The organism is Ideonella sp. FW305-24, from assembly GCF_058788035.1.
In genome coordinates, this window is sequence record NZ_JBYTAI010000003.1 from 443,700 (window position 1) to 641,813 (window position 198,114).

Genomic DNA, 198,114 nt, shown 5'->3' on the forward strand with positions numbered 1-198,114 from the left:
GGCGCGCCCGCGCCACCCCGGGGACGGTGAACTCATCAACTCAACCCCGCGGCCTAGCAAACCGCCAAACCGGCCGCGTTCGCAGCCGGTACAGGAAATTCCAATGCCCAAGACTCAAGAAGTCTCCTTCGACGAAGGCTCTTTCGCAGCCCTGTTTGAAGAATCGCTGAAGAGCGCAGACATGCGCGTCGGCGAAGTCATCTCGGCTGAAGTCGTTCGCATCGAACACAGCCACGTGGTGGTCAACGCCGGCCTGAAGTCCGAAGCGTACGTGCCCATCGACGAATTCAAGAACGACCAGGGCGAAGTTGAAGTCCAGGTCGGCGACTTCGTGTCGGTGGCCATCGACGCCGTCGAAAACGGCTACGGCGACACCATCCTGTCGCGCGACAAGGCCAAGCGCCTGGCTTCCTGGCTGAGCCTGGAAACCGCGCTGGAGTCCGGCGACTTCGTCACCGGCACCGTCTCCGGCAAGGTCAAGGGCGGCCTGACCGTCCTGGTCAACGGCATCCGCGCCTTCCTGCCCGGTTCGCTGCTCGATACGCGCCCTGTCAAGGACATGTCGCCGTTCGAAGGCAAGACCATGGAGTTCAAGGTCATCAAGCTGGACCGCAAGCGCAACAACGTCGTGTTGTCGCGCCGCGCTGTGGTCGAAGCTTCGATGGGCGAAGAACGCGCCAAGCTGCTGGAAACCCTGCACGAAGGCGCCATCGTCAACGGCGTGGTCAAGAACATCACCGAATACGGTGCCTTCGTGGACCTGGGCGGCATCGATGGCCTGCTGCACATCACCGACATGGCCTGGCGCCGTGTCCGTCACCCGAGCGAAGTGGTGACGGTGGGTCAGGAACTGACCGCCAAGGTCCTGAAGTTCGACGCCGAGAAGAACCGCGTCTCGCTGGGCATCAAGCAGCTGGGCGATGACCCGTGGATGGGTGTTGCCCGCCGCTACCCGACGGGCACCCGACTGTTCGGCAAGGTCACCAACATCGCCGACTACGGCGCGTTCGTCGAGATCGAACCGGGCATCGAAGGCCTGGTGCACGTCTCCGAAATGGACTGGACCAACAAGAACGTCGCCCCGTCCAAGGTCGTGACCCTGGGCGAAGAAGTCGAAGTCATGGTCCTGGAGATCGACGAAGACAAGCGTCGCATCTCGCTGGGCATGAAGCAGTGCAAGGCCAACCCGTGGGAAGAGTTCTCTTCCTCGGTCAAGCGCGGCGACAAGGTCAAGGGCCCCATCAAGTCGATCACCGACTTCGGCGTCTTCGTCGGCCTGGCGGCTGGCATCGACGGCCTGGTGCACCTGTCCGACCTGTCGTGGCACGAAACCGGCGAAACGGCTGTGCGCAACTACAAGAAGGGCCAGGAAGTCGAAGCCCTGGTGCTGGGCATCGACGTCGAGCGCGAGCGCATCTCGCTGGGCATCAAGCAACTGGACGGCGACCCCTTCGCGACCTTCACCTCGGTCAATGACCGTGGCCAGGTGGTCGACGGCGTGGTCAAGACCGTGGACCCGCGCGGCGCTGAAGTTCAGCTGGCCGACGACGTCATGGGCTACCTGCGCGCTTCCGAAATCAGCCGTGACCGCGTCGAAGACGCACGCAACGTGCTGAAGGAAGGCGATCAAGTCTCGGTGATGATCGTCAACGTGGACCGCAAGACCCGCAACATCCAGCTGTCGATCAAGGCCAAGGACCAGGTCGACCAGCAGGAAGCCATGCAGCGTCTGTCGCAATCCAACGAGCGCGAAAACGCCGGCACCACCAGCCTGGGCGCCCTGCTGCGCGCCAAGCTGGACAACAGCTCGGGCAACTGATCCTGACTGCCGTGGCCCGCTTCCACGATTCGTTCGAGCAGCGGGCCGAGCGCCGGGCCGCTCCCAAGCCGGCCCGCGTCCCCTCGGGGGACCAGCCGGCGTACCCGCAGGCTGAGGGGCTCCAATGACCAGATCCGACCTCGTTGCCAAGCTCGCGGAGCGATTCGCGCAACTGACGCAGCGAGACACCGAGTTCGCGGTCAAGACCATGCTCGATGCGATGTCCGACGCCCTCGCGCGCGGCCACCGCATCGAGATCCGGGGCTTCGGCAGCTTCTCGATCAATCGCCGCCCGCCGCGGGTGGGGCGCAACCCCCGCTCCGGCGAGAAGGTGACGATTCCCGAGAAGCTGGTGCCACACTTCAAGCCTGGCAAGGCACTGCGCGAAGGCGTGGATGCCCAGTTGCCTGTCGAAGAAGACGTCGCAAGCGCCAGCGCCGGCAGTCAAGCCGCTTGAACGCCACTTCGGCGTCCGTTGCACAAGGGCCCTTCGGGGCCCTTTTTCATTGCGGCGCGCCCCGTAGAATCGGCCCCATCGCGGAGCACCGATGCACATCTTCGTCTGGCTCTTCCGGGCCTTCATCTTCTTCTCGCTGTTCGCCTTTGCGCTGAACAACCAGCAACCCGCTGCGGTGAACTGGTTCTTCGGCCATGCGTGGACCGCGCCCATGGTCATCATCGTGCTGTGCGCCTTTGCCGGCGGCACGGCCTTTGGCGTGCTGGCCATGGCACCCAGCTGGTGGCGCCAGCGTCGCCGTGTACGCCAGCAGCTGGCCACCGGTACGGCTCAGCAGCCTGGCACCACCTCCTCTTCGTCTCCCTCAGAGACCCCGGCGACGCCGCCTTTGCCCGACGTGGTTTGAACAACTAGCCGATGGACTTTGACCTGCAGTGGCTCCTGGTGGGCCTGCCCGTGGCGTTTGCCCTCGGCTGGCTGGGCTCCCGGTTGGACCTGCGCCAGGTGCGGCGCGAGCACCGTGAATCACCCAAGGCCTACTTCAAGGGCCTGAACCTGCTGCTCAACGAGCAACAGGACAAGGCCATCGACGCCTTCATCGAAGCCGTCCAGAACGACCCCGACACCACCGAGCTGCACTTCGCGCTGGGCAACCTGTTCCGCCGCCGCGGCGAGTTCGAGCGCGCGGTGCGGGTGCACCAGCACCTGCTGGGCCGCTCCGACCTCGGCGCCACCGAGCGCGACCGCGCCCAGCACGCACTGGCACAGGACTTCATGAAGGCCGGCCTGTTCGACCGTGCCGAGCAGTGCTACAAGGCCCTGGAAGGCACGCCCTTCGACACAGAAGCCCGCCTGGCGCTGCTGAACCTCTATGAGCGCTCGCGCGACTGGCGCGCCGCGGCCGACACCGCCGCCGCGCTGGAGCGCAGCGGCATCGGCTCCTTCGGCACCCGCATCGCGCACCACTGGTGCGAGCTGGCGCAGGAAGCCGATGCGCGCGGCCAGGGTGAGGAAGCTGCCTCCGCGCTGCAGCACGCCCGTGCCGCAGCGCCGCAGGCCGCCCGGCCGCTGATGCTGGCCGGCCAGCGCGAAGTGCGCGCCGGCCGCCCGGCCGCGGCTCTGGAGCTGTGGGGCGAGATGCGGCTGCGCGACCCTGCCAGCTTCCACCTGGTGGCCGCCGACTACGCACAAGCCGCGCTGGCAGCGGGCAAGACCGATGCGGCCCGCGTCGTGTTGACCGAAGCCTACGAGCAGAACCCGGACCTGGCCTTGCTGCGGGCCGTGGCCACGCTGGACGGCAGCACCGTCGCGCAGTCGCCGCGCCTGCTGCACCAGCTGCAGGTCAAGCCGACGCTGAGCGCCGCACAGGCCTTGCTGGCCCGCGCTGACGGCCACTGGAGCGCCGAAGAGACCGAGGCCCTGCGGGCGGCCGTGGACAAGGCTGCCAAGCCGCTGCAGCGCTACCGCTGCGCCGCCTGCGGCTTCGAGGCCCAGCGCTACTTCTGGCAATGCCCTGGCTGCCTGGGCTGGGACAGCTTCCCGCCACACCACGTGGAAGAGCTTTGATGACGACCGGCGCCGCGCGCGACGACCCGCGGGTTGTGCTCTGCATGAAGTGGGGCAGCAAGTACGGCCCTGAGTACGTCAACCGGCTCTATGCGATGGTGCGCCGCCACCTGCGCGGCGACTTCCGCTTCGTCTGCCTGACGGACGATGGCCGCGGCGTGCGCAGCGAAGTCGAATGCCTGCCCATCCCGAAGCTGGAGCTGCCGCCTGGCATTCCCGAGCGCGGCTGGACCAAGCTGACCACTTTCGAGGCGGACCTGCACGGCCTCGCCGGCACCGCGCTGTTCCTGGACCTGGACGTGGTGATCGTGGCCGACATCACACCCTTCTTCGAGCAGCCGGGCGAGTTCCTGATCATCCACGACTGGAAGCGCCCCTGGCGCATCACAGGCAACTCCTCGGTCTACCGCTTCCGGCTCGGTGCGCATGCCGACGTGCTGGCCGAGTTCCTGCGCGACCAGGCCGACATCCGCGCCCGGTTGCGCAACGAGCAGGCTTTCCTGTCCGAGGTCATGCACCGCCAGGGCAAGCTGGCCTACTGGCCGGCCGAGTGGTGCTGCAGCTTCAAGTACCACAGCATCCCGAAGTTCCCGCTGAACTACCTGCGTGCACCGCAAGTGCCGGCCGGCGCCCGCATCGTCGTGTTCCACGGCGTGATGAACCCGCCGGACGCGCTGGTGGGCCGCAGCAACGGCAACTGGCGCCACGCCAAGCCGGCCGGCTGGATTGCGGCGCACTGGCACGAATGAGCGACCAGGGCATCGCTCAGGCGCCACGGCCTGGCGTGCCCAGCACTTGGGCCTGGTGGCCACACACCACCAAGCCCGGCAACGCAGGATTTCGCCTGCGCTGCGCGCAGATCATCGAGCAGCTGCAGCAGCGCGGTGCCTCGGCTGTCCTCTACCAACCCGGCTCGGATCAGCCGCCGCCCTCGGTGCTGGTCCTCTCGAAACGCTACGACAGCGCCAGCCTGGCCCATGCGCTCGCGCTGCGCGATGCACACGGCACGCGGCTGGTGCTGGACCTGTGCGACAACCACCTGCATGCGGAACCTGACGCGCCGCGCTGGCAGGCTCGCCGCGAGCAGTTGCTGGCTGCGCTGGCGGCGGTGGACCAGGTCATCGTCTCCAGCGACGCGCTGGCCGAAGTGGTTCAGGCCGAGGCACGCATCCGCCAACAGATGGCCGTGATCGGCGATGCGGCCGAGCCGCCCCACAAGCCCGCGCCGCTCGCCCGCTGGCGGCATCCGCTGGACGAATGGCAGTTGCTGCGCCTGCAGCATTGGCTCGCCGGGCAGCCGGGCGGCAAGCTGGTCTGGTTCGGCCAGCACGGGGTGCCATACGCCAGCGGCGGCATGGCGGACCTGGCCAAGCTCAGGCCAGTGCTGGAGCGCCTGCATGCCGCGCTGCCGCTGAGCCTCACGGTCATCAGCAACCACCGCCCCAAGTTCAACACGCTCACCCAGGGCTGGCGCGTGCCGGTGCACTACCTGCCCTGGCAGCCTCACACGGTGTCCAGGGCGCTTGCCATGCACGACGTGGCAGTGATCCCCATCACGCCCAACCCGTTCACCTTCTGCAAGACGAACAACCGCGTGGCCACCGCGCTGCTGCACGGCCTGGCCGTGGTGGCGGACAGCATCCCGAGCTACCGCGAATTTGCCGACTGCTGCTGCCTGGACGACTGGGGCGCCGGCTTCGAGCGCCTGCTGCGCGAACCGGCGTGGCGCCAGTCCCAGGTGGCCCGCGGTGTGGACTTGATCCAGTCACGCTGGCAACTGCCGCAGGTGGTGGACCAATGGCAGCAAGTGCTCACCCGGCTCGCGTCAAAGTAACGAACGCCGCGCGGCGGATCAGGCCCGCTTCAAGGCTCGTGTGAGGCGCTGCCTGGCCGCCGTCAGCAGCGCGGGCTTGTGGGGCGGCCGGTAGACCGCCTCGGCGAGCCGGAGGCGCAGCGGCAACTGGCGCGGGTCGCGTTCACCATGCTCCACCTGCCACAGCAGGCCAGGCCGGAACCAGCCTTGGCGAATGCCATCGCGCACCGCATCGGCGCTGACGAAGCGGTCCTGCAGCGCAAGGAACAGCGCGTCCATCCACACCGGGGCCAGCGAGTTTTTCGACGACAGCCACGGCTGCAGGTTCATCGCGGTGAAGTGCAGCAACCGGGTCTTGCCAGGCTCGAAACGCTCCAAAGAGTTCCAGGTGTAAGGCAGGCAGACGGTCTTGGACGGCTCGAACTCGAGCTCGGTCATCACTTCGCGGTAGCGCAGCTGTGCGAGGCGGTGGATCTCCACCGGGTCCCATCGCGCCAATGCGCAATCGATCACCATCACGCTGAACTGCCGGCGCCGGCCGCTGTCAGGCGGCGCTTCGGCCGAGCTCACGGCCGAACCCACGGCGCGCAACTCAAGCAACTCGCACAGGTCGTGGAACACCAGCATGTCCGAGTCCAGGTACACGGCCAGGCCGTGGTGGCCGCTGAGCTGCGGAATGAAGAATCGCTGCAGCGAAAACAGGGTGTGGCCGGACGCGGGCACGGGCTGGCCTGCCAGGCAATCGTCCAGACGCAGGATCTCGACTGGCAAACTGGCGTGACGCAGGATGCTGTGCGCCAGCACCTGCGCGGCAACATGCTGAGGCGGCGCGCAGCCGACATAGACTTTCAATGCGGCGTCAGCGGAGTCGTTCATCATTGGCTGATTTTGACGAGAAATTCCGGGCCCGCAGCCCTGTGGAAAGCGAGGAACCATGACCGCGCGCAAACCTGTTCGTGCCACGCTCGCCTTCGCGCTGCTGATTTCGCTGTTTGCAGCGGCACCCTCTTTCGCGGCCAGCACCGAGGTCAATACCGCGAACCAGGCCGAGCTGGAGATGGTCATCGGCATCGGACCGGACCTGTCGGGCCGGCTGCTGGCCGAGCGCGCAAAGGCGCCGTTCAAGGACTGGCCGGACTTGCAACAACGCATGGCCGGCATCGGCCCGGTGCGAGCCGGCAAGTTGTCGGCCTCGGGGCTGACGGTGCGGGGCCAAACCTACCCAGCGGCGGTCAAGCCAGCGGCCTCTCGTTAGCAGCCGAGGAAGCCCTTGACCTCGTCGCGGCGAGCCAGCGTGTCCGCCTCGCCCAGCGCCATCAGCTCGCGCGTGAAATCGCTCTCGAACAGCAGGTAGCTGGCGAGTGCCGAGCCGCGTGCCGTGCGGCCCATGCCACTGACGCCAACGCCACCCAGCAAGGCGCGGATCGGCAGCGGCAAGGTGTTGATGTGGCGTGCGGCAATGTCGTCCAGCCGCTGGCTGGGCGAGATCACCAGGATGTCGATCGGGCGAAGATGCGTGTGGCGCTTCGCTTCCGGCGGCAGCAGGCCCAGCGTGTGGTTGATGCGCTGCAATCGCTCGATGTCGACCGACAAGGCATCCAGGAAGATGCTGGACATCGCATGGCCGGCGATCTGCGCCATGTTGGGATACTCGCCCCTGGCCACCGGCTCGGTGGCAGGCGGCTCATGCATGCGGCCAGCTCCGATCACCAGCACCCGGTCGGCACCCAGGTGCACCGCAGGCGAGATCGGTGCGGTCTGCCGCATGCTGCCGTCGCCCATCCACTGCGGCCCGTCGTCGACACTCACCGACTGCGCCGGGAACACGAACGGGATCGCCGATGACGCGAGCAGATGCCTGGCCGTGATCGGTCCGTGCACCGCCAGGCGCTGGGAGCGCACCCAGCCCGGCACCGGCTCGGCGGCATCGTAAAAGGTCACGTGGTGGCCCGTGCTGTAGCTGGACGCCGCGATGGCCAGCGCGCGCACATGGCCGCGCTCTATCAACTCCCGCACCCGGGACACCGGCACCAGGTTGTCCAGCAATTCGTTCAGCGGCGAGTTGTCCAGCAGCGAGCGCGGGCGCAGCTTGCGCCAGCGCTTGATGGCCCAGCCGATGGACATCATCGTCAACCAGCCTGCGCCAGTGCGGATCACGCCCAGCGAATCGGTGCGGTAGACCTGCTCGGCCTTGAAGCGCGACCAGATGTACGCCAGCCTGGCCACGGCCAGCTCGAATTCGTCCGCCCCCGCCGCCAGGGCCGCGGCATTGATGCCACCGGCCGAGGTGCCGGTGATGACAGGGAACGGGTTCTCGCTGCGCGAGCAACCGGCTTCGCGGCGGATCTGGCAGACGGCACGCAACACACCGACCTGGTAGGCGGCGCGCGCGCCGCCACCCGTCAGGACCAGGCCGGTGACAGGAGGGGAGGACATCGCCGCAGTCTAGGCCGCGGTGCGCGGCGATGCGCCGTGAACAATCCCCCCACAGCCCGTCAAATCCGGGCTTTCTCGGTCAGGTCCAGGGATCAATACGGGTTGTTGCCACCGCGCATCGTGGGCGGGCCGGACGGGCCGCCAGGGGGCGGGCCACCGTAAGGCGGGCGCGGTGCGCCGCCGTAGCCATGGTCGTAGTGACCGTGATAATTGTCGTGATAGCGGTCGCGGTACTCGTACGGATATGCACGGCGCTCGTAGTGCACCGGCACCACGCGGCTGCGGTACCAGTCCTCGCGCACGAAGTAGACCGGCCGGCCGCAGGCGTTGTAGCGGCCGCAGTAATAGCGCCAGTTGGCTCGGTGCACCGTCGGCACGTAGAGGTACATCGGCGGCGGCGGAGCAACCCAGCGCGGCGCCGGGCTCACCCAGACCGGCGCTGCGGCATAGACCTGCGGACGACCATAGTCGCCGATGTTGATCTGGCCGTAGAAGCCGGGCTGGCCGACCGACAGGGACACGCCCACCGAGGCTTGGGCCGAGGGTGCGGATGCCGCCAGGCCACATGCCAGCAGGGCCGCGGCCACAGGAAAAGCTGTTTTCATGGGGAGGCGACGGGCCGCTTGGGGGCGGAGCGTCGGGGCATCGGTGTTGAACATGCCTGACCAACGCAGCACCCGGCGCCCACGTTGTCAGACAAGGCCCAAAGACACCAATTCTTACGCCGGCTTCATTCGTAGACGATGCGCGCCTGGCCACCCGTCACCACGCGCCACTGTGCCAGTGCCTCGTTGGTAGGCCAGAAGCGGCCCTGCTCGCCCAGCTCCAGTTCGGCGTCGGCGCCCGGCAGCGTGAGCTTCACGCGGACCGGCAGGCCATGCACCAGGTCGCCCTCCTCGCTCTGCTCGCGTTTGGCGGGGTGGCTGCGCACCACCTCGGCCATCGCCGGTGACTTGCCTTCGCCCAGCGCCACGCTCAGGTGCCGGCCAAACCGCGCCCTTGCGCCGGCCAGGCCCCAGACCTGGGCCACGTTGAGCCGCAGCCCGCCAGAGAAACGGTCGTTCTGCACCTTGCCCTGCACGACGATCAATTCGTCGTCGCGCAGCTGATCGCGGTAGCGGTCCAGCATTTCCTCGTTGGCCACCGCCTCTATGGGCTCGCTGTTGTCGTCCAGCTTGAAGATGCCGACCCGGCCGCGCGCGCCGTTGATGACCCGCAGGTCACTGACGATGCCCGCCAGCAGCTGCGGCTCCTTGGCGTCGATCAGGTCGGCAATGCGGCGGCGGCAGAACTGGCGCACCTCCGTCTCGTCCTCGTCAAACAGGTGACCCGAGAGGTAGAAGCCGATCGCCGCTTTCTCCAACGTCAGCTTCTCGCGCACGCTCCAGGGTTCGGCAGCCACCAGCGGCGGCTCCTGGGTGTGCGAGCCGTGCGAGCTGCCATCGTCGAAATCGAACAGGCCACCCTGGTTTGCATTGGCCGCCTGTGTCTCCGCCCAGTCGAAGGCCAGGCCGATGCTGGCAAGCGAGCAGGCACGGTCGGGGTGCAACTCGTCAAAGGCACCGGCCTTGATCAGGGCCTCCACCACGCGCTTGTTGCAACGGGATTTGTCGACCCGGCTGCAGAAGTTGAACAGGCTGGTGAACGGACCATCGGCCTCGCGCGCCGCGACGATGGCCTCGATGGCGCCCTGCCCCGTGCCCTTGATCGCGCCCAGGCCGTAGCGGATGCGCTTGCGGCCGGCGGCGCCCGGCATCGGCTCGAAACGGTAGACGCCGTTGTTGACGTTGGGCGGTTCGAAGCTGATACCGAAGTTCTTCTGCGCATCGGCCAGCAGCACCTTCAGCTTGTCGGTGTCGCCCAGTTCGATGGTCATATTGGCCGAGAAGAACTCGGCCGTGTAATGCACCTTCAGCCAGCCGGTGTGATAGGCCAGCAGCGAGTAGGCGGCGGCGTGCGACTTGTTGAAGCCGTAGCCCGCGAACTTCTCCATCAGGTCGAAGATCTCGTCGGCCTTGTCCTGCGGAATGTTGTTGCCCGCGGCCCCCTTGCGGAAGATCTCGCGGTGCTCGGCCATCTCCTCGGCCTTCTTCTTGCCCATCGCGCGGCGCAGCATGTCCGCGCCGCCCAGGCTGTAGCCGCCCAGCACCTGGGCGGTCTGCATCACCTGCTCCTGGTAGACCATGATCCCGTAGGTCTCGGAGAGCACCCATTCCACCAGCGGGTGCGGATACTCGACCTTCTCCTTGCCGTGCTTGCGCGCAACGAAGCTGGGGATCAGGTCCATCGGGCCCGGACGGTACAGCGCGTTCAGGGCGATCAGGTCTTCCAGCCGGCTGGGCTTGGCGTCCCGCAACATGCCCTGCATGCCGCGCGATTCGAACTGGAACACCGCCTCGGTCAGGCCATCGGAAAAGAGCTTGTAGACGGCCTTGTCGTCCAGCGGCAGCGTCTCGTAGCTGAAGTCCTTCTGCTCCGGGTAGCGCGCGACGATGAAGTCCTTGGCCTGTTCCAGGATGGTCAGCGTGGCCAGGCCCAGGAAGTCGAACTTCACCAGGCCGATGGCCTCCACGTCATCCTTGTCGTACTGGCTCACGGCCGAATCGCTGCCGGGCTGCTGGTAGAGCGGGCAGAAGTCGGTGATCTTGCCCGGCGCGATCAGCACGCCGCCAGCGTGCATGCCGATGTTGCGCACCATGCCTTCGACACGGGCCGCAAGGCTCAGCAGCTCGGCCACTTCCTCCTCGTTCTTCTCGCGCACTTCCAGCTCAGGCGCTTCGAGCCGGGCGTAGATCAGCTTGTCGTCCGGCTTCTCGGGCACCTTGGCCAGCGTCACCGTCTTGCCGGGTGGCGCAGGGATCAGCTTGGCGATGCTGTCCACATGGCCGAAGCCCATGCCCAGCACGCGGCCGATGTCGCGCAGCGCGGCCTTGGCGGCCATGGTGCCGAAGGTGGCGATCTGGCTCACCGCCTGGCGGCCGTACTTGTCCTTGACGTAATCGATGACGCGGTCGCGGTTGCCCTGGCAGAAGTCGATGTCGAAGTCGGGCATCGAGACCCGTTCCGGGTTCAGGAAGCGCTCGAACAGCAGGTTGTAGAGCAGCGGGTCCAGGTCGGTAATCAGCAGCGCGTAGGCGACCAGCGAGCCGGCGCCCGAACCCCGGCCCGGGCCGACCGGGCAGCCGTTGGCCTTGGCCCACTTGATGAAGTCCGACACGATCAGGAAGTAGCCCGGGAAGCCCATTTTCAGGATGGTGTTCAGCTCGAACTCCAGGCGTTCCAGGTAGCGCGGGCGCTCGGCGTCGCGCTTGGCCAGGTCCGGGTACAGCATGGCCAGCCGCTGCTCCAGGCCGGCGTAGCTTTCCTCGCGGAAGAACTGCTCGATCGGCATGTGCGTGCCGTCTTCGAGCAGCGGCGTCGGGAAGTTCGGCAGCTGAGGCTTGCCCAGCACCAGCGTCAGGCTGCAGCGCTCGGCGATCTTGATCGTGTTGGCAATCGCCGACGGGATGTCGGCAAACAGTGCTTCCATCTCGGCCTGCGACTTGAAGTACTGCTCGCGCGAGAAGCGCTTGACGCGGCGCGGGTTGGCCAGGGTTTCACCTTCGGCCACGCACACCCGCGCCTCGTGCGCCTCGAAGTCGGCCGGCTCCAGGAACTGCACCGGATGCGTGGCGACCACCGGCAGGCCCAGCTCGGCCGCCAGCGGCACCGTGGCGCGCACCAGCGCCTCGTGGTGCGGCAGCCCGCCACGCTGCAGTTCCAGGTAGAAGCGGCGCGGAAACAAGGCAGAGATCTCCTGCGCCGCAGCGCTGGCGCGGGCCGTGTCACCCGCCAGCAAGGCCTGGCCGACGGCGCCGAACTCGGCGCCCGACAGCACGATCAAACCCTCGCCCAGCTCACGCAGCCAATCCCAGGTCAACCAGGCCTGCGCGCGCTGCACGTTGCTGGTCCAGGCGCGCGCCAGCAATTCACTCAGGTTCAGGTAGCCCTGCTTGTTCTGCACGATCAACAGCAGCCGGCTGGGCAGCTTGTCGCCGCTGCTGTCCAGCGGCTCGACCCAAGCATCTGCGCCGATCAGGGGCTTCACCCCTTTGCCACGGCAAGCCTTGTAGAACTTCACCGTGCCGAACATGTTGGCAAGGTCGCTGATGCCCAGTGCGATCTGCTGGTCTGCCTTGGCAGCGGCGGCGGCGTCATCGATCCGCAAGGTGCCGTCGACAACAGAGAACTCGGTGTGGCTGCGCAGGTGAACAAAAGGCATCCCCCATTCTACGGAGCCGCTCTCTGCACAGCCGCGCTGCGGCCGACGTGGTCAGGCAAAGACCATTTAAGTTGTGTGCAATTTAATTGCGAGCTACATTAATACTCATGGACACCGAACACGGCCCCACCTCCGCCGCCGCGAACACCGCGTCTGCCGACTGGCTGGCGCTGGATCACCAGTTGTGCTTCGCGCTGTATTCGACCTCGCTGGCGATGACCAAGCTCTACAAGCCGCTGCTCGAGCCGATGGGGCTGACCTATCCGCAGTACCTCGTGATGCTGGTGCTGTGGGAGCAGAAGCCGGAAGGCAACGCGCTGACCGTCTCGGCGTTGGGCGAACGGCTGAACCTCGATTCCGGCACGCTCACACCGCTGCTCAAACGCCTGGAAGCCGCCGGCCTGATCACCCGCCAGCGGGATGCCGGGGATGAGCGCCGCGTGCGCGTGCAGCCCACCCGTGCCGGCCACCAGCTTCGCGAGCAGGCACTGCGCATCCCACCCACTGTTGCGTGCGCCATCCAGTGCGAACTGCACGAGATTTCCCAGCTCACCCAGCGCCTGAGGGTGCTGCGGGAGCAACTTCTACAGGCCCAGGCCTGAACCTTTCCCTTCCTCCCTCAAACGTTCAACAGGAGATCAACATGGCCCTCGAAAAAGTCCTCTACACCGCCACCGCCACTGCCACCGGTGGCCGCACCGGCACCGCCGCTTCGGACGACGGCCGCCTGTCGCTCAGCCTCAGCACGCCCAAGGAACTGGGCGGCGACAGCGGCGCCGGCACCAACCCCGAGCAGTTGTTCGCTGCCGGCTACTCGGCCTGCTTCATCGGCGCGATGAAGGCGGTTGCCGGCAAGCAGAAGATCTCGCTGCCGGCCGAGGTGTCCATCACTTCCAAGGTCGGCATTGGCCCGATCCCGACCGGCTTCAGCATCCAGGTCGCGATGTCCATCAGCATCCCGGGCATGGACAAGGCCGCCGCCGAAGCGCTGGTCGCCGCCGCGCACCAGGTCTGCCCATACTCGAACGCCACCCGCGGCAACATCGACGTCAGCCTGACGGTGGTCTGAAGCCGAAGCGCCCGGCTCGCCGGGCGGTCCCGATCCAGCGCCGACCGAGGCCTCGCTTCGGTCGGCGTTGTCACGATGACGTCACGCGGGCGCCACAGACTGCCGGCCTCTTACGAGGAACTTCAGCAGTCATGAAAAACGCCACGATCTCGACCCTCGCGCTGGCCGCCGCCGCCACCTTCACCACACTGGCCGCCGTGTCGCCGGCCCAGGCCGCCGTCACGCTGATCGCCAAGGGCAGCCTGCCCGCCACCGGCGCCGACCTGAGCGGCTTCACCAACACGCTGGAAAGCGGCGTCAGTGCCAACCTGCTGGGCGGCATCGGTTCAGGCCTGGCCTGGGCTGGCGGCAGCACCTTCCTGGCCATGCCGGACCGAGGCCCGAACGCCAATGCGTGGAATCCGGCCGTGGACGACACGACCACCTTCATCCCCCGCTTCCACACGCTGGACCTGAGCCTGAGCCCCGCCACCAGCGGCAGCCTGCCGTTCGACCTGAGCATCACGCTGCAGAAGACCACGCCGCTGTTCTCGACCGACGCGCTGAACTACGGTCCGGCCGTGCCCACCGCGAACACCCGCCAGAAGCACTACTTCACCGGCCGCTCGGACAACTTCGCTGCCGGCAGCAATTCGACCAATACCTTGAACGCTCGCCTTGACCCGGAAGGCATCCGCGTCTCGAAGAGCACCAACCTCGTCTACATCACCGACGAGTACGGCCCTTACGTCTACACCTTCAACCGCACGACCGGCAAGCGCGTGGGCATGTTCACGCTGCCGGCAAAGTTCACGGCAGCCAACCTGTCGTCACAAGGTGCCGCCGAAATCAGCGGCAACACTTCGGGCCGTGTGGCCAACAAGGGCATGGAAGGCCTGGCCATCACGCCGGACGGCAAGACCCTGGTCGGCTTCGAGCAAAGTCCGCTGATCCAGGACGGCGGTGACGGCGGCAACATGAACCGCATCATCACCATCGACGTGAAGACCGGCGCGACCCACGAATACGCCTACGACAACCACCTGGCCGCGACCAACAAGAACTACAACAGCAGCGAACTGCTGGCGCTGAACAACCACGAATTCCTGGTGCTGGAGCGCGACGGCAAGGGCCTGGGTGACGGCTCCAAGGCGGTGATCAAGCAGATCTGGAAGCTCAGCCTGGCCGGTGCCACCGACATCAGCGACCTGAGCGGCACCGCCAACCTGCAGCCGTTTGCCGTCACCAAGACGCTGTTCCTGGACATCGCCGCCACGCTGATGGCCGCCGGCTTCGCCGACACGCAGATCCCCGCCAAGCTCGAAGGCATGGCCTTCGGCGACGACGTGGTGATCGACGGCGTGACCAAGCACACCCTCTACATCGCCAACGACAACGACTTCCTCGCCAACGTCGGCGGCCTGGACAACCCGAACCAGATTTTCGTTTTTGCCTTCGACGAAAACGACCTGGGCGGCTCGCCATTCGTGAACCAGGTCTTCAAGCCGGCTCAGTGAGCCCGAGGCGGCGCATCACGCGCCGCTCGGTACCGTTTGACAGCTGACAGCTGAGCGCCGATGCGGGGCCACCCGCATCGGCTTTTTTCATGGGCGCATCAAGCGCCTGCGCCCTCGCCCACCAGCAGGCGCAGCAGCAACTCCACCCGCGCCTTGGCCGGTGTCAGCTCGGCGGCGCTTGGCAATGCGTCGGCCGGTGCACCGACCACGCCGCCGCCCAGGCAGCGGCTGGCCCGCAGCACCGCCACGCCCTGTGCGACTGCCTTGCACAAAGCAAGCTCCAGCGACTGGTGCACCGTGCCGTTGCCCGTGCCCTGCACCACCAGCCCGCGGCAGCCCAGTCCGAGCAGCGCCTCGACCAAGGTACCGTCGCTGCCGGCATGACTGGCGAGGATCTCCACCCGCGGCCACTCGGCCACCGGTGCCTGCCAGCGCGCCGGCAAGGCCTCGTCCGTCGGCCAGGGCCGCAAGGGCTTCAGCACGCCTTCTTCGATCAGCGCGAGCGGACCGGCATCACCAGAGCTGAACGCATCGACGCGGTAGCCGTGCCACTTGCGCACATCCAGCGCCCCATGCACCCGGCCGGCCAGCACCGCGAGCACGCCGCTCACACCAGGCCTGGCGGCCACCGTCACGGCGTCCAGCAGGTTCTGCGGCCCGTCGGCCAGCAGCGCGGTCGCCGGCCGCATCGCGGCGGTCAGTACCACCGGCTTGCTCGGCGCCAGCGTGCGCTGCAGGAACCAGGCGGTTTCCTCCAGCGTGTCGGTGCCATGGGTGATGACGATGCCGGCCACATCGGGCCGCGCGAGATGTCGTTCAACGGCTAGCGCCAGTTGCTGCCACACGGCGTGCGTCATGTCCTTGCTGTCGAGCTGCACCAGTTGCTCGGCCTGCAGCGAGAAGCGCGACAGCGCCGGCACCGCGGCCGGCAGTTGCGCCACGCCGATCTGCCCTGCGGTGTAGCCGACGTTGTCATCGGCCCGGCCGGCCTGGCCGGCGATGGTGCCGCCCGTTCCCAGCAACACCACATGGGACACGGCCACTGATTCGTTTTGCATTTTGTGGAAGTCTGGATAAAAATACAGATACTGGATACAACCTCAGCCCGCCCGCGCTGGCTGCAAGCTCATGGACAGTCCCAAGCTCACCGCCCGGCAGCAGCAGATTCTCGACCTGGTGCAAACCACCATCGAACGCACTGGCGCCCCACCCACGCGGGCCGAAATCGCCACCGAGCTGGGCTTCAAGTCGCCCAATGCGGCCGAAGAACATCTGCAGGCGCTGGCCCGCAAAGGCGTGATCGAACTGGTGGGCGGCACGTCCCGTGGCATTCGCCTGCAGAGCGGCACTTTACGCGCGCTCAACGAGGCGCGTGGCAAGCAGTTTTCGCTGCCTTTGCCCAGCCTGGCGCAGCTCACGCTGCCACTGGTTGGCCGTGTGGCGGCGGGCCACCCCATCCTGGCGCAAGAGCACATCTCGCAGACCTACCTGCTCGAAGCCAGCCTGTTTCCCAGCCGTCCCGACTACCTGCTGAAGGTCAAGGGCATGAGCATGCGGGATGCCGGCATCGTCGATGGCGACCTGCTCGCGGTGCAGAAGACCAGCGAAGCGCGCAACGGCCAGATTGTCGTGGCCAGGCTGGACGATGAAGTCACCGTCAAGCGCTTCCAGCGCAGCGCCGGCCTGATTGAGCTGCTGCCCGAGAACCCGGACTTCGAACCCATCCAGGTCAGGCCAGGCGAGTCCTTCGAGATTGAAGGCATTGCGGTGGGCCTGCTGCGTCAGAACATGATGTTCTGACCCCGCTGGCCGGAGGTATTCCTGCAGGCGAGCTCCCGACGAGGTCAAAACCCATGAGCGCGATCAAGAGCCCAAAAGCTGCCTCCGCAGCCGATTGCCAGCGGCTGGAGCAGCTGCCCAACGTGGGCCCGGCGATGGCCGGCGACTTGCGCGCGCTGGGCATCCTGCATCCGGCCGAACTGGCCCGGCACGACGCGCTGCAGCTTTACCGCCAACTGGAGAAACTGACCGGCAAGCACCAGGACCCTTGCGTGCTGGACACCTTCATGGCGATTGTCGATTTCATGCAGGGCGCCGCGCCCCGGCCCTGGTGGGACTACACCGCGCAGCGCAAGCAAGTGCACGGCGAGCTGCACCCGGCGCCGCGGCACGCGGAACCACAAGGCTCATGAGAAAACGCAGGGCCGCCCCAAGTTTTCTCATCCCCCTCGGGGGGCCTGACGCGAAGCGGCAGGTCTGGGGGCGCTCTCAGGCCGCGGCCTGACAGCCCACCCCGCGTCAAACCGGTGCCGTCTCGGGCTGCAGGCGATCCCGCTGTGCCAGCGCCGGGAACAGCTTCCACCACAGCGCCACGACGAGCAGCGTGCCGAAGCCACCCAGCAGCACCGAGCCAACCGGCCCGAGCAAGGCCGCGGTGGCGCCCGATTCGAACTCGCCGAGCTGGTTGCTGGCGCCGATGAACACCGAATTCACCGCGCCGACCCGGCCGCGCATGTCGTCAGGCGTCTCGAGCTGCACCAGTGACTGGCGAATCACCACGCTGAACATGTCGGCCGCGCCGCTGATGGCCAACACCACAAAGGCGAACCAGAACGAGGTGGCCAGCGCAAACGCAATGGTCGCGAAACCAAAGACCGCCACCGCGCCCAGCAGCCAATGCCCGGCCCGGCTGGTGATGGGCATGCGCGAAAGCCATACGCCGATGATGACGGCGCCCAGCGCCGGCGCCGCCCGCAGCAGGCCCAGACCCTCGGGGCCGGTGTGCAGGATGTCGCGCGCGAAGATCGGCAGCAAGGCGGTTGCGCCACCCAGCAGCACGGCGAACAGATCCAGCGAAATGGCACCCAGCACCACCGGCCGCTGCCAGATGAAACGGATGCCTGCCGTCAGCTGCGCCAGATCGGGCGCGGGGCGCAGGCTCTGGACCGGCCGGTGCCGGATCGCCAGCACGCACCACACCGCCGAGAGCAGCAGCAGCAGCGACAGGCTGTAGACCACCGCGGCGCCCCAGTGCGCGCCAATCATGGCCTGGCCGGCGATACCGGCATCCGCCGCTGCGCCCTGGCCGAACAGGCTGGCGACACGGGGGCCGAGCGCATACAACGCGCCCCCCAGCGCCGGCCCGGCAATGATGGAGGCCTGCATGGCCGAACTCGCGGCAGCCACTGCGCGCGGCAAAAGCGCTGGCGGCACCAGCGTAGGCGTCAAGGCTTGCTGGGCTGGCATCTGCAGCGCGCGTGCCATGCCCAGCAGCATCGAGAGCAGCAGGATCAGGTTGGCCCCGACCCATCCGCCGACACTGGACAGCGCCAGGCACGCCGCCACCACGCATTGCAGGCTCATGCTGCCAGCCACCAGCAGGCGCCTGTCATGGCGGTCAACGAGGTGCCCCGCCGGCAAGGTCAACAGCAGTGCCGGCAGGAACTGGGCGAGACCGACCATGCCGAGCTCCCAGGCGCTGCCGGTCAGGTCGTACATCTGCCAACCCAGCGCCACCATCAACATCTGGTTGGCGGCGCCGCCGGTCACACGGGCGCCCAGCAAGCGCAGGTAGTCTCGCTGGTCGCGCAATCGCGCGCTGCCAGCCGACTTCGGGTCGGAAATGCTCATCCGCTCAAGTTTAACTGGGCCTAGGGTTAGCCCGCGGTCTTGAAAGCCATCACCGCCTGGTTGCGCAGCGTGCGCAGCAGGCTGAGCTCGCGGTCCGCCACCGCGATGGGGCGGTCCCGGTCCGCGTAGATCATGCCCAGCGGCACGCCTTTGCTCATCAGCGGCATCAGCAGAAAGCTCCTGGCACCGGCCTCGCGGCACCAGGCCGGCAGGCGGGCCTGCAGGTCAGGCGCACGGGCATCGGCGATCTGGGTGTCCAGGCCTTTCAGGCAAGCGGCGGCGAACAAGTCCATCGCGCCGGTCGGCTGCAGGTTCACACTGAGCTGGCGCGCCAGTTCCTGCGCACCTTCCCCCAGCGCCAGCCGCGCGGTCATCACGGTCTGGCGGGGGCTGCGCGTTGCCAGCACCACGCGGCGAAAGTTCATTGCCCGCAGCAAGGTCTCGAGGATCATGCGCAGCACTTCGTTGAGCACAACAGCGTCGCCTGCCAGGGTTTCGGTGACCTCGGCAATGCCGGCCGCCAGCAGGTCCTGCGCATGGGCTTCGCTGGCAGGATCGGGCAGCACCAAGGTGGCCGTCGCTTCGGACGCCGAGGCCTGGCCGAGCAGGCGCCGGGCGCGGGCCTTGGCCGGCAGTTCGATGCCCATGGTCGTGGCCAGGTCGGCCAGTTGCTGCTGCGCCGTCTGCACCGCCTGCACCAGGCTGTCCTGCGACATGGCCAGGCCACGCACGTAGCCACTGGCCAGCCGCCGCATCGTGATCTGGTCCGCGCCTGCATCGGCCGCCAGCAGGCTTTGCACCATTTCACCTGCGGCGCGCACAGCCCAGCGCAAGCGCTCCGTGCCGGCGAGCGCACGCTGCGGCATGTCGCCCTCGGCCACGCGCAAGGCATGGCACAAGCTGTCCGGCAGGCCCCAGGCCTGGGCCACACCCAGGCCCAGCGCATCGAAGTCCAGCCCCAGCACTTCGCGCGCAGCGCGGGCTTCGGCCGGGCTGTGCCAGGCCGGGCGTGGCTTGCTGCCGTCGCTGGGAGGCACCAGGCGCAGGCGCACGCGCTCGGCTTCGTCCGGGAAGTAATAGGCCACCAGCAAACGGCCGAGGTGGCTGAACATGCCGGCCAGGAAGGCTTCTTCGCGCTCCGGCGAAGGAGGGGTCAGCTGGTCGGTCACCATCGCCGTCATCAGCGCTTCGAGGAACATCTCCTTCATGCGCTGGGCGTGGTTGCGGTTGCGCATGTGCTCCAGCAGCATCACCGACATCGCCATGTTGCGGATGCCGGCGAAACCGACCAGCGCCGCGGCACGCGAGACGGTGGTGATGGCGCCAGTGCCGAGGTGGCTGAAGTGCACCGTGTTGACCAGCCGCAGCAGCTTATGGGTCAGCGCCACGTCCTTCAGGATCTCTGCCGAGAGCGCATGCACGCTTTCGCTGTCCGATGCGGTCACGCGCTGGATGCGCATCACCGAATCCGACAGCGCCGGGAAGTCGCCGGTCAGTCGCATGCGGCGCAGCAGGAACTCCAGCGTCGCGTGGCTGGCCGCAGGCTGCGGTGCCTCGGGGTTCAGCCAGCCGCCCAGCGCCTCGCGAAAGGCCGCGGCCGATTCGAAACGCATGGCGGGCTGCGCCGCCACCGCACGCAGCACCAGCGCACGCAAGGGATCATCGACCGGCTGCGGCGCCGGTTCAGGCCAGCTGACCGGCTCGGCCACCGCCCGCTGCAGCATCGCAGTCGGCGTCAGGCCGTCCATGCCGGTGCGCATGGGCTGGCCCAGCAGCGCATGGCCGAGCAGCATGCCGGCGGCAAAGATGTCCATCGCCGGCGTGGCGGCCTGGCCGCTGGCGCCTTCGGGCGAAATGGTCGCGACCGAGCCAACGATGCGGCCGTCCGGCGCGGCCGACAGCCGTGTCGCGATGCCGAAATCCATCACACGGGCGCGGCCATCGCGGGCCAGCAGCACGTTGGCGGGCTTCAGGTCGCGGTGGATGATGCCGTGGCCGTGCGCGCAGGCCAGCGCGTCCAGCACCTGCAGCATCATCTCGGCGGCTTCGCGCGGCGCCATCGCGCCCTGGCGCGCCAGGCGGTCGGCCAGGGTCAGCCCTTCGACGCGCTCCAGCACCATCCAGGCCCGGCCACCTTCCTGCATGGCTTCGTGCACCGCCACGATGTTGGGGTGCGACAGGCCGCTCATCAGCCGCGCTTCGGCCAGCCAGGCGTCGCGCTGGTCGCCAGTGACTTCCGGGCGCAGCAGCTTGATGGCGACCTCACGCTGCAGCAATGGGTCCCAGGCCAACCAGACGGTGGCCTGCGAGCCCTGCCCCAGCAAGGCCTTCAGCGTGAAGCGGCCCAGTTGCTGCGGCGTGGCGGCGGGAGTGGGTACTGCCATGGATGGCACGCCGGCAAGGGCGTGAATTTCAAGAAACGTTTTGGCGGCGCAGCCCGGAAGACGAACTCTCTCCGACGGCCGGCAGGGGGCTGCCATGCGGCAGGCCGGTCGCGTCGCCACCCTGCAATTCCAGTTGCAGGGCGTCCTGCATTTCGCGCCCGCTGAGGTTCAGCGCACGCGCATAGCGCTGCACGACCTGGCGCAGCGCAGCCTGCACCCGCGTGGCGGGCTGGTTCAGCGCATCGACAAGTTCACCCGCGCAGCTGGCTGTGGTGCGCAGGTTGTCGGTGTCGCTGTCCGCCGTCCGCACCGGGGCATTCGGCGGCACGCGGCGCACCAGCGCCAGCACGCTGTCGTCCAGCCCCCAGTGCTGGGCCACCGCCACGCCCAGTTCATCCAGGTCCAGCCCCAGCACTGCAAACGAGGCCGCCTCGGGGCTCATCCCGTGTGCGTCCGGTGCAGTCGCCGGCGCGTCGTCGTTCTGCATCAGCTTGCGGATCTGCTCGGCCTCCTCCGGGAAGTGGTACTGCACCACCATCCGGCCGAGGTTCTGCAGCAGCGAGATCAGGTAGACGACCTCGCCGTCGTAGCCAGCCGGCACCAGCCGCACGGCCAGGCGGGCGGCGCGGTGGGCACGGCGCATCAAGGTGTCGAGCTGGCCTGCAGCAGCGTCGTCCAGCGGGCCCGGCCAGCGGCGCAGGCCGAGCGCCGCCTGGCGCACGCCGTCCAGCCCCAGCATCGCAATCGCCCGGCGCAGCATCAGCACCGGGCCGTCATCCGACACCTGGCCACCGCGCAGCTGGGCGCTGTTGACCCGGCGCAGCAGTTCAAAGGCGAGTGCAATGTCGCCCAGCACCAGCTCTGCCAGCTCGCTGGTGCGGCCACGTTCCATCAAGGCCAGATGCGCCACCCGCTCGGCGCCACCGGGCTGGGCCGGCAACACGCCTACGGTGCGCAGGCGGTCGCGCAGCAGCGCCAGCGGGCCGCCATCATCATCCTGCGTCTTCAGCCAGCCTTCCAGCGCACGCTGTAGCGTGCGGGCGCTGCGGTAGCGCAGGCGCGGCTGGCGATCGGTGCAGCGGTTGACGATTGCGCGCAAGGGCTCGGGGATCGGCCGCGGCACGGTCCAGGGCAGGCGCACGATCTCCTGGCCCAGCGGCGGCATGCGCTGTATCACGTGGACCACGTCGGGTTCGTCCAGCGCCGGCTGGCCGACCAGCGCATGGTGCATCACCAGGCCCAGCGCCAGCACGTCCTGCTCGGCCGCGTCGCGCACGGCACGCAAGGCGTCCAGCCCGCCGTCATGCTGGGTTTCGGTCGGATGCGCAGCAGCTTCCAGCCCCATCACGCTGACCTGCTGCAGTTCGTCGATGGCCAGCATCCAGGGCTGCAGGTCGCGGTGGGCAACGCCGGCCTCGTGGGCAAAGGCCAGGCCTTGCGCAATCTGGGCGGCCCAGCCGGCCAGTTCGGCCGCAGGCGCACCCTGGCGCGAAAACTTCTCGGGCCAGGACACGGCGCGGGAACGGTCGTAGGCCATGAACGGCCAGCGGTCGTGCACGCCGATTTCCAGCGGCTTGGCCAGTTGCGGATGCTGCAGCCGCGCGGCGCGCTGCGCAGCCTGCAGCCAGGCCGAAGCGGCCTCCGCATCGAGCTGCTGGCGCAGGATCACCAGCAGGCATTCCTGCTGGCTGCGGGTATCCACGGCGGCCCAGCCCATCGTGCGGTCGCTCTTGCCCACCAGGCGCAGCAACTGGAAGCGGCCGAACATGCGCACCGGCTTGGCCCTGGCGGCAGAGGCAGCAGGCGAAGCAGGCGAAGGGGTGGATGAGGAGGCGGTGGCAACCATGGGACGATGGAATAGCTCGGCACGATTGAAACCCTTGCATCGACCGGCCGATGTCCGGATCAACACTACAAGTGCACATTATTTCTGCATGGTTTGCCCTGCTGCGGCAAGGTATCCGCGCGGCCTGCGGGTCCTCGGGCTTTGTGTCAGAATCAACTTGCCTTTTTGCAGGCCCTGATCCCAGGGCCGAGAACAAGGCTTCCGCAGGGTTGAACAGGCATGGGTTGACCCCATCTCTGAATTTCCTCCCTCGCGTCCCGGGTCCGGCCAGTGCAGCATCGCAGCCGGCTGTGCCGTCCGGTCTCCCCACAGGAACTTCCCATGAGCAGCGAACTGATCAAGCATATTTCCGACGCTTCTTTCGAAGCCGACGTCCTGCAATCCGGCAAGCCGGTGCTGGTCGACTTCTGGGCTGAATGGTGCGGTCCCTGCAAGGCGATTGCCCCGGCGCTGGAAGAACTTGCCGCCCACTACGGCGACAAGATCCAGATCACCAAGATGAACGTCGACGACAACCGCGAAGTCCCGGCCAAGTTCGGCATCCGCGGCATTCCGACCCTGATGGTCTTCAAGGACGGCCAGTTTGCTGAAACCCTGGTCGGCAGCCATCCGAAGGCGAAAATCCAATCGCTGATCGACGCTCATCTATAATCTCGCCTGAAGCACCGGGTGCGGTGGCCGCAAGCTGGTCATCCACAAGCCCCGCCCCGCTGCTGCAAACAGGCTCAAGGCCACCACGCCCCAGAACCCAGCGGTTCTCCGGCGCGTGAGTTTCACGGCCCACAGCTCCCACAACAGTTTCTTGTATCGCGTGTCGGTGTCCGGCCTGCTGCCAAAAGGCAGCAAACCGTCCTCCGCAACGCGGCACGCCAGGGCCGCCGCCTTCGGAGCGGGCGCGGTCCAACCACCCCAAGGGTGAATCCCGATGCATCTTTCAGAACTGAAAGCCCTTCACGTCTCGGCCCTGATCGAGATGGGCGAAGCGCTGGAGATCGACAACGTCTCGCGCCTGCGCAAGCAGGAGTTGATGTTCGCGATCATGAAAAAGCGCGCCAAGGCAGGCGAGCAGGTGTTCGGCGACGGTGTGCTGGAAGTGCTGCCAGACGGCTTCGGCTTCCTGCGCTCCATCGACAGCAGCTACATGGCTTCTACCGACGACATTTACCTGTCGCCCAGCCAGATCCGCCGCTTCAACCTGCACACCGGCGACCTGATCGAAGGCGAAGTGCGGGTCCCCAAGGACGGTGAGCGCTACTTCGCGCTGGTCAAGGTCGACCGCGTGAACGGCCTGACGCCCGAGGAGAACAAGCACAAGATCATGTTCGAGAACCTGACGCCACTCTTCCCGAAAGAGGCGTTCAAGCTTGAGCGTGACGGCCTGAAGGCCGACGAGAACATCACCGGCCGCATCGTCGACCTGATCGCGCCGATTGGCAAAGGCCAGCGTGCGCTGCTGGTCGCACAGCCCAAGACCGGCAAGACGGTGATGATGAAGCACATCGCACACGCGCTGGTGGCCAATCATCCCGAGATCCACCTGATCGTACTGCTGGTCGACGAGCGGCCGGAAGAAGTGACCGAAATGGTCCGCGGCGTACGCGGCGAAGTCATCTCCTCGACCTTCGACGAACCGGCTGCGCGCCACGTGCAGGTCGCCGAAATGGTGATCGAGCGCGCCAAGCGCCTGGTCGAGCTGGGCAAGGACGTGGTGATCCTGCTGGACTCCATCACCCGCCTGGCCCGCGCCTACAACAACGTGCTGCCTTCGTCCGGCAAGGTGCTGACCGGTGGCGTGGACGCCAACGCGCTGCAGCGGCCCAAGCGCTTCTTCGGCGCGGCCCGCAATGTCGAGGAAGGCGGCTCGCTGACCATCATCGGTACTGCGCTGGTCGACACCGGCTCGAAGATGGACGAGGTCATCTACGAAGAGTTCAAGGGCACCGGCAACTGCGAAATCCACCTGGATCGCCGCATGGCCGAGAAGCGCGTCTACCCGTCCATCCAGATCAACAAGTCCGGCACCCGCCGCGAAGAGTTGTTGCTGAAGCCGGAGATCCTGCAGAAGACCTGGATCCTGCGCAAGCTGCTCTACAACATGGATGAGATGGAGGCGATGGAATTCGTGCTCGACAAGATGAAGGCCTCCAAGAACAACCTCGACTTCTTCGACATGATGCGAAGAGGCGGTTGATCGGACCGCAAGGACGATCCTGGAGGCAGGTCCGTGACCTGGCACACATGCCGGCACGGACGGTGGCGCAGCCCGCTGCGCTATAATGCTCGTTTTTCCGCTGTCGAAAAGTGCGCTGGCATGGGGCTGGCGTGGCTGTTGGCTCACCAGCGACGAAGGAAGGCGGTTTCCGCCTCAAAGCGCCATGAAAACAGGCATTCACCCGAACTACCGCGACGTTGTGTTCGTGGACCAATCCAACGGTTTCCAATTCGTGACGCGTTCGTGCGCGCCGACCAAGGAATCGATCAAGCTGGAAGACGGCCGCGAACTGCCGCTGTTCAAGCTGGAAACCACCAGCGAATCCCACCCGTTCTACACCGGCCAGCAAAAGAGCGTGGACACGCTGGGCGGTCGTGTCGAGAAGTTCCGCAACAAGTTTGCGCGCGTCGGCATCAAGAAGTGAGATTGGCGGCCTGTGTCCTGCACAGCGCTCGCTCCCCGAAAGGCAGCCACCGGCTGCCTTTTTTATTGCCCGCCCCTGCTGCGCAAAGACTCGCGCCCCTGCCGGCGTTGGGTTTCCGCCTCGTTCTGAAACCTTGATCGGCCCGCTTGTTGGCATGATCCAGCCGTGAATCAACCGACCCCTGCCCTCGTGACCCAGCGTGCCGCGCAGCGCCTGCCACGCATCGCACTGCTGCTGTTCTGCGCCGCCTACCTGCTGCCCGGCCTGTTCGGTCGAGACCCCTGGCGCAATGCCGATCTGACCGCCTTCGGCTACATGCAGGCCATGGCCGAGGGCCGCACCTCCTGGTGGGCGCCTTCGCTTGGTCAGTTGTCACCCGAAACCGCGCTGCTGCCGCACTGGATAGGCGCCTGGTCGGTGCAGTTGCTGGGCCACTGGCTGGACCCTGCCCTGGCCGCACGCCTGCCGTTCACCTTCCTGCTGGCGCTGACGCTGTCGCTGGTCTGGTACGCGATGTTCCACCTGGCACGCACCGATGCCGCCCAGCCGGTGCCCTTCGCCTTTGGCGGCGAGGCCGAGCCGGTGGACTACGCCCGCGCAATGGCCGATGGCGCGTTGCTGGCCACCATTGCCACCCTGGGCCTGCTGCAACTGGGCCACGAAACCACGCCCGAGTTGCTGCAGTTGAGCCTGGTCTCGCTGTTCATCTGGGCCATGGCCGCTGCACCCTACAGCCGGCGCCGGGTGGCGCTGGCGGTGCTGGTTGCGCTGCCGGCGCTGGCGCTCAGCGGGGCACCCAGCATTGCCACCGCACTGGGCCTGACTGCCCTGCCGCTGAGCCAGCGCTCCAGCCATGCCGGCATGCGCGCGCTGTGGCCCTGGCTGGTGGCCTCGCTGCTGGTAGCCGCACTGGCCGCCACCCTGACTCACGCCTGGCAATGGCGCGTGGCCTTGCGCGAGCAGCCGGCCGAGTGGCTGGGGCTGCTGCGCCTGCTGCTGTGGTTCACCTGGCCGGCCTGGCCCATGGCCGTGTGGACGCTGTGGCGCTGGCGCAGCCATTGGCCGTACCGGCACATTGCCATTCCGGCCAGCACGGTGCTGATTGCACTGCTCAGCTCGGTGCTGATGGGCGGCTCGGACCGGGCGCTGATGCTGGCGCTGCCCGGGCTGGCCATCCTGGCGGCATTTGCGCTGCCCACGCTGCAACGCAGCACCGGCGCGGCCATCGACTGGTTCTCGGTGTTCTTCTTCAGCGTGGCCGGCCTCGCCATCTGGGTGATCTACTTCTCGACGCAAACCGGCACGCCGCCGCAGCCGCTGCGCAACATCCTGCGCTTGGTGCCGGGTTACGAATCGGAGTTCTCCCTGCTGGCGCTGGCCTTTGCCGTGGCTGGCACGCTGGCTTGGCTGTGGCTGGTGCGCTGGCGCACCTCGCGGCATCGCCACCCGCTGTGGAAGAGCCTGGTGCTGCCGGCCAGCGGCGTGGCGCTGGCCTGGATGCTGCTGATGACGCTGCTGCTGCCGGTGCTGGACTACGGCCGCAGCACGCGCCCGCTGGTGCAGCAGATTGCCCGCCTGGTGCCGGCCCATGCCTGCCTGCTGGCGCCGGGCCTGAGCCGCACGCACGTGGCCGGGCTGGAGGTGTTCGGCAACTACCAGGTGGACGCGCGCAGCGAAGAGGACAAGGTGGCCGCTGCCAAGGCCTTGCTCCCGACTACCCCACCCGCGGACATCCCGATGCCTGCGACCTGCGACTACCAGCTGCTGTTGACGCGCACCGCCCAGGCCGAAGCGCCGGCCGGGTGGCAACTGCTCGCCAAGTTCCACCGGCCGGTGGACCGCGGCGAATACTTCGCGTTGTACCGGCGCGGCTCCTGACCGGATTTCAGCTGGACGCGGTGGCCGCTTGCGGCTGCGAGACCAGCGGGCGGACCCGCGAGGCAGGCAGCAACAGCGTGAAGGTCGAGCCGCGGCCGAGCTCGCTGGCAATGCGCAGCTCGCCGCCATGGCGCTGCGCCACGTGCTTGACGATGGACAGGCCCAGGCCGGTGCCGCCGGTGTCGCGCGAGCGGCTGCCGTCGACGCGATAGAAGCGTTCAGTGAGGCGGGGCAGGTGTTCGGGCGCAATGCCGGGCCCGGTGTCGCTGACGCGGATCTCTAGCGCACCATCCGGCCGGCGGCAGCAACGCACGCTGACCGTGCCACCGTCCGGCGTGTAGCGCACCGCATTGTTGACCAGGTTGCCCACGCCGCTTTGCAGTTCCACCTCGTTGCCGGCCAGTTGCAGGCCTTCGGCGCCATCCGCTTCGCCGTTGGCCTCGTCTTCCCAATGGAAGCTGAGCTGGTGCCTGCCGTTGGACAGGCTGCGGGCATCGGTGTCGACTGCATCGCCCAGGCGCTGCAGCGGCAGCCAGGCATCCGACGGCGGGCGCGGGCTGCCCTCCAGGCGGGTCAGCGTCAGCAGGTCGCCCACAAGGGCCTGCATGCGGCGGGTCTGCTGGCCCATCAGCGACAGGACGCGCTGGCGCTCGACCTCGCTGAGCGGCAAGGTGGCCATGGTTTCGACAAAGCCGGCGAGCACCGTCAGTGGCGTGCGGATCTCGTGCGAGACGTTGGCGACGAAATCCCGCCGGGTGGCATCGGCCCGCTCACGCGCGGTCACGTCCTGGGTGATCAGCAGGTGTTGGCCGTCGCCATAGGGCCGCACGAGGATGGAGAGTTGGCCGCGGCCATGCAGGCTGGGGATCTGCACCGGCTGGTCGCTGGGGCCGCCGTGCAGGTGGGCCACGAAAGCCGGCGCGCGGACCAGGTTGGTGATGCGCTGCTGCAGGTCGCGCTGCGCGTCCAGCCCCAGGTGCTCGGCCGCGACCTGGTTGCACCATTCGATCTGCTCCCGGGCATCCAGCAGCAGCACGCCGTTCGGTGAAGCCTCGATGCCAGACAGGAACTGGCTCAGCCGCTCGCGCTCACGCGCGGTGGCCTTCTCGCGCTGCCGCAGCGCGCGCTCGATGCGCGCACCGGCCTCGCCCCAGAAACCGTTCTGGCGCGGGCAGCCATCGTCAAGCTCACCGGTCAGCCAGCCCAGCAGCTGGGCGCCACGCAGGCTGTCGACCACTGCAGCGAACGCGACCAGCACGCCCGAGCCCAGCAGGCTGCCCAGTTGCGGCATGCCAAGGCGTTCGCCACACAGGTGACCCAAGGCGCCACCGACAACCGCAGCCATCACCGCGAAGAGGACCCGCGGCCCCAACCAGAACATGCGGATTTCCCGAAAGGCGGGGTCAGGCCGAAGGCGCGGAGGCCATGACCTGTTGCGTCAACCGGTAGCCGGCGCCGCGCACAGTCTCGATCATCTGGGCGCACTGCGCCGGTTGCAGCGCCTCGCGCAGGCGCTTGACGTGCACGTCCACCGTGCGTTCCTCGATGAACACATGGTCGCCCCAGACCCGGTCCAGCAGTTGGGCCCGGCTGTGCACCCGCTCAGGATGGGTGAGGAAGAAATGCAGCAGGCGGAACTCGGTGGGCCCCAGCTTCAGCTCCACGCCCAGGCGGGCAACGCGGCGGGTGGACGGGTCCAGCCGCAGGCCGCCGACTTCGACCGCAGCGTCCAGCGCCTCTGGCACGCGGCGACGCAGCACGGCGCGGATGCGGGCCAGCAGTTCCTGGGTCGAGAACGGCTTGGTCAGGTAGTCATCCGCACCAGCGTCCAGGCCCGAAACCTTGTCGGATTCGTCTGCCCGCGCCGTCAGCATGATGATGGGCAGTTCCTTGGTGCGCGCGTCGGCACGCCAGCGGCGGGCCAGGGCCACGCCGGACTGTCCCGGCAGCATCCAGTCCAGCAGCACCAGGTCCGGCAGCACGGCGTCCACCGCAACCAGCGCCTGGTCGGCGTTTTCAGCCAGCGTGATCTCAAAACCCGCATGGCGCAGGTTGATGGCAATCAGCTCGGCAATCGCCGATTCGTCTTCAACCACCAGAATGGAGGGCATGTGGGTGTCCCGTGGGTCAGTTGCGGGTCAACGCGATGGTTTCCACCGCTTCAACCGTGTTGTGGCGCACGTCGGTGCCCTTGACGATGTAGATGATCTGCTCGGCCAGGTTCTTGGCATGGTCGCCCACGCGCTCGATGGCCTTGGCCACGAACACCAGGTCGATGCTGGCCGAGATGGTGCGCGGGTCTTCCATCATGTAGGTGATCAGCTTGCGCATCAGGCCGTCGAACTCCTGGTCGATCTGGCCGTCCTGCTTGATCACGTCCAGCGCCTGCACCGTGTCCAGGCGGGCAAACGCGTCCAGCGCCTTGCGCAGCGAGGCAGTGGCCAGGCTGGCTTCGAAGGACACGTCCTGCACCGGCAGGCGCAGACGGCTGAACACCCCCGTGTTGATCAGGCGCTGCACCGTGCGGGCGATGCGGGCGGCTTCGTCACCCACGCGCTCCAGGTTGCCGATGGTCTTGGAGATGGCGATCAGCAGGCGCAGGTCGCGTGCGGTCGGCTGGCGGCGGGCAATGATGGCCGACAGGTCGGCATCGATCTCGACTTCCAGCCGGTTCACGCGCTCTTCCAGCGCCAGCACCTGGGTGGCGGTTTCGGCGCTGTAGTTGGTCAGCGCGTAGATGGCTTGCGCCACCTGCGCCTCGACCAGCCCGCCCATTTCCAGCACGCGGGTGGAGACGGCGCTGAGCTCAGCGTCGAACTGGGTGGAGAGGTGTTTGTCACTCATGTTCTGTTCCCTTGGATGGCACCGCGACGCGGGGGCGGTCAGCCGAAGCGACCGGTGATGTAGTCCTCGGTGTCCTTCTTCTTCGGCTTCATGAAGAGGTCACGTGTCGGGCCGAATTCGATCAGGTCGCCCAGGTACATGTAGGCGGTGTAGTCCGAAACACGGGCAGCCTGCTGCATGTTGTGCGTGACGATGACCACGGTGTAGTCGCTCTTCAGCTCGGTGATCAGTTCCTCGACCTTGCCGGTAGAGATCGGGTCCAGTGCGGAGCAGGGTTCGTCCAGCAGCAGCACTTCCGGCTTGATCGCGATGCCGCGCGCAATGCACAGCCGCTGCTGCTGGCCGCCCGACAGGCCCGAGCCGCTCTGGCCCAGCTTGTCCTTGACCTCGGTCCACAGCGCGGACTTCTTCAGCGCCCATTCCACCCGCTCGTCCATCTCGACGCGCGACAGGTTCTCGAACAGCCGCACGCCAAACGCGATGTTGTCGTAGATCGACATCGGGAAGGGCGTGGGTTTCTGGAAGACCATGCCAACCTTGGCACGGATCAGCGACACATCCAGCTTGCTGTCCAGCACGTTCTCGCCGTCGACCAGGATCTGGCCTTCGGCGCGCTGCTCGGGGTAGAGCTCGAACATGCGGTTGAAGGTGCGCAGCAGCGTGGACTTGCCGCAACCCGACGGACCGATGAATGCCGTGGCCTTCTTCTCGGGAATGTCCAGGTTGATGCGCTTGAGCGCGTGGAAGCTGCCGTAGTAGAAGTTCAGGTCCCGCACCGTGATCTTGGCTTTCTCGGTCACGGGAAGTTCGACTTTTGCATCCATGATGGTGTTCGCCAGAAATCAGTGTTGTTTGCGGAAGAAGACCCGCGCGAGGATGTTCAGTGCCAGCACGCCCATCGTGATCAGGAACACGCCGGCCCAGGCCAGCTTCTGCCAGTTCTCGTAAGGGCTCATCGCGAACTTGAAGATCGTCACCGGCAGGCTGGCCATGGGCTTGCTCAGGTCGGACGACCAGAACTGGTTGGACAGCGCGGTGAACAGCAGCGGCGCGGTTTCCCCTGCAATGCGGGCCACGGCCAGCAGCACACCGGTGACGACGCCGGCACGGGCCGACTTCAGCGTGATCGAGAAGATCACCTTCCACTTCGGTGTGCCCAGCGCGTAGGCCGCTTCACGCAGCGCATGCGGCACCAGCGTCAGCATGTTCTCGGTGGTGCGGATGACCACCGGGATCACGATGAGCGACAGCGCGGCAACGCCTGCCCAGCCCGAATAGCTCTTGAACTGCACCACCACGACCCAGCCGACAAACAGCCCGATCACGATGGACGGTGCCGACAGCAGGATGTCGTTGATGAACTGGGTGATGCGGCCCAGCCAGGCCTTCTGGCCGTACTCGGCCAGGTAGATGCCGGCCAGGATGCCGATCGGCGTGCCGACGCAGGTGGCCAAGGTCACCATGATCAGGGAACCATAGATGGCATTGGCCAGCCCCCCGCCCTCGTCCTGCGGCGGCGGTGTCATTTCGGTGAACACGGCCAGATTCAGACCACCAATGCCCAGCCGGAAGGTCTCGAACAGGATCCACAGCAGCCAGAACACGCCGAAGGCCATGGCCGCCAGCGACAGCGTCAGCGCCACCGTGTTGACGCGCTGGCGCCGCTTGTGCATGGCCAGGCGGCCAGCGTCCAGAGTCGCCAAGCTCATGTGCGGCTCCCTTCATTCTTCTTGAGGCGGGCCAGCAGCAGCTTGGAGCAGGCCAGCACCACGAACGTGATGAAAAACAGCACCAGGCCGAGGTAGATCAGCGAGGCCTGGTGCAGGCCCTCGCCGGCTTCGGCGAACTCATTGGCCAGCGCAGAGGTGATGCTGTTGGCCGGCTCGAACAGCGACAGCGAGTTCAGCTGGTTCGCATTGCCGATCAGGAAGGTGACCGCCATGGTCTCGCCCAGCGCACGGCCCAGGCCCAGCATGATGCCGCCGACCACCCCGGTCTTGGTGAACGGCAGCACGACCTTGAACATCACTTCCCAAGTCGTCGAGCCCAGTCCGTAGGCCGATTCTTTGAGCATCGGCGGCGTCACCTCGAACACGTCGCGCATCACCGAGGCAATGAACGGGATGATCATGATCGCCAGGATGATGCCGGCCGACAGCAGGCCGATGCCCACCGGCGGGCCGGAGAAAAACGCACCCAGCACGGGCACACCCTTGAACAGGTGCTGCAGCGGTTGCTGCACATAAGTGGCCAGCAGCGGGCTGAAGACCAGCAGGCCCCACATGCCGTAGACGATGGACGGCACAGCCGCCAGCAACTCGACCGCGATGCCCAGCGGCCGCTTCAACCAGTTCGGCGAGAGTTCTGTCAGGAACAGCGCGATGCCGAAGCTCACCGGCACCGCGATCAGCAGCGCGATGATCGAGGTCATCAGCGTGCCGTAAATCATCACCAGGCCGCCGTAGTGATTCCCGACCGGGTCCCATTCGGTGCGCCAGAGGAAGGAGAACCCGTATTCACGGATGGCAGGCATCGCGCCCACCACAAGAGAAATCAGGATGCCCAGCAACAGGGCCAGCGTCAGCCAGGCAGCCGAATGGGCGGCCAGTGAAAACAGCCGATCGGCCCAGGGCGCGCGCATGCGCCGCGAACCGGGACGGCCCGCAGGAGAGGTTCGGACCATCTCGATGTCGGAAGGCAGTGAGTGTGCAGGCATCGTAGCAGTCACTTTGGGGGGCTCCAGTGGCACGGCGCACAGGCGGGGCGAGGGGCAGCCACCGGCCGCCGCGCCCTGCTGTGCGCTCAGTGCAGGATCACTTGTAGGCGATGGCCTTGCCGGAACCGTCCTTGATCTCGGCCCACTGCTTGTGGATCAAGGCCTTGAGCGAGTCGGGCAGCGCAACGTATTCCAGCTCCATCGCCGGCTTGTCGCCATTGCTGTAGGCCCAGTCGAAGAACTTCAGCGCGGCAGCAGCCTGGGCCGGCTTGTCCTGCACCTTGTGCATCAGGATGAAGGTGGCGCCAGTGATGGGCCAGCTGTCCTTGCCGGCCTGCTCGGTCAGCACTTGGTAGAAGCTCTTGGACCAGTCGGCACCTGCGGCGGCGGCCTTGAAGTTCAGGTCATCCGGGCCGACGAACTGGCCGTCCTTGTTCTTCAGCATCACGAACGCCATCTTGTTCTGCTTGGCGTAGGCGTATTCGACGTAGCCGATCGAGTTCGGCAGGCGCTGCACATAGGACGAGACGCCCTCGTTGCCCTTGCCGCCCGCGCCGGTCGGCCAGTTGACGGCAGTGCCTTCGCCAACCTTGGCCTTCCAATCGGCATTCACCTTGGACAGGTAGTTCGTGAAGATGAAGCTGGTGCCCGAGCCGTCAGCGCGGCGGACCACGGCGATCTCGGCGTCCGGCAGCGCCACGCCTGCGTTCAGCGCGGCGATGGCAGCGTCGTTCCACTTGGTGACCTTGCCCAGGTAGATGTCGCCCAGCACCTGGCCCGTCAGCTTCAGTTGGCCCGGGGCGATGCCCTTGATGTTGACCACCGGCACGACGCCGCCGATCACGGTGGGGAACTGGACCAGGCCATCAGCGGCGAGTTCTTCGTCCTTCAGCGGCGCGTCGGAGGCACCGAAGTCCACCGTCTTGGCCTTGATCTGCTTGATGCCGGCACCCGAACCCACCGATTGGTAGTTGATGTGCGCGCCGCTGGCCTTGCTGTAGAGGTCCGCCCACTTGGCGTACACCGGAGCGGGGAACGAGGCGCCTGCGCCGGTCACGTCTTGCGCAAAGGCGGTGGAGGCCAATGCCAGCGCAGCGCTGGCCAGCGAGAAACGAACGAAAGTGGAAACCATGAAACAGACCCTTCGTCAGTGGGGAATCGGGGCGCAATGCCCCGCGATGCCTGCACTGTAGAAACGGTCTGTGACACCGCTGTGACATTCATGACAATGATCCGGGCGACGCCACGAAGCCGTCACCAGACCGTCATGAAACGCCTATTTCCCGGAGAAAACCTCGACAAAACAACGGCTTGCCAGCGCCTCAGGCGGCTTGAACCGCCGCTGCGGCGAGTTGCTCTGCGGTCTGGCGAGCCTGGTGCGGGTCGCGTGCCTCCACCATCACGCGCAGCACCGGCTCGGTGCCGGAAGCACGGATCAGCACCCGCCCGCTGCGGCCCAGCGCCTTTTCAGCGGCTTCGGTCGCGTCTGCCAGCACGCGGTTGGCGCGCCAGTCGCTGCCGTCGGCCAGCCGCACATTGATCATGGTCTGCGGGAACAGCTGAACCGGGGCAACCAATTCGGCCAGGCTGCGTCCACTGCGCTGCACCGCCTGCAGCACCTGCAGCGCACTGACGATGCCGTCACCAGTGCTGTGGCAGTCCAGCACCAGCAGGTGGCCCGAGCTTTCACCACCCAGCAGCCAGCCGCGCCGACCCAGTTCTTCCAGCACGTAACGGTCACCCACCTTGGCGCGCACCAGCTCGATGCCGCTTTCGGCCAGCGCCAACTCGACCGCCATGTTGGTCATCAGCGTACCAACCACCCCCGGCACCGCCTCGCCCAGCGCCTGCCGGTCCTGGGCAAGCAGGAACAGCAGTTCGTCGCCGTTGAACAGCCGCCCTGCCCCATCCACCAGTTGCAGCCGGTCGGCGTCGCCGTCCAGCGCCACGCCGTAGTCGGCGCCATGTTGCCGCACCGCGGCGACCAGCGCTGCCGGCGCGGTGGCGCCAACGTTGGCGTTGATGTTGATGCCGTTGGGCGACACGCCGATGCTGATCACCTCAGCGCCGAGTTCGTGAAACACGGCTGGCGCGACCTGGTACGCAGCACCGTGCGCCGCGTCGACGACGATCTTCAGGCCCTTGAGCGTCAGCTCGCCGCTGACCGTGCTCTTGCAGAACTCGACGTAACGGCCTTGCGCGTCGCTCAACCGGCGGGCCCGCCCCAGGTGCGCCGAGTCGGCCCAGGCCGGCGGCTGCGCCAGTGCCTGTTCAACCGCCTCTTCCCACGCATCGGGCAGCTTCTCGCCGCGGGCCGAGAAGAACTTGATGCCGTTGTCGGGAAAGGCGTTGTGCGAAGCGCTGATGACCACCCCGAGGTCCAGGCGCAGCGCCCGCGTCAGGTAAGCGACACCGGGCGTCGGCAACGGCCCGGTGAGCAGCACGTTGACGCCAGCCGAGACAAAACCCGCCTCCAGCGCAGACTCCATCATGTAGCCGGAAATGCGCGTGTCCTTGCCGATCAACACCGTCGGCTGGCGGCCCGGGCTGGCGGCGGCCAGCACCTGCCCAACGGCATGGCCCAGGCGCAGCGAAAAGTCTGCGGTGATCGGATAGGTGCCCACGGTACCGCGAATGCCGTCGGTGCCAAAAAACTGTCGTGCCATGGAGGTGTTCCCGCGCCGTGAAAGCGGCGTCTTGATGGAGATGAGAAGAAAAAAGTCCGCGCCGCTTCACGCAACCAGACCGGCAGCCTGCCAGACCTTCACTGCATCGACCGTGGCTGCCACGTCGTGCACCCGCAGCACACCTGCACCGTGCGCTGCGGCAGCGAGCGCCGCGGCCACGCTGGCGACCATGCGCTCGCCCACCGGCCGGCCGGTCAGCTGGCCGAGTGTGCCTTTGCGCGACCAGCCGGCCAGCAGGGGAAAGCCCAGGTCCAAGAGCTGGGCCTGGCCGCGCAGCAAGGCCCAGTTGTGCTCGGCCGTCTTGCCGAAGCCGTAACCCGGGTCGAGCACGATGCGCGCGTCGGCCACACCCACCTCGCGCAGCACCTGCACGCGCTCAGCGAGAAACGCCCGCACGTCGGCCAGCACGTCGTCGTAGTACGGCTGCAACTGCATGGTGCCGGGCTGGCCCTGCATGTGCATAACGCAGATGCCGGCCTGCGGCGCCTGGGCCACACAGGCCAGCGCGCCTGGCCAGGTCAGCGAGCGGATATCGTTGATGATGTCGGCCCCCGCGGCCAGCACCTCGGCGATGACCTCGGGCCGGCTGGTGTCGACCGACACCGGCACGCCCAGCGTCACCGCATGGCGCACCACCGGCAGCACCCGAGCCAGTTCATCCTGCCAACTCGGCATCACCGAACCGGGTCGGGTCGACTCTCCGCCAATGTCCAGAATGTCAGCCCCCTCGGCCAGCAGCAACTCGCAGTGGGCCATCGCCTGCTCGGGCGCGGCATGGTGGCCGCCGTCGGAAAACGAGTCCGGGGTGACGTTGACGATGCCCATCACCTGCGGACGCTGCAGGTCGATCAGGAAGCGGGCGGTTTGCCAGGGCATGGGCGATGAACTCCGGTCCGGAAATGCACAACGGGGCATGAAGCCCCGTTGAAGATCTGGCGCACAAGTCATGCGCCGTGCAATGAAGCTCAGGCGGCTGCAGGCGCGCTGTCAGGGTTGACTGGCGGCGTCGGGCCGGTGCCGGTCTTGCTGGCCGAAGGCGTCCAGTCCTTGGGCGGTCGCGGTGGCTTGCCACCCATGATGTCGGCAATCTGATCACCGTCGATGGTTTCCCATTCGAGCAGCGCCTTGGCCATCGCATGCATCTTGTCGGCGTTGTCCTCGATCAGCCTGCGCGCAATGTTGTATTGCTCATCGATGATGCGGCGAACTTCGGCATCCACCTTGCGCATGGTTTCCTCGGACATGTTGGTCGTCTTCGTGACCGAACGACCGAGGAACACCTCGCCCTCGTTTTCCGAGTACACGATGGGACCCAGCGCGTCGGTCATGCCGTAGCGCATCACCATGTCCTTGGCCGTCTGCGTGGCGCGTTCGAAGTCGCTGCTGGCACCGGTCGTCATCTGGTCCATGAAGACCTCTTCGGCGATGCGGCCACCAAACAGCATCGAGATGCGGCTCAGCATGCGGACCTTGTCGACGCTGTAGCGGTCCTTCTCGGGCAGCGAAATCGTCACGCCCAGGGCACCCCCACGCGGAATGATGGTGACCTTGTGGACCGGGTCCAGCTTCGGCAGCAACTGCGCAATGATGGCGTGACCGGCCTCGTGATAGGCCGTGTTCCTGCGCTCTTCCTCGTCCATGACCATGGACTTGCGCTCCGGGCCCATCATGATCTTGTCCTTGGCCTTCTCGAAGTCGACCATCTCGACCACGCGACCATTGCGGCGCGCGGCGAACAAGGCAGCTTCGTTGACCAGATTGGCTAGGTCAGCACCCGAGAAGCCAGGCGTGCCACGGGCCAGGATGTCGGCGCGGATGTCTTGTCCGACCGGCACCTTGCGCATGTGCACGTTCAGGATCTGCTCGCGGCCACGCACGTCCGGCAGGGTCACGTAGACCTGGCGGTCGAAACGGCCCGGACGCAGCAGCGCGGGGTCCAGGATGTCCGGCCGGTTGGTGGCGGCCATCACGATCACGCCCAGGTTGGTCTCGAAGCCGTCCATCTCGACCAGCATCTGGTTCAGCGTCTGCTCGCGTTCGTCGTTGCCGCCGCCCAGGCCCGCACCACGGTGGCGGCCAACGGCGTCGATTTCGTCGACGAAGATGATGCAGGGTGCGCTCTTCTTGGCCTGCTCGAACATGTCGCGCACGCGAGCGGCACCGACACCGACGAACATTTCAACGAAGTCGGAACCCGAGATCGAGAAGAACGGCACCTTGGCTTCACCGGCAATCGCCTTGGCCAGCAGGGTCTTGCCGGTGCCCGGAGGGCCGACCAGCAACACGCCACGCGGAATGCGACCACCCAGCTTCTGGAACTTCTGCGGATCCTTCAGGAAGTCGACCAGTTCCTTGACCTCTTCCTTGGCTTCATCGCAGCCTGCGACATCGGCAAAGGTGGTCGAGTTGTTGGCTTCATCCAGCATGCGGGCCTTGGACTTGCCGAAGCTGAATGCCCCGCCCTTGCCACCGCCCTGCATCTGCCGCATGAAATACACCCAGACGCCGATCAACAGCAGCATCGGGCCCCAGGAGAGCAGCAGGCTGGTCAACAGCGACGGCTCCTCACGTGGGCGCACTTCAAACTTCACGCCGTTGTTGATCAGGTCGCCGGTCAGGCCCCGATCCAGCAGCGTGCCGGTGGTGCGGATCTTCGTCCCATCGGTCGTGACAGCCTCGATCTCGACGCTGCCCGGGCCTTCCTGGATCTTCACATTCGTGACGTGCTTGTTGCGCACCTGCTCCAGGAACTCGGAGTAGCCCACCTGGCTGCCCTGCACCGACGCACGGTCGAATTGCTTGAACACGGTGAAAAGCACCAAGGCGATCACCAGCCAAACGGCGATCTTCGAAATCCACTGATTGTTCACCGCGGCTCCTTCATATGATCCATCGCTCGCTACCGGCCGGAAAATGCCGGCACGGCTGCTTAACCGCATATAGGGTCGATTCTAAGGCAGTCAATAGGCCACTTTGGCCGCGTGTCTGCGGGAGGAAAACCGGCTTAATCCGGCCACCAGCCGGCCTGTCGCTTGCCCAATGGCCTTGCGCCATGCGGCTCATCGGGTTTTCAGACCCATGCCGACCAGAAAGGTTTCCGACGACTTGTCGCGCGAAGCCTTGGGTTTGACGGGTTTCACGACCCGGAAGGTGTCGCGAAAGAGCTGGACCAGCGGGTCGTGCGCCGCGCCGTGAAAGACCTTGGCGACCAGCGCGCCGTCGCGCTTGAGGTGCTTGGCGGCGAAATCCACTGCCAGCTCGACCAGGTTTTCGATCCGCGCCGCGTCCGTGCTGGCAATGCCCGACAGGTTGGGCGCCATGTCCGAGACCACCAGGTCCACCGGCCGGCCGGCCAGCGCCGCTTCCAGTTGCTGCAACACGGCGTCGTCGCCGAAATCGCCCTGGATGAAGGTCACGCCGTCGATCGGCTCGAAATCCAGCATGTCCAGCGCGATGATGGTGCCGTCGAGCTCACCGCTGGCAGCGCCCCCCACGCCAGCCACCTTGGGGGCAAAGCGCCGCCGCAGGTACTGGCTCCAGGCGCCGGGGCAGGCACCCAGGTCAACCACCACCTGGCCGGGGCGGATCAGCTGGAAAGTCTCGTCGATTTCCTTCAGTTTGTAGGCTGCGCGCGCCCGGTAGCCGTCTTTTTTGGCCAGGCGCACATAGGTGTCGTTGACATGGTCATGCAGCCACGCCTTGTTGACCTTTTTGCTTTTGGTCTGGGTTTTCATGTTGAGGGGATAATACGGCGATGCCTGCGATTCAATTGACACCCGCTGCCCGAAAGGAAAAGCGGGGCGAAGCCCACCACCTCGACCCGGTCGTGATGATCGGCGGCGAGGGTTTGACCCCTGCCATCGTGAAGGAAGCCGATGTGGCCTTGAAGGCCCACGGCCTGATCAAGGTCCGCGTTTTCTCGGACGACCGCGTAGCCCGCGAAGCCATGCTGGCCCAGCTGGCCGACGAACTCTCGGCCGCGCCGATTCAGCACATCGGCAAGCTGCTGGTGCTGTGGCGCCCAATGCCCGAAAAAACCGCGCCCGTCGTGGAAGACCGCAAGCCGGGCTCACGCGTGGTCAAGCTGGTCACCTTCTCCAAGAACGGCAGCGGCCGGCCGACCGTGAAGAAGGTGCAGGTGCACGGCAATGAACGGGTGACGGCGGGCGGCATGGTCAAGCGCCAGAAGAACCGCGTCACCAGCGTCAAGAAGCGCGCACAAAGCCAGGACTGAACCTGGCGGCGGGCGGTCATCCGCCCGCCCTGGCCAGCCTGCTGCCGCCTGCGCGCCAGGCCAGGGCCAGCACCAGCAGCATCTTCACCCCGAAGAGCCCGAAGCTGAGGCCATGCAGCTGACCAAAACTGAGCGGCCCCAGCCCTGAGCGGGCAGACGCCATCATCGGCTGCAGCACGTAGTAGCCGACCACGGTGCAGACCACAGCACCCAGCACCAAACCCATGTTGACGCTGAAACCAGAGCCGGTGCCTCGTTCGGCCCGTTCGGCCGCGGCGGCCCGCTCCAGCAGCAGCAACAGCACCGCCAGCACCAGGCTGGTGGGCGCTTCGCGCGCGAACATGAAGCCCACCACCTTGCCGGCTTCGGTCGGCGTGGGCAGCGTGGCAAACGGCGCCGGCGTCGCCACGAACGCCAGGCAGGCCAACCCGCCCAGCCAAACACCGGGCAAGGCGCAGCGCAGGCGCTCACGCCAGCCGTTCACCGGTAACGCACCCCGACGATTTCGTAGTGGCGCAGGCCACCGGGCGCAACCACTTCGGCCACGTCGCCGGATTCCTTGCCGATCAAGGCCCGCGCGATCGGCGAGCTGATCGAGATCAGGCCCAGCTTCAGGTCCGCCTCGTCGTCTCCGACGATCTGGTAGGTGACCTTGGCGCCGGAATCTTCGTCTTCCAGGTCCACGGTGGTGCCAAAGACGATGCGGCCGCCTGCGTCCAGAGAACTCGGGTCGATGACCTGTGCTGCGGCCAGCTTGCTCTCCAGTTCCAGGATGCGGCCTTCGATGAAGCCTTGCTTGTCCTTGGCCGCGTCGTACTCGGCGTTTTCCGACAGGTCACCCTGGGCACGTGCCTCGGCAATCGCCTGGATCACCGCATGGCGTTCCACGGTCTTGAGTTGGTGCAGCTCTTCTTTGAGTTTTTCTGCACCGCGCTTGGTGAGGGGAATCGTGGCCATCGCGGCCCTCCTTGGCAGACAAAACGAATCCGCCGCCAAGACGCCAGGACGGCGCGAGGGCGGCGGATGCGGATGACGGGATTTTAGAGCACAACCAGCGCCAGCCCGGGCCGGTGAAACACCCGACCCGGGCTGCGCCCCGATCAGCTGCTGAGCGCCAGGTGCAGCTCCTGCAGCGACAGCACCTGCAGGTCGTCCTGGTGCTTCAACGCCTCGACAGCCGCTTCGCAGCCGGCCATGGTGGTGTAGTAGGTCACCCGGTTGGCCAGGGCCGCGGTGCGGATGTAGCGGCTGTCGGCAATCGCGGTACGGGTTTCGTCCACGGTGGTGAATACCAGCTGGATCTCGCCGCCCTTGATCATGTCGGCAATGTGCGGCCGGCCGTCCTTGACCTTGTTGACCACGGTGACTGGCACGCCGGCGGCGGCAATCGCAGCTGCCGTGCCCTTGGTCGCCACGACCTTGTAGCCCAGGTCGACCAGGTCGCCGGCAATCTTCACGGCGCGGTCCTTGTCGTTGTTCTTGACCGTGATGACCACCGTGCCCTGCGAGGGCAGGCGCGAGCCTGCGCCCAGTTGGCTCTTCAGCATCGCTTCGCCGAAGCTGTAGGCCACGCCCATCACCTCGCCGGTCGAACGCATTTCCGGGCCGAGGATCGGGTCCACGCCGGGGAACTTGTTGAACGGGAAGACGGCCTCCTTGACGCTGAAGTACGGCGGAATCACTTCGTGCGGCGGCTTGCCGCCCATGCCCTTCTGATCCACCAGCTTCTGGCCGGCCATGCAGCGCGCGGCAATCTTGGCCAGTTGCTGGCCGGTGGCCTTGGAGACAAACGGCACGGTGCGCGAAGCCCGCGGGTTGACTTCCAGCACGTAGATCACGGCTTCATCGCCCTCGCCCTGGATGGCGAACTGCACGTTCATCAGACCGATGACCTTCAACGCCTTGGCCATCTCGGCCGTCTGGCGGCGCAGCTCGTCCTGCAGCTTGGGGCTCAGCGAGTACGGCGGCAGCGAACAGGCCGAGTCACCGGAGTGCACGCCTGCCTGCTCGATGTGCTCCATGATGCCGCCGATCATCACGTCGACGCCGTCGCTGATGCAGTCGACATCGACCTCGATCGCGTCGTCCAGGAAACGGTCCAGCAGCACCGGCGACTTTTCCGAGACCCGCACCGCTTCGCGCATGTAGCGCTCCAGGTCCTTGTCGCCGTGCACGATTTCCATCGCCCGGCCGCCCAGCACATAGCTCGGGCGCACCACCAGCGGGTAGCCGATTTCCTGCGCCAGGCGCAGCGCAGCCTCTTCGGTGCGCGCGGTGCGGTTTGGCGGCTGCTTCAGGCCCAGCGCGTGCAGCAGCTGCTGGAAGCGCTCGCGGTCCTCGGCAATGTCGATGGAGTCGGGCGAAGTGCCGATGATGGGCACGCCGGCGCGCTCCAGGTCCAGCGCGAGCTTCAGCGGGGTCTGGCCGCCGTATTGCACGATCACGCCAACCGGCTTTTCCTTGGCCACGATCTCCAGCACGTCTTCCAGCGTCACCGGCTCGAAGTACAGGCGGTCCGAGGTGTCGTAGTCGGTCGACACGGTCTCGGGGTTGCAGTTGACCATGATGGTCTCGTAGCCGTCTTCGCGCATCGCCAGTGCCGCGTGCACGCAGCAGTAGTCGAACTCGATGCCCTGGCCGATCCGGTTCGGGCCGCCGCCCAGCACCATGATCTTCTTGTTGTTCGTCGGCTCAGCCTCGCACTCCTCGTCGTAGGTCGAGTAAAGGTAGGCGGTCTGCGTGGCGAACTCGGCGGCGCAGGTGTCCACGCGCTTGAACACCGGGCGCACATTGGCTTTCCAGCGCGCAGCGCGCACCAGGTGCTGGTTGGTGCCCAGCAGCTTGGCCAGGCGCTTGTCCGAGAAGCCCTTGCGCTTGAGGTACACCAATTCGTCGCGCGACAGGCCGTCCAGCGTGCGGCCGGCCAGCTGGCCTTCGGTCGTCACCAACTGCTCGATCTGGGCCAGGAACCACGGGTCGATGGCCGTCTCGGCGAAGACTTCGTCCAGCGACATGCCGATGCGGAAAGCGTCACCGACGAACAGGATGCGCTCCGGGCCGGGCTCGCCGATTTCCTGGATGATTTCCTCGCGGTCGGTCGAACGCTCGGTCAGGCCGTCGATGCCGGTTTCCAGGCCGCGCAGCGCCTTCTGGAAGCTCTCCTGGAAGGTGCGGCCCATGGCCATCACCTCGCCGACCGACTTCATCTGCGTGGTCAGGCGCGAATCGGCAGCCGGGAACTTCTCGAACGCGAAGCGCGGGATCTTGGTGACGACGTAGTCGATGGACGGCTCGAACGAGGCCGGCGTGGCGCCGCCGGTGATGTCGTTCTTCAGCTCGTCCAGCGTGTAGCCCACGGCCAGCTTGGCGGCGACCTTGGCGATCGGGAAGCCGGTGGCCTTGGAGGCCAGCGCCGACGAACGCGACACGCGCGGGTTCATCTCGATGACGACCATGCGGCCGTCCTTCGGGTTGATCGAGAACTGCACGTTGGAGCCGCCGGTGTCCACGCCGATCTCGCGCAGGATCGCGATCGAGGCGTTGCGCAGCAGCTGGTATTCCTTGTCTGTCAGCGTCTGCGACGGAGCCACGGTGATGGAGTCGCCGGTGTGCACGCCCATCGGGTCCAGGTTCTCGATCGAGCAGACGATGATGCAGTTGTCCGCCTTGTCGCGGACCACTTCCATCTCGTACTCTTTCCAGCCGATCAGCGATTCCTCGATCAGCAACTCGTTGGTCGGCGACAGGTCCAGGCCGCGCTTGCAGATTTCTTCGAACTCTTCCGGGTTGTAGGCGATGCCGCCGCCGGTGCCGCCCAGCGTGAAACTGGGGCGGATGACCATCGGGAAACCCGAGCCGCCAATGTCGGCCTGGATGCTCTTCTGCACGCCCCAAGCTTCTTCCAGCGTGTGCGCGATGCCGGACTTGGCAGAGCCCAGCCCGATCTTGGTCATCGCGTCCTTGAACTTCAGGCGGTCCTCGGCCTTCTCGATCGCTTGCTCATTGGCACCGATCATCTCCACCTTGTACTTGGCCAGCACGCCATGCTTGTGCAGGTCCAGCGCGCAGTTCAGCGCGGTCTGGCCACCCATGGTCGGCAGCACCGCATCCGGCCGCTCCTTGGCGATGATCTTCTCGACCACCTGCCAGGTGATGGGCTCGATGTAGGTGACATCGGCCGTGGCCGGGTCGGTCATGATGGTCGCCGGATTGCTGTTGACCAGGATGACCTTGTAGCCTTCCTCGCGCAGCGCCTTGCAGGCCTGGGCGCCGGAATAGTCGAACTCGCAGGCCTGGCCGATGATGATCGGGCCGGCGCCGATGATGAGGATGCTTTTGAGGTCGGAACGCTTGGGCATGGTCTTTTCTTGAGATCTGGCTGGCCTGGCTGCTTGTCAGCCCAGGCTGGCGGTGGCGAGCTTGGCGCCAAAGCCGAGGAACAGGGCACCAACGCCCGACGAGGCCACGCTGGCAGCGCGACGCCGCGCCACGAACGCGGCCGCCAGGCGTGCGCCGGAGAAGATCAGCACGGTCAGGTACAGCGCGCTGAAGGTCTGGGCGATGGCGCCCAGCACCAGGAAGCTCAGCGCGGGCCAGGCATAGGCCGGGTCGACGAACTGGATGAAAAACGACACGAAGAACAGGATGGCCTTGGGGTTCAGCAGGCTGATGAACAGCGCCTTGCGAAACGGCTGGCTCAGCTCGGCGTCAGACGCTTGCGCCGTGGCGAGCTCGCCACGCCAGCGCCGCACGGCGCCACGCAGCAGTTGGATGCCGACCCAGCCCAGGTAGACCGCGCCGACCATCTTCACGGCGAAGAACAGCGCCGGCACGGTGCGCAGCAGCGAGGCAGCGCCGAGGGCCGCCAGCGTCATCAGCACGGCATCACCCACGAACACACCGCAGGCCGCGGCATAGCCGTGGCGCACGCCGCGCCGCGCGGCGACCGAGAGCACGAAGATGGAGTTCGGCCCCGGCAGCAGCACGATGGCCATCGTGCCCAGCACATAGGTCCAGATGTCGGTGACGCCCAGCAGCATGGTTTGTTTTTCCCTTCTCGCGCCTTCAACCCATCTTCAACGCTTGCGTTCGGCCATCAGGCCGGTGAAGCGGTCGAACAGGTACGCAATGTCGTGCGGGCCAGGCGACGCTTCCGGGTGGCCCTGGAAGCAGAAGGCCGGCTGGTCGGTCCAGGCCAAGCCTTGCAGCGTGCCATCGAACAGGCTGACGTGCGTGGGGCGCAGGTTGGCAGGCAGCGTCTGCTCGTCGACCGCGAAGCCGTGGTTCTGGCTGGTGATGGACACCCGGCCAGTGTCCAGGTCCTTGACCGGATGGTTCGCGCCGTGGTGGCCGAACTTCATCTTGTAGGTGCCGGCACCCGCGGCCAGCGCCATGATCTGGTGGCCCAGGCAGATGCCAAAGGTCGGGATGCCGCTGGCGATCAGGTCCTTGGCGGCAGCAATCGCGTAGTCGCAGGGCTGCGGGTCGCCCGGGCCGTTGGACAGGAAGATGCCGTCGGGCTGGTGCTTCAGCACCTCGGCCGCGGTCGTCTTCGCCGGCACCACGGTGACGCGGCAGCCGCGTTCGGCCAGCATGCGCAGGATGTTGAACTTGACGCCGAAGTCATAGGCCACGACGTGGAACTTCGCGTCGCCCAAGGTACCGTAACCCGGCGTGCCGGCACCGTCGCCGCCTTCGGGGCGTGCCAGGCGCCACTCGGTCTGGGTCCACTCGTAGGGCTCGGTCTTGCTGACGACCTGCGCCAGGTCCAGCCCGGACATGCTGGGCGCGGCCTGCGCACGGGCCACAGCCTCGGCCTTGTCGGCCTCGGTCACCTGATGGCCCGCCGGGAAGGTGCTGATGCAGCCGTTCTGGGCACCGGTGGTGCGCAGCACCCGGGTCAGCCGGCGCGTGTCCAGGTCGGCAATCGCCACCGTGCCCTGGTCTTTCAGGTACGCGTCCAGCGACTGCGACTGGCGGAAGTTGGAGACTCGGACTGGCAGGTCCTTGATGATTAGGCCAGCGGCATGGACTTGAGACGCCTCGACGTCCTCGACGTTGACACCGTAGTTGCCGATGTGCGGATACGTCAGCGTGACGATCTGCCGGCAGTAGCTCGGGTCAGTGAGGATTTCCTGGTAGCCGGTCAGCGCGGTGTTGAACACCACTTCGCCAACCGTGTGACCGGGCGCGCCGATCGAGGTGCCGGAAAAGACCGTGCCGTCTGCGAGTGCAAGGATTGCGGGGGGCAGGACGGGCAGCAAGGGGGAACTCCGGTGTTCGCGCGCCCAGCCCGTGGGCCCTGGCCAAGGTTCAGGCCGGCGCGAACAGCGCGGCGAAAACGGTTTGGAAGGGCTCGGCAAGGAAAAGGGAAACGAGGTTTCGCTGGGCGGCTTTGTTTTGGGGTAAACCCGTCGATCATAACCCATCGTCCGCGATCAGGCGATCCCGACCCTGGCGCCAACCCAAGTGTTCGTGCGTCATGTGCCGCGCTTGGCGGACCTTCCGGCGCCTTCTGCGCCCACGCCGCCACACCAATGAAAACAGCCCGCCAGGCAAGCCTGGCGGGCTGTCGGGAGCGGCGGCCGAGACCACCAGCTCGAGGTGGCCCGAGGTTCAGCCGGTTGACGGCCCAACCTCGGCGCCATGGCTTACCAGCCGATGTCCTTCAGCAGTTCCAGCGTCAGGTCCTTCGGTGCCGAGACCTTGAAGGTCGGCAGGTCGGCGTTGATGGCCGGTTCCATCAGCAGGTTGCGCGTGGCCAGCGTGTCCCAGTGCGAGACCGACGAGCCCGACTGGTACGGGTTCGGCGTGTAAAGCATCACCCGGCCAGCGGCGTCAGCACCCGCGTAGAAAGCCTTGTCCACGCCCAGCACGGCGCGCACGGCGTGCTTGGCCGGTTCGGTGGGCGTCAGCACGGTCTTCAGCTTGATGCCGTCGTCCAGCGTGATACGCACCGACGGGATGGTCACCGTGGCATCTGCACCGCCCAGGCCAGCCGGCGGCCCACCTGCCGTGTTGTCGGCCACGATCACGGCCAACGCGCCAGCGTCCTGCGCATTCTTCACCTTGATGGTGAACGAGCAGGTTCCGCGGTCCACCAGGGCCACGTTGCCGGCGACCAGCGCGGCGTTCTCGGCGCTCAGCGGATTGCAGGCCAGGCCCGTCACGCCGTCGGCCTGGTCGATCACGCGGGCAATGGTGCCCTTGATGGCCGACGAGCTCAGGGCTGGGCCGAACGAGGCGGGGCCGACCTGGTAGGCGCCCGCAATGGCCGGGAACTTGTCCGACTTGACGGTCAGGATGGGCGTGCCCTTGCTCAGCACGGAGGGCATGTCGGTCGTGACGTTGGCACCGGTCCACACCAGGCCACGCGGGTTGATGGCGGACTTTGCGCGCTCGGCGTCCGTCATGTCGAACCAGGTCTTGCCGGCGGTGTTGTCGAACATCATCCGTTCCCACTGCGAGGGGAAGGCGACGCCGGTCTCATCCGCAATGCGGGCGCCGGTGGAACCGCTGGTCAGCGCCTGGAAGCCCAGGCCGTGGCCCACTTCGTGGGTCAGCACGACGGCGAAGTCGATCTGGCCGGCTGGCGCGTTGCCGTCCAGCCCCAGGTAGAAACTCTGGCCAGCCAGGCAGTTGGCCGCGCCCAGGTTGACGTTGAAGCGCGAGATGATTTCCGGCTCGGTGCCTTCGTCCAGGTCGCTGCCCGCCAGGGTGTTGGCCAGCGCGGCGGAATACCAAGTGCCCGCCGCCGGCGCATTCGGGAAATCACGCCAGACGCTGACAGCACCAGCCGAACCCAGCACGGCCGAGGTCGAAGTGCAACTCAGCGCTTCCCAGGTCGCCTGGATCTTGATCGCCGGGCCCTCGGGCAGAACCTTGCCCCAGGTCTTGGCCACCTTCTTGTAGACGTTCATGCGCTGCTCGCCGATCGTCGTGCCTTCGTTGCCACCCACCGGCGTTGCCGGCGTGGTGTCGTTGAAGCCGACACCGGCCGGGTCAGCGTTGATGATCTTGATGGTGGCGGCAGATGCGCCGACCGTGGCAACGGTCGCGGCCAGGGCCAGCAGGGATTGCTTGAACAACTTATTCACTTTCCGCCTCCGACGACTTCAGGCTCTGTGCAACCGGGCGAGCTTGCAGCGAGGCAGCCTCATCGCCTTCCACGCAGTCCATCACCAGCTTGCCATCGGCGCCGACAGCGGCACGCGAGTACGACAGGTGCTCTTCGCCCAGGCGCAGGCCCTTGGCGCCCACGGTGCGAGAGGCAATCGCCTGCGGCTTGGCCACCGAGCGCTGCACGCTCACGGAGGCTTGGTCCAGGGCCTTGCTTTCAGCGGCCGTGACCGGCCGCAGTTGCTTGGTCACCGGATCGATGCTGACGCGCATGCCGTCCATCGGGGCTTGAGAAGCCGAGGTGTCGAGGTCGCCTTGGGCCGATGCGCCCACCGCGACCGCCATCAGGGAAGCGCCGATGAGCGCCCTGATCGACAGGGTAAAACTAGCTGACATTCAAACAACTCCGAATAGGGAAGGAAGTAGTGAAAGACCAGTCTAGGTGGCCGATTTGTCTTCATCAATTGGTAACGTTTGCCTTTACGCCGTTCAATCTAGGGGGATTCGCAGGCCAGCCTGGCGCATGCCCCGTTTCGGCCCGCGGCCTGGGCCACGGAACTAGAATGGGTCGCAAAACGTCCTAGCCTGGGGCATGCGGCAAGAAGCTGCAGCCCGCTGTTTTCTGTTTCCCCTTGGAGGGTCCTCATGAACGAAAGCCTGCAAACCTACAACGGCGCGAGCATCGGCGCCGACGGGCTGGCCACCCAGCGCCAGCGCGTGCTACGCAACACCTACTGGCTGCTGGCGCTCTCGATGCTGCCGACGGTGCTGGGTGCGTGGATCGGCGTGGCCACCGGCATCGCCTCGATGATGACGCCCGGGGTGAGCCTGATTGTCTTCATGGTTGGCGCCTTCGGCTTCATGTTCGCAATCGAGAAGACCAAGGAATCGGGCGTCGGCGTGGCCGTGCTGCTGGCCTTCACCTTCTTCATGGGCCTGATGCTGTCGCGCCTGCTGTCGGTGATCCTCGGCTTCTCGAACGGCACTTCGCTGATCATGACCGCCTTCGGCGGCACCGCGCTGGTCTTCTTCGGCATGGCCTCGCTTGCCACGGTGATCAAGCGCGACCTGTCGGGCATGGGCAAGTTCCTGTACATCGGCGCGCTGGTGATCCTGGTCGCCGGCCTGATCAACTTCTTCGTGCAGTCCAGCGCCGCGATGCTGACGATGTCGGTGCTGTGCATCGGCCTGTTCTCGGCCTTCATGGTCTATGACATCAAGCGCGTGATCGACGGCGGCCAGACCAACTACATCAGCGCCACGCTGGAGCTCTACCTGGACATCTACAACGTGTTCCAGAGCCTGCTGGCGATTCTTGGCATCTTTGGCGGCGACCGCGATTGAGACGGGCTGCTGCCTGAAAAAGGGCGCTTCGGCGCCCTTTTTCATTCCATTTCTGAAAGCGATTCAGATATCTCAACCTGGGGCAGCTCCCTGGGCGGCGGCACCTCGCCTCGCTCGAACACCGCCATGCTTTCCACGTGCGCCGTATGCGGGAACATGTTCACCGCGCCGGCCGACACGCAGCGGTAGCCCGCCACATGCACCAGCAGGCCGGCGTCGCGCGCCAGCGTCGCCGGGTTGCAGCTGACATAGACGATGCGCTCGGGCCCGGTCCAGCCGTCGCGCGGGTTCTGGCGCAGGTCGGCCAGCGCCTTGATCAGCGCAAACGCACCCTCGCGCGGCGGGTCCACCAGCCACTTGTCGGCCGAGCCGAAGGCGACCAGGTCATCGGGCGTGATCTCGAACAGGTTGCGCGCTTCGAAGCTTGTGCGCTCGCTCAAGCCGTTGTGCTTGGCGTTCTGGCGTGAGCGCTCCACCAGCGTCTCGCTGCCCTCCACGCCCAGCACCTCGCGCGCCATCGTCGCAATGGGCAGCGTGAAGTTGCCCAGGCCGCAGAACCAGTCGATCACGCGTTCGCCTTTGCCGGCTTGCAGCAGCCGCAGCGCGCGGCCGACCAGCACGGTGTTGATCTCGTGGTTGACCTGGGTGAAATCGGTCGGCTTGAACGGCATGTGCACGCCGAATTCCGGCAACCGGTAGCCCAGCACCGGCCCGCCATCGTCCAGCAGGTGCACCGTGTCAGGCCCCTTGGGCTGCAGCCACCATTGCACCTGGTGCACGGCCGCGAAGTCGCGCAGCTTTTGCGCGTCGCCAGTAGAAAGCGGCTCCAGGTGGCGCAGCACCAGCGCGGTAATGCCATCGCCAATCGCCAGCTCGACCTGCGGCAGCCTGTCGCGCTGCTGCATGCTGGCGATCAGCTCGCGCAGCGGCATCAGCATGTTGCTGACATGGCGCGGCAGCACCTCGCACTGCTGCATGTCGGCCACGTAGCGCGACTTGCGCTCGTGGAAGCCGACCAGCACGGTGCCTTTCTTTGCCACGTAGCGCACCGACAGCCGAGCCCGGAAGCGGTAGCCCCAGGCAGGGCCTTCGATCGGCCGCAGCAGGCGCTCGGCCTTGACCTTGCCGAGGTGCGCGAGGTTGTCTTCCAGCACACGCTGCTTGATCGCGACCTGGCTCGAAGCATGAAGGTGCTGCATCTTGCAGCCGCCGCAGGCGCCCGCATGCAGGCCGAAATGCGGGCAGCCTGGGCGCACGCGCTGCGCGCTCTCGCGGCGCATCGCGACCATGGTCGCCTGCTCCCACTGGTTCTTGCGCCGGCCCACCTCGACCAGCACTTCCTCACCCGGCAAGGCGCCGTCGATGAACACCACCTTGCCTTCGCTGTTGCGGGCCACGCCCTGGGCTTCCATGTCGAGCGACTCGACCTTCAGCCATTCATCCTTCTGTGTCATGGGGCGGCATTATCCGGGCGGAGAAAGAGGACAGCCGCCCTGAGGCGGCTGTGGGTCATGACGAGGCGGCACTTTGTCGCCGCCAGGCTCAACTCATCTTGGAGGCAATAATTTGGCAGGATCGATCGGTTTGCCCTGGCGGCGGATCTCGAAGTGCAACTGCACCCGGTCCGCATCGGAGTTGCCCATCTCGGCAATCTTCTGGCCCTTGCGCACCGCCTGGTCTTCCTTGACCAGCAGCGTCTGGTTGTGCGCGTAGGCGGTCAGGTAGGTCGCGTTGTGCTTGACGATGATCAGGTTGCCATAGCCGCGCAGGCCGGAGCCGGCGTAGACCACGCGGCCATCGGCCGCGGCCAGCACCGGGTCGCCCGCCTTGCCGCCAATCGCCAGGCCCTTGCTCTTGTTGTCGTCAAAACCGGTGATCACACTGCCGGCTGCGGGCCAGGCCCACTGCACGTCGTCGTCGCCAGCGGCGGCCGCAGCCGCAGCCGCCGAACCGCTGGCGGTCGGCGGCGTGGCCATGCCCGCACCCGAGGCAGGCACGATGGCGCCGGATGCCGCACCCGAGGCAGGCGCCGAAGCCGGCTTGCCGTCCAGCGGCCGAGTCTCGACCTTGGCGGCCGCCACCGGCTTGGTCGCGGCAGCACCGGGCTCCTGGCCTGGTGGCACGACACGCAGCACCTGGCCCACCTCGATCACGTTCGGGTTGTCCATGCTGTTCCAGCGCGCCAGGTCACGCCAGGCCTGGCCGGTTTCCAGCGCGATGCGCATCAGCGTGTCGCCAGGCTTCACGATGTAGGTACCGGGCTTGGCCTCGGCAGGCGGCACGACGCTGCCGCTCTTGGACGGATCTGCGGCGGCACTGGCGCTGTAGGCAGCGGAGCCCCGACCCGCACCACGATCTTCGACCGGCGCCTGATTCTTGGTGGTAGTGCACGCCGCAAGCGTGGTGACGGCCACCAATGCAAGCCACGTGGACCAACGGCAGCCACGGAACATGGTCATGGCGATTCTTTTCCCTGAGTCAACTGATGCCGGATTTTAAGGGGACGAACTGGACCGCCTCGCCCAAGGTCCGGCGAAAGCCTTGAGGGGTCCGATCCACCACCACCAGCACCTGCCCGCGGCCATCGGCCGCGCGCGCCGGTGCGATCAACCTGCCCCCCACCGCCAGCTGCTGCAGCCAGGCCTGCGGCAGGTCCTCGCCACCGGCCGCCGCGACAATGCTGTCGTAGGGCGCCCGCAGCGGATGACCCAGCATGCCGTCGCCGTACAGCAACTCGCAGCGCGGCGTCTGCAAGCCGGCCAGTTGGCGCACCGCCACGTCGTGCAGCGCGCGCAGGCGTTCGATCGACACCACCTGCTGCGCCACTTCGGCCAGCAGCGCGGTCTGGTAGCCGCAACCGGTGCCGATCTCCAGCACGCGCCCGAGGTGGCCATGCCCGCGCGCCGACTCGCCGAGGAACAGCCACTCCAGCATGCGCGCAACCACCGAAGGTTTGGAGATGGTTTGCCCCAGGCCGATGGGCAGGCTGGTGTCTTCATAAGCCTGCGCCGCCAGCGCCGAATCGACAAAGCGGTGCCGGGGCACGCGCAGCATGGCTTGCAGCACCGGCTCGCTGCGCACGCCCTCGCCACGCAGCCGCTGCACCATGCGTTCGCGCACCGCCGGGTTGTCCAGCCCCAGGCCGGAAGGGGTGCTGAGCAAGCGCGCATCACGGGCCGCTTCATGCAGCAGGCGCTGTGGCCGCAGCAGTTCGGGCCTGGCCTTGGCGGCGGCAGGCTTGGCCTGGTGCAAGGACGCAGGAAATCTGGCGCTCGGTCGGTCGGTCGGATCCTTCGGCTTGTTCACAGCCGGCCGACCCGGCTCAGCTGCGCCTGCCAGCCGGGCAGCGCGGCATGGTCGGTCAGGTCGACCTGCAGCGGCGTGATCGAGACCTGGCCGTTGGCGACCGCGTGAAAATCGGTGCCGGGACCTGCTTCACGCGCGTCGCCAGCCGGGCCGATCCAGTAGATCGGCTCGCCGCGCGGGTTGGTCTGCTGGATCACGGACGAGCTGGCATGGCGCCGGCCCAGGCGGGTCGTGACCCAGGGAAGCTGCTCGGCGTCGGGCCGGTTCGGGATGTTGACGTTGAGCAGCCAGGGCACGGCCAGCGGCTCGCCTGGCTTGATCAGCGGCAGCACCGACTCGATCACCGCGCGCGCCACGCGGGCTGCGGCGTCGAGGTGGGTCCAGCCCTTCTCGGCCTGCGAAAACGCAATGGCCGGCACGCCGAACAGGTAGCCCTCCATCGCCGCCGCAACGGTGCCGGAATACAGCGTGTCGTCGCCCATGTTGGCACCCTGGTTGATGCCGGAAACGACCAGGTCGGGCCGGTGCGGCAGCAGCCCTGTCAGCGCGACGTGCACGCTGTCCGACGGCGTGCCATTGACGTAGCGAAAACCCGCCTGCTGCGTGCCCACCGCCTCGTAGACAGACAGCGGCCGGTTCAGGCTCAATGCGTTGGAAGTGCCACTGGCATTCTGCTCGGGCGCGATCACGTCGATCTCGCCGAGCCCACGGCAGGCTTCGGCCAGCGCGGCGAGGCCGGGCGCGAGGTAACCATCGTCATTGGCAATCAGGATTCGCATGCGGCGCATTGTAGGCAGCGCGTCACCTGCGAGACGCTGGGGTCGCACCCTGCTGACTATGATCGTTCGAGGATTGCACGGCAGGCGGTCCGCACACCTGCCCGAGCCATCACATTCATCCACTGGAGACACGACATGCATGCCTGGCTTTGCGAAACCACCGACGGTCCCGAGGCCCTGGTCTGGAAGGAAACCCCCACGCCCGAGCCCGGCGAAGGCGAGGTGCGCATCGCGGTGAAGGCCGCCAGCCTGAACTTCCCGGACATCCTGATCACCCAGGACAAGTACCAGTTCAAGCCGCCGCTGCCCTTTGTGCCGGGCGCCGAATACGCTGGCATCGTGGACAAGGTCGGCCCCGGTGTCGGCCACTTGCAGCCCGGCATGCCGGTCGCGGCGATTGCCGGCACTGGCGGCTTCGGCACCCATGCGTGCGTGAAGGCTGCCCAGGTGCTGCCGCTGCCGCCCGGCTTCAAGCTGGAAGACGCGGCGGCCTTTGCATTCACCTACGGCACCTCGCACCACGCGCTGATCGACCGCGGCGCGCTGCAGGCCGGCGAGACTGTGCTGGTGCTGGGCGCTGCGGGCGGCGTGGGCACGGCAGCCATCCAGATCGCCAAGGCCGCTGGTGCGCGCGTGATCGCCGCCGCGTCCACCGACGAGAAGTGCGAAACATGCCGAGCGCTGGGCGCCGACGCCACCATCAACTACGGCCGCGAGAAGCTGCGCGAAGCGCTGGCTGCGCTGACCGGCGGCAAGGGCCCGGACCTGGTCTACGACCCGATTGGCGGCGACCTGGCCGAGCAGGCCTTTCGCTCCATTGCCTGGCGCGGCCGCTACCTGGTGATCGGCTTTGCCGCCGGCGGCATTCCGGCGCTGCCGTTCAACCTGCCGCTGCTCAAGGGTGCCTCGGTGGTCGGCGTGTTCTGGGGCGACTTCGTCAAGCGCGAACCCGGCAACAGCGCGCGTGCGCTGGCCCAGCTGAGCCAGTGGTATGCCGAAGGCAAGGTCAAGCCGGTGATCGACGAGTTGCTGCCGATCTCCGAACTGCCGCGGGCCTACCGCCGCATGGCCGGCCGCGAAGTGCGTGGCAAGCTGGTGATGACGCTGGATTGACGCCCCGACCGCGGCATTGTTCCGCCCTGGTCTCCGCTTGCAGCCCCCACAATCGAGGGCAAGTGCCACCACTGCGCCTGCTAGCATGCGCAGTGGTATTTGGAGTCATCAGGGAGATTCGTTCATGTCAGTCAAGGTGTTGATCCTCGAAGACAACCCGGTGGCACGCGACTTCCTGTCGCGTGTGCTGCGGGAAAGCTTCAGCGATCCGATCTCGATCACCGAGGCCGGCGATCTGGAAACCGCGCGCGCGCAGATCGCGCTGACCGGCCCGCAAGGCCTGCACGGAGCCGATCCGTTCAAGCTGATGCTGGTGGACCTCGAGTTGCCCGACGGCAATGGCCTGGAGCTGCTGGCCGAGCTCACCAACTACCCGGCGACCAAGGTCGTCACCACGCTGTATTCCGACGACGAGCATCTCTTCCCGGCGCTGCAGTGCGGCGCCGACGGCTACCTGCTGAAGGAAGACCGCTTCGAGGTGCTGGTCGAAGAGCTGCGCAAGATCGTGCTGGGCCAGCCACCGCTGTCGCCGGCGATTGCCCGGCGGCTGCTGACCCACTTCCGCTTCAGCGGCACGCCAGTGGACCCGCAGGCCCCCGCGCCGCTGACCACGCCGATGAACCCGCCGGTCAACGCACCAGCTGCCAGCAGCAAGCCGCCGGTGCCGATCGAGCGACCGGTCGAAATGCCGCACCTCACGCCGCGCGAGATCGAGGTGCTGACCTACTTGAGCAAGGGCTTCACGATCAAGGAGATCGCGAACCTGATGGGCATCAAATGGTTCACGGTGAACGACCATATCAAGTCGATCTACCGCAAGCTGAATGTCTCCAGCCGCGCAGAAGCCGCCGTGCTGGCGAGCAAGCAAGGCCTGGTCTGACGCAGCGGCGAGCCGGCAGCCCCGCCTCGCCCGTCCTGCCGCCCCATCTGGGGTAGCCCACCCTCTGACCCTTGTACGGCCCGGCCGCCGTGGTGCTGGCACCGCAAGGCAACGCCGGCCCCACCGCGATGAACACGACGAACTGGTCCGACTCGCTGGGTCCCTCCTCGGTCCTGCCCCCGCTGGAGCTTGAGCGGCCGCCGGCTGACAACGGTGGCCCGGGCCGGACCCAGCGCATCGCGTGGCGGCGCCAGGCACTGCTGCTGGCCGCCGTCATCGGCTGCCTGACAGTCTTCATGCTGGCCCGCGCGATGGCCAACAACCCGCACATCGCGGCCGAATGGCGCACGACGGCCAGCGGCCACCTGGAGCTCGCCGACACGCCGCTGCTCTCGCTCAAGCCCTTTGTCGGCCGCGAACTGGACGCAGTGGTATCGCCGGACGGCGAAGTGCTGCCGTTCGGCGTGCTGACCATCTCGCATTCGGCCCGCTGGATCACCGATGACGCCGTACGGCGCGACCTGGTGAAGGTGCGGCTGGCCACGGCGCAATCGCTGGAAGCAGGCCAGGTCACGCTGCGCTTTCGTGATGGCGCACAGGTCGAGCTCAAGCCACGCCCACGTGGCTACGGCAGCCTGGGCGCGATGTTCTGGCTGATGAGCGCTTTTGCGATGGTGCTGTTCCTGGTCGGCTGGATCGTGCCGCTGGTGCAACCGCAGTTGCGCAACCTGCTGTACGCGGTGATGGCGCACGCGCAGGCCGCGCAGCTGCTGCTGGCTGCCGTCGCCTCGGTGCCTGCGCTGGCGCTGCCGTCGCTGATGGTGCTGCGTGAATCCAGTGTGCACGCGGTGCTGGAGGCCGTCACTGGCGCCGCCATCGTGCATGCCGCGTCCCTGCATCCGGCCCGGCTGAAAGGCCGCTGGCTCATTGCCGCAGCGGCCTGGGCCGCCACGCTGGCCTACGCCCTGCCCTCGCTGTCCGGCACGCTGACGCACGACTGGTGGTGGGGCCAATCGCTGCTGCTGAGCGACGGGCTGGTGTGCATCGCGCTGCTGAGCTGGTCCCACCGCAACGAGCCGCATCCATTTGCGGTGGTCATGCGCCGCTTCTGCGTGGTCACCGTGGCCACGCTGGCGCTGCTGACGCTGGCCGTCTCGATGCGCCCGCACCTGCCACCGGAAGTGCAGCCGGTGGCCTCGGTCGGGCCGGTGATCTGGGGCGTGTTCTTCGCCTCGGTGGTGCTGCTGGTGCCCTTCATCTCGCGCTCGCAGAACGTGATGCGTGAGTTCGCGATGCTGGCCGGCATCAGCACCATTGCCACCTCGGTGGACCTGCTGTTTGTCGCGGTCTTCTCGTTCAGCCAGTTCACCTCGCTGACGCTGTCGCTGTTCCTCGCGCTGGGCGCGTACGCGGCCATCCGCCAGTGGCTGGTAAGCCAGATGATGGGCGCGCGCGCCTTGACCACCGAGCGCATGTTCCAGCACCTGTACCGCATTGCGCGCGAGGTGGAGGCGCGGCCGGAACGCGCGGCAGACCGCATGATCGAGCTGCTGCGCAATGTCTTCGAGCCACTGGAAACCCACCGCAGTGCCGGCCGCGCACAGCAAAGCCGGATTGCCGGCAACGGCGCTGTGCTGCAGGTGCCGCTGCCCAACCTGACCGACAACCCGACAGTGGACGGCATGGTCTCGCTGCGCTTTGCCGAGCGCGGCAAGCGCCTGTTCACGCAGGAAGATGCCCGCCTGGCCGACCGCGTGCTGGAACAACTGATGCGCGCGCTGGCACACGACCGTGCGGTCGAGCGCGGCCGCAGCGAAGAGCGCACCCGCATCGCGCAAGACCTGCACGACGACATTGGCGCCCGCCTGCTGACGCTGATGTACAAGTCGCAAAGCAAGGAAATGGAAGAGTACGTGCGGCACACGCTGCAGGACTTGAAGACCCTGACCCGCGGCCTTGCTGCCAAGCATCACCCGCTGGCACTGGCGGCGGCCGAGTGGAAGACCGACATCACGACCCGGCTGGAGGCCGTGCGCTGCGAGCTGGAATGGCATGCCCACTTCGACCAGGAGATAACGCTCAGCATGATCCAGTGGTCCTCGCTGACCCGCATCCTGCGCGAGCTGGTCAGCAACGTGATCTCGCACTCCAAGGCCTCGCACGTGCGCATCGAATGCCGGCTGCACAACGGCCGCTTCAGCTTCGAGCTGGCCGATGACGGCGTGGGCCGCGAACCGGCCAAATGGTCCCACGGCCTGGGCCTGGGCGGCATCCGCAAGCGCGTGAAGCTGTTGAATGGCACCGTGCGCTGGCAGGAGCGCGACCCGGTGGGCACCCTCTGCTCGGTGGACATTCCGCAGCTGGTTCGCCCAGATTAGATGGCGGATGGCGCACCCGGCTTCGCGGTTACGCGAAGCCACAAAGCAAAACGGCGACAAGAACTGAATCTTGTCGCCGTTTCTCATTGGGTGGGGTGGCTAATGGGACTCGAACCCACGACAACCAGAATCACAATCTGGGACTCTACCAACTGAGCTATAGCCACCACCGGAAGCCTATGATTATAGCCATCAATCCAGCCCCTTGGCAGAGGCCAGCGCCGAATTAATTTGCCTCGGCGGCGGAAGCTGCGGGCTCCGGGGCCTTGAGCTTGATGTCGACCTTGTAGCGGCGCTTCAGTGCCTCGTAGTAGGCCGCCGTCTCGGCGCTGGCCAAGGCCCGGGCCACGGCGGGCTGGGCGCTGGCAACATCGGCGTCGCCTGCAATGCGCGGCAAGCTCTTGAGCACCTTCAGCACCGCGAAACCCTGGGCGCCCAGGTCCACGCCCACAACGGCCGGTGCCTTGCTCAGGTCAGCCGCCAGCGCTGCGTCCACCACCTGGCGCGGCAGGCCCTGGGCCTTGGCGCGCGACACGGTCACGGCTTGCGGCAAGGCCTCGGCCGGGTTCTGCTTCAACGCGGCCACGCGGGCTTCGCCTTCCTTGCGGGCCGCCGCGGCGGCCTGCTCGGCCTGCACCTGCTTCAGCACGTCGTCATGCACCTCCGCCAAGGGGCGCAGGTGCTCGGGCTGGTACTCGGTGACGCGGGCCGCGACCATCTGGCTGGGGCCGGTTTCAATCGCCTGGGTGTTGCGCTTGTTCTTCAGCACTTCGTTGCCGAACACCGCATCCAGCAGCTTGGCCGAGGCCAGCGGACCAGCGGCATTCGGCACCGGCTGGCGCTGGACCGAGGCACTGAGCTTGGTCAGCTTGAGCTTGTCGACGACAGGCTGCAGCGAGTCGCTCTGGTCCTCGACGGTGTTGGAGAACTCTTCGGCTGCGGCCGCATAGTTCTTCTGCGCCGCCTGCTTGCTCACCTCGTCCACGATCTCGGCGCGCACGCTGTCGAAAGGCTTGACCTGCCCACCGCGCACATCGGTCAGCTTGATGATGTGAAAGCCGTAGTCGGACTCGACCACCTTGCTCAGTTCGTCCTTCTTCATCGCGAAGGCGGCATCTTCAAACGGCTTGGTCATCGCGCCACGGCCGAAGAAGTCCAGGTCGCCGCCCTTCTCTGCAGAGCCGGGGTCGGCCGAGTTCTTCTTGGCCAGTTCGGCAAAACGCTCCGGCTGCTTGCTCAGCTCAGCCAGCAGGCCCTCGGCTTTTTCCTTGGCCTTGGCGCGCTCGGCGGCCGGCGCATCCTTGGCAGCCGCGATCAGGATGTGGCTGGCGCGGCGCTCTTCCGGTGCGGTGTAGCGCAAGGCCTTGTTCTGCTCATAGTAGGTCTTCAGGTCTTCCTCGCTGACCTGGACCTGCTTCTGCAGTTGCGCCAGGTCCAGCACCACATACTCGATCTTGGCGACCTCCGGCGAATGGAACTGGCTGCCATGCGCCTTGTAGAAGGCCTCGATCTCGGCGTCGGTGGGTTTGACCTTGTCCATGTAGGCGCCGGCCTCGAAGCGCTGCAACTGCACCTCGCGCTGGTCCAGCAAGGCGTTCACATTGGCGCTCAGCAAGGCCTTGCCGGTAACGGCAGACTCGTTCACGCCGGCCAGCACCTGGCGCATCGCATATTGCTGGCGCACACGTTCCTGGAACTGGGTCGCGGTCATGCCTTGCGCCGCGAGGAATTCCTTGTTCAGGGAACCGTCGGGCTTGCGCAGCATCGCGAACTGCGGGTCTGCCACGAACAACTGCTGCAGCCGCAGGTCGGAAACCCCCAGGTTCTGCTTGGCGACTGCCGTCTCCATGACGCGCTCGCGCACCAACTCGTCCAGCGTCTGGCGCTTCATCTCGGGCGTGTCGAACAACTTCACGTCGATGTTGGGCATGCGCTCGCGCATCTGCTCGATCTGCTGGCGGTGCGCGGCATCGAGCTCGCTCTGCTTGATGGCACGGCCGTCCACCTTGGCCACCGTGGCGGCGGCGTCGCTGGTGAAGCTGGAGTAGCCCTGCAGTCCGAAGAAGACGAAGGACGGAAAAATCAGCAACACCAGCAGGCCTTGCAGCAGGCGGTTGTGCGAACGGACGAAATCGAACATGTGACTTGTGCCTTGGTGGAATACGGCGCTCGCCGGAAACAACAAAGGCGAACCGTTGAGTTCGCCTTTTGTTCCTGGCTGCGCACGTCGCGCGGGATTCTAATCAATGCCCGGCGGGGCGCTGCGGTGGTGGGTGCTGAGGGGCTCGAACCCCCGACCTACGCCGTGTAAAGGCGCCGCTCTACCAACTGAGCTAAGCACCCGCAGCTTCAACAAATTCTTCAGTTCAACGCGTCTTTCAGGCCCTTGCCTGGACGGAACTTCGGCACCTTGGCCGCCTTGATCTTGATTGGCTCACTCGTACGCGGATTGCGGCCGGTGCGGGCAGCGCGCTTTGTCACCGCGAAGGTGCCAAACCCAACGATCGACACGCTGCCACCTTTTTTCAAGGTGGTCTTCACCCCACCGATCATCGCCTCCAGCGCGCGCGTGGCGGCTGCCTTGGAGATGTCGGCCTGCAGGGCGATGTGCTCGATCATTTCAGACTTGTTCACGAAAGTACCCCCTCTCTCAATGGTGCAGCAACGACGCCGGACAACAATCGGTTTCATGCTGCCCCACCGGCTCAGCGGCTGGGCTGCAGGCGCCGTGCTTGCGCTGCTCCTGTCACCAGTGCTTCCGCTGCCAAGACAGGCCAGAACCTGACCAGACCCGGTTGCTGCAGGCCATGCAGACCAGAGAAGAAAGGGGCGAGACGAGAGAGAAAAAGCCTTGGGGAAAAACCGCTGTCCGGGCAAAAAATCATTACAGCGTCCACCCGTGGCGGTGTCAAGCGCGGATGCGGATTCTATGCGTAAACACCCGTTCTCCAGAGGACGATGCCAGCCGGCCTTCGTCAAGCCTTCAGGGCTGCCGCACGACCAGCGCCACGCCCAGCGCCGTCAGCACCATGCCGGCCAGCATGTCGGCACTCAGCGGCTCGCCAAACAGCAGCGCGGCCATCAAGGCCGTGCAAGGCGGCACCAGGTACATCAGGCTGGTGACCTGCGTCGCCGCACCGCGCTGTATCAGCAGGTAGAGCAAGGAACTGCCGCCCAGCGTCAGCACGCCAACCGACCAGGCCATGGACGCCACCAACGGCCAGCCCCAGTCCATGACCTCGGGCTCCAGCAGCGCCAGCGGCAAGGTGACGAGGAAAGCAGCGCCCATCTGCACCAGTCCCGCGCTGCGCACGTCGCAAGCCGCCACATGGGCTTTTTGATACAAGGTGCCCACGGTGATGCCGGCCAGCGCCAGCAGCGCGAGCGCCAGGTTGGCCGCGTGCAGTTCACCGGCGCCCAGCTTGTGGCGTACCACCAGGAACAGCCCCAGCAGCCCCAAGCCCAGGCCCAGCCATTGCCTGCGCGCAGCACCTGGGCTTCGCGCCGGCCCCGCAGCGCTGCGCGAGGCCAGCCACAGCGCCGTCAACACCGGCTGCAGGCCGACCAGCAGCGCAATCGTGCCAGCGCCCATGCCCAGCTTGACGGCCGACCAGACGCCGCCGAGGTAGCCCGCCTGCATCAGCAAGCCGGTCACCGCCAGGTGACCCCACTGCGCCCGCCCCTGCGGCCAGTTGGCACCCGAAACGCTGACCCAGATGCCAAAGGCCAGCACCGACAAGGCGTAGCGCCAGGCCAGGAAGCTCAGCGGCGGCGAGTGCGGCATGCCAAAGCGCGCGACGATGAAGCCGGTGCTCCAGATCAGCACGAAGACCCAGGGCATCGCCGCAATCAGGCGAGTGTTCGCAGAAGGTGCGGGAGAGGGCGTGAGGCGCATGCGGAAAGAGCGCCAACGCTGGCGCCCTGCAGGCTCAACGGGCCTTGGCCCGGATCTCCGGCAATGCCTTCTGCAGGTAGTACACCATGGACCAGATCGTCAGCACACAGGCCACCAGGATCAGCACCGTGCCCCAGATGCGCGTGGGCAGCAGGCCGAAGAGTTCGCCGTCATAGAGCAGGAACGGGATGGCGATCATCTGCACCGTCGTCTTCAGCTTGCCCAGCATGTGCACCGCGACGCTGCGCGAAGCGCCAATCTGCGCCATCCACTCGCGCAAGGCAGAAATGGCGATCTCGCGGCCGATGATGACCAGTGCGATCAGCGCATGCACGCGGCCGAGTTCGACCAGCACCAGCAAGGCCGCGCAGACCAGGAACTTGTCGGCCACTGGATCCAGGAAGGCGCCAAACGACGAACTCTGGTTCAGCCTGCGCGCCAGGTAGCCGTCCAGCCAGTCGGTCAGCGCGCACACGATGAACATCACCGTGGCCAGCAGGTTGCGCGTGGGCGCCTCCCACGGCAGGTAGAACACACCGACGATCAGCGGAATGGCCACGATGCGGGCCCATGTCAACAACGTCGGTATCGTGAAAAACATCTGTCGATTCTGCCTGCATTTGGTGCCTGCCGCGGGCGACACACCTCAATCTCGGGATGTCACTGATCCAGCGTGCGCGGCTTGAACTGGCGGTCTTCGTTGAACAGGAAGACTTCGGTGAACTTCCATGGCTTGGGCAGCTTGTGCACGTCGCCATAGGGTGCTGCCTTGTACACCGCATCCATCGCGATCTTCACCGTGTCCCTGGCCTGGCTGGGCTGGCGCAGGACATTGATGTGGACCACCTGGCCATCGGCCTTCAACTCGATCTCCAACACCGGAATGGCCAGCAAGGGTTCGGGCACCGCCCCGTGGTAGATGCGCTCCGGGTTGGCTTCGACCAGCCTGCGCGCGGCCCGCTCGCGGTATTCGTCCCAGTTCCGGGCTGGCGGCAGCGGCACGGAGGGCGAAGCGTTGCCCGCCACCGGCGCGTCCACCGCCTTGCCGCTCCTGGTGGCCTCGGCTGCCTCGGTGCTGGGCACAGGGGCGGGCAGTAGCGTGGTGCAACCGGTCAGCACGCCTGGCAAGCTGGTGACCAGGCCGGCCATCATCGTGACGCTGATGGTGGTGGCCCAGCCGCCGCGCCACGCGCCGGGACTGATGCGCCAGGCCCCGGGATCGGCAACATCGGCCGTGTCGCCAGGCATCTCGTCGTCGTCTTGCGGCTCAATGCAATGCACGGTAGATCTCCTCCGCCAAATCCCTCGAAATGCCTTCGACCGTGACCAGATCGTCGACGCCGGCCTGGGCCACGCCGCGCACCCCGCCAAAGCGCTGCAGCAGCTTCGCACGCTTTTTCGGCCCCACGCCTGGAATGTCTTCCAGCTTGCTGCCGCCGGTCCGAACGCTGGCACGCTTGGCCCGCATGCCGGTGATGGCGAAGCGGTGCGCCTCGTCGCGGATCTGCGCCACCAGCATCAGCGCAGCCGAGTCCGGCGCCAGCGTCAGCTTCTCGCGCCCGTCGGCAAACACCAGCTCTTCCAGCCCAACCTTGCGGCCCTCGCCTTTTTCCACGCCAGCGATCAGCGACAGGTCCAGCCCCAGCGACTGGAAGACCTCGCGTGCCATCGCCACCTGGCCGCGGCCACCGTCCACCAGCACCAGGTCCGGCAGCCGCGTCTTGGCGTCCGGCGGCAGCGGGCCTTCGGCCACCAGCGCGGCCAGCTTCTCGTAGCGGCGCGTCAGCACCTGGCGCATTGCGGCGTAGTCGTCGCCGCCGGTGATGCCTTCGATGTTGAAGCGTCGGTAAAGGCTGTTCTGCATCTTGTGGTCCTCGTAGACCACGCAGGAGGCCTGCGTGGCCTCGCCGGCCGTGTGGCTGATGTCGAAACACTCGACCCGGAACAGCTCCAGGTTGTCGACCGCCAGGTCCAGCGCGTCGACCAGCGCCCGCGTGCGTTCGCGCTGCGAGCCCTCTTCGGCCAACAACCGCGCCAGCGCCAGTTCGCCGCCCTTGATCGCCATGTCCAGCCAGATGCGGCGCTGCTCGCGCGGCTGGTGCAGCGCATTGAGCTTGATGCCCGCCTGCGTGCTCAGCGCCTGCAGCAGCGTGCGCTGCACCGGGTGGCTGAGCACCAGCAACGGCGGCGGCGCGGTGCCCAGGTAGTGCTGCGCCATGAAGGCCTGCAGCACCTGTTGCTCGGCCGTCAGCAGCTCCAACGGCTCCACTGGCGCGCTACCTGCCTCGGTATCGTCCGCCGCCGCCTCGACGACTTCCGCCGTGGCCTCTTCGGCCGCCAGCGCAATGGCTTCTTCCACATGCGTCGGGAAAAACGCCCGATCGCCAAGATGGCGACCGCCGCGCACCATGGCCAGGTTCACGCAGGCCCGGCCGCCAGCCACCTTGACGGCCAGGATGTCAACGTCCTTGCCGGTGCTGGACAGGCTGCTTTCGTCGACCGATTGCTGGTGCTGCACCTTGGCCAGCGCGGCAATGCGATTGCGCAGCTCGGCCGCCTTTTCGAAGGCCAGCATCTCGGCGTAGGCCATCATCTGAGACTGCAACTCGTCCACCACCTGCTGCTGCTCGCCCAGCAGGAAACGCTCGGCGTCACGCACGTCGCGGGCGTAGTCCTCGTTCGAGACCAGGCCCACGCAAGGCCCGGAGCAGCGCCGGATCTGGTACAGCAAGCAGGGCCGAGAGCGGTTGTTGAAGACCGTGTCTTCGCAGGTGCGCAGCCGGAAGACCTTCTGGATCAGCTGGATGGTTTCCTTGACCGCCCAGGCGCTCGGGTAGGGGCCGAAATAGCGGTGCTTGCGGTCCACCGCGCCGCGGTAATACGCGACACGCGGGAAACGCTGGGCCTGCGGCACCAGCCCGCCGTCCGGCCCGCGGGCGCCGGTGATCTTCAGGTACGGGTAGCTCTTGTCGTCCCGGAACAAGATGTTGAACTTCGGGTTCAACGCCTTGATCAGGTTGTTTTCCAGCAGCAGCGCCTCGGCCTCGCTGCGCACCACCGTGGTCTCCATGCGCACGATGCGCGAGACCATCACGCCAATGCGCGTGCCGCCGTGGTCCTTCTGGAAATACGAGGACACGCGGCGCTTCAGGTCGCGTGCCTTGCCCACATACAGCACGCCGCCGTGGGCGTCGAAATAGCGGTACACGCCGGGCAAGCCAGGCAGCGCCGCCACTTCGAGCAGCAAGCGGGCGCGCTGCTCGGCTGCATCGACGGGAGATGGCGGCGCTGGCAGCGCGACTGGTGGCAGATCGGCTGCGCCTGGAACGGAAGGGTCGGAATCCTGGGACGTCATGGGTGGCGAAGGCTAGGCTGCGCATTGTGCCGTTCACTGCGTGGTGGACCTGGCAGGCCCTGCCGATAATGCGCCGCATGCCGCGATGGGATTGGGACCTGCTCTGCCGCGTGATCGACAACCATGGCGACCTGGGGGTGTGCTGGCGGCTGGCGCGCGACCTGGTCGCCCGCGGCCACCACGTGCGGCTGTGGCTGGACGACGAACGCGCACTGCGCTGGATGGCACCCGACGGTCCGCCGCCCGGCTTGCAGGTCCTGCCCTGGCCGACGGGTGAGCACCTTCCGGCACTGTTCGACGGCTCGCCGGGCGATGTCGTCGTCGAAGCCTTCGGCTGCGACCCGCCGCCTGCCTTGAAAGACCGCATCGCCCAGGCCGCGGCCGCTGGCCGGGCGCCCGTCTGGATCAACCTCGAATACCTCAGCGCCGAAGCCTACGTCGAGCGCTCGCATCGCCTGCGCTCGCCGCAGCGCCTCGCCGATGACCTGTGGCTGGACAAATGGTTTTTCTACCCGGGCTTCACCGCGGCAACCGGTGGGCTGCTGCGTGAACCCGGCCTGGACGCCGAGCAGGCAAGATTCGACGCCGCAACCTGGCTGGCCGCACACGGCATTGCGCCGCGACCGGATGAGCGCCTGGTCAGCCTGTTCTGCTACGAGAACCCGCAACTGCAGCCCCTGCTCACCCGCCTGACCGAACAGCCCACGCTGCTGCTGACGGCGCCCGGCCCGGCGACCGAAGGCTGCGATGGCCTGGCGCTGCCGGCCAACCTGCGCTGGCAGCCCCTGCCCTGGCTCAGCCAGCCCGAATATGACCGGCTGCTGTGGGCCTGCGACCTGAACCTGGTGCGCGGCGAAGATTCCTTTGTGCGCGCGCAGTGGGCTGGCCGGCCCTTTCTGTGGCAGATCTACCCGCAGGACGATGGCGTGCATGCCGGCAAGCTGGCCGCCTTCCTGGAACAGCACCTGGCTGCTACACCGGAAGCACTGGCCACCCAGGTGCGGCAGGCCATGTGGGCCTGGAACGGCCTGGCGCCGGCAGGGCCTTTTCCGGCCCTGCCAGCGCTGCCCGACTGGCAGGCGGCAGCACTGCATTGGCGTGCACATTTGTTCGGCCAGCCCCCTCTTGTCGAGCAGCTGCTCGATTTCGTCGCTGGAAAGCGTTAAAATTCAAGGCTTTGCGGAAATCAGCCCGGCGGCCTGGATTTCCGACAACCCTAACTCTCACGCGGCGCCGCAGGCCCTGCGATGTCCTGTGGATCGGGAATGGCTGGCAAGCTTCAGACGCTTCAGCACCCCGGCTTTGCAGGCATGGCGCGCACCCGATGCATTTGGGTGCCCTGTGCAGCGTGGCGCCGCCCTTACTGGAATATCACCATGAAACTCGCTCAGGAAATCCGCGCCGGCAACGTCATCATGCAGGGCAAGGACCCGATGGTCGTGCTCAAGACCGAATACAGCCGCGGCGGCCGCGGTGCTGCCACCGTGCGCATCAAGATGAAGAGCCTGCTCAGCGGCTTCGGCGCTGAAACCGTCTTCAAGGCCGACGACAAGATGGACCAGATCGTCCTCGACAAGAAGGACTGCACCTACTCCTACTTCGCCGAGCCGATGTACGTTTTCATGGACGACGAGTACAACCAGTTCGAAGTCGAAGCCGAGAACATGGGCGACGCGATCTCGTACCTGGAAGACGGCATGACCGTCGAAGTGGTGTTCTACGACGGCAAGGCCATCTCGGTCGAAATGCCCACCAGCGTGGTGCGCGAGATCGAAACCGAGCCGGCCGTCAAGGGCGACACTTCGGGCAAGGTCATGAAGCCGGCCAAGATCGTCGGCACCGGTTTCGAGATCGCCGTGCCGCTGTTCGTGGAAAACGGCGACAAGATCGAAATCGACACCCGCACCCACGAATACCGCAAGCGCGTCTGATCCTTTTTCGGATTCAACGGCATCATCAGGGCACCTTCGGGTGCCCTTTGTCTTGGTGCCCCCGCTTCTAGCCTTCTCGCTGTCACCCATGAACGCTGCGAACCGCGCGAGTTGCACCCTGTGCCTGATCGCGAAAAACGAAGGGCGCTACCTGCTCGAATGGGTGGCCTATCACCGGCTGCTGGGCTTTGACCGGATCGTCATCTACGACAACGACAGCGACGACGACACCGCAGCCCTGCTCGCACCGCTGCAGCAGCACGGCCTGCTGGAAAGGCGCCAGTGGTCGCTGGGTGCCACTGAATCGCCGCAGACCACCGCCTATGCCGACGCGCTGTCCCGGTCCGAAACCGACTGGATGCTGTTCATCGATGCCGATGAGTTCCTGGTGCTGCATCAGCACGAAACGGTGGCTGAATTCCTTGCCGATCACCATGCCGATCCGGGCATAGGCGTGGTCGTCGTCAACTGGCGGCTGTTCGGTGACAACGGTCTCGCGACCTACGACCCCCGCCCGGTGACCGAACGCTTCCAGATGGCCGCGGCCGACGATTTCCCGGTCCAGCACCATGTGAAAAGCTTTGTGCGCGTGGCGGCCGCGCTGCCGCCCGCGCAGATCCACCTGTGGCGCACGCAAGGCCGGGTGGTGCATGCCTCCGGGCTGCCAATGGAGACGATGGAGATGCCGGGGCGCTCGCGGCGCATCGAATTTTCGGTGGCCCAGCTGAACCACTACTACGGCAAGACGCTGGAGGAATACCAGCACAAGGCCGCGCGCGGCCGCGGCGGCATCGGCCAGAACAAGCCGGAGATCAAGTACCACTACGCCGAAAACAAGTTCCGCGCGCACAACCAGAACCACCAGCGCGAGCTGAGCCTGCAACGCCGCCAGCCCTTGCTGCAACAGGAGATCGCGCGTCTGGCACAGCTGGTGCAGGCAGGCACTGACAAAACGCCGCAGACCTGAGCCACCTAACCGCCGAGCCGGATCCCCGCGATCATGCCGGCGCCTTCTCGGGTGCTTTTTCTTGTCCATCCCGTTGCCCATGGCCTTCGATTTCGACCACGCCGTCACCGCCCCGTTTCGCATGCAACCCGGCCTGCGCCGCCTGGCGCCCGGCGCGCGGCAGTTCAGCCCCAACCGGCCCGGCACGCATCACCTGGCGGCAAAGCTGCGCGTGCTGAGCAGCACGCCGTTGGCAGCATTGATGCAGATCGAGGGCTTCGATTCCGGCCCGGCGCTGGCAGCCGTGGTGGCGCAGCTCGCCGCGGAGCATCCGGACGCGTTCACGGCGCTGCCAGACGGTGGACTTCAGGCGCGCTGGCTGGGTGTGGCGGTGAATGGCCAGGGGGATTTGCTGCCGCCGACAGACACGTCGTCGCCTGAAGTCCACCCGTGCCTGCAAGCCTTGTCTGCTGAATGGCGCCTGGCCGGGCTGCTTGCACTGGCACTGGAAGAAGACCTGGCCATCGTCGACGGCAGCCGCGCCGCCCTGCCCTGGCTGGCCGTGGCCCTGCCTTCGCACTGGGCGCCGGCCGACAAGCTGGGCCGGCACTTCGCCGAGGTGCATGCGCCGGTGGCTGACAACCGGGTGCTGGTGGCCGCCGGCGAGCACCTGCTGCGCATGGTCTGCGGTCCGGAGCGTTGGGAGCGTTTCGTCTGGAACATCACGCCGCACGCCCTGCTGGACCAGCACCCCGGCCGCCTGGCTGCAGCGCAGGCCACAGGCGAGACACCCATCGGCTGGCCCGAGCACGCAGATGCAGACCAACTCGCCGCCTTGGCCTGGTTCCGCACCGAACGCCAGACCTTCCTGCCACTGCCCGACTTGCAGCAAGCCGTGTTCACCATCCACGTGCAGACCCAGCCGCTCTGCGAAGCGGTGGCCGATCCCCGCAAGGCCGCGCTGCTGCGCGCTGCCATCGCGACCATGAGCCCTGCCGTGCTGGCCTACCGCGGGCTGGCGAGTGCCCAGGCCCGCCTGCTGGCCTTCTGCGACAAGCAAGCTGCTGAGCCGTGAAGACCGAGCCACTGCAGCAGGCGCACATCGTCTTCAACGACCCTGCACACCCGGGCCAGGCCTACGCGCCCGACTTCGGCGACGCCTACCATGCGCGCCTTGGCGCCTGGCAGCAGGCGCGCCATGTCTTCCTGGCCGGCAACGACCTGCCGGCGCGCTGGCAGGGCCGCACGCGCTTCGTGATCCTGGAAACCGGCTTCGGCCTGGGCAACAACTTCCTCGCCACCTGGGCCGCGTGGCGCGAAGATCCGGCGCGCTGCGACCAGTTGGTCTTCCTCTCGGTCGAGAAACACCCGGCCCGGCGCGAAGACCTGGCCCAGGCGCACGCCGCCTGCCCGCAGCCCGCACTGGCCGCCGAACTGCTGGCCCAATGGCCACCCGCCACGCCGGACATGCACACGCTGAGCTTCGAGCAAGGCCGGGTGCAACTGCTGCTGGCCCTGGGCGACGTGGTGACCTGGATGTCCGAATGGGTGGCGCTGGTCGATGCGTTCTACCTCGACGGCTTTTCGCCCGCCAACAACCCCGCGATGTGGGAGCCGGCGCTGTGGCGTCAGTGCAGCCGCCTGGGCACGGCCGACACCACGCTCGCCACCTGGACCTGGGCTCGCCCGGTTCGCGACGGCCTGTCCGCCGCCGGCTTCGTGCCGGAACGGCGCCCCGGTTTCGGCACCAAGCGCGACATGCTGAGCGCGCGCCGTCGCCCACTGCCAGATGCGCCTGCGCGCCTGCTCGCACCACCGCCTGGCCGCCGCGGCGCCGCGCTGCCCCCGCGCAGCGCGCGGCCCGCCCAGGCGCTGGTCATCGGCGCCGGCCTGGCCGGTGCTTCGGCTGCAGCGGCGCTGGCACGTCAAGGCCTGCAGGTGACCGTGCTGGAGCGCCAGCCCGCACCCGCCAGCGAAACCTCGGGCAACGCAGCCGGGCTGTTCCACGGTGTGCTGCATCCGCAGGACGGCGCGCACGCGCAGTTGCTGCGGGCCGCCGCGCTGCGTGCTGCCCAAGTGCTGGCACCGCTGCTCGCCAGTAGCCAGTTGCCAGGCCGGGCAGACGGCCTGGTGCGCACCGGCAGCACCGAGCAAGACCTGCCCGCGATGCTGGCCATGGCCGAGCACCAGGGCCTGCCTGCGGCGTATGTGCAGGCGCTGTCGATCGCGCAGGCATCAGCGTTGGCACAAGTGGACTTGCCCGGGCCAGGCTGGTGGTATCCCGGCGGCGGCTGGGTAGCCCCGGCCGCACTGGTGCGGCACTGGCTGGCCACGCCTGGCGTGACGCTGCGCACCGGCCAGGCCGTTGCCAGGCTCGGCCGGCAGGATGCCCGCTGGCGCGCGCAGGACATGCAAGGCCAGAGCCTGGCCGAGGCCGATGTGGTGGTGCTGGCTGGCGCGGCAGATGCGCTGCCATTGCTGGCGCCGTGGACCGATCACACGAGCTGGACCTTGAACCGCCGCCGCGGCCAGGTCACGCAGCTGGATCGCCGGCAGGCCGCCGCGCTGGGCCTTGCAGCGCCAGCCCATCCGGTGGCCAGCGGTGCGTATTTGCTGGACCTCGGGCCGGCCGGACTGCTGTGCGGTGCAACCAACCAGCTGAGCGACGAGACCGACCATGACGCCTCGCCGCGTGAGGCAGATCATCTGGCGAACCTGGCCCAGCTGGACCGACTTTTGGGCCGCGAAGCGTCGGACACGGAAGTGGCCATGCGCGAACAGATGGCGCCGACGCTGGGAGGTCGCGTGGGTTGGCGGCTGACTGCGGATGACCGCATGCCTGTGATCGGTCCGGTGCCGCTGCCAGCCGAACTGCTCGTCGGCCATCGCCGGCTGGAGCAGCCCCGGCAGGTGCCCCGGGTGCCGGGGCTCTACCTGCTGACCGCGCTGGGTTCGCGCGGCATCACCTTGTCGCCGCTGCTGGGCGAGGTGCTGGCTGCGTGGATCACCGGCGCACCGGTGCCGCTGTCGTCCAGCCTGCTGGATGCGATCGACCCGGCGCGCTTCGTGGCGCGGGCCGCAAGGCGCGGCAGCTGAAGGCAGAGCGAGTAGTCGCCCTGCCTGGATGTTCAGGCGGCGGGTGAGCCACCTTCCGCGGCGGGTGCGCCGCCTTCTGCGGGTCCACCCTCGGCGCCGGCCTCCGCCTCGCCGTCTTCAGGTTCCGGCGGCAGGCCCAGGGCCTTGCGCTGGGCTTTCTCTTCCTTCTTGCGCTTCTTCGCAAGTTCACGTTGGCGCTTTTCGTAGGAATAGTTCGGAGTGGCCATCAGTGAATCCTTTGATCTGAGAAAAACGCCCGCACGGTGGGATCGTGCGAACGGTGTCGGCCCGACGATACACCCACGGCCTGAAAACGCCGGAATGCACGGGCCCTGCAAGCCCGGGTTTGCTGGGCCGAAGACGTTCAGAACTGCAGCGTGCGCACACCTTCTGGCGTGCCCAGCAGGCAGACTGCGGCCTTGTGGCGCGCGAAGATGCCCACGGTCACGACGCCCGGCCACAGCGTGGCCTCGGCTTCCATCGCCAGCGGCTCGCGGATCTGCAGGCCGCGCACGTCCAGGATCAGGTTGCCGTTGTCGGTCAACACACCTTCGCGCACCGTCGCCTGCCCGCCGTAGGCCTTGGCAAAGCGGCGAGCGACCTGGGCGGCGGCCATCGGAATGACCTCGACCGGCAGAGGGAAGCGTCCCAGCACGTCAACCAGCTTGGATGCGTCGGCTATGCAGATGAAGCGCTCGGCCAGGTCGGCCACGATCTTCTCGCGCGTCAGCGCCGCACCGCCACCCTTGATCATGTTGCCTTGCGGGTCGATTTCGTCCGCACCGTCGATGTAGACCGGCAGCGATTCGACCTCGCTGGCTTCCAGCACCGGGATGCCATGCGCCAGCAGCCGCTCGGTGCTCTTGACCGAGCTGGACACCGCGCCGCGGATCTGGTCCTTCATCGTCGCCAGCGCGTCGATGAAACAGTTCACGGTGGAGCCGGTGCCCACCCCAACGATGCTGCCAGGCACCACATAGGCCAAAGCGGCCTGGCCAACCAGGGCCTTCAATTCGTCTTGCGTCATGGGCGCGATTATCGCCGCCACCTCCAGGCAAGCCCCGAGGCGCGAGGAACCGCAGGGCCGCCCCAAGGTTCCTTGACCCCCACGGGGGGCGGGCTGGGCGCAGCCCGGCCCTGGGGGCGCCAAGAACACCCCGTCTGAGACAATCGCGGCCCCGTTCACCGCATTGCCCGCCCTCGTCCATGGCCCTGATTCCCTACGCCCTGACCCGCCCGTTCCTGTTCGGCCTGGATCCGGAGTGCGCCCACGAACTGACGCTGGACAGCATTGCCAGGCTGCAGCACACCCCCGCGCGGCTGGCCTGGTCACAGCGTAGAGTGGCGGACCCGGTGACGGTTGCCGGGCTGCGCTTCCCGAACCGGCTGGGCCTGGCCGCAGGGCTGGACAAGAACGGCCGCTGCATAGACGGGTTTGGCGCAATGGGCTTCGGCTTCATCGAGGTCGGAACGGTCACGCCCAAGGCGCAGCCGGGCAACCCCAGGCCGCGCATTTTCCGTCTGCCCGAGCAGCAGGCGCTGATCAATCGCCTAGGCTTCAACAACGACGGCCTGGACGCCTTCATCGCCAACGTGCGCCGCGCCCACAGCTTCCGCGCCGGCGGTGGCGTGCTGGGCCTGAACATCGGCAAGAACGCCAGCACGCCGATCGAGAACGCGGTGGACGACTACCTGATCGGCCTGGCCGGCGTGTACCCGCATGCCGACTACGTCACCGTCAACATCTCCAGCCCCAACACCAAGAACCTGCGTGCGCTGCAGAGCGACGAAGCGCTGGACGGCCTGCTAGGCGCGCTGGTGGCGCGCCAGGCCGAACTGGCCACGCAGCATGGCCGGCGCGTGCCGGTGTTCCTGAAGATCGCGCCGGACCTGGACGAAACGCAGATCCGCGTGATTGCCGCGACGCTGAAGAAGCACGGCATGGACGGCGTGATCGCCACCAACACCACACTGAGCCGCGACGCCGTCAAGGGCCTGCGCCACGCCGAGGAAACCGGTGGCCTTTCGGGTAAGCCGGTGCGCGAGATGAGCAACCAGGTGATCCGCGCGCTGCGCAGCGAACTCGGCGCCGGCTTCCCCATCATCGGCGCCGGCGGCGTGATGAGTGGCGAGGACGCCCGCGCCAAGCTGGCGGCCGGCGCCGACCTGGTGCAGGTCTACACCGGCTTCATCTACGCCGGCCCGCCGCTGGTGACCGAGGCGGCCAGCGCGATGGCCCACGGCTGAACGCGGCCGTCAGCTGGGCCAGCGCCGGGCCGCTCCCAAGCGGCCCCGCCACCCGCTCGGCGGGTGGCTTCGGGTACTCACGAAGCCGGGTGCCTCAGACCGCGAGGAGGTGGGTGCGGTAGTGGATGAGTTCGTCGATGGACTCGTTGATGTCCGCCAGTGCGGTGTGCGCCTGGGCCTTCTTGAAGCCTTCCATCGCCGCCGGCTTCCAGCGCCGCGCCAGTTCCTTCAAGGTGCTGACATCCAGGTTGCGGTAGTGGAAAAAGGCTTCCAGGCCGCGCATGTAGTTGGCGAGGAACCGCCGGTCCTGGCAGATCGAGTTGCCGCACATCGGGCTCTTGCCGGCCGGCACATAGGCGGCGAGGAACTCGATCACACGCGCTTCAGCCTCGGCTTCGCTGATGGTCGAAGCCTTGACGCGATCAATCAGCCCGCTGCGGCCATGCGTGCCCTTGTTCCAGGCGTCCATGCCATCCAGCACCGCGTCGCTCTGATGGACTGCGAAGACCGGGCCTTCGATGCGCACGGTGAGTTGCGGATCGGTCACGACAACCGCGATCTCGATGATGCGGTCCGACTCAGGCTTCAGGCCCGTCATTTCCAGGTCGATCCAGATCAGGTTCTGGTCGTTCTTGCTCAGCGTGTCGGTGCTCATGGGATTCCTTGATACGGGGCGGCTGCCATTGTCCGACAACATACACTTCGCCCCCATGCAAGCCGCCGTCGTTTCCCTGGCCTTTTGTGCCGCCCTGCTCGCTTCGCTGGGCGTCAAGTTCTGGCTCGCCTCGCGCCAGATGCGCCATGTGCACCAGCACCGCGAAGCGGTGCCTGCGCCGTTCGACGCGGTGATCCCGTTGCCGGCGCACCAGAAGGCAGCCGACTACACCGTCGCCCGCAACCGCTTCAGCCTGCTGACCGAGGCCTTTGGCGCGCTCACGCTGCTGGGCTGGACGCTGCTGGGCGGGCTGGACCTGCTGAACGGCTTCCTGCGCGACTGGATCGCGCCGCACTGGGGGGGCATGGCCTACCAGTTGGCCTTGTTTGCCGGCTTCGGGCTGATCAGCGGTCTGCTGGACCTGCCCTTCGAGTGGTATCGCACCTTCCGCCTGGAGCAGCGCTTCGGCTTCAACCGCATCACGCCGGGGCTGTTCCTGGCCGACATGCTGAAGAGCACGCTGCTGGGCGCCGTGATCGGCCTGCCGCTGCTGGCTACCGTGCTGTGGGTGATGGCCGCCACCGGGACTTGGTGGTGGCTGTGGGCCTGGGGGCTGATGGTGGGCTTCATGCTGCTGATGCAGGTGCTGTACCCGACCGTCATCGCCCCGATCTTCAACAAATTCAAGCCACTGGCCGACAACGAGCTGGCCGAGCGCGTGCAGGCGCTGATGCAGCGCTGCGGATTCCAGTCGCGCGGCCTGTTCGTGATGGACGGCAGCCGCCGCTCGGCGCATGGCAACGCGTATTTCGCCGGCATGGGCCGCGCCAAGCGGGTGGTCTTCTTCGACACGCTGCTGGAGCGCCTGCAGCCGGCCGAGGTGGAAGCCGTGCTAGCCCATGAATTGGGCCATTTCCACCACCGCCATGTGCGCAACCGCATGTGGACCGTGATCGCGATGAGCGGGCTGGGCATGGCCGCGCTGGGCTGGCTGGCTGGCCAGGCCGGTTTCTACCAAGGCCTGGGCGTCACACCCAATCTGGTCGATGTCCAGGCGGCTCCCAACAACGCGCTGGCGCTGCTACTGTTCATGCTGGCCACGCCGCCGCTGATGTTCTTCGTCGCCCCGCTGATGGCGCATTCCTCGCGCAAGGACGAGTTCCAGGCCGATGCCTATGCCTGCCAACAGGCCAGCGGCCGCCAGCTGTCGTCCGCGCTGCTGAAGCTCTACGAGGACAACGCCTCGACGCTGACGCCAGACCCGATCTACGCCCGCTTCTACTACTCGCATCCACCCGCCTCCGAGCGCCTGGCTGCGCTGGCGCGCACATGAAGCCCGCAGGCAGCAAGGCCAAGGCGGCGGCGACCGGCGACACCGCGCTGGTGGTCGGCGCGCACGGGCGCCACGTGGTGATCGAAACCCCTTCGGGCGAGCGCATGCTGGCCCATGCACGCGGCAAAAAGTCCGCCTGTGTGGTGGGTGACCGGGTGCAGTGGCAGCCCGCAGGCGACGAAGCGGTGGTCGAAGCGCTGGTGCCGCGGCGCAACCTGCTGATGCGCCAGGACGAATGGCGCAGCAAGTCCTTCGCCGCCAACCTGGACCAGTTGCTGGTGGTGCTGTCGGGCGAGCCGATGTTCAGCGAATCGCAGCTCACGCGCGCGCTGATCGCCACCGAAGACGCCGGCATTTCCGCCACGCTGCTGCTCAACAAGATCGACCTGCCGACCGCAGCGCTGGCCCGCGAACGCCTGCTGCCGTACAAGGCCATGGGTTTCACGGTGCTGGAGACGGCGCTCACCACGCAGCCTGAAGCTTCCATCGCGCTGCTCACGCCGGCCCTGGCCGGCAAGACCACGCTGGTGCTGGGCGCCAGCGGCATGGGCAAGAGCACCTTGATCAACCTGATGTTGCCGCAGGCGCAGGCCCAGGTCGGCGAGATTTCGCAGGCGCTGAATGCCGGCCGCCACACGACGACGACGACGACCTGGTACTGGCTGGACGCAGACGACCGCACGAACGGCGGCGCGCTGCTCGATTCACCCGGTTTCCAGGAATTCGGCCTGATGCACATCACGCCCCAGCGCCTGCCTGAGCTGATGCCAGACCTGCGCAAGCACCTGGGCGAGTGCCGCTTCTACAACTGCACCCACCTGCACGAACCGGGCTGCGGCGTGCGCAATGCGGTGGAGCGCGGCGAGATCAGCCCGTCACGCTACCGGCTGTACGAGGGCCTGTGGGCCGAGTTGTCGGAAGGTCAGCAAAAGGGCTGAGTTCAGCCGATCAGGTTCGCCAGCTTCAGCAGCGCCAGCAGCAGCATCCACAGTACGACCGAGCGCCACACCAGGCCGACCACGCTGCCCAGGTGGCCCAGCTGTGGCGGCAGGCCAGGCGTGGAGCCGGTGGCGTCGGCCGCATCGGTCTCGGCAGCGCCAGCAGAGAAGCTCATCGACCGGTCGGGCGTGACGCCCGGTGCGGTCGCGCCCCCCAGCTGCACACCCACGGCGCCCGCCGCAGCGGCCAGGATGATGCCTTCGTTGGCCCGCTTCCACAGCTCGGCATCGCGCCGCCAACCGGCGACGGCTTCCTCGAAGTTGCCAACGACTGCAAAGCCGAAGGCCGTCAGCCGCGCCGGCACGTGGTCGATCAGGCTGAACAGCTGCTGCGACAGGTCGCGCAAGCCTTCGTTGACCGCCAGGCCCAGCGAGCGGCTCTCGTAGGTCCAGTAGCGGCTGGCGAACTCGGCCATGCGGTAGGCCACAGCACCCGCCGGACCCAGGCCCAGTGCGGAGAACACCACGTAGCAGAAGAACACGCCGAACACGTGACGGTGCGCGGCCAGCAGCGAATGCTCGATCACGTGGCGCAGCAGTTCGGTGCGCGGCAGTTCGCTGGCGTCCAGGTGGCGCCATTCGGCCAGCAGCCGGCGCGCCTGGTCCTCGTCGCCGCGCTCCAGCGCTTCGCGGATGTCGGTGAAGAAGTGGCTGAACTGGCGGAAGCCCAGCGTCAGGTAGAGCATGGTCACGTCGAAGGCCAACGCCAGCATGAAGCTGATGTAGCGCGCCAACACCCAGTGCAGGCCGGCAGCCAGCGCGGCCGGCAGGATCACGGTGACAAACCAGACGACCTTGGCATGGTGCGGCTTGCCGGCGTCGAAATTGCGCCCGGCCCACCGCACCCACGAAGCCAACGCGTCATGGACCCAGTTGTCCCGAGGCAGGGGTTTGATCTGCTCGAGCAGCAACGCAAGGAGAACGGCGAAAAAGCTCATCGCCGAGCATGATAACCACCGGCCGTATGTTTCCCGTCGCGGCAGCAGTCGGAATCTACCGGCGGGGTCAGACGACGAGCAAGTGGTAGAGGTTGCGCAACATTGCCGCGGTCGCGCCCCAGATGAAGTATTCCTCTCCACCCGGTGACCGCCAGGGCATGGACAGGAACTGGCGCTGCACGCCGCCGTTGTCGAAGCTGTGGTGCTGGTGATGGGCCGGCGTCATCAGGAAAGCCAGCGGCACCTCGAAAGCTGCCGCCACCTCGAAGGCGTCCAGCTGCAGCGTGTGGTCGGGCGAGACCAGCGCCACGACGGGCGTGACCTGGAATCGCGTCACGGTGGCATACACCGGCAGCCGCGCAATGACTTCCAGCTCGTTTGCCAGCAGCCCGATTTCCTCTTGCGCCTCGCGCAGCGCAGTGGCGACCACGTCGGCATCGCTGGGCTCCTGCCTGCCGCCGGGGAAGCTGATCTGGCCAGCGTGGGAGCGCAGATGCGCGGTGCGCCGCGTCAGCAGCACCTGCAGGCCGTCCGGGCGCTGCACCAACGGCACCAGCACCGAAGCGGCGGCAGGACTGCGCTCAGGCATGAAATCCGGCCTGGGACCGTCGCCTTGCAGGAAGGGCGTGGTGTGTGCCCTGGCGGCCAGATGCTGGCGCAGCCAGGCCGGTTGCAGGCGCTCTGGAGGCACTGGCGGCAGGTCGGCGTCGCTGCGCGTCACCGGGCAGGCACTGGGGTCCAGGATGGCCGTGGGCCGGGACAAGGTCGCCGAAGGCTCGGCTGGCGAGACGGTCGCCGGGGGCTGGGATTCGGTCACCCGGGAAGCTTACGTCAGAAAAAAACAAAAGCCGCTCGACGGCGGCTTTTGTGTGTGCGGTGCTGGACCGCAGGCAGCCGAGGGCTGCAGCTGAGCAATGCTCAGGAAAGCTTCTCTTTGATGCGTGCCGACTTGCCCGAACGCTGGCGCAGGTAGTACAGCTTCGCGCGGCGGACGTCGCCGCGGCGCTTCACTTCGATCGACGCGATCAGCGGGCTGTACAGCTGGAACGTGCGTTCCACGCCTTCGCCGCTGGAGATCTTGCGCACGATGAAGCTGGAGTTCAGGCCGCGGTTGCGCTTGGCAATCACGACGCCTTCGTAGGCCTGCACGCGCTTGCGGGTGCCTTCGACGACGTTCACGCTGACGATCACGGTGTCGCCAGGGGCGAACACCGGAATGGTCTTGTTCAGGCGAGCAATTTCTTCTTGCTCAAGGGTTTGGATCAGGTCCACAGGGTTCTCCAAAGGATCATGCCGGCGCGGTTGGTGTGTGGCGCATCGAAGCCGCCCGCAACAGGAAAAGGCCCCTGTTGCTTGTCAATTTCGCCCGGCAGAGGATCGAAAAGCCTTTGATCATAGCACAAGCGTTGCCAGGAACCGCTCATCTGCCTTGGACAGGCGCCCAGCCGCCCTGGCTGCAGCAATCAGGTCCGGCCGGCGCCGTGCCGTCAGCTGCAGCGATTGCTCGCGCCGCCATTGGGCGATCTGCGCATGGTGGCCTGACAGCAGCACCGGCGGCACCGGCAGGCTGTTGCCCTCCGGGGTGCTCAACTGCTCAGGCCGGCTGTAGTGCGGACAGTCCAGCAGGCCATCTTCGAAGCTGTCCTGCTCATGCGAGCGCGCATCCGACAGCACGCCGGCCTGCAGGCGCGCAATGCCATCCAGCAGCGCCAGCGCAGGCAATTCCCCGCCGGACAGCACAAAGTCGCCCAGGCTCAGCTCCAGGTCCACGTGGCGGTCCAGGAAACGCTGGTCAATGCCTTCGTAGCGGCCGCACAGCAGCACGGCGCCAGCGCCGCCGGCCATCTCGCGCAGCAAGGCCTGGTCGATCTTGCGGCCGGTCGGGCTGAAGTGGATCACCGGCGCCGCGCCGGCCTGCGCACGCACCGCCGCCAGGGCCCGCTCCAACGGCTCGACCAGCATCACCATGCCGGGGCCTCCGCCATAGGGCCGGTCGTCGACGCGGCGGTAGTTGTCGTCGGCAAAGTCACGCAGCGGCCAGAGGCGCACATCCACCTGGCCCGACTCAAATGCGCGGCGCGTGATGCCCTGCTGCAGGAACGGGCCGAACAGGTCGGGGAACAGCGTGATGACGTCGAACCGCATGCAGGCTCCGGCGCGAAGAAAGAGACGCAGCGCTTGGCGGCTGCGCCAGCGGCCTCAGTAGTCCAGGCCCCAGTCGACCGTGATGCGGCGACCGGGCAGGTCCACGTTGTCGATGAAGGCGGCGACGAACGGGACCAGGCGCTCGGCCTCGTCGGGTTTCATCTCGGGCGTCGCGTCGTCACGCCGAATGCGCAGCACGCAATGCGGCCCGGTTTCGATCAGGTCGGAAACGACGCCGAGCGATTCGCCTTCGCGGTTGACGACGTTCAGGCCAATCAGGTCGATCCAGTAGAACTCGTCGCTGTCGGCCGTGGGGAAATTGCTGCGCGAGACAAACACCCTGGCGCCGCGCAAGGCCTCTGCCGCATTGCGATCCAGCACTTCCTGGGCCTGGGCGACCACCACGTCACCCTGCTCCTTGGCGTGGGTGATCTTCAGCAGCGAGGGCAAAGGCGTGACCGCAGCAGCTGTCACCTTCGCGGGCTTGGCCGCAGCGGCGGCCGAAGCCAGCTTGCTGGCAGCCTTGCCTACCGGCGGCACACCCGTGGGGCGGCGCGCCGTTTCCGCGGCAGGTTTCAGGAACCAGCGGCGGGAGGAAAACAGGGCCTGGGGATCGGCGGAAAAAGGCTGGACCTTGAACCCGCCCTTGATGCCCCAGGCGTCGAGGATGCGACCGACTTCGATGGCATCCTCGGGCCAGGCGACCGCGTCCGAGAGGTCTTGAGACGGCATCGGACTCATGCGTTCGCCGGCAACGGCCATCAGGCCGCGACGACCTTGGCCTTGGCCGTGGACAGCAGACGCGTCACGGTTTCCGAGGCTTGGGCGCCGGTGCCTTGCCAGTAGGCCACGCGGTCGAGGGCGACGCGCAGGCCCTCTTCGCTTTCCTTGGCCATCGGGTTGTAGAACCCGACGCGCTCGATGAAGCGGCCGTCACGGCGGACGCGCGAATCAGCGACGACGATGTTGTAGAACGGGCGCTTCTTGGAGCCGCCACGAGCAAGACGAATCACGACCATTTGTCGTTCCTTCAGGATCAAAAATAAGGTCGACCGTTTGCCCAGGAGACACCGCAAGACAAAGCTGGCCATCTGCCGCACACGATGGTGTTTCACCCGAAACCCCTCGCCAACGTGCGGCACGTTGCATGTTTTTCCGGCCCCGTAGATACGCCGTGCATCCCGCGTTGTGCGCCCCCCTGGAGTTGCCAGAACAAGCGCGCGCCAAGACGTCGACCGTGACCGAAACATGAGATTATAAGCGGCTGAACAGAAACATCCAAGTTGCCATGTCCGAGCCTTCATCTGCCCGCCTGTTGATCCGCCCGAGCACCGACGCCGACCTGCCCCAGATCACCGCGATCTACGCCGAGGCTGTGCTGAACGGCACCGGCACCTTCGAGCTGGAAGTGCAGGACGAAGCCGAGATGGGCAAGCGCCGGGCTGACGTGCTGGGCAAGGGACTGCCCTGGCTGGTGGCAGAGCGCGGCGCGCAGGTGCTGGGCTATGCCTACGCCAACCACTTCCGGCCGCGCCGCGCCTACCGCTTCTGCGTCGAGGATTCGATCTACCTGCACCCGGACGCCCGCGGCCAGGGCCTGGGCTCGCTGCTGCTGGCCGAGTTGATGGCGCGCTGCCAGGCGCTGGGCGCACGGCAGATGGTCGCGGTGATCGGTGACAGCCAGAACCTGGGTTCGGTCGGCGTGCACCGCCGCGCTGGCTTCGAGCACACCGGGCTGCTGAAAAGCGCAGGCTGGAAGTTCGAACGCTGGCTGGACGTGGTGATGATGCAAAAAGCCCTGGGCAACGGCGACAGCCTGCCCCCGGCGGCCGGCCAATGAGCACCGCGCCGCTGCGCCAGCCCCGGTCCAAGACACTGGCGACCTGGCTGGCCGTGGCCGGCGGCGCGCTTGGCGCCCAGCGGTTCTACCTCTACGGCCACAAGGACTGGCTGGCATGGCTGCACCCGTGGCCTACCCTGGTCGGCCTGGCTGGCGTGGTGCGCATGCGCAACCTGGGCCAGGACGACATGCTGTCCTGGGTGCTGATCCCTTTCCTGGGACTGATGCTCTCATGGGGCATGGTCAGCGCCATCGTCATCGGGCTGACGCCGGACGAGCGCTGGGCTGGGCGGCATGGCGCCGGTCAACCCATGCAGGCCACCGCCTGGGGACCTGTGCTGGGCGTGATCGTCGCGCTGCTGATTGGCGGGGCGGTGCTGATGGGCACGATCGCCTTTGGCGGACAGAAATTCTTCGAGTGGCAACAACTGCAGGCCGAGGCCGAGGCCAGCAAGTAAAAAGGCCCGCCGAAGCGAGCCACTTGATGCTGAGCTGCCGATTCAGAACAGCGACATGCTGAGCCAGTAGAACATGCCGGCCACGAAGGCCGCGGCAGGGATCGTGAAGATCCAGGCCCAGACAATGTTGCTGGCCAGGCCCCAGCGTACCGCCGACGGGCTGCGCACCGAACCTACGCCGACGATGGCACCGGTGATGGTGTGGGTGGTCGACACCGGGATGCCGAGCGCTGTGGCAATGAACAGCGTCACCGCGCCACCCGTCTCGGCACAGAAGCCGCCGACCGGCTTCAGCTTGGTCAGCCGCTGACCCATGGTCTTGACGATGCGCCAGCCGCCGAACATGGTGCCAGCGCCAATGGCGATGTAGCAGCAGAAGATCACCCAGGTCGGCGGGGCGCTGGCGTCGCTCGCCATGTAGCCGCCGGCCACCAGCAGCATCCAGATGATGCCGATGGTCTTCTGTGCATCGTTGCCGCCGTGGCCCAGCGAATACAGCCCGGCCGAAACCAGTTGCAGGCGGCGGAACCATCGGTCGACCTTGATCGGTGAGGTTCGCCTGAAGATCCAGGCAACGGCCACCATCATCAGGGAGCCGAACAGGTAGCCCAGCAGCGGCGAGACGAAGATGAACAGCACCGTCTTCAGGATGCCACCCGCAATCAGCTTGCTGACACCGGCCTTGGCCATCACCGCACCCATGATGCCGCCGATCAGCGCGTGCGAGCTGGACGACGGAATGCCGTACCACCAGGTGATCACGTTCCAGGTGATGGCGCCGATCAGTGCGCCGAACACCACGTGGTGGTCCACCACGCCGGGCTCGACGATGCCCTTGCCGATCATGCTGGCCACCTTCAGCTGGAAGATGCCGATGGCCACCACGTTGAAGAAGGCCGCGAACAACACCGCCTGCTGCGGCTTGAGCACGCCGGTGGAAACGACGGTGGCAATGGAATTCGCCGCGTCATGGAAGCCGTTCATGAAGTCGAACAGCAGTGCCAGGATCACCAGCAAGCCGACGACCCACAGCGCTATCGAAACCGATGCCATGCGAACTGCGCCTCGCCGTTCAGGAGTTCTCGAGGACGATGCCCTCGATCAGGTTGGCCACGTCTTCGCAGCGGTCGGAGATGGTCTCCAGGTGCTCGTAGATGGCCTTCATCTTGATCAGTTCGCGGGTGTCCTGCTCCTCGCGGAACAGGCGTGACATCGCGCTGCGCATCACCCGGTCGGCGTCCGACTCCAGGCGGTCGATTTCCTCGCAGGTCTTCAGCGCGGCCTCGGTCACCTCGGCCTGGTTCAGCCTGGGCAGCAGCGTCACCGCATGCTGGACGCGCTCGCAGCACTTCAGCGAAATCTCACCCAGCCGGCGCACGTCCTCGTTGACTCGCTGCACGTCGTACAGCGCCATCACCTCGCAGGAGTCCTGCATCAGGTCGATGATGTCGTCCATCGCATTGATCAGGCTGTGGATCTGCTCGCGGTCGATCGGCGTGATGAAGGTGCGGTGCAGCAGCCGGTTGACCTCGGTCGTGACCTTGTCGGCGGCATGCTCGTTGGCATCCACCTCGCCCGCGTATTTCTCGCGCAGATCCGGCGTGTCGTAGTACTGGATCATGGCCAGGAAGGCGCGCGCACCTTCGGCGATGTACTTGCCGTGTTCGTTGAACAGCTCGAAGAAGTTGCCGTCCTGGGGCAACAGCTTGCCGAAAATCATCCGGATCTCCTGATGGGTGCGCGGGGTTCGCAGCCGCCCGGCAGCAGGCCCGATGAATGGGCAGCCGGCGCGACAAAACGCCACGGTGCAGCGGTGATGCGGCGCCGGCTGACTTGCCCGCACCCTGCCCGCCTGCCGTGGCGTCACGAAAACTTCACCGATTTGTCATCGGCGAGTCAAAACGCGCATTGTAGTAAACCCGCGCTTACAGTGTTGCCTCGGCATCACCAACCGCAGATTGCTCAGCATCTGGATCACGCGGTCACATCCTTGTTCATGCGCTCAATGGCCTGGTCTGCCACCCCGGGCAACCAATCGGCCAGCAGCCCAAGGCCAGGCAGGCGCAAACCGGGTGCCAATTCGGCCAGGGGCAGCAGCACGAAGGCGCGCAGGTGCAGCCGCGGGTGCGGCAGCGTCAGCAGCGGGTCGGTCAGCACTTGTTCACCATGCAGCAGCAGGTCCAGGTCCAGCGTGCGCGGCGCGTTGCGGTAGGCACGCTCGCGGCCAGCCAACTGCTCCAGGGCCTGCAACTCGGCCAGCAGCGCACCCGGCGCCAGCGTGGTGTCCAGTTCGGCCACGGCGTTGACGTAGTCAGGTCCGGTCGCGTCGACCGGCGCACTGCGGTAGAACGACGAGGCACGCAGCCCTTGCACGCCCGGCAATGCCGCCAGGCGTTGCAAGGCGAGGCTCAGCTGGCCGCGGGCATCACCCAGGTTGGCACCCAGGCCCACATAGGCGCGCGCTGGCTCAGGCCTCACCACCGCCACCACCGCCCGCCTCGCCACTGCGCGCGCCAGTCCGGGCGCCGGAAGGCTTGCGACGGCGGCGGCGCTTCTTGCGCGGCGCGTCGCCGGTGCCGGGCTCTGCCGGCTCTAGCTCGTCTGATTCGTCCTCGCCCGGCTCATCCGAAGCCTCGGCTGGCGTGCTGCCTTCCGCCTGATCGCCAGGGGCGCGGCGCGGCTTGGCAGCGCGGCGCGGCCGCGGCGCATCGCGCATGGCGTCCACCAGCGCCTCGCGCTCGGCGTCGTTGCCCAGCGAGAAGTCCTCCCACCACTCGGCCAGATCAACCGCGGCTTCGCCCACGTCGGCGCGCAGGCGCAGGAAGTCGAACCCGGCACGGAAGCGCGGCTGCTCGACCAGCCCGTAGGCCTGGGCGCCGGTGCGGCGCTCGAAGCGAGGCTGCATCATCCAGATCTCGCGCATGTCGGTCGCCAGCTTGCCGCGGCCGGAAATGTCGCCAATGCGGGCGTCGAACACCGCGTCGATGGCCTGGGACAGCGCCGGCATCGGGTGTTCGCCTGCGTCGCGCAGCCGGGTCCAGTTTTCCTGCACGTCGTGCCAGAGCATGCAGGCCAGCATGAAGCTCGGCGCCACGGCCTTGCCTTCGGCGACGCGGCGGTCGGTGTCCTTCAGCGCCAGGTGCACGAATTTCTCGCGCGGGCTGCCGGCGGTCGCGTGGGTCAGCACCGCGTCCAGCACCGGGAACAGGCCGCGGTCCAGGCCCTGCGCCTTCAGCTGCGCCAGGCTGTCCAGCGCGTGGCCCGTCTGCAGCAGCTTGATCATCTCGTCGAACATGCGCGAGGCCGGCACGTTGGCCAGCGTCGCGGCCATCGCCTTCAGCGGTTTCTGCGTCTTGGCCTCGATCGTGAAGCCCAGCTTGGCGGCAAATCGCACCACGCGCAGGATGCGCACCGGGTCTTCGCGGTAGCGGGTTTCCGGGTCTCCGATCATGCGCAGCACCCGCGCCTGCGAGTCCTTGATGCCGCCGTGGTAGTCGATCACGATGCGCGTGGACGGGTCGTAATACATCGCGTTGACGGTGAAGTCGCGCCGCGCGGCATCCTCGATCTGCGGTCCCCAGACGTTGTCGCGCAGCACCCGGCCGCTGGCATCCACCACATGGCTCTTGCCGGCCATTTCGTCGCGCGAGGTCTTCTCGTTGCCCTCGACCTGCTCGGCGGCGCTGTTGTCCATGTAGGCGCGGAAGGTCGAGACTTCGATGACCTCGTGGTCGCGCCCCCGGCCATGGATCACGTGCACGATGCGAAAGCGCCGGCCGATGATGAAGGCGCGGCGGAACAGGCCCTTGACCTGCTCGGGGGTGGCGTTGGTCGCCACGTCGAAGTCCTTGGGCCGGCGGTTGACCATCAGGTCGCGCACCGCGCCGCCAACGATGTAGGCCTCGTAACCGGCCTGCTGCAGCGTGGTGACGACGCGCACCGCGCGCTCGTCCAGCAGCGAAGCGTCGATGCCATGCTCGCTTTCCGGCACCTCGGTGCGCTTGCCCAGCGGAATGCCGCCGGTCTTGGCGGGCTTGGCCGCCTTGGCCGAGCCGTCTGCCGGCTTGCCCAGCAGCTTGTCAATGAATTTGCGGATCATGGGGTCTCGAATAGATTCAGGATGCGCCAGCCGCGTTCGCGGGCAATCGCGGCCAGCGCGGGCGTGGGGTTGGTGGCCACCGGCGTGCTCACACGCTCCAGCAGCGGCAGGTCATTGGTGGAATCGCTGTAGAACAGCACCTCGTCGAATTCCTGCCAGGCGCGGCCCAGCTCGGTCAGCCAGGCATCCACGCGGGTCACCTTGCCTTCGCGGAAGGTTGGCACGCCGTGCACCCTGCCGGTCACGCGGCCCTGCGCATCGCGCTCCAGCTCGACGGCCAGCAGGTGCTCGACGCCAAATGCGGTGGCAATCGGCCGGGTCACGAATTCATTGGTGGCGGTGACCACGGCGACCAGATCACCCGCATCGATGTGCCCCTGCACCAGTTCACGCGCCGCAGGGTGCAGCACCGGCTCGATCACGTCCTGCATGAAGCGCGCGCGCATCGCCTCGGCCTCGGCCGTGGGCCGCTCACGCCAGGCGGCAGTCGCAAAGTCCAGGTAGTCGGCCAGCACCAGCGTGCCGGCCTGGTACTGGGCGTAAAAGCCGTCGTTGCGGCGGCGCCAGGCATCGCCGTCAACCCAGCCGACGTTCACCATGTACTCGCCAAAAGCGTGGTCGGAATCGTTGGGCAGCAGCGTGCCGTCGAGGTCAAAAAGCGCGAGTTTCATCGGGGAACAGGTCCAGCGAAGCGGGGTCCGGGTCAGGTTGAGCGGTGATCGTGACCGGCTGCGAGCGCTGCCCGGGCTCCTCGGCCAGCATTTTCTTCAGCAGCGGCACGGTCAAGCCCCGGCCTTCCGCGAGCGAGAAACGGTCCAGCCGGATCAGCAAGGCCATCAGCGAGCCGAGTTCGCGCGAAAAATGGGTCAGCAGGTAGTCCAGCACCTCGGTGGAAAGCGCCAAGCCACGGTGACGGGCCTCGCGGACCAGCACCTCGCGCACGCCGTCGTCGCCCAGCGGCTGCAGCGCAAACACCGGCCCCCAGCCGAAACGGGTGCGCAAATCTTCGCGCACCGGCAGGTCGACCGGCGGCAGCCGGCCAGCGGAAGCCATTTGCACACCGTGCGTGGCCGCTTCGACGAACAACGTGAAGGCGGCATGCTGGCGTGCCGCATCCAGCCGCTCGGCGCCATCGATCAGGATCAGCGACCAGCCTTCATCGAAGGTCCAGGGCAAGGCATGGTCGGCGTCGAACCAGCCGCTGCGACCACCCTGGGCGTGCACCTGGTGCGCCAGCGCTGAAAGCAAATGCGTCTTGCCGCTGCCGGCCGGGCCGCACAGGTAGACCGGCGGCCCCGGCAGCACCAGGTCACGCATGGCCTGCGCTGCCAGGCCGTTGTCGCCGGGCACGAAGTTCTGGAAATCGGGTTCGGCCTCCAGGCCGATGGCCAGCGGCATCTGCTTCATGCGCGGCCCGCCGCAGCACGCAACCAGGCATCGCCGCCAGCCAGCGGCCGGCCGCGCAACGCGAAAAGTTCTGCGGAGCGGTTCATGGTGAGAACGGAAGGAAGGCCTGCTGCACGAGCAGTGCGGCCGGGCGCCGGATTGTAGGACGGACGCCAACACGCGCCGCCAGCCGCATGCTTCAGTGCAACAACGGGCGCGGGCTGCCGCGCAAGGCCTCGACCCGCGCCTCCAGCGCTGGCACGTCCGGCGCTGCCGGGCAATGCTGAAGATAGGCCACCAGGTCGCTCAGCGCGGCGCCGGCCTGCCCCAGCTCGGCGTAGACCAGGCCACGGTCACGCCGCTCTTCCCATTGCTCTGGCAGCAGGCAGACCAGGCGCTGCTGCACCGCCAGCAGCGCCACCCAGTCCTCGGACTGACGGTGGATGGCCTTCAGGTTGCCCAGCATGCGGGCCAGCATGTCGCGGGGCGCCGCGGCCTGCAGGAACAGGCCCAACGGCGTCTCGAACTCGCCAATCAGGCCTTGCTGCTGGACAAAGGGCTCCAGGCGCTCCTCCAGCTCCTCGCGCGACAGCGATCGGCCGTTGATCGGGTCCAGGATGACCTCACCCGCCGGCATGCGCAGCTTGACCAGGAAATGCCCGGGGAAGGAAATGCCACGCGCCTGCAGGCCGATCTGCTCGGCCAGCTCGATGAAGATCAGCGCCAGCGAAATGGGTATGCCGCGCCGCGTGACCAGCACACGGTGCACGTAGCTGTTGTCCGGGTCGTAGAAATGGTTGGCGTTGGCGCCAAAACCGAGCTCATTGAAGAAATAGCGGTTCAGCACCCGCAGCCGGTGCAGCGGCGCGGCATCGCCGGGCAGGCGGCGGCGCAGTTGCTCGCCCAGCCGGTCGATCTCGGCCAGCACGGCCTGCACGTCCAGGGCAGGATGCGCGTCCTGCCCGAGCAGGATGGCCGCTTCCAGCAGCGCGAATTCATCGTCCCGGGTCACCAGTGCCGAGAAATAGTCCAGCGCACTTTGGGGCACGAGGCTCAGGGGCACACTCATGCCGCGGAGTGTAGGCCGAAGCGGCCAGCGCGGGTTTGCAAATTGCCGCGCGGCGTCGGCCTCAAGTCCGTCGCAGGAACTGCTTCAGCGGCAGACCGGCCAGGCGCAAGGCGCCGAAATACAGCAGCGCGCCCACGCTGATCACGCCGGCCAACAGCCCTGCCCGCTGACCCGCGTGAGCCTGCAGGTCCAGCCACCCAACCGCCTGCGCACTCCAGCCCAGCCACAGCCCCAGCGCCAGATTGGCCGGCGCCAGCCGCGCCAGGTAGACCAGCCAGCCTGGCCCGGGGCTGTAAAGCCCGCGCTTTTGCAGGCCGACCATCAACCAGCCTGCATTGACCATGGCGCCCAGTCCGATCGACAAGGCCAGGCCGGCGTGGCCCAGCCAGGGCACGAAGATCGCATTCATCAGCTGGGTGCAGACCAGCACCATCACCGCAATGCGCACCGGCGTGCGCAAGTCCTGCTGGGCAAAAAAGCCGGGCGCCAGCACCTTCACACCCACCAGACCCAACAGGCCGCAGCCGTAGCCGCGCAATGCCAGCACCGTCATGTCCACCGCTTCGGGGCCGAACTTGCCGTAGTGAAACAGCACCGCCACCAGCGGCTTGGCAAAGACCAGCATCGCCACCGCGCACGGAGTGGCCAGCAGCATCATCAGCCGCAGCCCCCAGTCCAGCTGGGCCGAATACCCTGCGTGGTCACCACGCGCCCGCAGCGCCGACAAGCCGGGAATCAGCACCACGCCCAGCGCCACGCCCAACATGGCGGTGGGGAACTCCATCAGCCGATCGGCATAGAACAACCACGAGACAGCGCCAGGGCCGAGATGCGAGGCGATCTGGGTGTTGACCAGCAGCGACACCTGCGCAACCGACACACCCAGCAGTGCTGGCGCCATCTGCTTGAGCACCCGGTGCACGCCCGGGTGCCGCCACGCGGCGCGCAGCGCACCCGGCAGCACACCAATGCGCGGCAGGGCGCCAATGCGCGCCAGCGCCGGGATCTGCACCGCCAGCTGCAGCACGCCACCCAGCAGCACGCCGGCCGACAGCGCATGGATGGGCTCAATGTGGTGCGCCTTGAGCACCGGCGTCAGCCCCAGCGAGCAGCCGATCATCGCGACGTTCAACAGCACTGGCGTGGCCGCCGGCAGCGCGAAGTTCTTCCAGGTGTTCAGCACACCGGCCGAAAGCGCCACCAGCGACATGAAGCCGATGTACGGGAACATCCAGCGTGTCATCACCACCGCCAGATCGAATTCCTGCAGCCCGGCGCCAAACAACCAGACCACTGCCGGCGCCGCCAGCACGCCAACGACGCAGGTCGCCACCAGCACCCACAGCAGCACGGTGCCGACCGCGTCGATCAGCCGGCGCGTGACCTCGTCGCCCTCGCGTTCGCGGGTGGCCGCCAAGATGGGCACGAAGGCCGCGGAAAAAGCGCCCTCGCCGAACAGGCGGCGCAGCAGATTGGGTATGCGGAACGCAACGTTGAAGGCATCGGTCACCGCGCCGGCGCCAAAACTCGCGGCAATCAACTGGTCCCGGACCAGCCCGGTGATGCGGGACAACAAGGTCCAAAGCGAGACAGTGGACGCAGCCTTCAACAGATTCATGGGAGGGCCGGCACCTGGGTGCCGGCAGCAGGCGAAACCGCGAATTATGGGGGAGCCTGCAGCGCAAGCGGGCGCCAGCTTGCCTTGTGTAGGAGATATCAGCTATACTCGACAGTCTTTCCCCACCTGGAAAACCATACAGCATGGCCACCTCCTCCAAAGCCAAGAAGCGCACCGTGCGCCTGGCCTCGGGCCGCAAGCGCGCCCGCCAGGACGTTCACCTGAACGCCGCGAACACTTCGCTGCGCTCCAAGTTCCGCACCTCCGTCAAGAGCGTCCTGAAGGCTGTTGCCACCGGCGACAAGGCACAGGCTGCCGAAACCTTCAAGACCGCCCAAAGCGTGATCGACTCGATCGCTGACAAGGGCATCTTCCACAAGAACAAGGCAGCTCGTCACAAGAGCCGCCTGGCAGCCAAAGTCAAGGCGCTCGCCGCCTGACGCAACCTCCAGGTGGAAAGTGAAAAGCCCCGCATCGCGGGGCTTTTTTCATGGCCGGGTGACTTTGGCGATCAGGCCTTCTTCTCGCCGCCGGCTGCCGGCGCCTCGGGCAGGAGGCACGCATCGGTGACCTGCAGATTGTTGTCGCGGGCAAAGTTCATCACGAAGTCCCAGGCCATCGGCTCGATGTCCTTCAGCGCCTCGTTGACGATCACGCACTTCACGCCGTTGATCACTCGCGGCACGCAATACGGCGAATAGCCGATGAAGGCGCCAATGCCGGCCTTGCTGCCGCCGGGGCGGAAGCAGGACATCGCGCCTGCCAGCCGCTCCGCCCAGTCACTGGGGCGAAACGTGCGGCCTTCCATGGTGAGACCCTGGATGAACACTTCGCGCGGCTTGGACAATGACATGGGTGACGTGGCGGGACGCCGGCCGGCAAGGCCGGTCTGCAGTTTTGACAACGACGTTCGCGCCTCGACGCGGGCTCAACGCCTGCTCGGCAACCGGTAGCGGCTGGCGCGAACAGCGTATTGTGCCTTGCGGGTGCTGCGATGCAGCATGCAAGGATTTGCGATGAGCAGCGCAGGCCGACCAGAAGCCCTGGACGGCCTCCGGCACGGCGTCTGCCGCCCACCTTTCAGCCCTGTTTTCGGCACGGCAGCCAAAGGCTTGAGAAGCGATGGCATGCCCCATGCCGGCCTTTAGAATTCACCCCGGGGCAGCCTGTGATCGACAAGACACAGCCGCCCTTTGTTTTCTCCACTTCTTCCTTTGCTCATACCGACCCGGAGCCTGCCCATGTCCGCCCCCATGCCCCATGTGATGAACACCTACGGCCGACTGCCCATTGCGCTGTCGCACGGCCGAGGCTGCACCGTCTGGGACACCGAGGGCCGACGCTACCTGGACGCGCTGGGCGGCATTGCCGTCAACACGCTGGGCCACAACCACCCGGTGCTGGTACCCGCGCTGCAGGACCAGCTCACCAAGCTGATCCACACCAGCAACTACTATCAGACCCCGCTGCAGGAAAAGCTTGCCGAACTGCTCTGCGAGCGCGCCCAGATGTCGGCCGCGTTCTTCTGCTCCACCGGCCTGGAAGCCAACGAGGGCGCACTGAAAATCGCCCGCAAATTCGGCCATGACCGCGGCGTGGACCGGCCCGAGATCATCGTCTTCGACAAGTCCTTCCACGGCCGCTCGATTGCCACCTTGTCGGCCACCGGCAACCCCAAGATCCAGGCAGGATTCGGCCCGCTGGTCGAAGGCTTCGTGCGCCTGCCGCTGAACGACGTGGACGCGCTGCACAGTGCCGCCGCCACGCATCCGAACGTCGTCGCGGTGCTGGTCGAGCCCATCCAGGGCGAAGGCGGCATCGTGCCGGCACGGCTGGACTACCTGCGCGAGCTGCGCGCGCTGTGTGACGCGAACAACTGGCTGCTGATGTTCGACGAAGTGCAGAGCGGCTTCGGCCGCACCGGCAAGTGGTTTGCCCACCAGTGGGCCGGCATCAAGCCGGACGTGATGCAACTGGCCAAGGGCCTGGGCTCTGGCGTGCCGGTCGGCGCAATCCTGGTCGGCCCCAAGGCCAAGGACGTGCTGGGCCCGGGCAACCACGGCAGCACCTTCGGCGGCAACCCGCTGGCCATGCGCGCCGGCATCGAAACCATTGGCGTGATGGAAGCCGACGGCCTGCTGGCGCATGCCGCCGAGGTAGGAGGCCGCCTGAAGCAGGCCTTCGAGCGCGAACTGGGCAGCCTGCCGGGCGTCAAGGAAATCCGCGGCCATGGGCTGATGATCGGCATCGAGCTGGACCGCCCTTGCGGCGTGCTGCTGGGCCGCGCGGCCGAAGCCGGGCTGCTGATCAGCGTGACGGCCGACAGCGTGGTGCGCCTGCTGCCGCCGCTGATCCTGAGCACGGCCGAAGCCGACGAGATCGTCGGCCTGCTGGTGCCGCTGATCAAGGCCTTCCTCGCGGAACCCTCCGCATGAAACCGGGTTTCAGCCTCATGAAGCACTACCTGCAGTTCAAGGACTTTCGGGCCGAGGAATACGCCTACCTGTTCGAACGCGCCCGCGTCATCAAGCAGCGTTTCAAGAACTACGAGCGCTACCAGCCGCTGACCGACCGCACGCTGGCGATGATCTTCGAGAAGGCCAGCACGCGCACCCGCGTCAGCTTCGAAGCCGGCATGTACCAGATGGGTGGCTCCGTCGTGCACCTGACCACCGGCGACAGCCAGCTGGGCCGCGCCGAGCCGATCGAGGACTCGGCCCGCGTGATCAGCCGCATGGTCGACATCGTGATGATCCGCACCTTCGAGCAGACCAAGATCGAGCGCTTCGCCGCGCACTCGCGGGTGCCGGTCATCAACGGCCTGACCAACGAATTCCACCCCTGCCAGATCCTGGCCGACCTGCTGACTTACCTCGAAAACCGGGCGCCGGTGCATGCCCGCGGCTATGACCTGGACTGCCTGAAGGGCAAGGTCGTGGCCTGGGTGGGCGATGGCAACAACATGGCCAACACCTGGCTGCAGGCCGCCGAGATCCTGGGCTTCACGGTGCACGTGAGCACACCCAGCGGCTACGAGGTCGACCCGAAGGTGGCCGGAATCAACCGCAGCGACTGCTACAAGGTCTTCAAGGACCCATTGGAAGCCTGCCGCGGCGCCCACCTGGTCACCACCGATGTGTGGACCAGCATGGGCTACGAGGCCGAAAACGCCGAACGCCTGAAGGCCTTTGCCGACTGGTGCGTGGACGCCGAGATGATGGCCGTGGCCCAGCCCGGCGCCCTCTTCATGCATTGCCTGCCGGCGCACCGTGGCGAAGAGGTCAGCGCCGAGGTGATCGACGGGCCGCAGTCGGTCGTCTGGGACGAAGCCGAGAACCGCATGCACGTGCAGAAGGCGCTCATGGAGTACCTCTTGCTCGGGCGCATCGGCTGAGGCTCAGCGCTTCCCTGCAACCCCTTTGCCCCCTTCGCCCCCTTCGCCCCCTTTGCAAGAGGCCGACCCGGCCGCGCCGCCTGTGACTGCCGGGTTGCCGCCAACCTGAGGCGCCGCCGTTGCGGCAGGCGTTCTGGTTGGTGTCGATGCGCACCTCGGCGTTCTGGTAGTAGCCTGCACCGGTGACCACGCTGGCCCCTGGCCAAACGTGACCGACAATCGCCCCGCCCTTTCCCGTCCCGTCCTGCACTGCCCATCCCGATGAAACTGGCCCTGGTAACAGACCTGCACGCCAACCGCGAAGCGGTACAGGCCGTGCTGGACCATGCCGCAGCGCAAGGCGCCGAGCGCTATGCCTTCCTCGGCGACTACGTCGGCTACGGAGCCGACCCGGGCTGGGTCATCGACACGGTGCGCGAATACGTGGCCAATGGCGCGATCGCAGTGGGCGGCAACCACGACTCGGGTGTGGCCGACGTGATCTCGCCGTCGATGCGCCCCGAAGCGCGCCAGGTCGTGGAGTGGACCCGCTCGCAGCTGGACGACGCGCAGATCGGTTTCCTCAAGCGGCTGCCGCTGTCCGTCACCGAGGGCGACATGCTGTTCGTGCATGCCAATGCGTTTGCACCGGCCGAGTGGGAGTACATCCAGGGCCGCATCGAGGCCGTGCGCAGCCTGCATGCCACGACCTGCCACTACACCTTCTGCGGCCACATGCACGAGCCCAAGCTGTTCCACCTTTCAGGCACCGGCAAGGCGGGCGACTTCATCCCTTCGCCCGGCGTGCCCATTCCCATTCCGCCGCTGCGCCAGTGGCTGATCGTGCCGGGCTCGGCCGGCCAGCCGCGCGACGGCAACCCAGCTGCCTGCTACGCGATCTTCGACACCACCGAGCAGACGCTGACCTTCCAGCGCGTGCCCTATGACCACGAAATGACCGGCGACAAGATCCGCGCCGCCGGTCTGCCCGAGCGCCTGGCAGAGCGCCTGGCGCAAGGCCACTGAACCCGCCGGCGGGCCTGGATGGAAAGCACTGCCTCCTTCAAGGGACCCAGCCGCTACCGCGGCGCTGACGCCCACGGCTCGGCGCTGCGCATCGGCCAGGTGATCGATGGCTTCCGGCTGGAGGAACGCCTGCACCAGGGCGGCATGGCCAGCCTGTGGCGGGTGACCCGGGTGGGGGCCGACGCGCTGCCGGTGGCCGACTGCACCATGCCTCTGATCATGAAGGTGCCGCGCATCAAGGGCGGCGAGGACCCGGCCGCCATCGTCGGCTTCGAGGTCGAGCGAATGATCATGCCGACGCTCTCCGGCCCGCACGTGCCGAAGTTCGTCGCCAAGGGTGATTTCACCCGCCAGCCGCACATCGTGATGGAGCACATCCCCGGCGCCACGCTGCGCCCGCGGCTGGACAGCGCGCCGCTGGCCATCCTGGAAGTGGTGGACCTGGGCGAGCGGGTGGCCAGCGCTTTGCACGAGCTGCACCGCCAGCACGTGGTGCACCTGGACATCAAGCCCAGCAACATCCTGTTCCGCGAGGACGGTACCGCCGTGCTGATCGACTTCGGCCTGTCGCGCCACGATCAGCTGCCGGACCTGCTGGACGAGGAATTCACGCTGCCGATGGGCACCGGGCCCTACATGTCGCCCGAGCAGGTGCAGTTCGTGCGCAACGACCCGCGCAGCGACATCTTCGCGCTGGGCGTGATGCTCTACCACTTCACCACCGGTGAGCGGCCGTTTGGTGCGCCGAACACGGTGCGTGGCCTGCGCAAGCGGCTGTATTTCGACCCGGTGCCGCCGCGCGCCATCCGTGCCGACTGCCCGCCGTGGCTGCAGGAAGTCATCCTGAAGTGCCTGGAGGTCAACCCGGACCACCGCTACCAGACGGCCGCGCTGCTGGCGCTGGACCTGCAGAACCCCGGCCAGGTGCCGCTGGGGCCGCGCTCGGAGCGCATGCAGCGCAGCAGCGCCTACACCCGCTTCAAGCGCTGGTTCTTCGCGCTGGGCTCGGAGCCTGACAGCCGTGGCGTCAGCGCCAGCGAAATGGTGCACAAGAGCCCCATCATCGTCGCCGCGGTCGACGTGGAGAACGCCTCGTCGCACCTGCTGGACGAGTTGCGAGAAACCGTGCGCCGCATCGTGCAGACCGAGCCGGGCGCGCGCCTGGCCTGCGTCAGCGTGATGCGCACCGCGCGCATGGGCATGGACGAGCTGGTCGACAAGGCCGGCCAGAGCGTGCACGTCAAGCAGCTGATCAACCTGAAGCACTGGGCCCGGCCGATCAGCAAGGCGCTGGACCTGGAAGAAGGCCGGCTGACCTACCACGTGCTGGAGGCGCCGGACGAGGCCAACGCCATCATCGAATTCGCCCGCCGCAACCAGGTCGACCACGTGGTGCTGGGCGCGCGCGGCCAGTCGGCACTGCGGCGCTACCTGGGCAGCGTGTCCTCGCAAGTGGTGGCCGAGTGCGAATGCACCGTCACCGTGGTGCGGGCCAATGCACCGGCACCGTCCTCTTCGCCGGAAGACGCCCCGGCCGCACCGGCCAGCAGCGCCGCCACGACCACGCCACCACCCGAGCCCGCCCCTGCGCCATGAGTCCCTCTGCGTCAACCCGCCGCACGCGGGCCGAGCGCCAGGCCGCTCCCAAGCCGGCCCGCATTCCCTCGTCGGCCGAGGGGCAGTCATGAACCCGTGCGTGCGCTGCGGTGCCTGCTGCGCGAGCTTCCGTGTCGACTTTGCCCGCGCGGAGCTGGACAGCGAAGGCGGTCGAGTGCCGGACGGCTTGGCGGTCGAAGTCACAGCCCACACCTGCCGCATGCGTGGCACCGACCATGCGCAGCCGCGCTGCGCAGCGCTGACCGGCAAAGTCGGCCAGGACGCGCGCTGCGGCATCTACGAATGGCGGCCATCGCCGTGCCGGGAGTTCGGCATGCTGGCACCACTGGGCCTCGGCGACGAGGCTTGCGCCCGCGCACGCCTGCGACACGGCCTGCAGCCGCTGCCCTGAGCGCTAGCTTTTGCCGGCCGCGGCCTGTGGCGCCGTGCGCACGCCAAACACTTCCTTCAGGAAGATGAAGTCCGGCGCCGCTTCGCCTTTCGGGTGCGCCGCCGCGGTGCGCTGCAGCCGGTAGCAGCTGTGGTACTCGGGCTGCAGCCCGCCCAGCCATTCCAGCGCAAAGCTGTTGTCCTGCGCCAGCAGGCGGCCGTCGCGGTCCTTCACCTGAAGGCTCAATGCGGTCAGTGACGTGAGGCTCTGCGGCCAGTCGGTGGGCAGCGACATGCGGCGCCAGCCGACCACGTAGTCCGCATCGTCTGGCGCCTGCCCGGGTGACAGGCTCGCGCGCTGCGTGCTCGCCACCGCCAGCGTCTTCAGCACCGCGCGCGGCGGCAGCAGCACGTTGTCGTCCGGTTCGCTCAGGCCCCGGGTGTCCAGCAGCAGCCGGGCAGTGGGCGCCTTCAGCGGCAGCGCGGCGGGCGACGGCAGTTCCGCCGCCAGCGCCTGGCAACGCGCCTGCAATGCCGGCCACAGCGCCAGCCAGGTGGCTTCACGCTGCGCCTGCAGCAGGTCGTTGCGGTCGCCCACCACGTTGCGCGCCATGCGCGCCGCGAAAAATGCGCCGCAGCCGCTCAGCCCCAGGCTCGCCACAAGCGCCGCCGCCCCTGCACACAGGAGCCCCGAAGATCCAAACCTCATGCCGACACCGCGCCGCCAGAAACCGAAGACCGGCGACTGTCGCACGAATCGTGCGCGACCCGGGCCTGCGGCGCGGTAACTGCCGGTAGCGCAGCGCGCCCAGGCCATCACCACCTACGCCAGCCTCGTGGGTGCGCTGGTGCTGGCGCGCGCGGTGGACGACCCGGCGCTGTCTGCCGAAGTGCTGCAGACGGTACCGCCTGGCCTTGCTGAAGGCAGACAGCGCCTGAGAACCCCGGGCCTACGCCCCGGATTTCTCGTTGCTGTTGGAAATAACCGACACCACGGCGCATCATGCGGCGATAACTTTCGCCGCCATGCCTGAAGCCTCCTACCCGCCCCCCCGCCCGGCGCTGCGCGAGCGTCGGCTGTGGGACATCTCCCCGCCGGTGCACACCGGCGCACCGGTCTTCCCCGGCGACACGCCTTACCAACAGCAATGGGCCGCGACGCTGGGCCCCGGCTGCCCGGTCAATGTCGCGACGCTGACGCTCTCGCCACACGTCGGCGCACATGCCGATGCACCGCTGCACTACAGCCCGGAAGGCGTGACCGCCGGCCTGGTGGACCTGGCCCCCTACCTCGGCCCCTGCCGCGTGATCCACGCGATCGGCGTCGGCCCGCTGGTGCGCGTCGAGCACCTGCGGCACGCCGTGGCCGGCCTGCCGCCGCGCGTCCTGGTGCGCACCTACCAGCGCATGCCGCAGGACCGCTTCGACACCGCCCTGCCCGCCTTCGCGCCCGAGACGCTGAGCTGGCTGGCCGACCTCGGCGTTCGCCTGGTCGGCATCGACTCGGCCAGCGTGGACCCGGCCGACAGCAAGACGCTGGACAGCCACCAGGTGCTGCGCCAGCGCGACCTGCGGGTGCTGGAAAACCTGGTGCTGGACGAGGTGGCCGAAGGCGACTACGAGCTGATCGCCCTGCCACTCAAGCTGATCCAGGCAGATGCCTCCCCGGTGCGCGCCGTGCTGCGCGAACTCTGATTGAGATTCCTGTTTTCCGTTGAGACTGCCGATGTCCGAAATCCTGACCCGACAAGACTGCCTGGCGCTGGACGCAGCCGACCCGCTGCGCGAACTGCGCAACCAGTTCACGCTGCCCGAAGGCGTGATCTACCTGGACGGCAACTCGCTGGGCGCGCTGCCCGCGGCCACCCCCGCCCGCGTGGCTGCAGCGATCCAGCAGGAATGGGGCAAAGGCTTGATCCGCAGCTGGAACAGCGCCGGCTGGATCGCCCAGCCGCAGCGCCTGGGTGACAAGATCGCCCGGCTGGTCGGTGCGGCGCCTGGTGAGCTGGTCGTCGCCGACTCGACCTCGGTCAACCTCTACAAGGTGCTGAGCGCGGCCCTGTCGATTGCCAAGGCCGACACACCCGAGCGCAAGGTCATCCTGTCCGACCGGGAGAACTTCCCGACCGACCTCTATATCGCCCAGTCCCTCTGCGCCCAGCACGGGTTGACGCTGGAGCTGACCAGCGCTGCCGAACTCCAAACGCGGCTGGCCGGGAGGGCCGACATCGCAGTGCTGATGTGGACCCAGGTCAACTACCGCAGCGGCCAGATGCTGGACATGGCCCGCGTCACCGCACTGGCCCATGCCGCTGGCGCGCTGGTCATCTGGGACCTGGCGCACTCGGCCGGCGCGGTGCCGGTGGACCTGAACGGCGCGCAAGCCGATTTCGCAATCGGCTGCGGATACAAGTACCTCAATGGCGGGCCTGGCGCACCCGCCTTCGCCTGGGCGCACCCCCGACATGCGGACCGCTTCTGGCAGCCCCTCTCGGGCTGGATGGGCCACGCCGCGCCATTTCGCTTCGACACCGACTACCGGCCAGCCCAGGGCGTGTCGCGCTACCTCTGCGGCACGCCGGCGGTGCTGGCGATGAGCGCGCTGGAATGCGGCATCGACACGCTGCTGGCCGCCGAGCCGCTGGGCGGCATGGCCGCGCTGCGCGCCAAGTCGCTTCAGCTCTCGCGGCTGTTCATCGATCAGGTGCGGCAACGCTGCGCTGCACACGCACTGCCGCTGGCCTCGCCATTGGACGATGCGCAGCGCGGCAGCCAGGTCTCGCTGGCCCACAACGAAGGCGGCTACGCGGTGATGGCCGCACTGATCGAACGCGGCGTGATCGGCGACTTCCGTGCCGGCGCCAGCAGCGAAGCGGAGCCCGACCTGCTGCGCTTTGGCTTCACGCCTCTGTACACGCGTTTCGTCGACGTGTTCGACGCCGTCACCGCGCTGGCCGAAGTGCTGGACAGCGGCGAATGGCGCCAGGCGCGTTTCAACCAACGCGCGGCGGTGACCTGAGCATGGCCTGCCCTCACGCTCCGCAAGACGCCACGCCCGCCAAGCCGGCCGCTGCTGGCGAAACCATCGTCCGCGAGGAAGGCGCCCAGCTCGACTTCTCGCGCGACATGAGCTATGGCGATTACCTGCACCTCGATGAAGTGCTGGGCGCCCAGCATCCGCTCTCGCCAGACCACAACGAGATGCTGTTCATCGTGCAGCACCAGACCAGCGAGCTGTGGATGAAGCTGATGCTTCACGAACTGACCGCCGCCGTGCGCCACCTCGCGGCCGACCAGTTGCAGCCGGCGTTCAAGATGCTGGCCCGGGTCTCGAAGATCATGGAGCAGCTGGTGCACGCCTGGGACGTGCTGGCGACGATGACGCCGCCCGAATACTCTGCCATCCGCCCCTACCTGGCCCAATCCAGCGGTTTCCAGAGCTGGCAATACCGCTGCATCGAGTTTTCGCTGGGCAACAAGAATGCAGCGATGCGCAAGCCGCACGCGCACCGGCCGGACCTGCTGCAGATCGTGGACGCCGCCTGGCACCGGCCGTCCTTGTATGACGAGGCCTTGCGCCTGCTGGCTCGCCGCGGCATCCCGGTGCCTGCCAGCCACACCGAGCGCGACTGGACCCTGCCTTACACGGCCAGCGAGGGCGTGATGCAGGCCTGGCTGCAGGTCTACCGCGCACCGGACCAGCACTGGGACCTCTACCAGCTCGGCGAGGAACTCACCGACCTGGAAGACGCCTTCCGCCTCTGGCGTTTCCGCCATGTGACCACGGTGGAGCGCGTGATCGGCTTCAAGCGCGGCACCGGAGGCACCGGCGGCGTGAACTACCTGCGCAAGATGCTGGACGTGGTGCTGTTCCCCGAGATCTGGCAACTGCGCACCGAGCTTTAGCCTTCACCGCCCAATGAAAAAGCCGCCCTCGGCATCCCTCGGGCGGCTTTTTGCGGAAGTGCGAGGACGCTCAGAAGGTGCTCATGTCCAGCCGGGCGCCGGTGAGAACCTTGCCGGTCAGAGAGGAGGTGGGGACCGCGCTGTTCAGGATCGCCGCCTTGATCTCCGGGGCCGTGGCGCTCTGGTGCGACGAGGCATACATCGCGGCAGCGCCCACCACAAACGCCGAAGCGAACGAGGTGCCGCTCAACGATGCATAACCCGACTTGTAGACCCCCTTCTTGATCACCGGGTTGGTGGTCTCGATGGCGGTGCCCGGTGCGGCCAGGTGAACCGTGGTCGCGCCGTAGTTGGAATAGCTGGCCAGCGTGCCGTATTCGGTCAGCGCCGCGACCGAGATCACGTTGTCCAGCGCATAGCTGGCCGGGTAGAACGGCGCGGTGTCGTTGCTCTTGCTGCTGTTGCCGGCAGCTGCCACCACCAGGATGTTGGCAGCGCCAGCGCGGCCGATCGCATCGGAGAAGGCCTGCGAGAAGCCACCGCCGCCCCAGGCTGCGCTGATGGCCACCAGCTTCATGTTCTTCGAATACTTCAGGTTGGTCAGGTAGTCCATTGCCTTGACTGCCAGCCCGGCGTTGCCGGTGCCGTTGGTCATCATCTTGGCGGGAATCATGTTCACGCCCCAGCAGACGCCGGCGATGCCCTTGTCGTCCCCACCACGCGCGCCGATGATGCCGGCCACCTGGGTGCCATGCTCGTCGGTCACGTCGTCGAACACGGTGTTGTCCTTGTTGACGAAGTCCCAGCCGTTGATGTCGTCGACATAGCCGCTGCCGTCTTCGTCGATGCCGTTGACCACCTCATCCGGGTTGGTCCAGACGTTCTTCAACAAGTCGTTGTGGGTCAGCATGATGCCTTCGTCCATGATGCCCACATGGATCTTCTTCAGGCAGGTGTTGCCCCTGTCCCAGGCCATCGCGGCGCCAGAGCCGTAGGCATTGGTGAAGAGCGGCGAGGTGGCGCCATACATGCCCCACTGGCTGCCGTTGACATAGTAGGGATCGGTGGCCACCGACTGCGCGGTGTAGACCCAGTTCGGCTCGGCGAATTTGACGAAGCCATTGGCGCTCAGCAAGCGCATGGCGGCCGCGACCGAGGAGCCTTCCGGCAGGCGGATGCGGTGCAATTCGCCCATGCTGCCGTTGGCCGCGCGCAGCCGCTCGACCGAGCGCCCGCCCACCAGCGCCAGCGCGGACTGCCGCGCAGCCAGCGCCGCGGTGCCGTGGAACTGCACCAGCAGCTCACCGGGCACGTACTTGGCATGCGCGCTCAGGCTGGCCTCGACGAGGTCCGCATTCGCATGGGCAAGGCCCACGCAGCCCAGCAGCGACACCGCCACAGCAACAACCGACAGGCCACGATTCAAACAACTGCTCACTCGACACCTCCAAACCAACGGGAAACACATATATAAAACCTTGTTACAGCTTCGCAGCGGAAGAGGGGGGTGTCTACCATGCGACTTAGGGGGAAATCATTGACTTGGAGGACCTCGCGGGTGTTTACGTTTAGGAAACTACGTAGCCGCGCACCACGTGCGCCCGTGATTCACCGACAACTGGCACGTGAACCATTGCGCGCACCAAGCCGGACCGCGCACCGGCCACCCGCCGGCAGCAGCCCTGACGAGACCTCGGGCGCGGGCTGCTCCTAGAATCACCGGTCCGGCGCCGGGCTCATGGCGCCGGCTTCACCCCACCTTCCTGACGACCTGCGCCACCTGCATCATCCACGCGGGCTGGCCGACCGGAGCCACACCATGGACACCCGCACCGCCCCCGCCCGCCTTCGCATTGCCCGCCTGCGAGAAGCCATGTCCGCCGCCAATGTGCAAGGCGTGCTGGTGCCGTCCAGCGACCCGCACATCAGCGAATATTTGCCGGGCCGCTGGCAGGGCCGCGAGTGGTTTTCCGGCTTCACCGGTTCGATGGGCACGCTGGTCGTCACGCTGACCGAGGCAGCCTTGTTTGCCGACAGCCGCTACTGGACGCAGGCCGAGGCCGAGCTGGCCGGCAGCGGCATCGCGCTGGTCAAGATCCCGACCGGCGCCGCCACCTACCACCTGGACTGGATCGCCCAGCAGCTCAAGCGCGGCGAGACCCTGGCGGTCGACGGCCAGGTGCTGGGCCTGGCCGCGGCCAAGCAACTGCGCGGCGTGACCGACGCCGCCGGCATCCAGCTGCAAACCCAGGCCGACCCGCTGGACGCCGCCTGGGATGACAGGCCCACGCTGCCGACCGCCGGCATCTACGAACACCTGGCCCCTGAGGCCCCGGTGCCGCGCGCAGCCAAGCTGGCGCAGGTGCGCGCGGCGATGGCGGCACAAGGCGCCAGCCACCACTTCATCTCGACCGTCGACGACATCGCCTGGCTGACCAACCTGCGTGGCGCCGACGTGGCCTACAACCCGGTGTTCCTGGCCCATGTGCTGATCTCGCCGGCCGGCGCGACGCTGTTCGTCGGCAGCGGCAAGGTCGACGCCGCGCTGGCGGCCAAGCTGGCCAGCGAAGGTTTCCAGCTGGCCGACTATGCCCAAGCCGCCGCCGCGCTGGCCAAGCTGCCGGCCGGCAGCACGCTGCTGATGGACCCCAGGCGTGTCACGCTGGGCCTGCGCGAAGCCGTGCCGGCCAGCGTCGCGGTGATCGAGGCCATCAACCCCAGCACGCTGGCCAAGAGCCGCAAGACGGCCGAGGAAGCTGCCTTCATCCGCCAGGCCATGGCCGAGGACGGTGCGGCGATGTGCCATTTCTACGCCTGGTTCGAGGCCGCCCTGGCCCGCGGCGAGCGCATCACCGAGCTGACCATCGACGAAAAGCTGAGCGGCGAGCGCGCCAAGCGCCCGGGCTTCGTCGGCCTGTCCTTCCCGGTCATCGCCGGCTACAACGCCAACGGCGCCATGCCGCACTACCGCGCCACGCCCGAGTCGTTTGCGCCCATCGAAGGCAACGGCCTGCTGCTGATCGACTCCGGCGGCCAGTACAAGGGCGGCACCACCGACATCACCCGCGTCTGGCCGGTCGGCACCATCACCGCCGAGCACAAGCGCGACTACACGCTGGTGCTCAAGGGCACGCTGCAGCTCAGCCGCGCGCGTTTCCCAGAAGGCACGATGAGCCCGATGCTGGACGCACTGGCGCGCGCGCCGCTGTGGGCCGAGAGCATGGAGTACGGCCACGGCACAGGCCACGGCGTGGGCTACTTCCTGAACGTGCACGAAGGCCCGCAAAGCATCAGCAAGGCCGTGCCGGACGCCCACATGGCCATGCGCGCCGGCATGATCACCTCCATCGAACCCGGGCTCTACAAGCCCGGCCGCCACGGCATCCGCATCGAGAACCTGGTGCTCAACGTGCCGGCGCCCAGCAGCGAGTTCGGCGAGTTCCTCGAATTCGAGACGCTGACGCTGTGCCCCATCGACACCCGCTGCATGGACTTCGACCTGCTGCGCGCGGACGAGATCGACTGGTTGAACCAGTACCACGCGATGGTGCGCGAGCGCCTGTCGCCGCTGGTGGGTGGCGATGCGCTGGCCTGGCTGATCAAGCGCACCGAGCCGATCCAGGCGACCTGAGCCCCTGCGCCAGTCACCCAGCAAAAAGCCACCCAGGGTACCCAAGGGTGGCTTTTTTCGTGGAGGCCCGGAGGCCTTGAGAAACCTTACTTGAGCGCCTTGAAGCGCAGGCGGTGCGGCTTGGCGCCTTCTTCGCCCAGGCGCTTCTTCTTGTCGGCTTCGTACTCCTGGTAGTTGCCGTCGAAGAAGAACCACTGCGAATCGCCTTCGCAGGCCAGGATGTGGGTGCAGATGCGGTCCAGGAACCAGCGATCATGGGAAATGATCATGGCCGAGCCGGCGAACTCCAGCAGCGCGTCTTCCAGCGCACGCAGGGTTTCGACGTCCAGGTCGTTCGACGGTTCGTCCAGCATCAGCACGTTGCCGCCCTGGGCCAGGGTCTTGGCCAGGTGCAGGCGGCCACGTTCACCGCCGGAGAGGCTGCCCACCAGCTTCTGCTGGTCATTGCCCTTGAAGTTGAAGCGGCCCAGGTAGGCCCGGCTGGGCATCACGAACTTGCCGACGGTGATGTTGTCCAGGCCGCCGGAAACGTCCTGCCACACGGTCTTCTCGGCTGCCAGGCCCTCGCGGCTCTGGTCCACGAAAGCCAGCTGTGCGGTCTTGCCGGTCTTCACTTCGCCCGAATCCGGCTGCTCGACGCCCTGGATCATGCGGAACAGCGTGGACTTGCCGGCACCGTTCGGGCCGATGATGCCGACGATGGCGCCCGCAGGCACCTTGAAGCTCAGGTTGTCGATCAGCACGCGGTCGCCAAAGCTCTTCGAGACATTGGTGAACTCGATGACTTCATTGCCCAGGCGCTCGGCCACCGGAATGAAGATTTCGTTCGTCTCGTTGCGCTTCTGGTATTCGACGTCGCTCAGCTCCTCGAAACGGGCCAGGCGCGCCTTGCTCTTGGCCTGGCGGCCCTTGGCGTTCTTGCGCACCCATTCCAGCTCCTGCTTCAAGGCCTTGGCGCGGGCGTCTTCGGACTTCTGCTCGGCTTCCAGGCGCTTGCCCTTGCCGTCCAGCCAGTCGGAGTAGTTGCCCTTGTACGGGAAGCCCTGGCCACGATCGAGTTCGAGGATCCACTCGGCCGCGTTGTCGAGGAAGTAGCGATCGTGGGTGATGGCCACCACGGTGCCGGAGAAGCGCTTGAGGAACTGCTCCAGCCAGTCCACCGATTCGGCGTCCAGGTGGTTGGTCGGCTCGTCGAGCAGCAGCATGTCCGGCTTGGACAGCAGCAGGCGGCACAGTGCCACGCGGCGCTTTTCACCGCCGGACAGCGGGCCGATCTTGGCTTCCCAGGGCGGCAGGCGCAACGCGTCGGCGGCAATGTCCAGCAGGTGATCGGTGTTCTCGCCACCCGAAGTGGCGATGATGGCTTCCAGCTCGGCCTGCTCGGCGGCCAGCGCGTCGAAGTCGGCGTTTTCTTCGCCGTAGGCAGCGTAGACCTCGTCCAGGCGCTTCTGCGCGGCAATGGCGCCGCCAATGCCCTCTTCCACCGCTTCACGCACGGTCTGGTCCGGATTCATCACCGGCTCCTGCGGCAGGTATCCGATCTTCAGGCCCGGCATCGGCACGGCTTCGCCTTCGATGTCCTTGTCCAGGCCCGCCATGATCTTCAGCAGCGTGGACTTGCCCGAGCCGTTCAGGCCCAGCACGCCGATCTTGGCGCCGGGGAAGAAGGACAGCGAGATGTCCTTCAGGATGTGACGCTTCGGCGGCACGATCTTGCCGACGCGGTTCATGGTAAAGACGTATTGCGCCATTTGCGGTCCCGATGACGGCCCTTGCTGGAAGGGCGAAGCCATCTCCCGTGGCCGACAGGGCCTGCCAGGAGTGGCGGAGAAAAGGAGGTGCTGCCGCCCGGTCCGCCGGGGCGGACCCGGAGCGGTGCACGGCAATGCAGTGCAGCAAAACGTGATTATCGCTGCTGTCGGCCCCGGCGGTTCGCCGCCGGTTCAGCTCGCCCGCTCGGTGGTGGTTGGCCAGTGAGGGAGGAACTGCTCGAACTGCATCGACTCGCTGGCCGGCAGGTCGCCCGGGTCGGGCCGGCTGTTGGGGTCCCAGCTGTCCATCAGCCGGCGCATCTGCTCGGCCGGCGCCGGCCGGGCCAGCAGGTAGCCCTGCACCGAGCTGCAGCCGGCGCGCCGCAGCACTTCCAGCTGCGCCGGCTCTTCCACGCCTTCGGCCACGGTGCGCATGCCCAGCATGCGCGCCAGCTCGACGATGGTCCGCACGATGGCGCGGGCGTCGTGGTGGGTCAGCAGCTCCCGCACAAAGGCACGGTCGATCTTCAGCGTGTCGAACGGGAAGCGGCGCAGGTAGGCCAGCGAGGAATAGCCGGTGCCGAAATCGTCCAGCGCAATCTGCACCCCCAGCGACTTCAGCTGGTGCAGGTTGGACATCGCCGTGGGTGTGTCGTCCAGGAAGATGCCTTCGGTGATCTCGATCTCCAGGCGCTCGGCCGCCAGGCCCGACACCTGCAGCGCGCGCCGCACATCGTCCAGCAGGCCGGTGCGCATCATCTGCGCCGGCGAGACATTGACCGAGATCATCAGGTTGCCGAACAGCGCCTGCGCCTCCTGGCAGGCCCGCTGCAGCACCCACGCGCCGATCTCGCCGATCAGCCCGCATTTCTCGGCCACCGGAATGAACTCGGCCGGCGGGATGGAGCCCAGCGTCGGGTGCTGCCAGCGCACCAGCGCCTCGGCGCTGAGCAGCTCCCAGGTGTCCACCCGCACCCAGGGTTGCCAGTCCAGGCTCAGCTCGCCGCGCTGCAAGGCCTGCCGCAGCTCATGCTCGACCGACACCACGCGCCTGCTGCGCTCGCCCAGCGCCGGCGCGAAATACTCGCAGCGGCCGCGGCCGGCTTCCTTGGCGGCATAAAGCGCCAGGTCGGCATTGCCCAGCACGTCGTCGATGGTCGTGCCGTGATCCGGGATCAGCGCCACGCCGATGCTGGCGCCGATCGCCACCATCTGCCCGCGCACCTCACCCGGCGAATTCAGCACCTGCAGCAGGCGCTGCGACAGTTGGGCAACCTCCTCGTCACTGCGCACATCGTCCAGCAGCACCGAAAACTCGTCGCCGCCCAGCCGCGCCACCAGGTCGCTGCGGCGCACGATGGACTGCAGGCGCTGCGCCACCAGGCGCAACACGCCGTCGCCCACCGAATGGCCCAGCGAATCGTTGATCGACTTGAAGTTGTCCAGGTCCAGGCACAGCAGCGCGCTGCGCCGCGGCGGGTCGCCCCTGGCTTCCAGCGCCTGCGACAGGCGCTCGCGCAGCTGCACCCGGTTGGCCAGCCCGGTCAGCGAGTCGTAGTGGGCCAGGTAGGCCAGGCGCTGGTGCGTCAGGCGTTGCTGCGTGACGTCGGAAATGACACCGCGCCAGCCGTTCGAGCGACCAATCTCGTCGAGCAGCGGCTTGGCGGTCACCGTCCACCAGCGGTGGCTGTCGCCCGCCTTGACCTGCAGCAGCACGTCGCGGAACGGCTTGCCGCGGGCCATCGCCGCACGCAGCGCCCGCAGGCCGCCAGCGTGTTCGGTGTCGATGTGGCGATCGTCGAGCATCTGCACCAGCCCGGTCTCGGCCAGCACCGCTTCCGGCTCGCCCAGCAGCACAGCCAGCCGGCCCGACACATGGGTGAACAAGCCGCTTCGGTCGATCTCCCACAGCACATCGGTCGCGTGTTCCTCGAAGTCGCGCAACAGCAGGCTGACCAGTTGGCCCTGGCGGGCCGCCTCGCGTTCGGAGTTGATGCGCGCCTGCAACTGGCGCGCCACCGAGCGCACACCGGCCAGCACCACCGCCGCATACACGCAAAGCATCCCGGCCACCGTCAGCGCCGAGCCGCCACCCTGGCGCAACAGGCCCACCAGTGCGCCCAGCGCCAGCACGCACAGCCAGGCCAGGCTGGCCGGCAGCAGCGGCGCCAGCAGGAAGGCACCTGCGCCGAGCATGCCGCAGACCAGCATTGCAATCACCAGCTGCTGGCCCACCGGCACCTCCGGGTACCACAGCGCAGAGACCGCGGACCACAGCAGCGCCAGCCAGGCCGCGTGGCCGGTGGCATGCCACAGCGCGCGCGGCGAGACGCTGGCCGGCGCCAGTGCGCCGCGCAAGCGCCAAGCGCGCCAGCCGGCCCAGCCGCAGCTGGCCAGCAACAGCAGCAGCCAGGTCCCCAGCGGCCAGGGCCGCCGCAGCGAACCCAGCAGCGAACCGGCCACCAGCACGCCGCACAGCGCATTGGCCAGCATGACGGCAGGCGACAGCCGGGTCACCATCGCCAGGTGGCGCGCCCGCAACTCGGCAGCCGCAGGCTCGGGCGAAAACAGCGCCAGCACTTCGCTGCGCGCGTCCTGCCAGGAGCCAAGCATGTGAGAAAGACCGCGCAACTTCGTTCCTAGAAAGGGTGGCCAGGGCGCCCGCCACAGGCGTTGCAAGGGCCCGGACCCACGGTCCGCTGTCCGGAGCCAGCGGCGAAATGTAACCGGACCGGGAACACCCTCTATTCAAAGCATGCCCAATGCGGCGGGGCAATCCCCTGACTGGTACACTGTACTCAGCGGCTTCGAGTCCAGCTCTGATGCCTGCTTGTCGCTTCTGACATCGGTGAATGCCCTCTCGGTGCTCACCCTCCCCCCACGCCGGGCCCCTGGCTGGTGCCCCCTCCCGGCGGCAAATGGGCCGGCGACACGCTCCCCAACTGAGTCTGCATGACCTTTGACACCCTCGGCTTGGCCGAACCGCTTGTGCGTGCCGTGCACGAACAAGGCTACACACAACCCACCCCCATTCAAGCGCAGGCCATTCCCGCCGTCCTCCTGGGCGGTGACCTGCTCGCCGGCGCCCAGACCGGCACCGGCAAGACGGCCGGCTTCACGCTGCCCATGCTGCACCGCCTGGCAGCGCTGGGCACCAAGCGAGATGCCAAGGGCCGCGTCGCCATCCGCGCACTGATCCTCACCCCCACTCGCGAACTCGCCGCCCAGGTCGAGGAAAGCGTGCGCCTGTACGGCAAGTACCTGCCGCTGACCAGCATGGTCATGTTCGGCGGCGTGGGCATGGGCCCGCAGATCGAGCGCCTGCGCAAGGGCGTGGACATCCTGGTAGCCACCCCCGGCCGCCTGCTGGACCATGCGCAGCAAGGCACGCTGGACCTGTCGCACGTCGAGATCTTCGTCCTCGACGAAGCCGACCGCATGCTGGACATGGGCTTCATCCACGACATCAAGAAGGTGCTCGCGATGCTGCCCAAGGCCAAGCAGAGCCTGCTCTTCTCGGCCACCTTCAGCGACGAAATCAAGGCCCTGGCCGACCGCCTGCTGAACCAGCCGGCGCTGATCGAGGTCGCCCGCCGCAACCAGACGGCCGAGACGATCTCGCAAAAGATCCACCCGGTCGGCCGCGAGCGCAAGAAGGAACTGCTGGCGCACCTGATCCGCAGCGGCAACTGGCACCAGGTGCTGGTCTTCACCCGCATGAAGCACGGCGCCAACCGCCTGGTCGAGTTCCTGAACAAGGAAGAGATCAGCGCGATGGCAATCCACGGCAACAAGAGCCAGGGTGCCCGCACCAAGGCGCTGGCCGACTTCAAGAGCGGCGACCTGCAGGTCCTGGTGGCAACCGACATCGCCGCCCGCGGCATCGACATCGACCAGCTCCCGCACGTGGTCAACTTCGAGCTGCCCAACGTACCGGAGGACTATGTGCACCGCATCGGCCGCACCGGCCGTGCCGGCGCACAGGGCGAAGCCGTGTCGCTGGTCTGCGTGGACGAGGACTCGTTCCTGCGCGACATCGAAAAGCTGATCAAGCGCAGCATCCCGAAGGAAATCGTGCCCGGTTTTGCGCCGGACCCGAACGAACGGGCGGAGCCCATCGTGCTGGGTCGCCGGATGACGATCGGCGTCGGCGCCGGTGGCGGTGGTGGTGGCCGCGGTGGCCGCAGCGGTGGTGGCGGTTTCGGTGGCGGCGGCAGCCGTGACGGCGGCCGTCCTCCGGCCGCTCGCGCTGGCGCCGGTTCCGGCCGTCCGAGTGGTGGCGGTGGCCGTGGCCCCGGTGGTGGCAGCGGCGGCGGGCGTGGCCCGGCCGGCGGCGGCTCTGGCGGTGGTGGCGGCAACGGCGGCCCGCGCCGCGGCGGCGGCCGCTGAGCGCCGGCCGGCAACACATGAAGACACCTGCGGGTGTCTTTTTTTTGCCCCGCTTGATCTGGCGCAAGCGGCGAGTGGTTGGCGGGGATTCAGCGGGTGTTCGGGCTTCATTTCCGGGAATTCCCTTCCGATGAAAGCTCATTCAATGGCGACAGCAGATTTGGCCTTCGCCCCGTCGTGCCCAAGCTTGTGTCCGGTCGTCAGGACGCACCCCGCCACCCCGGCACTCCAACGCAAAGATCAGGCCCATGCGAATCAACCATCCCGTCACCCAGAAGGAATACCCATTTCCCGATGGCGAAACCCTGGTCTCCTGCACCGATTTGCAAGGGCGCATCCTCTACTGCAATGCCGCGTTCATCACCGTCAGCGGCTTCACGCGTGAAGCCCTGCTGGGACAGCCGCACAACCTGATCCGCCACCCGGACATGCCCGCCGAGGCCTTCCGCGACATGTGGGCCACGCTGAAAAGCGGCCTGCCCTGGTCGGCCATGGTCAAGAACCGGCGCCTCAACGGCGACCACTACTGGGTGATGGCCAACGTCACGCCGCTGCTGGACGACAAGGGCCAGCCCAGTGGCTACATGTCGGTGCGCACCCAGCCCAGCCGGCAGGAAATCGAAGCCGCCGAGGCCTTGTACCTGCGCATGCGCGACGACGCCCGCGCGGCCAAGCCGCAGCTCAGGCTGGAAAGAGGCCAGTTGCACGACCTGCGGCCACTGCCTCGCCTGATGCGCCTGCTGCACCCCAGCCTGGCGGGCCGGATGTGGCTGATCTGCGCGGCCATGGGCGCCTGGTGCCTGCTGGCCGGCGAGCTCGGCCAGCGCGTGGGCAGCTGGGGCGCCGTCGCGATGGTCCTGCCGGCCGTCGCGCTCAGCGGCTGGCTGCTGCGCCGCATGACGCTGGAACCACTGGAACGCCTGCTCGGCCATGCCAACCGCATGGCCAGCTGCGACCTGACCCAGGCCTTCACCAGCAACCGCGCGGACGAGATCGGCACCTTCACCCGCGCCCTGTCACAGCTCAACGTGAACCTGATGTCGGTCGTGCGGGACGCCCGCAACGGCGTGATGCAGATCCGCCAGGACATGGCGGTGATCGCCGAAGGCAACCAGAACCTGTCCTCGCGCACCGAAGCCCAGGCCAGCAGCCTGGAAGAGACAGCCTCGTCGATGGAAGAAATCACCAGCACGCTGCGCCAGAGCACCGACATGGCCGCCCAGGCCACGCAGCAGGCCGGCAGCGCGCGTGCAGTGGCGGAGGAAAGCCGCCACGCGGTGCAGGCCCTGGCCAGCACCATGCACGGCATCAGCGAAGCCTCGGGCAAGATCAGCGAGATCATCCAGGTCATCGACAGCATTGCCTTCCAGACCAACATCCTGGCGCTGAATGCCGCCGTCGAGGCTGCGCGCGCTGGCGAACAAGGCCGCGGCTTCGCGGTGGTGGCGGGCGAGGTGCGGGCCCTGGCGCAGCGCAGTGCTTCGGCAGCGCGCGAGATCCGCGGGCTGATCCAGGCCTCGGTCGAGCAGGTCGCCGCCGGCAGCCAGCAGACCGACAACGCCCGCGCCGCGATGGACAAGGCGCAGGCGGCGGTCGACAAGGTGCACCACTTCATCGAGCAGATCAGCCACGGCATGAGCGAGCAGATGCTGGGCGTCGGCCAGATCAACCAGGCAGTTGCCGAGATGGACACGATGACGCAGAAGAATGCTGCGCTGGTCGAGGAAATCGCGGCATCGGCCGGCACGCTGCACGAGCGCGCCAGCGAGGTGGCCGACTCGGTGGGCGTGTTCCGCCTCAAGGGCCAGGCCGGCACGCCGGCCGCAGCGCCCGCTGCCGTGGCGCTGCGCAAGGTGGCCAAGGCGGCCAGCAGCACCGGCGCTGCGAAGCCGATCATCGCGCAGGCACCCAGGCCCAAGGCGGCCAGCGTGTCCCGCACCACCGCCGCACCGGCCACCACGGCGGGCGACAGCGACTGGAGCAGCTTCTGACCAGGCAGCCCGCGGTTCAACCCGCGGGTAAACGATAGGGCGTCCAAGCCTTCTGCCGCGCAGGTGCCGCTTGTCGGCGCTGGCAGCTCGGTAGAAACTGGCCGCATGGACCGCCGCCCCCCCTCCTTCGACCCGCAGTCCCGCACCTGGCTGGAACTCGGTGAAGTGCAGCGACTGCTGCTGGACTCCTATCCCGGCCTGGTGCTGGGGCTGGACCTGGACGGCCGAATACGCTGGATCAACCCGGCCGGTGCCGAGCGTCTGGGCCGTGGCCGCGACGAACTGAGCGGCCGCGAACTGGCCGGCAACCTGATGGCGCTGGAAGAGCTGGAGGTGCGCGCCACCCAGCTCTCGCGCGAACTCGGCGAACGCATCCCGGCAGACGCCAGCGTGCTCAGTGCCAGGCTGCAGCGCGGCTTCACCGACGAACACGAATGGGTGCTGCGCCACAAGGACGGCTCACCCCAGCCCACCCGCCTGGCGCTGGGCACGCTGCGCGACCACCAGGGCAGCGTGGTCGGCCTGATTGCCGTGGAGCCCGCGCAGCGCTCGGACGATGAAGCCCGGCTGCAGCTGACCCACCACGACAGCCTGACCGGCCTGCCCACCCGCGCGGTGCTGCCCGACCGGGCCGAGATGGCCATCCAGCGCGCCGCGCGCCAGCACAGCGTGGTGGCCTTCATGCTGGTGGAGCTGACCGGCTTCGAGGCCTTGTGCGAAACCCATGGCCACAGCGTCGGCGACGACGTGTTGCGCGCCACCGCCAGCCGGCTGCACTTCGAGCTGCGCAAGACCGACACGGCAGTGCGGCTGGATGGCGGCCAGTTCGCCGCGATGCTGGTCGACCTGCACCACGCGGACGAAGCCACGCTGGTCGCCAACAAGATCGCGCAAGCCCTGGCCGCGCCAGTCAATGTCGGCGTGGCCCGTATTCCGCTGAGCGCACGCATTGGCGTGGCCTGGTTCCCGTCGCATGGCGACCAGTTGCTGCCGCTGCTGCAAGCCGCCGAAGCGGCGCTGGCCAGCGTCAGCAGCGAAGCGGGCGGCGTGGCCTGCGCACCGTTGGCAGGCGACTGACTGCCGGCTGAACCTGCCCTCGGGACGGGGCAGGTTCAGTGCCCCCTCAGCACGGGTTCAGTGGAACTCGCCTTCGCGCAGCCACTTCGTCGCCACCCACTTTTCACCGGCCAGCACTGGCGCGCCGCCGTGCAGCGTGCGGGTGGTCGGGCTGGGCCGGGAATAGCTGAAGAACACCGCGTTGCCCTTGATCGGGGCGACTTCGAGGCCGACGTCCGGGAAGGTCGTCGCGCCGCCGCGCTCGGGCGTGTTGAGGTACATCAGCAAGGTGCCCAGGCGCTGGCCGCCGCGCGACAGGATGGTTGGCGCGCCGGGCTGGGCCGGGTCGAAATAGTCGTGATGCGGCAGGTATTGGGCACCGGGCCGGTAGCGCAGCACCTGCAGGCCCTCGCCGTTGATCACCGGCCAGCGCAGCAGGTCCGCAATGCGCTGCTCGATGCGGGCGCACAGCGCGTGTTCGCCGCGGCCGAAGAACATGCCGTCGCTGGTACGGGCGCTGTTCACTTCGCTGCCGCCGGTCGCGTTGACCACGGTTTCCGAACGCGACAGCCGCGGGTTGGCCAGCGCCACCAGCGCGTCGCACTCCTCGTGCGACAGGAAGCCGCCCAGCACCACCACCCGCGGCAACGCCATCTGCATCAGCACTTCGACCCTGCGGTCGGCCAGCTGCAGCGAGGTGGCGCCCGCCTCCAGCGCCGGCTCGGGCAGGCGCTGCGGCTGGGCCAGCTGCGCGGCCACGGCGCCGGGCGAGATCCCTTGCTGCAAGGCCTCCACCGCAGGCCGGCCGAGGTGAGCTTCCAGCGTGTCTTCCAGTGCCGTCATGGCGACCTGCTCGTCCCAGCCGCTGGCGCGCATGGCATTCAGCACATCGGCCGGCTGGCAACCGGCTTGCGCCTGGGCCACGATCCAGGCGCGCAGTTCAGGGGTGATGGTCTGCTGCACGTTCATGGCGGCGATTTTGTCATTGCCTCGCGGCCGGGCGCCAGCGACCGGCCCCGCACCCGGGTTTCAGGCTGCCACGCGGCGGCGGAAGACCAGGCGGTCCGGCTCCGAGACCTTGGCGTCGAAGCGGTAGCCTTCGGCGTCGAAGCCGGTCAGCGGCTCGACCTGCTGCAGCCGGTGCTCGATCGCGTAGCGCGCCATCAGGCCGCGGGCCCGCTTGGCGAAGAAGCTGATGATCTTGTACTCGCCGTTTTTCCAGTCCTCGAACACGCAGTCCACCACACGTGCCTTCAAGGCCTTGCGGCGCGCCGCGCGGAAGTACTCCTGAGAGGCCAGGTTGACGATCACCGGCGCCTTGTCGCGCGCCTGCTGGGCGTTGAGGTAGCCGGCCAGCGTGTCGCCCCAGTAGCCGTAGAGGTCGTTCGCCTCGGCGGTGGCCAGGCGCGTGCCCATTTCCAGCCGGTAGGGCTGCAGCCGGTCCAGCGGACGCAGCACGCCATAAAGGCCGGAGAGGATCACCACATGCTGCTGCGCCCAGTCCAGCTGGTCCTCGCTCAGCGTGGCGGCGCGCAGGCCTTCGTAGACGTCGCCGTTGAAGGCCAGCACCGCGGGCTTGCTGTTGTGCGCCGTGAAGCGGGTCGACCAGGCGGCGTAGCGCTGTGCATTCAGCTCGGCCAGTGGCTCGGAGAGGTCCATCAGCCCGGCAATGTCGGAGACCGTTTGCGTCTTCAGTACCGCGATCAGCGCGGCCGCCTCGGCCACGAATTGCGGCCGGGTGGCACGGGCCAGCACCGGTGCCGGCACGGGGGTTTCGTAGTCCAGGGACTTGGCAGGGGAAAGCAGGAACAGCATCGGGCGCAGCGCTCGCTCAGTCTTCTTCGTCTTCGGCCGGCAGGCGGCCGGCGAGGCCCGGCACCGCGCCCATTGCCGCAGCCCACGAGCGATGCGGAATGTGGCTGCGCAGGCGCAGGATGGCGCACTGCAGCAGGTGGCCGTTGATCTCGTGGCCCACGCCCTCGGCGATGTCGATGGTCGCGTCGCCATGCAGCTCGCCCAGGCGCTCGATGGCGGCGCGGGCATGCACTTCGGGAATCACCGTGTCGGCGCTGCCGTGGAAGAAGTGCAGCGTGGTGTGCTGCGGCGCCACGTCCGGCAGCGCCGGGTAGCGGCCGGCAAAGGCCAGCACCCGGCCGGCAATGCCGTCATGCGCCTGCACCAGCGAGAGCGCCATGATGCTGCCCTGCGAGAAGCCCCACAGCGCCGTGGCGGCCGGGCCCACGCCGGTTTCCTGCTGCATCGCATGCACCCAGTCGGCCAGCGCAGGCAGCACCTCGGCCACGCGCGTCACGCGGTTCTCCTCGGTCACGCCCTGGACCGAGAACCACTGCCGCGCCTGGCCGGTCGGGTCACCGTCGAACGGCGAGAAGCCCTCCGGCGCGACGATGGCCGCCTGCGGGAATTCCTTCTGCACCAGCCGGGCCAGCGGCGCCATGCCGGCCGCATTGCTGCCCACGCCGTGCAACAGCACCATCAACTGTTCGGGCCGCCCTTCGGCGGGCAGCCATGTCATCACCTTGTTCATCGCCCGGATTGTCCTTCGACTCCGGCCCCGCCTGCCAACCAGCTTGCCGACAACCCTGCACCGCGGACCGAACTGGCCTGTCCTGGCCCGGCATTTCGGCCCATTGGCCAAACGCAAGCCTGCGCACACTTCAAGTTCCCGCCTACCGTGCGTGAATCCGCCGCCCCTCGCTTCGCCCCCATGTCCCAGCATCCCGCCATCAGGACCCGGCTGATGACTGCCGCCATTGGCGCAGCGGTCGGCCTGCTGATGCTGCTGGGCATCCGCACGGTGTTCAACAACAGCGTGACCCGCGCCGAAGAGGCCCGCAGCCAGGCCCGCGAGCGCTACCTGGAGCTGGGCCTGAGCCTGGGTGCCATGCTGGACGCCGAGACCGGCCAACGCGGCTACGTGCTGACCGCCCTGCCCAGCTTCCTGGCGCCCTACCAGGGCGCGCACCAGCGGGCCAACGAATCGCTGCAGCGGCTGCGGCCGATGTATGCCGACGACGCCGAAGGCCTGGCCAGTCTGGACGAACTGCAGCGCTGGGAACTGCTGAAGTTCAACGAGCTGCAGGAGATCATCGACGTGCGGCGCGAGAGCGGACTCAGCGCGGCCCGCGAACGGGTCGCCGACGAGCGCGGCCAACACGACATGGAACAGATCCGCCGCATCATCGACGCGCTGCGCGAACGCGAGTCAGGCGCGCAGGCCACGCTGGCACAGGTGGTGCAGCAGGCCAGGCGCGATGAGACCTGGTTCGAGCTGCTGTTCGTCGCGCTGCTGCTGGGCGCTGGCGGGCTGGTCTACCGCTCGCAGCTGCAGCGCGCCCATGAAGCGCAGGAGGCGGCCACGGCCCAGGTCGCGTCCGAGCGGCGGCTGCGGGCGGTGACCGACAACATCCCGGCCATGGTCGTGCGCCTGGACCGCGAAGCCCGCATCCTGTTCGCCAACCCGGCCGCCGGCATGCTGCTCGGCGAAACCCAGGAGAGCATGCTGGGCCGCACCGTGCGCGAAGTGCGTGGCGAGGCCTCGTACCAGGCCATGAAGCCGTACATCGAGCGGGTGCTGGCCGGCGAATCCGTCGTCTTCGAAACCTCGCCTGTCATCGCCGGCGTGCAGCGCCATTTCCAGCAGCACTACGCGCCTGACCGCGACGAAGCCGGCCTGATCCGCGGCTACTTCGTCTTCATGTTCGACATCACCGAGCGCAAGCTCGCCGAGCAGCGCCAGGCGCAGAGCGAACGCCAGCTGCGCACCATCACCGACAACCTGCCGGTGCAGATCACCTACATCAAGCCCGACGAGACGGTCGCCTTTGCCAACGCCACGCTGCAGCATTGGATGGACGTGCCGGTCAAGGACATCCTCGGCAAACCGCTGAACCAACTGCTGGGGCCGACGCTGTATGCCGAGCGCAGCCAGCCGCTGCAGCGCTGCCTGCGCGGGGAACGGGTCGAGTTCGAAAGCCAGTCCGAGGTGCATGGCGCGGGCGTCTGGCTGCACACCACCTACCTGCCCGACGTGGCCGAAGACGGCAGCGTCGTTGGCGTCTACGCGCTGAGCAGCGACATTTCCGCGCTGAAGGCCGTGCAGCAGGAGCTGAATGCCCAGGCCAGGGTCGACACCTTGACCGGCCTGCCCAACCGCCGCCAGTTCGACGAACGCCTGCCGCAAGCCCTCGCCCGCAGCCGCCGCAGCCGGCGCCCCCTGGCGCTGCTGTTCCTCGACGTGGACCATTTCAAGCAGGTCAACGACACCCACGGCCACCCGGCCGGCGACGCAGTGCTGGCCGAGCTCGCGCGCCGCCTGCTGCAGGTGGTGCGCGCGACCGACACCGTGGCCCGCCTGGCTGGCGACGAATTCGTGGCCATCCTGGAGAACCTGCACCACCCGGACGACGCCCACCTGGTTGCCGAAAAAATCGTCGAGGCCATCCGCCGGCCGATGCTGCACGGCGACCTGAGCCTGCAGGTCTCGGCCAGTGTCGGCGTGTCGTTCTACGACGGTCCGCACGACACCATGGAAAGCCTGGTGGCCCGCGCCGACCAGGCCCTCTACCGCGCCAAGGCCGCCGGCCGCAACACCTTCGCGGTGACTGCCGCCTGAGGCTGCCTGAAGCCGCAGCTCGGGGCATGTCCGCCGGCTGCACTACACTTTTTGCGCCCGTCTCCCGCAGCCAACCCCCACTTTCCTGTCCATCCATCCGCATGCAGTCCTGGCCACGCCTGGCCGCGCTCGCGGCCATCCGCGGCTACCAGCGCTTCATCTCCCCGCACAAGGGCTTTGCCTGCGCCTGGCGCGTGCACACCGGTGGCGCCAGCTGCTCGGCGCTGGGCTTGCGCGTCATCCGCCGGCATGGCCTGTGGCGCGGGCTGCAGCTGCTGCGCGAGCGCACTTACCGCTGCGGCGTGGCGCACCGGCGTTGCGGTCATGCGCGCGGGCCGGGCATCTCGGCGCTGGTGGCGCAACGGGGGTCCTGCGATGGCTGCGACGTGGGCGACGTGGGCGACTGTCCGCTGGATTTCGGTGACTGTTGCGACCTCGGCGACTGCTGTGACGGCTGCGGCGACTGCGACCGGTCAAAGCGCCGCGACAAGCGCAAACGCCGCGACGCCGATCAGCACATTCCACCGTCGCGCCGCGCGGCGGCTACCATGCGCCGTCACCCCGATTCGCGATGAACCGACTGCACGCCGAATACCTCCGCCTCTACGCGCCGGACCCCTCCGCCCTGCCCGCTGGCAGCACGACAGCCGCGGACTTGGTCGACGCCCAGGGCCGCGTGCGGGCACTGGTGCTGGCGCTGGGCCGCCCGGCTGACTGGGCCTTGTTGTCGCAGGTCTGGCAGGGCGTGCAGGCCGACCTGGGATGGCCTGCGCCCGCCATCGCCGTCTCCGGTGTCGACGCCTTCCAGCTGTGGTTCTCCCTGGCCGAGCCGCTCGCCGCAGACAGCGCCAGGCAGCTGCTGCAAGCGCTCTGCGCCCGCTACCTGCCCGGCCTGCCGGCACAGCGGCTGGACCTGTGGCCGACGCAGCGCGGCCCGGATTCAGGTCCAGCACGACACGCCGCGCCAGTGCCTGCCGAGCAAGCCGAGACCGGCCTTTGGTCCGCCTTTGTATCGCAGGACCTGGCGGCGGTGTTCGTCGAAGCGCCGTGGCTGGACATTCCGCCCGGCGAAGAAGGACAGCTGACGCTGCTGCGCAGCATGCAAAGCGTGTCGCCGGCCGCACTGGCTTCGGCGATGGCGGAACTGCAAGCGCCGCCGGCAACGGCCGCGGCCCTGGCCGCTGCGCCAGGCTTCGCCGGCCTGCCCGTCGCCTGCACGGACCCCCGCCAGTTCCTGCTGGCCGTGATGAACGACGCCAGCGTGCCGCTCGCCCTGCGCATCGACGCCGCCAAGGCGCTGCTGCCGACGCCGCCGGCCAAGACCCCATGACGCCAACCCTGCAACGCCTGGCCCCGGCCCACGCCGCCGAATACCGCCAGCTCATGCTGCAGGCCTACACGCTGCACCCGGAGGCCTTCACTTCGACCGCCGCCGAGCGGGCCGCTTTGCCGCTGGGCTGGTGGGAGGCGCGGCTGGCGGAAGGTGACGTGCCGGATGAACTCGTCATCGGCGCCTTCGTCGACGGCCAGCTCGCAGGCGTGGCCGGCCTGGCCTTCGAAGCCCGCGAGAAAACCCGCCACAAGGCCACGCTGTATGGCATGTACGTGCCCGCCGCGGCCCGCCAGCGCGGCCTGGGCCGGCAACTGGTGGAGGCGGTGCTGGCCCAGGCCAGGGCGCGGCCCGGCGTGCGCCAGGTGCAGTTGACCGTCAGCGAGGGCAATGCGGCCGCGCAGGCGCTTTACCGGCACTGCGGCTTCGTGCCGTTTGGCACCGAGCCGATGGCGGTGGCCGTGGCCGGCGGCTTTGTCGCCAAGGTCCACATGGCTGCCACGCTGCACCGGAGCGAAACCGGCGTCGCCACCACCCGCCTGCGCCCGCTGCCACCGGAGCACTTCGCCAGCTACTGCGAGGCCGCGATTGCCAACTACGCCGAGCAGAACCTGCGCGCCGGCCGCGTCACCGCCGAACAGGCGCTGCCGCAGGCCCAGGCCGATTTCGCGCTGCTGCTGCCGCAAGGCCTGGCCACGCCGGAGCACTTCTTCCTCGAAATCCTGGCCTCCGAAAACGGCCCGCTGGCCGGCTGGCTGTGGTGGGCCATCGAAGACCGCCACGGCCACCGCAGCGCTTTCGTCTACGACCTGATGATCCTGCCGCCAGCGCGCCGCCGCGGCCATGCCAGGGCCGCCTTGCAGGCGCTGGAAGCCGTGGTGCAGGCCCACGGGCTGGACCGCATCGGGCTGCACGTCTTCGGCTTCAACCACGGCGCCCAGGCCTTGTATGCGGCGCTGGGCTATCGTGTGACGGGGCTGAACATGGCCAAGCAGCTTTCCGCCTGAGCCGCTAGGCCCGGGGATGGCGGGGCTGCCGCCTGCGCCGTAGGATGCGCGACGCTGCTCCCACCCGATCCCTTGCCCCTGGAAGTCCCGATGCCGGTCGATCCGCTGCTCTACCTCACGCATGGCCTGTTCTGGACCAGCTTCGGGCTGACCCGCTGGTGGGTCTCGCGGCACGCCGCGGTGGCCACCGAAGAAGCCCCCGCCACCACCGGCACCACCCAGGCCGTGCGCGGCGCCGGCCTGCTGATCGCGTTTCATTCGGTGGCCTTCGGCCTGATGTATTTCGAGATCGGCGCGCGCGTGCTGGGCGGCCGGGTGCCCTCGCTGTTCACAGGCCAGCGGCTGGCCGGCACGGCGGTGATTGCGCTTGGTGCCTGGCTGGCCTGCTGGGCGCTGCGCTACTTCGCCTCCTGGCGCTTCCAGGCCAAGCTGGACACCGGCCACCGCCTGGCCACCGGCGGCCCGTTCCGCTGGCTGCGCCACCCGATCTACATGGCGCTGAACCTGCTGGCGCTGGGCTCGCTGCTGTGGGTGCCCAGCCCGCTGATGCTGGCCGCCCTGGTGCTGATGTGCCTGGGCAGCGACCTGCGCGCACGCGCCGAAGAGCGCCTGCTGACCCAGGCCTTCGGCAGCACCTACCGCCACTACTGCGACCGCACACCCCGCTTCGTGCCGGGTGTTTATTGACTCCTTCCCGAGGCCCGAATGCCGCTTGCCCTGAACCCCTCCCGCCGCGCCTGGCTGCTCACGCTGAGCCTCGCGGCCATGTCCGGCATTGCCGCCGCAGCAAGCGACGCGGCACCGAAGATCGACGCGCCCAATGTCGTGCCCATCACCCCGCGTCTCATCAGCGCCGGCCAACCCACTGCCGCCGCGCTGGGCAAGCTGGGTGCGCAAGGCTTCGGCGCGGTGATCTACCTCGCACCGCCCACCTCGTCCGACGCGGTCAAGGGCGAGGCCGAGATCGTGCGCCGCCAGGGCCTGCAGTTCACCAACATCCCGATCGAGTTCAACAAGCCTGGCCCGCAGGACTTCGCGGACTTCGAAAAAGCCATGGCCGCCGCCGGCGACCGCAAGGTGCTGGTGCACTGCCAGGTCAACATGCGCGGCTCGTCCATGGTCTTCCTCCACCGCGTGATCACCGGCAAGGAAGACCCGGAAGTGGCCTATGCCTCGGTCACCAAGGTCTGGGCGCCCAGCGGCGTGTGGCGCGAATTCATCGTCAACACGCTGCGCGCGCACGATGTGGACTTCGAACCCTATTGAAGATCGGCCCCCAGACCCGGCGCGCCCCTGCGCCGGCCCTTCCAAACGAAAGCGCACTGCGATGACCCTGGAAGCCTTCCTCCGCACCGCCTGGGATGAACACGCTGACGCAGCACAGGCCGTGGCCGAGCGCCTGCCTGGCGCCCTCGACCTGCTGCAGGTGCCGGCCGATGTGAGCCCGCTAGTGCGGTTGGCCGCGCACGTCTACGGCGAGCACCTGGGCGCGTGGCAGGCGGGCCTGGCGCTGCTGGGGCGCATGGGCGGGTTGCCACTGTGCGCGCAAGACCCTGCGGCCCTGCTCGCGGTGCAGCGCGGCCAGGCTGCGTTGCGCATCGCGTCAGGCGAACCAGGTGCCGACGCACTGGCCACGCTGCCGGTCAGCGAACATGTCAACGTGCTGGCCCAGGTCGCGGCCATGCAGACGGGCCGCGAGAACCTGCCTGCCGCCATCCAGGCGCTGGAAGCCGCGCTGCAGGCCGAGGCCAAGGCCAGCCCGGAAGAAGATGACAGCGCCGCCCGCCCCGGCTGGCGCGCGATGGCCGTGGCCGGCAACAACCTGGCCGCCGCGCTGGAAGGCCAGGCAGACCGCAGCGCCGCCGAAACCGAAGCCATGCTGCGCGCCGCCCGCATTGGCCTGACCTACTGGCGCCTGGCGGGTGGCTGGCTGGAAGAAGAGCGCGCCCACTACCAGCTGGCCCGCTGCGAACTGGCCGCGGGCCAGCCCAAGGCCGCGGCGGCCAGCGCGCTGCAGTGCGTGACGATCTGCGAACGCGAGTCCGCGCCGGCATTCGAGCTGTTCTTCGGCCATGCGGTGCACGCGTTGGCCTTGCGCGCCGCAGGTGACGCCAGCGGCCATGCGGCAGCCCGCAGCTTGGCGCTCGCGGCCCATGCCCAGCTCGGCGCGGACGAGCAGCCCTGGTGCAGGCGCGAGCATGCCGAGCTGAACAGCTGAGAGTCTCCGCACGGCCCGCAGAGACTGCCGTGAAAGGCCTTGCCGTGTCCACTGCCACGCCCCAACCCGCACTGCCTACAATCCCGGCTCCGGTGCGGTTTCGGCTGCGCCGGTGCGTTCTCAGGGCGGGGTGAAAGTCCCCACCGGCGGTATCCGCGCAAAGGCCTCCCCGGCCCGAGTGCGGGAGCCCGCGAGCGCCTGCTGCCTCACGGCGGCAGGGTCAGCAGATCTGGTGCGATGCCAGAGCCGACGGTCACAGTCCGGATGAAAGAGACCGCAACATCCCGGCCGCCAGGCCCGGGGCAGCCGCTGCGTTGCCCCGGGCCAAGTGGCTGTGGTGGCGCGCGCCCTGATTCTGGCCAACCCCTCAGATTTCGAGGTTTCCCATGAATCAGCCTGCTTCTGCTTCTTCCCTCTCCACGTCCCACACCAAGGCCGGGCCGACCCGCATCGCGCTCATCTCGGCCGGCTGGCATGCCGACATCGTTGGCCAGGCCCGCGAATCCGCGCTGGCCGAGTTCGAACGGCAAGGCCTGCCGCGCTCCCAGGTCGAGCTGTTCGAGGTGCCCGGCGCCTTCGAGATCCCGCTGCATGCGCAAGCGCTGGCCCGCAGCGGCCGCTTCGACGCGGTCATTGCCTGCGCGCTGGTGGTCAACGGCGGCATCTACCGCCACGAGTTCGTCACCTCGGCCGTCATCGACGGGCTGATGCGCGTGCAGCTCGACACCGGGGTGCCGGTCTTCTCCGCCGTGCTCACACCGCGCGACTTCCACGAGCACGACGAACACCGCCAGTTCTTCCACGCCCACTTCGTCAAGAAAGGCACCGAGGTGGCCCAGGCCTGCCTGCGCACCCTCGCCAGTCTCAAGGCGCTGGCGCAACTGCAGCATTGACGCAGCGCTGACGGCAACAAACGTTTGGCAGGGCCGGTCTACCATCGGGTTTTCCGTAGCCCCTCTGCCATGCCGCCTGCCCAGGAGTTCGCTCACCCGGTCACCCACCTCCCCCGGCGCCCCTGGCGGCTGACGGTCTTCGTGCTGCTGGCCCTGGCGCTGGTCTGGCTGCGGCCCATGGACCAGCTCGCCGAGCGCTACACCGACCAGGGCTGGAAACGCGCGCTGACCACCTTCGCCGCAGCCCGCCTGCTCAACGGTGCGCTCAGCCTGGCCCGCGAGGTCGAGATCACCGGCACGGTGCTGGGCGTGGGCGGCTCGTTCCACCCTGGCGCGGTGCTGGCGCCGGTGGACGAACTGGTCGAGCAGTTTTCGTCGCTGATGCTGGGCGCCACGCTGTCGTTTGCGCTGCAGCGCCTGGTGCAGCAGATCTTCAGCGCCTGGCCGCTGTGCCTGGCGCTGAGCGTGCTGCTGCTCGCCTGGCTGGCCTGGGCCTGGCGCCGGCCCGCGGCGGCGCCGCGCCTGCTGGCCGGCGCAGCGCTGGGCCTGCTGTGCCTGCGCCTGCTGGTGCCGCTGATCGCACTCGGCAACCAGGCCATCTACCAGGGCTTCCTGGCCCCCGAATACGAACAGGCCCAGGCCCGCATCAGCGCCGTGAAGACACCCGAGCTGCCACCACCCACGCAAGGCGAAGGCTGGACCGACCGGGCCCGCGCCTGGCTCGGCCAGGCGCCCGAACTGGCGCGCCAACTGGGGGACATCAAGGCCCAGGCCGAGGGCCTGGTGGAACACCTGGTGCGGCTGGCCGCGGTCTTCCTGTTGCAGACCCTGGTGCTGCCGCTGCTGTTCCTGTGGGCCGCCTGGCGCGGCGTGCGGCTGCTGATGCCGCTTGGACGCAACAGCCCCGGCAAAGGCTGACCATGCACGCTTCGGTCTTCGTCGAACTGCGCTTCTGGCTGCTGGTGCTGTTCTCGCTGATGGCGGCCACCGGCATCTACCTGGCGATGATGCGGCGCAGCGTCTCGCGCCTGGCAGTGCTGGGTTTTGGGCTGGCGCTGGTGCTGATTGCCGGCATTGACGTCTACCTGCTGCAAAGCCTCAGCAACCTGGCCCGCCACACCCCTTCGCTGACCGACGACACGGTGTTCCTGTCCGAGCTGTCGATCGGCCTGTACCTGCTGCCGGCGCTGTTCGCCGGCATTGGCATCAACGTCGTCTCGCACGTGCTGATCCAGCACCTCAGCGCTGCCGAGCGGCGCTTCGACCGGACCCATGGGGTGCGCGACCCCGACGCCTGAGCGTCATTCCGCCTCGATCTTCGCCGCGCGGATCACCTCGCCCCAGCGCCGGATCTCGCTGCTGAGCAGTTGCCCGTATTCGGCCGGCGAACTGGCCGCCGGGCGCATGCCGAGCTTGACCAGCTTCTCCCTCAACGCAGGCGTGTCCAGCGCCTCGCGCACGGCCTTGTTCAGCACCTCGATCACGGCTGCAGGTGTGCCGGCAGGCGCGGCCAGCGCGTTCCACGAGGCCACGTTGTAGCCAGCCACGCCGGTCTCGATGGCGGTGGGCACCGCGGGCAGCGCCGGGTTGCGCCGGTCCGACGACACCGCCAGCGCCTGCACCGCGCCGGCCTGCACCTGCGGCAGCATCGGCGCGAGGATCTCGACCGCCAGGTCGATCTCGCCAGCCCGCAGCGCCGTCAGCACCGCCGGGCTGGCCTTGTAGGGCACGACCAGCAGGTCCAGCCCGGCCACCGTCTCGAACAACTTGGCCGCCAGGTGCTGCGTGCTGCCCACCGCGATGGTGCCCACATTGAGCTTGCCCGGATGCGCCTTGGCATGGGTGATCACGTCCTTCAACGACGTAAAGCGGCTCCCCGCCTGCACGAAAAAACCCAGGTCGAAATAGCCGAAGGTGCTGATGGGCGCAAAGGCCTTCACCGGGTCGTAGGGCAGCTTGTTGAACAGCGCCACGCTGACGGCGTGGGCGTTGCTCATCAGCAGCAGCGTGTGGCCATCGGGCTTGGCAGTGGCCACCGCCTGGCTGGCGACGATGCTGCCGGCGCTGGGCCGGTTGTCGATCACAAACGGCTGGCCCAGGCGCTTGCCCATGACCTCGGCGACGGTGCGCGCGGTGATGTCGGCCACGCCTCCCGGCCCGAACGGCACCAGCAGCTGGATGGGCTTGTCAGGGAAGTGCGCCTGGGCACGCCCGGACAGTGGCAGCAAGGCAGCGCCGGCACAGGCCAGCAGTTCACGGCGGCGGAGGAATGCAGGCGCAATCGGGTGCATGCCCCGAGTGTGCGACAAACCCACCGCCGTCGCCGCCTTCACATCAGTGGATGGGGATCTTGCTCAGCACAGCCGCTGCGTCCAGTGCAAAACCAAGGCCGATGCTTTTCAGAAGCTCACGCGGTTTCACCGGCATGTTGGAGTTGATGGCCCCCGCCAGCAGGCAGATCAACAGCGCAAATATCGAAAAAGCCCACCACCTGGGAAACTCGACCGGCGCAGATGGGTCCTGCCATTTCTGGACCACAGGCAGCAGGGTGCGCAGGAAGAATCCGAATGACGCGCAGACCCAGTGCATGAAGAAGCGTCCGGCAGTGTCCTGCAAAGAGGTATCCGAAGGCTTGGGCCCGTCTGGCGGCGTCGCGCCTTGCCCTTGCATCAGGTATGGCCGATGGACTGGCACAGTTGCGGGATCTGACATTTCATTTCTCCCCCTGCTTCAGCTTGAGATACACGAACCAGGCGGCCACGACAGCTCCGGCCATGGCAAGAATGAACCAGAAGTTTTCCAGCACCAGCCTTGCGAAGGCGAACAGCACGATGGCGATGACCGCAAGAATGGCCCACGTGGACAACTTCTGGATGATTTCGTCATTCATCTTCGACCTCTTCAATGGCCAGGGTCCGCTGAAGGCTGCTCAAGCCTGAGTCCTGGCCAGGCTCAGGCGGCGCAGCACTGGCCCCATCAGGGCGTGTAGACCTCGACTAGGAATCGTCCCGGGTACCCTCCGGCGCCCTGTACCACGCTGCTCTCATGGGCTTTGGCGCAATACGCCAGGCATTCCCCGCCTCCACCACCGCAGGCGGCAACGGTCAATGCCAGGGTCAGGCCCAAGACCCTACCCACCTTTTGAAACATGTTCATGGCTGTTCCCTGGTGCCGAGATGACGGCACCTGCCGGTACGATTTCAGGCGGAACCCCGGGGCCAATCCTTCCCCGATTCCGAACAATTCCTACCGAAGTCACCAGACGGCATGCGAGCCGGGGGCGCAAGCGATGAAATGGGAGAAACCGGCGTTGGCAGCCGAGGCAGACGACTTTCGGGCTTCCGGCCCGCTGCTGTGGTCATTCGGAACCTGCACGCTGGACGAGCGCCGCCTGGAACTCAGCGTGGACGGCGAGTTGGTCGCCGCCGAGGCCCGCCCGCTGGAGCTGCTGGTGCACCTGCTGCACCATGCCGGCGAACTGGTGACCAAGGACGAACTGATCGAGGCGGTGTGGCCCGGCCGCATCCCGTCGGAATCGGTGCTGACCAAGACGGTGGCCAAGCTGCGCCAGGCGCTGCGCGATGAGGACCAGGCGCTGATCCGCACCGTCTACGGCCAGGGCTATCGGCTGGTCGCGCCGGTATCGGTGAAGGCCCGGGCCGACGCCGCGCCGGTGGACACGCCCGACTTTGCGCCCGGCCTGGCCGCCGGCGAAACGCCACCGCTGCGCCCGCACTGGGTGCTGCGCGAGAAGCTCAGCAGCGGCGGACGCAACGAGGTCTGGCTGGCCCGCCATGCCAAGACCGGGCAGCCGCGCGTGTTCAAGTTCGCGCGCGATGCCGACGGCCTGCGCGCCCTGAAGCGCGAAGTCACCGTGTTCCGCCTGCTGCGCGAGGCGCCCGGCGCCGGCGAACACCTGCTGGAAATCCTCGACTGGAACCTCGACGAACCGCCCTGGTTCATCGAATGCCCCTTCATCGCCGGCGGCAACCTGGCCCATTGGTGCGAACAGGGCGGCGGCATCGCGGCCATCGACCTGTCCCTGCGCCTGGCGCTGATCGCGCAGGCCGCCGACACGCTGGCCGCCGCGCACGACACCGGCGTGCTGCACAAGGACGTCAAGCCCGGCAACGTGCTGGTCGACCTGGACGCCCAGGGCCGGCCGCTGGTGCGCCTGGCGGATTTCGGCAGCGGCCGGCTGATCGACCTGGAGCGGCTGGCGCGCCTGGAGATCACCCGGCTGGGCTTCACCCAGTCGCTGGACCTCCCGGGCGACGACAGCAGCGGCACGCCGCTGTACCTGGCGCCGGAACTGCTCGCCGGCCAGCCGCCCACGCTGCGCTCGGACATCTACGCGCTGGGCGTGATGCTCTACCAGATCGTGGCTGGCGACTTCCGCCGGCCGCTGGCACCCGGCTGGGAGCGTGACGTGACGGACCCGCTGCTGTGCGAGGACATCCGGGCCTGCGCCGACGTGGACCCCGCCCGCCGGCTGGCCGATGCCCGCGTGCTCGCCCAGCGGCTGCGCGACCTGGCCGCACGCCGCGAGCAACAGGCGCAGGTCCAGGCCGAACTGGCGCGGACCCGGCAGTTGCACGCACGCCTGGAACGCATGCGCACCCGCCGGCCCTGGCTGGTGGCCAGCGCGCTGCTGCTGGTGGCGGGCCTGGCCGTCTCGACCCAGCAATGGCTGCGCGCCGACAGGGCCAACCAGCTCGCGCTGCGCGAGTCGACCCTGGCGGCTGCCGTCAACCGCTTCCTCACCGATGACCTGCTGGCCGGTGCCAACCCGCTGCACGCGGGCCGGCGCGACGTGCAGGTCTCCGAAGTGCTGGCGCGCGCACAGCAGCAGGTGGCCGCGCGCTTTGCCGGTCGGCCCGAGCAGGAGGCCGCGGTGCGCGAAGCCATCGGCAAGGCGCATGCGGGCCTGGGCGACTACGCCGCGGCCGAACGAGAGCTGCGGCAGGCCGTGCGGCTGCTGGACGGCCTGCCGCAGGCGCGCGCGCGCCGGGGCGAGCAGCAGCTTGCACTGGTCGAGGTGCTGCTGGCCGCCGAAAAACCGGATGCAGCGAGCGTGGAGGCCAAGGACCTGGGTTCACGCGCGCCTCTGGCGGCAGACACGGCGCTCGGACTGGCGACCGCGCTCGCCTGGCTGGACTTCCGGGCAGGCCACTACACCGCGGCGATCGAGGCCATGGAGGCGCAGCGCGGCGCCTACCAGGCGCTGGCAGCCGAACAGCCCGACCGCATCGAGGCCTTCCTCGGCCGCCTGGGCGAGGCCTACGTGGTCGCCAACCGCGGCGACGCTGCCATCCAGGCGTTCAGCGACCTGCTGCAACGACAGACCGCCCTCTACGGCCCGCGCGATGCGCGGCTGGTCCGGGCCTTGATCGGGCTCGGGGAAGGCTACGAGCGGGCCGACCGCAACCCCGAGGCGCTGCCCATCCTGGCGCGCGCCACGTCCCTGGCCCGCGAAACACTGGGCGAGGAACACGACCTCACCCTCACCGCGGGCGGCGAGTTGGCTGGCGTCTATGAAAGCCTGCAACGGTTTGGCGAGGCGGAGGCCGAGTACCGGCGCGTGCTGGAGATCCTGCGGCGCCGCTTTGGCGAAGAAGCGCCGAACACCCGCGTGCTGACGGTCAACCTGGGTGTGCTGTATGAACACAGCGGCCGCAGCGCGGATGCCTTGCCCCTCTTCGAGCATGTGCACGAGGTGGACAAGCGCCTGGACGGCGAGTCGCACCCCGAGACGCTGGTCGCGGCGTACCACGTGGGCGGCAGCCTGGCCCAGCTCAAGCGCTGGAACGAAGCCCTGCGCTGGCACAGCCGCACCTGGGAACTGGCGGGCAAGGCCTTGCCCGCGGACGATTCCCGGCGCGGGGTCATGCAGTCCGCACTCGCCGAAGCCCAGTGCCATGTCGGCCAGGCCGAGCAGGCTCGCGCCAACTTCGACCAGGCCATCCCGTTTCTGCAGCGCACCGCAGGCGATGCGCACCCGCAGACACGCAAGGCCATCGAACTGCGCCGCAGCTGCCTGGGCGATCCTGGCAAGCCCTGAGCTTCAGGACGCCGCTCGGGTGCCGCTCACCTCCGTGGTTCCGGAGCAGGATTCACTGCCTTTGGTCCAGGTCCAGGAGGAAGACCCGCTGAGGCTCTTGGCATCCGAGGTCACCGTCACCTTCAGCTCGTTCAAGGTGGTGGTGCCGCCCTCTTCGGGATAGCTGCCGGTCCATTCCACGGTGTCCGTCTGGATCGAGCCGTTGAACACCTGCCCGTCTTCGGTCTGCAGCTTCAGCGAATTGCCGGTCTGCTGGATGGTGACGCTGTAGAGCGTCTTTTCGCCCACCGGGTCGCCACAGTTGTTGCTGCCCTTGGTTTCGGCAATGTCCCAGGTCCCTGCGACATCGAGGGATTGCCCGCTGCCGCTGCTCTTGTCGTCATCGCCACCGCCGCCGCAGGCGGCCAGCACCGACAAGAGAGACCCCAGGGCCAGACGGCCCCAAATTTGATTCACCGACATGATGATGTGCTCCATGCAAATGGGAAAAAGGGATGCAGGCGCCGGTGCATGCCTGACTCGGCACGGCGGCGCGCTGGACAGCGTCAACAAGTCCTCTTCAACTTGCCGGAGTGATTGAAGCGGTGGCCCGCCCTCGAATCCTTCCCGGATTCCGAACAACTCCTACGAAAGCGGGCGGAAAGGGTCACCGGCCGGGCGCATTCCCGCCTCCGCGCAGGGTTGGTCCGGCAAAGCTGCCGGCGCAGGCGACGAGAATCGCCCCATGCCTTCGACCGTTATTCCCCTGCGCCACTGGCGGCTGGCCGCCACGCTGGCCACCGCGACCTTCAACGGCTGCGCCGCCGGCCCTGCGGCCACGCCCGCTTCCGTCGCCGCCGCTGCCCCAGCGCCTGCGGCATCGGCCGCGGAGGCGGCCAGCCCCGCCGCCTCCGCGGCCTCCTCGCCGGAAGAGCTGGCGCGGCAGCAGGCTGCCTTCGCCCGCTGGGTGCAGGACATGCGCGACCGCGGCCGCAGCGCCGGCATCAACGAGGCCACGCTGCGCAGCGCGTTCGGCAACGTGCAGTTCCTGCCGCAGGTCATCGAGCAGGACCAGGCCCAGCCCGAGCTGACCCGCAGCGTGTGGGACTACCTGGACCGCGCCGTCTCGGCGCAGCGCATTGCGCAAGGCCTGGAGAAGCTGCAGCAGATCCGCGGCGAAGCCGAGGCTGCGGCCACGCGGCATGGCGTGCCGCCGAACGTGGTCGTGGCCATCTGGGGCATGGAGAGCAACTACGGCAGCCACTACGGCGACATCCCGACCATCGACGCCCTGGCCACGCTGGGCTTCGAAGGCCGGCGCGAGGACTGGGCCCGCGGCCAGCTCATCGCCGCGCTGAAGATCCTGCAGCGTGGCGACATCGATCGCGCGCACATGATCGGCTCCTGGGCCGGCGCCATGGGCCAGACCCAGTTCCTGCCCACCGCCTTCCTCAGCTACGCCGAAGACGCAGACGGCGACGGCAAGCGCGACATCTGGGGCAGCATGGCCGACGTCACCGCCTCCACCGCCAACTTCCTCGCCCGCTCCGGCTGGCAGGCCGACCAGCCCTGGGGCGCCGAAGTGCAGTTGCCCAAGGACTTCGACCCCGGCCGCGCCGACACCGAAGTGCGCCAGCCCAGTGCCAAGTGGGCCGCCGAAGGCGTGAAGACGCCGGACGGCAGCCCGCTGCCCGCAATGCCCGAAGCCAGCATCCTGCTGCCCGCCGGCATCCGCGGCCCGGCCTTCCTGGTCGGCGCCAACTTCCGCAGCATCCTGCGCTACAACAATTCCAACAGCTACGCGCTGGCCGTGGGCCTGCTGGCCCAGCGCCTGGCCGGCGGCCCCGGCGTGCAAGGTGCCTGGCCACGCGACCTGCGCGCCCTCACCCGCACCGAGTTGCTGGCCATGCAGACCGCGCTGAACCAGCGCGGCTTCAACACCGGCACGCCAGACGGCCGCTTCGGCCCCGCCACCCGCGCCGCGCTGCGCGGCTACCAGCACAGCATCGGTGTGCCGCCGGACGGGTTTCCGGATCAGAACCTGCTGGCGCGGTTGACGGCGCGGTAGGCGGCCGGGCCAGCGGATTTCGTCACGCGGCCCCGCAGTTCCGTGACTCATCCAGCTCAGCCTCGCATCAAATCGGCCGAAACCAGCGAATGGCCCGCGGTGTGCGCTGGCCTCTGAACGGCACCGTGCACCTGCTCTCCTTCGTTTCACGCAGCTGGGCCAGCCTCTGGCTTGGCCTGATCCTCGGTTTCACCTGGCCCCAGGCGGCGCAGGCGACCGACGCCTCCGCGACGGCCGATGCCGGTCGCTGGCAGCGGCTGGCCGACCCGGTGTTCCGGCATTTCCCGATTCCCACCGCCTTGCAGGCCACCGCCATGGTGCAGGACGACCAGGGCTTTCTCTGGCTGGGCACGCAGAACGGCCTGGCGCGATGGGACGGCTACCGTTTCCGCAACCACGAGGCCGATGCCAACCGCCCGGGTGCGCTGCCCGACAGCTACATCACCACCATGCACCGGGACGCGCGAGGCCAGGTGTGGATCGGCAGCAGTGCCGGCGGCCTGTCGCGGCTGGCGGCCGACCATGCCAGCTTCATCCGCGTGCCCGGCGGCCCGAACGGCCTGAGCCACCGCAGCGTGTTCGCGCTGGCCGATGACGGCCAGGGTGGCCTGTGGGTCGGCGGCGGTGCCGGGCTGGACCAGCTCGCAGCCGACGGCCAGCAGGTCAGTCGACATGCCAAGGAGGCACGCGAGCAGGGCTTGCCGGATGGCGCGGTGCAGTCGCTGCTGCGCGACCGCAGCGGCGCCTTGTGGGTGGGCACGCGCGTTGGCCTGTTCCGCCGCGCGGCCGGCGCCAGGCGCTTCGAAGCCGTGTCGCTGCCCTGCGCGGACGGCAGCCCGAGCACGGTCAGCCAGCTGATCGAGGACCGCCAGGGCCGGGTCTGGATCGGCACCCGGCCGCACGGCGCCTACGTGGTGGCGCCGGGCGAATCCAGGGCCTCCGTGGTGCGGGACAGTGAGCACGGCGGCGCAGCCGGCCTGGCCAGCGACTCGGTCTTCGCACTGATCGAAGCCGGCGACGGCGAGATCTGGATCGGCACCGACGGCGGCGGCATCGTGCAGGTGAACAGCAGCAGTGGCCGCACCCGGCGGCTGCGCCACCTCGAAGGCGCGCCGGCCAGCCTGCTGGACAACGAGATCAGCATGTTCTTCCGCGACAGCAGCGGCACCTTGTGGGTGGGCACCAACAACGGGCTCAGCGCCTACCGCCCGGCGCAGCAGGCCGTGCTGACCTGGCTGGGCCAGGCCGGCAGGGCCGAAGGCATCAGCCACGGCACCGTGACCCAGCTGCTGGCCCAGCCGGACGACCGGGCCTGGCTGGCGCTGGGCAACGGTGGCATCGACATCGTGGATCCCCAGAAAGGCCGCGTGGCCCAGCTGCAGCCGGACGCCACCCGTCCGCGGGACGCGCTGCCCAAGGGCCGCGTGCTGGTCATGGCCGGCGCGGCCGGTGGTGCCGTCTACCTGGGCACCCAGCAAGGCCTCTACCGCGCCGAAGCCAGCGGCCAGGCCGTGCGCCGGCTGGTGGTACCCGGCAGGGTAGACAACGCCGCGACCTGGGCCTTGTGCGTGGACGGGGACCAGCTCTGGCTCGGTGGGCTGGACGGCCTGTGGGGCTTTCGCATCGCAGCCGACGGCACGCTGCAGCCGCTGCCCGGCGCGCGGGCCGACCCGGCGCAGCTGGGCGACGGCCGTGTCACCCAGCTGGCGCTCGCCGAAGGCGACGGGCTGTGGGTGGGCACGCGCGCCGGGCTGCTGCGCTACGACCGCGCGCTGCACGAAGTCACGCGGCTGCCGGAAGACGCACCGGACCGCATTGGCATGCCCGGCGGCTACATCAGTGCCGTGCAGCGGGACAGCCGCGGCCGGCTGTGGGTGGGCTCGTTCGGTGGCGGGCTGCGCGTGGTCGATCCCGCGCCGGCCGATGGCAGCGCGCCACGGGTGCGGCGCATCGGCCTGGCCGAAGGCTTGCCGAACAACGGTGTGGACGCGCTGCTGATGGACGCCCAGGGCGACGCATGGGTCAGCACCGACGACGGCCTGGCGCGCATTGCCGGCAGCGACCTGTCGGTCACGCCGCTGCACGCGGCCGATGGCGTCGGCATCCCGTCGTACTGGGTGGGCGCCGGCGGTATCACGCCGCATGGCGAACTGCTGTTCGGCGGCAGCGGCGGGCTGACCATCGTCAAGCCGGAGCGGCTGGTGCCCTGGGGCTTTGCGGCGCCTGTGGTGGTGACCGAGGCGCTGGTCGGCGGCAGCCCGGTGCCGCCGCCGGGCGCAACGGGCGACACGACTGCCAGGCTGACGCTGCCGGTCGGCCGGCGTGACCTGTCGGTCGAATTCGCCGCGCTGGACTATTCGGCACCCGAATCCAACCGCTATGCCTACCGCCTGAAAGGCTTCGACCCCGACTGGACGCCCACCGACCCCAGCCGCCGGCTGGCCCGCTACACCAACCTGCCGGCCGGCGACTACCTGCTGGAGCTGCGCGGCTCCAACCGCCAGGGCCAGTGGTCCGAGCCGCTGCGCTGGCCGGTGCGGGTGCTACCGGCCTGGTACGAGACGGCCTGGTTCCGCGTCGCGCTGGGGCTGGCCGCGCTGCTGCTGGTGGCCGGCCTGGTGCAGGGCCGCACGCTGATGCTGCGCCGCCGCCAGCAGGTGCTGGAAACGCTGGTGGCCAGCCGCACGGCCGAGCTGGAGCAGCGCAGCGCCGAGCTGCACGAGAGCGAGCGCCAACTGCAGCAAATGGCCTACTACGACGGCCTGACCGGCCTGGCCAACCGCCGCCTGTTCAACGAGGACCTGAAGCGCCTGCTGGCCGAAGCCCAGCGTGGCCAGCCCTTCACGCTGATGCTGCTGGACCTGGACCACTTCAAGCAGATCAACGACACCCTGGGCCACGATGCCGGTGACGCGCTGCTGGTGGCCGTGGCCCAGCGCCTGCGAGACGCCGTGCGCGAGGTGGACCGCGTGGCCCGGCTGGGCGGCGACGAGTTCGCATTGCTGCTCACCCGCACCACCGCCACCGAGGACGTGGAGCAGGTCTGCCGCCGCATCATCGACAGCCTGGACCTGCCGGTCGAACACCAGTCCCAGCACCTGCAGGCCAGCGCCAGCATTGGCCTGGCCCGCGGCCCGCACGAAGCCGACAGCGCGGCCGAGCTCTACAAATGCGCCGACCTCGCGCTCTACGCCGCCAAGCGCGCCGGCCGCCGCGGCTGGCGCTGGTACACGCCAGCCGCCAGTTGAGCGGACACCGGACCGCTCATCGCGTCACCTCAACACCCCAGCCACGTCGACGATGTCCACCCCCGACAGCTGGCCCAGCCAATGGTCGAACCACGGCTTGTGCGAGGCGCCGACGATGGACAGCACCCGGGCGCCAGGGCGTTCGCGGAAGGTCTCGTGGATGTTGGCCACCATGCGCAGGTTGCGGATCTCCCAGCCTGCAACCCAGATCTGCGGATAACCCTCCGGCGACCTGGCGCGCAAAGCCGCGGCAACGTTGACCTCCGCGAGCACGCGCAAGCCTTCGGGATCGTTGAGGAAGCGGTACATCGGCAGCAGGTCAGGGGCCTGGAGCAAGACCTTCTCCCGCTTCTCACGTTCGTTCAACGCCCCTCTTCCCGAAGCCCATGCAGCCTCGATCACCCGCCCGAACGCCTTCGTGTCCGCGACATCGAGGCTGTCCCCGGTGTGGTTGTCCACGGCGAAGACGCGCTGCAGGCCCAACCGCGCCGCCAGGCGCGCGCCCAACTGGTAGTCCTCGTTGTTGCGCGTCCCGATCTGACCGAGCATGGCCACCAGCGGCGCGTCCAGCGTGTCACCAGCGCGCTGCTCGGCGGCCGGCAACTGCAGCCACTGCACATAGGCCGACGCTGGCTCGTTCGCCGCCAGGAACAGCGCAGCCAGGCGCCGCCGCTGTGCCGGCGTCGGCTGCGCAGGCCAGGCCTTGAGCACCTTGTTCACTTCGGCAATGGCGGCCGGCACGTCCAGCCCGGTGGCCGCCTTCGCCAGGTCGGTCGGCGCACAGTAGTCCGCGCCGTACTTGGCCGGATGGCGCGCCGCGAAATCACATTCCTCGCCAGGCAGCGCCTCGATGGTGATGATGTCCGGCCTGAAGCCCGCCAGCCGGTCCAGCAAGCCCTGCAGCGTTGCCGGATCAAAGCCCTGCGGCAATTCGCGCAGGTGCATGGTGCCCAGCACCAGCACCTGCGCCCGGGGTCCCACCATGTCCCGGTCCAGCGAGGCCAGGTCGACCTGCGCCTGCGCCTGCATCGCGACGGCAAGCGCCACCCACGACCCGCCCAGCCACTTTTTCCACGTACCCACTTCGCATGTCTCCCAAGGTTGAAAGCGCAGCTTCGGCAGGCAGAAGCACCATCGCTTCCCGCCAACCGCTTCGCGTCGGCGACTGTAGCGAGCGCACGCCGCAGCGTCCGCCAGCGCGCGACGAAACGACCATTTGGCAGGAGGAACCGGCGCCCCTGGCGACGAGCATCGCCGCCCGCGCCGCCGCCCGCTTGCCGCGGACTGGACACAAAAAATTCCGACCTCAATGTCCATCGACGCGCCCCCTCCTCGTTCATCCAGGTAGACAGCCACCGCGATCTCCGTGTTGCTCGGGGCCGGAGGCGAACCACCATCGGAGGGAACACCATGGACAGGCTGCGCGGTCTGATCGCGATGATTGCCGGCATCGGCGCGGGCACGATGGCGCCCGTCTTGCCAAGGAGGCGGCCATGAACGCAAGTGCTTCTCGACTCAGCCTCGGCGGCAAGACCCGGGTGGGCTGGGGCGGCCGCGGGGGGGCCGATCTGTTCGCTGTTGAAGGCGGCGTCCTGAGCTTGCGCGGTCTGCGGACCTACCGCTTCACACCCGATCAGGTGGTGGCCATCGAGCCGCTGGGGCCGCGCTGGCTCAGTGGTGGGGTGCGCATCGTGCACAACCAGGCGGACTACCCGCGCTTGATGAGCTTCTACTGCAGCGGCGGCAGTGCGAAGGTGTTCGAACTGCTGGCCCTTGCCGGCTTCGTGCCGCGCGGCAGCGGGCCCGCCGCAGGGCGGTCGCGGCTGCGCGCGGCGGTCTTCCCGTTGCTCGTGCTGCTGGTGATCAACGTGATCGTCTCGGGGCTGTTGCGGTTGTTGCACTGATCGGCCAACGGGCCGAGGGTCACTCCGCCCCGCGCAGCCAGTACAAGAGCGCAAAGCCGATGGCCAACCACAGAGCCACCACGAGCACGACCCCTGCCCGGCTGTTCGGCTTCCTGCCGTTGGCTTGCATCCACGCGTCCGCCTGCGCGCGGCATTCGGCGAGGACTTCCGGTGGCAGGAGCCGAATGGTCAACCAGATCAGGCCAGGCAGCAGCAGCACATCGTCGAGGTAGCCCAGGACCGGAATGAAGTCCGGGATCAGGTCGATGGGACTCAGCGCGTAGGCCACGACGAACACCCCGAGGGCCTTCGCGTACCAGGGCGTGCGGGGATGCTTGCCGGCGAACCACAGCGTCACGCCGTCGCGTTTCACTCGCCTGGCCCAGGTCTTCAGGTGCTTGCTCAGCGTCATGGAACGCGAAGCGTGATGGGGTCACGCTGCTGCTGTTTGTCCCGCACTGTATTGGACGAGCCGGGCCGGCCCCGCTCCGGCCGCGGCGGCGCCCGGAGGACTCGTCGCGGCCGTAGAGGCCCGCCTGCGATCAGTTGTTGGCAGCCTGTGCGCCACTGGCCGCAGGTTCCGCCAAGCCACCTCCCAAGGCCCGATACAACGTGACCCGATTGCCCAGTTCCACCAGCCGCAGGCTGATCAGCGACTGGCCGGCGCTGTAGGCGGTGCGTTGCGCTTCGAGGGCGGCGAGGTAGGTGGACACGCCTTGCTGGTAGCGGGCGTCGGCCAGGCGTTGGCTGTCCTGGGCGGCGGCGAGCAAGGCGGTTTGCGCGTCGAGTTGTTCCTGCACGGTGCCGCGGCGGGCCAGGGCGTCGGCCACTTCCCGGAACCCGGTCTGCAGCGCCTTTTCGTAGGCGGCCACGGCGGCCTCGCGCTGGGCCTGGGTCTTGGCGACCGTGGCGCGGGCGGCGCCGCCGTCGAACAGGCTCCAGGTGAGGCTGGGTGCCAAGGACCAGACGGACGCGGCGCCGCCGGTGAACAGGCTGGACAGCGCAGTGCTGGCGAGGCCGGCGCTGGTGGTGAGCGACAGCGAAGGCAGCAGCGCGGCGCGGGCGGCGCCAATGTCGGCCTGCGCGCCCAGCAGCGTGTGCTCGGCCTGCTGCACGTCGGGCCGCTGCAGCAGCACGCTGGACGACAGGCCAGCGGGCACCTGGGCGAGCAGCGTGTCGTCGGCCAACGCGGCGGGGACCAGCGCGTCGTCCACCGTCGCGCCCACCAGCAGTTGCAGGGCATTGCGGGCCTGGGCCACGGCCGTCGTCTGCGCGGCCACGTCGGCGCGGGCCTGCTGGTAGACGGTCTCGGCCTGGCGCACGTCCACCGCCGAGGCCACGCCAAAGCCCTGGCGCTGCTTCGTCACCTCGACCGAGCTGGCAGCGCTTTGCTGCGTGTCCTGGGCGAGCTTGAGCAGGCTCTGGTCCGCGGCCAGCGTGAGCCAGGCTTGCGCGGTTTCGGCGATCAGGCTGATGCGGGTGGCGCGGGCGCCGGCCTCGGTGGCGAGAAAGCTTTCCAGGGCCGACTGCGACTGGCTGGCCTGCTTGCCGAACAGGTCGATCTCGTAGGCGCTGAGACCCACGCTGGCCGAGGCGGTTTGCGAGAAGCTGGTGGCGGTGCCGCCATTGCCATTGCTGCCCGCGGCGGACCTGGCGCGCGTGGTGCTCACGCCGGTGTTCAGCGTGGGCAGCTCGGCGGCAGCGGTCACGCGGTAGCTGGCACGGGCGGCAACCACGTTGGCGGCAGCTGCGCGCAGGTCGCGGTTGTTGGCCAGCGCCTGTTCGATGACCTGGCGCAGCCGCGGATCCTGCACGAAGTCGCGCCAGGGCAGGCTGCTTGCCTCGGTCGTCGACGCTGCAGGCGCGTAGGCCGCGCCGGTGGGCCACTGCGTGGGCACGGCGCCGGTGGGTGCGGCGTCGGTCGGCGCCAGCGTGGAACAGCCGGCGAGCAGCGCGATCAACGAAGCGATGGCGAGAGTGGAGAAAACGGGACGCATGGCTCAAGCCTCCTGGATCACGGGGGTGGCCGCGGCCTGCTTGCCGCGCCGCACGCCGAGGCGGCGCACCAGCACGAAGAACAGCGGCACGAAGAAGATGGCCAGCACGGTGGCGGTAAGCGTGCCGCCGATGATGCCGGTGCCAATCGAGATGCGGCTGTTGGCCCCCGCGCCGGTGGACAGCGCCAGCGGCAGCACGCCGGCCATGAAGGCGAGCGAGGTCATCAGGATGGGCCTCAGGCGCAGCCGCGCGGCCTCCCGCGCCGCGGCCATCGTGTCCATGCCGCGGGCCACGGCGGCCTGGGCGAACTCGATGATCAGGATCGCGTTCTTGGCCGACAGGCCGATGGTGGTCAGCAGCGCAACCTGGAAGTACACGTCGTTCTCCAGCCCGCGCACGGTCGCGCCCAACACTGCACCGACGATGCCCAGCGGGATCACCAGCAGCACCGAGAATGGCACCGACCAGCTCTCGTACAGCGCGGCCAGGCACAGGAACACCACCAGGATGGAGATGGTGTAGAGCTTCAGCGTCTGGCCCGAGGCCAGGCGCTCCTGGTAGGACAGGCCGCTCCAGGCATGGTTGGTGCCGGCCGGCAGTTCGCTGGCCAGCGTGTCCATGCGGTCCATCGCGGCGCCGGAGCTCTTGCCTTCTGCGGCCGAGCCCTGGATCGCATACGAGGCCAGGCCGTTGTAGCGTGAGAGGCTCTCGGGGCCGTAGGTCCACTGCGTGGTGGCGAAGGCTGAGAAAGGCGTCATGGTGCCAGCGCTGCTGCGCACGTACCACTGGTCCAGGTCCTCGGGCTTGGCGCGGAACGGCGCGTCGCCCTGGATGTAGACCTTCTTGACGCGGGCGCGGTCGATGAAGTCGTTCACATAGTCGCCGGCCCAGGCGTCGGTCAGCGTGCTGTTGATGTCGTCCAGCGACAGGCCCAGCGCAAAGGCCTTCTCGTTGTCCACCTGCACCTTGAGCTGCGGCGTGTCTTCCATGCTGCCGGCGCGCACGGCGCTGAGCTGGCTGTCCTGCCCGGCCTTGGCCAGCAACTGGCCGCGCAAGTCCTTCAACTGGGCGCGCGTGGTGCCGGCGGCAGCCTGCAGCTGGAACTCGAAGCCGTTGGACTGGCCCAGGCCCTGGATGGCAGGAGGGTTCAGCGCGAAGACGCGCGCGTCCCGCACGGTGGACAGCGCTTGCGTGGCGCGGCCGGAGATCGAATCCGCACGGTTGGCCGCGCCGCTGCGCTGGCTCCAGTCCTTCAGCGCGACAAAGGCCATGCCGGCGTTCTGGCCGCTGCCGTTGAAGTTGAAACCGGCAATCGTGAAGATGGCTTCGGTGTTGTCCTTCTCGTCTTTCAGGAAGTGGTTCTCGACCTGCTTGGCCACCTCCATCGTGCGCGCCACCGAGGCGCCCACCGGGAGGCTGTACTGCACCATGGCCTCGCCCTGGTCCTCCTGCGGCAGGAAGCCGGTGGGCAGGCGCAGGAACAGCAGCGCCAGCACCGCGACGATGGCGCCGTAGCCCAGCAGCCAGCGCAGCGGCCGCACCAGCACGCGGGCCACGCGGCCGTCGTAGCGCTGCATCAGCGCGTCGAAGTTGCGGTTGAACCAGCCGGCAAAACCGCGCGTGGCGGCCGGGCCGTGGTGAGGTTGCAGCAGCGTGGCACAGAGTGCTGGCGTAAGCGTCAATGCGACCACCACCGACAGCACCATGGAGGCGACGATGGTCAGCGAGAACTGGCGGTAGATCACGCCGGTGGAGCCGGCAAAGAATGCCATCGGCAGGAACACCGCCGACAGCACGGTGGCGATGCCAACCAGCGCGCCGGTGATCTCGCCCATGGACTTCAGCGTGGCCTCGCGCGGCGAGAGCCCTTCCTCGCGCATCACGCGCTCGACGTTTTCCACCACCACGATCGCGTCGTCCACCAGCAGGCCGATGGACAGCACCATCGCGAACATGGTCAGCGTGTTGATCGAGTAGCCGAACACCTCCAGCACGCCAAAGGTGCCCAGCAGCACGACAGGCACCGCCAGCGCCGGAATCAGCGTGGCGCGCCAGTTCTGCAGGAACACGAACATCACCACCACCACCAGCGCGATGGCCTCGAACAGCGTCTTCACGACCTCCTCGATGGAGATCTTGATGAACTTGGTGCTGTCCTTCGGGTAGGCGACCTGGTAGCCGTCGGGCATGCCGTGCAGCAACTGCGAGACCGTGTCGCGCACGCGCGTTGCGGTGGAGAGTGCATTGGCGCCTGGCGCCAGTTGAACGGCCAGGCCCGAGGCCGGGTGGCCGTTGAGCCGGGTCACGTTGTCGTAGCTTTCGCTGCCGATCTCGATGCGCGCCACCTGGCTCAGGCGCACCGCGGCGCCGGTGCTGTCGTGCTTGATGACGATCTGGCGGAATTGCTCGGGCGTCTGCAGCTTGGACTGCGCCGTCACCGTCGCGTTGAGCTGCTGCTCGGCAGCAGCCGGCAACGCGCCGATCTTGCCGGCCGAGACCTGGGTGTTCTGCGCCTCGATGGCGGACGCCACGTCAGACGGCATCAGCGCAAACGAGGCCAGCTTGGCCGGGTCCAGCCAGATGCGCATCGCGTACTGCGAGCCGAAGACCTGCACGCCACCCACGCCGTCCACGCGGGCAATCGGGTCCTGCAGGTTGCTCACCAGGTAGTCGGCGATGTCGGTCGCCGTCGCCTTGTCGGTCTGGTCGTAGAGCGCGACGATCATCAGGAAGTCGCTCTGCGACTTGGTGACCGTCACACCCTGCGTCTGCACCGACTGGGGCAGCCGGGTCAGCGCCTGCTGCACCTTGTTCTGCACCTGCACCTGCGCGGTGTCGGCATTCGTGCCTTCCTGGAAGGTCACGCTGATGCTGGCCGAGCCGGACGACGAGCTCGACGACGAGAAGTACAGCAGCCCGTCCAGCCCGGTGAGCTGCTGCTCCAGGATCTGCGTGACGCTGTTCTCCACCGTCTCGGCGGAAGCGCCGGTGTAGGTGGCCGAGATGCGCACCGTGGGCGGCGCGATGTTCGGATACTGCGCGACCGGCAGCGAAGTGATGGCCGCGCCGCCCGCCAGCATGATGACGATGGCGATGACCCACGCGAAGATGGGTCGGTGAACGAAGAAGCGGGCCAGCATCTCAGCCTCCCTTCACGGCAGAGGCCGCGGCTTCGGCGGTCGCCGCTGGCTTGGCACCGAGTTCGACCGCGACCGGCTTCACCGTGTCACCGGCCTTGACCTTGTCGCTGCCCTCCACCACCAGCCGTTCGCCGGCGGCCAGGCCGCTGCCGACCAGCCAGCGGTCGCCAATCGCGCGGTCCGTGGTCAGCGTGCGCTGCTCGACCTTGTTGGCGGTGTTGACCACCAGCGCGGTGGCATTGCCCTTGGGGTCTCGGGTCACGCCTTGCTGCGGCGCGAGCAGCGCCGCACTGTCCTGCGCCTGGGCCAGCACCGCGCGCACGTACATGCCGGGCAGCAGCAGGCCTTCGGGGTTGGGGAAAGAGGCGCGCAGCGTGACCGAACCGGTGGCTTCGTCCACCGCCACTTCCTGCAGCTTCAACGTGCCGGCCTGCGCGTAGGCGCTGCCGTCTTCCAGCTTCAGGTTGACGGCGGTGCTGCCGGCCTTCATCGTCGCGCCGGCCAGCAAGCGGCGCAGCTTCAACAGCTCGGCACTGGACTGGGTCAGGTCCACGTCCACCTTGTCCAGCCCGCGGATGGTGGCCAGCGCAGTCGTCTGGCTGGCCGTGAGCAACGCGCCCGGCGTGACGCTGGAGATGCCGATGCGGCCACTGATGGGCGCGGTCACCTCGGTGTGCGCCAGGTCGATGCGGGCGCTGGCCAGCGCCGCCTTCTTCTCGGCCACCGAGGCCAGCGCCTGCTGGTAGCTGACCTGCGCGTCATCCGCGTCCTGCTGGGCAATGCCGTTGATCTTCACCAGCGCGGCATAGCGCTCGGCCTTCAGCCTGGCCGCGCCCACGCTGGCTTCGGCGTTCACCAGCGCGGCCTGCGCCTGGTCCACCGCCGCCTGGTAGGTGGCCGGCTCGATGCGGTAGAGCACCTGGCCCGCCTTCACCACGCTGCCTTCCTCGAACAACCTGGCGCGCAATACGCCGCCCACCTGGGGCCGCACCTCGGCGCTGTTGGCGGCACGCACGCGGCCGGGCAGCTCCGTCTGCAGCGCCAGCGCTTCGGGCTTCAGCGTCACCACGCCCACTTCCACCGGCGGCCGTGCAGCCGGTGCCTGGGCAGCCGGCGAGCAGCCCGCCAGCGCGACGACGACCGACGAAGCGGCGGCAACGATCAACAAGGCCGGACGCGAGCCGGGACGGCGGAGGTGGCAGGTAAAGTTCATGGTGACGTGTGAGTGTGAACGTTCATTCTCATTTATTCTATGAACCTGTGTGCTGCTGAACCCACCGCGCCGTGCAAAGAAACGTGAACCCTTCCGCTGATTCGCCCGCCGCTTCGCCGGCCCGCCTCGCCAAGGCCGAGCGGGACGAACTGCGCCGCCTGCAGATTGCCAACGCGCTGGCGCGCTGCGTGCTGCGCACCGGCTTCCACCGCGCCAGCATGGCCCAGGTGGCAGAAGAGGCTGGCATGAGCGTGGGCCAGATCTACCGCTACTTCCCCAGCAAGGAAGCCATCATCGGTTTCCTGGTTGAACAGATCGTTGCTGCCCGCCTGGCCTGGATAGACGCCGCGCCCACCGCCCAGGCCCTGGCCGAATCACTGGCGGCCGACACACCGGCACCCCGCCCACCCGGCGCGCCCACGCCGCCTCCCGGCACGCTGGACGCCTACGCGCTGGCGGGAGAACGCGCGCTGCTGCTGGAGATCCAGGCCGAAAGCGCGCGCAACCCGGCCGTGGCCGAACTGGTGAAAGCGGCCGACCTGAAGTTGCACGCACGCGCGGTGGCCACCATGCGCAGCCAGCAGCCTGCGCTCAGCCAAGCCCAGGCCGCACTGCGGGTGGAGATCGTCGCCTCGCTGGCTGAAGGTCGGCTGTTCCGGGAAGGCATCGGCCCGGCACTGGATCGGCAGCAACTGGTGCCGCTGCTGCGCCGGGTGGTGGACCTGCTGTTCCTGCCGGATTGAGCCCTCCCGGCCCGCGCCGCCTCGGCTCGCTTACAGTCGGCCCCATGCGCAAGCATTTCGCGATCTTCGCCTTGCTGCTGGGCTGCCTGTTCATGGCCCAGTCCAGCATGGCCGCGGCGGCGGTCTACCGCGGCTGCTGCCTGGAAGATTGCAAGGGCGCGGGCCACTGCGTCGACATGGGCTGCCAGACCTGCCAGGTCCCGGCCGCGCTGCCCACTCCGGCGACCGCGCCGTTGCGTGCTGCCACTGCTGCGCGCACCGCGCCCATAACCCTGGCGCCTTCGCCCGAAGGCATGATCCGCGACGTTTGGCGTCCACCGAATTTGAAGACTCTGCTCATCTGAACAAAGTTTTCAACATCAAGGATCCAAACCATGACATCCCGTTTCCTCAAGCTCTCGGCCGCCATTGCGCTGGTCACTGCGTCCACCGTCGCCCTCGCAGCCAACGCCTGCTGCGGCGACCTGGCCTGCTGCCTGCAGCACCTGGTCTGCTGCCTCTGACGCAGCCCCTGAGCACTGAGCGGGCCTGAAGCGCCCGCGGCCGGCGGCGCAAGCCGCCGGCCATCAAAGCAGCCCGGCCAACAGCCTGGCGAGGTCGTGCGGCGGCGCCACCAGGGCACCAGCGCCAAAGCTCATGTCGGGTCGACTGGCCTCGGGCCAGCCGATCACCGTCATGCCGGCAGCCAGGCCCGCAGTTGCGCCGGCCTGGCTGTCTTCCACCACCAGGCATTGGGCGGGCGTGAGGCTCAGCAGCCAGGCCGCGCGCAGGTAGGGCTCGGGCTGTGGCTTGCCTTCGCGCACGTCGTTGCGCGAAACGGTGATCAGGTCAGGCCGGGTCAGGCCCAGCACCTTCAGGCTGGCGTCCAGCAGCATGCGGTCGGAGTTGGTGACCACCGCAAACGCGCAACTGGCCTCGGCCACCACGGCCAGCGCCTGCTGTGCGCCCGGCCGCCAGTGGAGCTCGCCGATGCGGTCCAGGAAAGCGCGGTACTTGGCCGTGGCCAGCTCGGTGTAGCTCAGCGGCAAGCCCACCTCGGCCACCAGGTGGTCGTAGACCGCACGCAGCGACTGGCCGGTCATCGCGGCGTCGAAGCCGGGCGGCTTGGCCAAGCCCAGGCCGTCCAGCACGTCGGACAGCGCGCGGTGGTGCGTGCCTTCGCTGTCGACCAGCGTGCCATCCATGTCGAAAAGAACTGCCTCAATCTTCATCACAAAGCGCGTCCAGGTCGTTGCAACATCTCCAACACCGGTCTGGGCAAGCTCATCGCAGCGTGCGGTTGAACAGCGCCAGCGCGCGGCCCCAGGCCTGCTGCGCGGCGGCGGCGTCGAAGCGTGGCGTGGTGTCGTTGTTGAAGCCGTGCTGGGTGCCGGCGTACTTGAAGGCTTCGTACTTCACGCCTGCGGTTTTCAGGCCGGCCTCGTAGGCGGGCCAGGCGGCGTTGATGCGTTCGTCGTTGTCGGCGTAGGCCAGCACCAGTTCGGCCTTGATGCGGCTGACTTCCTCGGCCGGCGGCGGGGCGCCGTAGAAGGGGGCGCCGGCCCGCAGCTCGGGCACGCGGGCGGCAAGGAAATTCACCATGCCGCCGCCGTAGCAGAAGCCGATGGCGCCGAGCTTGCCGTTGTTGCCCGGCAGCGTGCGGGCATGGGCTGCAGCGGCCAGGAAGTCCTCGCGGGTCTTGGCCTGGTCCAGCTTGGCGAACAGGTCGCGCGCCTTGTCTTCATCGCCGGGGTAGCCGCCCAGCGTGAACAGTGCGTCCGGCGCGATGGCGATGAAGTTCTCCAATGCCAGCCGGCGCGCGATGTCCTCGATGTGCGGGTTCAGCCCGCGGTTCTCGTGCACGACCAACACGACCGGCAGCGGCCCGCTGGCCTGCGCCGGCCGGGCCACGTAGGCGCGCACCTTGCCGTAGCCGGCGGGCGACGCGAACTCGACCGATTCGGTCTTGATCCGTGCGTCCGTGGGCGGAACCTTCTGCGCCCGCGCAAAGTCCGGGCTCAAGGCGGCCAGCAGGCCGAGCGAGGTGGTGCCGGCAGCCGTGGCAAAGCGGGTGGCCCGGTCCAGGAAGCCCCGCCGGTCAATGTCGCCGTGCACGTACTGGTCGAACAGGCACCACAGCTCGGGATCGATCTCCAGCGTGGTGACGGTGGGGCTGACGCGCGCGGCGGGCTGAGTCATGGCAGGACCTTGGGTTGAGGAAAAGGTGCGTGCCTTGTACACCGACGGCAAAGTCGCTCGCGGCGCCAAGGGCATCTCCTGGCGCCAGAGCGGCGTGCGTGCGGCATCATTTCGCCGTGGCCCACATCGCCTTCACCTCGCAGCTGCAGCGTTTCACCGAAACGCCGGAGTTCGACACGCCTGCGGCGACGCTGGGCGAGGCGCTGGCGGCCGCGTTCGAACGCAATGCCAGGCTGCGGCCGTACATCCTGGATGAACAGGGCCACCTGCGCCAGCACGTGGTGGTGTTCATCGAGGACCGGCGGGCGCAGGACCGGATAGGCCTGAGCGACCCGCTGGCCCCGGCCGACAAGGTCTACGTGTTGCAAGCCCTGACGGGCGGTTGACCGGCGGCGCTGGCCCGCCTCGCAAGGAGCACAAGACATGGATGATCGTGCCTGGGTGGCCACCCGCAAAGGCTTGTTCGAACTCCGACTTCGGGCGGGTGCCTGGGCAGTGGAGCGCGCCAGCTTCGTTGGCGACCCGGTGAGCAACGTGTTGCCGCCGGATGCCTCGGGCCACATGCTGGCCGCCCTGCACCTTGGCCACTTCGGCGTCAAGCTGCACCGCTCGGATGACGCAGGCGCGAGCTGGCACGAAGTGGACGCGCCCAGCCTGCCGGCCCAACCCAGCGACGCCGAGGGCCCGCCGTGGAAGGTGACGATGGTCTGGTCGCTCGAACGGGCTGGCGCATCCATCTTCGCCGGCACCCTGCCCGGCGCTCTTTTCCGCTCCGGCGATGGCGGCGCCAGCTGGCAGCTGGAGCAGGCCTTGTGGCAGCGCCCCGAGCGCCCATCCTGGACCGGCGGCGGCTATGACCAGCCCGGCATCCATTCGATCTGCCCGCAGCCCGGCGGCACGCTGCTGGTGGGCGTGAGTTGCGCCGGCGCGTGGCTCACGCAGGATGACGGCGCTTCCTGGCGCCAAGCGGCCCACGGCATGCGTGCGGACTTCATGCCGCCGGACCAGGCCTTCAATCCCGAGGTGCAGGACCCGCACGCCATCGTGCGCTGCGCGGCCGCGCCGGACGTGCTCTGGTGCCAGCACCACAACGGCATCTTCCGCTCGACCAACGGCGGCACGCAGTGGACCGAAATCACCGCGCCGCTGTCGGCGTTCGGCTTCGCGGTGGCGGCGCACCCGCTGGACCCGCAGACCGCCTGGTTCGTGCCAGCGGTGAAGGACCAGTGCCGCGTGCCGGTGGACGGCGCGCTGGTGGTCAACCGCACCCGCGACGGCGGCGCCAGCTTCGAGACCCTGCGCGCCGGCCTGCCGCAGCAGGACTGCTACGACCTGATCTACCGCCACGGCCTGGCGGTGGACAGCCGCGGCCAGGGCCTGCTGATGGGCAGCACCACCGGCGGCCTGTGGGCCAGCGAAGACGGCGGCGAGCAATGGACGGCCCTGCCGGCCCGGCTGCCACCGGTCTACGCGGTGCGCTTCGGCTGAGCGTGGTTTGCCAATGTCCGGGACGACACCGACTCAGCGGGCGACTGCAGCTGCAAGCAACTGCCGCAATGCCTGCGGCAAGGCCTCTGGCGCCAGCGCGGCGGCCAGCAGCGCACCATAGCGAATCTTCCGGCCGGCCCTCGTGCCCATGAAGCGCTTGAGCTGGCCGTGCAGCTCGCGCACCCGGTGCTCGGGCTGAGCCTGGAAACGGCGGAAGGCCGCAAGTTCATCTTGCGCGGCCACCAGCCGCTCCACGGCCTCCGGGCCCACGGCTCGGATCAGCTCGTCCTCCAGGTCCCGCTCACAGGCGAAAAAGCCGGCCGCCTCGGCTGCCGCTCGGGAGCGCACTTCCACACGCCCAAGCCGCGCCAGCGAACGCCACACCAGCGCCTCCTCGCTCGCGTCGTAAAGACCCGCCAGGCGCACGCCCAGGCCGGACGCGGCCAAAGCCTCGGCGAACTTGCCGAGGTTGGTGATGCCACCCATCGGCAGCACACACACGCCATGCTCGGCGAGGGCCACGCCGCAGACCTGCGCCGCCGCTTCGACGGCCGCCTCGTCGCTCCAGCCCTCGACCAGAATGGCCACGCGTGCGCTCGCTTGCGCCACGCGGGCGAGCGCTTCGGTGATGGACAGTGGATGACGCGGCCCGGCAAGCTGCATGGCCCAGTCTATGCGTTGCCTCGCGTCGGCATCTGCGCCAGGTCGCGTCGCCTGGACACCGGTTGGCGCAGCAGACAGCCTCAGCCGGGAGCTTGCCGAAACTGCACCGGCGCCTTCTGCCATCGGTCGCGCAAGCGATGCATGCGAGGCCCTGGCCCGGCGCTCGCGCTCACGACCTCTCTGCCCGCATCTGGATCATCTTCCAGCCGTTGCCGGAAGGGTCGCGGAAGCCGGCGTCCACGGTGCCGTAGCGGTCCGTGGGTTCCTGTGTGAACTCCACACCCAGGCCCAGCAGCCGGTCGTAGGCCGCGCGACAGTTGGTCACACGCAGCACCAGCGGCGGCATCGCGCCCTTGGCGACCATCGCGTTCAGCGTCTGCGCCGTGGCGGCGTCGTGCACCGGCGGGCCGGGCTTGAACAGCCCGAGCTGGAAGCCGGGCTGTTCCGGGTGCTGCACGGTGAGCCACCGATAGTCGCCATTGCCCACGTCCGCCTGCACGCGAAAGCCGAGTTTCTCGACGTAGAAGGCGAGCGCTTCGTCCTGGTCGCGCACGTACACGCCGACCACATCAATGCCTGGGTTCATTTCAAAGCTCCTGGTTGCCAGGCGCTTTTGTACCGCCGGCCCCGCGGCGCCGCTTCTCCGAAACTGCCATCGTCAGATCGGGCCGGTGCGCGGCGCTGAGGATGCAGGCCGGCACGCGGCCGAGGTCATGCCCCGCCGCCCGTGCGCGTGCCCGCACCGTGCTGGGCGTTTCGCCGGTGATGTCCCGGAAGGTGCGGCCAAACGTGCCCAGGCTTTCCCAGCCAGTGTGGAAGGCAATCTCGGTGACGGGCCAATCGGTGTCGCGCAGCAGCGCGGTGGCGCGCTCGATGCGCCGCGTGAGCAGGTAGCGGTGCGGTGGCAGGCCGAAGGCCTGCTTGAACGAGCGCGCGAAGTGCGCCTCGGACACCCCGCTCACCTCCGCCAGCCGCTGCACCGGCCAGGCCTCGTGCGAAGCGGCGTCCATGCGGTCCTTCGCACGCAGCAGCCGGCGCAGCAGCGCAGGGTCCTGGTGGGCAGGCGCCTCGCCGTGCGGCGCGGGCAGGTCTTCGGAAGCGGTGTTTCGCGGCATTGGTGGGCACCCGGTGCTGCGGCGACTTTAAGGCACCGCTGAACAGGCCCTGCCCCTTTCGGCCGAGCTTTTCATGCCTGGACCGGGCCGCAGTTGTCCCTCGCGAACGCGAGATGCCAAGGGCCGGTGCCTTGCGCAACATGGACCCTCGCAAATCCGCAATGTCCACCGCAAAGGTCTTTCCATGACAAGCATCACGAACCGCCATCCAGGCATGCCAGGCCAGCCCGGCCGCGAGTTCTCCGGCATCGCGTCCAAGGTCCGCAGCGTCTTCGCCATCCTGGCCGCTGTGTTGTCGATGGCCGCCGCATCGCCCGCACTTGCACAGGCGCCGCAAAGCAAATTCGCCGAGGTCAATGGCGTCAAGCTGCACTACCTGGTCGCAGGATCAGGTGACCCCATCATCCTCATGCATGGCTATGCCGAGACCAGCCACATGTGGCTGCCGCTGATCAAGGCGCTGCAGAAGAACCACCTGGTGATCGCGCCGGACCTGCGCGGCTTCGGCGAATCCAGCATGCCCGAGACCGACTACACCAAGGCCCAGATGGCACGCGACATCCACGGCCTGGCCGAAACGCTGAAGCTGGGCCGCGTGCGCATCGTCGGCCACGACATCGGCCTGATGGTGGCCTATGCCTACGCCGCCCAGTATCCGAACGAGGTCGACCGCATCGCGCTGATGGATGCCTTCCTGCCGGGCGTGGGCGACTGGCAATCCGTCTGGCTGCTGCGCGACCTGTGGCACTTCCACTTCTACGGCAAGACGCCGCTGGCGCTGGTGGACGGCCGCGAGCGCATCTACTTCGAACACTTCTGGAACGACTTCGCCGCGGACCCGGCGCATTCCATCCCCGAGGCGGACCGCGTGTTCTACGCCAAGGCCTACGGCAAGCCCGGCCGCATGCGCGCCGGCTTCGAGGTGTTCCACGCCTTCGCGCAAGACGCGGTCGACTTCGCGCAGTTCGCCAAGACCCCGCTGACGATGCCGATGCTGGTGCTGACCGGCGAGAAGGCCTCCGGCCAGACCCTGATCACCCAGGCCAGGCTGGTCAACACCAATGTCGAAGGCGTGATCGTGCCGAACTCGGGTCACTGGCTGATGGAAGAGGCCACCGACCAGGTCGTGCCCAAGCTGGTGGCGTTCCTGAACAAGTGAACCCGGGCGCGCCGCGGCGCGTTCAGCCGGCGACACGTTTCGGGCGCCGCACGGCGCGGACCTTGCCGCTGCCGCCACCGCCGCAATAGAACAGATCTGCACCGTCGGATTCCAGGCCGCTGACGGCCGTGCCCGGTGGCATTTCCAGCCGCTGCAGCACGGCGCCGCTTTGCGGGTCGATGCGGCGCAATTCGCTCTCGTCGCCTTCCCAGGTGCCGTGCCACATGTCGCCGTCCACCCAGGTCACGCCGGTGACAAAGCGGTTGGATTCGATGGTGCGGCGGATGGCGCCGGTGGCGGGGTCGATCTGGTGGATCTTGCGGTCACGGTACTGGCCCACCCACAGGCTGCCTTCGGCCCAGGTGAGGCCGGAGTCGCCGCCCTTGCCGGGCGCGGGGATGGACGCGACGACCTGGCCGGTGGCGGGGTCGATCTTGTCGATGCGGGACTCGGCGATCTGGTAGAGGTGCTTGCCGTCGAACGCGGTGCCGGCATCGGCTGGCAGTTCCAGCGTGCGGGTGGGCTCGCCGCTTGCGGGGTCGAAGGCCAGCAGCCGGGGACCGGTGGCGGCCCACACCTGCCGGCCATCATGGGTCACGCCGCCGACGCGGTCCGCACCCGGGAAGGGGCCGTATTCGCGCACGATCTCGGCAGGCTGCACGGCCACTGTGGCGGGGGTGGCAGCGGCTTGGGTGAGGGTGTCCTGGCTCATCGCTTTGCTCCTTGAAGCGCCGCGGTTGGGCGCCATGGAAGTCACTCTACTCAGGCGGCAGCGCGGTGGGGAGTAACAAGATCGTCGTGAATCCGGCCAGCGGCGGCGCCAGCCAGCGCTGCGCGCGGGCCCGGCCGATGGACCTCACCCGCCCTGCGGCTTCCAGCTCGGCCAGCGCGCGCTGCACGGTGCGCTGGCTGGCGCCCAGCGCCAGCGAGAGGGCCGAGGTGGACCAGGGCGCACCGTCGGACAGCAAGGCCACCAGCGCGCCCTGTTCGCCATCAATGGGCGGTGCCAGCACGGCCACGGCGCGCCCGCTGCGCGGCTGCAGCACAAAGCCACGCGCGGTGGCCTCGACCTGCGCCAGAGGGGCGGCCAGCGCGCGCAGCCGGCCGATCTCGACGCGCAGGCGGGCGCGATGGGTTTCGTCGGGTTCGTGCAGGCGGAAGGCCTGGGAGATCAGCGCTTCCCTGTCCACATCCCCCGGCCAGGCCTCGGCCAGTGCGCGGGCCAGCGCAAACAGCACCGGCCGGCGGGCCAGCGGCAGCCACGTGTCACCGGCGCGCATCCCACGATGGCAAACATCCACCACCAGCGCTCCGGAGGCCAGCAGCACGGCAACCTCGTCCAGTCGCAAGGGCTGCTCGTGGCCCGCGAGAAGACGCCGCGCGGCAGGCCGTTCCAGCGCCGCCCTGGCCTCCACCACCTCGGCCAGCAGCGCAGGCACACGGGCCTGAAGGGCCGCCTCATGCGCGCGGGCCAAGGCGGCCTGGGCCGGTGCGATGCGCAGCGAACGCAGCGCCAGCTCGGCAGCCGTCAATTCGGCCAGTGCGACCAGGGCCGGCGGGCCGCCGCTTGCGTCGAGCAAGGCCAGCGCCGCCGAGGCCTGGCCCAGCCGGCCGAGCAACAGCAACCGGCGCACGGCGATCAGCCGCGCTTGCAGCGCGTTGGCCCGGTCTGCCCGTGCTGCCAGCGTGGCGGCTGCGGCGGCCAGCGCACGCGGCGAACCGCCCAGCTCGCGCATCGCCAGCGCCACCTCGGCATCGGCCACCACACAACGCGCATGCGCCAGCGCCTCGTGCGTGCCAAAACCTCTGGCCGCGCGGCGCAGCAACTCGCGGGCACGCGGGTGCTCGCCGAGCTGGGCCATGGCAATGCCGCGCAAGGCCAGCGCCGGCGGGTCGTCGCGCAGCGCCACGAGCTTGAGGGCGCCAAGCGCGTCACCGGCAGCCAGGGCGCGCGCCGAGGCGGCGATCAGCGAGTCCATGGCGAGAGACTACCTCGCCGGGGCGCGCGGCCCCCGGTCGATCAGCGCGCCCGCTTGCTGCGTTCGCTGGTGGCGTCGATCACGTTGTCGCCAGCCTCCTGCACGCGCCGGCTCATCTCAGCCTGGCCCTGGGCCATCGCGCTCATCGCGTTCTGGCCCAGCTCGGCGAAGAACTCGGTGTAGTTCTTCATCAGGCCCTGGCCGAGCTGTGCAAAGGCATTGGACTGCATCAGGCTGCCGGAGGACTTCTGCCATTGCTGCAGCAGGTCCTGCGTGTTGACCTGGGACAGCGAGCTGACCTCGGGCGAGGTCGAAAACTGGGTCAGCAGCGCCATGTTGGCCTGGGTCAGCTTGACCAGCGGCTGGATCGCGGTTTGCATGGCTTGGGTGGGATCTGACATGGTGGCTCCTTGGCGAGGAAAAACGGCATTGAGCCGCGGTCAGCGCGGGCTGTCTGTGCGCTGGGCAACGTCTGCCGGCCAATGCCATGATGGTGATCCGGTGATGCGAATACCATCCAAGTGGATGGTCGTATGATGCAACCATGCCCAGACGAACTGCCCATGCCGCACCGGCCCTCACACCCACGGACGAGAAGATCACGCTGAACCTGGGCTATGTGGACCTGGGCCAGATCGACCTGCTGGTGCAGGAAGGCTTCTACGCCAACCGCAGCGACTTCATCCGCACCGCCATTCGCCAGCACCTGGGCAGCCACGCCGAGGCGGTGCGCCAGGTGGTGTTGCGCAAGACGCTGGTGCTGGGCATCCAGCACTACAGCGCGGCCGACCTGCAGGCGGTGCAGGCGGCGGGCCAGCAGCTGCAGATCCGCGTGCTGGGACTGGCCTCGCTGGCGGCCGACGTGACGCCCGAGCTGGCGCTGGCGACCATCGAATCCCTCACCGTGCTGGGCGCGCTGCGCGCCAGCAGCGAAGTCAAACACGCGCTGGCCGGGCGCATCCGCTACAGCTGACGCCCATGCCCTCCTCCCCCGATCCTCCCCCGAAAGCCCCCATGCCCCTGCCTTTCCAGAACACGCTGGCGCAAGCCACACGGCTGACCCGCTCAGGCCAGCTGCAGGCGGCCACCGAGCTGCTGCGCAACGCAATGGGCCCAATGGGCCAGCCCTGGCGCTCGCCCTCTTCATCGGCAGCCACGCCCACCGCCGCGCCGCCGGACGTGATCGACGTGCAGGCCACCGAGCTGCCGCGCGAACCTGCCGCGGCACGGGCCGAAGCCAGCACCGCACGATCGACCGCCAGCGGCATCGCAGGCTTTCTCTCCGGCACGCACGAATGCGCAGCCGGCCAGCGGGACTACAAGCTGTTCGTGCCACCCGGCGCTGGCGACGGGCCAATGCCGCTGGTCGTGATGCTGCACGGCTGCACCCAGAACCCGGACGACTTCGCCGCCGGCACCGCCATGAACGCGGCGGCGCTGGCGCAGGGCTTCGCGGTGCTGTACCCGGCGCAGTCCACCCAGGCCAACCCGCAGCGCTGCTGGAGCTGGTTCAAGCACAACCACCAGCAGCGCGGCCGCGGCGAGCCGGCGCTGCTGGCCAGCATGACGCAGCAGTTCATTGCCGAACACGGCATCGATGCGAGCCGGGTCTACGTGGCCGGGCTGTCGGCCGGCGGCGCGATGGCGGCCATCCTCGGCGCGCTTTATCCGGAGCTGTTTGCAGCCGTGGGTGTGCATTCCGGACTGGCACCGGGTGCCGCGGCCGACCTGCCCTCCGCACTGGCGGCGATGAAGGGCCAGGGCGGCGCCAGCCGTGCGGCGCCCATCGCCGTGCCCACCATCGTCTTCCATGGCGACGCCGACACGACGGTGCACCCCAGCAACGGCGCCGCGGTTGTCGCCGCCTGCGTGGGCGCCGGGGCCGTGGCCGAACAGCAGCTGGTCAACGGTGTCTCGGGGCGCCACTGCACCCGCAGCGTCTACCGCCGGCCCGACGGCCGCACGCTCGCCGAACACTGGCTGGTGCACGGCGCCGGCCACGCCTGGTCAGGCGGCCAGCCGGCAGGCTCCTACACCGACCCTCGCGGACCGGACGCCACCGAGGCCATGCTGCGGTTTTTCATGCAGCACCGTCGCACGCCGTGAGCTCGCGGCCGCTGCTGCTGGCGGCATTGCTGCCGCACCTGGGCAGCAGGCGCTCGTACTCCGCCCGGACCACGGCATAACACTCGCAGGTGCGCCGCTCCAGCCCGGGACGGTCCAGCACGGTGATGTGGCCGCGGCGGTACTGGATGAGCCCGGCGCGCTGCAGGTTGGCCGCCGCCTCGGTCACACCCTCGCGGCGCACGCCCAGCATGTTGGCGATCAGCTCCTGCGTCATCACCAGCTCGTTGCCCTGCAGGCGGTCCAGGCTGAGCAGCAGCCAGCGGCACAGTTGCTGGTCCAGCGAATGGTGGCGGTTGCAGACGGCCGTCTGCGCCATCTGCGTGATCAGTGCCTGGGTGTAGCGCAGCAGCAGGTGCATGACCGCGACCGAGCGGCTGAATTCGGCCTTCAGCAAGGGGCCGCGCATGCGAAAACCGGCCCCCGCGCTTTGCACCACCGAGCGGCTGGTGGTGGTCTCGCCGCCCATGAACAGCGAAATCCCGACGATGCCTTCATTGCCCACCACGGCGATCTCGGCCGAGTCGCCGTCTTCCATCACATACAGCAGCGAAACGATCGCGGTGGTGGGGAAGTAGACATGGGTCATGCCCATGCCGGACTCGTAGAGCACCTCGCCCAATGGCCACTCCACCGGCTCCAGCATGAGCAACCAGTTGGCCCATTCGTCGGCAGGCAAGGCCGCGAGCAGGCGGTTTTGCTTCGGATCTGGACTGCTCGCCATGGCGCCTCCCGCAGGGGCCAGTGCCGACGGGTGCCGGGGCGGCAACCCGGGCCGGACTGGTCAGGCAGTATGGCAGCACACGCCGGGGGGCCGCATCGCTATGCGTTGGGATCCCTGGGCAGCACGGGCCGGACGCGCGGTATCGCGTATTCCGAGCCCACCAGCGCCCTGGCCACCAGGTAGAACCTCCGGCCGTTGTCGCTCAGCTGGTCGATCTCGACTTCGCCGCCCGCATTGCAAGGGAAGGCAAAGCCCCGGCCGCCATGCAGCGACTCGTAAAGCAACTCGAAACAGGCAGTGGCCACACCGGCGCGAATCTCACTGACGGGTGTCATGCCCTGCTTCCGGGCCAGGCGACGGCGCGTCCGGCTTGTCTGAGCCATGGGCGTCATGGCCGGCCTGCCAGGCCTCGTACCGCATGGCCCAGCGAGCCCGCGGCTCGCCGGTCGCCGCCGGCAGATTCATCAGGCCCGCCATCGGATTGACCTCGCTGGTCTCGCCGCGCGCGGCCGCCTTGGCGCCCTGGCGTACCAGCTCGGCCCGCTCGCTGGCCGGCAGCAACTGCCCTTCGGCAGGCCAGGGCAGGCCTGCCAGCAGCAATCCGCCCCCATGGCGCTTCTTCATCGCAACTCCTGTCCCGACAGCCTTGAGCGACGGCGCCTCGGAGGGCGCTTGCCGCTTTTCCACCCGAAACTTGCGGCGCAAGTTCCAGCGCATGCTTCAGCATCTGTGACAGCGGCGTTCCGGGTCTGTCTGCCAACGCACACAGCGGGCGCTAGCCCCCGGCAAATGGCGCGGCCTGGCGCCGGATGCGCAACAGGATGCGCTGCGTCTGCCAGGCCACCAGCGAGCGTTTGAGCACCAGCAGCCGGCTCAGCGCCTCGCGCCGGTCCGCATGCAGGCTCACCGTGGCCAGGTGCAGCTGCAGCTGGTCGATGTGGACCTCGATCTGCTGTATTCGGGCGTCCAGCGCTGCCATCGTGAAGACTTGTTCCATGGGGACCATCCTTTCAACCCGACGATTCTGCGCTTTCATGTGCCTCTGGCGCTGAACTGCAAACCCTCGCCAGGCCTTGCGCTGCCGCCCGGGCTGTCAAAGGTGCGACACAACGCAAATGCTGCAGGCACCCGAGGGTGCGACAGCGCACAGACGTTCCCGGCAGGCGCGGCTAGCGTGTACCCAGTTGCGCAGTTCTCCTTAGCAAGAGCGCGTCGCTTTGGCATGTCCGTCGCCCTTCCACCTCTCCGCACAGCCCCTTGGGGTCCTGCCCAACACGTTCAGACATCACTTGGCAAGCACCCAGCCTCGGAGGACTTCTCATGCCCCACCCCACTGCCGCCCTGGCACCGTCAGCGCCGGGTGCCGTCGGCCTGACCGGTTCGGCCATTCGATGAGCAAGATCAGCCAGGAGCACGCCATGCCTGCAACGCTTCGATTGACGGACACCCCTCCTCCAGCCGCTGCAGGCACGGCAGACGCTGCAGCGAGTGCCGGCACGCCGCCGAGGCAGGCTGTGCCGGGCAGGCGTGGCGCGCTGCCGCTGGTGGGCAAGGTCGATCACGACGCCGATGCGGCGCAGGTCGCCGAGGCCATGGTGTCGATCTGGCTGGAGATCGAGGCTTCGCTGGCACCGGTGATCGGCCACCGCGGCGTGGCGGCACTCTACGAGCGCAGCCTCTACCTCACGGCCACTTCGCACCCCTGGCTGCCGGTGCCTCATGAAGCGCCGCAGAGCATCGACCTGTCGGCGCTGCAATCCGTCGTGGCCCAGCAGGCCAGCACGGAAGCCTTGCGTGGCGGCAGCACCTTGCTGCACACCTTCTGCGAACTGCTGGGCAGCCTGATCGGCGATCCGCTCGCGCGGCGCCTGCTGGGCCCTCTGTGGGAGCCTGGCGACGAGGATGCGCAGCGCGAGGTGCAGCACCGATGAGCGCACCGGACCATCCCAAAGGCGGAACGCCGCCCGCACTGCCGCCGGAAGTGCCGCCTGCGCGCGGCCGGGTCAAGATCAACCGCCTGCCCACCGGCGTGCCCGGGCTGGACGCCGTGCTGGGCGGCGGCCTGCCCGATCTGTCCTTCAACCTCATCGCCGGACCGCCGGGCTGCGGCAAGACCACGCTGGCGCACCAGATGATGTTCGCGATGGCCACGCCGGCCCGCAGTGCGCTGTACTTCACCGTGCTGGGCGAGCCGCCGCTGAAGATGCTGCGCTACCAGCAGCAGTTCGACTTCTTTGACAGCGAAGCGGTGAACCGCTCGGTGCGCTTCGTCAGCCTTGCCGAGGCGGCCCATGAGGGCGACCTGGACAAGGTGCTTCGCTGCATTGCCGCCGAAGTGGAGGAGAGCTCGCCGGGGCTGGTGGTGGTGGATTCGTTCCGCTCGGTGGCCATCGCCACCAGTGCAAGCGGCAACGCCGCGGCCGAACTGCAGCAGTTCCTGCAGCAGCTGGGGGTGTTGATGACCAGCTGGCAGGCCACCACCTTCCTGATTGGCGAATACTTCACCGAGATCGACGCCAACCCGGTGTTCACCGTGGCCGATGGCCTGATCTGGCTGCAGCAAAGCGTGCATCGCAACTCCATGGTGCGCAAGCTGGAGATCAAGAAGATGCGCGGCCAGGCCACGCTGCCCGGCCTGCACACTTTCCGCATTGGCAGCGCCGGGCTGGAGGTCTTCGCCCCCGCCGGCCCTGCCGCAGGGCCACCCAAGGCAGCCTCTGCGGACTCATCGGACGAACCGGCCCGCCTGCTCACTGGCGTGCCGGGGCTGGACGAGATGCTGGGCGGCGGCGTGCCGCGCGGCTACTCGGTGCTGGTGGCTGGTCCCTCGGGTTCGGGCAAGAGCATCCTGGCAGCCACGTTCCTGGCCGAAGGCGTGCGCTGCGGCCAGACGGGCGTGATCGCCGCCTTCGAGCAGCACCCGCTGCGCTCGCGCAAGCGCCGGCTGGGCGAACTGATCGACAGCGGGCAGGTGGCGCTGGTCCAGAGCCACGCGCCGGACTTGTCGATCGACGAGATGGTGCAGCGCGTGCTGGAGGCCATCCAGCGGCTCGGTGCGCAGCGGGTCGTGATCGATTCGCTGTCGGGCTTCGAGCTGGCCATCGCGCCAACTTTCCAGGAGGACTTCCGCGCCTCGCTGTCGCGCCTGGTGACCACGCTGGTCAGCGCCGGCGTCACGGTGATGATGACCTCCGAGCTGGAAGACCGCTACACCGACCTGCGCTTCAGCCCCTACGGCACCGCCTTCCTGACGGACGCCATCATCGTGCAGCGCTACATCGAGGTCGACAGCCGGCTGCTGCGCGTGATGGCGGTGGTCAAGGTGCGCGCCAGCGCCCATTCCGACGAGCTGCGCCTGTTCAGCATCAACGACGACGGCATCCAAATCGGCCAACGGCTGGGTGACTACGAGGGCCTGCTGGGCGGCAGCCCCACGCAGAAGGCGGGCGGCGAGCCGCAGGTGCAGTCGGCAGGAGCAGGCAGTGGCTGAGCCCGCCACGGTCCAGGCCAGCGCTCAGCTGGCTGACCTGCAGCAGCAGGTGGACCGTGCGCGTGCAGAGCTGGCCCATCTGCAGGCTGCGATTGCCCTGGCCCATCCGCCGGCCGAAGCGCCCCCGCCGGACCTGCGGGCGGCCAACGAGCAGTTGCTGCTGTCGGCACTGCGCATCCAGAAGGAAGCCGACCGGGCCGCGCTGGCCGCCGAACACGCCCTGCGGTACGCCTCCGCGCCCAGCGACCGGGACCTGCTGACCGGGCTGCCGAATCCCTCGCTGCTGCGCGACCGCCTGACGCAGGCCATTGGCAACGCGAACCGGCACGGCCAGCAGGTCGCGCTGCTGCTGGTGGACCTGAAGGACTTCCGCCAGATCAACAGCCACTTCGGCCATGCGACAGGCGACAAGGTGCTGCAGCGCGCGGCCCAGCGCCTGGCCTCCTTGGTGGATGCAGGCGACAGCGTGAGCCGCCACAGCGGCGACGCGTTCCTGGTGCTGTTGACCGATGTGCGCCAACGAGAAGACGTGATGGTGCTGGCGGACGCGCTGGCCACCACCACGGCCATGCCCCAGCAGATCGGCGAACACCTGATCACGCTGGCCGCCAGCATTGGCATCAGCCTCTACCCGGACGACGGCCAGAGTGCAGGCACGCTCATCGAGCGCGCGCAAGCCGCCCTCGATGAGGCCAGGCGACAAGGCTTGCGCCACTTTGCGTTCCCGCCCGAGGATCCGCTGCTGGCGCTGCAGGCCGCGGCCCGCGCCGTGGTGCTGCCCGGCCTGCACCTGGTCAATGACGACCGGGTCCGGCGCGAGCGCGAGGCCTGGCGCGAACAGCTGCACGAAGCCAACGAGCACCTGGTGCTGGCTGCGCTGGCGGCCCAGGCGCTGCAGGCGGCGGCCGAACAGGCACGGACCCGGCAGATGGAGGTGCTGACCGTGGTGGCGCATGAGTTGCGCAACCCGCTGGGCCCGCTGCGCATCGCGGCAACGCTGATGCTCAAGGGGCACGCGGACGACGCCCGCCTGCAGCAGCTGCAGGCCATCATCCAGCGCCAGGTGGCCCACATGACCCGGCTGATCGGCGACCTGCTGGACGTCTCGCGCCTGCACACCGGCAAACTGCGCATCGAACGGCAGACGGTGCACGTGGCCACCCTGATCAAGGAGGCCGTGGAATGCTGCCGGCCGGCGATGGACGCGCGAACGCAGCTGCTGGTCGTGACGGTGCCTGAGTGCCCGCTGGACGTGGACGGCGATCCGGTGCGCCTGATGCAGGTGCTGTGCAACCTGCTGGACAACGCCTCCAAGTACACGCCCATCGGCGGGGAGATCCTGCTGACGGCGACAGCTAGCGACACGACCCTGGTCCTGACGGTGGCCGACAACGGCATCGGCATCACCGCCGAGGCCCTGCCCAGGGTCTTCGAGCCCTTTGTGCAGGACCCGCATGCCATCGGCTTCAACGGCGCGGGGCTGGGCATTGGCCTCACCGTGGTGCGGGAACTGGTGGGCGCGCATGGCGGCCGGGTCGAAGCCACCAGCGCCGGCATTGGCCACGGCAGCCAGTTCACCGTCACCTTGCCGCTGATCCCGGGTTGAGCTTGCACCCCGCGACGCGCTTGACCGGAAACAGACCATGATCAATGCGCCGGGCCAACACTCGCATGCCGACGCCGTCGCCGAATTGAGCCACCTGAATCGGCAAATCGACCAAGCCTACCTGGCGCTGGCGCGCACGCTGGCCGACCTGCGCGATGCCCAGGCCGAGCTCGGCGGGCACCGCATGATGCAACTGCTGCAGGCCAACGAGCAGCTGGTGCTGGAGGCCTTGCGCCTGCGGAGCGACGTCGAGAGCAGCACCATTGCGCTGGGCGAAGCCACCCGCTCGGTCGAGCTGGATCCGCTGACCCGACTGCCGAACCGCACGCTGCTGGCCGACCGGCTGGTGCAGGCCATCGCCGGGGCGAAGCGGCACGAAGCCAGGCTGGCGCTGCTGTTCCTGGACCTGGACCACTTCAAGTGGCACAACGACTCGCTGGGCCACGCCATTGGCGACCGCATCCTGGTGGAGATCGGCGAGCGCCTGATGGCCTGCGTGCGCGAGACGGACACCGTGTGCCGCCTGGGCGGCGACGAATTCGTGATCCTGCTGGCCGAGGTGAGCGAGCCGGGCGACCCGATGCTGGTGGCGCGCAAGATGCTCGCCGCGGTCAGCTCGCTGACCCACGTCGGTCAGCGCGAGGTGGCGCTGGCCGCGAGCATCGGCATCGGCCTCTACCCTGACGACGGCACCGACGCGCAGACGCTGCTGGACGCCGCGGACGCGGCGATGTACCGGGTCAAGCATGCCGGCGGCAACGGCTTTCGCTTCGCCCAGGCGGCCCTGCAGCAGACACATGCGCCGCCTGACACAGCCCCGCTCTCGGCGGCACTGCTGCACGCCAGCACGCGCAACGCGATGGCATTGCTGCGGAGTGCGAACGAGCAGTTGGTGCTGTCTGCGCTGGCCATGAGCGCGGCGCGTGAAACCGAGCTCAACCTGCTGCCTGCGTGGCCAGGGCCACCCTGGTCTGCCCACGGGCACGCCAGCCCGGCTCAGTTGCCGTTCCCGCCCCCGTCGCCCTCGCCGCCATCCCCGCCGCGAGACAGCAGCAGCTGACGGCGCAGCTGCGCCACGTCCTCGATCAGGTCTGTGGTGAGTGCCGCCAGCTGCGGGTCGGCGTCGAAGACGAGCTCCAGCTGGGCGATGCGCCTGGCCCGCAGCAGCGTGATGCTGCCGAACCGGCGCGAGGCAGCAAGCCCGTCGTCCTCGACCGCGTCCACCCGGAGCACGCCGGCTGCCACGTGCTCATGCACCCATGCCAGCGCCATGCCGCAGGCACGGGCAATGTCCTCGGCGGTGAAAGCCGCCTCGCCCAGCAGCTCGTGCTGCAGTGCAGGCCCGTGTGGTGCGTGGTGCATGCTCAGGCTCCCGTCCAGGCTCGGGGATCAAATGCGGGAAAGGCCTGGGCCATGGCCGCGTAGGCGGCGCGCTGGGCATCGGTCGTGGCGGGCGGCAGCACCAGGTCCAGCTCAAGGTAGAGATCGCCGGGCGACTGGCCCGGAATGCCGCGGCCCTTGAGCCGCAGCTTGCGCCCACGTTTCCAGCCCGCCGGAAAGCTGACCTCGGCTTCGCCGCCCGGTGTGCGCAAGGTGGACGTGCAGCCCAGCTCCGCTTCCCACGGGGACAGCGGCACGCGCTGGTAGACGTCGCGGCCCTCGGCGCGCCAGCGTGCGTCCGGCTTGAACCGGATTTCCAGCAGCAGGTCCCCTGCCGCACCACCGCCCGAGCCCTGGCTGCCATGTCCGGCCAGGCGGATGTGCTGGCCTTCGCGAACGCCTTTGGGGATCTTCACGGCCAGCTTGCGCTCGTCGGCCACCACCCTGCCGGCGTCATCGAGCCGGCTGCTGCGCAAGGCAATCGTGCGCTCGCCGCCCTGGTAGGCGTCCAGCAGGTCCAGCTCGATGCTGGCGTGATGGTCGCTGCCCCTGTGCGCCGGCTGCGCCTCGAAGCTGCCATGGCGGGCACTCGCGCGGCGGCTGCGCGCCGCCCGGCCGAAAAGCTGCTCGAAGAAGTCGCTGTGGTCCGCCTCGCTGCCCATCGAATCGGCAAAGGCGAAGCCTTCGTCCCAGTTCGGCGGGGGCCGGAAGTCCTGCCCGTCATGTGCATGCGGCTGGCTTTGCAGCTGGTCATACGCGGCCCGTCGTCCAGGCGAGCCCAGCACCTCGTTGGCCTCGTTGAGTTCGACCATGCGCGCGGTCGCGTCAGCCTCCTTGCTGACGTCCGGGTGGTACTTGCGCGCCAGCTTGCGGTAGGCCTTCTTGACCTGCTCGGGCGTCGCGTCCCGCGGCACGCCGAGGATCCTGTAGTAGTCCTTGAACTCCATGCCCTATCTCCGGATCACGCGACCACCTTGTCCGGGAGCATCTCGTGGTACTCCGGCGCCCCCCTGACCTGCTCGCTGGTCAGGGCCACGTGCACGGTGCCTCGCACCAGGTCGAGCTTGTCGACCGAGGCCGGGGCCAGCAGGACCTTGCGCCCGCCTGGCCCCCGGCCATTGGTGTCGACCAGCAGGAAGGCAATGCGCCAGGTCTCGGTTTCGAAGAAGAAGTCCCGCACTTCGCCCACCGTGTCATCCAGGGCATGCACCTCGCAGCCGTTCACCTCCAGGCTATTGCAGACATGCGCGTCCAGCGCGGCAGCCGGCTGCGCTGCAGCGGCCGGGCCCGCGCTGCGCGGCCGGTCCCCTGGCTCGATGCGGGGCAGCATGTCCCGCTCGTTCGGCTCCGCCAGCGTCCGGGTCTGCCGGGCCGAAGGGCTGCCCGCGGCCTGCGCATGGGTCAGCGTGACTTCGATTTCGTTCGAGCGGTCAAACGAGCGCCGGATGAAGCGTGGCGAGACCAGGATGCTGCGACCGCGCTGCTCGTGCTCCAGATCGACGGCCAGGTAGCGGATGACCCAGGTGCGGGTGTCGAACAGCACTCCGCTGACGATGCCTATCCTGCCGTCCTCGCCGTACATGATGGCGCCGGTGATGTGGCGGATGCTGTTCAACATGGTGGGCTCCTGACTCGGATGGGGTGCACCTCCATGGTGGCGCCTGGGCAGCATCCCGTCCGTGCGCACGCGCACGTTGGCGACTCAGGGCGGCGACAACTGCCAGTCCAGCTGGTAGAAATGCTGGCCGTCGCGGATGTCGATGTTCATCGTGCCGCCGAGGCCCGCCAGCTCGCCTGTGCCCGAATCCGGCACCACGCGGATGGTCAGCGAAGGCTGGCCCTTGTCCATCACGCCGAAGTGCATCAGCACGAAGCTGCCGCGGTGCCCGGCAAGCGTGCCTTCCACCCGCTCCATCGCCACATAGCCGGCCGAGCCCGGCGTGGCCGTGCCGGCGGCCAGCATCTCGCCCAGGCTGTTGGCCTGCAGGTCGCCCTGGAAGGTCTTGTGGATGGCCTTGCGGCCCAGCTGCGCCGCCTCGGTGCCGGGGGCAACCGGCTGGCTGGGCAGCGTGACTTCGAATGTTCCCTTGGCTTGCATCTGTGCTCCTGTTCGGCTGGTCTGGGCGACACTGGGTGCTGCCACGCTCAAGCCGATGCTGCCTGCGGCCAGGGCCCGCAGCAAGCATCGGCGATCGATAGACGGGTTCATGTTCACCTCCATGCACCGCATTGCACCGCGGCGCCGCCACCGATGATTGGAAAAACGCGACCTGCCGTGTCCCGCACCGTTCCCGGCCCCGCCCGCGGCGTGCTGAACCAGCGCCTGGACCCGGCCCGCTTCGTCCATCTGCGCGAAGCGCCCTCGGCCGAGTTGGCACCCTGGGTCGACCACTTCTGGCACGTGGGTTGGGACCTGCGCGGCCTGCCCGACCAACAGCAGCAAACCCTGCCACACCCGAATGTGCACCTGGTGGTGCAAGACGGCCAGGCACGCCTGTGGGGCGTGCACCGGGCGCGCTTCAACAAGCTGCTGGCGGGCCGCAGCTGGGCCTTCGGCATCAAGTTCCGCGCCGCCGCCTTCGGGCCGTTCTGGGGCCAGCCGGTGAGCCGCCTGACCGACCGTTCCATCCCGGCCGCGGAAGTCTTCGGGCCTGCTGCCGAGGCCCTCGCCGCGCACGCCGAATTTCCGGGCATGGCCGTGCTGTGTGCGCAGGCCGAGGCGCTGCTGGCCGCGCAGTTGCCGCCGCCGGACGCCCGCGCGCAGGCGATGGGCGAACTGGTCGAGCGCATTGCCGCAGACCCGGGGCTGACCACCGTAGACCAGCTCGGTGACATCGCCGGCATCGGCGTGCGGCAGTTGCAGCGCCTGTTCGGCCTCCACGTCGGCATCGGCCCCAAGTGGGTCATTGCCCGCTACCGGCTGCACGAAGCGCTGGCACTGCTGCAAGGCGGCCAGGCCAGGCCAGACGCCGAGCTGGCCCTGCGCCTGGGCTACTTCGACCAGGCCCACTTCGTGCGCGACTTCAAGCGCATGGTCGGCCAGGCACCGGCCGCCTATGTGAAGACGCAGGCCTGAGCGGATGACCACTCGCACCATCGCCAGCGGCGTCGGGTTCGGCGAGGCAATGCGCACACGGTGCATGCCGGGTCGGTCGCCGTGCAGGCTAGACTGCCTTCATCGCCGAGCCCGCTTCCGACTGGCCATGCTGCCATGGGCCGTGGCGCTTCAATTCGATGGGTTCGTCCATGCCTCAGCTTGCGCCTTGGCGGCTGCTCGCCTTGCTTGTTGGCCTGGCCATGCCGCCGCTGTGCCTGGCTGCTGCGGCTGCGCCTGAACGCCACGCGGGCGAAATCCTGCTCAGCCCCGGTGTGGCAACGGCCAACGATGGCTCGGCCATGCCTTACGAAATCGGCACGCTGCACGTGCCGGAGAACCGCGACAAACCCGGCTCGCGGCTGATCTCGATCGGCTTCGCGCGGGTGAAGGCCTCGCGGCCCACGCAGGCCCCGCCCATCTTCCTGCTCGCAGGCGGGCCCGGCGTGACGATGCTGGACATCGTGCTCGACCAGGACGATGCGGCCAAACGGCGAGTGAAGGCCTGGCAGGCCTATGCGGAGGTGGCCGACCTGGTCGTGATCGAGCAGCGCGGCTACACGCTGCGGGGCGACCTGATGAACCTGACCACGTCGCCAGAGCCGCTGGACCGACCTGCCACCATCGAGCGGGACATCGAGGCAACGCGTGCGCTCGCCCGCAGCGCGCAGGCGGCCTATCCGCAGGCGGATCTCTCGGGCTACAGCATCACGCAGATGGCAGACGACGTGAACGACCTGCGCCAGGCGCTGGGTTACCGGCACATCAGCCTGGTGGCGGCCAGTTTCGGATCGCAGTGGGCGTTTGCGGTATTGAAGCGGCACCCGGGCCTGGCGGCGCGGGCCGTGATCTCTGCCGCCGAGCCGCTGGACCACGGCTACGACCTGCCTTCGCATGTGTTCGCCGCGATGCAGCGCATCGCACTGGAGGCCGACGAAGACCCGGCTCTGAAGCCTTACCTGCCGCCAGGTGGCCTGATCGCCGCGATCCAGGCCACGCTGGCGCAACGCTTTGCGCCCGGGCAGACGGTGGTGGTGAACCTGCGCAGCGAAGACGGTGGGTCGCAAGACATCACGCTGGGCCGAGGCGACTACCAGCAGGCACTGGTGGACCGCGCAGGCGATGCCAGCCGCTTTCCTGAATTCGTGATTTCGGCCTATCACGGCCGGCATGAAGGCTGGGCGCGCGATGCGCTGGATTGGCGCCGGGCCGGCGAGCGTGCGCTCATCAACCCCCTGGTCAACATCGGGCTGGACATGAGCGCCCAGCGCAAGCGCCTGCTGTGGAGCGACCCGGCCCTGCCCATCATCGGCGCCTGGAATTTCGCGGCCTACCTGGCCACCCAGGGCGAGTGGGCCACGCCGGACGCGGGCGACGCCTTCCGCCACCCAGTGCTGGACGCCACGCCCGTGCTCTTCGTGCAGGGCGACTGGGACCTTTCCACGCCGATGGAGAACACCCTGGCCATGGGGCCTTACTTCCCCAACAGCCGCACGGTGATCGTGCACCGCGCGCAACACAACGGCACCTTCGCGCTGCTGCGCAGCCGGCCGGAGATGGCGGCGAAGGTCCAGGCCTTCCTGCGCACCGGCGAAACGCAGGGCCTGCCGGCCGAGATCGCGCTGGACCCGGTGCGATTCGTGAAGCCCGGCTTTGCCCCACCGAGCGCGCCGCAGAGCTGACTCGCTCGGCCCTGGGCCTCACACCATCGCCAGCGGCGTCTTGCGCGTGGGGGGCGGGAAGGCGGCGTCGATGGCGGCGAGTTCGGCCTCGGTCAGCATGAGGTGCAAGGCGGCCAGGTTCTCGGCCAGGTGGGCATGCTTGACGGCCTTGGGGATGGCGACCACGTCGCCGTCGCGCAGCGTCCAGGCCAGCGCGATCTGCGCCGCGGTGGCGCCGCGGGCGGCGGCGATTTCGGCCAGCGCGGCGTTGCCGGCGAGGCTGCCCTGGCCCAGCGGGCAGTAGGCCATCAGCGGCATCTGCCGGGCCTGGTGCCAGGCGCGCAGGCCGAAGTCGGGGCCGCGTTCGTCGAGCGCATAGCAGACCTGGTTGGTGGCGCAGCGCAGCAGGCCGTCGGCACTGCTGGCGGCGGGCAGGCCTTCGAGTTCGACCAGGTCGTGCACATCGAAGTTGGACACGCCCCATTCGCGAATCGCACCGCGGGCCTTTTCGGCCTCGAAGGCATCCACTGTCTCGGCCAGCGGCACGCCGCCGCGCCAGTGCAGCAGGTAGACGTCGATCACATCCAGCCCCAGCCGCTGGCGGCTGCGGTCACAGGCCGCCGGCACGCCCTTGCGGCTGGCGTTGTGCGGGTAGACCTTGCTGACGATGGTCAGCTTCTCGCGGCGGACCTCGCCCGCGCGAAGCGCCTCGGCCAGCGCCTTTCCGAGCACCGTCTCGGCGCCGCCTTCGCCGTACATCTCGGCGGTGTCGAACAGCCGGTAGCCCAGCGCGATGGCGTGGCGGATGGCGGCGACCTCCAGCGCCGCTGCGCGCGTGGATTCGCCCATCTTCCAGGTGCCCAGCCCGAGGGCTGGCACCCGCTCGCCGGTGGGCAGTGAAACAGTGCGAACAGGATTCATCGTGACGCGGGCGTTGGTTTGGGTTTGAGCAGGTAGGCCGACTGCGCCGCAGTGAGCGTGTTGAACGCGGTGCCGGTGATCCAGCCGTTTTCATTGATGGCCGCCGCGTTGGCCAGCACCCAGCCAGCCTGGCGCGTGGCCAGCGAGAGCACGCTGTTGAGGTCGGTCGCCACGCCATCCTGCCACAGCACTGCGTGCGAAGCGGCGTTGGCCAGGGTGAGGCTGTAGCCGACGATCTGGCCGGCGTTGTTGATGTCCGCGGCCAGGCTCAGCGAGCCGCCCAGCGTGCCCAGGTCCACGGGGCTGTCGTTCTGCCACCAGGTGGCCGTCTGGCCGTTGGAGCCGACCACGTCGCCTGCGTCATTGATGCCGTAGCCGTAGCCCGGGCCCAGATCTGTGGGCACGCCGCCGGTCCAGCGCACCGCGTGCACGGCCACGTTGCCTGTCACCGCGCTTTGGCCGGCCACCTGGCCGCTGGTGTTCACCGCATAGGCGCCGCTGTAGCTGCCGCCCAGCGTGCCCAGGTCGGTCTTGCTGCTGCCCTGCCACACGGTGGCGTGGCTGTTGTTCGGGTCGCTGGGGCTGAAGTTGCTGAAGCCCACCACCACGCCCTTTGTGTTGATGGCGTAGGCGATGCTGGTGCGGCCGCCCAGCGTGCCCAGGTCGGTCGCCACGCCGTTTTTCCACAAGGTGGCGTGGGTGTCGCCCTGCACCGTCAAGCTCTTGCCGGCCGCCCAGCCGCGCAGGTTCACGCCCTGCGCCACCGAAGCGCCCGGGCCGCCCAGGCCAGGCAGCGCCGCCGGCGTGGCCTGCTTCCAGCGCGTGGCCTGCGCCGGGCCGTCGTCCGCGAAGCCGGTCGAACCGACGACCTGCCCCAAATCGTTCAGGCCATTGGCCCCGCTTTGCACGCCACCGGCCAGCGGTGCCAGCAAGCTGAAGCTGTAGCGCTGCTGGGCCTGGGCTTGCGCGCCCGCCAGAGCGGTGGCCAACAACAGCGAGGCGGTGACAGCGAGGTGTCGGCTCATGGGGGCTCCTTCAGATGCAGACCACGCATCACAGGTGGCCGAGCAGGCCAGTATGGGCCGCCACGCAAGGGCCGACAAGCTGACGAACGCGGGATGCGAAAGACGCACCGTGCGCGCAAGCCATGCTGCAGCGCAGCGTCACGCCTGCGCGCCGCCGCCCGCGCTCAGCTCGGCCCAATCCAGTTCCTGCACCAGCACCCGGTAGGCGTCGTCGCCAATCACCTCGTCGCGCCGCATCTCGAAAGCGTGCTGCCGTGCGACGGCAATGGCGCGTCGCCGCAGCGGCCCGCCAGGCACCTCGCCAACCGACCCGTTGTGGGACTGACCCGCATTGAGTTCGACGATGGCGCCGTATTCCTTTCGCAGCAATTTTGCGTCCAGTGAGTCGTCGTCCTTGATCGCTTCGAGCAGTGCCTGGTAGGCCTGGGTTCGGCCGAGCCGGATCTCGCGGCCCACCGGGTCGTCGTCCGTCAGGCCCACCCGGCGGATCAGCAGCTTCATCGTCAGGCCCTGCAGCACCAGCGTGCCCAGCACCACGGCAAACGCACAGAGCAGGATCAGGTCTCGGTAGGGAAACGGCGCACCGCCCGGCAGCGTCTCCGGGATGGCAAATGCGGCCGCCAGGGTGACGATGCCGCGCATGCCGGCCCATGACAGCAAGACGGCACCGCCCACCGCTGGCTTCGGCTGCGGCCCCTCGCCCGCCCTGCGGCGAAGCCGTGGCAGCAGCAGCTTGTAGCCCATCACCCAGACGAAGCGCGCCATGATCGTCACGGCCAGCACCACCAGCGCGGTGATGACCGCCTCGGTGCGCGCGCCGCCCGCTTCCAGCCGGCCCCAGATCGGCCGCAACTGCAAGCCGATCAGCACAAACGCAAACGCGTTCAGCACAAAGACCACCGACTCCCAGACCGCGAAGATCGGGATGCGCATGCGTGCTGGCATCTGGATGCCGCCGCGCCGGGCCATGGCCATCGCGAAAGCGACGAGCGTCAGGATGCCGGACAGGCCCAGCGCTTCGGCCGCGATCCACACGCCGAAGGTGCTGACGAACTGCAGAATCAGCGAGGTTGGCACGTCGCTCACGCCGCGCGTCAGCCAGGGCATCAGCCGCGCGCACGCCACGCCGACGACCAGGCTGCCAAATACCGTCAGCAGGAACACCGGCGCGTAGCTGCCAAAGCCGAGTTGGCCGGTCATCATGTTCATGACGGCAAGCCGGTAGATCAGCAGCGCGCTGGCATCGTTCAGCAAGCTCTCGCCTTCGAGGATCTTCAGCAGCTTGTGCGGCAGCTTGACCTGGCGCATCACCGCGGTGGCCGCGGCCGCGTCAGGCGGCGCCACGATGGCGCCCAGCGCAATCGCCACCGGCCAGGGCATCTCCGGCACCAGCCAGCGCACCGCCAGCGCCACCGCCAGCACCGTGGTGCCCACCGCGGCAATCACCAGCCCCGCGATGGGCCGCCAGTTTGCCCGCAGGTCACGCAAGGAGGTGTCGTAGGCCGCGTCCACCAGCACCGGGGCGACAAACAGCGTCAGCGCCAGTTGGGGGTCCAGCGTCCAGCCCGGACTGGATGGCAGAAAGGCCAGCAGCGCGCCGCCCAGCGCCAGGAAGGTCGGGTAAGGCGCCCCGAGCTTGCGCGCAATCGTCGCAAGCACCGCTGCGCCAAGCAGCAACAGGATGATCCATTCGAAGGTGGCCATGGGTCGGGTCGTCTTTGCGCGAAGCGCCGATGGTGACAGACCTCGGGCAGCAGGCCTCGGCATGGCGGCCGGGCGCAACCGCATCGAACAGGGCTGAGCGCCCTGCTCGATCACGGTGCCGATGAACGCTCAGGCGCCGCCCGGCAGCGGCGCCGCAGGATGCACCAGCCCCGCCTGGCGCAGCTCGCGCCAGAAGTCGGCCGGCACCACCTCGTTCAGCGCAGCGCGGTCTTCGGCGATGCGGCTGGGCTGGCTGGCGCCGGGGATGACGGCGGCCACCGCCGGGTTGGCGAGCGAGAACTGCAGGCCGGCGGCCTTCATGCTCACGCCGTATCGGTCCGCGATGGCCTTGATCTTCGCGACCTTGGCGAGGATGGCCGGCTTGGCCGGGGCGTATTCGAAGTTCGGACCGCCGACCAGTGCGCCCGAGCTGTACGGGCCGCCCACGACGATGCCCAGGCCGCGCTCGGTGACCTTGGGCATCACGCGCTGCAGCGCAAGGTCATGGTCCAGCAGTGTGTAGCGGCCCGCGAGCAGGAAACCGTCGGGCCGCGGAGTTTCGAGGTCCAGCAGCAGCTCGATGGCCTCCACCTTGTTGACGCCCAGGCCCCAGGCCTTGATGACGCCTTCGTCGCGCAGCCGGTCCAGTGCCTTGAAGGCGCCCTTGCGCGCGCTCTCGAAGGCGGCCAGCCATTCGTCGCCGTAGAAGTCCTGCGCCAGGTCGTGCACAAAGGCGATCTCGATGTGGTCGGTCTTCAGTCGCTTCAGGCTGTCTTCGATCGAGCGCAGCGTGGCGTCGGCCGAGTAGTCGTTGACGATCTTGTTGGGCCGGCCGTGCTTGAAGACGCCGCCCTTCTCGCCCATGTCGCGCGCGTTCACGTCCTCGACTTCGTCAAGGATCAGCCGGCCGACCTTGGTGCTGATGACGTATTCGCTGCGCGGCTTGCCTTCCAGCGCCTGGCCCATGCGGATCTCGGCCAGGCCGGCGCCATAGAGCGGCGCGTTGTCGAAGTAGCGGATGCCGTCGTTCCAGGCGGCCTCGACCGTGGCCTGCGCCTCGGCTTCGGGAATGTCGCGGAACATGTTGCCCAGCGGCGCGGTGCCAAAGCCGAGCTTGCCGGGGAAAAGGTCCTTGAATGCCATGGTGTGTTTCCTTTTGTCAAAGCGGGTTGAAGTGCTCAGGCGGCCGCGGTCTCGGTCGCTTGCGTGAGCGGGTGGGGTAGGGCCTGTTAACGCCACGGAAAGGGGGCGCGTTGTGATCAAAAGGGCCGCAGGCAAGGCGCGAACCGCAGTCGGGTTGGATACCCGAGGAGGATTTGCAACGCCGCATGCGGCCCTTTTGATCACAACCCTCCGGGAAGGCCCGGCACAAGGGGCCACTCGTCGTTGCATCCCTTGCCCGCACACGAGTGCGAGCGGCGGTCTACGCCTAGATTGGCCCCTTGTGCCGGGCCTTCGCGCCCCCTTGCCGTAGCGTTAACAGGCCCTAGGCTAAATCGGGCATGGCCCTCGGCACCACCACCGAAGAAGGCAGGCACGGGTGCCTCGAACAGGGGAGTGTTCTCTCGCAGGCGGGTGGGGGTGAACAGAATGTCGGTCGACATGGCGGGCGCTCTGTGCAACTGGAGGATTCGTTGGCTTGGAACGAATGATGAAGACGCCGGCTCAATTCATCCAATTTATCTGTTGAATTCCAGACATTCACAAAGCAATATATCTGGATGCGTTACGACCTGAACCTGCTGCCGGTGTTCCTGACCCTGATGGAGGAGCGCAGCGTGACCCGCGCAGCCGAGCGCCTGGGCATCACGCAGCCGGCGCTGTCCAACGCGCTGACGCGGCTGCGCGCCCTGCTGCAGGACCCGCTGTTCATCCGCGAGCGCTACGGCATGCAGCCCACGCAGAAGGCCGAGGAACTGGCCCCCGTGATGGCCGCGGCGCTGGCCAGCCTGGACGACCTGATCCTCGGCCAGCAGGCCTTCGACCCGGCCAAGGCCCGGCTGCAGCTGATCCTGGCGCCGAACAGCTATGTGGAATACACGCTGATGCCGGCCATCGTTGCGCGGCTGCGCGCGCAGGCGCCCGGCATCAGCCTGCGCCTGGCGCCTTTCGGCACGGACCTGGCCGAGACCGGCGTGATCTCGGGCAGCACCGCGCTGGTGATGGGCCGCTTCGTGGACCCGCCGGACAACCTGGTCGTGCAGCACCTGATGGACGACGGCCTGGCCTGCGTGGTGCGGGCGGACCATCCGCTGGTGACCGGCCAGAAGATCAGCAAGAAGCAATACGAGCAGCTCAAGCATGTGAACGTGCTGCCACCTGGCCGGCTGCGCGCCGGGCTGTTCCAGGCGCTGCAGCGCGAAGGGCTCAAGCGCGAGGTGGCCGTCTCGGTCACGCACTTCCTCTCGGTGCCCGAGATGGTGGCGGTGACCGACTGCTGCGCCACGCTGCCCGGCCTGATCTGCCGCCGCCTGGCCAGCGACACGCGGCTGAAGGTGCTGCCCACGCCGGTGGACCTGGGCACGTTTCCGGTCGAGATGGCCTGGCACGTGCGCTGGCGCAACGACCCGGCGCACCGCTGGCTGCGCGGGGTGATTGCGGAGGTGGCGACCGAGGTCTCGCAGGCGCCTACCTGAAGCCGGGCGATGCCCTCGCCTGGCGGGGACGCGATGGCAGTGCTGTCACGGCGCGCCGCCCACCCACCGACAAGGGAACGAAATACGGATCCGACACCGAGAGGAATCCACCGGTGATGACCGCCGTGGTGCCCGCGCCGGGGATCTGGCGGACCGGGTCCTCCAGCAGCACCGTCCCGTTGAACCCCAGGGTCCGCTGGCCCTGATCATCGAGCGCCGAAACCGTGACACCCGCGCAGGCATCCGTCAGGCACGAGAAGCTGCGCGTGTCTCCCGCGGTTTGCAGGAAGATCTTCAGCACGGTGTTGCCGGACAGGACCACGTGGATGGTGTTGAGTGGGGACACGCTGCCGTCGATCGGGACCACGTAGGTCGAGACGCTGAAGTCGACCGCATCATCGATGCCGGGGAGGTAATACGGGTAGGCGCTCTTGAAGGTGTAGTAGTCGTCGGAGCTGGGCGGCGGTGGGCAGACGTCCAGTGCCGGCGTGCTGTCACTGAAGGTGACGGCGTTGTGCTCGATGCTGGTGCTGCAGTCGGGGGTGAATCCCGCGCCGGGCACCCGGTTGCTCAGTGTGGCAGTGACGGTCATCGCCACGGCGCTGCCGAGATGGCCTTCGCTGTCAACTGCCGACATCGGCACGTTGTGCAGCGCGAAGTTGCGCGCGCGCAGCGGGTCGCCATATTCGTCCACGCTGTCCAACGGTTCGCTGATGGTGACGCCGGTGCAGGCCTGGTGCTCGCAGCGGTACAGCGTCAGGGGGTTGCCAGTCTCGGGGTCGTACCACCACACGTCGATGCTGGCGACGCTCGTACCGTCGCTCACCAGCTCCAGGTAGTAAGGTTGGTCGCCGTCCTGGCTGCCCCAGTTGTAGTCGGCCTGAGACGCTCGTTTGTTGGCGCCGGCCTCGTACATGCAAAGGCCTCGTACGCCGCCAGCGGGATCGAGCAGGTAGAACTTGTCGTTGTCGCAAGGCAAGGTGGGCAAGGCGCCCGCGCCGGCCAGTGCACCGTCAAGGGCGACCTTGGTGCCAGCCTGCGCGCGGAGTTGGACGCCGGCCAGCGTGATCGGCACCGTGTCGTCCGCGGTCAACGCGCCGACCGTGGCACCGGCGCATGCGGTCTGGCTGTCACAGCCAAAAGTGCCTTCTCGGGTGACATAGGCGATCCTGATGACGGCCCCGTTTTTCACCCTCAGGGCCAGCGTCGATCCCTCGACGTCGGCGAAGTTGAAAACGCGGACGAGATTGCCGCTCATGAACTGCGAGCTGCTGTCCTTCTGGCAGAAGTGGTTGGCAGCAATGCCGCCCGTCACCGCCACACTGGTGCGACTGCAGCGCTGCTTCTGGGCAGCGACCTCGCCGGCCAACTGCGCCAGGCTCGAAGTGGCCGCGGTGAGCGCGTTGTTGAGCACGACGATCTGGTCGAACATCGCATCGCCGGGTGCGTTCTGCATCGGCGTGGTGACCCAGTTCTGGCTTGCGATGGACGAACTCAGCTCGACCTGGCTCACGCGTGCCAGGTAACGCGTCACCTCGGCCTGAGCGGTCGCCACGTCGGCGTCAGTGAACGCCGGCACGCCACCTTGCCCTGCGAGGGTGTTGTCGAAGTAGGCGGCAGGGTCGGTCCCGAGCAGCCAGGCGGTTGTCAGCGTCGTCAGTGGCGTCAGGTTGGCCGTGCCGTCCCTGGTTGCCGGGGCGAGAAGGCGAATGCCGTCCAGCACATTGGCCGACAACAGGTAAGGCGGCGCCAACTGATCCAAGGTCACGTTGTAGTGGGTGGTGACCGTGACGGCGCTCGTTTCGCGCGCGATGCCTGCGCTGCCTTTCACACCGACGTCCAGGCCGCGAAAGTTGCTCATGTCCATCACCACGCCGCCGCTCACCGTGCCGCTCATCGCGGGCGGGATGGTCGCAGAGGGCGCCTCGCTGCTGCCTTCACCGCCCCCTCCGCAGCCGCACAGTGCCAGCGCGATCACGCACGCCGCACTGCGCGCAATCGAGCGAGGGCGAGGCGCTGATCCAGGCGCTAATCGAGGGCTGGTTGCGACGGGGTTGGCGTTGAGCTGAGGTTTCACGCGGCGACGACTCGGTTGGATTGGCAGGGTGTTCATGGCATGGGCAGCCGGCCGTTCACCACCACGGATTCGGCCGAACCTCCGGTGCCACTCGGCATCAACGTCGTGCCGGCAAACGCGATGCTGCGCAGCCCCGGGGGTGCGCCAGGCTCGGCGTCCTCGATGGCAACACCTGTGCAGGCGCCGCCTTCGCAGGCGAGCGAGCCCATCTCGACGCGCAAGACCCGCCCGTGCCCGTCAACGCGAATGCGCAGCGCCGGTCCTGCGTACGGCAGGTAGCCGATGTGTTCACCGCCGCCCGGCAGGCTGCCCTGCTCGTTGCCGGCATCAGCGCAGAACTTGCTCACCTGGCCGCTGCTGGCAACCAGCGTGAGCGCCTCCCCAGCGCAGGCCGACTCGTCCACGGCTGGGACGGCCAGCGCTGCGCTCACCCGGATCGGGGCCGCTGTGGCATCGGCATCGCCCATCGCCGGCGCGAAGTCTGCCGCACGCATGCCTTTTGGGCGCTGCGGTGGCAGTACCCGCAACGGCGTGTCGGCGAGCACGATGCGATGGGTCGAGTTCGGCTGGTTCTGATCGAAGCTCACGCCTGCACAGCCGGCCTCGTCCTGGCTGCAGCCGTAGCGCGCGCCTTGTGCACTCGTCAAGGTGAGCCGATGCACGACGGGGCCGATGGTCTCTGCATGCAGCGTCCAGCCGGAGGTACCGCCGATGGTCTGGACCTCGTGGATAAGGGTTTCGCCGCTGCGCCGTGTGCTGGTCGGCGTGGCGCATCGAGGTTCAGGCGGCATGGCGCCAAGCGCCAGCCTGATGCTTTGGGCCGCGCAGGCAGGTGACGAGTCCGAGGGAGCGCGTGCGCGTGCCAACGGCGCTGCTTCGGCGAGCGAGGCAGTGAGCGCCACGAATGGCGTCGCCTCGGAACGCACCGCGGCGGCGGGCTGCGGCGAAGGCCGGGGCGAATCGTCCGCCCCGACCATCCACCACCAGGCAAGCAGCAGAGCCAGGCCGGCGACTGCCAACCCGGCAACTGCCAACCGGGCGATGGCCAGCCCACCTGCCCGCCCGGATCCTTGCATCGCAGTCGCGCTCATCGCCTGTTCCGGCTGCGGCAGCGTGTCACTGGCAGACGTAGCCCGACATCAGGACCTCGATGTCCGACTGGCCTTCTTCGCCACCTTCATGCAACCGCAGCTTGGAGGTGTGGGCCACCGTGTCGATGCCGGTGGCGCAGGTCAGGCGCGCGAAGACCCACGGCGACCACGGGCTGCTGATGCCATCGGGGTCCAGCGCGTTGGTGTCGGCCCGGAAGTTGATCCAGGTGTTGTCGCGCGTCGGGTTCACGCCGCTCGGCGAGCCCGCGTACTCGCCCAGGCCCTTCTTCGTGCGGCCCGAATACTCGAGGTACTTGTTGGCCTGGGCCGTGTCCACATTGGTGCCGCCAGCGACCGTTCCCATGAAGTAGGCAATCTCCACCGTGGCGCCGGTGGGCACGGCATGGAACATGTCGTTGATCTCGAAGGTCTCGCCGTCCGAGTTCCAGGTCGATGTCGTGTTCAGGTTCGCTCGCATGCCGAAGATGAACTTGTTGGTGGCGTCGCAAGTGCTGCCGTTGGTGCTGTGGCACCAGACCCGTTCGTAAAGCTTGCCGACCACGGCGGTGCCCGTGTCGCCGGTGACCGAGATGTTGGTCGTGCGCTGCGGTACCGAGGTCGCGACGATGTAGCCGTCTGCTGCGTAGCTCGGCAGCGCGGTGATCTTGCAGGTGGCCAGCGTGGCCGATTGGGTGCCGCTCGCGCTCTTCGGATTGCAGGTCGAGAGCACAGGGCTGCCCGAGTCGCTGACGGTGACCCAGCCGGCCTGCGCGCCCGCATGGCAGAGCAGGCCGGCGGCGGCAATGGCAGAGAGCAGGAATCGAGATGTCATGGTGTCTCCTTCGTGTTGTGCGCGGGAACTTCCCGCGCGTTGATGAAGCGATTTGGAGAGGGGCGCGCGCCTCACGGTCGGGCGTCGAAGTCGTAGCTCAGCCCGACGAAGATGCCGCGCGGCGTGCCTGGCCCGACGAAGGTGCTGTTCTGCCATTCGCTGGAGTTGTAGTTCCAGCCGCTGGCGCCGATGGCGCCGTTCACCGAGGGGGCGAAGGGGTTCACGCCCAGCCGGCCGGCCGAGGCGTAGCCGCGGTCGAAGAGGTTGGTGACCTGCAGGAACACGCTGGTGCGGCGGTTGATCTGGTAGCTGGCGTCGAGGTTGAACACCGCGTAGCCGCCCAGCCGGCCCGAGTTGGCAAAGGGCCGGCCGACCGGCACCAGGTCCTGCTGGTAGCCGGTCGCAGCGCACTGCGCCGGCTGGCAGGAAAACAGGCCGGTCTCCTGGTCGCTGCCGCTGGCTTGATGCCGGTTGTTTTCGTTGCCTCGCACATAGGTCGACGAACGAAACTGCATGCCGAGGCCCAGCTTCAGACCCTCGCCGGCGCGCCAGCGGGACTGCAGGTTCAGCGTGTGCAACGGGATGCCGGGCATGCGGTCGCCCGGCTTGACCAAAATCGTGCGGTAGGTGCCGAGGCCGCTGTTGTCACCGGCCGTCGGCGAGGGCAGGTAGACGATGCCGCCGCTGGCGATGCCCTGCGAGTTCTGGTTGAAGTCGGCGCTGCTGTTGTGCGGGCTGGTGACGTAGAACGGGCTCTGGAAAGTGGCCTCGGTATGGGCGTAGTCGACGCTCAGCTCAAAAGGCCCGGCGCTGCCCTTGAGCCCCAGCTCCGCGCCTTGCCGGCGGGTCTTGCCAATGGTGTCGAAGAAGCTGCGGCCATCGGCCACGCCGACGTAGTAGATGTCGTCGTGCAGGTCGGTGCGGAACAGGCTGAGGTTCCACTGCAGGTTGGCTGTGGCCTGGCTGAACTGGCCACGCGCGCCCAGTTCGCCCGAGAGCGAGCGGATCTGCGGCAGGTAGGGGTCGCCGGACAGCGTGGTCGGCAGGTTGCAGCCCGGCCCGCGCAGGCTGCGCGCAATCGTGCCGCCTTCCGGGTGAGTGGGGTCTATGGACACGGGCGTGTCGTCGAAGGCGCAACCCAGCTCCACCACTGAGGGCACGCGTGCACCGCGGCTCAGGTTGGCGAACATGTTCAGGCCGGCAGCAGGACGCCAGTTCATGCCCAGTGCGGGGTTGAACGAGCGGTAGTCGAAGCTCTCTTCGGTGTTGCTGGTCGAGAAGACGTACTTGTCCAGGTTCTTGTTGTTCACCCGCAGCTCGTGCAGCGCGACGTTGCCCTCGGACGATCGCACCAGCAAGTGGTTGCTGACGCGGGTGAAGTTGTAGCGGGCCGACGAGGTCAGCGTGAACTCGGGGGCTGGTGTCCAGGTGTCGCTGAAGTAGAGGCTGCCGGTGGTGGAATGCCCGGAGAAGTCGTTGCCCGGCACGTCGTTGGCTGCGGCGTAGTACTGGTCGCCAATCGCGTCGGGATCGGAGTAAACGTTGTGGGAGGCGTCGATCAGCCCCAGGCGCTGCGTCAACTCGTAGCGGGTGCTGTTGTGGTCGACCGAAGCCCCGACCATCGCGGCGTGGGTCTTGAGGTTCCAGTTGAGCTGGCCGGCGGCACCCGTCGTGGTCTGGTCGAGATGCGTCCTGCTGATCAGCCCGATGGGTGTGCCCGCGATCACGCCGCTGCCGGCACTGAACGGGTCACTCGCACCGTTGCGGCCGACGACGATGGCCTCGCTGCCGGGCGGCGCGGCCACCTTGTCGTAGGTGATGCTCATGTCCTCGAAGCCTTCGTAGACATCGCCGTTGAAGCCGTGGCGGCTGCTGGTGCGCCGGTAGACGCGGCCGGTGAGGCTGGTCGTGTCAGAGAGGTCGTAGATGCCCGAGACGGTGAGTTGCAGCAGCTTGTTCCGCGCTTCGTCGGGCGAGGTGTAGACGCTCTCGGGGCGTTGGCGATAGAGCTCGGAGGGGATCAGGCCATTGCCCACCAGGGTGTTGTTCGATGCGAGCACAGTCCCGGTCAGGGTGCCCGACGGCACGGAAACGTCGCCGCGACCGAACAACTGCGCCACGCGCGAAGGCGACGCGTCCCGCCAGCCGTCTTCGTGAAACAGATTGAGTGCAGCGAAGCCGGCGAGGCCGTCATCGTTGGCGCCGCCCGAAAGCTGCATCTGGCGGCGGCCCCAGGACCCGCCCAGCACAGAGGCTTCGACGCCGGGCGCCGAGTAGCCGCTCTTGCTGTGTACCGCGATCGCGCCTCCCAGCGTGTTGAGACCGAAGAGTGGGTTCGAACCTGGAAAAAGATCGAAACGCTCGATGGCATTGAGGGGAATCAGGTCCCAGTTGACGACGTCGCCAAAGGGCTCGTTGACGCGAACGCCGTCGAAAAAGACCGAGAGACCCTGCGGCGTGCCGATTTGCGGGCTGGCCGTGAAGCCGCGGTAGTTCACGTCCACCTGGAAGGGGTTGCCGGCGTAGTCGTTGATGTTGACGCCCTGCATCTCCCGGTTCATGTAGTCGCCAATGTTCAGCGCACGCGAGTCACGGATCTCGGTGCGGGTGGCACTTTGAACGTTAGCCGGAATCTGGTCCTTGGAGACGCCTGAGCCAGGCAGAGGGCCAATGTCGACCGGGCGCTGGCCGCGGATCAGGACGATTTGCGCGGGGGTCGCAGAAGCAGCCGCGTCCGGCGGAGCAGCTGTCTGCTGCGCGACCGCGATGCTGCACCCGGCAATGAGTCCAACCGCCACCAACTTCTGGACAGGCCGATACGGTAAAGCACCGCTCTGAACGTGCATGTGAATGAACCCATTTCGATGGCGTGTTCGCGACCGCGTTGCGGCCATGGCAGAGCTTGAGGCGAGCCGTATTGCCTCCTCGAACCTCGTTGTGATCGCGTCCTGATTTCACGGCAGGCATTGCTTTGCATTGCCGCCTTGATGCAACGATATGAGCCAGTACACAGAAAGCATTGGGAAAATTTCCCGCTCACTGGTCGGTGGATTCCCTACGGGCTTCCTGATCCTGCGAGTACAGCTTTTTCCGGCGCACGCAGTGCGCGCGCAAGAGCACGTGCCGAGCGCACGGAGAGATGTCGAACGCCATCCTGAGGAACGCGATGGCCGCGTGCATCAAGGCGACCGCCAGAATGCGGCCTCACAGACACAGGGCGCTGTCGAGCGTTGGCGAGTTGGCAATTCCGGGGACGCGCCGGGAATCCAACATCGCAGTGGCGATGGTGCGGGGGCCACATGACCGGCATGTGGCAGAGACAGTGAGTTCGATCGCCGGCGACCAGTGACGGCAATCGCTGCGGAGCGGCCACGGCCAGGGGGCCAAACCAACGGCACCGTGAGGCACCGGCTTTCGTCATCGACCGGCACTGGACCCCAGGTTCACATGAAATTGCGCGTGTGCAGCGCCGCCAGCCGCTCGGCCTCTTCGTTGGCGAAGCCCAGGCGGGTCAGGCGGGCGCGGCGGCCGGTGGCCATGTCGGCCTGCAGGCGCGAGACGGCCTGGTGGCCGCGGGCGACGGCGGCGGGTGTGAGGCTGCCGGAGGCGATCACGACCAGCGAGTCGAAGACCTCTTCGTTCAGGCCTGTTGTGTGGGCCAGCGCGTCGTAGCGCTGCTCCACGGCATTGCGCAGGCTGTCGCGAAACTCGGGCTGCGCGGCCAGGCGGTGTTCCAGGTGGGCCATGCCAAAGGCCACGTGGCGGGCCTCGTCGCGCGCGGCCAGGCGGGCGATCTGGCGGGTCACCGGGTCGGGCGCGTGTTCGTGCAGGAAGTTCAGCAGGTTGACGAAGCTGCCCTCGCCGAGCACTGCCAGCAGGAAGCTGGCAATCGAGAAATCAGGCACCCCAAACAGCGTTTGCAGCGAAGCCTGGCTGCCGGCGGTGGACAGCCCGGGCTCTGCGCCACGCAGCGTGGCGCGGCGGGTGAACACTTCCACGTGCCGGGCTTCGTCTGCGCACTGCAGCGCCAGCAGCTGCATCACCTCGCGGTAGTGCGGGTGGATCTGGCCGAGGTAGCGCGCGGGCACCAGCAGGGCCGCGTTCTCGTTCTCGATCAGGTAGGTCATGACCTGCACAACCGCGGCTTCCAGCTCGGGTGCCAGGCTGAATTCGGCCTGCCAGTCCACGGCGGTCTCAGGGTCCCACTGCGCCGCAGCAGCTTGCCGGTAGAGCTCGCCGGCGCTGGCGGCCCAGAGCTCGTCGCGCTGGCGAAGGGCGAAGTCGAACACCGGGCTGCCAGCCTCGACCTTCGCGCCGCGCGCGGCCAGGCCCCAGCTTGGCGGGGCTTCGGCCGCGGGCATCTGGCCCGGCGGCAGCTGCGCGTGGCCGGTGTGCTGCGCGTCGCGCCAGCGGCCTTCGGCCTGCACGTTGCGGGTGAGCACTGCAGCGGCAACGGCACCGCTGCCGTCGGTCTCGAAGCGCACGGCATGGCCCACGCTGCGGCACCACGCGGCCAGGTGCAGGTCCCATTCGGGCGCACGGCCGATGACGCGCAGCTCGCCGCCCAGTGGCACCCGGGCCAGCGCGCGCCGCAACAGCAGCAGCGCACCCCGGTCCAGGCCCAGCGCCTCAATATCGATAGTCAACGGGGAGGATGCGGCCATCGGCACTGTAGAACTGTTCGTCATCCACACCCCGCGCCAGCAGGTCGTAGCCGCTGGTGCGGCCAACCCGCCACTCGCGCAGGCCTTCCAGCTCCAGCAGCGGGCGAACCTGCGGGTCGTCCCAGCGCATGGCCAGCAGCAGCGCGGTGAAGCGTTCGATCAGCTCGGCCGGCGCGCCGGGGCTGGTGGTGAAGTTGCAATGGTCGTAAAGGCCGGTGCGGGCCAGCACGCGGGTGCTGCCGGACGGCAGCGTGCCATCCAGCCCGAAGGCCAGGTGGTTGCCGTCGATCAGGCAGCAGGCGTCCACCTCGCCGGCCATCAAGGCCTTGGCAGCATCGCGCTCACCGCCGATGTGGTCGCCATGCTTGCCGCCCAGCACGTCGAAGCGGCGCACCGTGAAGTCGCGCCCGCCGACCAGGCCGGCCTGGCGCAAGTGGTCCAGCGGGATCAAGGTGGCCTGCGGCGAATCGATGGCGCCCACGCCCAGCGTCTTGCCACGCAGGTCGGCCAGTTGCTGCAGCGGGCTGTCGGCCTTCACGACGATGACCGAGCGCAGGTCGCAGTCGGTGTCGCGCATGGCAATGGCCTGCACATCCAGCCCACGGCTGGCGGCGATGCGGTGGGCCCGCACCCAGGCCAGCGGCGAGTTCCAGGCCAGGTGGATGCTGCCGTCGAACTGGGCCTCGACCTGGCGCTCGTAATTCGAATACAGCAGGTAGTCGAAGCTGAGGCCGTGCTGCGCGAAGAAGGCCTTGAAGCCTTCCCAGATGGTGACCACCTTGGGCGCGTAGGCCACGGCGCCCATCACCAGTGTTGTCGCTGGGTTGGTCGTTGCACTCATGCCGGCGCTCCTCAGAACAGCGGCAGGCCGGTGATGGCCTTGCCGATGAAGTCGTAGGCCACGTCGGAGGTGGGGCCCATCACGCTGGCGGCCCGTGCGTCACGGAACAGGCGCTCGATGCCGGCTTCCTTGCGGAAGGCCGCACCGCCGCACACGCGCATCGCGATGTCGGTCACCTCCAGCGCGGTCTCGGCGGCGGCGGCCTTCACTTCCAGCACGCGCAGCATGGTGTCGGGCCGGCTGGTGGCAATCGCGTCCAGCGTGTCCTTCAGCAGCGCCTGGGCCATGTCGGTCTTGATGCGGGCGCGGGCCAGGTAGGCGCGAATGGTCGGCAGGTCGGCCAGCGAGCTGTCCAGGTGCAGGTGGCGGGTGCCGCTCACATGGGTGATGGCGCGCGACAGGGCACCTTCCATCAGGCCGGTGGAGCAGGCTGCGCTGAGCGTGGAGAACCAGGGCAGCACCACGCCCATCATCGCGTCGAAGCCCTTGCCGTCTTCGCCCAGCCGGTCGTCTGCCGAGACGGCCACGCCGGTGGCGGTGATCGGCGTGGAGGCGTTGCCGCGCAGGCCCAGGCCGTCGTAGCCGGACTGCTGGCTTAAGGCCGCCAGCTTGGCGCCCACCAGCCACAGCGTGCTGGCGCCCTCGGCTGCCAGCGGCTTGCTGGACCAGACGTAGCTGTCGGCCTCGAAGGCCGAGGTGACCCAGCTCTTGCGCGCGTCCAGGATCACCTGAGCGCCATTGGCCCGGGCGGTGCCGGTAGGTGCCCAGAAATGGCTGCGCGAATCGGCCTCGGAGAAGGCCAGCGTGGTCAGGTGCTTGCCCTGGGCAATGGCCTGACGCACCGGCAGCTTGCCGAAGGATTCCAGCACCACCGCGCCGCAGTAGTGCATGCACACCACCATGGCGGTGGACGGGCAGGCCTGCGCGATGCGGCTCACCACCTCGGCTGCTTCACGCAGCCCCAGGCCCAGCCCACCCACCTCGGTGGCCGAGACCAGCCCCAACAGGCCTGCCTCGCCCAACGCACTGATCGCCTCTCGCGGGAAACGTCCCTCTCGGTCCGTCTGCACGGCGCGTGGCTCGATGATGCCAGTGACGATGGGGGTGAGGGTTTCGACGAAGGTCATGGTGAGCGGAAGAAGTGGAGCCCGCATTGTCGTCAATGACGGGACCAACCACTGCGGGAAATTCCTTCGTGCAAAGGGTGAACAGGACGCTGCGGTGGATGCCGCTGGTGCATCGGTCCGGAGGCTGCTACGATGTAGTTAATTAGCCAATTAGCGAAATAACAAAGTCATGCAGGAAGAGAACGTGTTTGCGGCGCTGGCGTCCACGCCGCGCCGGAAGATCCTGGCTTACCTTTCAGAAGCTTCGTTGACCGCCGGCGAAATCGCCGAGCGTTTCGAGATGACCAAGCCGTCGCTTTCCAAGCACTTGCGCGTCCTCGAGCACGCAGGCCTGGTGAAGAGCGAAAAGCGCGGCCAGTTCGTTCACTACAGCCTGGCCGACGACAACATGCTGGGCAAGCTGCACGACTTCGTCGCGGCCTTCTGCCCTGTCGGCGGGCCGCTCAAGAAGGAAAGCGCTGCGCTGGCCAAGGCCAGGAAGCGCACCGCCACCTGACAACCCCGACGCTGCCGTCGTGAAAACTGAGCGAACACCGCATTGGAGGAAGAAGCCATGACCGCATCGCTTGCACTGCCGCCCGGCGCCGCCCGCAGGAAAACTGTGCAGACGGCAACGTTTCCCTCCGTGACCTTGCCCACCGGCCCCGGCCGAGTTCCGGTCGAGGTGAGCCTGGTCGCCCAGCTCGGTCCTGGTGCTGGCACCAAGCTGTTTTTCCAGGCACTGGCCCGACAGCAACGGCATGCCAGGTTTGTCGACGAACTGGACGAACCTTCGGCCAAGCTGGGCAGCACAGACTTCGCCAAAGGCGACGCCACGGCGCTCTACTCGTTTGGCGTCGGTCACGGCGGCCATCCTTTCCATCGGCATGCAGGCCATCGCGTGTTCACTGCCATCTCCGGCAGTGGCGGCGCCCAGCTCCGGTTTTCAAGCGCGACACCTGCGGAGCTGGCGCAAGACCCGGAAAGCTTCTTGCGCGCCTTGCGCCATGTGAACGTGCCGCCGGATTGCCTGTTCACGGTTCGGTTCTCCGGCGAGACCTGGCATCAGTTCGCGCCGCTGCATGCCCACCTGGGCCACCCCGCATTCTTCGCGCTGTCCACGCACACCAATGAACTGGGCGGAGCGCTGTCGGACGCAATGCGGCAGCAGGTGCTGGCAGACCAGGGCGACATTCCGTCGCTGACCGAACTGCTGCCGGCAGCGATCGCGCAGTTGCTGAACGCAGCACAACCCAAGCCGGGCGAAGTGCCCACCATAGCCCTGTCCCTGCACGACAGGCCGGGCAGCCTGCTGGAGGCAGCATGCAAGCGCTACCGCTCCGGGGTCGGCCACCTGCACCGTTTGCGCGCGGGCTTCTGGACCCGACCCGGTTTCGTCAGCACGCTGCATCCTGCGCGGGTGTTGGAGGCCCAAGAGCTCGCCTGCCATTCCCTGTTGCGCCACGAACTCACCGACCGAACCGTCCATCACCAGGACAGCTTCTCGATGCTCGTGCCCGCACCTGAGCCGGCGGCCTTCGATGCCAGCCAATGGCTGGCCGCCTTGCTCGATGGCTTCCTGGACAACCCGCCGCTCGGGGTCTCTCGGTTGATGACGATCCGAAACGCCCTGGTCCGCCCTCTCAAGCTGAGGACCTCGCCGCTGGGCTGCCCGGTCTCGTCACTGCTGGCACCCACGACGCATGCGCGCTTCGCCGAACGCTTTCCAGTCCGCGCTCAACAGATCAGCCCTGACGGGCGGCTGGCACAGGTCATCCTCGGGGCCGACGACAGGCACCTGATGTTCCGCAGCTGTGCGAGCGTGCGCCTGCTGGACAACGGCGCCATCGAGTTTTCGCTGGCGACGCGCGTGGCCTGCAAGAACCTGTTCGGCAGGCTCTACATGGCCGCCATCGCGGCCACGCATCGCCAATACATTGCGCCAACGATGCTGGCGCATGCGGTGACGTCAGCGCTGGGGCAGCGGACGCATCCGGCCCCTGGCTGACACCCCGCTGAAGCCCCGCCGGCGCCGTTCAGCGCACTTCGGTGACGAACTGATCGAGCGGCCGGCGAACCTTCGTCAGGTTGACCAGCCAGTCGCCTTCAGCCTGGCGGTAGCCCAGCGGCAGGATCACCGCGCTGCGCAGGCCGCGCGCGCGCAGGCCGAGGATCTCGTCGAGCTTGTCCGGATCGAAACCTTCCATCGGCGTGGCGTCCACCTTTTCCTCGGCAGCGGCGATCACCGCGGCGCTGAAGGCGATGTAGGCCTGGCGCGCGGCGTGCTGGAAGTTGACTTCCGCGGGGCGCTGCGGGTAGGTGTTGAGCAACTGCTGGCGGTAGTTCTCCCAGCCTTCGTTGCGGGCGCCGCGGACCTCGTTCGTCAGGTCGAACATGTGGTTGATGCGGTCGGCGGTGTAGTTGTCCCAGGCGGCGAACACCAGCAGATGCGAGCCGTCGGTGATCTGCGCCTGGTTCCAGGCGATCTCGCGGATGCGGGCGCGAACCTCGGGATTGGTCACCGAGATGATTTCGAACGGCTGCAGACCGCTGGAGGTCGGCGCCAGGCGCGCGGCTTCGATGATGCGATCGACCTTGTCCTGCGGCACGGCGCGGGACGGGTCCATCTTCTTGGAGGCATAGCGCCAGGTGAGCAGTTCGATGAGGTTCATGGCCTGAAGAGGAGAGTGGTGTTTTTGAATTCTCCGCCCTCCGGGAAAGAGCCGTTGGCAGCACGAATGCCCGGGTTGTGTTAGTCCGCCAGGCGCAGCAGCGCTTCCTTGGCGGACGGGAAGACGGGGTCGATGCGCAGCGCGTGCTGGTAGCTTTCGCGGGCCAGGGCTTTGTTGCCCTGGGCCAGGTAGGCAGCGCCAAGGCTGTCCCAGGTGTTGGCGGCATTCGGGTAGAGCGCGGTGTTGAGCTTGAGCACGGCCAGGCCTGTGTCCACTTGACGCTGCGTGACCAGGTTCATGCCGACCTCATTGAGGTAGCTCTCTTTGCCGGCATCATCCTTGGCGTCCCGAAGCGCCTGGTAGGCCTTCAGCGCGGCCTCGTATTCACCGGCCAGCAGCAGCTCGCGCGGCAGGCGCTCGCCGTCGCGCAGGCGCGGCAGCCGCTCGGTCTTTCCTTCCGGGCCATGCAGCAGCAGGGCTTGCGCGCCATCGGTGCCCAGCTCGAAGCTGCGTTCGCGCGGCTGCTCGCGCTGCAGGTAGCGGTTGGCGCCAATGGTCACCAGCTCGCTGCTCGGCAGGCCGGCAAAGCCCAGTTGCAGGCGGTTGCCGTCACGGGTCACCACGGCCACCTGCTCACCGTTGACGCGGTAACGCCCGGGCGCGCTGGCCAGCGCCTGGGCGCTGGTGGACAGGGCTGCATGGGCTTTCACGCCGGGCCAGCCATAGGCAAAGGCGACGGCTTGCTGCAGCTCGCTCATCAAGGCGGGCTGGTTGGCGTTGATCATCACCACCACGCCCTGGCCACTGGTCTGGCTGCCGATGAGCATCGTGCAGAAGCCTTCGTCCCAGCCGCCGTGGGCGAAGTATTTCTGGCCGTCGAAATCCGGCATGCCCAGGCCCAGGCCGTAGCCGCTGCCCAGGCGCGGCGTGAGCATGTCCTGCGCCAGCGCGGCAGACACCCGAGGGCTCTGGCCTTTGAGCGCCTGCTGGATTTCGATCACGAACCTGGCCAGGTCTTGCGAGGTGGTCCACAGTCCGGCCGCGGCCATTTCGGGATAGGTGTTGCGCTTGCCGGTGAGCGCGCTGCCGTCGGGCAACACGCCTGCGGCGGCGCGCGGCAGTTGCGCGGCCGGCAGGGGGTTGCTGAAGCTGCTGTCCACCATGCCCAGCGGGCCCAGCACGCGTTGCTGCATCAGCACCGGGAAGCTCTGCTGGGCCACGTCGGCCATCAGCAGCTGGGCCACGGTGTAGCCGCCGCCGGAGTAGCGCCAGGCGCTGCCGGGCAGCTGGTCGACCCGCACTGGCGCGGAGTTGGCGGGCGGTGCGCCATTGAGGATGGCCACGGTGTCCGGGAACGGCGTGCCCGCCGTGTAGCCGTTGAAGCCATGCACCGTGAGCCCACCGGTGTGGCTGAGCAGGTGGGCCAGCGTCACCGGCACCTTGTCGGTGAATTCGTTGGCCGGGATCTGCCAGGATTTCAGCCGCGCATTGACCGGCTGCTGCAGGCTCAGTTCACCGGCTTGCACCATGCTGAGCGCCCCGTAGGCCGCCACCGGTTTGCTGACCGAGCCGGCCAGCAGCAGGGTGCTGGCCGTCATCGGTGTGCCGGCCTCCCGGTCCGCCAAGCCGTAGGTGCGGGTCCAGGCGATGCTGCCGTTGTTGACCACCGTGAGGGTGACGCCCGGCACGCCGTAGTGCCGCATGCGTTCGGCCAGCGACCACGGCTTGTCTCCCTCGAAGCTCACCGGCGGACGCAGGCCGTTTTCGACGGCGGCCACCTTGGCCGCCACATCCTCGGCGGCCCAGACCGGGTGGGCACCGGCCGCGAACACGGCGCTCAACAAGGCGGCCGATAGGCGGGGCAAGGTCATCGGGGGCGTTGCAGGCATGGTGATGCGCGAGGGGTTGGTGTTGATCTGGACGAGCTTAGCGACACCCCCTGGCGTACAGGCGCGCTTGCGACGAACGGCCGCATGGGCGGACCAGCTGCAGCGGCGTGCGATCAACATCGGCTGCAGCGCGGGCGATTGCCCGGGATCACGCTTGGGGAGTGGCGTTGTCCCTCGCTTGTGCCCCTCCGGCACAGGCCTATGCTGGCCAGCTCATCATGCGAGCCCGCCCGGCTCGCCACGGCAGGAGACAAGGCCATGGGTCGCATTGCAGCAGCTGTTCTCTCGCAACTTTCTGCGCCCCGCCCTGCGCGCGCTGTGGCGCACGGTCTCCTGGTCGCGGGCCTGTGCCTGGGCATGCAGGCGCTGGCGGCAGAGTTTCCGGCCGGCCAGGTCACTCTGCTCCCGCTGCCGGCAGGTGCGCTCCAGGGCAGCGGCGTGGGCTTGAACGACTGGGGGCTGGTGGCGGGCACCAGCGGCGCGGGCGGCGCTTCGCCTGTGCATGCCACGCTCTGGCAGCACGGCGTGTCCATCGTGCTGCCCGGCCTCAGCAACCAGGGCTACGCGACGGCCAACGATGCCAACGAGCGCGGCTGGGTGGTGGGCGTCAGCGTCGCGGCCAACGGCGACCCGCATGCCACGCTGTGGCGCCGCGGCAGCATCGGCTACCACGCGCAAGACCTGGGCACGCAAGGCACCGGCCGCTACAGCACGGCGGTCGCCGTCAACGCCGACGGCCTGGTGGCCGGCTACAGCACCTTCGTGGTGACCAACACGCTGGACGCCCGCGCCACCGTCTGGCCCGCAGGCGGCCAGGCGGTGGACCTGGGCACGCTGGGCGGCAGCTTCAGCAGCGCCTACGGGCTGAACCGCGCCGGCCAGGTGGTGGGCGCCAGCGCCACGGCAAACAACAGCGCCATCCACGCCGTGCTCTGGCGAGACGGCAACATGCTGGACCTCGGACCCGGCTACGCCAACCAGATCAACGACAGCGGCCACATCGTCGGCATGGACGATGCCAGCCGGGCTGTCCGCTGGCTGCCAGATGGCACGCGGGTTTTGCTCGGCACGCTGGGCGGCAGCTTCAGCAGCGGCGCGGCCGTCAACAACGCCGGCCAGATCGCCGGCTGGGCCAGCATTCCCAGCGACACGCTGTTCCACGCCGTCTACTGGCAGGACGACGTGGCCGTGGACCTGAACGACTTCCTGGATGACGAGGCCCGCGCCGACGGCTGGTACCTCAGCTATGCCACCGGCATCAACGTCGCAGGCCTGGTCACCGGCGCCGCGTTCCGCGCCGGCACGGCAGAAATGCGGCCCTTCGTGGTGAAGCTGCCGAGGGCTGCGGGGCGGTGAAGCCGGGCGTGACAACCTAGGCGGATTCTTCGGGGGCCGCCAATTCGGCGCTGGCAGCCCGGGCCATGCGGGCGGTCATCCAGAAGGTGCTGCCGGCGCCGCAGACGCTTCGCACGCCAACATCGCCGCCCATCAACTTGGCCAGCCGCTTGCAGATCACCAGCCCCAATCCGCTGCCACCGTGGCGGCGGGTGAACGATTCATCGACCTGGGAGAACGCGCGAAACAGGCCGGCCTGCTGGTCCTCGGTGAGGCCGACGCCTTCGTCCGCGACTTCCAGCCGGAGCAACACGCTGCTGTGATCGCTTTCGGTGACTTGCGCACTCACGCGCACATGGCCACGCTCGGAAAACTTGATCGCGTTGCCAATGAAATTCAGCAGCACCTGTCCGAGACGCGAAGCGTCACCCACAAGAAGACCGGAAGTCGCCGGATCGAGTTCGCAGAAGATCGTCAAGCCCTTGGCCTGCGCCTGAGGGGTCAGGAACAGCACGGTTTCCTCGATGGTTTGCTTGGGCGAAAACGGGCGCTGCTGCAGCGTCAGCTGGCCGGCTTCGATGCGGGAGATGTCGAGCACGTCGTTGATGATGTTCAGCAGGTGCCGGGACGCCCGTGCGCCCATCTTCAGCCAATGGATCTGCTGCACATCGTGGGCCCTCAGCAGCGCCAGGTCCGTCATGCCCATGATGCCGTTCAAGGGTGTGCGCAGCTCGTGGCTCATGTTGGCCAGGAAGATGCTCTTGGCCCGGCTGGCCGCTTCGGCAGCGTCCCTCGCCTCGGCAAGCTCCGAGGTTCGTGAGAAAACGGTTTGTTCGAGGTCCCGGCGATGCTGCGCAAGCTCGCCCAGCGCCGCCTCGGTCTGGCGGTGGGCGCGGTGCAGCGCACCGTTCAGCACGCTGATCAGGACGCCAGCCAGAAGCACGAAGAAGAGCTGCCAGCGCTCGATGGCGGAGTTGACTGCAAAGCTGTGGATTGGCGGCAGCAGGAAATAACAGGCCGCGAAAAACGACAGCAAGGTCGACAGCAGACCGGCCCGCATGCCCCCAAGGTAGGCGCTCAGCATGATGGGCATGGCAAACAGGATCAGGGTGGGTTGTCCGCCCAGCTCCTCCTCCAGTGCCATTCGCGCTGCGAGGGTCGCCGCCGTCGAGGCAACCGAGACTCCATACGCCTGCCAGGGCGCGATCATGCCGCTGTACAAAGCGCCCGCCTCCGGACGCCATCGATCTCGCAGGTGGGCCATGGTCTCGCTGACGGTCATGGTTTGCGCTTGCAGCCGCCCGCACAGGCACCCGCCTGCAAGGTGAATGCGACAAACTTGATCACGAAGCAGTCTGCCCCATTGCGTGCTGGACGCGGGCTGCATGACCCTGCTGGTGAAATACCCGCCCGGAAGCTGCGGGCTCGTCCGCAACGGTCGTGAACCACCCTTCCTACCTGAAGTCCCGGCTCGTCGTGCTCTCGGCCAGCCTGCCCAGCATCGGGCTCAGGTCCTCGGCATAGGCAATGATCAGGTTGCAGACATCGCCCTCGCGCTGCCAGTGGCCATAGAGCATCAGCAGGCGGGCGCGCAGCAGCGGGATGCGGAAGCGTTCCCGTTGGCGTTGCCAGCAGATGGCTTGCACGACGCCGGTTTCGTCTTCCAGGGAGACGAAGATGGTGCCGTGGGCGGTGGGCGGCTGCTGGCGGGTGGTGACGATGCCGGCGTAGCGCACTGCGTCGCCGTCGACCTTGTGGCTCAGCATTTCGGCGGTCAGCAGGCGGCGCTTGTTGAGCTGGGGGCGCAGCAGTTCCAGTGGGTGACGGCGCAGCGTGAGGCCGGTGCTGGCGTAGTCGAAGACGATGTCTTCGCCCTCGGGCGCGGCAGGCAATTCCAGCTTTTCTTCTTCGACGGGTGCGGGCTGCAGCAGGGCCGGTGGGCGGCGCAGCGCGGCAGCGTCCCAGACCTGCTGGCGGCGATGGCCGGCGAGCGAGGCGAGCGCGTCGGCACCAGCCAGCAGACGCAGTTCGCCCTGCTCGAGCGCGGCGCGGCGCGCGAGGTCGCCGGTGCTGGTGAACGGGCCGTCCTGCAGGCGGGATTGCTCGATGCGGAGCGCCACCTCTTCCGGCAGGCCCCCGACGCGGTGCAGCCCCATGCGCACCGCAGGCGCCTGGATGTCGCCCTCCAGCCGGGTTTCGAAGCCGCTGTGCTGCACGTCCACAGGCAAGACCTTCACGTCGTGTCGGCGCGCGTCCTGCACCAGTTGTGACGCGGAATAAAAACCCATGGGCTGGGAGTTCAGCAGGCCGGTCAGGAACTCCGCCGGGTAATGGCATTTGAGCCAGCTGCTGGCATAGACCAGCAGCGCAAACGACACCGCGTGGCTCTCCGGGAAGCCGTAGGAGCTGAAGCCCTTGATCTGCTCGAAGACGCCTTCGGCAAAGTCCAGCGGCAGGCCCTTGGCCAGCATGCCGCCGATCAGGCGGTCCCTGTATTTCCCGACGTCGCCATGACGCTTCCAGGCAGCCATCGCGCGGCGCAGGCCATCGGCCTCGCCGGGGCTGAAGCCGGCGCCGAGGATGGCGATCTGCATGCACTGCTCCTGGAAGATCGGGATGCCCAGCGTGCGGTGCAGCGCGTCTTTCAGCAGGTCGCCGCCCGGCGTCTCGAAGCTCAGCGAGGAGTCTTCGCGCCGCTGCTGGCGGCGCTTCAGATACGGGTGCACCGCGCCGCCCTGGATCGGCCCCGGCCGCACCAGCGCCACCTCCACCACCAGGTCGTAGAAGTTCTCCGGCCGCAGGCGCGGCAGCATGCTCATCTGCGCGCGGCTTTCGATCTGGAAGACGCCGACGGTGTCGGCCTTGCAGATCATCTCGTAGGTGGGCTGGTCGCCTTGCGGGATCTTGTAGATCTCCAGCGTTTCGCCGAGGCGCCGGCTCACCATGTCCAACGTGCGGCGGATGGCGCTGAGCATGCCCAGGGCCAGCACGTCGACCTTCATCAGGCCCAGCGCGTCGAGGTCGTCCTTGTCCCATTGGACGACGGTGCGGTCCTTCATGGCCGCGTTTTCGATCGGCACCAGGCGCGAGAGCGCGCCACTGGTCAGCACGAAGCCGCCGGTGTGCTGCGAGAGGTGGCGCGGGAAGCCCATGACCTGGGTGCTGAGCTGCAGCCACTGGCGCACCGCCAGATCGGTGGTGTCGATGCCGGCTTCCTGCAGGCGGGCGCGCTGGGTCTGGGCCTGGGCGCTGCCGTCGTCGCTTTGCCAGTCGTCCCAGTGGTGCAGGTTGCTGGTGAGCTTCTCGATGGTGGCCAGCGGAATGCCCACGGCCTTGCCCACGTCGCGCAGCGCGCTGCGCGGGCGGTAGCTGATCACCGTGGCGGTGAGTGCGGCGCGGTCGCGGCCGTACTTCTCGTAGAGGTGCTGCATGACCTCTTCGCGGCGCTGGTGCTCGAAGTCCACGTCGATGTCCGGCGGCTCGCCGCGCTCCCGGCTGATGAAGCGCTCGAACAGCATCTTCAGGTCGGCCGGGTTGGCTTCGGTGATGCCCAGGCAGAAGCAGACCATGCTGTTGGCGGCGCTGCCGCGGCCCTGGCAAAGGATGCCTTTGCTGCGGGCGAAGGCGACGATCTCGCCCACGGTCAGGAAGTAGTGCTCGTACTGGAGTTCGGCGATCAGCTTCAGCTCGTGTTCGATGAGCTTGCGGTGCTCGTTCTTCAGTCCTTCCGGGAACCGCCGGGCGACGCCTTCATAGGTGAGTTGCCGCAGGTACTGTGCCGCGGTGAGGGCCTTGGGAATGAACTCATCGGGATAGGTGTACTTCAATTCGGTGAGTTCGAATTCGCACTTGGCCGCCACCACCAGCGTCTGCGCCAAAAGGTCTGGCGGGCAGCTCAGGCCCAGCCGGGTGCGCGAGCGCAGGTGGCGCTCGGCATTGGGCTGCAGGTCCAGGCCGCACTCGGTCAGCGGCGTGTTCAGGCGGATGGCGGTGAGGACATCCTGCAGCGGCTTGCGCGAGCGCACGTGCATGTGCACGTCACCGGCGGCCACCAGCGGGATCTCGGTCTGCGCGGACCATTCGCGCATCTTCAGCAGCCAGCTTTCATCGTCTGCCAGGCGCAGCAGGTGCACCGCGAACCAGCAGTTGCCGGTGAAGTGGCGCAGCAGCCAGCGGCCGATGGCCAAGCCTTGCTCGGGCGTGCTGTCGCGCGCCGGCGCGGCCAGCACCACGCAGTCCGCCAGCTCGCCGCGTTTCAAGTCCTCCGGGACGGCGCGGTAGTGGCCCTTGGGGCTGCTGCGGCGCAGCCGGGTGATGTACTGGGTGAGGTTGCCGTAGCCGCGCAGGTTGCAGGCCAGCACCACCAGCGTGAAAGGCCAAGGGCCACCAAACTGGAACTGGCTGCCGATGATGAGGTGCCTGAATTCGAGCTCCTTGGCCTGCTCATGCGCCCGAACAACGCCAGCCACCGAGCATTCATCGGTGATGGCCAGCGCCGCATAGCCCAACTGGTGGGCGCGCGCCACCATCTCCTTGGGCTGGCTCGCGCCGCGCAGGAAGCTGAAGCTGGTCGCGCACTGCAGCTCGGCGTAGGCAGGGAGTTGCCGGGTGCTCATGGTTTAGAAGAAGCCATGGAGGAACCAGTTGAACTCGCCTTGCTGCCGCGTCTGGAACAGCCACAGCAGGCCGGCGCGGTCGCTCCAGGCAACCCAGTAGTCGCGCCTGGCCTGGCGGGTGTGGGCCGCGTCGCCCTGGCCGGTGCGGTCCCACCAGCCGGCATCCACGCGGTTGGGGCCCATCAGCAACAACAACGGGCCCTGGTAGGTGGGCTTGTTGTGATGCATGGCCAGCGGCAGCGGCGCGGCCAGCAGCCAGGCCGGTTGCGGCAGCGGCGAGATGCGGGCCCGGCCGCGCGGCAGGGGCGCCACTGCGCTGACCCATTGCTGCGTGCATTCAGGCCGGTGGTCCTCGCGCAGCAGCGGGCGGCTGACACGCGCCTCGCCCAGCCGCGCCGCCAGCCGTTCCAGTACGGGTGTGAGGGCCTCGGCCTGCTGCACGGCGTCCGGCAACAGCGAGCCGCTGGGCGGGGCGATGGGCGCCAGCGTCTGCACGCTGAGCGCGAGGTCGGACACCGGTGCGGCCAGCGTGAGGTGCTGCAGGTGCTCGGCCAGCAGGCGGGTGAGGTGGTTCGGGTCGCGCGTGGGCTGGGCGGTGCGCAGCTGCAGCTCGCCATGGGCCTCGACGTCGCGCGCGCGCATCGAGTCGTGCGACCAGTGCAGCGTGCAGGCGCTCACGCCCAGGTGGCGCGCGGCCAGCCAGCCGCAGAGCTGCAGCAGCAGGCGGCGCGCGCCACCCATCAGCGCAGGCGCCTGGTCCACCCGCTGCATCAACTCGATGCGGGCGCGGAAGCTGGCCGGCAGCGCCTGCCAGGCATGCACCTCGGGCTGCACGCCGTAGGCCTGGTCCAGCGCCTGCAGCATGGCCGCATCGAACCGGCGGGCCAGGCCGCTGCGCGGCAGGCGACGCACATCCCCCAGGCGCGGGCAGCCGATCTGCGCCAGCGTCAGCGCATGCGGGCGCAGCGCGCTGAGCGTGGCCACCGGCAGCGGGTCCAGCCGTTCGGCCAGCGGCTGCGCAGTGGTTTGCTGCACGCCGGCGCGAGCCAGCGCCAGCGCGGCCAGTCCGGTTCCGGCCCAGCCCACGGCCTGCGCGCCCATTTCGCGCGCACCCGCTCGAACGCGCAAGCGCAGCGCCCGCTGGCCACCAAACAGGCGCAGGCTGCCGGCCACTTCCATCAGCACCGCCTCGCCATCGGCCAGCGCCACGCGCGGCGTGAACTGCAGCGCCCACTGCGCCAAGCCCTGCAGCGCTTCAGCTTGGCGGCGCAGTTGTTCCTCCGCGGGAATGGGCGTGCCAACGGGCTCGCGCGAGCGCGGCGGCGCGGGCGCGAGCGGCGCGGCAGCGGAGGGGGCAGAAGCGGCAGCAGTCGCTGCCTCCGCCCTGCCCGCCTCGCCACCGGGCTCATCCGCCTCGAACGCCTGCGGCGGCGGCAACAGCAGCGCGGCCCAGAGCATGGACATGCGCATCGGCAGGCTCCTCGTCACACAACAGCGAAGCGGCGGACAGCACACCGGGCTCAGCCAGCACACCGGCCGCGGCCACGCCGGCCGGCACGCTGCCCGGGCGCTGCGGCCACAGCAGATGCGGCTGCCGCAACCGCGGCGTGAGCAGCCCGGCCATCGCGGCCGGCACGGCAGGCAGCGAGAGCCAGCCCTCGTGCTGCGGACCGCGGCGCTTGAGCACCCGCACCGCCAGCGACCAGTCCTCACCCGGCCGCACCAGCAGCCGCAGCGGGGCGGCCGAAGCCTGCTCGGCCGCGCGCTCATGGCGGCACAGGAAGGCCGGGCCTTCGTGGCCCAGCGCGGCCACCTGCAGGCGGCGCATCTGCTCCGGCCTGGCCTGCGGCAGCCAGGCCAGCAGCGCGCCGCAGGCATTGGCCTTGAGCAGCTGCTCGGCGCTCCACAGGCGCTCGGCGCTGGTCTCGGCCTGTATCCAGACCAGCTGCCGCTCGTCCAGCCCAGCCTGGCGCCAGCCGGCCAGGTGCGGGGCCAATGCAAGGCGGCCCTGCATCGGCGTGCCGACCAGCACCACCGGCTTGCCCGCAGCCGTGATGCGCTGCAGCGCAGGCGCCAGCAGCCGGCACTCCAGCACGCCTTCGAGGGGCTGCAGCAGCTCGGTCAAGCCATGGCCGGGCCAGCCGCCACCGGGCAGTTCACCGTCCAGCGCGGCATGGCCGCTGGGCCAATTGCTGGCCGGTGCGCGGGCCCATTCGCTGCCGCGCCAGAGGGTGTCCAGCGGGTTGGGCTTGTCGCTTGCGGCCGGCCGCGCGGCCGCCGAAGGGCCATCGTCTTCCGGCTCGGGCAAGGCCCGCAGGACAAATTCTTCGAGGGCGGCGGCTGGCATCAGGGAAAAACCGGAGGGGCTTGGGCGGGAAGGCTGGAAACACCCGCGAACGGCAGGCGGTGTCAAAACACTGTACACGCATCCAGTATCAAGAAGCGAATTCCCGACCTCGGCGGCGGTGATGGATCGCACGGCCAAGCGCCTGACCGGGTGGGTCAGTAAGCGGCTTGCCAGGCCCGCCAGCTGCGTCTCCGCCAGGGCAAAACCATGCCCCCGGAGCACGAGTTGCGACTGGGCACATCCCTCGGGAAGACACCTGGAAAAGAAATAGCACGGTCGTTCTGTAATGCGCTCCACCACGCCAAAAGGCACAGCGTCCAGCAATCTCAGACGTCGCTCCAGAGCGTGGAATCCCAAACCCGGTTGGAGACACGCATGAAGAAACTGTTCACCCCCGCCCTGGCCAAAGGCCTGATCGCCACCGCCTGCCTCTGCGCCACGGCGCTGCCTCACGCAGTGCAAGCCGCCGACACCTACACCCAGACCAAGTACCCCATCGTGCTGGTGCACGGCCTGTTCGGCTTCGACGCCATCGGCCCGATCGACTACTGGTATGGCATCGTCTCGCCGCTGCAGTCTGGCGGCGCCAAGGTCATCGTCTCGCAGGTCTCGGCGGCCAATTCGACCGAGGTGCGTGGCGAGCAACTGCTGTCCGAAATCAAGCGCTACCAGGCCAGCTACGGCTACCAGAAGTTCAACCTGATCGGCCACAGCCATGGCGGCCCGACGGTGCGCTACGTGGCCGCCGTCGCGCCCAGCCTGGTCGCCTCCATTACCAGCGTGGGCGGTCCGCACACCGGCAGCCCGGTGGCCGACGACATCAAGGCCGGCACCACCGCCACCGGCACCACGGCATGGGTGGCCGCGGTGTTCGACGCTTTTGCCGCCGTCATCAGCCTGCTCTCGGGCAACCCGGGCATGCCACAGGACTCGGAAGCGGCGATGAACTCACTGACCACCGCCGGCAGCGCCGCCTTCAACGCCAAGTACCCGGCCGGCCAGCCCACCAGCAGCTGTGGCTCAGGCCCTGAGCTGGTGAACGGCGTGCGCTACTACTCGGTGGGCGGCAACTGGGTGCTGACCAACCCGCTGGACATCAGCGACGCGCTGCTGGCGCTGACCTCCGTCAGCTTCAAGGGCAGCGCCAGCGACGGCCTGGTCGGCCAGTGTTCCTCGCACTGGGGCACGGTGCTGAAGGACAACTACAGCTGGAACCACCTGGACGAGATCAACCAGGCCTTCGGCCTGCGCGGCCTGTTCTCGCAAGACCCGGTGGCCTTCTACCGCGGCCAGGCCAACCGGCTGAAGACCGCAGGGCTGTGAGCATGGCTTCGACGCTGCGCAGGCCGCTGGTCGCGGGGCTGCTGGCCGCCGGGGCCGGCGCGGCGCTGGTGCTCGCGCTGCATGCCGGCCAGGACGGTGCGGGCGCCGTGTCGTCCGGCACGCGGCAGGACAGCGCGGTGCCGCTGCGCGTGGCGCCGAACTCGCCGGTGCCGCTGGCCGACGCCGCCAGCGGCGCACCGCGCAGCATCGAGGCCTTGCGGCAGGCCCTGTACGTGCACGGCCCGCTGCGCAACAGCCATCCCGACGGTGGCTGGGCAGTGGACGGCGGCGGCACGCTGAAGCCCGACATCGGCCTGCGCCGCCGCTTCGACCACCTGCTCAGCGCGATGGGCGATGCCTCGCTGCCCGAGCTGGGCCTGCTGCTGCAGGACCAGGCCGGCCGCGAGCTGCCGCCCGCCGCGGTGGCCGAGGTCATGCGCCTGTGGCAGCGCTACCTGGACCTGCAGCAGCGCAGCTTTGCCCACAACGCCGACCTGCGCGACGTGAGCACCTGGCAGCCCGCGCTGGACGAGCGCATGCGCGTGCGCCGCGAGCTGCTGGGCCCCGCCTGGGCCGATGCGTTCTACGCCGACGAAGAAGCCCAGCTGCGCAGCCACATCGCCTCGCGCACGGGCCAGCCCGGCAGCGTGGCGGACAACGACTCACCCGCGGATCTGCGCGTGCCCGACGTGGCCCGCCCGCCCAGGCCCGGCGAAGACCCGCAGCTGGTGTTCCAGCGCCGCCAGGCCGCACTGGGCCTGGAAGCGGCGCAACGCCTGCAGCAGCTGGACGAAGAGGAAACCCGCTGGGCCAGCCGCATTGCCCAGGCGCGGGCCCAGGTGCAAAGCCTGAGCCAGGCGCCGGAGCTTTCGGCACCACAGCGCAGCGAGGCGATTGCGCGTTATGTGGAAAGCAACTTCAGCGCGGACGAACGCCTGCGGGCGCAGGCGGTGCTGGGCCTGAATCCGGTACGCTGAACCGGGCCGCGAAGCCGGGCCCCCACTCCCGCAGGCCAGCGCCGGGCCGCTCCCAAGCGGCCTGCGCAACCCGCCCGGCGGGTGGCTTCGTGTACTCGCGAAGCCGGGTGCGCCATTCACTCGCCGAGGTAAGCAGCGCGAACTTTGGGATCGT

Annotated in this window: 181 protein-coding genes, 2 tRNA genes and 1 riboswitch; of the genes, 78 read left to right on the forward strand and 105 right to left on the reverse strand. The window is 68.1% G+C overall.

The window, feature by feature from the left end; genetic code table 11:
* Positions 1-103: 103 nt before the first annotated feature.
* The 6 genes from rpsA (at position 104) to AC3WR5_RS10995 (ending at position 5,676) form a co-directional block, all read left to right on the forward strand.
* The gene (rpsA, locus tag AC3WR5_RS10970) at positions 104-1,819 is read left to right on the forward strand and encodes a 30S ribosomal protein S1 (RefSeq protein WP_141285404.1); all 1,716 of its coding nucleotides are present in this window, start codon (positions 104-106) and stop codon (positions 1,817-1,819) included.
* A 124-nt stretch (positions 1,820-1,943) separates the two neighbouring features.
* A complete protein-coding gene (locus AC3WR5_RS10975; protein WP_141285402.1) occupies positions 1,944-2,276 on the forward strand; it encodes an integration host factor subunit beta in 333 nt (110 codons plus the stop codon).
* 91 nt (positions 2,277-2,367) lie between these two features.
* The gene (locus AC3WR5_RS10980; RefSeq protein ID WP_141285400.1) at positions 2,368-2,682 is read left to right on the forward strand and encodes a LapA family protein; all 315 of its coding nucleotides are present in this window, start codon (positions 2,368-2,370) and stop codon (positions 2,680-2,682) included.
* 11 nt (positions 2,683-2,693) lie between these two features.
* Positions 2,694-3,842 carry a lipopolysaccharide assembly protein LapB gene (gene lapB / locus AC3WR5_RS10985; protein WP_231011362.1) on the forward strand — a complete coding sequence of 383 codons (1,149 nt, stop codon included), beginning with the start codon at positions 2,694-2,696 and terminating at the stop codon, positions 3,840-3,842.
* Entirely contained in the window at positions 3,842-4,591 is a 750-nt protein-coding gene (locus AC3WR5_RS10990; RefSeq protein WP_492484302.1) for a glycosyltransferase, read from the forward strand. Before lapB ends, AC3WR5_RS10990 begins: the two co-directional genes overlap by 1 nt.
* A complete protein-coding gene (locus tag AC3WR5_RS10995) occupies positions 4,588-5,676 on the forward strand; it encodes a glycosyltransferase (protein WP_492484304.1) in 1,089 nt (362 codons plus the stop codon). Before AC3WR5_RS10990 ends, AC3WR5_RS10995 begins: the two co-directional genes overlap by 4 nt.
* 18 nt (positions 5,677-5,694) lie before the next feature.
* Here the strand turns inward: AC3WR5_RS10995 and AC3WR5_RS11000 are convergent, their stop codons facing one another.
* Positions 5,695-6,531 (reverse strand): hypothetical protein, encoded by an 837-nt coding sequence (locus AC3WR5_RS11000; RefSeq protein WP_492484306.1) that lies wholly within the window; start codon positions 6,529-6,531, stop codon positions 5,695-5,697.
* 58 nt (positions 6,532-6,589) lie between these two features.
* Here AC3WR5_RS11000 and AC3WR5_RS11005 point away from each other — a divergent pair, with 58 nt between their 5' ends.
* The gene (locus tag AC3WR5_RS11005; protein ID WP_492484308.1) at positions 6,590-6,910 is read left to right on the forward strand and encodes a ComEA family DNA-binding protein; all 321 of its coding nucleotides are present in this window, start codon (positions 6,590-6,592) and stop codon (positions 6,908-6,910) included.
* Here AC3WR5_RS11005 and AC3WR5_RS11010 read toward each other — a convergent pair.
* The 3 genes from AC3WR5_RS11010 to dnaE all read right to left on the reverse strand — a co-directional run bounded on the left by AC3WR5_RS11010 (position 6,907) and on the right by dnaE (position 12,352).
* Positions 6,907-8,091: a patatin-like phospholipase family protein gene (locus AC3WR5_RS11010; protein WP_141286051.1), complete on the reverse strand. Its 1,185-nt coding sequence runs from the start codon at positions 8,089-8,091 to the stop codon at positions 6,907-6,909. The two genes, AC3WR5_RS11005 and AC3WR5_RS11010, sit on opposite strands and share 4 nt — an antisense overlap.
* A gap of 92 nt (positions 8,092-8,183) precedes the next feature.
* Positions 8,184-8,696, reverse strand: a complete 513-nt coding sequence (locus AC3WR5_RS11015; RefSeq protein WP_141286049.1) for a hypothetical protein — start codon at positions 8,694-8,696, stop codon at positions 8,184-8,186.
* Positions 8,697-8,821: 125 nt separating this feature from the next.
* On the reverse strand, positions 8,822-12,352 hold the full coding sequence (gene dnaE / locus AC3WR5_RS11020; RefSeq protein ID WP_492484310.1) for a DNA polymerase III subunit alpha: 3,531 nt from the start codon (positions 12,350-12,352) through the stop codon (positions 8,822-8,824).
* Between the two features lie 107 nt (positions 12,353-12,459).
* On the opposite strand from dnaE, the gene AC3WR5_RS11025 reads away from it, so the two are divergent.
* From AC3WR5_RS11025 to AC3WR5_RS11035, 3 genes are all read left to right on the forward strand, one after another.
* Positions 12,460-12,954 carry a MarR family winged helix-turn-helix transcriptional regulator gene (locus tag AC3WR5_RS11025; RefSeq protein WP_141286045.1) on the forward strand — a complete coding sequence of 165 codons (495 nt, stop codon included), beginning with the start codon at positions 12,460-12,462 and terminating at the stop codon, positions 12,952-12,954.
* A gap of 41 nt (positions 12,955-12,995) precedes the next feature.
* Entirely contained in the window at positions 12,996-13,421 is a 426-nt protein-coding gene (locus tag AC3WR5_RS11030; RefSeq protein WP_141286043.1) for an organic hydroperoxide resistance protein, read from the forward strand.
* Positions 13,422-13,552: 131 nt separating this feature from the next.
* Positions 13,553-14,917 (forward strand): esterase-like activity of phytase family protein, encoded by a 1,365-nt coding sequence (locus AC3WR5_RS11035; RefSeq protein WP_492484313.1) that lies wholly within the window; start codon positions 13,553-13,555, stop codon positions 14,915-14,917.
* Positions 14,918-15,015: 98 nt separating this feature from the next.
* Here AC3WR5_RS11035 and AC3WR5_RS11040 read toward each other — a convergent pair whose 3' ends face one another.
* Positions 15,016-15,975: an asparaginase gene (locus AC3WR5_RS11040; protein WP_141286039.1), complete on the reverse strand. Its 960-nt coding sequence runs from the start codon at positions 15,973-15,975 to the stop codon at positions 15,016-15,018.
* A gap of 70 nt (positions 15,976-16,045) precedes the next feature.
* Between AC3WR5_RS11040 and lexA the strand changes: the two genes are divergently transcribed.
* Together lexA and AC3WR5_RS11050 are read left to right on the forward strand one after the other, a co-directional pair.
* Entirely contained in the window at positions 16,046-16,717 is a 672-nt protein-coding gene (gene lexA, locus AC3WR5_RS11045) for a transcriptional repressor LexA (protein ID WP_141286037.1), read from the forward strand.
* A 53-nt stretch (positions 16,718-16,770) separates the two neighbouring features.
* The gene (locus AC3WR5_RS11050; protein ID WP_141286035.1) at positions 16,771-17,109 is read left to right on the forward strand and encodes a helix-hairpin-helix domain-containing protein; all 339 of its coding nucleotides are present in this window, start codon (positions 16,771-16,773) and stop codon (positions 17,107-17,109) included.
* Positions 17,110-17,215: 106 nt separating this feature from the next.
* Here AC3WR5_RS11050 and AC3WR5_RS11055 read toward each other — a convergent pair whose 3' ends face one another.
* From AC3WR5_RS11055 to AC3WR5_RS11065, 3 genes are read right to left on the reverse strand one after another with little or no spacing between them, the layout of a single operon-like run.
* A complete protein-coding gene (locus AC3WR5_RS11055; RefSeq protein WP_492484316.1) occupies positions 17,216-18,547 on the reverse strand; it encodes an MFS transporter in 1,332 nt (443 codons plus the stop codon).
* 26 nt (positions 18,548-18,573) lie between these two features.
* Positions 18,574-20,931, reverse strand: a complete 2,358-nt coding sequence (locus AC3WR5_RS11060; RefSeq protein WP_492484318.1) for a protein kinase domain-containing protein — start codon at positions 20,929-20,931, stop codon at positions 18,574-18,576.
* A gap of 28 nt (positions 20,932-20,959) precedes the next feature.
* The gene (locus AC3WR5_RS11065) at positions 20,960-22,777 is read right to left on the reverse strand and encodes a serine/threonine protein kinase (protein ID WP_492484320.1); all 1,818 of its coding nucleotides are present in this window, start codon (positions 22,775-22,777) and stop codon (positions 20,960-20,962) included.
* Positions 22,778-23,098: 321 nt separating this feature from the next.
* Here AC3WR5_RS11065 and trxA point away from each other — a divergent pair, with 321 nt between their 5' ends.
* The 4 genes from trxA to AC3WR5_RS11085 all read left to right on the forward strand — a co-directional run bounded on the left by trxA (position 23,099) and on the right by AC3WR5_RS11085 (position 27,291).
* Positions 23,099-23,428: a thioredoxin gene (gene trxA / locus AC3WR5_RS11070; RefSeq protein ID WP_141289816.1), complete on the forward strand. Its 330-nt coding sequence runs from the start codon at positions 23,099-23,101 to the stop codon at positions 23,426-23,428.
* Positions 23,429-23,702: 274 nt separating this feature from the next.
* Entirely contained in the window at positions 23,703-24,968 is a 1,266-nt protein-coding gene (gene rho / locus AC3WR5_RS11075; protein WP_141289815.1) for a transcription termination factor Rho, read from the forward strand.
* 184 nt (positions 24,969-25,152) lie between these two features.
* Positions 25,153-25,413, forward strand: coding sequence for a type B 50S ribosomal protein L31 (locus AC3WR5_RS11080; protein WP_141289814.1), 261 nt, complete (start codon positions 25,153-25,155; stop codon positions 25,411-25,413).
* 165 nt (positions 25,414-25,578) lie between these two features.
* The gene (locus AC3WR5_RS11085) at positions 25,579-27,291 is read left to right on the forward strand and encodes an ArnT family glycosyltransferase (RefSeq protein WP_492484323.1); all 1,713 of its coding nucleotides are present in this window, start codon (positions 25,579-25,581) and stop codon (positions 27,289-27,291) included.
* A gap of 7 nt (positions 27,292-27,298) precedes the next feature.
* On the opposite strand, the gene phoR is transcribed toward AC3WR5_RS11085, so the two are convergent.
* The 11 genes from phoR to AC3WR5_RS11140 all read right to left on the reverse strand — a co-directional run bounded on the left by phoR (position 27,299) and on the right by AC3WR5_RS11140 (position 39,272).
* Positions 27,299-28,672: a phosphate regulon sensor histidine kinase PhoR gene (gene phoR / locus AC3WR5_RS11090; protein WP_492484325.1), complete on the reverse strand. Its 1,374-nt coding sequence runs from the start codon at positions 28,670-28,672 to the stop codon at positions 27,299-27,301.
* Positions 28,673-28,694: 22 nt separating this feature from the next.
* The gene (gene phoB, locus AC3WR5_RS11095; RefSeq protein ID WP_141284797.1) at positions 28,695-29,402 is read right to left on the reverse strand and encodes a phosphate regulon transcriptional regulator PhoB; all 708 of its coding nucleotides are present in this window, start codon (positions 29,400-29,402) and stop codon (positions 28,695-28,697) included.
* A 16-nt stretch (positions 29,403-29,418) separates the two neighbouring features.
* Entirely contained in the window at positions 29,419-30,135 is a 717-nt protein-coding gene (phoU, locus tag AC3WR5_RS11100; protein ID WP_141284799.1) for a phosphate signaling complex protein PhoU, read from the reverse strand.
* A gap of 38 nt (positions 30,136-30,173) precedes the next feature.
* A complete protein-coding gene (pstB, locus tag AC3WR5_RS11105) occupies positions 30,174-30,959 on the reverse strand; it encodes a phosphate ABC transporter ATP-binding protein PstB (protein WP_141284801.1) in 786 nt (261 codons plus the stop codon).
* Positions 30,960-30,977: 18 nt separating this feature from the next.
* Entirely contained in the window at positions 30,978-31,844 is an 867-nt protein-coding gene (gene pstA, locus AC3WR5_RS11110; RefSeq protein ID WP_492484328.1) for a phosphate ABC transporter permease PstA, read from the reverse strand.
* Positions 31,841-32,818 carry a phosphate ABC transporter permease PstC gene (pstC, locus tag AC3WR5_RS11115; protein WP_492484593.1) on the reverse strand — a complete coding sequence of 326 codons (978 nt, stop codon included), beginning with the start codon at positions 32,816-32,818 and terminating at the stop codon, positions 31,841-31,843. Before pstC ends, pstA begins: the two co-directional genes overlap by 4 nt.
* Positions 32,819-32,948: 130 nt before the next feature.
* Complete coding sequence (gene pstS / locus AC3WR5_RS11120) at positions 32,949-33,983, reverse strand: phosphate ABC transporter substrate-binding protein PstS (protein WP_492484330.1); 1,035 nt, start codon at positions 33,981-33,983, stop codon at positions 32,949-32,951.
* A 190-nt stretch (positions 33,984-34,173) separates the two neighbouring features.
* On the reverse strand, positions 34,174-35,517 hold the full coding sequence (gene glmM / locus AC3WR5_RS11125) for a phosphoglucosamine mutase (protein WP_492484332.1): 1,344 nt from the start codon (positions 35,515-35,517) through the stop codon (positions 34,174-34,176).
* 66 nt (positions 35,518-35,583) lie between these two features.
* Positions 35,584-36,414 (reverse strand): dihydropteroate synthase, encoded by an 831-nt coding sequence (gene folP, locus AC3WR5_RS11130; RefSeq protein WP_492484334.1) that lies wholly within the window; start codon positions 36,412-36,414, stop codon positions 35,584-35,586.
* Between the two features lie 89 nt (positions 36,415-36,503).
* Positions 36,504-38,408, reverse strand: coding sequence for an ATP-dependent zinc metalloprotease FtsH (gene ftsH, locus AC3WR5_RS11135; RefSeq protein WP_141284813.1), 1,905 nt, complete (start codon positions 38,406-38,408; stop codon positions 36,504-36,506).
* A gap of 189 nt (positions 38,409-38,597) precedes the next feature.
* Positions 38,598-39,272, reverse strand: a complete 675-nt coding sequence (locus AC3WR5_RS11140; RefSeq protein WP_492484336.1) for an RlmE family RNA methyltransferase — start codon at positions 39,270-39,272, stop codon at positions 38,598-38,600.
* 20 nt (positions 39,273-39,292) lie between these two features.
* Here AC3WR5_RS11140 and AC3WR5_RS11145 point away from each other — a divergent pair, with 20 nt between their 5' ends.
* Complete coding sequence (locus tag AC3WR5_RS11145) at positions 39,293-39,772, forward strand: YhbY family RNA-binding protein (RefSeq protein WP_141284817.1); 480 nt, start codon at positions 39,293-39,295, stop codon at positions 39,770-39,772.
* A 16-nt stretch (positions 39,773-39,788) separates the two neighbouring features.
* Here AC3WR5_RS11145 and AC3WR5_RS11150 read toward each other — a convergent pair whose 3' ends face one another.
* From AC3WR5_RS11150 to AC3WR5_RS11180, 7 genes are all read right to left on the reverse strand, one after another.
* Positions 39,789-40,256 (reverse strand): DUF4149 domain-containing protein, encoded by a 468-nt coding sequence (locus AC3WR5_RS11150; RefSeq protein WP_492484338.1) that lies wholly within the window; start codon positions 40,254-40,256, stop codon positions 39,789-39,791.
* Positions 40,253-40,729 (reverse strand): transcription elongation factor GreA, encoded by a 477-nt coding sequence (greA, locus tag AC3WR5_RS11155; RefSeq protein WP_141284819.1) that lies wholly within the window; start codon positions 40,727-40,729, stop codon positions 40,253-40,255. The genes AC3WR5_RS11150 and greA overlap by 4 nt, the downstream gene beginning before the upstream one ends.
* A gap of 143 nt (positions 40,730-40,872) precedes the next feature.
* Complete coding sequence (gene carB / locus AC3WR5_RS11160; RefSeq protein ID WP_492484340.1) at positions 40,873-44,130, reverse strand: carbamoyl-phosphate synthase large subunit; 3,258 nt, start codon at positions 44,128-44,130, stop codon at positions 40,873-40,875.
* 36 nt (positions 44,131-44,166) lie between these two features.
* The gene (gene leuE, locus AC3WR5_RS11165) at positions 44,167-44,811 is read right to left on the reverse strand and encodes a leucine efflux protein LeuE (protein WP_492484342.1); all 645 of its coding nucleotides are present in this window, start codon (positions 44,809-44,811) and stop codon (positions 44,167-44,169) included.
* Between the two features lie 36 nt (positions 44,812-44,847).
* Positions 44,848-46,035, reverse strand: a complete 1,188-nt coding sequence (gene carA, locus AC3WR5_RS11170; RefSeq protein ID WP_492484344.1) for a glutamine-hydrolyzing carbamoyl-phosphate synthase small subunit — start codon at positions 46,033-46,035, stop codon at positions 44,848-44,850.
* 387 nt (positions 46,036-46,422) lie between these two features.
* Positions 46,423-47,868 (reverse strand): PA domain-containing protein, encoded by a 1,446-nt coding sequence (locus tag AC3WR5_RS11175; protein ID WP_492484346.1) that lies wholly within the window; start codon positions 47,866-47,868, stop codon positions 46,423-46,425.
* A complete protein-coding gene (locus AC3WR5_RS11180; RefSeq protein WP_141284828.1) occupies positions 47,861-48,286 on the reverse strand; it encodes a post-PEP-CTERM-1 domain-containing protein in 426 nt (141 codons plus the stop codon). The genes AC3WR5_RS11175 and AC3WR5_RS11180 overlap by 8 nt, the downstream gene beginning before the upstream one ends.
* Positions 48,287-48,535: 249 nt before the next feature.
* On the opposite strand from AC3WR5_RS11180, the gene AC3WR5_RS11185 reads away from it, so the two are divergent.
* Positions 48,536-49,234 (forward strand): Bax inhibitor-1/YccA family protein, encoded by a 699-nt coding sequence (locus AC3WR5_RS11185; RefSeq protein WP_141284830.1) that lies wholly within the window; start codon positions 48,536-48,538, stop codon positions 49,232-49,234.
* Positions 49,235-49,275: 41 nt separating this feature from the next.
* Here the strand turns inward: AC3WR5_RS11185 and rlmD are convergent, their stop codons facing one another.
* From rlmD to surE, 4 genes are all read right to left on the reverse strand, one after another.
* Positions 49,276-50,688 (reverse strand): 23S rRNA (uracil(1939)-C(5))-methyltransferase RlmD, encoded by a 1,413-nt coding sequence (gene rlmD, locus AC3WR5_RS11190; RefSeq protein WP_492484348.1) that lies wholly within the window; start codon positions 50,686-50,688, stop codon positions 49,276-49,278.
* Between the two features lie 93 nt (positions 50,689-50,781).
* Positions 50,782-51,687: a peptidoglycan DD-metalloendopeptidase family protein gene (locus tag AC3WR5_RS11195; protein ID WP_492484595.1), complete on the reverse strand. Its 906-nt coding sequence runs from the start codon at positions 51,685-51,687 to the stop codon at positions 50,782-50,784.
* 25 nt (positions 51,688-51,712) lie between these two features.
* The gene (locus tag AC3WR5_RS11200) at positions 51,713-52,486 is read right to left on the reverse strand and encodes a protein-L-isoaspartate(D-aspartate) O-methyltransferase (protein ID WP_492484350.1); all 774 of its coding nucleotides are present in this window, start codon (positions 52,484-52,486) and stop codon (positions 51,713-51,715) included.
* Positions 52,487-52,536: 50 nt separating this feature from the next.
* On the reverse strand, positions 52,537-53,319 hold the full coding sequence (gene surE, locus AC3WR5_RS11205) for a 5'/3'-nucleotidase SurE (protein WP_492484352.1): 783 nt from the start codon (positions 53,317-53,319) through the stop codon (positions 52,537-52,539).
* A 135-nt stretch (positions 53,320-53,454) separates the two neighbouring features.
* Here surE and AC3WR5_RS11210 point away from each other — a divergent pair, with 135 nt between their 5' ends.
* The 3 genes from AC3WR5_RS11210 (at position 53,455) to AC3WR5_RS11220 (ending at position 57,690) form a co-directional block, all read left to right on the forward strand.
* Positions 53,455-54,432 (forward strand): NADPH:quinone oxidoreductase family protein, encoded by a 978-nt coding sequence (locus AC3WR5_RS11210; protein WP_492484354.1) that lies wholly within the window; start codon positions 53,455-53,457, stop codon positions 54,430-54,432.
* Between the two features lie 124 nt (positions 54,433-54,556).
* On the forward strand, positions 54,557-55,312 hold the full coding sequence (locus AC3WR5_RS11215) for a LuxR C-terminal-related transcriptional regulator (protein WP_141287693.1): 756 nt from the start codon (positions 54,557-54,559) through the stop codon (positions 55,310-55,312).
* A 71-nt stretch (positions 55,313-55,383) separates the two neighbouring features.
* Positions 55,384-57,690, forward strand: a complete 2,307-nt coding sequence (locus AC3WR5_RS11220; RefSeq protein ID WP_492484356.1) for a sensor histidine kinase — start codon at positions 55,384-55,386, stop codon at positions 57,688-57,690.
* A 91-nt stretch (positions 57,691-57,781) separates the two neighbouring features.
* On the opposite strand, the gene AC3WR5_RS11225 is transcribed toward AC3WR5_RS11220, so the two are convergent.
* From AC3WR5_RS11225 to AC3WR5_RS11260, 8 genes are all read right to left on the reverse strand, one after another.
* Positions 57,782-57,857 (reverse strand) — tRNA-His (locus tag AC3WR5_RS11225).
* Positions 57,858-57,916: 59 nt separating this feature from the next.
* On the reverse strand, positions 57,917-59,830 hold the full coding sequence (locus AC3WR5_RS11230) for a SurA N-terminal domain-containing protein (protein WP_492484358.1): 1,914 nt from the start codon (positions 59,828-59,830) through the stop codon (positions 57,917-57,919).
* Positions 59,831-59,957: 127 nt separating this feature from the next.
* A tRNA-Val gene (locus tag AC3WR5_RS11235) sits at positions 59,958-60,033 on the reverse strand.
* An 18-nt stretch (positions 60,034-60,051) separates the two neighbouring features.
* Entirely contained in the window at positions 60,052-60,324 is a 273-nt protein-coding gene (locus AC3WR5_RS11240) for an HU family DNA-binding protein (protein WP_141287698.1), read from the reverse strand.
* A 349-nt stretch (positions 60,325-60,673) separates the two neighbouring features.
* A complete protein-coding gene (locus tag AC3WR5_RS11245) occupies positions 60,674-61,531 on the reverse strand; it encodes a DMT family transporter (RefSeq protein WP_231011352.1) in 858 nt (285 codons plus the stop codon).
* 88 nt (positions 61,532-61,619) lie between these two features.
* Positions 61,620-62,186, reverse strand: coding sequence for a CDP-diacylglycerol--glycerol-3-phosphate 3-phosphatidyltransferase (gene pgsA / locus AC3WR5_RS11250; RefSeq protein WP_141288119.1), 567 nt, complete (start codon positions 62,184-62,186; stop codon positions 61,620-61,622).
* A 59-nt stretch (positions 62,187-62,245) separates the two neighbouring features.
* Positions 62,246-62,866, reverse strand: a complete 621-nt coding sequence (locus AC3WR5_RS11255) for a hypothetical protein (protein ID WP_231011351.1) — start codon at positions 62,864-62,866, stop codon at positions 62,246-62,248.
* Positions 62,853-64,940, reverse strand: coding sequence for an excinuclease ABC subunit UvrC (locus tag AC3WR5_RS11260; RefSeq protein ID WP_492484362.1), 2,088 nt, complete (start codon positions 64,938-64,940; stop codon positions 62,853-62,855). The genes AC3WR5_RS11255 and AC3WR5_RS11260 overlap by 14 nt, the downstream gene beginning before the upstream one ends.
* Positions 64,941-65,017: 77 nt before the next feature.
* Between AC3WR5_RS11260 and earP the strand changes: the two genes are divergently transcribed.
* The 5 genes from earP to mnmC all read left to right on the forward strand — a co-directional run bounded on the left by earP (position 65,018) and on the right by mnmC (position 70,913).
* Positions 65,018-66,106: an elongation factor P maturation arginine rhamnosyltransferase EarP gene (gene earP / locus AC3WR5_RS11265; RefSeq protein WP_492484364.1), complete on the forward strand. Its 1,089-nt coding sequence runs from the start codon at positions 65,018-65,020 to the stop codon at positions 66,104-66,106.
* Between the two features lie 210 nt (positions 66,107-66,316).
* Positions 66,317-66,871: an elongation factor P gene (gene efp, locus AC3WR5_RS11270; protein WP_141288116.1), complete on the forward strand. Its 555-nt coding sequence runs from the start codon at positions 66,317-66,319 to the stop codon at positions 66,869-66,871.
* Positions 66,872-66,959: 88 nt separating this feature from the next.
* Entirely contained in the window at positions 66,960-67,838 is an 879-nt protein-coding gene (locus tag AC3WR5_RS11275) for a glycosyltransferase family 2 protein (protein WP_492484366.1), read from the forward strand.
* 79 nt (positions 67,839-67,917) lie between these two features.
* Entirely contained in the window at positions 67,918-68,892 is a 975-nt protein-coding gene (locus tag AC3WR5_RS11280; RefSeq protein ID WP_492484368.1) for a heme-dependent oxidative N-demethylase subunit alpha family protein, read from the forward strand.
* Positions 68,889-70,913 (forward strand): bifunctional tRNA (5-methylaminomethyl-2-thiouridine)(34)-methyltransferase MnmC2/FAD-dependent 5-carboxymethylaminomethyl-2-thiouridine(34) oxidoreductase MnmC1, encoded by a 2,025-nt coding sequence (gene mnmC / locus AC3WR5_RS11285; RefSeq protein WP_492484370.1) that lies wholly within the window; start codon positions 68,889-68,891, stop codon positions 70,911-70,913. Before AC3WR5_RS11280 ends, mnmC begins: the two co-directional genes overlap by 4 nt.
* A gap of 32 nt (positions 70,914-70,945) precedes the next feature.
* On the opposite strand, the gene AC3WR5_RS11290 is transcribed toward mnmC, so the two are convergent.
* Both AC3WR5_RS11290 and rpiA read right to left on the reverse strand, forming a co-directional pair.
* A complete protein-coding gene (locus AC3WR5_RS11290) occupies positions 70,946-71,140 on the reverse strand; it encodes a hypothetical protein (protein WP_141290799.1) in 195 nt (64 codons plus the stop codon).
* A 137-nt stretch (positions 71,141-71,277) separates the two neighbouring features.
* The gene (gene rpiA / locus AC3WR5_RS11295; protein ID WP_141290797.1) at positions 71,278-71,940 is read right to left on the reverse strand and encodes a ribose-5-phosphate isomerase RpiA; all 663 of its coding nucleotides are present in this window, start codon (positions 71,938-71,940) and stop codon (positions 71,278-71,280) included.
* A 179-nt stretch (positions 71,941-72,119) separates the two neighbouring features.
* Here rpiA and AC3WR5_RS11300 point away from each other — a divergent pair, with 179 nt between their 5' ends.
* Complete coding sequence (locus tag AC3WR5_RS11300; RefSeq protein WP_492484373.1) at positions 72,120-73,160, forward strand: quinone-dependent dihydroorotate dehydrogenase; 1,041 nt, start codon at positions 72,120-72,122, stop codon at positions 73,158-73,160.
* A gap of 94 nt (positions 73,161-73,254) precedes the next feature.
* On the opposite strand, the gene orn is transcribed toward AC3WR5_RS11300, so the two are convergent.
* A complete protein-coding gene (gene orn, locus AC3WR5_RS11305) occupies positions 73,255-73,815 on the reverse strand; it encodes an oligoribonuclease (protein WP_141287525.1) in 561 nt (186 codons plus the stop codon).
* Between the two features lie 55 nt (positions 73,816-73,870).
* On the opposite strand from orn, the gene AC3WR5_RS11310 reads away from it, so the two are divergent.
* Both AC3WR5_RS11310 and rsgA read left to right on the forward strand, forming a co-directional pair.
* A complete protein-coding gene (locus AC3WR5_RS11310) occupies positions 73,871-75,148 on the forward strand; it encodes a M48 family metallopeptidase (RefSeq protein ID WP_492484375.1) in 1,278 nt (425 codons plus the stop codon).
* Positions 75,145-76,086, forward strand: a complete 942-nt coding sequence (gene rsgA, locus AC3WR5_RS11315; protein WP_492484377.1) for a ribosome small subunit-dependent GTPase A — start codon at positions 75,145-75,147, stop codon at positions 76,084-76,086. The genes AC3WR5_RS11310 and rsgA overlap by 4 nt, the downstream gene beginning before the upstream one ends.
* 2 nt (positions 76,087-76,088) lie before the next feature.
* Here rsgA and AC3WR5_RS11320 read toward each other — a convergent pair whose 3' ends face one another.
* The 6 genes from AC3WR5_RS11320 to rpsP form a co-directional block, all read right to left on the reverse strand.
* Positions 76,089-77,084, reverse strand: a complete 996-nt coding sequence (locus AC3WR5_RS11320) for a CobD/CbiB family protein (protein WP_492484379.1) — start codon at positions 77,082-77,084, stop codon at positions 76,089-76,091.
* Between the two features lie 67 nt (positions 77,085-77,151).
* Positions 77,152-77,847, reverse strand: a complete 696-nt coding sequence (locus AC3WR5_RS11325; RefSeq protein WP_492484597.1) for a CoA pyrophosphatase — start codon at positions 77,845-77,847, stop codon at positions 77,152-77,154.
* A gap of 155 nt (positions 77,848-78,002) precedes the next feature.
* Positions 78,003-78,356: a 50S ribosomal protein L19 gene (gene rplS / locus AC3WR5_RS11330; RefSeq protein WP_141287537.1), complete on the reverse strand. Its 354-nt coding sequence runs from the start codon at positions 78,354-78,356 to the stop codon at positions 78,003-78,005.
* A 120-nt stretch (positions 78,357-78,476) separates the two neighbouring features.
* Complete coding sequence (gene trmD, locus AC3WR5_RS11335) at positions 78,477-79,229, reverse strand: tRNA (guanosine(37)-N1)-methyltransferase TrmD (protein ID WP_492484381.1); 753 nt, start codon at positions 79,227-79,229, stop codon at positions 78,477-78,479.
* A 54-nt stretch (positions 79,230-79,283) separates the two neighbouring features.
* Positions 79,284-79,970 carry a ribosome maturation factor RimM gene (gene rimM, locus AC3WR5_RS11340; RefSeq protein WP_492484383.1) on the reverse strand — a complete coding sequence of 229 codons (687 nt, stop codon included), beginning with the start codon at positions 79,968-79,970 and terminating at the stop codon, positions 79,284-79,286.
* 20 nt (positions 79,971-79,990) lie between these two features.
* Positions 79,991-80,248: a 30S ribosomal protein S16 gene (rpsP, locus tag AC3WR5_RS11345; protein ID WP_492484599.1), complete on the reverse strand. Its 258-nt coding sequence runs from the start codon at positions 80,246-80,248 to the stop codon at positions 79,991-79,993.
* 269 nt (positions 80,249-80,517) lie between these two features.
* Between rpsP and AC3WR5_RS11350 the strand changes: the two genes are divergently transcribed.
* A complete protein-coding gene (locus AC3WR5_RS11350) occupies positions 80,518-81,069 on the forward strand; it encodes a GNAT family N-acetyltransferase (protein ID WP_492484385.1) in 552 nt (183 codons plus the stop codon).
* The gene (locus AC3WR5_RS11355) at positions 81,066-81,527 is read left to right on the forward strand and encodes a hypothetical protein (protein WP_492484387.1); all 462 of its coding nucleotides are present in this window, start codon (positions 81,066-81,068) and stop codon (positions 81,525-81,527) included. The genes AC3WR5_RS11350 and AC3WR5_RS11355 overlap by 4 nt, the downstream gene beginning before the upstream one ends.
* A 42-nt stretch (positions 81,528-81,569) precedes the next feature.
* Here AC3WR5_RS11355 and AC3WR5_RS11360 read toward each other — a convergent pair whose 3' ends face one another.
* The 8 genes from AC3WR5_RS11360 to murJ form a co-directional block, all read right to left on the reverse strand.
* Positions 81,570-82,580 carry an inorganic phosphate transporter gene (locus AC3WR5_RS11360; RefSeq protein WP_141287534.1) on the reverse strand — a complete coding sequence of 337 codons (1,011 nt, stop codon included), beginning with the start codon at positions 82,578-82,580 and terminating at the stop codon, positions 81,570-81,572.
* Positions 82,581-82,599: 19 nt separating this feature from the next.
* On the reverse strand, positions 82,600-83,247 hold the full coding sequence (locus tag AC3WR5_RS11365) for a DUF47 domain-containing protein (RefSeq protein WP_141287535.1): 648 nt from the start codon (positions 83,245-83,247) through the stop codon (positions 82,600-82,602).
* Positions 83,248-83,501: 254 nt separating this feature from the next.
* On the reverse strand, positions 83,502-84,005 hold the full coding sequence (folK, locus tag AC3WR5_RS11370) for a 2-amino-4-hydroxy-6-hydroxymethyldihydropteridine diphosphokinase (RefSeq protein WP_492484390.1): 504 nt from the start codon (positions 84,003-84,005) through the stop codon (positions 83,502-83,504).
* Complete coding sequence (gene pcnB, locus AC3WR5_RS11375; protein ID WP_492484392.1) at positions 83,995-85,626, reverse strand: polynucleotide adenylyltransferase PcnB; 1,632 nt, start codon at positions 85,624-85,626, stop codon at positions 83,995-83,997. Before pcnB ends, folK begins: the two co-directional genes overlap by 11 nt.
* On the reverse strand, positions 85,623-86,297 hold the full coding sequence (locus tag AC3WR5_RS11380) for a histidinol-phosphatase (protein ID WP_141287407.1): 675 nt from the start codon (positions 86,295-86,297) through the stop codon (positions 85,623-85,625). Before AC3WR5_RS11380 ends, pcnB begins: the two co-directional genes overlap by 4 nt.
* Positions 86,278-87,033: a DnaA regulatory inactivator Hda gene (gene hda, locus AC3WR5_RS11385; protein ID WP_492484394.1), complete on the reverse strand. Its 756-nt coding sequence runs from the start codon at positions 87,031-87,033 to the stop codon at positions 86,278-86,280. The genes AC3WR5_RS11380 and hda overlap by 20 nt, the downstream gene beginning before the upstream one ends.
* Positions 87,034-87,211: 178 nt before the next feature.
* On the reverse strand, positions 87,212-88,081 hold the full coding sequence (locus AC3WR5_RS11390; protein WP_141287405.1) for a SirB1 family protein: 870 nt from the start codon (positions 88,079-88,081) through the stop codon (positions 87,212-87,214).
* Between the two features lie 61 nt (positions 88,082-88,142).
* Complete coding sequence (murJ, locus tag AC3WR5_RS11395) at positions 88,143-89,699, reverse strand: murein biosynthesis integral membrane protein MurJ (RefSeq protein ID WP_492484396.1); 1,557 nt, start codon at positions 89,697-89,699, stop codon at positions 88,143-88,145.
* A gap of 143 nt (positions 89,700-89,842) precedes the next feature.
* Between murJ and rpsT the strand changes: the two genes are divergently transcribed.
* Positions 89,843-90,139 carry a 30S ribosomal protein S20 gene (rpsT, locus tag AC3WR5_RS11400; protein WP_141287403.1) on the forward strand — a complete coding sequence of 99 codons (297 nt, stop codon included), beginning with the start codon at positions 89,843-89,845 and terminating at the stop codon, positions 90,137-90,139.
* Positions 90,140-90,210: 71 nt separating this feature from the next.
* On the opposite strand, the gene AC3WR5_RS11405 is transcribed toward rpsT, so the two are convergent.
* Positions 90,211-90,552, reverse strand: a complete 342-nt coding sequence (locus AC3WR5_RS11405; protein ID WP_141287402.1) for a DUF3579 domain-containing protein — start codon at positions 90,550-90,552, stop codon at positions 90,211-90,213.
* A 388-nt stretch (positions 90,553-90,940) separates the two neighbouring features.
* On the opposite strand from AC3WR5_RS11405, the gene AC3WR5_RS11410 reads away from it, so the two are divergent.
* The 5 genes from AC3WR5_RS11410 to AC3WR5_RS11430 all read left to right on the forward strand — a co-directional run bounded on the left by AC3WR5_RS11410 (position 90,941) and on the right by AC3WR5_RS11430 (position 96,106).
* Complete coding sequence (locus AC3WR5_RS11410; protein WP_492484399.1) at positions 90,941-92,134, forward strand: aspartate aminotransferase family protein; 1,194 nt, start codon at positions 90,941-90,943, stop codon at positions 92,132-92,134.
* Positions 92,131-93,093 carry an ornithine carbamoyltransferase gene (gene argF / locus AC3WR5_RS11415; RefSeq protein WP_492484401.1) on the forward strand — a complete coding sequence of 321 codons (963 nt, stop codon included), beginning with the start codon at positions 92,131-92,133 and terminating at the stop codon, positions 93,091-93,093. Before AC3WR5_RS11410 ends, argF begins: the two co-directional genes overlap by 4 nt.
* A gap of 261 nt (positions 93,094-93,354) precedes the next feature.
* Positions 93,355-94,098: a metallophosphoesterase family protein gene (locus tag AC3WR5_RS11420; protein WP_141287399.1), complete on the forward strand. Its 744-nt coding sequence runs from the start codon at positions 93,355-93,357 to the stop codon at positions 94,096-94,098.
* A gap of 18 nt (positions 94,099-94,116) precedes the next feature.
* Positions 94,117-95,694 carry a serine/threonine protein kinase gene (locus AC3WR5_RS11425; protein WP_492484403.1) on the forward strand — a complete coding sequence of 526 codons (1,578 nt, stop codon included), beginning with the start codon at positions 94,117-94,119 and terminating at the stop codon, positions 95,692-95,694.
* 88 nt (positions 95,695-95,782) lie between these two features.
* Positions 95,783-96,106, forward strand: coding sequence for a YkgJ family cysteine cluster protein (locus tag AC3WR5_RS11430; protein WP_492484405.1), 324 nt, complete (start codon positions 95,783-95,785; stop codon positions 96,104-96,106).
* Between the two features lie 3 nt (positions 96,107-96,109).
* Here AC3WR5_RS11430 and AC3WR5_RS11435 read toward each other — a convergent pair whose 3' ends face one another.
* Positions 96,110-96,697, reverse strand: a complete 588-nt coding sequence (locus AC3WR5_RS11435) for a hypothetical protein (protein WP_231011332.1) — start codon at positions 96,695-96,697, stop codon at positions 96,110-96,112.
* A gap of 413 nt (positions 96,698-97,110) precedes the next feature.
* Here AC3WR5_RS11435 and kynB point away from each other — a divergent pair, with 413 nt between their 5' ends.
* Genes kynB through kynA form a run of 3 tightly spaced genes read left to right on the forward strand, consistent with a single transcriptional unit; the run spans position 97,111 to position 99,990 of the window.
* Positions 97,111-97,779 (forward strand): arylformamidase, encoded by a 669-nt coding sequence (kynB, locus tag AC3WR5_RS11440; RefSeq protein WP_492484407.1) that lies wholly within the window; start codon positions 97,111-97,113, stop codon positions 97,777-97,779.
* A gap of 31 nt (positions 97,780-97,810) precedes the next feature.
* The gene (kynU, locus tag AC3WR5_RS11445) at positions 97,811-99,103 is read left to right on the forward strand and encodes a kynureninase (RefSeq protein WP_492484409.1); all 1,293 of its coding nucleotides are present in this window, start codon (positions 97,811-97,813) and stop codon (positions 99,101-99,103) included.
* 2 nt (positions 99,104-99,105) lie between these two features.
* Entirely contained in the window at positions 99,106-99,990 is an 885-nt protein-coding gene (gene kynA / locus AC3WR5_RS11450) for a tryptophan 2,3-dioxygenase (protein ID WP_492484411.1), read from the forward strand.
* A gap of 70 nt (positions 99,991-100,060) precedes the next feature.
* Here kynA and AC3WR5_RS11455 read toward each other — a convergent pair whose 3' ends face one another.
* Positions 100,061-101,428: a S8 family peptidase gene (locus AC3WR5_RS11455; RefSeq protein ID WP_492484413.1), complete on the reverse strand. Its 1,368-nt coding sequence runs from the start codon at positions 101,426-101,428 to the stop codon at positions 100,061-100,063.
* 381 nt (positions 101,429-101,809) lie between these two features.
* On the opposite strand from AC3WR5_RS11455, the gene AC3WR5_RS11460 reads away from it, so the two are divergent.
* Positions 101,810-103,621, forward strand: a complete 1,812-nt coding sequence (locus tag AC3WR5_RS11460) for an aminopeptidase P family protein (RefSeq protein ID WP_492484415.1) — start codon at positions 101,810-101,812, stop codon at positions 103,619-103,621.
* A gap of 86 nt (positions 103,622-103,707) precedes the next feature.
* Here AC3WR5_RS11460 and ettA read toward each other — a convergent pair whose 3' ends face one another.
* Both ettA and AC3WR5_RS11470 read right to left on the reverse strand, forming a co-directional pair.
* Positions 103,708-105,372, reverse strand: coding sequence for an energy-dependent translational throttle protein EttA (ettA, locus tag AC3WR5_RS11465; protein WP_141289605.1), 1,665 nt, complete (start codon positions 105,370-105,372; stop codon positions 103,708-103,710).
* A gap of 192 nt (positions 105,373-105,564) precedes the next feature.
* Entirely contained in the window at positions 105,565-107,985 is a 2,421-nt protein-coding gene (locus AC3WR5_RS11470) for a putative bifunctional diguanylate cyclase/phosphodiesterase (protein ID WP_492484417.1), read from the reverse strand.
* A 339-nt stretch (positions 107,986-108,324) separates the two neighbouring features.
* Between AC3WR5_RS11470 and AC3WR5_RS11475 the strand changes: the two genes are divergently transcribed.
* The 3 genes from AC3WR5_RS11475 (at position 108,325) to AC3WR5_RS11485 (ending at position 112,829) form a co-directional block, all read left to right on the forward strand.
* Positions 108,325-109,761: a DEAD/DEAH box helicase gene (locus tag AC3WR5_RS11475; protein ID WP_231011328.1), complete on the forward strand. Its 1,437-nt coding sequence runs from the start codon at positions 108,325-108,327 to the stop codon at positions 109,759-109,761.
* Between the two features lie 248 nt (positions 109,762-110,009).
* Complete coding sequence (locus AC3WR5_RS11480) at positions 110,010-111,752, forward strand: methyl-accepting chemotaxis protein (RefSeq protein WP_492484419.1); 1,743 nt, start codon at positions 110,010-110,012, stop codon at positions 111,750-111,752.
* Between the two features lie 105 nt (positions 111,753-111,857).
* The gene (locus AC3WR5_RS11485; RefSeq protein ID WP_141291669.1) at positions 111,858-112,829 is read left to right on the forward strand and encodes a sensor domain-containing diguanylate cyclase; all 972 of its coding nucleotides are present in this window, start codon (positions 111,858-111,860) and stop codon (positions 112,827-112,829) included.
* Between the two features lie 57 nt (positions 112,830-112,886).
* Here AC3WR5_RS11485 and AC3WR5_RS11490 read toward each other — a convergent pair whose 3' ends face one another.
* From AC3WR5_RS11490 to ypfH, 3 genes are read right to left on the reverse strand one after another with little or no spacing between them, the layout of a single operon-like run.
* Positions 112,887-113,777, reverse strand: a complete 891-nt coding sequence (locus tag AC3WR5_RS11490) for a 2OG-Fe(II) oxygenase (protein WP_492484422.1) — start codon at positions 113,775-113,777, stop codon at positions 112,887-112,889.
* Positions 113,778-113,837: 60 nt separating this feature from the next.
* Positions 113,838-114,623, reverse strand: coding sequence for a peroxide stress protein YaaA (gene yaaA, locus AC3WR5_RS11495; RefSeq protein WP_492484424.1), 786 nt, complete (start codon positions 114,621-114,623; stop codon positions 113,838-113,840).
* 16 nt (positions 114,624-114,639) lie between these two features.
* Positions 114,640-115,353, reverse strand: a complete 714-nt coding sequence (ypfH, locus tag AC3WR5_RS11500) for an esterase (RefSeq protein ID WP_492484426.1) — start codon at positions 115,351-115,353, stop codon at positions 114,640-114,642.
* 180 nt (positions 115,354-115,533) lie between these two features.
* Here ypfH and AC3WR5_RS11505 point away from each other — a divergent pair, with 180 nt between their 5' ends.
* The 10 genes from AC3WR5_RS11505 (at position 115,534) to AC3WR5_RS11550 (ending at position 124,187) form a co-directional block, all read left to right on the forward strand.
* Positions 115,534-117,441 carry a diguanylate cyclase domain-containing protein gene (locus tag AC3WR5_RS11505; protein WP_492484428.1) on the forward strand — a complete coding sequence of 636 codons (1,908 nt, stop codon included), beginning with the start codon at positions 115,534-115,536 and terminating at the stop codon, positions 117,439-117,441.
* 101 nt (positions 117,442-117,542) lie between these two features.
* Positions 117,543-118,016, forward strand: coding sequence for a membrane protein insertion efficiency factor YidD (yidD, locus tag AC3WR5_RS11510; protein ID WP_231011323.1), 474 nt, complete (start codon positions 117,543-117,545; stop codon positions 118,014-118,016).
* Positions 118,013-118,771, forward strand: a complete 759-nt coding sequence (locus AC3WR5_RS11515; RefSeq protein ID WP_492484430.1) for a hypothetical protein — start codon at positions 118,013-118,015, stop codon at positions 118,769-118,771. The genes yidD and AC3WR5_RS11515 overlap by 4 nt, the downstream gene beginning before the upstream one ends.
* Positions 118,768-119,778 (forward strand): GNAT family N-acetyltransferase, encoded by a 1,011-nt coding sequence (locus tag AC3WR5_RS11520; RefSeq protein ID WP_492484432.1) that lies wholly within the window; start codon positions 118,768-118,770, stop codon positions 119,776-119,778. Before AC3WR5_RS11515 ends, AC3WR5_RS11520 begins: the two co-directional genes overlap by 4 nt.
* A 72-nt stretch (positions 119,779-119,850) precedes the next feature.
* Positions 119,851-120,465, forward strand: a complete 615-nt coding sequence (locus AC3WR5_RS11525; protein ID WP_492484434.1) for a methyltransferase family protein — start codon at positions 119,851-119,853, stop codon at positions 120,463-120,465.
* An 18-nt stretch (positions 120,466-120,483) separates the two neighbouring features.
* A complete protein-coding gene (locus AC3WR5_RS11530) occupies positions 120,484-121,044 on the forward strand; it encodes a protein tyrosine phosphatase family protein (RefSeq protein ID WP_141291501.1) in 561 nt (186 codons plus the stop codon).
* Positions 121,045-121,105: 61 nt separating this feature from the next.
* A complete protein-coding gene (locus AC3WR5_RS11535; protein ID WP_492484436.1) occupies positions 121,106-121,996 on the forward strand; it encodes a hypothetical protein in 891 nt (296 codons plus the stop codon).
* A 112-nt stretch (positions 121,997-122,108) separates the two neighbouring features.
* A riboswitch (FMN riboswitch) is annotated at positions 122,109-122,276 on the forward strand.
* Positions 122,277-122,382: 106 nt separating this feature from the next.
* Entirely contained in the window at positions 122,383-122,889 is a 507-nt protein-coding gene (locus AC3WR5_RS11540) for a 6,7-dimethyl-8-ribityllumazine synthase (RefSeq protein WP_492484438.1), read from the forward strand.
* Positions 122,890-122,958: 69 nt separating this feature from the next.
* Positions 122,959-123,807, forward strand: coding sequence for a hypothetical protein (locus AC3WR5_RS11545; RefSeq protein ID WP_492484440.1), 849 nt, complete (start codon positions 122,959-122,961; stop codon positions 123,805-123,807).
* Positions 123,808-123,809: 2 nt separating this feature from the next.
* Entirely contained in the window at positions 123,810-124,187 is a 378-nt protein-coding gene (locus AC3WR5_RS11550) for a hypothetical protein (RefSeq protein ID WP_492484442.1), read from the forward strand.
* A gap of 3 nt (positions 124,188-124,190) precedes the next feature.
* On the opposite strand, the gene AC3WR5_RS11555 is transcribed toward AC3WR5_RS11550, so the two are convergent.
* Genes AC3WR5_RS11555 through AC3WR5_RS11565 form a run of 3 tightly spaced genes read right to left on the reverse strand, consistent with a single transcriptional unit; the run spans position 124,191 to position 125,779 of the window.
* Entirely contained in the window at positions 124,191-125,180 is a 990-nt protein-coding gene (locus AC3WR5_RS11555; protein WP_492484444.1) for a Bug family tripartite tricarboxylate transporter substrate binding protein, read from the reverse strand.
* Between the two features lie 43 nt (positions 125,181-125,223).
* Entirely contained in the window at positions 125,224-125,601 is a 378-nt protein-coding gene (locus AC3WR5_RS11560; protein WP_231011311.1) for a hypothetical protein, read from the reverse strand.
* Between the two features lies 1 nt (position 125,602).
* Complete coding sequence (locus AC3WR5_RS11565; protein WP_492484446.1) at positions 125,603-125,779, reverse strand: hypothetical protein; 177 nt, start codon at positions 125,777-125,779, stop codon at positions 125,603-125,605.
* 399 nt (positions 125,780-126,178) lie between these two features.
* Here AC3WR5_RS11565 and AC3WR5_RS11570 point away from each other — a divergent pair, with 399 nt between their 5' ends.
* Positions 126,179-128,950, forward strand: coding sequence for a tetratricopeptide repeat protein (locus AC3WR5_RS11570; protein WP_492484448.1), 2,772 nt, complete (start codon positions 126,179-126,181; stop codon positions 128,948-128,950).
* Between the two features lie 3 nt (positions 128,951-128,953).
* Here the strand turns inward: AC3WR5_RS11570 and AC3WR5_RS11575 are convergent, their stop codons facing one another.
* Positions 128,954-129,502, reverse strand: a complete 549-nt coding sequence (locus AC3WR5_RS11575; RefSeq protein ID WP_492484450.1) for a hypothetical protein — start codon at positions 129,500-129,502, stop codon at positions 128,954-128,956.
* A gap of 172 nt (positions 129,503-129,674) precedes the next feature.
* On the opposite strand from AC3WR5_RS11575, the gene AC3WR5_RS11580 reads away from it, so the two are divergent.
* A complete protein-coding gene (locus AC3WR5_RS11580; protein WP_492484452.1) occupies positions 129,675-130,997 on the forward strand; it encodes a lytic murein transglycosylase in 1,323 nt (440 codons plus the stop codon).
* Between the two features lie 89 nt (positions 130,998-131,086).
* Positions 131,087-134,245, forward strand: coding sequence for a diguanylate cyclase domain-containing protein (locus tag AC3WR5_RS11585; protein WP_492484454.1), 3,159 nt, complete (start codon positions 131,087-131,089; stop codon positions 134,243-134,245).
* A 24-nt stretch (positions 134,246-134,269) separates the two neighbouring features.
* On the opposite strand, the gene AC3WR5_RS11590 is transcribed toward AC3WR5_RS11585, so the two are convergent.
* Positions 134,270-135,601 carry a DUF5694 domain-containing protein gene (locus AC3WR5_RS11590; RefSeq protein ID WP_492484456.1) on the reverse strand — a complete coding sequence of 444 codons (1,332 nt, stop codon included), beginning with the start codon at positions 135,599-135,601 and terminating at the stop codon, positions 134,270-134,272.
* 137 nt (positions 135,602-135,738) lie between these two features.
* Here AC3WR5_RS11590 and AC3WR5_RS11595 point away from each other — a divergent pair, with 137 nt between their 5' ends.
* On the forward strand, positions 135,739-136,149 hold the full coding sequence (locus tag AC3WR5_RS11595; RefSeq protein WP_141290333.1) for a hypothetical protein: 411 nt from the start codon (positions 135,739-135,741) through the stop codon (positions 136,147-136,149).
* A gap of 19 nt (positions 136,150-136,168) precedes the next feature.
* Here AC3WR5_RS11595 and AC3WR5_RS11600 read toward each other — a convergent pair whose 3' ends face one another.
* From AC3WR5_RS11600 to AC3WR5_RS11615, 4 genes are all read right to left on the reverse strand, one after another.
* Entirely contained in the window at positions 136,169-136,561 is a 393-nt protein-coding gene (locus tag AC3WR5_RS11600; RefSeq protein WP_492484458.1) for a YkvA family protein, read from the reverse strand.
* Positions 136,562-136,691: 130 nt separating this feature from the next.
* Positions 136,692-138,146 (reverse strand): efflux transporter outer membrane subunit, encoded by a 1,455-nt coding sequence (locus tag AC3WR5_RS11605; protein WP_492484460.1) that lies wholly within the window; start codon positions 138,144-138,146, stop codon positions 136,692-136,694.
* A gap of 3 nt (positions 138,147-138,149) precedes the next feature.
* Positions 138,150-141,284, reverse strand: a complete 3,135-nt coding sequence (locus AC3WR5_RS11610; RefSeq protein ID WP_492484600.1) for an efflux RND transporter permease subunit — start codon at positions 141,282-141,284, stop codon at positions 138,150-138,152.
* 4 nt (positions 141,285-141,288) lie between these two features.
* Positions 141,289-142,500: an efflux RND transporter periplasmic adaptor subunit gene (locus AC3WR5_RS11615; protein WP_492484462.1), complete on the reverse strand. Its 1,212-nt coding sequence runs from the start codon at positions 142,498-142,500 to the stop codon at positions 141,289-141,291.
* Positions 142,501-142,583: 83 nt separating this feature from the next.
* Between AC3WR5_RS11615 and AC3WR5_RS11620 the strand changes: the two genes are divergently transcribed.
* Genes AC3WR5_RS11620 through AC3WR5_RS11630 form a run of 3 tightly spaced genes read left to right on the forward strand, consistent with a single transcriptional unit; the run spans position 142,584 to position 143,746 of the window.
* Positions 142,584-143,243, forward strand: a complete 660-nt coding sequence (locus AC3WR5_RS11620) for a TetR/AcrR family transcriptional regulator (RefSeq protein WP_231011303.1) — start codon at positions 142,584-142,586, stop codon at positions 143,241-143,243.
* A 44-nt stretch (positions 143,244-143,287) separates the two neighbouring features.
* The gene (locus AC3WR5_RS11625) at positions 143,288-143,587 is read left to right on the forward strand and encodes a hypothetical protein (protein ID WP_492484465.1); all 300 of its coding nucleotides are present in this window, start codon (positions 143,288-143,290) and stop codon (positions 143,585-143,587) included.
* Positions 143,588-143,617: 30 nt separating this feature from the next.
* On the forward strand, positions 143,618-143,746 hold the full coding sequence (locus AC3WR5_RS11630) for a hypothetical protein (protein ID WP_492484467.1): 129 nt from the start codon (positions 143,618-143,620) through the stop codon (positions 143,744-143,746).
* 63 nt (positions 143,747-143,809) lie between these two features.
* Here AC3WR5_RS11630 and AC3WR5_RS11635 read toward each other — a convergent pair whose 3' ends face one another.
* Positions 143,810-144,454 (reverse strand): HAD family hydrolase, encoded by a 645-nt coding sequence (locus AC3WR5_RS11635; protein ID WP_492484469.1) that lies wholly within the window; start codon positions 144,452-144,454, stop codon positions 143,810-143,812.
* Between the two features lie 52 nt (positions 144,455-144,506).
* Positions 144,507-145,421, reverse strand: a complete 915-nt coding sequence (locus AC3WR5_RS11640) for a dienelactone hydrolase family protein (RefSeq protein WP_492484471.1) — start codon at positions 145,419-145,421, stop codon at positions 144,507-144,509.
* Positions 145,422-145,537: 116 nt separating this feature from the next.
* Here AC3WR5_RS11640 and AC3WR5_RS11645 point away from each other — a divergent pair, with 116 nt between their 5' ends.
* Both AC3WR5_RS11645 and AC3WR5_RS11650 read left to right on the forward strand, forming a co-directional pair.
* Positions 145,538-145,807, forward strand: a complete 270-nt coding sequence (locus tag AC3WR5_RS11645; RefSeq protein WP_492484473.1) for a MoaD/ThiS family protein — start codon at positions 145,538-145,540, stop codon at positions 145,805-145,807.
* Positions 145,808-145,844: 37 nt separating this feature from the next.
* Positions 145,845-146,909 carry a WD40/YVTN/BNR-like repeat-containing protein gene (locus AC3WR5_RS11650; RefSeq protein ID WP_492484475.1) on the forward strand — a complete coding sequence of 355 codons (1,065 nt, stop codon included), beginning with the start codon at positions 145,845-145,847 and terminating at the stop codon, positions 146,907-146,909.
* A 33-nt stretch (positions 146,910-146,942) separates the two neighbouring features.
* On the opposite strand, the gene AC3WR5_RS11655 is transcribed toward AC3WR5_RS11650, so the two are convergent.
* The 3 genes from AC3WR5_RS11655 to AC3WR5_RS11665 all read right to left on the reverse strand — a co-directional run bounded on the left by AC3WR5_RS11655 (position 146,943) and on the right by AC3WR5_RS11665 (position 148,687).
* Positions 146,943-147,572: a TOPRIM nucleotidyl transferase/hydrolase domain-containing protein gene (locus AC3WR5_RS11655; RefSeq protein WP_492484477.1), complete on the reverse strand. Its 630-nt coding sequence runs from the start codon at positions 147,570-147,572 to the stop codon at positions 146,943-146,945.
* 169 nt (positions 147,573-147,741) lie between these two features.
* Positions 147,742-148,158: a VOC family protein gene (locus AC3WR5_RS11660; RefSeq protein ID WP_492484479.1), complete on the reverse strand. Its 417-nt coding sequence runs from the start codon at positions 148,156-148,158 to the stop codon at positions 147,742-147,744.
* 1 nt (position 148,159) lies between these two features.
* Positions 148,160-148,687, reverse strand: coding sequence for a helix-turn-helix domain-containing protein (locus AC3WR5_RS11665; RefSeq protein WP_492484481.1), 528 nt, complete (start codon positions 148,685-148,687; stop codon positions 148,160-148,162).
* 184 nt (positions 148,688-148,871) lie between these two features.
* On the opposite strand from AC3WR5_RS11665, the gene AC3WR5_RS11670 reads away from it, so the two are divergent.
* A complete protein-coding gene (locus AC3WR5_RS11670) occupies positions 148,872-149,846 on the forward strand; it encodes an alpha/beta fold hydrolase (protein ID WP_492484483.1) in 975 nt (324 codons plus the stop codon).
* 22 nt (positions 149,847-149,868) lie between these two features.
* Here AC3WR5_RS11670 and AC3WR5_RS11675 read toward each other — a convergent pair whose 3' ends face one another.
* Genes AC3WR5_RS11675 through AC3WR5_RS11685 form a run of 3 tightly spaced genes read right to left on the reverse strand, consistent with a single transcriptional unit; the run spans position 149,869 to position 152,226 of the window.
* On the reverse strand, positions 149,869-150,558 hold the full coding sequence (locus AC3WR5_RS11675; protein WP_492484485.1) for a Vgb family protein: 690 nt from the start codon (positions 150,556-150,558) through the stop codon (positions 149,869-149,871).
* Positions 150,559-150,604: 46 nt separating this feature from the next.
* Entirely contained in the window at positions 150,605-151,825 is a 1,221-nt protein-coding gene (locus AC3WR5_RS11680) for a helix-turn-helix domain-containing protein (RefSeq protein ID WP_492484487.1), read from the reverse strand.
* Between the two features lie 41 nt (positions 151,826-151,866).
* On the reverse strand, positions 151,867-152,226 hold the full coding sequence (locus tag AC3WR5_RS11685) for a hypothetical protein (protein WP_492484490.1): 360 nt from the start codon (positions 152,224-152,226) through the stop codon (positions 151,867-151,869).
* Between the two features lie 143 nt (positions 152,227-152,369).
* Between AC3WR5_RS11685 and AC3WR5_RS11690 the strand changes: the two genes are divergently transcribed.
* Both AC3WR5_RS11690 and AC3WR5_RS11695 read left to right on the forward strand, forming a co-directional pair.
* A complete protein-coding gene (locus AC3WR5_RS11690; RefSeq protein WP_141291665.1) occupies positions 152,370-152,798 on the forward strand; it encodes a CopG family transcriptional regulator in 429 nt (142 codons plus the stop codon).
* A 41-nt stretch (positions 152,799-152,839) separates the two neighbouring features.
* Positions 152,840-153,931, forward strand: coding sequence for an extracellular catalytic domain type 1 short-chain-length polyhydroxyalkanoate depolymerase (locus tag AC3WR5_RS11695; RefSeq protein ID WP_492484492.1), 1,092 nt, complete (start codon positions 152,840-152,842; stop codon positions 153,929-153,931).
* Here the strand turns inward: AC3WR5_RS11695 and AC3WR5_RS11700 are convergent.
* From AC3WR5_RS11700 to AC3WR5_RS11715, 4 genes are all read right to left on the reverse strand, one after another.
* Positions 153,906-154,673: a Crp/Fnr family transcriptional regulator gene (locus tag AC3WR5_RS11700; protein WP_492484494.1), complete on the reverse strand. Its 768-nt coding sequence runs from the start codon at positions 154,671-154,673 to the stop codon at positions 153,906-153,908. The genes AC3WR5_RS11695 and AC3WR5_RS11700 overlap by 26 nt on opposite strands.
* Positions 154,674-154,771: 98 nt before the next feature.
* Entirely contained in the window at positions 154,772-155,008 is a 237-nt protein-coding gene (locus tag AC3WR5_RS11705) for a hypothetical protein (RefSeq protein ID WP_492484496.1), read from the reverse strand.
* A complete protein-coding gene (locus AC3WR5_RS11710) occupies positions 154,992-155,297 on the reverse strand; it encodes a CrpP-related protein (protein ID WP_492484497.1) in 306 nt (101 codons plus the stop codon). Before AC3WR5_RS11710 ends, AC3WR5_RS11705 begins: the two co-directional genes overlap by 17 nt.
* 151 nt (positions 155,298-155,448) lie before the next feature.
* On the reverse strand, positions 155,449-155,670 hold the full coding sequence (locus tag AC3WR5_RS11715; RefSeq protein ID WP_141288023.1) for a hypothetical protein: 222 nt from the start codon (positions 155,668-155,670) through the stop codon (positions 155,449-155,451).
* A gap of 421 nt (positions 155,671-156,091) precedes the next feature.
* On the opposite strand from AC3WR5_RS11715, the gene AC3WR5_RS11720 reads away from it, so the two are divergent.
* From AC3WR5_RS11720 to AC3WR5_RS11735, 4 genes are read left to right on the forward strand one after another with little or no spacing between them, the layout of a single operon-like run.
* Positions 156,092-156,604 (forward strand): hypothetical protein, encoded by a 513-nt coding sequence (locus AC3WR5_RS11720; protein ID WP_492484499.1) that lies wholly within the window; start codon positions 156,092-156,094, stop codon positions 156,602-156,604.
* Entirely contained in the window at positions 156,601-158,163 is a 1,563-nt protein-coding gene (locus tag AC3WR5_RS11725; protein WP_492484501.1) for a DUF7125 family protein, read from the forward strand. The genes AC3WR5_RS11720 and AC3WR5_RS11725 overlap by 4 nt, the downstream gene beginning before the upstream one ends.
* Positions 158,156-159,769: a sensor histidine kinase gene (locus AC3WR5_RS11730; protein ID WP_492484503.1), complete on the forward strand. Its 1,614-nt coding sequence runs from the start codon at positions 158,156-158,158 to the stop codon at positions 159,767-159,769. Before AC3WR5_RS11725 ends, AC3WR5_RS11730 begins: the two co-directional genes overlap by 8 nt.
* A 37-nt stretch (positions 159,770-159,806) precedes the next feature.
* Positions 159,807-160,829 (forward strand): diguanylate cyclase domain-containing protein, encoded by a 1,023-nt coding sequence (locus tag AC3WR5_RS11735; RefSeq protein WP_492484505.1) that lies wholly within the window; start codon positions 159,807-159,809, stop codon positions 160,827-160,829.
* Here the strand turns inward: AC3WR5_RS11735 and AC3WR5_RS11740 are convergent.
* The 4 genes from AC3WR5_RS11740 to AC3WR5_RS11755 form a co-directional block, all read right to left on the reverse strand.
* A complete protein-coding gene (locus tag AC3WR5_RS11740; RefSeq protein ID WP_492484507.1) occupies positions 160,766-161,131 on the reverse strand; it encodes a MerR family transcriptional regulator in 366 nt (121 codons plus the stop codon). The two genes, AC3WR5_RS11735 and AC3WR5_RS11740, sit on opposite strands and share 64 nt — an antisense overlap.
* Positions 161,132-161,133: 2 nt before the next feature.
* Positions 161,134-162,096 (reverse strand): DnaJ C-terminal domain-containing protein, encoded by a 963-nt coding sequence (locus AC3WR5_RS11745; protein WP_141288018.1) that lies wholly within the window; start codon positions 162,094-162,096, stop codon positions 161,134-161,136.
* Positions 162,097-162,110: 14 nt separating this feature from the next.
* Positions 162,111-162,767 (reverse strand): PRC-barrel domain-containing protein, encoded by a 657-nt coding sequence (locus AC3WR5_RS11750; RefSeq protein ID WP_492484509.1) that lies wholly within the window; start codon positions 162,765-162,767, stop codon positions 162,111-162,113.
* 84 nt (positions 162,768-162,851) lie between these two features.
* Positions 162,852-163,247, reverse strand: a complete 396-nt coding sequence (locus tag AC3WR5_RS11755; protein WP_492484511.1) for a DUF3224 domain-containing protein — start codon at positions 163,245-163,247, stop codon at positions 162,852-162,854.
* Positions 163,248-163,424: 177 nt separating this feature from the next.
* On the opposite strand from AC3WR5_RS11755, the gene AC3WR5_RS11760 reads away from it, so the two are divergent.
* On the forward strand, positions 163,425-164,225 hold the full coding sequence (locus AC3WR5_RS11760) for an AraC family transcriptional regulator (protein ID WP_492484513.1): 801 nt from the start codon (positions 163,425-163,427) through the stop codon (positions 164,223-164,225).
* 170 nt (positions 164,226-164,395) lie between these two features.
* Positions 164,396-165,925: an alpha/beta hydrolase gene (locus tag AC3WR5_RS11765; RefSeq protein WP_492484515.1), complete on the forward strand. Its 1,530-nt coding sequence runs from the start codon at positions 164,396-164,398 to the stop codon at positions 165,923-165,925.
* Positions 165,926-165,943: 18 nt separating this feature from the next.
* Here AC3WR5_RS11765 and AC3WR5_RS11770 read toward each other — a convergent pair whose 3' ends face one another.
* From AC3WR5_RS11770 to AC3WR5_RS11785, 4 genes are all read right to left on the reverse strand, one after another.
* Complete coding sequence (locus tag AC3WR5_RS11770; RefSeq protein WP_492484517.1) at positions 165,944-166,825, reverse strand: aldo/keto reductase; 882 nt, start codon at positions 166,823-166,825, stop codon at positions 165,944-165,946.
* Entirely contained in the window at positions 166,822-167,850 is a 1,029-nt protein-coding gene (locus AC3WR5_RS11775) for a hypothetical protein (RefSeq protein WP_492484519.1), read from the reverse strand. Before AC3WR5_RS11775 ends, AC3WR5_RS11770 begins: the two co-directional genes overlap by 4 nt.
* A 138-nt stretch (positions 167,851-167,988) precedes the next feature.
* On the reverse strand, positions 167,989-169,554 hold the full coding sequence (locus AC3WR5_RS11780) for a Na+/H+ antiporter (protein WP_492484521.1): 1,566 nt from the start codon (positions 169,552-169,554) through the stop codon (positions 167,989-167,991).
* Between the two features lie 129 nt (positions 169,555-169,683).
* Positions 169,684-170,697: an aldo/keto reductase gene (locus AC3WR5_RS11785; RefSeq protein WP_492484523.1), complete on the reverse strand. Its 1,014-nt coding sequence runs from the start codon at positions 170,695-170,697 to the stop codon at positions 169,684-169,686.
* A 578-nt stretch (positions 170,698-171,275) separates the two neighbouring features.
* Between AC3WR5_RS11785 and AC3WR5_RS11790 the strand changes: the two genes are divergently transcribed.
* Positions 171,276-172,190, forward strand: coding sequence for a LysR family transcriptional regulator (locus AC3WR5_RS11790; protein WP_492484525.1), 915 nt, complete (start codon positions 171,276-171,278; stop codon positions 172,188-172,190).
* Here AC3WR5_RS11790 and AC3WR5_RS11795 read toward each other — a convergent pair.
* From AC3WR5_RS11795 to AC3WR5_RS11825, 7 genes are all read right to left on the reverse strand, one after another.
* Complete coding sequence (locus AC3WR5_RS11795) at positions 172,183-174,303, reverse strand: hypothetical protein (RefSeq protein WP_492484527.1); 2,121 nt, start codon at positions 174,301-174,303, stop codon at positions 172,183-172,185. The genes AC3WR5_RS11790 and AC3WR5_RS11795 overlap by 8 nt on opposite strands.
* Complete coding sequence (locus AC3WR5_RS11800; RefSeq protein ID WP_492484529.1) at positions 174,300-175,058, reverse strand: hypothetical protein; 759 nt, start codon at positions 175,056-175,058, stop codon at positions 174,300-174,302. Before AC3WR5_RS11800 ends, AC3WR5_RS11795 begins: the two co-directional genes overlap by 4 nt.
* Before the next feature lie 325 nt (positions 175,059-175,383).
* A complete protein-coding gene (locus tag AC3WR5_RS11805; protein ID WP_492484531.1) occupies positions 175,384-176,190 on the reverse strand; it encodes a hypothetical protein in 807 nt (268 codons plus the stop codon).
* A gap of 71 nt (positions 176,191-176,261) precedes the next feature.
* The gene (locus tag AC3WR5_RS11810; RefSeq protein ID WP_492484533.1) at positions 176,262-178,988 is read right to left on the reverse strand and encodes a TonB-dependent receptor; all 2,727 of its coding nucleotides are present in this window, start codon (positions 178,986-178,988) and stop codon (positions 176,262-176,264) included.
* Positions 178,989-179,633: 645 nt separating this feature from the next.
* Positions 179,634-180,836, reverse strand: a complete 1,203-nt coding sequence (locus AC3WR5_RS11815) for a ferritin-like domain-containing protein (protein WP_492484535.1) — start codon at positions 180,834-180,836, stop codon at positions 179,634-179,636.
* Entirely contained in the window at positions 180,820-181,695 is an 876-nt protein-coding gene (locus tag AC3WR5_RS11820; protein WP_492484537.1) for a phosphate/phosphite/phosphonate ABC transporter substrate-binding protein, read from the reverse strand. Before AC3WR5_RS11820 ends, AC3WR5_RS11815 begins: the two co-directional genes overlap by 17 nt.
* Positions 181,696-181,706: 11 nt before the next feature.
* The gene (locus tag AC3WR5_RS11825) at positions 181,707-182,822 is read right to left on the reverse strand and encodes an acyl-CoA dehydrogenase family protein (RefSeq protein ID WP_492484539.1); all 1,116 of its coding nucleotides are present in this window, start codon (positions 182,820-182,822) and stop codon (positions 181,707-181,709) included.
* A gap of 169 nt (positions 182,823-182,991) precedes the next feature.
* Between AC3WR5_RS11825 and AC3WR5_RS11830 the strand changes: the two genes are divergently transcribed.
* A complete protein-coding gene (locus tag AC3WR5_RS11830) occupies positions 182,992-183,318 on the forward strand; it encodes a metalloregulator ArsR/SmtB family transcription factor (protein ID WP_492484541.1) in 327 nt (108 codons plus the stop codon).
* 57 nt (positions 183,319-183,375) lie between these two features.
* Positions 183,376-184,809, forward strand: coding sequence for a DUF2867 domain-containing protein (locus AC3WR5_RS11835; RefSeq protein ID WP_492484543.1), 1,434 nt, complete (start codon positions 183,376-183,378; stop codon positions 184,807-184,809).
* Between the two features lie 28 nt (positions 184,810-184,837).
* Here AC3WR5_RS11835 and AC3WR5_RS11840 read toward each other — a convergent pair whose 3' ends face one another.
* Complete coding sequence (locus AC3WR5_RS11840) at positions 184,838-185,473, reverse strand: NAD(P)H-dependent oxidoreductase (RefSeq protein WP_141289589.1); 636 nt, start codon at positions 185,471-185,473, stop codon at positions 184,838-184,840.
* 80 nt (positions 185,474-185,553) lie between these two features.
* Positions 185,554-187,344 carry a serine hydrolase domain-containing protein gene (locus tag AC3WR5_RS11845; RefSeq protein ID WP_492484545.1) on the reverse strand — a complete coding sequence of 597 codons (1,791 nt, stop codon included), beginning with the start codon at positions 187,342-187,344 and terminating at the stop codon, positions 185,554-185,556.
* A 336-nt stretch (positions 187,345-187,680) separates the two neighbouring features.
* Here AC3WR5_RS11845 and AC3WR5_RS11850 point away from each other — a divergent pair, with 336 nt between their 5' ends.
* Positions 187,681-188,718 carry a hypothetical protein gene (locus AC3WR5_RS11850; protein WP_492484547.1) on the forward strand — a complete coding sequence of 346 codons (1,038 nt, stop codon included), beginning with the start codon at positions 187,681-187,683 and terminating at the stop codon, positions 188,716-188,718.
* A gap of 16 nt (positions 188,719-188,734) precedes the next feature.
* On the opposite strand, the gene AC3WR5_RS11855 is transcribed toward AC3WR5_RS11850, so the two are convergent.
* From AC3WR5_RS11855 to imuA, 4 genes are all read right to left on the reverse strand, one after another.
* On the reverse strand, positions 188,735-190,084 hold the full coding sequence (locus tag AC3WR5_RS11855) for a DUF4118 domain-containing protein (protein WP_492484549.1): 1,350 nt from the start codon (positions 190,082-190,084) through the stop codon (positions 188,735-188,737).
* Between the two features lie 67 nt (positions 190,085-190,151).
* The gene (locus AC3WR5_RS11860; protein WP_492484551.1) at positions 190,152-193,313 is read right to left on the reverse strand and encodes an error-prone DNA polymerase; all 3,162 of its coding nucleotides are present in this window, start codon (positions 193,311-193,313) and stop codon (positions 190,152-190,154) included.
* A 3-nt stretch (positions 193,314-193,316) separates the two neighbouring features.
* Positions 193,317-194,783, reverse strand: a complete 1,467-nt coding sequence (locus AC3WR5_RS11865) for a Y-family DNA polymerase (protein ID WP_492484553.1) — start codon at positions 194,781-194,783, stop codon at positions 193,317-193,319.
* A complete protein-coding gene (gene imuA / locus AC3WR5_RS11870; RefSeq protein ID WP_492484555.1) occupies positions 194,719-195,660 on the reverse strand; it encodes a translesion DNA synthesis-associated protein ImuA in 942 nt (313 codons plus the stop codon). The genes AC3WR5_RS11865 and imuA overlap by 65 nt, the downstream gene beginning before the upstream one ends.
* A gap of 375 nt (positions 195,661-196,035) precedes the next feature.
* Here imuA and AC3WR5_RS11875 point away from each other — a divergent pair, with 375 nt between their 5' ends.
* Together AC3WR5_RS11875 and AC3WR5_RS11880 are read left to right on the forward strand one after the other, a co-directional pair.
* Complete coding sequence (locus AC3WR5_RS11875) at positions 196,036-196,983, forward strand: esterase/lipase family protein (RefSeq protein ID WP_492484557.1); 948 nt, start codon at positions 196,036-196,038, stop codon at positions 196,981-196,983.
* Between the two features lie 2 nt (positions 196,984-196,985).
* Complete coding sequence (locus AC3WR5_RS11880; protein ID WP_492484559.1) at positions 196,986-197,960, forward strand: lipase secretion chaperone; 975 nt, start codon at positions 196,986-196,988, stop codon at positions 197,958-197,960.
* Positions 197,961-198,114: the final 154 nt, after the last annotated feature.

Coding starts and splice junctions, on each gene's coding strand:
- AC3WR5_RS11845 (WP_492484545.1), bottom strand. CDS start 187,344: ATGACCTTGCCCCGCCTATCGGCCGCCTTGTTGAGCGCCGTGTTCGCG.
- AC3WR5_RS11640 (WP_492484471.1), bottom strand. CDS start 145,421: ATGACTCAGCCCGCCGCGCGCGTCAGCCCCACCGTCACCACGCTGGAG.
- AC3WR5_RS11710 (WP_492484497.1), bottom strand. CDS start 155,297: ATGAAGAAGCGCCATGGGGGCGGATTGCTGCTGGCAGGCCTGCCCTGG.
- AC3WR5_RS11780 (WP_492484521.1), bottom strand. CDS start 169,554: ATGGCCACCTTCGAATGGATCATCCTGTTGCTGCTTGGCGCAGCGGTG.
- pstA (WP_492484328.1), bottom strand. CDS start 31,844: ATGAGCTTGGCGACTCTGGACGCTGGCCGCCTGGCCATGCACAAGCGG.
- AC3WR5_RS11825 (WP_492484539.1), bottom strand. CDS start 182,822: ATGACCTTCGTCGAAACCCTCACCCCCATCGTCACTGGCATCATCGAG.
- AC3WR5_RS11435 (WP_231011332.1), bottom strand. CDS start 96,697: ATGGCGCGCAACGTGGTGGGCGACCGCAACGACCTGCTGCAGGCGCAG.
- yaaA (WP_492484424.1), bottom strand. CDS start 114,623: ATGCTGTTCCTGCTTTCCCCTGCCAAGTCCCTGGACTACGAAACCCCC.
- phoB (WP_141284797.1), bottom strand. CDS start 29,402: ATGCCCTCCATTCTGGTGGTTGAAGACGAATCGGCGATTGCCGAGCTG.
- AC3WR5_RS11380 (WP_141287407.1), bottom strand. CDS start 86,297: ATGAAACTCGCGCTTTTTGACCTCGACGGCACGCTGCTGCCCAACGAT.
- AC3WR5_RS11600 (WP_492484458.1), bottom strand. CDS start 136,561: ATGACGCTGAGCAAGCACCTGAAGACCTGGGCCAGGCGAGTGAAACGC.
- AC3WR5_RS11310 (WP_492484375.1), top strand. CDS start 73,871: ATGCAAGCCGCCGTCGTTTCCCTGGCCTTTTGTGCCGCCCTGCTCGCT.
- pstS (WP_492484330.1), bottom strand. CDS start 33,983: ATGGTTTCCACTTTCGTTCGTTTCTCGCTGGCCAGCGCTGCGCTGGCA.
- AC3WR5_RS11055 (WP_492484316.1), bottom strand. CDS start 18,547: ATGAGCATTTCCGACCCGAAGTCGGCTGGCAGCGCGCGATTGCGCGAC.
- AC3WR5_RS11300 (WP_492484373.1), top strand. CDS start 72,120: ATGGCCCTGATTCCCTACGCCCTGACCCGCCCGTTCCTGTTCGGCCTG.
- AC3WR5_RS11720 (WP_492484499.1), top strand. CDS start 156,092: ATGCCTGCAACGCTTCGATTGACGGACACCCCTCCTCCAGCCGCTGCA.
- AC3WR5_RS11705 (WP_492484496.1), bottom strand. CDS start 155,008: ATGACACCCGTCAGTGAGATTCGCGCCGGTGTGGCCACTGCCTGTTTC.
- AC3WR5_RS11820 (WP_492484537.1), bottom strand. CDS start 181,695: ATGAGTGCAACGACCAACCCAGCGACAACACTGGTGATGGGCGCCGTG.
- AC3WR5_RS11535 (WP_492484436.1), top strand. CDS start 121,106: ATGACCCTGGAAGCCTTCCTCCGCACCGCCTGGGATGAACACGCTGAC.
- AC3WR5_RS11140 (WP_492484336.1), bottom strand. CDS start 39,272: ATGAAAACCCAGACCAAAAGCAAAAAGGTCAACAAGGCGTGGCTGCAT.
- pstB (WP_141284801.1), bottom strand. CDS start 30,959: ATGGATGCAAAAGTCGAACTTCCCGTGACCGAGAAAGCCAAGATCACG.
- AC3WR5_RS11835 (WP_492484543.1), top strand. CDS start 183,376: ATGACCGCATCGCTTGCACTGCCGCCCGGCGCCGCCCGCAGGAAAACT.
- AC3WR5_RS11230 (WP_492484358.1), bottom strand. CDS start 59,830: ATGTTCGATTTCGTCCGTTCGCACAACCGCCTGCTGCAAGGCCTGCTG.
- AC3WR5_RS11545 (WP_492484440.1), top strand. CDS start 122,959: ATGCCGCCTGCCCAGGAGTTCGCTCACCCGGTCACCCACCTCCCCCGG.
- kynU (WP_492484409.1), top strand. CDS start 97,811: ATGTCCGAAATCCTGACCCGACAAGACTGCCTGGCGCTGGACGCAGCC.
- carB (WP_492484340.1), bottom strand. CDS start 44,130: ATGCCCAAGCGTTCCGACCTCAAAAGCATCCTCATCATCGGCGCCGGC.
- AC3WR5_RS11690 (WP_141291665.1), top strand. CDS start 152,370: ATGCCCAGACGAACTGCCCATGCCGCACCGGCCCTCACACCCACGGAC.
- phoR (WP_492484325.1), bottom strand. CDS start 28,672: ATGTTCTGGTTGGGGCCGCGGGTCCTCTTCGCGGTGATGGCTGCGGTT.
- AC3WR5_RS11735 (WP_492484505.1), top strand. CDS start 159,807: ATGATCAATGCGCCGGGCCAACACTCGCATGCCGACGCCGTCGCCGAA.
- AC3WR5_RS11030 (WP_141286043.1), top strand. CDS start 12,996: ATGGCCCTCGAAAAAGTCCTCTACACCGCCACCGCCACTGCCACCGGT.
- dnaE (WP_492484310.1), bottom strand. CDS start 12,352: ATGCCTTTTGTTCACCTGCGCAGCCACACCGAGTTCTCTGTTGTCGAC.
- ettA (WP_141289605.1), bottom strand. CDS start 105,372: ATGGCGCAATACGTCTTTACCATGAACCGCGTCGGCAAGATCGTGCCG.
- lapB (WP_231011362.1), top strand. CDS start 2,694: ATGGACTTTGACCTGCAGTGGCTCCTGGTGGGCCTGCCCGTGGCGTTT.
- earP (WP_492484364.1), top strand. CDS start 65,018: ATGCCGCGATGGGATTGGGACCTGCTCTGCCGCGTGATCGACAACCAT.
- AC3WR5_RS11390 (WP_141287405.1), bottom strand. CDS start 88,081: ATGAGTGTGCCCCTGAGCCTCGTGCCCCAAAGTGCGCTGGACTATTTC.
- AC3WR5_RS11650 (WP_492484475.1), top strand. CDS start 145,845: ATGGATGATCGTGCCTGGGTGGCCACCCGCAAAGGCTTGTTCGAACTC.
- rho (WP_141289815.1), top strand. CDS start 23,703: ATGCATCTTTCAGAACTGAAAGCCCTTCACGTCTCGGCCCTGATCGAG.
- orn (WP_141287525.1), bottom strand. CDS start 73,815: ATGAGCACCGACACGCTGAGCAAGAACGACCAGAACCTGATCTGGATC.
- AC3WR5_RS11685 (WP_492484490.1), bottom strand. CDS start 152,226: ATGTCAGATCCCACCCAAGCCATGCAAACCGCGATCCAGCCGCTGGTC.
- AC3WR5_RS11430 (WP_492484405.1), top strand. CDS start 95,783: ATGAACCCGTGCGTGCGCTGCGGTGCCTGCTGCGCGAGCTTCCGTGTC.
- AC3WR5_RS11050 (WP_141286035.1), top strand. CDS start 16,771: ATGAGCGCGATCAAGAGCCCAAAAGCTGCCTCCGCAGCCGATTGCCAG.
- kynB (WP_492484407.1), top strand. CDS start 97,111: ATGCCTGAAGCCTCCTACCCGCCCCCCCGCCCGGCGCTGCGCGAGCGT.
- AC3WR5_RS11260 (WP_492484362.1), bottom strand. CDS start 64,940: ATGACGTCCCAGGATTCCGACCCTTCCGTTCCAGGCGCAGCCGATCTG.
- AC3WR5_RS11775 (WP_492484519.1), bottom strand. CDS start 167,850: ATGAGCCGACACCTCGCTGTCACCGCCTCGCTGTTGTTGGCCACCGCT.
- AC3WR5_RS11830 (WP_492484541.1), top strand. CDS start 182,992: ATGCAGGAAGAGAACGTGTTTGCGGCGCTGGCGTCCACGCCGCGCCGG.
- AC3WR5_RS11750 (WP_492484509.1), bottom strand. CDS start 162,767: ATGTTGAACAGCATCCGCCACATCACCGGCGCCATCATGTACGGCGAG.
- AC3WR5_RS11740 (WP_492484507.1), bottom strand. CDS start 161,131: ATGCACCACGCACCACACGGGCCTGCACTGCAGCACGAGCTGCTGGGC.
- AC3WR5_RS11560 (WP_231011311.1), bottom strand. CDS start 125,601: ATGTCAGATCCCGCAACTGTGCCAGTCCATCGGCCATACCTGATGCAA.
- imuA (WP_492484555.1), bottom strand. CDS start 195,660: ATGCCAGCCGCCGCCCTCGAAGAATTTGTCCTGCGGGCCTTGCCCGAG.
- pcnB (WP_492484392.1), bottom strand. CDS start 85,626: ATGATCCGCAAATTCATTGACAAGCTGCTGGGCAAGCCGGCAGACGGC.
- AC3WR5_RS11015 (WP_141286049.1), bottom strand. CDS start 8,696: ATGAAAACAGCTTTTCCTGTGGCCGCGGCCCTGCTGGCATGTGGCCTG.
- rimM (WP_492484383.1), bottom strand. CDS start 79,970: ATGAGTCCGATGCCGTCTCAAGACCTCTCGGACGCGGTCGCCTGGCCC.
- AC3WR5_RS11630 (WP_492484467.1), top strand. CDS start 143,618: ATGACATCCCGTTTCCTCAAGCTCTCGGCCGCCATTGCGCTGGTCACT.
- AC3WR5_RS11185 (WP_141284830.1), top strand. CDS start 48,536: ATGAACGAAAGCCTGCAAACCTACAACGGCGCGAGCATCGGCGCCGAC.
- AC3WR5_RS11040 (WP_141286039.1), bottom strand. CDS start 15,975: ATGCAAAACGAATCAGTGGCCGTGTCCCATGTGGTGTTGCTGGGAACG.
- yidD (WP_231011323.1), top strand. CDS start 117,543: ATGCAGTCCTGGCCACGCCTGGCCGCGCTCGCGGCCATCCGCGGCTAC.
- AC3WR5_RS11425 (WP_492484403.1), top strand. CDS start 94,117: ATGGAAAGCACTGCCTCCTTCAAGGGACCCAGCCGCTACCGCGGCGCT.
- AC3WR5_RS11680 (WP_492484487.1), bottom strand. CDS start 151,825: ATGGACTCGCTGATCGCCGCCTCGGCGCGCGCCCTGGCTGCCGGTGAC.
- leuE (WP_492484342.1), bottom strand. CDS start 44,811: ATGCTGCTGGGCGTCACCGACATCTGGACCTATGTGCTGGGCACGATG.
- AC3WR5_RS11485 (WP_141291669.1), top strand. CDS start 111,858: ATGGACCGCCGCCCCCCCTCCTTCGACCCGCAGTCCCGCACCTGGCTG.
- phoU (WP_141284799.1), bottom strand. CDS start 30,135: ATGAGTGACAAACACCTCTCCACCCAGTTCGACGCTGAGCTCAGCGCC.
- ypfH (WP_492484426.1), bottom strand. CDS start 115,353: ATGAACAAGGTGATGACATGGCTGCCCGCCGAAGGGCGGCCCGAACAG.
- AC3WR5_RS11480 (WP_492484419.1), top strand. CDS start 110,010: ATGCGAATCAACCATCCCGTCACCCAGAAGGAATACCCATTTCCCGAT.
- AC3WR5_RS11570 (WP_492484448.1), top strand. CDS start 126,179: ATGAAATGGGAGAAACCGGCGTTGGCAGCCGAGGCAGACGACTTTCGG.
- AC3WR5_RS11195 (WP_492484595.1), bottom strand. CDS start 51,687: ATGTTCCGTGGCTGCCGTTGGTCCACGTGGCTTGCATTGGTGGCCGTC.
- AC3WR5_RS11420 (WP_141287399.1), top strand. CDS start 93,355: ATGAAACTGGCCCTGGTAACAGACCTGCACGCCAACCGCGAAGCGGTA.
- AC3WR5_RS10980 (WP_141285400.1), top strand. CDS start 2,368: ATGCACATCTTCGTCTGGCTCTTCCGGGCCTTCATCTTCTTCTCGCTG.
- AC3WR5_RS11595 (WP_141290333.1), top strand. CDS start 135,739: ATGAACGCAAGTGCTTCTCGACTCAGCCTCGGCGGCAAGACCCGGGTG.
- AC3WR5_RS11520 (WP_492484432.1), top strand. CDS start 118,768: ATGACGCCAACCCTGCAACGCCTGGCCCCGGCCCACGCCGCCGAATAC.
- AC3WR5_RS11875 (WP_492484557.1), top strand. CDS start 196,036: ATGAAGAAACTGTTCACCCCCGCCCTGGCCAAAGGCCTGATCGCCACC.
- AC3WR5_RS11605 (WP_492484460.1), bottom strand. CDS start 138,146: ATGCGTCCCGTTTTCTCCACTCTCGCCATCGCTTCGTTGATCGCGCTG.
- AC3WR5_RS11035 (WP_492484313.1), top strand. CDS start 13,553: ATGAAAAACGCCACGATCTCGACCCTCGCGCTGGCCGCCGCCGCCACC.
- AC3WR5_RS11880 (WP_492484559.1), top strand. CDS start 196,986: ATGGCTTCGACGCTGCGCAGGCCGCTGGTCGCGGGGCTGCTGGCCGCC.
- rpsA (WP_141285404.1), top strand. CDS start 104: ATGCCCAAGACTCAAGAAGTCTCCTTCGACGAAGGCTCTTTCGCAGCC.
- rpiA (WP_141290797.1), bottom strand. CDS start 71,940: ATGACGCAAGACGAATTGAAGGCCCTGGTTGGCCAGGCCGCTTTGGCC.
- AC3WR5_RS11530 (WP_141291501.1), top strand. CDS start 120,484: ATGCCGCTTGCCCTGAACCCCTCCCGCCGCGCCTGGCTGCTCACGCTG.
- AC3WR5_RS11795 (WP_492484527.1), bottom strand. CDS start 174,303: ATGAACACCCTGCCAATCCAACCGAGTCGTCGCCGCGTGAAACCTCAG.
- AC3WR5_RS11365 (WP_141287535.1), bottom strand. CDS start 83,247: ATGATTTTCGGCAAGCTGTTGCCCCAGGACGGCAACTTCTTCGAGCTG.
- AC3WR5_RS11350 (WP_492484385.1), top strand. CDS start 80,518: ATGTCCGAGCCTTCATCTGCCCGCCTGTTGATCCGCCCGAGCACCGAC.
- AC3WR5_RS11665 (WP_492484481.1), bottom strand. CDS start 148,687: ATGCCGCGAAACACCGCTTCCGAAGACCTGCCCGCGCCGCACGGCGAG.
- AC3WR5_RS11790 (WP_492484525.1), top strand. CDS start 171,276: ATGCGTTACGACCTGAACCTGCTGCCGGTGTTCCTGACCCTGATGGAG.
- AC3WR5_RS11555 (WP_492484444.1), bottom strand. CDS start 125,180: ATGCACCCGATTGCGCCTGCATTCCTCCGCCGCCGTGAACTGCTGGCC.
- AC3WR5_RS10975 (WP_141285402.1), top strand. CDS start 1,944: ATGACCAGATCCGACCTCGTTGCCAAGCTCGCGGAGCGATTCGCGCAA.
- AC3WR5_RS11765 (WP_492484515.1), top strand. CDS start 164,396: ATGCCTCAGCTTGCGCCTTGGCGGCTGCTCGCCTTGCTTGTTGGCCTG.
- AC3WR5_RS11215 (WP_141287693.1), top strand. CDS start 54,557: ATGTCAGTCAAGGTGTTGATCCTCGAAGACAACCCGGTGGCACGCGAC.
- AC3WR5_RS11080 (WP_141289814.1), top strand. CDS start 25,153: ATGAAAACAGGCATTCACCCGAACTACCGCGACGTTGTGTTCGTGGAC.
- AC3WR5_RS11010 (WP_141286051.1), bottom strand. CDS start 8,091: ATGTCCTCCCCTCCTGTCACCGGCCTGGTCCTGACGGGTGGCGGCGCG.
- AC3WR5_RS10990 (WP_492484302.1), top strand. CDS start 3,842: ATGACGACCGGCGCCGCGCGCGACGACCCGCGGGTTGTGCTCTGCATG.
- AC3WR5_RS11540 (WP_492484438.1), top strand. CDS start 122,383: ATGAATCAGCCTGCTTCTGCTTCTTCCCTCTCCACGTCCCACACCAAG.
- AC3WR5_RS11660 (WP_492484479.1), bottom strand. CDS start 148,158: ATGAACCCAGGCATTGATGTGGTCGGCGTGTACGTGCGCGACCAGGAC.
- AC3WR5_RS11210 (WP_492484354.1), top strand. CDS start 53,455: ATGCATGCCTGGCTTTGCGAAACCACCGACGGTCCCGAGGCCCTGGTC.
- AC3WR5_RS11550 (WP_492484442.1), top strand. CDS start 123,810: ATGCACGCTTCGGTCTTCGTCGAACTGCGCTTCTGGCTGCTGGTGCTG.
- trxA (WP_141289816.1), top strand. CDS start 23,099: ATGAGCAGCGAACTGATCAAGCATATTTCCGACGCTTCTTTCGAAGCC.
- AC3WR5_RS11515 (WP_492484430.1), top strand. CDS start 118,013: ATGAACCGACTGCACGCCGAATACCTCCGCCTCTACGCGCCGGACCCC.
- AC3WR5_RS11180 (WP_141284828.1), bottom strand. CDS start 48,286: ATGTCAGCTAGTTTTACCCTGTCGATCAGGGCGCTCATCGGCGCTTCC.
- surE (WP_492484352.1), bottom strand. CDS start 53,319: ATGCGAATCCTGATTGCCAATGACGATGGTTACCTCGCGCCCGGCCTC.
- hda (WP_492484394.1), bottom strand. CDS start 87,033: ATGAAGCAGATGCCGCTGGCCATCGGCCTGGAGGCCGAACCCGATTTC.
- AC3WR5_RS11065 (WP_492484320.1), bottom strand. CDS start 22,777: ATGGTTGCCACCGCCTCCTCATCCACCCCTTCGCCTGCTTCGCCTGCT.
- AC3WR5_RS11860 (WP_492484551.1), bottom strand. CDS start 193,313: ATGAGCACCCGGCAACTCCCTGCCTACGCCGAGCTGCAGTGCGCGACC.
- AC3WR5_RS11565 (WP_492484446.1), bottom strand. CDS start 125,779: ATGAATGACGAAATCATCCAGAAGTTGTCCACGTGGGCCATTCTTGCG.
- AC3WR5_RS11490 (WP_492484422.1), bottom strand. CDS start 113,777: ATGAACGTGCAGCAGACCATCACCCCTGAACTGCGCGCCTGGATCGTG.
- AC3WR5_RS11475 (WP_231011328.1), top strand. CDS start 108,325: ATGACCTTTGACACCCTCGGCTTGGCCGAACCGCTTGTGCGTGCCGTG.
- AC3WR5_RS11725 (WP_492484501.1), top strand. CDS start 156,601: ATGAGCGCACCGGACCATCCCAAAGGCGGAACGCCGCCCGCACTGCCG.
- AC3WR5_RS11005 (WP_492484308.1), top strand. CDS start 6,590: ATGACCGCGCGCAAACCTGTTCGTGCCACGCTCGCCTTCGCGCTGCTG.
- AC3WR5_RS11585 (WP_492484454.1), top strand. CDS start 131,087: ATGGCCCGCGGTGTGCGCTGGCCTCTGAACGGCACCGTGCACCTGCTC.
- AC3WR5_RS11800 (WP_492484529.1), bottom strand. CDS start 175,058: ATGCCGCCTGAACCTCGATGCGCCACGCCGACCAGCACACGGCGCAGC.
- AC3WR5_RS11695 (WP_492484492.1), top strand. CDS start 152,840: ATGCCCCTGCCTTTCCAGAACACGCTGGCGCAAGCCACACGGCTGACC.
- AC3WR5_RS11700 (WP_492484494.1), bottom strand. CDS start 154,673: ATGGCGAGCAGTCCAGATCCGAAGCAAAACCGCCTGCTCGCGGCCTTG.
- AC3WR5_RS11840 (WP_141289589.1), bottom strand. CDS start 185,473: ATGAACCTCATCGAACTGCTCACCTGGCGCTATGCCTCCAAGAAGATG.
- AC3WR5_RS11635 (WP_492484469.1), bottom strand. CDS start 144,454: ATGAAGATTGAGGCAGTTCTTTTCGACATGGATGGCACGCTGGTCGAC.
- rpsT (WP_141287403.1), top strand. CDS start 89,843: ATGGCCACCTCCTCCAAAGCCAAGAAGCGCACCGTGCGCCTGGCCTCG.
- AC3WR5_RS11655 (WP_492484477.1), bottom strand. CDS start 147,572: ATGCAGCTTGCCGGGCCGCGTCATCCACTGTCCATCACCGAAGCGCTC.
- pstC (WP_492484593.1), bottom strand. CDS start 32,818: ATGGTCCGAACCTCTCCTGCGGGCCGTCCCGGTTCGCGGCGCATGCGC.
- rlmD (WP_492484348.1), bottom strand. CDS start 50,688: ATGACACAGAAGGATGAATGGCTGAAGGTCGAGTCGCTCGACATGGAA.
- AC3WR5_RS11745 (WP_141288018.1), bottom strand. CDS start 162,096: ATGGAGTTCAAGGACTACTACAGGATCCTCGGCGTGCCGCGGGACGCG.
- argF (WP_492484401.1), top strand. CDS start 92,131: ATGAAACCGGGTTTCAGCCTCATGAAGCACTACCTGCAGTTCAAGGAC.
- AC3WR5_RS11715 (WP_141288023.1), bottom strand. CDS start 155,670: ATGGAACAAGTCTTCACGATGGCAGCGCTGGACGCCCGAATACAGCAG.
- AC3WR5_RS11290 (WP_141290799.1), bottom strand. CDS start 71,140: ATGGCCACTCCGAACTATTCCTACGAAAAGCGCCAACGTGAACTTGCG.
- AC3WR5_RS10995 (WP_492484304.1), top strand. CDS start 4,588: ATGAGCGACCAGGGCATCGCTCAGGCGCCACGGCCTGGCGTGCCCAGC.
- AC3WR5_RS11245 (WP_231011352.1), bottom strand. CDS start 61,531: ATGCCCTGGGTCTTCGTGCTGATCTGGAGCACCGGCTTCATCGTCGCG.
- AC3WR5_RS11505 (WP_492484428.1), top strand. CDS start 115,534: ATGTCCCAGCATCCCGCCATCAGGACCCGGCTGATGACTGCCGCCATT.
- murJ (WP_492484396.1), bottom strand. CDS start 89,699: ATGAATCTGTTGAAGGCTGCGTCCACTGTCTCGCTTTGGACCTTGTTG.
- AC3WR5_RS11770 (WP_492484517.1), bottom strand. CDS start 166,825: ATGAATCCTGTTCGCACTGTTTCACTGCCCACCGGCGAGCGGGTGCCA.
- rpsP (WP_492484599.1), bottom strand. CDS start 80,248: ATGGTCGTGATTCGTCTTGCTCGTGGCGGCTCCAAGAAGCGCCCGTTC.
- AC3WR5_RS11855 (WP_492484549.1), bottom strand. CDS start 190,084: ATGCAGCCCGCGTCCAGCACGCAATGGGGCAGACTGCTTCGTGATCAA.
- AC3WR5_RS11755 (WP_492484511.1), bottom strand. CDS start 163,247: ATGCAAGCCAAGGGAACATTCGAAGTCACGCTGCCCAGCCAGCCGGTT.
- AC3WR5_RS11865 (WP_492484553.1), bottom strand. CDS start 194,783: ATGCGCATGTCCATGCTCTGGGCCGCGCTGCTGTTGCCGCCGCCGCAG.
- pgsA (WP_141288119.1), bottom strand. CDS start 62,186: ATGTTTTTCACGATACCGACGTTGTTGACATGGGCCCGCATCGTGGCC.
- rsgA (WP_492484377.1), top strand. CDS start 75,145: ATGAAGCCCGCAGGCAGCAAGGCCAAGGCGGCGGCGACCGGCGACACC.
- AC3WR5_RS11670 (WP_492484483.1), top strand. CDS start 148,872: ATGACAAGCATCACGAACCGCCATCCAGGCATGCCAGGCCAGCCCGGC.
- glmM (WP_492484332.1), bottom strand. CDS start 35,517: ATGGCACGACAGTTTTTTGGCACCGACGGCATTCGCGGTACCGTGGGC.
- AC3WR5_RS11470 (WP_492484417.1), bottom strand. CDS start 107,985: ATGCTTGGCTCCTGGCAGGACGCGCGCAGCGAAGTGCTGGCGCTGTTT.
- AC3WR5_RS11320 (WP_492484379.1), bottom strand. CDS start 77,084: ATGAGCTTTTTCGCCGTTCTCCTTGCGTTGCTGCTCGAGCAGATCAAA.
- AC3WR5_RS11580 (WP_492484452.1), top strand. CDS start 129,675: ATGCCTTCGACCGTTATTCCCCTGCGCCACTGGCGGCTGGCCGCCACG.
- AC3WR5_RS11360 (WP_141287534.1), bottom strand. CDS start 82,580: ATGGCATCGGTTTCGATAGCGCTGTGGGTCGTCGGCTTGCTGGTGATC.
- AC3WR5_RS11625 (WP_492484465.1), top strand. CDS start 143,288: ATGCGCAAGCATTTCGCGATCTTCGCCTTGCTGCTGGGCTGCCTGTTC.
- AC3WR5_RS11025 (WP_141286045.1), top strand. CDS start 12,460: ATGGACACCGAACACGGCCCCACCTCCGCCGCCGCGAACACCGCGTCT.
- AC3WR5_RS11000 (WP_492484306.1), bottom strand. CDS start 6,531: ATGAACGACTCCGCTGACGCCGCATTGAAAGTCTATGTCGGCTGCGCG.
- efp (WP_141288116.1), top strand. CDS start 66,317: ATGAAACTCGCTCAGGAAATCCGCGCCGGCAACGTCATCATGCAGGGC.
- trmD (WP_492484381.1), bottom strand. CDS start 79,229: ATGCGGTTCGACGTCATCACGCTGTTCCCCGACCTGTTCGGCCCGTTC.
- greA (WP_141284819.1), bottom strand. CDS start 40,729: ATGGCCACGATTCCCCTCACCAAGCGCGGTGCAGAAAAACTCAAAGAA.
- folP (WP_492484334.1), bottom strand. CDS start 36,414: ATGCCCTGGCAAACCGCCCGCTTCCTGATCGACCTGCAGCGTCCGCAG.
- AC3WR5_RS11280 (WP_492484368.1), top strand. CDS start 67,918: ATGGCCTTCGATTTCGACCACGCCGTCACCGCCCCGTTTCGCATGCAA.
- AC3WR5_RS11275 (WP_492484366.1), top strand. CDS start 66,960: ATGAACGCTGCGAACCGCGCGAGTTGCACCCTGTGCCTGATCGCGAAA.
- kynA (WP_492484411.1), top strand. CDS start 99,106: ATGGCCTGCCCTCACGCTCCGCAAGACGCCACGCCCGCCAAGCCGGCC.
- AC3WR5_RS11805 (WP_492484531.1), bottom strand. CDS start 176,190: ATGACATCTCGATTCCTGCTCTCTGCCATTGCCGCCGCCGGCCTGCTC.
- AC3WR5_RS11785 (WP_492484523.1), bottom strand. CDS start 170,697: ATGGCATTCAAGGACCTTTTCCCCGGCAAGCTCGGCTTTGGCACCGCG.
- AC3WR5_RS11405 (WP_141287402.1), bottom strand. CDS start 90,552: ATGTCATTGTCCAAGCCGCGCGAAGTGTTCATCCAGGGTCTCACCATG.
- lexA (WP_141286037.1), top strand. CDS start 16,046: ATGGACAGTCCCAAGCTCACCGCCCGGCAGCAGCAGATTCTCGACCTG.
- AC3WR5_RS11355 (WP_492484387.1), top strand. CDS start 81,066: ATGAGCACCGCGCCGCTGCGCCAGCCCCGGTCCAAGACACTGGCGACC.
- AC3WR5_RS11145 (WP_141284817.1), top strand. CDS start 39,293: ATGCCTGCGATTCAATTGACACCCGCTGCCCGAAAGGAAAAGCGGGGC.
- AC3WR5_RS11410 (WP_492484399.1), top strand. CDS start 90,941: ATGTCCGCCCCCATGCCCCATGTGATGAACACCTACGGCCGACTGCCC.
- AC3WR5_RS11615 (WP_492484462.1), bottom strand. CDS start 142,500: ATGAACTTTACCTGCCACCTCCGCCGTCCCGGCTCGCGTCCGGCCTTG.
- AC3WR5_RS11675 (WP_492484485.1), bottom strand. CDS start 150,558: ATGAGCCAGGACACCCTCACCCAAGCCGCTGCCACCCCCGCCACAGTG.
- AC3WR5_RS11460 (WP_492484415.1), top strand. CDS start 101,810: ATGGACACCCGCACCGCCCCCGCCCGCCTTCGCATTGCCCGCCTGCGA.
- AC3WR5_RS11060 (WP_492484318.1), bottom strand. CDS start 20,931: ATGGCAGTACCCACTCCCGCCGCCACGCCGCAGCAACTGGGCCGCTTC.